Annotated in this window: 246 protein-coding genes, 3 tRNA genes, 3 rRNA genes and 3 pseudogenes (2 of these 255 running past the window's edge); 127 read left to right on the top strand and 128 right to left on the bottom strand. The window is 65.2% G+C overall.

Annotated features, from left to right (window positions below):
- Both H8F27_RS05940 and H8F27_RS05935 read left to right on the top strand, forming a co-directional pair.
- A protein-coding gene (locus H8F27_RS05940; protein WP_231596544.1) for a general secretion pathway protein D crosses the window boundary here: on the top strand, window positions 1–427 show its 3' end. Its footprint begins 1901 nt before the window's first position; the window shows 427 of its 2328 coding nt (coding positions 1902–2328); its start codon lies beyond the left edge, outside the window; its stop codon occupies window positions 425–427.
- Between the two features lie 29 nt (window positions 428–456).
- Window positions 457–951: a hypothetical protein gene (locus H8F27_RS05935; RefSeq protein WP_197152121.1), complete on the top strand. Its 495-nt coding sequence runs from the start codon at window positions 457–459 to the stop codon at window positions 949–951.
- Window positions 952–1019: 68 nt separating this feature from the next.
- Here H8F27_RS05935 and H8F27_RS05930 read toward each other — a convergent pair whose 3' ends face one another.
- Window positions 1020–1856, bottom strand: coding sequence for a pentapeptide repeat-containing protein (locus H8F27_RS05930; RefSeq protein ID WP_197152119.1), 837 nt, complete (start codon window positions 1854–1856; stop codon window positions 1020–1022).
- A 122-nt stretch (window positions 1857–1978) separates the two neighbouring features.
- Between H8F27_RS05930 and H8F27_RS05925 the strand changes: the two genes are divergently transcribed.
- Window positions 1979–3076 carry a histidinol-phosphate transaminase gene (locus tag H8F27_RS05925; RefSeq protein ID WP_370594497.1) on the top strand — a complete coding sequence of 366 codons (1098 nt, stop codon included), beginning with the start codon at window positions 1979–1981 and terminating at the stop codon, window positions 3074–3076.
- On the opposite strand, the gene H8F27_RS05920 is transcribed toward H8F27_RS05925, so the two are convergent.
- The gene (locus H8F27_RS05920; protein ID WP_197152110.1) at window positions 3055–4149 is read right to left on the bottom strand and encodes a glycosyltransferase; all 1095 of its coding nucleotides are present in this window, start codon (window positions 4147–4149) and stop codon (window positions 3055–3057) included. The genes H8F27_RS05925 and H8F27_RS05920 overlap by 22 nt on opposite strands.
- Before the next feature lie 53 nt (window positions 4150–4202).
- Between H8F27_RS05920 and H8F27_RS05915 the strand changes: the two genes are divergently transcribed.
- On the top strand, window positions 4203–4955 hold the full coding sequence (locus H8F27_RS05915; protein ID WP_197152108.1) for a hypothetical protein: 753 nt from the start codon (window positions 4203–4205) through the stop codon (window positions 4953–4955).
- Here H8F27_RS05915 and H8F27_RS05910 read toward each other — a convergent pair.
- Window positions 4952–5218, bottom strand: coding sequence for an EF-hand domain-containing protein (locus tag H8F27_RS05910; protein ID WP_197152106.1), 267 nt, complete (start codon window positions 5216–5218; stop codon window positions 4952–4954). The genes H8F27_RS05915 and H8F27_RS05910 overlap by 4 nt on opposite strands.
- 100 nt (window positions 5219–5318) lie before the next feature.
- Between H8F27_RS05910 and H8F27_RS05905 the strand changes: the two genes are divergently transcribed.
- The 5 genes from H8F27_RS05905 to H8F27_RS05885 all read left to right on the top strand — a co-directional run bounded on the left by H8F27_RS05905 (window position 5319) and on the right by H8F27_RS05885 (window position 8821).
- Window positions 5319–6056, top strand: a complete 738-nt coding sequence (locus H8F27_RS05905) for a response regulator (RefSeq protein WP_197152104.1) — start codon at window positions 5319–5321, stop codon at window positions 6054–6056.
- Window positions 6034–7362 (top strand): ATP-binding protein, encoded by a 1329-nt coding sequence (locus H8F27_RS05900; RefSeq protein ID WP_197152102.1) that lies wholly within the window; start codon window positions 6034–6036, stop codon window positions 7360–7362. The genes H8F27_RS05905 and H8F27_RS05900 overlap by 23 nt, the downstream gene beginning before the upstream one ends.
- Window positions 7363–7663: 301 nt before the next feature.
- Window positions 7664–7882 (top strand): hypothetical protein, encoded by a 219-nt coding sequence (locus tag H8F27_RS05895; RefSeq protein WP_197152100.1) that lies wholly within the window; start codon window positions 7664–7666, stop codon window positions 7880–7882.
- Window positions 7883–7955: 73 nt separating this feature from the next.
- A complete protein-coding gene (locus H8F27_RS05890; RefSeq protein ID WP_197152099.1) occupies window positions 7956–8321 on the top strand; it encodes a glycine zipper 2TM domain-containing protein in 366 nt (121 codons plus the stop codon).
- Between the two features lie 47 nt (window positions 8322–8368).
- Window positions 8369–8821 (top strand): hypothetical protein, encoded by a 453-nt coding sequence (locus H8F27_RS05885; protein ID WP_197152089.1) that lies wholly within the window; start codon window positions 8369–8371, stop codon window positions 8819–8821.
- Between the two features lie 52 nt (window positions 8822–8873).
- On the opposite strand, the gene pgk is transcribed toward H8F27_RS05885, so the two are convergent.
- Window positions 8874–10079, bottom strand: a complete 1206-nt coding sequence (gene pgk, locus H8F27_RS05880) for a phosphoglycerate kinase (protein ID WP_197152087.1) — start codon at window positions 10077–10079, stop codon at window positions 8874–8876.
- A gap of 194 nt (window positions 10080–10273) precedes the next feature.
- Here pgk and H8F27_RS05875 point away from each other — a divergent pair, with 194 nt between their 5' ends.
- A complete protein-coding gene (locus H8F27_RS05875) occupies window positions 10274–10648 on the top strand; it encodes a universal stress protein (RefSeq protein ID WP_197152085.1) in 375 nt (124 codons plus the stop codon).
- The gene (ylqF, locus tag H8F27_RS05870; RefSeq protein ID WP_197152084.1) at window positions 10649–11536 is read left to right on the top strand and encodes a ribosome biogenesis GTPase YlqF; all 888 of its coding nucleotides are present in this window, start codon (window positions 10649–10651) and stop codon (window positions 11534–11536) included.
- A 12-nt stretch (window positions 11537–11548) separates the two neighbouring features.
- On the opposite strand, the gene H8F27_RS05865 is transcribed toward ylqF, so the two are convergent.
- Window positions 11549–11989, bottom strand: a complete 441-nt coding sequence (locus H8F27_RS05865) for a hypothetical protein (RefSeq protein ID WP_197152081.1) — start codon at window positions 11987–11989, stop codon at window positions 11549–11551.
- 123 nt (window positions 11990–12112) lie between these two features.
- Between H8F27_RS05865 and H8F27_RS05860 the strand changes: the two genes are divergently transcribed.
- On the top strand, window positions 12113–13063 hold the full coding sequence (locus tag H8F27_RS05860; protein WP_197152079.1) for an RluA family pseudouridine synthase: 951 nt from the start codon (window positions 12113–12115) through the stop codon (window positions 13061–13063).
- 74 nt (window positions 13064–13137) lie between these two features.
- On the top strand, window positions 13138–14121 hold the full coding sequence (locus H8F27_RS17965; protein WP_197152077.1) for a glycosyltransferase: 984 nt from the start codon (window positions 13138–13140) through the stop codon (window positions 14119–14121).
- Window positions 14122–14205: 84 nt separating this feature from the next.
- Here H8F27_RS17965 and H8F27_RS05850 read toward each other — a convergent pair whose 3' ends face one another.
- Window positions 14206–15804: an ABC transporter ATP-binding protein gene (locus H8F27_RS05850; protein WP_197152075.1), complete on the bottom strand. Its 1599-nt coding sequence runs from the start codon at window positions 15802–15804 to the stop codon at window positions 14206–14208.
- A gap of 52 nt (window positions 15805–15856) precedes the next feature.
- On the opposite strand from H8F27_RS05850, the gene H8F27_RS05845 reads away from it, so the two are divergent.
- Window positions 15857–18142 carry a bifunctional (p)ppGpp synthetase/guanosine-3',5'-bis(diphosphate) 3'-pyrophosphohydrolase gene (locus tag H8F27_RS05845; protein ID WP_197152074.1) on the top strand — a complete coding sequence of 762 codons (2286 nt, stop codon included), beginning with the start codon at window positions 15857–15859 and terminating at the stop codon, window positions 18140–18142.
- 30 nt (window positions 18143–18172) lie between these two features.
- Here the strand turns inward: H8F27_RS05845 and H8F27_RS05840 are convergent, their stop codons facing one another.
- Both H8F27_RS05840 and H8F27_RS05835 read right to left on the bottom strand, forming a co-directional pair.
- Window positions 18173–18322 carry a hypothetical protein gene (locus H8F27_RS05840; protein ID WP_197152072.1) on the bottom strand — a complete coding sequence of 50 codons (150 nt, stop codon included), beginning with the start codon at window positions 18320–18322 and terminating at the stop codon, window positions 18173–18175.
- Window positions 18323–18407: 85 nt separating this feature from the next.
- Window positions 18408–18974 (bottom strand): hypothetical protein, encoded by a 567-nt coding sequence (locus H8F27_RS05835; RefSeq protein WP_197152070.1) that lies wholly within the window; start codon window positions 18972–18974, stop codon window positions 18408–18410.
- Between the two features lie 96 nt (window positions 18975–19070).
- Between H8F27_RS05835 and H8F27_RS05830 the strand changes: the two genes are divergently transcribed.
- Genes H8F27_RS05830 through H8F27_RS05820 form a run of 3 tightly spaced genes read left to right on the top strand, consistent with a single transcriptional unit; the run spans window position 19071 to window position 21486 of the window.
- Window positions 19071–19259, top strand: a complete 189-nt coding sequence (locus tag H8F27_RS05830; protein ID WP_197152069.1) for a hypothetical protein — start codon at window positions 19071–19073, stop codon at window positions 19257–19259.
- 37 nt (window positions 19260–19296) lie between these two features.
- Window positions 19297–20670 carry a tRNA uridine-5-carboxymethylaminomethyl(34) synthesis GTPase MnmE gene (gene mnmE / locus H8F27_RS05825; RefSeq protein WP_197152067.1) on the top strand — a complete coding sequence of 458 codons (1374 nt, stop codon included), beginning with the start codon at window positions 19297–19299 and terminating at the stop codon, window positions 20668–20670.
- Window positions 20671–20703: 33 nt separating this feature from the next.
- Entirely contained in the window at window positions 20704–21486 is a 783-nt protein-coding gene (locus tag H8F27_RS05820; RefSeq protein WP_197152060.1) for a hypothetical protein, read from the top strand.
- Here H8F27_RS05820 and H8F27_RS05815 read toward each other — a convergent pair.
- Together H8F27_RS05815 and H8F27_RS05810 are read right to left on the bottom strand one after the other, a co-directional pair.
- The gene (locus H8F27_RS05815; protein ID WP_197152058.1) at window positions 21477–23048 is read right to left on the bottom strand and encodes an NCS2 family permease; all 1572 of its coding nucleotides are present in this window, start codon (window positions 23046–23048) and stop codon (window positions 21477–21479) included. The two genes, H8F27_RS05820 and H8F27_RS05815, sit on opposite strands and share 10 nt — an antisense overlap.
- Complete coding sequence (locus H8F27_RS05810) at window positions 23017–23811, bottom strand: hypothetical protein (RefSeq protein ID WP_197152057.1); 795 nt, start codon at window positions 23809–23811, stop codon at window positions 23017–23019. Before H8F27_RS05810 ends, H8F27_RS05815 begins: the two co-directional genes overlap by 32 nt.
- Window positions 23812–23872: 61 nt before the next feature.
- On the opposite strand from H8F27_RS05810, the gene nadC reads away from it, so the two are divergent.
- From nadC to argS, 6 genes are all read left to right on the top strand, one after another.
- Window positions 23873–24739, top strand: a complete 867-nt coding sequence (gene nadC / locus H8F27_RS05805) for a carboxylating nicotinate-nucleotide diphosphorylase (RefSeq protein ID WP_197152055.1) — start codon at window positions 23873–23875, stop codon at window positions 24737–24739.
- A gap of 77 nt (window positions 24740–24816) precedes the next feature.
- A complete protein-coding gene (gene grrP / locus H8F27_RS05800; RefSeq protein WP_231596543.1) occupies window positions 24817–25827 on the top strand; it encodes an extracellular substrate binding-like orphan protein GrrP in 1011 nt (336 codons plus the stop codon).
- A 21-nt stretch (window positions 25828–25848) separates the two neighbouring features.
- Window positions 25849–26208 carry a GrrA/OscA1 family cyclophane-containing rSAM-modified RiPP gene (gene grrA / locus H8F27_RS05795; RefSeq protein ID WP_197152051.1) on the top strand — a complete coding sequence of 120 codons (360 nt, stop codon included), beginning with the start codon at window positions 25849–25851 and terminating at the stop codon, window positions 26206–26208.
- Window positions 26205–27002 (top strand): radical SAM protein, encoded by a 798-nt coding sequence (locus H8F27_RS05790; protein WP_231596542.1) that lies wholly within the window; start codon window positions 26205–26207, stop codon window positions 27000–27002. Before grrA ends, H8F27_RS05790 begins: the two co-directional genes overlap by 4 nt.
- Window positions 26984–27370 (top strand): hypothetical protein, encoded by a 387-nt coding sequence (locus H8F27_RS17465; RefSeq protein ID WP_231596541.1) that lies wholly within the window; start codon window positions 26984–26986, stop codon window positions 27368–27370. Before H8F27_RS05790 ends, H8F27_RS17465 begins: the two co-directional genes overlap by 19 nt.
- A 53-nt stretch (window positions 27371–27423) precedes the next feature.
- Window positions 27424–29244 (top strand): arginine--tRNA ligase, encoded by a 1821-nt coding sequence (argS, locus tag H8F27_RS05785; RefSeq protein ID WP_197152049.1) that lies wholly within the window; start codon window positions 27424–27426, stop codon window positions 29242–29244.
- 12 nt (window positions 29245–29256) lie between these two features.
- Here the strand turns inward: argS and H8F27_RS05780 are convergent, their stop codons facing one another.
- Both H8F27_RS05780 and H8F27_RS05775 read right to left on the bottom strand, forming a co-directional pair.
- Window positions 29257–30057 (bottom strand): glycosyltransferase family 2 protein, encoded by an 801-nt coding sequence (locus tag H8F27_RS05780; RefSeq protein ID WP_197152047.1) that lies wholly within the window; start codon window positions 30055–30057, stop codon window positions 29257–29259.
- Entirely contained in the window at window positions 30051–30875 is an 825-nt protein-coding gene (locus H8F27_RS05775) for a glycosyltransferase family 32 protein (protein ID WP_197152045.1), read from the bottom strand. The genes H8F27_RS05780 and H8F27_RS05775 overlap by 7 nt, the downstream gene beginning before the upstream one ends.
- A 1117-nt stretch (window positions 30876–31992) precedes the next feature.
- Here H8F27_RS05775 and H8F27_RS05770 point away from each other — a divergent pair.
- Window positions 31993–33531, top strand: a complete 1539-nt coding sequence (locus H8F27_RS05770) for an IS5 family transposase (protein WP_197152033.1) — start codon at window positions 31993–31995, stop codon at window positions 33529–33531.
- Window positions 33532–34528: 997 nt separating this feature from the next.
- Here H8F27_RS05770 and H8F27_RS05765 read toward each other — a convergent pair.
- Window positions 34529–35962, bottom strand: coding sequence for an FAD-dependent oxidoreductase (locus H8F27_RS05765; protein WP_197152031.1), 1434 nt, complete (start codon window positions 35960–35962; stop codon window positions 34529–34531).
- Window positions 35963–36041: 79 nt separating this feature from the next.
- Here H8F27_RS05765 and H8F27_RS05760 point away from each other — a divergent pair, with 79 nt between their 5' ends.
- From H8F27_RS05760 to H8F27_RS05740, 5 genes are read left to right on the top strand one after another with little or no spacing between them, the layout of a single operon-like run.
- Window positions 36042–37148, top strand: a complete 1107-nt coding sequence (locus tag H8F27_RS05760) for an ABC transporter ATP-binding protein (RefSeq protein ID WP_197152025.1) — start codon at window positions 36042–36044, stop codon at window positions 37146–37148.
- Between the two features lie 25 nt (window positions 37149–37173).
- On the top strand, window positions 37174–38346 hold the full coding sequence (locus tag H8F27_RS05755) for a spermidine/putrescine ABC transporter substrate-binding protein (protein WP_197152022.1): 1173 nt from the start codon (window positions 37174–37176) through the stop codon (window positions 38344–38346).
- Window positions 38347–38383: 37 nt separating this feature from the next.
- Window positions 38384–39232 carry an ABC transporter permease gene (locus tag H8F27_RS05750; RefSeq protein WP_197152021.1) on the top strand — a complete coding sequence of 283 codons (849 nt, stop codon included), beginning with the start codon at window positions 38384–38386 and terminating at the stop codon, window positions 39230–39232.
- On the top strand, window positions 39229–40053 hold the full coding sequence (locus tag H8F27_RS05745; RefSeq protein WP_197152019.1) for an ABC transporter permease: 825 nt from the start codon (window positions 39229–39231) through the stop codon (window positions 40051–40053). The genes H8F27_RS05750 and H8F27_RS05745 overlap by 4 nt, the downstream gene beginning before the upstream one ends.
- Window positions 40031–41113, top strand: a complete 1083-nt coding sequence (locus tag H8F27_RS05740) for a histidinol-phosphate transaminase (RefSeq protein ID WP_197152017.1) — start codon at window positions 40031–40033, stop codon at window positions 41111–41113. The genes H8F27_RS05745 and H8F27_RS05740 overlap by 23 nt, the downstream gene beginning before the upstream one ends.
- On the opposite strand, the gene H8F27_RS05735 is transcribed toward H8F27_RS05740, so the two are convergent.
- The 7 genes from H8F27_RS05735 to H8F27_RS05705 form a co-directional block, all read right to left on the bottom strand.
- A complete protein-coding gene (locus H8F27_RS05735) occupies window positions 41110–41844 on the bottom strand; it encodes an MBL fold metallo-hydrolase (protein ID WP_197152015.1) in 735 nt (244 codons plus the stop codon). The genes H8F27_RS05740 and H8F27_RS05735 overlap by 4 nt on opposite strands.
- A gap of 24 nt (window positions 41845–41868) precedes the next feature.
- Window positions 41869–42486: an aminodeoxychorismate/anthranilate synthase component II gene (locus H8F27_RS05730; RefSeq protein ID WP_197152013.1), complete on the bottom strand. Its 618-nt coding sequence runs from the start codon at window positions 42484–42486 to the stop codon at window positions 41869–41871.
- A gap of 26 nt (window positions 42487–42512) precedes the next feature.
- A complete protein-coding gene (locus H8F27_RS05725; RefSeq protein WP_231596645.1) occupies window positions 42513–42926 on the bottom strand; it encodes a diacylglycerol kinase family protein in 414 nt (137 codons plus the stop codon).
- A 32-nt stretch (window positions 42927–42958) separates the two neighbouring features.
- A complete protein-coding gene (gene ybeY, locus H8F27_RS05720) occupies window positions 42959–43474 on the bottom strand; it encodes an rRNA maturation RNase YbeY (protein WP_370594496.1) in 516 nt (171 codons plus the stop codon).
- 6 nt (window positions 43475–43480) lie between these two features.
- Entirely contained in the window at window positions 43481–43639 is a 159-nt protein-coding gene (locus tag H8F27_RS05715) for a DUF3285 domain-containing protein (RefSeq protein WP_197152010.1), read from the bottom strand.
- Window positions 43632–44760, bottom strand: a protein-coding gene (gene prfB, locus H8F27_RS05710) for a peptide chain release factor 2 (protein ID WP_197153394.1) whose coding sequence is annotated in 2 segments (ribosomal slippage) — window positions 43632–44681 and window positions 44683–44760 — 1128 coding nt in all. Because the reading frame shifts where the segments join, the coding sequence is not laid out codon by codon here. Before prfB ends, H8F27_RS05715 begins: the two co-directional genes overlap by 8 nt.
- A gap of 169 nt (window positions 44761–44929) precedes the next feature.
- Entirely contained in the window at window positions 44930–45109 is a 180-nt protein-coding gene (locus tag H8F27_RS05705) for a type II toxin-antitoxin system Phd/YefM family antitoxin (protein WP_197152008.1), read from the bottom strand.
- A gap of 70 nt (window positions 45110–45179) precedes the next feature.
- Here H8F27_RS05705 and grxC point away from each other — a divergent pair, with 70 nt between their 5' ends.
- The gene (gene grxC, locus H8F27_RS05700; protein ID WP_197152006.1) at window positions 45180–45440 is read left to right on the top strand and encodes a glutaredoxin 3; all 261 of its coding nucleotides are present in this window, start codon (window positions 45180–45182) and stop codon (window positions 45438–45440) included.
- 3 nt (window positions 45441–45443) lie between these two features.
- On the top strand, window positions 45444–46391 hold the full coding sequence (gshB, locus tag H8F27_RS05695) for a glutathione synthase (protein WP_197151999.1): 948 nt from the start codon (window positions 45444–45446) through the stop codon (window positions 46389–46391).
- Here gshB and H8F27_RS05690 read toward each other — a convergent pair.
- The gene (locus H8F27_RS05690) at window positions 46364–47881 is read right to left on the bottom strand and encodes an isochorismate synthase MenF (protein WP_197151997.1); all 1518 of its coding nucleotides are present in this window, start codon (window positions 47879–47881) and stop codon (window positions 46364–46366) included. The genes gshB and H8F27_RS05690 overlap by 28 nt on opposite strands.
- Here H8F27_RS05690 and menA point away from each other — a divergent pair.
- Genes menA through H8F27_RS05665 form a run of 5 tightly spaced genes read left to right on the top strand, consistent with a single transcriptional unit; the run spans window position 47880 to window position 51517 of the window.
- Window positions 47880–48842, top strand: coding sequence for a 2-carboxy-1,4-naphthoquinone phytyltransferase (gene menA, locus H8F27_RS05685; RefSeq protein WP_197151995.1), 963 nt, complete (start codon window positions 47880–47882; stop codon window positions 48840–48842). The two genes, H8F27_RS05690 and menA, sit on opposite strands and share 2 nt — an antisense overlap.
- Window positions 48843–48845: 3 nt before the next feature.
- Window positions 48846–49820, top strand: coding sequence for an o-succinylbenzoate synthase (locus H8F27_RS05680; RefSeq protein ID WP_197151993.1), 975 nt, complete (start codon window positions 48846–48848; stop codon window positions 49818–49820).
- Entirely contained in the window at window positions 49817–51028 is a 1212-nt protein-coding gene (locus H8F27_RS05675) for an AMP-binding protein (protein WP_197151991.1), read from the top strand. Before H8F27_RS05680 ends, H8F27_RS05675 begins: the two co-directional genes overlap by 4 nt.
- Window positions 51029–51047: 19 nt before the next feature.
- Window positions 51048–51326, top strand: coding sequence for a TM2 domain-containing protein (locus tag H8F27_RS05670; protein ID WP_197151990.1), 279 nt, complete (start codon window positions 51048–51050; stop codon window positions 51324–51326).
- The gene (locus H8F27_RS05665; RefSeq protein WP_197151989.1) at window positions 51326–51517 is read left to right on the top strand and encodes a hypothetical protein; all 192 of its coding nucleotides are present in this window, start codon (window positions 51326–51328) and stop codon (window positions 51515–51517) included. The genes H8F27_RS05670 and H8F27_RS05665 overlap by 1 nt, the downstream gene beginning before the upstream one ends.
- On the opposite strand, the gene H8F27_RS05660 is transcribed toward H8F27_RS05665, so the two are convergent.
- Window positions 51495–52019: a thioesterase family protein gene (locus H8F27_RS05660; protein WP_197153393.1), complete on the bottom strand. Its 525-nt coding sequence runs from the start codon at window positions 52017–52019 to the stop codon at window positions 51495–51497. The genes H8F27_RS05665 and H8F27_RS05660 overlap by 23 nt on opposite strands.
- A 199-nt stretch (window positions 52020–52218) precedes the next feature.
- Between H8F27_RS05660 and H8F27_RS17960 the strand changes: the two genes are divergently transcribed.
- Both H8F27_RS17960 and H8F27_RS17955 read left to right on the top strand, forming a co-directional pair.
- Window positions 52219–53040, top strand: coding sequence for a cyclopropane-fatty-acyl-phospholipid synthase family protein (locus H8F27_RS17960; RefSeq protein ID WP_255517741.1), 822 nt, complete (start codon window positions 52219–52221; stop codon window positions 53038–53040).
- Window positions 52931–53359: a class I SAM-dependent methyltransferase gene (locus H8F27_RS17955; RefSeq protein WP_255517740.1), complete on the top strand. Its 429-nt coding sequence runs from the start codon at window positions 52931–52933 to the stop codon at window positions 53357–53359. The genes H8F27_RS17960 and H8F27_RS17955 overlap by 110 nt, the downstream gene beginning before the upstream one ends.
- 58 nt (window positions 53360–53417) lie before the next feature.
- Here the strand turns inward: H8F27_RS17955 and H8F27_RS05650 are convergent, their stop codons facing one another.
- Both H8F27_RS05650 and H8F27_RS05645 read right to left on the bottom strand, forming a co-directional pair.
- The gene (locus tag H8F27_RS05650; RefSeq protein ID WP_370594471.1) at window positions 53418–53759 is read right to left on the bottom strand and encodes a DUF2752 domain-containing protein; all 342 of its coding nucleotides are present in this window, start codon (window positions 53757–53759) and stop codon (window positions 53418–53420) included.
- A 55-nt stretch (window positions 53760–53814) separates the two neighbouring features.
- Window positions 53815–54999 (bottom strand): NAD(P)H-quinone oxidoreductase subunit H, encoded by a 1185-nt coding sequence (locus tag H8F27_RS05645; RefSeq protein WP_197151988.1) that lies wholly within the window; start codon window positions 54997–54999, stop codon window positions 53815–53817.
- Window positions 55000–55099: 100 nt separating this feature from the next.
- Here H8F27_RS05645 and H8F27_RS05640 point away from each other — a divergent pair, with 100 nt between their 5' ends.
- On the top strand, window positions 55100–55705 hold the full coding sequence (locus H8F27_RS05640) for a hypothetical protein (protein WP_197151987.1): 606 nt from the start codon (window positions 55100–55102) through the stop codon (window positions 55703–55705).
- Window positions 55698–56582 carry a 16S rRNA (cytosine(1402)-N(4))-methyltransferase RsmH gene (gene rsmH, locus H8F27_RS05635; protein WP_197151986.1) on the top strand — a complete coding sequence of 295 codons (885 nt, stop codon included), beginning with the start codon at window positions 55698–55700 and terminating at the stop codon, window positions 56580–56582. The genes H8F27_RS05640 and rsmH overlap by 8 nt, the downstream gene beginning before the upstream one ends.
- Here rsmH and H8F27_RS05630 read toward each other — a convergent pair.
- On the bottom strand, window positions 56575–57342 hold the full coding sequence (locus tag H8F27_RS05630) for a hypothetical protein (protein ID WP_197151985.1): 768 nt from the start codon (window positions 57340–57342) through the stop codon (window positions 56575–56577). The genes rsmH and H8F27_RS05630 overlap by 8 nt on opposite strands.
- A gap of 85 nt (window positions 57343–57427) precedes the next feature.
- Between H8F27_RS05630 and H8F27_RS05625 the strand changes: the two genes are divergently transcribed.
- On the top strand, window positions 57428–57937 hold the full coding sequence (locus H8F27_RS05625; protein WP_197151984.1) for a DUF456 family protein: 510 nt from the start codon (window positions 57428–57430) through the stop codon (window positions 57935–57937).
- Window positions 57938–57971: 34 nt separating this feature from the next.
- On the opposite strand, the gene H8F27_RS05620 is transcribed toward H8F27_RS05625, so the two are convergent.
- The 3 genes from H8F27_RS05620 to H8F27_RS05610 all read right to left on the bottom strand — a co-directional run bounded on the left by H8F27_RS05620 (window position 57972) and on the right by H8F27_RS05610 (window position 59923).
- The gene (locus H8F27_RS05620) at window positions 57972–58370 is read right to left on the bottom strand and encodes a type II toxin-antitoxin system VapC family toxin (protein ID WP_197151982.1); all 399 of its coding nucleotides are present in this window, start codon (window positions 58368–58370) and stop codon (window positions 57972–57974) included.
- Between the two features lie 8 nt (window positions 58371–58378).
- Window positions 58379–58615, bottom strand: coding sequence for a type II toxin-antitoxin system VapB family antitoxin (gene vapB, locus H8F27_RS05615; protein ID WP_197151981.1), 237 nt, complete (start codon window positions 58613–58615; stop codon window positions 58379–58381).
- Between the two features lie 171 nt (window positions 58616–58786).
- Window positions 58787–59923: a cysteine desulfurase family protein gene (locus H8F27_RS05610; RefSeq protein WP_197151979.1), complete on the bottom strand. Its 1137-nt coding sequence runs from the start codon at window positions 59921–59923 to the stop codon at window positions 58787–58789.
- 23 nt (window positions 59924–59946) lie between these two features.
- Here H8F27_RS05610 and H8F27_RS05605 point away from each other — a divergent pair, with 23 nt between their 5' ends.
- The 5 genes from H8F27_RS05605 (at window position 59947) to H8F27_RS05585 (ending at window position 64537) form a co-directional block, all read left to right on the top strand.
- Window positions 59947–60444, top strand: coding sequence for a hypothetical protein (locus H8F27_RS05605; protein WP_231596540.1), 498 nt, complete (start codon window positions 59947–59949; stop codon window positions 60442–60444).
- Window positions 60445–60464: 20 nt separating this feature from the next.
- The gene (locus tag H8F27_RS05600) at window positions 60465–61214 is read left to right on the top strand and encodes a response regulator transcription factor (RefSeq protein ID WP_197151975.1); all 750 of its coding nucleotides are present in this window, start codon (window positions 60465–60467) and stop codon (window positions 61212–61214) included.
- 6 nt (window positions 61215–61220) lie between these two features.
- Window positions 61221–62192 (top strand): RluA family pseudouridine synthase, encoded by a 972-nt coding sequence (locus H8F27_RS05595; protein ID WP_197151973.1) that lies wholly within the window; start codon window positions 61221–61223, stop codon window positions 62190–62192.
- Complete coding sequence (locus tag H8F27_RS05590) at window positions 62185–62817, top strand: alpha-ketoglutarate-dependent dioxygenase AlkB (RefSeq protein ID WP_197151965.1); 633 nt, start codon at window positions 62185–62187, stop codon at window positions 62815–62817. Before H8F27_RS05595 ends, H8F27_RS05590 begins: the two co-directional genes overlap by 8 nt.
- A gap of 166 nt (window positions 62818–62983) precedes the next feature.
- Window positions 62984–64537 (top strand): DUF6398 domain-containing protein, encoded by a 1554-nt coding sequence (locus tag H8F27_RS05585; protein WP_197151963.1) that lies wholly within the window; start codon window positions 62984–62986, stop codon window positions 64535–64537.
- Here the strand turns inward: H8F27_RS05585 and H8F27_RS05580 are convergent.
- From H8F27_RS05580 to bchM, 10 genes and pseudogenes are all read right to left on the bottom strand, one after another.
- Window positions 64501–64929: pseudogene (locus H8F27_RS05580) on the bottom strand (methyltransferase domain-containing protein); the annotation flags it as partial. The gene H8F27_RS05585 and the pseudogene H8F27_RS05580 overlap by 37 nt on opposite strands.
- Window positions 64930–65054: 125 nt before the next feature.
- Window positions 65055–65234 (bottom strand): type II toxin-antitoxin system HicA family toxin, encoded by a 180-nt coding sequence (locus tag H8F27_RS05575; RefSeq protein ID WP_231596643.1) that lies wholly within the window; start codon window positions 65232–65234, stop codon window positions 65055–65057.
- Window positions 65235–65252: 18 nt separating this feature from the next.
- Window positions 65253–65675, bottom strand: a complete 423-nt coding sequence (locus tag H8F27_RS17460) for a hypothetical protein (RefSeq protein WP_231596539.1) — start codon at window positions 65673–65675, stop codon at window positions 65253–65255.
- Window positions 65669–66700: a dihydroxyacetone kinase subunit DhaK gene (dhaK, locus tag H8F27_RS05565; RefSeq protein WP_197151959.1), complete on the bottom strand. Its 1032-nt coding sequence runs from the start codon at window positions 66698–66700 to the stop codon at window positions 65669–65671. The genes H8F27_RS17460 and dhaK overlap by 7 nt, the downstream gene beginning before the upstream one ends.
- A gap of 61 nt (window positions 66701–66761) precedes the next feature.
- Complete coding sequence (locus H8F27_RS05560; RefSeq protein WP_197151957.1) at window positions 66762–68372, bottom strand: phosphoenolpyruvate--protein phosphotransferase; 1611 nt, start codon at window positions 68370–68372, stop codon at window positions 66762–66764.
- Window positions 68362–68664: an HPr family phosphocarrier protein gene (locus H8F27_RS05555; protein WP_197151955.1), complete on the bottom strand. Its 303-nt coding sequence runs from the start codon at window positions 68662–68664 to the stop codon at window positions 68362–68364. Before H8F27_RS05555 ends, H8F27_RS05560 begins: the two co-directional genes overlap by 11 nt.
- On the bottom strand, window positions 68661–68813 hold the full coding sequence (locus H8F27_RS05550; protein WP_197151953.1) for a hypothetical protein: 153 nt from the start codon (window positions 68811–68813) through the stop codon (window positions 68661–68663). The genes H8F27_RS05555 and H8F27_RS05550 overlap by 4 nt, the downstream gene beginning before the upstream one ends.
- A 12-nt stretch (window positions 68814–68825) precedes the next feature.
- Window positions 68826–69023, bottom strand: a complete 198-nt coding sequence (locus tag H8F27_RS05545; protein WP_197151950.1) for a PTS-dependent dihydroxyacetone kinase phosphotransferase subunit DhaM — start codon at window positions 69021–69023, stop codon at window positions 68826–68828.
- A 51-nt stretch (window positions 69024–69074) separates the two neighbouring features.
- Window positions 69075–69671, bottom strand: coding sequence for a dihydroxyacetone kinase subunit DhaL (dhaL, locus tag H8F27_RS05540; RefSeq protein WP_197151948.1), 597 nt, complete (start codon window positions 69669–69671; stop codon window positions 69075–69077).
- A 19-nt stretch (window positions 69672–69690) separates the two neighbouring features.
- Window positions 69691–70407 (bottom strand): magnesium protoporphyrin IX methyltransferase, encoded by a 717-nt coding sequence (gene bchM / locus H8F27_RS05535; protein ID WP_197151946.1) that lies wholly within the window; start codon window positions 70405–70407, stop codon window positions 69691–69693.
- Between the two features lie 93 nt (window positions 70408–70500).
- On the opposite strand from bchM, the gene H8F27_RS05530 reads away from it, so the two are divergent.
- The gene (locus tag H8F27_RS05530; protein ID WP_197151944.1) at window positions 70501–70770 is read left to right on the top strand and encodes a type II toxin-antitoxin system VapB family antitoxin; all 270 of its coding nucleotides are present in this window, start codon (window positions 70501–70503) and stop codon (window positions 70768–70770) included.
- Complete coding sequence (locus tag H8F27_RS05525; protein ID WP_197151943.1) at window positions 70770–71174, top strand: type II toxin-antitoxin system VapC family toxin; 405 nt, start codon at window positions 70770–70772, stop codon at window positions 71172–71174. Before H8F27_RS05530 ends, H8F27_RS05525 begins: the two co-directional genes overlap by 1 nt.
- Here H8F27_RS05525 and H8F27_RS05520 read toward each other — a convergent pair.
- Entirely contained in the window at window positions 71128–72348 is a 1221-nt protein-coding gene (locus H8F27_RS05520; protein ID WP_370594470.1) for an N-acetylglucosamine-6-phosphate deacetylase, read from the bottom strand. The genes H8F27_RS05525 and H8F27_RS05520 overlap by 47 nt on opposite strands.
- A 68-nt stretch (window positions 72349–72416) precedes the next feature.
- Between H8F27_RS05520 and purE the strand changes: the two genes are divergently transcribed.
- On the top strand, window positions 72417–72923 hold the full coding sequence (purE, locus tag H8F27_RS05515) for a 5-(carboxyamino)imidazole ribonucleotide mutase (RefSeq protein ID WP_370594495.1): 507 nt from the start codon (window positions 72417–72419) through the stop codon (window positions 72921–72923).
- The gene (locus H8F27_RS05510; protein ID WP_197151942.1) at window positions 72923–74002 is read left to right on the top strand and encodes an AI-2E family transporter; all 1080 of its coding nucleotides are present in this window, start codon (window positions 72923–72925) and stop codon (window positions 74000–74002) included. Before purE ends, H8F27_RS05510 begins: the two co-directional genes overlap by 1 nt.
- On the opposite strand, the gene cysC is transcribed toward H8F27_RS05510, so the two are convergent.
- Window positions 73986–74642 carry an adenylyl-sulfate kinase gene (cysC, locus tag H8F27_RS05505; protein ID WP_197151940.1) on the bottom strand — a complete coding sequence of 219 codons (657 nt, stop codon included), beginning with the start codon at window positions 74640–74642 and terminating at the stop codon, window positions 73986–73988. The two genes, H8F27_RS05510 and cysC, sit on opposite strands and share 17 nt — an antisense overlap.
- A 79-nt stretch (window positions 74643–74721) precedes the next feature.
- Here cysC and H8F27_RS05500 point away from each other — a divergent pair, with 79 nt between their 5' ends.
- Complete coding sequence (locus tag H8F27_RS05500; protein WP_197151938.1) at window positions 74722–75135, top strand: nucleotidyltransferase substrate binding protein; 414 nt, start codon at window positions 74722–74724, stop codon at window positions 75133–75135.
- A complete protein-coding gene (locus H8F27_RS05495) occupies window positions 75132–75455 on the top strand; it encodes a nucleotidyltransferase domain-containing protein (protein ID WP_197151936.1) in 324 nt (107 codons plus the stop codon). Before H8F27_RS05500 ends, H8F27_RS05495 begins: the two co-directional genes overlap by 4 nt.
- Here the strand turns inward: H8F27_RS05495 and H8F27_RS05490 are convergent.
- The 3 genes from H8F27_RS05490 to H8F27_RS05480 form a co-directional block, all read right to left on the bottom strand.
- Window positions 75427–75885, bottom strand: a complete 459-nt coding sequence (locus H8F27_RS05490) for a TA system VapC family ribonuclease toxin (protein WP_197151934.1) — start codon at window positions 75883–75885, stop codon at window positions 75427–75429. The genes H8F27_RS05495 and H8F27_RS05490 overlap by 29 nt on opposite strands.
- Window positions 75882–76166, bottom strand: a complete 285-nt coding sequence (locus H8F27_RS05485; protein WP_197151927.1) for a CopG family transcriptional regulator — start codon at window positions 76164–76166, stop codon at window positions 75882–75884. The genes H8F27_RS05490 and H8F27_RS05485 overlap by 4 nt, the downstream gene beginning before the upstream one ends.
- 85 nt (window positions 76167–76251) lie before the next feature.
- Window positions 76252–76578 carry a translation initiation factor gene (locus H8F27_RS05480; protein ID WP_197151921.1) on the bottom strand — a complete coding sequence of 109 codons (327 nt, stop codon included), beginning with the start codon at window positions 76576–76578 and terminating at the stop codon, window positions 76252–76254.
- Between the two features lie 113 nt (window positions 76579–76691).
- Here H8F27_RS05480 and H8F27_RS05475 point away from each other — a divergent pair, with 113 nt between their 5' ends.
- Together H8F27_RS05475 and H8F27_RS05470 are read left to right on the top strand one after the other, a co-directional pair.
- The gene (locus tag H8F27_RS05475) at window positions 76692–76928 is read left to right on the top strand and encodes an AbrB/MazE/SpoVT family DNA-binding domain-containing protein (RefSeq protein ID WP_197151919.1); all 237 of its coding nucleotides are present in this window, start codon (window positions 76692–76694) and stop codon (window positions 76926–76928) included.
- The gene (locus H8F27_RS05470; protein WP_197151917.1) at window positions 76928–77326 is read left to right on the top strand and encodes a type II toxin-antitoxin system VapC family toxin; all 399 of its coding nucleotides are present in this window, start codon (window positions 76928–76930) and stop codon (window positions 77324–77326) included. Before H8F27_RS05475 ends, H8F27_RS05470 begins: the two co-directional genes overlap by 1 nt.
- 124 nt (window positions 77327–77450) lie before the next feature.
- On the opposite strand, the gene H8F27_RS05465 is transcribed toward H8F27_RS05470, so the two are convergent.
- Window positions 77451–77822 (bottom strand): diacylglycerol kinase, encoded by a 372-nt coding sequence (locus H8F27_RS05465; RefSeq protein ID WP_197151916.1) that lies wholly within the window; start codon window positions 77820–77822, stop codon window positions 77451–77453.
- Between the two features lie 108 nt (window positions 77823–77930).
- Between H8F27_RS05465 and trpB the strand changes: the two genes are divergently transcribed.
- Both trpB and H8F27_RS05455 read left to right on the top strand, forming a co-directional pair.
- Window positions 77931–79202 (top strand): tryptophan synthase subunit beta, encoded by a 1272-nt coding sequence (gene trpB, locus H8F27_RS05460; RefSeq protein WP_370594469.1) that lies wholly within the window; start codon window positions 77931–77933, stop codon window positions 79200–79202.
- Window positions 79203–79257: 55 nt separating this feature from the next.
- A complete protein-coding gene (locus tag H8F27_RS05455) occupies window positions 79258–80610 on the top strand; it encodes a glutamine synthetase (protein WP_231596538.1) in 1353 nt (450 codons plus the stop codon).
- A gap of 97 nt (window positions 80611–80707) precedes the next feature.
- Here the strand turns inward: H8F27_RS05455 and H8F27_RS18200 are convergent.
- Window positions 80708–81154, bottom strand: a pseudogene (locus H8F27_RS18200) (DUF2252 family protein); the annotation flags it as partial.
- Window positions 81155–81462: 308 nt separating this feature from the next.
- Here H8F27_RS18200 and H8F27_RS05445 point away from each other — a divergent pair.
- Window positions 81463–81615: a type II toxin-antitoxin system HicB family antitoxin gene (locus H8F27_RS05445; protein WP_231596537.1), complete on the top strand. Its 153-nt coding sequence runs from the start codon at window positions 81463–81465 to the stop codon at window positions 81613–81615.
- Window positions 81616–81674: 59 nt separating this feature from the next.
- Here H8F27_RS05445 and H8F27_RS05440 read toward each other — a convergent pair whose 3' ends face one another.
- The 3 genes from H8F27_RS05440 to H8F27_RS17455 all read right to left on the bottom strand — a co-directional run bounded on the left by H8F27_RS05440 (window position 81675) and on the right by H8F27_RS17455 (window position 82570).
- On the bottom strand, window positions 81675–81935 hold the full coding sequence (locus H8F27_RS05440) for a DUF433 domain-containing protein (protein ID WP_255517738.1): 261 nt from the start codon (window positions 81933–81935) through the stop codon (window positions 81675–81677).
- Window positions 81936–82164: 229 nt separating this feature from the next.
- Window positions 82165–82419 (bottom strand): type II toxin-antitoxin system BrnA family antitoxin, encoded by a 255-nt coding sequence (gene brnA / locus H8F27_RS05435; RefSeq protein ID WP_197151913.1) that lies wholly within the window; start codon window positions 82417–82419, stop codon window positions 82165–82167.
- Complete coding sequence (locus H8F27_RS17455) at window positions 82406–82570, bottom strand: BrnT family toxin (protein WP_231596642.1); 165 nt, start codon at window positions 82568–82570, stop codon at window positions 82406–82408. Before H8F27_RS17455 ends, brnA begins: the two co-directional genes overlap by 14 nt.
- Here H8F27_RS17455 and H8F27_RS17450 point away from each other — a divergent pair.
- Complete coding sequence (locus tag H8F27_RS17450; RefSeq protein WP_231596708.1) at window positions 82511–82648, top strand: hypothetical protein; 138 nt, start codon at window positions 82511–82513, stop codon at window positions 82646–82648. The two genes, H8F27_RS17455 and H8F27_RS17450, sit on opposite strands and share 60 nt — an antisense overlap.
- A gap of 115 nt (window positions 82649–82763) precedes the next feature.
- Here H8F27_RS17450 and H8F27_RS05425 read toward each other — a convergent pair whose 3' ends face one another.
- Together H8F27_RS05425 and H8F27_RS05420 are read right to left on the bottom strand one after the other, a co-directional pair.
- Entirely contained in the window at window positions 82764–83672 is a 909-nt protein-coding gene (locus tag H8F27_RS05425; protein ID WP_197153385.1) for a heat-inducible transcriptional repressor HrcA, read from the bottom strand.
- A gap of 129 nt (window positions 83673–83801) precedes the next feature.
- Window positions 83802–84155 (bottom strand): rhodanese-like domain-containing protein, encoded by a 354-nt coding sequence (locus tag H8F27_RS05420; protein ID WP_197151911.1) that lies wholly within the window; start codon window positions 84153–84155, stop codon window positions 83802–83804.
- Window positions 84156–84209: 54 nt separating this feature from the next.
- Here H8F27_RS05420 and H8F27_RS05415 point away from each other — a divergent pair, with 54 nt between their 5' ends.
- From H8F27_RS05415 to H8F27_RS05375, 9 genes are all read left to right on the top strand, one after another.
- Window positions 84210–85853, top strand: a complete 1644-nt coding sequence (locus H8F27_RS05415; RefSeq protein ID WP_197151909.1) for a DUF3352 domain-containing protein — start codon at window positions 84210–84212, stop codon at window positions 85851–85853.
- An 8-nt stretch (window positions 85854–85861) separates the two neighbouring features.
- On the top strand, window positions 85862–86335 hold the full coding sequence (locus tag H8F27_RS05410; RefSeq protein WP_231596535.1) for a histidine phosphatase family protein: 474 nt from the start codon (window positions 85862–85864) through the stop codon (window positions 86333–86335).
- A gap of 63 nt (window positions 86336–86398) precedes the next feature.
- A complete protein-coding gene (locus H8F27_RS05405; protein ID WP_197153384.1) occupies window positions 86399–87553 on the top strand; it encodes a citrate synthase in 1155 nt (384 codons plus the stop codon).
- A 25-nt stretch (window positions 87554–87578) separates the two neighbouring features.
- The gene (gene nuoH / locus H8F27_RS05400) at window positions 87579–88709 is read left to right on the top strand and encodes an NADH-quinone oxidoreductase subunit NuoH (protein WP_197151906.1); all 1131 of its coding nucleotides are present in this window, start codon (window positions 87579–87581) and stop codon (window positions 88707–88709) included.
- An 88-nt stretch (window positions 88710–88797) separates the two neighbouring features.
- Complete coding sequence (ndhI, locus tag H8F27_RS05395) at window positions 88798–89406, top strand: NAD(P)H-quinone oxidoreductase subunit I (RefSeq protein WP_197151904.1); 609 nt, start codon at window positions 88798–88800, stop codon at window positions 89404–89406.
- Window positions 89403–90005: an NADH-quinone oxidoreductase subunit J gene (locus H8F27_RS05390; RefSeq protein WP_197151903.1), complete on the top strand. Its 603-nt coding sequence runs from the start codon at window positions 89403–89405 to the stop codon at window positions 90003–90005. The genes ndhI and H8F27_RS05390 overlap by 4 nt, the downstream gene beginning before the upstream one ends.
- Before the next feature lie 63 nt (window positions 90006–90068).
- Complete coding sequence (gene nuoK / locus H8F27_RS05385; RefSeq protein WP_197151902.1) at window positions 90069–90410, top strand: NADH-quinone oxidoreductase subunit NuoK; 342 nt, start codon at window positions 90069–90071, stop codon at window positions 90408–90410.
- 13 nt (window positions 90411–90423) lie between these two features.
- Complete coding sequence (locus H8F27_RS05380) at window positions 90424–91383, top strand: NAD(+) kinase (RefSeq protein ID WP_197151900.1); 960 nt, start codon at window positions 90424–90426, stop codon at window positions 91381–91383.
- 24 nt (window positions 91384–91407) lie between these two features.
- Window positions 91408–91962: a CYTH domain-containing protein gene (locus H8F27_RS05375; RefSeq protein ID WP_197151898.1), complete on the top strand. Its 555-nt coding sequence runs from the start codon at window positions 91408–91410 to the stop codon at window positions 91960–91962.
- On the opposite strand, the gene H8F27_RS05370 is transcribed toward H8F27_RS05375, so the two are convergent.
- The gene (locus H8F27_RS05370) at window positions 91877–92209 is read right to left on the bottom strand and encodes a helix-turn-helix transcriptional regulator (RefSeq protein WP_197151897.1); all 333 of its coding nucleotides are present in this window, start codon (window positions 92207–92209) and stop codon (window positions 91877–91879) included. The two genes, H8F27_RS05375 and H8F27_RS05370, sit on opposite strands and share 86 nt — an antisense overlap.
- 76 nt (window positions 92210–92285) lie before the next feature.
- Here H8F27_RS05370 and H8F27_RS05365 point away from each other — a divergent pair, with 76 nt between their 5' ends.
- Window positions 92286–93170 carry a methylenetetrahydrofolate reductase gene (locus tag H8F27_RS05365; RefSeq protein ID WP_197151895.1) on the top strand — a complete coding sequence of 295 codons (885 nt, stop codon included), beginning with the start codon at window positions 92286–92288 and terminating at the stop codon, window positions 93168–93170.
- Here H8F27_RS05365 and H8F27_RS05360 read toward each other — a convergent pair.
- The 6 genes from H8F27_RS05360 to H8F27_RS05335 all read right to left on the bottom strand — a co-directional run bounded on the left by H8F27_RS05360 (window position 93162) and on the right by H8F27_RS05335 (window position 100257).
- On the bottom strand, window positions 93162–94343 hold the full coding sequence (locus tag H8F27_RS05360) for an NDP-sugar synthase (RefSeq protein WP_197151893.1): 1182 nt from the start codon (window positions 94341–94343) through the stop codon (window positions 93162–93164). The two genes, H8F27_RS05365 and H8F27_RS05360, sit on opposite strands and share 9 nt — an antisense overlap.
- A 46-nt stretch (window positions 94344–94389) precedes the next feature.
- Window positions 94390–95259, bottom strand: coding sequence for a segregation/condensation protein A (locus tag H8F27_RS05355; protein WP_197151891.1), 870 nt, complete (start codon window positions 95257–95259; stop codon window positions 94390–94392).
- A gap of 38 nt (window positions 95260–95297) precedes the next feature.
- Window positions 95298–95687, bottom strand: coding sequence for a lipopolysaccharide assembly protein LapA domain-containing protein (locus tag H8F27_RS05350; protein ID WP_197151884.1), 390 nt, complete (start codon window positions 95685–95687; stop codon window positions 95298–95300).
- Between the two features lie 70 nt (window positions 95688–95757).
- The gene (locus H8F27_RS05345) at window positions 95758–97338 is read right to left on the bottom strand and encodes an NAD(P)H-quinone oxidoreductase subunit 4 (protein ID WP_197151882.1); all 1581 of its coding nucleotides are present in this window, start codon (window positions 97336–97338) and stop codon (window positions 95758–95760) included.
- Between the two features lie 140 nt (window positions 97339–97478).
- Window positions 97479–99482, bottom strand: coding sequence for an NAD(P)H-quinone oxidoreductase subunit 5 (locus H8F27_RS05340; RefSeq protein WP_197151880.1), 2004 nt, complete (start codon window positions 99480–99482; stop codon window positions 97479–97481).
- Window positions 99483–99555: 73 nt separating this feature from the next.
- Entirely contained in the window at window positions 99556–100257 is a 702-nt protein-coding gene (locus tag H8F27_RS05335) for an NnrU family protein (RefSeq protein WP_197153383.1), read from the bottom strand.
- Window positions 100258–100397: 140 nt separating this feature from the next.
- Between H8F27_RS05335 and H8F27_RS05330 the strand changes: the two genes are divergently transcribed.
- On the top strand, window positions 100398–101363 hold the full coding sequence (locus H8F27_RS05330) for a LysR family transcriptional regulator (RefSeq protein WP_197151878.1): 966 nt from the start codon (window positions 100398–100400) through the stop codon (window positions 101361–101363).
- A 10-nt stretch (window positions 101364–101373) separates the two neighbouring features.
- On the opposite strand, the gene H8F27_RS05325 is transcribed toward H8F27_RS05330, so the two are convergent.
- Together H8F27_RS05325 and H8F27_RS05320 are read right to left on the bottom strand one after the other, a co-directional pair.
- Complete coding sequence (locus H8F27_RS05325) at window positions 101374–102009, bottom strand: DUF3172 domain-containing protein (protein ID WP_197151877.1); 636 nt, start codon at window positions 102007–102009, stop codon at window positions 101374–101376.
- Window positions 102006–102398: an NAD(P)H-quinone oxidoreductase subunit M gene (locus tag H8F27_RS05320; RefSeq protein WP_197151875.1), complete on the bottom strand. Its 393-nt coding sequence runs from the start codon at window positions 102396–102398 to the stop codon at window positions 102006–102008. Before H8F27_RS05320 ends, H8F27_RS05325 begins: the two co-directional genes overlap by 4 nt.
- A 102-nt stretch (window positions 102399–102500) precedes the next feature.
- On the opposite strand from H8F27_RS05320, the gene pds reads away from it, so the two are divergent.
- Window positions 102501–103874 carry a 15-cis-phytoene desaturase gene (gene pds, locus H8F27_RS05315; RefSeq protein ID WP_197151873.1) on the top strand — a complete coding sequence of 458 codons (1374 nt, stop codon included), beginning with the start codon at window positions 102501–102503 and terminating at the stop codon, window positions 103872–103874.
- Between the two features lie 2 nt (window positions 103875–103876).
- The gene (locus H8F27_RS05310; protein WP_197151872.1) at window positions 103877–104788 is read left to right on the top strand and encodes a phytoene synthase; all 912 of its coding nucleotides are present in this window, start codon (window positions 103877–103879) and stop codon (window positions 104786–104788) included.
- Between the two features lie 20 nt (window positions 104789–104808).
- Here H8F27_RS05310 and H8F27_RS05305 read toward each other — a convergent pair whose 3' ends face one another.
- From H8F27_RS05305 to H8F27_RS05295, 3 genes are all read right to left on the bottom strand, one after another.
- Window positions 104809–105663, bottom strand: a complete 855-nt coding sequence (locus H8F27_RS05305; protein WP_197151870.1) for an alpha/beta fold hydrolase — start codon at window positions 105661–105663, stop codon at window positions 104809–104811.
- A 73-nt stretch (window positions 105664–105736) separates the two neighbouring features.
- On the bottom strand, window positions 105737–106162 hold the full coding sequence (locus tag H8F27_RS05300; RefSeq protein WP_197151868.1) for an RNA-binding protein: 426 nt from the start codon (window positions 106160–106162) through the stop codon (window positions 105737–105739).
- 67 nt (window positions 106163–106229) lie between these two features.
- The gene (locus H8F27_RS05295) at window positions 106230–107513 is read right to left on the bottom strand and encodes a CCA tRNA nucleotidyltransferase (RefSeq protein ID WP_231596534.1); all 1284 of its coding nucleotides are present in this window, start codon (window positions 107511–107513) and stop codon (window positions 106230–106232) included.
- Here H8F27_RS05295 and H8F27_RS05290 point away from each other — a divergent pair.
- The 3 genes from H8F27_RS05290 to H8F27_RS05280 all read left to right on the top strand — a co-directional run bounded on the left by H8F27_RS05290 (window position 107506) and on the right by H8F27_RS05280 (window position 109090).
- Window positions 107506–107757, top strand: coding sequence for a Ycf34 family protein (locus tag H8F27_RS05290; RefSeq protein WP_197151866.1), 252 nt, complete (start codon window positions 107506–107508; stop codon window positions 107755–107757). The two genes, H8F27_RS05295 and H8F27_RS05290, sit on opposite strands and share 8 nt — an antisense overlap.
- 32 nt (window positions 107758–107789) lie before the next feature.
- A complete protein-coding gene (tsaB, locus tag H8F27_RS05285; RefSeq protein ID WP_197151865.1) occupies window positions 107790–108398 on the top strand; it encodes a tRNA (adenosine(37)-N6)-threonylcarbamoyltransferase complex dimerization subunit type 1 TsaB in 609 nt (202 codons plus the stop codon).
- 176 nt (window positions 108399–108574) lie between these two features.
- A complete protein-coding gene (locus tag H8F27_RS05280) occupies window positions 108575–109090 on the top strand; it encodes a YdcF family protein (RefSeq protein WP_231596639.1) in 516 nt (171 codons plus the stop codon).
- On the opposite strand, the gene H8F27_RS05275 is transcribed toward H8F27_RS05280, so the two are convergent.
- The 5 genes from H8F27_RS05275 to rpaB all read right to left on the bottom strand — a co-directional run bounded on the left by H8F27_RS05275 (window position 109032) and on the right by rpaB (window position 113895).
- The gene (locus H8F27_RS05275) at window positions 109032–109784 is read right to left on the bottom strand and encodes a 1-acyl-sn-glycerol-3-phosphate acyltransferase (protein WP_197151857.1); all 753 of its coding nucleotides are present in this window, start codon (window positions 109782–109784) and stop codon (window positions 109032–109034) included. The genes H8F27_RS05280 and H8F27_RS05275 overlap by 59 nt on opposite strands.
- Window positions 109781–110713: an ACP S-malonyltransferase gene (gene fabD, locus H8F27_RS05270; RefSeq protein ID WP_197151855.1), complete on the bottom strand. Its 933-nt coding sequence runs from the start codon at window positions 110711–110713 to the stop codon at window positions 109781–109783. Before fabD ends, H8F27_RS05275 begins: the two co-directional genes overlap by 4 nt.
- 36 nt (window positions 110714–110749) lie before the next feature.
- Window positions 110750–111754: a beta-ketoacyl-ACP synthase III gene (locus H8F27_RS05265; protein ID WP_197153381.1), complete on the bottom strand. Its 1005-nt coding sequence runs from the start codon at window positions 111752–111754 to the stop codon at window positions 110750–110752.
- Between the two features lie 79 nt (window positions 111755–111833).
- Entirely contained in the window at window positions 111834–113144 is a 1311-nt protein-coding gene (gene plsX, locus H8F27_RS05260; RefSeq protein ID WP_197153380.1) for a phosphate acyltransferase PlsX, read from the bottom strand.
- Window positions 113125–113895 (bottom strand): response regulator transcription factor RpaB, encoded by a 771-nt coding sequence (gene rpaB, locus H8F27_RS05255; RefSeq protein ID WP_197151853.1) that lies wholly within the window; start codon window positions 113893–113895, stop codon window positions 113125–113127. Before rpaB ends, plsX begins: the two co-directional genes overlap by 20 nt.
- A 120-nt stretch (window positions 113896–114015) precedes the next feature.
- On the opposite strand from rpaB, the gene radA reads away from it, so the two are divergent.
- The 5 genes from radA (at window position 114016) to H8F27_RS05230 (ending at window position 119195) form a co-directional block, all read left to right on the top strand.
- The gene (gene radA / locus H8F27_RS05250; RefSeq protein WP_197151851.1) at window positions 114016–115464 is read left to right on the top strand and encodes a DNA repair protein RadA; all 1449 of its coding nucleotides are present in this window, start codon (window positions 114016–114018) and stop codon (window positions 115462–115464) included.
- Between the two features lie 37 nt (window positions 115465–115501).
- Window positions 115502–115762, top strand: a complete 261-nt coding sequence (locus tag H8F27_RS05245; protein WP_197151849.1) for a hypothetical protein — start codon at window positions 115502–115504, stop codon at window positions 115760–115762.
- Window positions 115763–115770: 8 nt separating this feature from the next.
- Window positions 115771–116199, top strand: coding sequence for a TA system VapC family ribonuclease toxin (locus tag H8F27_RS05240; RefSeq protein ID WP_197151847.1), 429 nt, complete (start codon window positions 115771–115773; stop codon window positions 116197–116199).
- A 422-nt stretch (window positions 116200–116621) separates the two neighbouring features.
- The gene (locus H8F27_RS05235; RefSeq protein ID WP_197148269.1) at window positions 116622–118190 is read left to right on the top strand and encodes an IS5 family transposase; all 1569 of its coding nucleotides are present in this window, start codon (window positions 116622–116624) and stop codon (window positions 118188–118190) included.
- Window positions 118191–118535: 345 nt separating this feature from the next.
- Window positions 118536–119195: a phosphatase PAP2 family protein gene (locus H8F27_RS05230; RefSeq protein ID WP_197151838.1), complete on the top strand. Its 660-nt coding sequence runs from the start codon at window positions 118536–118538 to the stop codon at window positions 119193–119195.
- On the opposite strand, the gene H8F27_RS18195 is transcribed toward H8F27_RS05230, so the two are convergent.
- The gene (locus H8F27_RS18195) at window positions 119127–119471 is read right to left on the bottom strand and encodes a phosphatase PAP2 family protein (RefSeq protein ID WP_370594494.1); all 345 of its coding nucleotides are present in this window, start codon (window positions 119469–119471) and stop codon (window positions 119127–119129) included. The two genes, H8F27_RS05230 and H8F27_RS18195, sit on opposite strands and share 69 nt — an antisense overlap.
- Before the next feature lie 273 nt (window positions 119472–119744).
- Here H8F27_RS18195 and H8F27_RS05220 point away from each other — a divergent pair, with 273 nt between their 5' ends.
- Entirely contained in the window at window positions 119745–121313 is a 1569-nt protein-coding gene (locus H8F27_RS05220) for an IS5 family transposase (RefSeq protein ID WP_197148269.1), read from the top strand.
- Between the two features lie 231 nt (window positions 121314–121544).
- Here H8F27_RS05220 and H8F27_RS05215 read toward each other — a convergent pair whose 3' ends face one another.
- On the bottom strand, window positions 121545–122066 hold the full coding sequence (locus H8F27_RS05215; protein ID WP_197153379.1) for a photosystem I assembly protein Ycf3: 522 nt from the start codon (window positions 122064–122066) through the stop codon (window positions 121545–121547).
- Window positions 122067–122141: 75 nt separating this feature from the next.
- On the opposite strand from H8F27_RS05215, the gene H8F27_RS05210 reads away from it, so the two are divergent.
- The 3 genes from H8F27_RS05210 to H8F27_RS05200 are packed head-to-tail and all read left to right on the top strand — an operon-like array spanning window position 122142 to window position 126100.
- The gene (locus H8F27_RS05210; protein WP_370594468.1) at window positions 122142–124457 is read left to right on the top strand and encodes a heavy metal translocating P-type ATPase; all 2316 of its coding nucleotides are present in this window, start codon (window positions 122142–122144) and stop codon (window positions 124455–124457) included.
- 6 nt (window positions 124458–124463) lie between these two features.
- Entirely contained in the window at window positions 124464–125111 is a 648-nt protein-coding gene (tmk, locus tag H8F27_RS05205) for a dTMP kinase (protein ID WP_231596533.1), read from the top strand.
- Entirely contained in the window at window positions 125108–126100 is a 993-nt protein-coding gene (locus tag H8F27_RS05200) for a DNA polymerase III subunit delta' (RefSeq protein WP_197151825.1), read from the top strand. The genes tmk and H8F27_RS05200 overlap by 4 nt, the downstream gene beginning before the upstream one ends.
- Here H8F27_RS05200 and H8F27_RS05195 read toward each other — a convergent pair.
- The 4 genes from H8F27_RS05195 to H8F27_RS05180 form a co-directional block, all read right to left on the bottom strand.
- Entirely contained in the window at window positions 126025–126780 is a 756-nt protein-coding gene (locus tag H8F27_RS05195; RefSeq protein ID WP_197151823.1) for a response regulator transcription factor, read from the bottom strand. The genes H8F27_RS05200 and H8F27_RS05195 overlap by 76 nt on opposite strands.
- 288 nt (window positions 126781–127068) lie before the next feature.
- Window positions 127069–127140: transfer RNA gene (locus tag H8F27_RS05190), tRNA-Asn, on the bottom strand.
- A gap of 31 nt (window positions 127141–127171) precedes the next feature.
- A complete protein-coding gene (locus H8F27_RS05185) occupies window positions 127172–127855 on the bottom strand; it encodes an ABC transporter ATP-binding protein (RefSeq protein ID WP_197151821.1) in 684 nt (227 codons plus the stop codon).
- A gap of 26 nt (window positions 127856–127881) precedes the next feature.
- Entirely contained in the window at window positions 127882–128145 is a 264-nt protein-coding gene (locus H8F27_RS05180) for a hypothetical protein (RefSeq protein WP_197151819.1), read from the bottom strand.
- Window positions 128146–128297: 152 nt separating this feature from the next.
- Between H8F27_RS05180 and psbD the strand changes: the two genes are divergently transcribed.
- From psbD to H8F27_RS18190, 5 genes are all read left to right on the top strand, one after another.
- Window positions 128298–129353, top strand: coding sequence for a photosystem II D2 protein (photosystem q(a) protein) (psbD, locus tag H8F27_RS05175; protein WP_197151129.1), 1056 nt, complete (start codon window positions 128298–128300; stop codon window positions 129351–129353).
- Between the two features lie 437 nt (window positions 129354–129790).
- Window positions 129791–131230 (top strand): iron uptake porin, encoded by a 1440-nt coding sequence (locus tag H8F27_RS05170; RefSeq protein WP_197151817.1) that lies wholly within the window; start codon window positions 129791–129793, stop codon window positions 131228–131230.
- Between the two features lie 228 nt (window positions 131231–131458).
- The gene (locus tag H8F27_RS05165; RefSeq protein WP_231596532.1) at window positions 131459–132109 is read left to right on the top strand and encodes a DnaJ domain-containing protein; all 651 of its coding nucleotides are present in this window, start codon (window positions 131459–131461) and stop codon (window positions 132107–132109) included.
- An 82-nt stretch (window positions 132110–132191) separates the two neighbouring features.
- Entirely contained in the window at window positions 132192–132500 is a 309-nt protein-coding gene (locus H8F27_RS05160) for a nucleotidyltransferase family protein (protein ID WP_197151815.1), read from the top strand.
- The gene (locus H8F27_RS18190) at window positions 132490–132846 is read left to right on the top strand and encodes a DUF86 domain-containing protein (RefSeq protein WP_197151814.1); all 357 of its coding nucleotides are present in this window, start codon (window positions 132490–132492) and stop codon (window positions 132844–132846) included. Before H8F27_RS05160 ends, H8F27_RS18190 begins: the two co-directional genes overlap by 11 nt.
- Here H8F27_RS18190 and ndhO read toward each other — a convergent pair.
- A complete protein-coding gene (gene ndhO / locus H8F27_RS05150) occupies window positions 132843–133094 on the bottom strand; it encodes an NAD(P)H-quinone oxidoreductase subunit O (RefSeq protein ID WP_370594493.1) in 252 nt (83 codons plus the stop codon). The genes H8F27_RS18190 and ndhO overlap by 4 nt on opposite strands.
- 36 nt (window positions 133095–133130) lie before the next feature.
- Between ndhO and H8F27_RS05145 the strand changes: the two genes are divergently transcribed.
- Entirely contained in the window at window positions 133131–134066 is a 936-nt protein-coding gene (locus H8F27_RS05145; protein WP_197151811.1) for a TIGR01777 family oxidoreductase, read from the top strand.
- Here the strand turns inward: H8F27_RS05145 and H8F27_RS05140 are convergent.
- Genes H8F27_RS05140 through H8F27_RS05125 form a run of 5 tightly spaced genes read right to left on the bottom strand, consistent with a single transcriptional unit; the run spans window position 134023 to window position 136419 of the window.
- Window positions 134023–134280, bottom strand: a complete 258-nt coding sequence (locus tag H8F27_RS05140) for a hypothetical protein (RefSeq protein ID WP_197151809.1) — start codon at window positions 134278–134280, stop codon at window positions 134023–134025. The genes H8F27_RS05145 and H8F27_RS05140 overlap by 44 nt on opposite strands.
- Window positions 134277–135473, bottom strand: coding sequence for a lipid-A-disaccharide synthase-related protein (locus H8F27_RS05135; RefSeq protein ID WP_197151808.1), 1197 nt, complete (start codon window positions 135471–135473; stop codon window positions 134277–134279). The genes H8F27_RS05140 and H8F27_RS05135 overlap by 4 nt, the downstream gene beginning before the upstream one ends.
- The gene (locus H8F27_RS05130; RefSeq protein WP_197151806.1) at window positions 135470–135892 is read right to left on the bottom strand and encodes a hypothetical protein; all 423 of its coding nucleotides are present in this window, start codon (window positions 135890–135892) and stop codon (window positions 135470–135472) included. Before H8F27_RS05130 ends, H8F27_RS05135 begins: the two co-directional genes overlap by 4 nt.
- Window positions 135893–135919: 27 nt before the next feature.
- Complete coding sequence (locus tag H8F27_RS17950; protein WP_255517737.1) at window positions 135920–136045, bottom strand: hypothetical protein; 126 nt, start codon at window positions 136043–136045, stop codon at window positions 135920–135922.
- Complete coding sequence (locus tag H8F27_RS05125) at window positions 136042–136419, bottom strand: iron-sulfur cluster assembly accessory protein (RefSeq protein ID WP_197151804.1); 378 nt, start codon at window positions 136417–136419, stop codon at window positions 136042–136044. The genes H8F27_RS17950 and H8F27_RS05125 overlap by 4 nt, the downstream gene beginning before the upstream one ends.
- A gap of 99 nt (window positions 136420–136518) precedes the next feature.
- Here H8F27_RS05125 and zds point away from each other — a divergent pair, with 99 nt between their 5' ends.
- Together zds and H8F27_RS05115 are read left to right on the top strand one after the other, a co-directional pair.
- Window positions 136519–137979: a 9,9'-di-cis-zeta-carotene desaturase gene (gene zds / locus H8F27_RS05120; RefSeq protein WP_197151802.1), complete on the top strand. Its 1461-nt coding sequence runs from the start codon at window positions 136519–136521 to the stop codon at window positions 137977–137979.
- Between the two features lie 8 nt (window positions 137980–137987).
- The gene (locus tag H8F27_RS05115) at window positions 137988–138431 is read left to right on the top strand and encodes an SRPBCC family protein (RefSeq protein WP_197151800.1); all 444 of its coding nucleotides are present in this window, start codon (window positions 137988–137990) and stop codon (window positions 138429–138431) included.
- On the opposite strand, the gene H8F27_RS05110 is transcribed toward H8F27_RS05115, so the two are convergent.
- The 7 genes from H8F27_RS05110 to H8F27_RS05080 are packed head-to-tail and all read right to left on the bottom strand — an operon-like array spanning window position 138428 to window position 143752.
- A complete protein-coding gene (locus H8F27_RS05110; RefSeq protein ID WP_197151798.1) occupies window positions 138428–139222 on the bottom strand; it encodes a uroporphyrinogen-III synthase in 795 nt (264 codons plus the stop codon). The genes H8F27_RS05115 and H8F27_RS05110 overlap by 4 nt on opposite strands.
- Window positions 139222–140418 carry a glycosyltransferase gene (locus H8F27_RS05105; protein ID WP_197151797.1) on the bottom strand — a complete coding sequence of 399 codons (1197 nt, stop codon included), beginning with the start codon at window positions 140416–140418 and terminating at the stop codon, window positions 139222–139224. The genes H8F27_RS05110 and H8F27_RS05105 overlap by 1 nt, the downstream gene beginning before the upstream one ends.
- A gap of 9 nt (window positions 140419–140427) precedes the next feature.
- Complete coding sequence (locus H8F27_RS05100) at window positions 140428–141129, bottom strand: hypothetical protein (RefSeq protein WP_197151795.1); 702 nt, start codon at window positions 141127–141129, stop codon at window positions 140428–140430.
- Window positions 141077–141499: a Rieske 2Fe-2S domain-containing protein gene (locus tag H8F27_RS05095; RefSeq protein ID WP_197151793.1), complete on the bottom strand. Its 423-nt coding sequence runs from the start codon at window positions 141497–141499 to the stop codon at window positions 141077–141079. The genes H8F27_RS05100 and H8F27_RS05095 overlap by 53 nt, the downstream gene beginning before the upstream one ends.
- A gap of 3 nt (window positions 141500–141502) precedes the next feature.
- Window positions 141503–143161, bottom strand: coding sequence for a glycoside hydrolase family 3 N-terminal domain-containing protein (locus tag H8F27_RS05090; protein ID WP_231596531.1), 1659 nt, complete (start codon window positions 143159–143161; stop codon window positions 141503–141505).
- The gene (gene rbfA / locus H8F27_RS05085; protein ID WP_197151792.1) at window positions 143151–143543 is read right to left on the bottom strand and encodes a 30S ribosome-binding factor RbfA; all 393 of its coding nucleotides are present in this window, start codon (window positions 143541–143543) and stop codon (window positions 143151–143153) included. Before rbfA ends, H8F27_RS05090 begins: the two co-directional genes overlap by 11 nt.
- A gap of 2 nt (window positions 143544–143545) precedes the next feature.
- The gene (locus tag H8F27_RS05080; RefSeq protein WP_197151790.1) at window positions 143546–143752 is read right to left on the bottom strand and encodes a DUF751 family protein; all 207 of its coding nucleotides are present in this window, start codon (window positions 143750–143752) and stop codon (window positions 143546–143548) included.
- A gap of 66 nt (window positions 143753–143818) precedes the next feature.
- Here H8F27_RS05080 and H8F27_RS05075 point away from each other — a divergent pair, with 66 nt between their 5' ends.
- Complete coding sequence (locus H8F27_RS05075) at window positions 143819–144538, top strand: glutathione S-transferase family protein (protein WP_197151788.1); 720 nt, start codon at window positions 143819–143821, stop codon at window positions 144536–144538.
- Here H8F27_RS05075 and H8F27_RS05070 read toward each other — a convergent pair.
- Window positions 144495–145196 carry a DUF6816 family protein gene (locus H8F27_RS05070; protein ID WP_197151786.1) on the bottom strand — a complete coding sequence of 234 codons (702 nt, stop codon included), beginning with the start codon at window positions 145194–145196 and terminating at the stop codon, window positions 144495–144497. The genes H8F27_RS05075 and H8F27_RS05070 overlap by 44 nt on opposite strands.
- On the opposite strand from H8F27_RS05070, the gene H8F27_RS05065 reads away from it, so the two are divergent.
- On the top strand, window positions 145195–145464 hold the full coding sequence (locus H8F27_RS05065) for a chlororespiratory reduction protein 7 (protein WP_197151785.1): 270 nt from the start codon (window positions 145195–145197) through the stop codon (window positions 145462–145464). The two genes, H8F27_RS05070 and H8F27_RS05065, sit on opposite strands and share 2 nt — an antisense overlap.
- Here H8F27_RS05065 and H8F27_RS05060 read toward each other — a convergent pair.
- Window positions 145453–146088 carry a shikimate kinase gene (locus H8F27_RS05060; RefSeq protein ID WP_197151779.1) on the bottom strand — a complete coding sequence of 212 codons (636 nt, stop codon included), beginning with the start codon at window positions 146086–146088 and terminating at the stop codon, window positions 145453–145455. The genes H8F27_RS05065 and H8F27_RS05060 overlap by 12 nt on opposite strands.
- A 59-nt stretch (window positions 146089–146147) precedes the next feature.
- Between H8F27_RS05060 and H8F27_RS05055 the strand changes: the two genes are divergently transcribed.
- Both H8F27_RS05055 and H8F27_RS05050 read left to right on the top strand, forming a co-directional pair.
- The gene (locus H8F27_RS05055; protein WP_197151777.1) at window positions 146148–147107 is read left to right on the top strand and encodes a 6-carboxytetrahydropterin synthase; all 960 of its coding nucleotides are present in this window, start codon (window positions 146148–146150) and stop codon (window positions 147105–147107) included.
- A gap of 5 nt (window positions 147108–147112) precedes the next feature.
- Window positions 147113–147802 (top strand): RibD family protein, encoded by a 690-nt coding sequence (locus H8F27_RS05050; RefSeq protein WP_197151776.1) that lies wholly within the window; start codon window positions 147113–147115, stop codon window positions 147800–147802.
- Here H8F27_RS05050 and H8F27_RS05045 read toward each other — a convergent pair.
- The gene (locus H8F27_RS05045) at window positions 147748–148179 is read right to left on the bottom strand and encodes a hypothetical protein (RefSeq protein ID WP_231596530.1); all 432 of its coding nucleotides are present in this window, start codon (window positions 148177–148179) and stop codon (window positions 147748–147750) included. The two genes, H8F27_RS05050 and H8F27_RS05045, sit on opposite strands and share 55 nt — an antisense overlap.
- A 62-nt stretch (window positions 148180–148241) precedes the next feature.
- On the opposite strand from H8F27_RS05045, the gene H8F27_RS05040 reads away from it, so the two are divergent.
- Both H8F27_RS05040 and H8F27_RS05035 read left to right on the top strand, forming a co-directional pair.
- Window positions 148242–149432, top strand: coding sequence for a GNAT family N-acetyltransferase (locus H8F27_RS05040; RefSeq protein WP_197151774.1), 1191 nt, complete (start codon window positions 148242–148244; stop codon window positions 149430–149432).
- Complete coding sequence (locus H8F27_RS05035) at window positions 149425–149811, top strand: DUF4346 domain-containing protein (RefSeq protein ID WP_197151772.1); 387 nt, start codon at window positions 149425–149427, stop codon at window positions 149809–149811. Before H8F27_RS05040 ends, H8F27_RS05035 begins: the two co-directional genes overlap by 8 nt.
- A 2-nt stretch (window positions 149812–149813) precedes the next feature.
- Here H8F27_RS05035 and H8F27_RS05030 read toward each other — a convergent pair whose 3' ends face one another.
- Window positions 149814–151421, bottom strand: coding sequence for a B12-binding domain-containing radical SAM protein (locus tag H8F27_RS05030; protein ID WP_197151770.1), 1608 nt, complete (start codon window positions 151419–151421; stop codon window positions 149814–149816).
- Between the two features lie 166 nt (window positions 151422–151587).
- On the opposite strand from H8F27_RS05030, the gene H8F27_RS05025 reads away from it, so the two are divergent.
- Window positions 151588–151680 (top strand): cytochrome b6-f complex subunit 6, encoded by a 93-nt coding sequence (locus H8F27_RS05025; RefSeq protein ID WP_197151768.1) that lies wholly within the window; start codon window positions 151588–151590, stop codon window positions 151678–151680.
- Here H8F27_RS05025 and rimO read toward each other — a convergent pair.
- A complete protein-coding gene (gene rimO, locus H8F27_RS05020; RefSeq protein ID WP_197151766.1) occupies window positions 151667–153019 on the bottom strand; it encodes a 30S ribosomal protein S12 methylthiotransferase RimO in 1353 nt (450 codons plus the stop codon). The two genes, H8F27_RS05025 and rimO, sit on opposite strands and share 14 nt — an antisense overlap.
- 98 nt (window positions 153020–153117) lie before the next feature.
- Between rimO and H8F27_RS05015 the strand changes: the two genes are divergently transcribed.
- Entirely contained in the window at window positions 153118–154044 is a 927-nt protein-coding gene (locus H8F27_RS05015; RefSeq protein WP_231596529.1) for a vitamin K epoxide reductase family protein, read from the top strand.
- A 2-nt stretch (window positions 154045–154046) separates the two neighbouring features.
- On the opposite strand, the gene nadB is transcribed toward H8F27_RS05015, so the two are convergent.
- From nadB to H8F27_RS05000, 3 genes are all read right to left on the bottom strand, one after another.
- A complete protein-coding gene (gene nadB / locus H8F27_RS05010) occupies window positions 154047–155702 on the bottom strand; it encodes an L-aspartate oxidase (RefSeq protein ID WP_197151757.1) in 1656 nt (551 codons plus the stop codon).
- Between the two features lie 86 nt (window positions 155703–155788).
- Window positions 155789–156166 (bottom strand): photosystem II complex extrinsic protein PsbU, encoded by a 378-nt coding sequence (gene psbU, locus H8F27_RS05005; RefSeq protein ID WP_197151755.1) that lies wholly within the window; start codon window positions 156164–156166, stop codon window positions 155789–155791.
- 130 nt (window positions 156167–156296) lie between these two features.
- Window positions 156297–157007, bottom strand: a complete 711-nt coding sequence (locus H8F27_RS05000; protein ID WP_231596528.1) for a DUF3120 domain-containing protein — start codon at window positions 157005–157007, stop codon at window positions 156297–156299.
- Between the two features lie 127 nt (window positions 157008–157134).
- Here H8F27_RS05000 and H8F27_RS04995 point away from each other — a divergent pair, with 127 nt between their 5' ends.
- From H8F27_RS04995 to H8F27_RS04940, 12 genes are all read left to right on the top strand, one after another.
- Entirely contained in the window at window positions 157135–158016 is an 882-nt protein-coding gene (locus H8F27_RS04995; protein ID WP_197151752.1) for an undecaprenyl-diphosphate phosphatase, read from the top strand.
- A 15-nt stretch (window positions 158017–158031) separates the two neighbouring features.
- Entirely contained in the window at window positions 158032–159426 is a 1395-nt protein-coding gene (locus tag H8F27_RS04990) for a TIGR03279 family radical SAM protein (protein ID WP_197151751.1), read from the top strand.
- Between the two features lie 78 nt (window positions 159427–159504).
- Window positions 159505–161115, top strand: a complete 1611-nt coding sequence (locus tag H8F27_RS04985; RefSeq protein ID WP_197151750.1) for a TolC family protein — start codon at window positions 159505–159507, stop codon at window positions 161113–161115.
- A 4-nt stretch (window positions 161116–161119) separates the two neighbouring features.
- Complete coding sequence (locus H8F27_RS04980) at window positions 161120–162538, top strand: BCD family MFS transporter (RefSeq protein WP_231596527.1); 1419 nt, start codon at window positions 161120–161122, stop codon at window positions 162536–162538.
- Entirely contained in the window at window positions 162535–163344 is an 810-nt protein-coding gene (locus H8F27_RS04975; protein ID WP_197151744.1) for an inositol monophosphatase family protein, read from the top strand. The genes H8F27_RS04980 and H8F27_RS04975 overlap by 4 nt, the downstream gene beginning before the upstream one ends.
- A gap of 566 nt (window positions 163345–163910) precedes the next feature.
- Window positions 163911–165396: ribosomal RNA gene (locus tag H8F27_RS04970) — 16S ribosomal RNA — on the top strand.
- Window positions 165397–165583: 187 nt separating this feature from the next.
- Window positions 165584–165657: transfer RNA gene (locus tag H8F27_RS04965), tRNA-Ile, on the top strand.
- Window positions 165658–165692: 35 nt separating this feature from the next.
- Window positions 165693–165765, top strand: a tRNA-Ala gene (locus tag H8F27_RS04960).
- 545 nt (window positions 165766–166310) lie between these two features.
- Window positions 166311–169197: ribosomal RNA gene (locus tag H8F27_RS04955) — 23S ribosomal RNA — on the top strand.
- A 153-nt stretch (window positions 169198–169350) separates the two neighbouring features.
- A 5S ribosomal RNA gene (rrf, locus tag H8F27_RS04950) occupies window positions 169351–169467 on the top strand.
- The 16S, 23S and 5S rRNA genes sit together here with 2 tRNA genes alongside, the layout of an rRNA operon.
- A 66-nt stretch (window positions 169468–169533) precedes the next feature.
- Window positions 169534–170457 carry a YihY/virulence factor BrkB family protein gene (locus tag H8F27_RS04945; RefSeq protein WP_370594467.1) on the top strand — a complete coding sequence of 308 codons (924 nt, stop codon included), beginning with the start codon at window positions 169534–169536 and terminating at the stop codon, window positions 170455–170457.
- A gap of 22 nt (window positions 170458–170479) precedes the next feature.
- Window positions 170480–170815, top strand: a complete 336-nt coding sequence (locus H8F27_RS04940) for a hypothetical protein (RefSeq protein ID WP_197151742.1) — start codon at window positions 170480–170482, stop codon at window positions 170813–170815.
- On the opposite strand, the gene H8F27_RS04935 is transcribed toward H8F27_RS04940, so the two are convergent.
- From H8F27_RS04935 to H8F27_RS04905, 7 genes are read right to left on the bottom strand one after another with little or no spacing between them, the layout of a single operon-like run.
- Window positions 170812–171201, bottom strand: coding sequence for a DUF2834 domain-containing protein (locus tag H8F27_RS04935; RefSeq protein ID WP_231596526.1), 390 nt, complete (start codon window positions 171199–171201; stop codon window positions 170812–170814). The genes H8F27_RS04940 and H8F27_RS04935 overlap by 4 nt on opposite strands.
- Window positions 171198–171452 (bottom strand): exodeoxyribonuclease VII small subunit, encoded by a 255-nt coding sequence (locus tag H8F27_RS04930; protein WP_197151740.1) that lies wholly within the window; start codon window positions 171450–171452, stop codon window positions 171198–171200. The genes H8F27_RS04935 and H8F27_RS04930 overlap by 4 nt, the downstream gene beginning before the upstream one ends.
- Before the next feature lie 3 nt (window positions 171453–171455).
- Complete coding sequence (gene xseA / locus H8F27_RS04925; protein ID WP_197151738.1) at window positions 171456–172631, bottom strand: exodeoxyribonuclease VII large subunit; 1176 nt, start codon at window positions 172629–172631, stop codon at window positions 171456–171458.
- Window positions 172628–172813, bottom strand: coding sequence for a hypothetical protein (locus H8F27_RS04920; RefSeq protein WP_197151731.1), 186 nt, complete (start codon window positions 172811–172813; stop codon window positions 172628–172630). The genes xseA and H8F27_RS04920 overlap by 4 nt, the downstream gene beginning before the upstream one ends.
- Before the next feature lie 52 nt (window positions 172814–172865).
- Window positions 172866–175403, bottom strand: coding sequence for an ATP-dependent helicase HrpB (gene hrpB, locus H8F27_RS04915; RefSeq protein ID WP_370594492.1), 2538 nt, complete (start codon window positions 175401–175403; stop codon window positions 172866–172868).
- Between the two features lie 29 nt (window positions 175404–175432).
- Window positions 175433–175816, bottom strand: coding sequence for a hypothetical protein (locus H8F27_RS04910; RefSeq protein ID WP_197151729.1), 384 nt, complete (start codon window positions 175814–175816; stop codon window positions 175433–175435).
- A 43-nt stretch (window positions 175817–175859) separates the two neighbouring features.
- Entirely contained in the window at window positions 175860–176162 is a 303-nt protein-coding gene (locus H8F27_RS04905) for a DUF2973 domain-containing protein (protein WP_197151727.1), read from the bottom strand.
- Between the two features lie 277 nt (window positions 176163–176439).
- On the opposite strand from H8F27_RS04905, the gene H8F27_RS04900 reads away from it, so the two are divergent.
- Window positions 176440–177582 (top strand): trypsin-like peptidase domain-containing protein, encoded by a 1143-nt coding sequence (locus H8F27_RS04900; protein ID WP_197151726.1) that lies wholly within the window; start codon window positions 176440–176442, stop codon window positions 177580–177582.
- 29 nt (window positions 177583–177611) lie between these two features.
- Here H8F27_RS04900 and H8F27_RS04895 read toward each other — a convergent pair whose 3' ends face one another.
- The 5 genes from H8F27_RS04895 to H8F27_RS04875 form a co-directional block, all read right to left on the bottom strand.
- Complete coding sequence (locus H8F27_RS04895; protein ID WP_197151724.1) at window positions 177612–177839, bottom strand: hypothetical protein; 228 nt, start codon at window positions 177837–177839, stop codon at window positions 177612–177614.
- 135 nt (window positions 177840–177974) lie between these two features.
- Window positions 177975–178208, bottom strand: coding sequence for a hypothetical protein (locus H8F27_RS04890; RefSeq protein WP_197153681.1), 234 nt, complete (start codon window positions 178206–178208; stop codon window positions 177975–177977).
- Window positions 178209–178329: 121 nt separating this feature from the next.
- A complete protein-coding gene (locus H8F27_RS04885; RefSeq protein ID WP_231596524.1) occupies window positions 178330–180081 on the bottom strand; it encodes an ABC-F family ATP-binding cassette domain-containing protein in 1752 nt (583 codons plus the stop codon).
- Window positions 180082–180230: 149 nt separating this feature from the next.
- Window positions 180231–180524, bottom strand: coding sequence for a hypothetical protein (locus H8F27_RS04880; RefSeq protein ID WP_231596523.1), 294 nt, complete (start codon window positions 180522–180524; stop codon window positions 180231–180233).
- A 62-nt stretch (window positions 180525–180586) separates the two neighbouring features.
- The gene (locus tag H8F27_RS04875; RefSeq protein ID WP_197151722.1) at window positions 180587–180871 is read right to left on the bottom strand and encodes a hypothetical protein; all 285 of its coding nucleotides are present in this window, start codon (window positions 180869–180871) and stop codon (window positions 180587–180589) included.
- 165 nt (window positions 180872–181036) lie between these two features.
- Here H8F27_RS04875 and H8F27_RS04870 point away from each other — a divergent pair, with 165 nt between their 5' ends.
- Window positions 181037–181348, top strand: a complete 312-nt coding sequence (locus H8F27_RS04870) for a hypothetical protein (protein WP_197151720.1) — start codon at window positions 181037–181039, stop codon at window positions 181346–181348.
- Here the strand turns inward: H8F27_RS04870 and H8F27_RS04865 are convergent.
- The 5 genes from H8F27_RS04865 to H8F27_RS04845 all read right to left on the bottom strand — a co-directional run bounded on the left by H8F27_RS04865 (window position 181331) and on the right by H8F27_RS04845 (window position 186717).
- A complete protein-coding gene (locus H8F27_RS04865) occupies window positions 181331–182473 on the bottom strand; it encodes an anhydro-N-acetylmuramic acid kinase (RefSeq protein WP_197151713.1) in 1143 nt (380 codons plus the stop codon). The two genes, H8F27_RS04870 and H8F27_RS04865, sit on opposite strands and share 18 nt — an antisense overlap.
- A 10-nt stretch (window positions 182474–182483) precedes the next feature.
- Entirely contained in the window at window positions 182484–183119 is a 636-nt protein-coding gene (locus H8F27_RS04860; protein ID WP_197151712.1) for a peroxiredoxin, read from the bottom strand.
- A gap of 64 nt (window positions 183120–183183) precedes the next feature.
- Complete coding sequence (hflX, locus tag H8F27_RS04855) at window positions 183184–184821, bottom strand: GTPase HflX (protein WP_197151710.1); 1638 nt, start codon at window positions 184819–184821, stop codon at window positions 183184–183186.
- A 28-nt stretch (window positions 184822–184849) separates the two neighbouring features.
- The gene (locus tag H8F27_RS04850; RefSeq protein ID WP_197151704.1) at window positions 184850–185503 is read right to left on the bottom strand and encodes an HAD-IA family hydrolase; all 654 of its coding nucleotides are present in this window, start codon (window positions 185501–185503) and stop codon (window positions 184850–184852) included.
- Entirely contained in the window at window positions 185500–186717 is a 1218-nt protein-coding gene (locus H8F27_RS04845) for an NAD(P)/FAD-dependent oxidoreductase (protein WP_231596521.1), read from the bottom strand. The genes H8F27_RS04850 and H8F27_RS04845 overlap by 4 nt, the downstream gene beginning before the upstream one ends.
- Before the next feature lie 47 nt (window positions 186718–186764).
- Here H8F27_RS04845 and H8F27_RS04840 point away from each other — a divergent pair, with 47 nt between their 5' ends.
- The gene (locus H8F27_RS04840) at window positions 186765–187532 is read left to right on the top strand and encodes a phosphoadenylyl-sulfate reductase (protein WP_197151702.1); all 768 of its coding nucleotides are present in this window, start codon (window positions 186765–186767) and stop codon (window positions 187530–187532) included.
- A complete protein-coding gene (locus tag H8F27_RS04835) occupies window positions 187490–188236 on the top strand; it encodes a type III pantothenate kinase (RefSeq protein ID WP_197151700.1) in 747 nt (248 codons plus the stop codon). The genes H8F27_RS04840 and H8F27_RS04835 overlap by 43 nt, the downstream gene beginning before the upstream one ends.
- On the opposite strand, the gene bcp is transcribed toward H8F27_RS04835, so the two are convergent.
- Window positions 188214–188681 (bottom strand): thioredoxin-dependent thiol peroxidase, encoded by a 468-nt coding sequence (bcp, locus tag H8F27_RS04830; protein WP_197151698.1) that lies wholly within the window; start codon window positions 188679–188681, stop codon window positions 188214–188216. The genes H8F27_RS04835 and bcp overlap by 23 nt on opposite strands.
- A 22-nt stretch (window positions 188682–188703) precedes the next feature.
- Between bcp and H8F27_RS04825 the strand changes: the two genes are divergently transcribed.
- Window positions 188704–189375, top strand: coding sequence for a 4'-phosphopantetheinyl transferase superfamily protein (locus tag H8F27_RS04825; RefSeq protein ID WP_197151696.1), 672 nt, complete (start codon window positions 188704–188706; stop codon window positions 189373–189375).
- A gap of 109 nt (window positions 189376–189484) precedes the next feature.
- Complete coding sequence (locus H8F27_RS04820; protein WP_197151689.1) at window positions 189485–190192, top strand: alpha/beta hydrolase; 708 nt, start codon at window positions 189485–189487, stop codon at window positions 190190–190192.
- Window positions 190193–190219: 27 nt separating this feature from the next.
- Here H8F27_RS04820 and H8F27_RS04815 read toward each other — a convergent pair whose 3' ends face one another.
- Window positions 190220–192499, bottom strand: coding sequence for an AAA family ATPase (locus H8F27_RS04815; RefSeq protein WP_197151687.1), 2280 nt, complete (start codon window positions 192497–192499; stop codon window positions 190220–190222).
- A gap of 69 nt (window positions 192500–192568) precedes the next feature.
- Between H8F27_RS04815 and H8F27_RS04810 the strand changes: the two genes are divergently transcribed.
- The 4 genes from H8F27_RS04810 (at window position 192569) to H8F27_RS04795 (ending at window position 198646) form a co-directional block, all read left to right on the top strand.
- Entirely contained in the window at window positions 192569–193696 is a 1128-nt protein-coding gene (locus H8F27_RS04810) for an efflux RND transporter periplasmic adaptor subunit (protein ID WP_197151685.1), read from the top strand.
- 133 nt (window positions 193697–193829) lie between these two features.
- Window positions 193830–194885, top strand: a complete 1056-nt coding sequence (locus tag H8F27_RS04805) for an efflux RND transporter periplasmic adaptor subunit (protein ID WP_197151683.1) — start codon at window positions 193830–193832, stop codon at window positions 194883–194885.
- Window positions 194886–194894: 9 nt separating this feature from the next.
- Complete coding sequence (locus H8F27_RS04800; RefSeq protein WP_197151682.1) at window positions 194895–198197, top strand: efflux RND transporter permease subunit; 3303 nt, start codon at window positions 194895–194897, stop codon at window positions 198195–198197.
- Between the two features lie 44 nt (window positions 198198–198241).
- Window positions 198242–198646: a hypothetical protein gene (locus H8F27_RS04795; protein WP_197151680.1), complete on the top strand. Its 405-nt coding sequence runs from the start codon at window positions 198242–198244 to the stop codon at window positions 198644–198646.
- Here the strand turns inward: H8F27_RS04795 and H8F27_RS04790 are convergent.
- The 9 genes and pseudogenes from H8F27_RS04790 to H8F27_RS04755 all read right to left on the bottom strand — a co-directional run bounded on the left by H8F27_RS04790 (window position 198595) and on the right by H8F27_RS04755 (window position 202595).
- Complete coding sequence (locus H8F27_RS04790) at window positions 198595–199218, bottom strand: potassium channel family protein (RefSeq protein ID WP_197151679.1); 624 nt, start codon at window positions 199216–199218, stop codon at window positions 198595–198597. The two genes, H8F27_RS04795 and H8F27_RS04790, sit on opposite strands and share 52 nt — an antisense overlap.
- The gene (locus H8F27_RS04785) at window positions 199215–199436 is read right to left on the bottom strand and encodes a hypothetical protein (protein ID WP_197151678.1); all 222 of its coding nucleotides are present in this window, start codon (window positions 199434–199436) and stop codon (window positions 199215–199217) included. The genes H8F27_RS04790 and H8F27_RS04785 overlap by 4 nt, the downstream gene beginning before the upstream one ends.
- Window positions 199437–199612: 176 nt before the next feature.
- Window positions 199613–200536 carry an AEC family transporter gene (locus tag H8F27_RS04780; RefSeq protein WP_197151677.1) on the bottom strand — a complete coding sequence of 308 codons (924 nt, stop codon included), beginning with the start codon at window positions 200534–200536 and terminating at the stop codon, window positions 199613–199615.
- A gap of 174 nt (window positions 200537–200710) precedes the next feature.
- A complete protein-coding gene (locus H8F27_RS17445; RefSeq protein WP_231596520.1) occupies window positions 200711–200911 on the bottom strand; it encodes a hypothetical protein in 201 nt (66 codons plus the stop codon).
- 101 nt (window positions 200912–201012) lie between these two features.
- Window positions 201013–201072: pseudogene (locus tag H8F27_RS18185) on the bottom strand (type II toxin-antitoxin system VapC family toxin); the annotation flags it as partial.
- A 32-nt stretch (window positions 201073–201104) separates the two neighbouring features.
- Complete coding sequence (locus H8F27_RS04770) at window positions 201105–201371, bottom strand: plasmid stabilization protein (RefSeq protein ID WP_197151676.1); 267 nt, start codon at window positions 201369–201371, stop codon at window positions 201105–201107.
- 47 nt (window positions 201372–201418) lie between these two features.
- Entirely contained in the window at window positions 201419–201844 is a 426-nt protein-coding gene (locus H8F27_RS04765; protein ID WP_197151675.1) for a hypothetical protein, read from the bottom strand.
- 59 nt (window positions 201845–201903) lie between these two features.
- Window positions 201904–202344: a TA system VapC family ribonuclease toxin gene (locus H8F27_RS04760; protein ID WP_197151674.1), complete on the bottom strand. Its 441-nt coding sequence runs from the start codon at window positions 202342–202344 to the stop codon at window positions 201904–201906.
- The gene (locus tag H8F27_RS04755; protein WP_197151667.1) at window positions 202344–202595 is read right to left on the bottom strand and encodes a hypothetical protein; all 252 of its coding nucleotides are present in this window, start codon (window positions 202593–202595) and stop codon (window positions 202344–202346) included. The genes H8F27_RS04760 and H8F27_RS04755 overlap by 1 nt, the downstream gene beginning before the upstream one ends.
- A 118-nt stretch (window positions 202596–202713) precedes the next feature.
- Here H8F27_RS04755 and H8F27_RS04750 point away from each other — a divergent pair, with 118 nt between their 5' ends.
- Entirely contained in the window at window positions 202714–204045 is a 1332-nt protein-coding gene (locus tag H8F27_RS04750) for a cation:proton antiporter (protein ID WP_197151665.1), read from the top strand.
- Here the strand turns inward: H8F27_RS04750 and H8F27_RS04745 are convergent.
- On the bottom strand, window positions 204020–204715 hold the full coding sequence (locus tag H8F27_RS04745; RefSeq protein WP_197151657.1) for a Coq4 family protein: 696 nt from the start codon (window positions 204713–204715) through the stop codon (window positions 204020–204022). The genes H8F27_RS04750 and H8F27_RS04745 overlap by 26 nt on opposite strands.
- A 118-nt stretch (window positions 204716–204833) precedes the next feature.
- Here H8F27_RS04745 and H8F27_RS17945 point away from each other — a divergent pair, with 118 nt between their 5' ends.
- On the top strand, window positions 204834–204959 hold the full coding sequence (locus tag H8F27_RS17945; protein ID WP_255517736.1) for a hypothetical protein: 126 nt from the start codon (window positions 204834–204836) through the stop codon (window positions 204957–204959).
- A 369-nt stretch (window positions 204960–205328) separates the two neighbouring features.
- Here H8F27_RS17945 and H8F27_RS04740 read toward each other — a convergent pair whose 3' ends face one another.
- From H8F27_RS04740 to H8F27_RS04730, 3 genes are all read right to left on the bottom strand, one after another.
- On the bottom strand, window positions 205329–205565 hold the full coding sequence (locus tag H8F27_RS04740; RefSeq protein ID WP_197151655.1) for a hypothetical protein: 237 nt from the start codon (window positions 205563–205565) through the stop codon (window positions 205329–205331).
- A 100-nt stretch (window positions 205566–205665) separates the two neighbouring features.
- Window positions 205666–205836, bottom strand: coding sequence for a hypothetical protein (locus H8F27_RS04735; protein ID WP_197151653.1), 171 nt, complete (start codon window positions 205834–205836; stop codon window positions 205666–205668).
- A 96-nt stretch (window positions 205837–205932) separates the two neighbouring features.
- Window positions 205933–206973, bottom strand: a complete 1041-nt coding sequence (locus H8F27_RS04730) for a DUF4912 domain-containing protein (RefSeq protein WP_197151652.1) — start codon at window positions 206971–206973, stop codon at window positions 205933–205935.
- Window positions 206974–207307: 334 nt separating this feature from the next.
- Here H8F27_RS04730 and H8F27_RS04725 point away from each other — a divergent pair, with 334 nt between their 5' ends.
- Window positions 207308–207538: a DUF3136 domain-containing protein gene (locus H8F27_RS04725; protein WP_197151650.1), complete on the top strand. Its 231-nt coding sequence runs from the start codon at window positions 207308–207310 to the stop codon at window positions 207536–207538.
- Window positions 207539–207649: 111 nt separating this feature from the next.
- On the opposite strand, the gene H8F27_RS04720 is transcribed toward H8F27_RS04725, so the two are convergent.
- Both H8F27_RS04720 and H8F27_RS04715 read right to left on the bottom strand, forming a co-directional pair.
- Entirely contained in the window at window positions 207650–208585 is a 936-nt protein-coding gene (locus H8F27_RS04720) for a carbon-nitrogen hydrolase family protein (protein ID WP_231596519.1), read from the bottom strand.
- Window positions 208586–208856: 271 nt separating this feature from the next.
- Window positions 208857–209846, bottom strand: coding sequence for a hypothetical protein (locus H8F27_RS04715; protein WP_197151646.1), 990 nt, complete (start codon window positions 209844–209846; stop codon window positions 208857–208859).
- Between the two features lie 229 nt (window positions 209847–210075).
- Between H8F27_RS04715 and H8F27_RS04710 the strand changes: the two genes are divergently transcribed.
- From H8F27_RS04710 to H8F27_RS04700, 3 genes are all read left to right on the top strand, one after another.
- A complete protein-coding gene (locus H8F27_RS04710) occupies window positions 210076–210792 on the top strand; it encodes a hypothetical protein (protein ID WP_197151644.1) in 717 nt (238 codons plus the stop codon).
- A 150-nt stretch (window positions 210793–210942) separates the two neighbouring features.
- Window positions 210943–211998 carry an efflux RND transporter periplasmic adaptor subunit gene (locus H8F27_RS04705; protein WP_197151643.1) on the top strand — a complete coding sequence of 352 codons (1056 nt, stop codon included), beginning with the start codon at window positions 210943–210945 and terminating at the stop codon, window positions 211996–211998.
- Window positions 211995–214059, top strand: partial view of an efflux RND transporter permease subunit gene (locus tag H8F27_RS04700; RefSeq protein WP_197151641.1) — the 5' portion only. The gene runs 1226 nt beyond the window's last position; 2065 of the gene's 3291 nt are visible here — the first part of the coding sequence; it begins with the start codon at window positions 211995–211997; its stop codon lies off the right edge, out of view. Before H8F27_RS04705 ends, H8F27_RS04700 begins: the two co-directional genes overlap by 4 nt.

Here is a 214059-nt window from a genome sequence, read left to right as displayed (position 1 = left end):
TGTTTTGGGCGCTAGAGTGGAAAAAATAGACGACAATGGTTTTGTGACATTTGTGCTTTCGCCCAGCGTCTCGGCGGTGACAGCAAGGGAGCGAGCTCCAGCGGGATGCGGTTCTGATCTCAATATCCTTAGCATGCGCAGCTTAGACACAGGTGCCCTGCGGGTGCGCGACGGTCAGACTCTAATCATGACCGGTGTGATTTCCGATTTTGATCGCGCCGAGGTGAGGAAATGGCCCATCTTGGGAGATATTCCATTTATTGGCTCGCTGTTCCGTTCCAGCGGCAATGTTCGTCAAAAACGTGAATTGGTGATCATGGTGACTCCCAAGATCATCAATGATGAAATGGGTGGTGCCTATGGATACGGGTTCAGACCTGATACGGAAGAGGCCAGGCGCATGATCTATGGCTCCCCTGGCAAATGAAGGGGCGTTTGCTAGCTGTGGGGGCACTTTTGGTTGCCCTTTTTGGCTGCAGCAATACACCCAATGGTGACTCCGCAGCCAACCTGGCCGATGGCGATCCTTCAGCCCTGCAGCGGCGGCCCCAACCGCAGGGGCCCACCGCCCAGGCCTCCCTTTCTTCTTCAGGTCTGACCCAGGCCCCTACGGCCCAACAGGTGATCGAGAGCTTCCCTGAGGGCCGGCTGGATCCCTTCGGCCCCATTCCCGCTCCCCTTGCTGCAGCGCAGGCCCAGGCTCCAACACCAGCCAAGATCCGTGAAATGCTCGGTAACTTCGCGGTGCTTGGTTTCATCAAGGCCTCCGGCCAGCAGGCCGTGTTTGTTCAACACGAAAGTAAGTCGGGCGAGGTGTATCTCGATCAGGTGGGGGGCCAGTCGACTGAATTTTTGCCCAAGGGCTGGAGGTTGGTCGCCATTGAGGCCAGCAAGGGTCGTATTGGATTGACCAGAGCGGATCTCAAAGACCCCGTATATATCAAAATTTAGTATTTTTAGGGGTCGCTGCTAGCGGCGCTCGCAAACAGCTGGCTGGCGCTGGCTGTTTTGGTACCTGCTCAGAAGGGCAAGGGGATCAGGGCCTTGGCCGCCAGCGGCGCCAATACCTGGAAGAGGCCCGCCGCCCCTTGGAGCAGGGTGCCGCCCATGCCGTTGCCCCCCGCCGGTTTCTTTGCTCTTTTATTCAGTTGTTCCGCTTCCCTGCGCAGCTCAAGGGCTGTTTCTGGTGCGCCCTGCCGCTCATAGAGGCTTGCTGCATAGATGAAATCCTGCACCCCTTCCTCGCGTTTTGCCTGCTCGACCCGCGTGATGCCGCGGGCCAGCCAGGTGATCGCCGCATCGGGTTGTTTGAGGAGGGCCTGATTGAAATATTTTTCCGCTTCAGGCAAACGCCCCTCGAGGGCCGCTTCCACGCCCGCATTGTGCAGCGCCGCATAACTGCTGAGCTCGGCGCCCATACCAATGGCCCCTTTCCAGTGGCTAGTGGCCAGGGCATTGGTGTCGAGCTGGGCGCCACTGAGATCCGCCTCGCGCAGATCCGTGCCCTCCAGCTTGGTGCCGCGCAAATTGGCCCCCCGCAGGGAAGCTCCGAGCAAGGAACTGAAGCTCAGGTCGGCGCCGCTGAGATCGGCGCCATCGAGCTGGGCCCGGCCCAGATTGGCTCGCTGCAGCTGGGCCCGCTGCAGCTGGGCGTCGCGCAGATCGGCGTGCACCAGGTCTGCATCCTGGAGCCTGCAGCCCTGGCAGGCCTTGTGAGCGAGCAGCTGCATCAGCTGCTCGTTGTTCACCGCCCCGGCCGGCCCCAGCCCCAGGGCCAGCTCCAGGACCAGACCCATGGCCAGACCCAGGAACGGGGCGGCTGCCGCGCCCGGTGGCCTGGGGATCGGGATTGCCATCGGGAGCCTGGGGGAGCTGGAACGCCGAGGTCTTGATAGCGCAGCCCCGCCTCGCCAGAAACCTCTCCGCTGCGGAGCCGCCTGTGGTTGTCGGGCACCCCGATTAACTTGCAGCCATGCCGATGCCACCGCCTGAGCGCCACGGCGGCAACCTGGCCACCACTGCTGAGCGTCTTGGTTGCCGTCCCTCCCAGCTGCTGGATGCCAGTGCCTCCGTAGTGCCCTTCGGGCCGCCCTGGGCTCTGCGCTGGCAGTTGCTGCGGGCTGCTTTCGGGGCCCAGGCCCGGGTTTACCCCGATCGTGATTACGCCGCCCTGAGGGCTGCCCTGGCCGGTTTCCACGGCCTCAGCCCCGATGCGGTGCTGCCGGGCAACGGTGCAGCCGAGCTGTTCACCTGGGCGGCCCGGGATGCGTCGGCGGCTGGCGTGAGCGTGCTGCCCCAGCCGGGCTTCGCCGACTACCCGCGGGCCCTGGCCTGCTGGGCAGGGGCCTGGCAGGCCATGCCCCTGCCGCTCCAGCTAGCGGTGCAGCCAGCAGCGCAGCCCCAGCAGTTCCCGGCCCCACCAGCGGGCGAGGTGCTGTGGATCACCAATCCCCACAACCCCACCGGCCAGCTGTGGAGCAGGGCCTCCCTGGAGCCCCTGCTGGAGCGGTTTGCCCTGGTGATCGTCGACGAGGCTTTTCTGCCCCTGGTGCCAGCCGGAGAAGACCAGAGCCTGATACCCCTGGTGGCGGCCCAGCCAAACCTGGTGGTGATCCGCAGCCTCACCAAGCTCTACGGCATTGCCGGCTTGCGGCTGGGCTACGCGGTCGCCCAGCCCCAGCGGCTGCGGCGCTGGGGCTGTTGGCGCGATCCCTGGCCGGTGAATGGTCTGGCCGCCGCCGTGGGCGAAGGCCTGCTTGGCGATCCCGCCGCCTGCCGCCGCTGGGGCCGCAGGGTGCAGCGCTGGACGGACCGCGAGGGGGCCTGGCTCCAGCAGCAGTTGGCCCAGTTGCCGGGCATCAGCCCCCTGCCTTCGGCCGCCAACTTCCTTTTGATCCGCGGCGAAACCTCCCTATTGCCGCTGCGGGAACGGCTGGAGCGTCGCCACCACATCCTGCTGCGCGATTGCCGCTCCTTTGACGGCCTGGGGCCGAACTGGCTGCGGATCGGCTACCAGAGCCACCAGCAAAACCACCGCATCATCGGCGCCCTGCGTCAGGAGCTGGCTGAGCGTTGAGCCTGCAGGCTCAGCAGCAGAGCCGCCACCTGCCGATCGGCATCGCGCACCGCCAGCTGGGCCATGGCGGCTCCCATGGCCACCAGTGGATCGCAGGCTGCAGCCGCCCCCCGCAGTCGCGGCCCCAGCAGGCGCCAGAGGCTGCGCTCAAGAGCCGGTTCGCTTGGCGGGTGCTGCCACACGATCACGGCGGCCCCCAGTTGGGCCGCAGCGGCGGCATTGGCATCCTGGTGGCGATCGGCGGCGGCGGGATAGGGCACCAGGATTGCCGGGGTGCCGGCCACCGCCAGTTCGCTCAGGGCGCCGGCGCCACTGCGGCTGATCACCAGGTCGGCGTGTTGCAGCAGGCCGGGGATCTCGTCGCTGAAGGGCCGCTCCACCACGCCGGCCGGCAGCGGCTGGCCGGCCTCGGGGTCGTTGCTGCCGGTGAGGTGCACTACCCGCACCCCGGCCGCCGCGAGCCTGGCCAGCAGGGGCCGCAGCATGCGGTTGAGGCCGAGGGCCCCCTGGCTGCCGCCCATCACCAGCAGCAGGGGGCCCGGCCCCAGGGGAGCCCAGGCAGCCAGGGGGGCGGGCTCCAGGAAGGCCTGGCGCACGGGGGTGCCCGTGACGACCGGCCGGCAGCGGGGCAGGCGGGCGGCGGCCTGGGGCAGGCCGACGGCCACCCGGCTGCAGAGCCAGCCCAGCAGGCGGGTCACCTTGCCGGGCACGGCATTGCTCTCGTGCAGCACCACCGGCACGCCGCTCCAGCGGGCCGCCAAAATTGCCGGCGCGGCGATGTAGCCGCCACTGGTGAACACCGCCTCGATGCCCTCCCGGCGGATCATGTGCAGCACGGAACCGCTGGCCCGCAGCAGTTGCACCAGGTTCCAGAGTTTGCTCAGGCCCCGGCCCTGGAGCCCGCCGGCCCGCACGGTCTGGAGTGGATAGCGGCTGGGCACCAGTTGGCGTTCCATCCGGTCGGGCACGCCCAGCCATTGGATGCTCCAGTCCGCCGGCATCGCATCGGCCACCGCCAGGGCTGGGAACAGGTGGCCGCCGGTGCCGCTGGCAGCGATCAGGAGCCTGGGCATGGATGCGAGGGGTCGCGGGCGCGCCTAACTTAAAAGCGGTTTCCGCCGCCCAGATGCCAAGCCCCCAGCAGTTGAGTCGCTTGCCGTTCGGCCTGCTGTTCGGCCTGCTGCTCGCCAACCCGGCGGCTGCGGCTGCAGCGATGCCCAGTGGGGCCCAGCTGCAGCTGTTGGAGAAGGCCCTCAACGGCGGCGCAGAGCTGGCGGCCGTGCTGGAGAACGGCACGGGCCTGGATGTCACCCTGGTCGAGTTGCGGCGCCGGGCCCTGCTGCGCCAATTTCCCGATGCCCGCTGGCAGGTAGGCCCAGGCGCGCCCCTGCGTGACGGCAGCGCCACGGTCCAACTGCAGGTGACTGGCAGTCGGCAGGAAGGCCCCACTCGCTTCCGGCTGGAGGCCCAGCAACAGCTGGTGCTCAGCAGCAGCGGCAGTCGCATCAATGGCCAAACGGTGATTCGTGAGCAAGCCTTGCTGCGCAGTGGCGAGGTCGATCTGCCGGTCAGCCTGTTGATCCCCGATGCCGTGCTCACTGGCCAGCGCTACGACCTAGATGTGCTGATTGATGAACCCCTCGATGGAGCCATCGTTGCCGGTGGCCTGGTGGCTCTGACCGGTCAGCAGGTAAGTGCGCTCGAGAGCCCCGACCTGCAGCTCGGTGCCCTCGGCGGCGGCGGCCTGTTTAAGACCGTGCAAGCTCCTTTCACCCCCGGTTCCCAAACCTGGGCCGTGCTGCTGGTGCACCCCAAGGGCCTGGTCAGTGCCACCAAGCGGGTGCGGGTGGTGACTGACAAGGCCCAGTTGAATCCCTAACGCAGGTCGCCCGGCACCAGGTAGCCCTTGCCGCCGCGATCCAGCCGCTCGAAGTGCCGCTGCAGGTAGGCATTGGCGCGCACTTCGTCCCGTTCCAGCCGGCCATCGCCGTTGCGATCGAGCTGCCGGAACAGCTGCCCGAGCCGTTGCTGGTACACCTCCAACTCATCGGCCGCCTGTGCTGCTAAGAGTGCGCCGCCGACTGAGGCCAGCAGCAGTCCGCCCGCCAGGCTGCAGGCAATGCGGCGAATGGCAGGAACCATGGTTGCGGTGGGCATGATGTCAGGCTATGCAGCCCGCTGACCGCCCTTGTTGCCAGATCTCGGGCAAGCTGTGACCAGATCTTTCCGGCACGGCACGGAGATGGCCGCAGGACAGAGCAAGCAGCAGAGCATCTGGGTAGTCGATGACGACCCCGACCTGCGGAGCATGGTGGGCACTTACTTGATTGATCAGGGCTATGACGTGCGCTGCCTGGCTGATGGCGCCCAGTTGATGGCGCGGCTGGGGGGTCAGCGCCCAGATTTGGTGGTGCTCGATCTCATGCTCCCCGGCGACGATGGCCTCACCTTGCTGCGGCGTCTGCGCGACGGCGGTGATGACCTACCGGTGGTGATGCTCACCGCCAAGGGCGATGCGATCGACCGGATCATTGGTCTTGAGCAGGGCGCCGACGACTACCTGGCCAAGCCGTTCTTGCCGCGGGAGCTCACCGCCCGTATCGAGGCGGTGTTGCGGCGCCGTGTGGCGCTGCCGGCCGGCACGCCCCTGGCGGAAGGGCAGTCGGTGACGATTGGTGAGCAGGTGCTGGATCTTGCGGCCCGCACTCTGGAGCAGGCCGGACGCATAACCTTGCTCACCTCTGCCGAATTCGCCCTGCTGGCGGTTTTTGTGCAGCATCCACACCGGCCCCTCTCGCGCGAACGGCTGGTGGAGTTGGCCAGGGGGCCCGATTCGGTCACCGATAGCCGCAGCATGGATGTGCAGGTGTCGCGGCTGCGCAAGTTGGTGGAACCCGATCCCGCCCGGCCCCGCTACCTGCAGACGGTATGGGGCTACGGCTATGTGTTTGTGCCCGATGGCCAGCCTCGCAGTCGATAGCACTGCCTTGCGCTATTGCCTGGTGGGGCTTGGGGTTGCCCTGCTGAGTACGGTCCAGTTGCAGGCGCTTTTGGCCGAGCGTTTGCAGCGGGCCCGCATTGCCCAGTTGGGGCCTGAGGTGCTGTTTCAGGTGCGCCTAGCGGAGCTGGCCCTCGATCGCTTGCCGCCGGCGGCCTTGGCCCGGCTTAGTGGCCTGTCATTGCGAGTCGGGGCCCTTCCGCCCACCTCCGCCAACCCTGCCATGGTCGCGGGGGGAAGGCTGTTGCGCCAGGAGCTCTGCCGTGAGCTGCGGCCATGTCCCACCGTGCTGCCGGCGGCGCTGCCGCAGAGGGGTGTGTGGGTGCAACTGCTGGCGCCGCTGGAGCCGGTGTGGCTGCTGGCGCCGATTCCGCCCGACCGCCGCTGGCCGCCCGATCCCTGGCTGCTGCTGGCGAGCCTGGGGCTGGGGGGCAGCGTGGCGCTGCTGCTGTTTTTCTGGCTGGAGGTGCAACGCCCGCTGCAACAACTGCAGCGGGCCCTGGGCGGGGTGGGCACCGCCGCCCGGCCACTGGCCCTGCCGGAGGAGCGTGGCACCACCAGCGTGCGCCAGCTCACCGGCCGGTTTAATGCCATGGTGCGGCGCCTGGAGCGCGCCGAGCAGGAGCGTTCGGTGATGCTCGGCGGCATCGCCCACGACCTCAAAAGCCCGATTACACGTCTGCGCTTTCGGCTCAGCCTGGCCGGCTTGCCGGGAGTGGATCTGCTGCAGGCTGAGGCCGACTTGGCGGCTCTGGAGCGGATCACCCAACAGTTTTTGCTGTTCGCTGGCGGTAACGACAACGAGGAGGCCGTGGCGGTGCCGCTGGATCAGCTGCTGGCGGAGGTGGCGGCGGGCCTGGATGCCGACACCCTGGCGCTGGAGCTACAGCCCTTGCTGCGCGTGGTGCAGCCGGTGGCGCTTTCCCGGGCCGTGGCCAATTTGATCGACAACGCCCGCAGTTACGGCGCACCACCGCTGCGGTTGGTGTTGCAGGCCGGGCCGCCTGAGGGGGAGGGCTTTCGCATCGTGCTTTGGGATGGGGGCTCCGGCATCGCCGCCCCGCAGTGGGATCAGGCCTTGATGCCATTCCAGCGGCTCGATGCCGCCCGAGGTGGCAGCGGCCACTGCGGCCTGGGGCTGGCGATTGCCGCTCGGGTGGCCGCCGCCCACGGCGGTGGGCTGGAGCGGCTGGAGAGCGATGGCTCTGGCAATGGCCCTAACCATGCCCTTGGATTTTACTTTGGAATTGCCCTTTGGGGGCGCTCCAAAAGCCAGTTGGAGAGCTGAATCTGCCGGTAATGCCCCGCGCCTGTCCGATTTGGTCACATGTTGGTGGCAACTCGGTTGCACTTCGCCCGTTGGTTTGCCGCAAAGTTCCGGGGTGACAGCTCAAGGCTGCAACGTTTCACCCACCTTTTCCCATGAAGTCCTTTCCCCTTCCCCGCCTGGCCATGGTGCTGGGCCTGTTGGGTAGCGGCGCCGTCAGTGCCGGCTCCGCCCTGGCCGATCCCCAGTTCTCAGGTCGAGCCGTCCCCCCTGGGGCCCCAATTCGGGCCTCCAGCGCGGCTTGGTTCAGGCTCAGCGGGCTTTGGCGGATCAGTCCTATCGCCAGACCCAGTGGCGCCTCGACCAACTGGATCGCTGCCTCAGTAGCGCCCGTCAGCGCTGGGACAACGACCAGTGCCTGCGCCGTGATGAGCAGGCTCGGGAGCGTCAGTGGCGGCGTGATCAGCAGGAATGGCAGCTTCTGATGGGCCGCCAGGGCTCAACCGCCCAGCTGCCCTGGCGGCCCGGCCTGAGCCTCTAACCGTCTTTTTTGGTTCTCTTGCCCCGACCTCCATCTCCCATTCCCCGCAACACCATCTACATCGAGATCAACCATGCGCCTCTCTGCCCTTCCTCTCGTTTTGGCCGGCCTGCTCGGCAGTGCAGCCCTTGCTCCTGAGGTCGCCCAGGCCTACCCCTATGGCGATCAGCGCTACGTCTACGACAACTACGGGTCGCCCCCCGGCCGAACCTACGCCCCTCTGCCCGTGAGTCCCTATGGATATCCCATCGCCTCTGAACCTGAGCCCTATAGCCCTGCTCCCGTGCGTCGCTGCAATCGGGGCACCGTGCTGACCGGGGCTGCCATTGGTGGCGGACTGGGAGCGATGTTGGCAAGCAACTCACGCAACCGCCTCTGGAGCCTGCCAATTGGGGCCGCGATGGGCGGCATCTTGGGTGGTGTGATCTCCGGGTGCTGAAACCGACCTCAGCCGGCCCCCTACTTCATCCCATCCCACCTACAGCCATGAACCTGTTGAACACCTTGTTGCCCAGAGCCAGGCAGCATCCTGCCCCCCTGCTGCTGGCTGGCACCCTGTTGATTCTGGGGATTAGTCAGGCTGGTAATGCGGCCTTCGCCGCAGGCAGTGGTTACGGAAGGCACCCCAACCCCGAGCGTCGCGAAGCTATGCAACGCCAGCAGGCCGAGGCGATCGCCAAATTGAGCAGCCAGCAGCGCCAGGCTTATTTCGCCGCCCGCCTCCAGCTGGAGCAGCGGGTATCCGTCGAACGCCTGGATCAACTAAGCCAGGCCGAGCGCTGCATGGTGCCGGCCCGTGACGTCGATGCCTTGCAAAGCTGCCAGCGCAACCTGCAGGACCAAGCCATAGAGCAGCGTCGCCGCTGGATGACTGAACGGGCCGAGCTCCAGCGCCGCTTTGGTTTGCCGGGCTGGGGCAAGGACCAGCGCCGACAATAAAAGGGGGCCTGAGCCCCCTGTCGCGGTCAGCCTGGATCAGGTCTCATCCAAATCAGGCTTCATCCAGTGCTGCCACGCCGGGGAGCACCTTGCCTTCGAGCAGCTCGAGGCTGGCGCCACCGCCGGTGGAGATGTGGCTCATCTTTTCGGCCACGCCCACCTTCTCCACGGCGGCCACCGAGTCGCCGCCACCGATGATCGTGATGGTGCCCGTGGCGCTCAGCTCCGCCAGGGTGTGGGCGATGCCGTTGGTGCCGGCGGCAAACTTGTCGAACTCGAACACGCCCATCGGCCCGTTCCAGATCACGGTCTTGCAGTCGGCCAGGGCCTCCTGGAACACCTTCAGGGAGTCGGGGCCGATGTCGAGGCCCATCCAGCCGTCGGGGATCGCCTCCACTTTGGCGATCTGGCTATTGGCATCGGGGGCGAAGTTGTCGGCCAGCACCACATCGGTGGGCAGCAGGAACTGCACGCCCTTGGCGGCCGCCTTGGCCTCGAGTTCTTTGGCCAGCTCAAGCTTGTCCTCTTCCACCAGGCTCTTGCCCACCGAGAGGCCGCGGGCCTTGTAAAAGGTAAAGATCATGCCGCCGCCGATCAGGATCTTGTCGCACTTGTCGATCAGGGCTTCGAGCACGCCGATCTTGCTGCTTACCTTGGAGCCACCCACGATTGCCGCCAGGGGGCGCTTGGGCGCATCGATGGCACCCTGCAGGTAGGCCAGCTCCTTCTCCATCAGGTGGCCGGCCACGTTAGGGCTGAGGAACTTGGTGACCCCTTCGGTGGAGGCGTGGGCCCGGTGGGCGGCGCCGAAGGCGTCGTTCACGTAAACCTCAGCAAGGGAGGCCAATTTTTGCGCAAATTCGGCCTCGTTCTTCTCTTCCTCGGCGAAGAAGCGCACGTTCTCGAGCAACACCACACCGCCTTCCTCCAGGGCGGCCACCTTGGCCTCGGCGTCGGGGCCGATGCAGCTTTCAGTCTTTGTTACGGGCACGCCCAGCAGGTCGCTGAGGCGGGCTGCCACCTGGGTGAGGCGCATGCCCTCGTTCACCTGTCCCTTAGGCCGGCCGAAGTGGGCTGCCAGGATCACCTTGGCGCCGTTGTCGCGCAGGTGGCCGATGGTGGGCAGGGCCGCCCGGATGCGGGTGTCGTCGGTGATCGCGCCGGCGTCGTTTAGCGGTACGTTGAAGTCAACCCGCACCAGCACGCGCTTGCCGCGGAGATCATCGGCCGAAAGGCTGGCCAGGGATCGCTTCGCCATGGAGCTCCAGGTGATAGGGAATTGCGGGGGAGGTTAGCCCCCGCCCCGCCCCTGGCTTTTCTCTTGCCCTCCCCCTTGCGCTCCAACTTGCCTCCTTCGGCTTTCCCCCAACCGGCCGCCCTGGCCGGATTCCGGAGCGCCCTCCAGACTGAAATATCCCAGCCCTTAACGGCCCTGTCTGCGTACCCCGCGCCATGTTTGAAACCGTTCTTTTTCCCATCGACCAGAGCCGTCAGGCCTTGGAAACGGCGGCGGTGGCCCTGAAACTGGCCCAGCAGCACGCCAGCTCCCTGGTGCTGCTCTCGGTGGTGGAGCCCGGCCAGGACGACCCGGCCGCAACCGCCGAGCTGCTGCAGCAGGCCCGGGCCCGGTTTGAGCAGGCTGGGGTGAGCTGCCGGGTGATCGAGCGTGAGGGCATGCCAGCTTTTGTGATCGGTGATGTGGCCGATGAGATCAATGCCGATGTGATCGTGATGGGCACCCGCGGCATCGCGATCGAGAGCGACCAACAGAGCACCGCGGCGAGGGTGATCCAGCTGGCTCCCTGTCCGGTGCTGGTGGTGCCCTAGGTGACGCAACTCAGCGTCAATGCCCCGGCGATCCAGTGGTATCCGGGCCACATCGCCAAGGCGGAGAGGGCCCTCAACGCAAATCTCGCCAAGGTGGATCTGGTGATCGAGGTGCGCGACGCCCGCATTCCGCTGGCCACCTCCCACCCCCGGCTGCAGCGCTGGATCGGCAACAAGCAGCACCTGCTGGTGATCAATCGGGTTGACATGATTCCGGCGCCGGTACGCCAGGCCTGGACCGCCTGGTTCAAGGCCCAGGAGCAGACCTGCTGGTGGTGTGACGCCAAGGTGGGCACCGGCGTCAAGCAGCTGCAGCAGGCGGCGATCCGGGCCGGGGAGGCCCTCAATGCCCGTCGGGCCGGCAGGGGCATGAAGCCGCGGCCGGTGCGGGCCCTGATGCTGGGTTTCCCCAACGTGGGCAAGTCGGCCCTGATCAACCGGTTGGTGCGCCAGAAGGTGGTGGATAGCGCCCGCCGGGCAGGCGTGACCCGCAGCCTGCGCTGGGTGCGGCTGGGCCAGGACCTCGACCTGCTCGATGCCCCCGGCGTGCTGCCGCCCCGCCTCGACGACCAGCAGGCCGCCCTGCGCCTGGCCCTCTGCGATGACATTGGCCAGGCGGCCTATGACAACGAGGCCGCTGCCCTGGCCTTTCTGCAGCTGCTCACCCTGCTGGAGGCGTCACCGGCTGCCGGGGTGCCGCCCGCCCTGGTGGAGAAGCGCTACGGCGTTTGCCTCGATGTGTTACCTGGGGGCGGTCCGGATGTGGAGAGTTGGCTGGTGGCTGCGGCGGCGCGTCATACCAGTGGCGATAGCCTGCGCATGGCGATCAAGCTCCTTGATGACTTCCGCTGCGCCCGGCTTGGGGCTATCGCCCTCGAACTGCCATGAGCGGGCCCAAGCTCAGCCTACGAGCTCGCCGATCAGGCTAATGTGATAGCCGAGGCGATTTAGGATTTCTCCGCTGCTTAATACGCCGAGTTCGGCATTTAGCTGAATCGCGTTAATAGCTGCATCCTGCATTACCAGGTCAAAGGAGTTGACTGCCCAGCCAACATTGCTGAAGCCCGCTATGGCATTAATGCCAAGGAAGGGTGCTGATTCCACCATCCGGAAGCTCTGACCATCCCCTAGCATGCTTGTTGGCAGGGCAATATTGAGAGATAGGTTTTGAATGAACCATCCGGGTGCTGCGTTCTCGTTCGTCCAGCCTGGTGATTTTAGGTCCACGCTGATAATCCCTGAGAGCAGAACCATTTGCCTGCCATCGCTCAGTTCATAGTGAATGGCATGCGTTGAGCTGAATTTGTCAGCCTGTTTTGGGTCGAGTTGGTTGATCTGCATCTGAAATATCATTCTTGCTGCATACTTTAGGGCACATGCCAAGCCAAGGCTCTCGCTGAGGCGCCGCTGCATGGATCTTCTGTGGATCAAGCCAGTACGGTCGCTGGCAGGGAGGAAAGGCCGATGGTCGACGTGAGCTTCGGCGAAGGCGAAGGTGAGCTACTCACGCTCACCTACCCCAAGCCCCTGCCGATGCGTCTGGATCGCTGGCTGGTGGCCCAGCGGCCGGAGCAGAGTCGCGCCCGGATTCAGAAGTTCATCGAGGCCGGCTATGTGCGGGTCAATGGTGTCACCGGCCGGGCCAAGACCCCCCTGCGCCAGGGCGACAGCGTGGCGCTGTGGATGCCGCCGCCGGAGCCCCTGCCCTATCTGGTGCCCCAGGCCATGCCCCTCGATGTCCTCTACGAAGACGCCCACCTGATCGTGCTCAATAAGCCCGCCGGGCTCACCGTGCATCCGGCGCCCGGCAATAGGGATGGCACCCTGGTGAATGGCCTGCTGCACCACTGCCCCGACCTGCCCGGCATCGGCGGGGAGCTGCGGCCCGGCATCGTGCACCGGCTCGACAAGGACACGACTGGCTGCATCGTGGTGGCCAAGAGCCAGGAGGCGTTGGTGAAGCTGCAGGTGCAGATCCAGAAGCGAATCGCCTCGCGTCAGTATCTGGCGGTGGTGCACGGGGTGCCTACGGCTGATTCCGGCACGGTCGTGGCCCCCATCGGCCGCCACCCAGCCGACCGCAAGAAATACGCTGTGGTTCACGACGACTCGGGCCGCCACGCCTGCACCCACTGGCGCCTGGTGGAGAGGCTGGGCGACTACTCCCTCCTGCGTTTCAAACTCGATACAGGGCGCACCCACCAGATCCGGGTGCACTGCGCCCACCTGGGCCATCCGATCGTGGGTGACCCGGTGTACTCCCGCTGCCGCAAGCTGCCGCTGGATATGCCCGGCCAGGCCCTACACGCCGTGCAGCTGGGGCTCAACCACCCGATCCATGGCGAGCGGATTGTGTGCGAAGCGCCGATGCCGGAGTTGTTTGAACGTTTGCTGGAGGTGTTACGCCGGCGCTGATCAGACGATTGTCAGACTCGAAGCGGCCAATGCAAATCAACACGATTTTTGTTTGTCACTAAAGTAACTTTAATATGCACATTTTAATTGTTCACATTGGCCCGCCTTTGCCTGTCTCAGCCTATGGCGGTACTGAGCGAGTGGTATGGGATCTGGGTAAAGCCTTGGTTGTGCTTGGGCACCAAGTATCCTTCCTCGCCACGAGTGGATCAAGGTGTGATTTTGCGAAGGTAATTGCGTTTAATTCTGCGCTTTCGTTATGTGAGCAAATCCCTTCCTCAGTTGATATCGTTCATTTTTCCGAAAACCCCCAGCAGGAGGTCGGACGAGCTTTTGTTATTACTCAGCACAATAATCTCAGCAGTCTACGGGATGTCCTCCCGAACACAATTTTCCTCTCAAGAGATCATGCGAATAGGCACGGTTCGGGGCATTATGTTTACAATGGTCTTGATTGGTCGCGTTACAGAGGTTGTGATACGTCAGCGGAGAGGCAGTATTTTCATTTTTTGGCAGATGCCTCAAAGAGGAGAAAAAATGTCAGTGGAGCGATCAGATTGGCTCGTAAATCTGGCATGCAACTGAGTGTTATAGGGGGTTCAAGGCTTTATTTTCGGAGGGGGTTTCGATTCACTCTGTCTAGAAAAATTAGCTTCCATGGGATGGTAAATGACTTGGAAAAGTCTAGGATCCTTCAGCATTCAATGGGCCTGCTATTTCCTGTTTTATGGCATGAGCCATTTGGGCTTGCCGTGATTGAAAGTTTATATTTTGGATGCCCAGTATTTGGGACGGCGTATGGTTCTTTGCCGGAGTTGATTGGTCCTCAATATGGATATCTTGCTAACTCAGCGACGCAGCTTTTGAGGGCAATCCAACGCGTGGGTGAATGGTCGCCATACGCATGCCATTCATACGCTCGTGATAATTTTTCGTCTCATATTATGGCGCTAGGCTATCTTGATTACTATCAGAGGGTTTTGAATGGTGAGACTTTAAAAGCTGATTTGCCGGTGAAAGAAGTGTTAAATAGAAAAATGCTGCCTTGGAGTAATTAATCGTCTGCGTGAATTCTGGGTCATTGATTTGGTGCTATCGAACAGCTTGTTTACCGTAAATAGTTTTGCGATCTGGATTGCTTTTCAGGCGCTAGGCAGCCGCGGGCAGGCCTCCACAAGCTTGCGGGTGATGGCCGCCTGGGGATGGCTCAGCAACCGGGCGCCCGGGCCCTCCTCCACGATTACGCCGCCGTCGAGCACGATCACCCGGTGGCAGAAGCCACTGGCCACCGACAGGTCGTGGGTGACAAACAGCAGGCCCAGGCCCAGCCGCTGCTGCAGATCACGCAGCAGGGCAAGCACGTCGGCCTGCACTTCGGCGTCGAGCATGCTGACGCTCTCGTCGCAGAGCAGCACCTTTGGCTCCAGCACCAGGGCCCGGGCGATGGCCACCCGCTGCTGCTGGCCGCCTGAGAGCTGCCTGGGCAGGCGGTTTTCGAACTCTTCAGCTGGGGTCAGCCCCACGGCAGCAAGGAGTTCCCGGGCCCGGTGGCGGGCCTGGTTGCGGCTGGCCAGGCCGTGGATCAGCAGGGGATCGGCGATGGCTTCGCCCACCACCATCTGGGGGTTGAGGCAGGCCAGGGGATCTTGAAAAACCATCTGCAGGCCCCGTCGCGCCCGGCGTAGGGCCTGGCCGCGCAGGGCCAGCAGGTTGTGGCCTTCGAGTCGCACCGTGCCGCCCCGCACCGGTGCCAACCCCATCAGGGCTCGGCAGAGGGTGCTCTTGCCGCAGCCTGATGCCCCCACCAGGCCAATGGTTTCGCCCCGCTGCAGCCTCAGGCTCACCCCGTCCACCGCTTTGAGCCAGCGGCGTTGCCAGGGCAGGGAGGGCAACGGGTGCCAGCTGCGCAACTCCTCCAGCTCCAGCAGGGCCGGCGCCGGTGCGAGAATCGTTCTCTGGACTCCCTCCCGCTGCCGCGCCTTGGCCACCAGCCGCTGGGCCAGGGGGGAGGCCGGGGCGGTGAGCAGTTGTTGGGCGGGGGCCTGCTCGATCAGGCGGCCCTGGTCCAGCACGGCGATCTGGTCGCACCAGCGGCCTGCCAGGGCCATGTCATGGCTGATCAGCAGTAGGGCGCTGCCCGCTTCGCTGCAAAGGGCGCTGAGCTCCCCCATCACCTGGCCGGCGATGGCCACATCCAGGCTGGTGGTGGGCTCGTCGGCGATCACCAGGGGCGGATTGAGGGCCATGGCCAGGGCAATTGCCAGCCGCTGACGCATGCCGCCGCTGAACTCATGGGGGTAGCTGCCGTAGCGCTGGGGGTTGATCCCGACCCTGGTCAGCAGCTCCTCGGCCCGTTCGCGCACCTGGCGCCGCCGCCAGCGGGGCCGGTGGGCGGCCAGGGTGTCCCCAAGGTGGTCGCCAATGGTCAGCAGGGGGTTGAGCCGGGTCATGGGGTCCTGGAAAACCAGGCCTACCGCCTTGCCGCGTAGTTGGCGCAGGGCCGGCCGCTGCAGCCGGCCGGGCTCCTGCCCCGCCAGTAGCAGCCCGCCGCTGCACTGGCTGCCTGGGGGCAGGAGCTGCAGCACCGCCCGGGCCACGGTGCTCTTGCCGCAGCCGGAGGGCCCGACCAGGGCCAGCCTCTGGCCTGGGCTCAGGCTCAGGGTCAGCCCATCAAGGGTGGGCTGGTCGCAGCCCGGGTAGCGCACCACCAGGTGGTCAATCGCAAGCACGGGGCTGGTCATTGTCTCCAGCTAGGCAGTATCTGCATACGATGGAAGAAATCCACAGGGTGGAATGCTCAAGGCGGTTGCCGATCTTGATCAGGACCGATCGATCCGCCCCCCAGCTGACTATGGCGTGCCCCTGCCCGAGTGGCTGCAGCGCTGCCTGGAGCACGTGCCGCCTGGCCAGGACAACAGCTGCCCTACGGACCCCGAGCTGCTGCTCGCCTGCGCCTTCGATTACGCCTACCGCCATCACCAGGGCCAGCTGCGGGCCACGGGCGAGCCCTACATCATCCATCCGATCGCCGTTGCCGATCTGCTGCGGGAGACCGGCGCCAGTGCAGGGGTAATCGCCGCCGGCTTCCTGCACGACGTGGTCGAGGACACCGGCGTCACCCCCGATGAGATCGAGGCGCACTTTGGCGCCGAGGTGCGGGCCCTGGTGGAGGGGGTCACCAAGTTGGGCGGGATCCATTTCACCAACTACACCGAGGCCCAGGCAGAAAATTTGCGTCGCATGTTTCTGGCCATGGCCAGCGACATCCGCGTGGTGCTGGTGAAGTTGGCAGACCGGCTCCACAACATGCGCACGCTCTCTGCCCTCAAGCCCGAGAAGCAGCAGCGCATCGCCCGCGAAACCCGGGAGATCTATGCCCCCCTCGCCAACCGGCTGGGGATTGGCAGGCTCAAGTGGGAGCTGGAGGATCTGGCCTTCAAAATCCTCGAGCCCGAGGCCTACCGTGACATTCAGAAGCAGGTGGCGACCAAGCGCAGTGACAGGGAAGAGCGCCTGGGGGTGACCGTGCAGTTGCTGCGGGATCGCCTCGCCGCCGCGGGGCTGCACAACTGTGAGGTGAGTGGCCGGCCCAAGCACCTCTATGGCATCTGGAGCAAAATGCAGCGCCAGCAGAAGGCGTTCCACGAAATCATCGACGTGGCCGCCCTCAGGATCCTCTGCCCCAACCTGGAGTGCTGCTACCGGGCCCTGGCAGTGGTCCACGACACGTTTCGGCCGATTCCCGGTCGCTTCAAGGACTACATCGGCCTACCCAAGCCCAATGGCTACCAGTCGCTGCATACGGCGGTGATCGGTCGCCATCGGCCGATTGAGGTGCAGATCCGCACCACCGAGATGCACCGGGTGGCCGAGTACGGCATCGCCGCCCATTGGAAATACAAGGAGGGCGGTTCACCGGCGGCCTCCGGGGCCGATGCGGAGCGCTTCAACTGGCTGCGCCAGCTGGTGGACTGGCAGAAGGATGACGGTGGCAAGGACAGCGGCGATTTTTTGCGCTCCATCAAGGAGGACCTCTTCGACGAGGAGGTGTTCGTGTTCACCCCCAATGGCGATGTGGTGGGGCTGCGCAAGGGATCCACCGCCGTTGATTTCGCGTACCGGATCCATTCCGAGATCGGCAACCACTGCCAGGGAGTGCGCATCAACGATCGCCTCTGCCCCCTGGCCACCCCGCTACAGAACGGCGATTTCGTGCAGGTGATCACCGCCAAGACGGCGCACCCGAGCCTCGACTGGCTCAATTTCGTAGCCACCCCCACGGCCCGCACCCGCATCCGCCATTGGTACAAAACGAGCCATCGCGACCAGAACATCCTGCGCGGCACCGAGATGTTGGAGCGCGAACTGGGTCGCGACGGCTTCGATGCCCTGCTCAGCGGCGAGGCGATCGCCCGGGTGGCGCGCCGTTGCAACCTTGCCGGCACCGACGACCTGCTGGCATCCCTCGGCTTTGGTGGGGTCACGCTGCACCAGTTGCTAAATCGCCTGCGGGAGGAACTGCGCCTGGCCAGCGCCGCCGCTGTGCCGGTGCCCAGCAATGAGCAGGTCGCCGCCGAGCTTTCAGCTCACGCTGCCCATCCCGATCTCCAGCCTTCTTCGCCAGCGGGCACCAGTGCAATCCTGGGCCTCGAAGGACTCGACTATCGGCTGGGGGGGTGCTGCACCCCCCTGCCCGGGGAGCCGATCTTGGGGGCGGTGGCCCTGGGCAACCACGGCATCACCATCCATCGCCAGGACTGCTCCAACCTGGGCCAGGTGCCGGCTGAACGGCGCCTGCCGGTGCGCTGGAACCCTGCGGTGCAAGCCAGCCCGCGGCGTTATCCGGTGCAGTTGCGCATTGAGGTGCTCGATCGAGTTGGCGTGCTCAAGGACATCCTCACCCGCCTCTCCGACCACCGCATCAACGTCAGTGATGCCCGGGTGCGCACCACTCCCGGTAAGCCGGCTCGCATTGACCTACGGGTGGAGCTCGACAGTGCCGGCCAGCTGGCCAGCACCATCGGCCAGATCCGCTCCATGGCCGACGTGCTTGACATCGCCCGCACCGGGATCGGCTAGGCCCGGGCGGATTAAGGGCAAATTGAAGCTTTAAGGCAAGGTGAAGCCGCCAGTGTTGAGGTGCTTCAGGTCGAGCATCACCACCGTCAGCCAGCCCAGCAGGGCCAGGCCCCCCAGGGAACCCAGCACCAGCAGCAGGCCGGAGAGTGCCGAGCCAGAGGATCCCTTGCCGTCTGCCACAGGTAGTTGTTGAAGGTCTTTGATCTTCGCACCAGCTCAGGGTCGCGAGATGCGATGGAGCCGCTGCCCGCGGGCTCCATCGAACTCATGCAGCTTTCTGGTTGGAGGCGGAACGGCGGGAGTTGGCCTGACGTGTTGCCTTTGGGCGCCGCAGCGGCAGGATCAGCAAATCGGTGAGGCCGTTGAGGCCATTCGCCAGCAGTTCCCAGGTGGATTCAAGCTGGGGCAGCAGTTTCCAGCCGATCCGCACAGCTCCGCTCGCTAGTGAGAGCACGGCTGTCACTGCCACCACGGCCAGGGCTGCGAAGCCGAGCATCTGGACTACCCCGAGTAGCAGGCGCACCAGGCCTTTGGCCATGATGTGAACGCCGCTGATCAGGTTGTAGATCGCCTGGCTGGCAACCAGCAGGCTATCGAGCTTTACAAAGTGGGCGAGGCCAAACAGGATTGCCAAAGCGGCTGCCCCGGCAACGCTCAACAGCAATCCTTTGCGGAGCTCCTGGGAGTCGGTTTTGGACCAGTTTGGAGATCGCTGGACCCGTCCAGACTGCTTGTTGGCAGAGCTGAACTCGAGGATCTTGTCCATGGGGTGATGGTGCGATTCGCAGCGGTTGGCCGCCATGGCCATGGGACGGTTGACCAGCTGGCCCATGGCTTGCTGGTCAGCGGCTTCTGATTGGCGTTGCCGTAGTTACAGCCCGTTTGGGCCCAGTTACCTACAACCACCCCACCTGCGGGATAGCCAGCCATGACCTCCGAGCAAGCGGCCCAGCTGATCGACGAAACCCTCGACCTGGTGCATCAGCGCCTCCAGGATCTCCAGGCCCAATCACTCCCCCGGGAGCAGCACGCCCTGGCAGAGGAGTTTCGCGAGTGGCGCCACCCGGAAGGGGGCCACATCGACCTGATGGTGTTTCCCGGCCTGGCTAACCCCTGACCAGCCCTGGGGACGGCGGCGGGGTGGAATGGGGGGCATGGAAGTTTCAGGCACCATCGCAGCGGTAGCTACGGCGGTGGCGCCTGGGCAGGGCAGTGTGGCAATCGTACGAATCTCCGGCCCCGAGGCCGAGGCGATCGGGCGGCGGTTGTTTGTGGTGCCTGGCCAGCAACCGTGGGAGAGCCACCGGGTGCTCTACGGCCACGTGGTGGATCCGGCTAGCGGCGAGCGGGTGGATGAGGCCCTGCTGTTGTTGATGCGGGCCCCCCGCAGCTTCACCCGGGAAGACGTGGTGGAACTGCACTGCCATGGCGGCCTGGTGGCGGTGCAGCATGTGCTGGAGCTGGTGCTGGCGGCAGGGGCGCGGCGGGCGTTGCCGGGGGAATTCAGCCAGCAGGCGTTTTTAAACGGCCGGCTCGACCTCACCCGCGCCGAAGCGATCAGCGAGATGATCACGGCTCGCAGCCGCCGGGCGGCCCAGCTGGCGATGGCTGGCCTCGATGGCGGCCTGCATCAGCGCATCGGCGCCCTGCGCGAGCGGTTGCTGGATCAGCTGGCGGAGCTGGAGGCCCGGGTGGACTTCGAGGAGGATCTGCCGCCCCTCGATGGCGATGCGGTGGCGGCCGAGCTGGCGGCGGTGCGCGGCGAGCTGGAGCAGCTGGTGGCCGAGGCGCGCCAGGGGGAGTTGCTGCGCGAGGGCCTGCGGGTGGCGATCGTGGGCCGGCCGAACGTGGGCAAATCCAGCCTGCTCAACCTGCTCAGCCAGCGGCAGAAGGCGATCGTGACCGACCTGCCAGGCACCACCCGCGACCTGCTGGAAAGTGAGCTGGTGCTCGAAGGCGTGCCGCTCACCCTGCTCGACACCGCCGGCATCCGGCCCACCACAGACCGGGTCGAGGCCCTGGGCATTGAGCGGGCCCGCCAGGCCCTGGCCGCGGCCGATGTGGTGCTGCTGCTGTTTGATCTGGCCGCCGGCTGGACGCCGGAAGATCAGGCCCTGCGGGAGCTGGTGCCCGAGGCGGCCGTGCTGCTGGTGGCGGGCAACAAGGCCGATGCCGCTGGCCTGCCGGTGGGGCTGGTGCCGGCCGGGGCAGGGTTGCCGGCCGCTTTGCACTTCAGCGCCCTCACCGGCGCCGGGCGCAAAGAGCTGGTGGCCGAGCTGCTGCGCCGCTGCGGCGCCGGCCCGCTCGAGGGCCTGCAGGTGGCCCTCAATGCCCGCCAGCGCGACCTGGCGGCGGCGGCCGCCGCCAGCCTGGCGGCGGCCCTGGAGGCGGCGGTCCAGCAGCTCCCCTGGGATTTCTGGACGATCGACCTGCGGGCCGCGGTGCGCGCCCTCGGCGAGATCACAGGCGAGGAGGTGGGCGAGGCGGTGCTGGATCGGGTCTTCTCCCGGTTTTGCATCGGCAAGTAGCCGCAGACTGACCCGAGTCAACACTGCTGCTCGATGGTCAATTTCCGCCTGCTGCTTGCTGCCTGGGCCTTGCTGGTGGTGGCTCCGGTTGGGGCTCCTGTCGTGGCGGCCGCGCCCCCGGCTCCCGCTGGCCTCGCCCAGTGCCCGGCACCGGCGGCCGGCTCCTTCGTGGTACTGGGCAGCGGCCAGCACCGGGGTGAACCCACCGCGCTGCTGATGCAGGAGCGCTGGTTCCCGGATGGCCGCATCGAGGGGGTGCGCTACTCGAGGGAAGGGCGCCGTTTCAGCGAAGACCGCTACACCGGCAGGGTCAGGCCCGATGCCGCCTGCTGGGCCCTGGTGGAGCGCCAGGGACCCACCGGAACGATGGCTGAGCAGGTGGCCCTGGATCGCCTGGGGCGGCCGCGGGTCTCGCTGGTGCTGGCACCCACTGAGGTTTTGTCGCTGCGCTACGTCTCCCAGGAGCCTGGCTCCTGCAGCCCTGCCCTGCTCGATGGCCTGGTGACCAGCCAGCAGCAGGGCCAGAGCTGGGCTGATGGCCGCTGGCAGGCCAATGCGGTGGTGCAGCGCGAGTGGTGGCAGGCTGGCGAGGTGCGGGGCCTGGCGGTGATGAACTACGCCGGCAACCCGGATCGGGTCACCTACAGCGGCCGCCTCCAGCTGGGCAGCGACTGCCTCGGCCGCATGACCCAGCGGGATTCCAAAGGCATCTACTACAACTATCGGGTGGTGGTGCTGGCCAAGGGCGCTGGTTACATCTATCTGCAGACTGACCCCGACGACCTCACCCTTGGCCTGCTGCAGCATCAGCGCTGAGGTCGGAGGCCCCAGCGCGCCGCCAGGAACACCAGGGCCATCACCCCGTAGCCGAGGGCCCAGCTCCGGCCCACACCCCAGCCCAGCTGCAGCACGGTGTCGGAGCTGGTGAACTGCCAGGCGTGGATCACGCCAAACCAGGCCAGCACCGCCGCGATGGCTGCGCAGGCCGCCGCCGCCAGCAAGCGGGCCTCGATCACATACACGAGCATCCCGGCCATCAGCATCGCCGTGATGATCTGGCCCTGTTCCAGGGCGAAGGCCCCGGCGGCCCACACATCGGCCTGGGCCAGGGGCGCCAGCAGCTGGGGGCCAAAGGGGTTGGCGGTGGTGCCGCTGCCGCCGGCCCGCAGCCCCGCCTTGAGCATCAGGGCTCCCCAGCCGGCCAGCCCCGGCAGCAGCCCCAGGGCCACTGCCGGCGCATGGCGGGGTGGCGTGGCCTGGAAGGCCTGGGCGGCGATCACCAGGCCGATGTAAAGCACGATCGCCATGCCGGCTTCGATCGGCACCAGTTGACCGATCACGCCGAACAGCCCCAGGAGGCAGCCGGCGGCCATCACCACGCCGTTGAGCCAGGAGTAGCCAATGCGTGCCCCCATCGCCTTCCAGCCCGGATGGCCGATGTAGATGGTTGTGGGGAAGCAGGAACCGAGGGTGGCTGCGGCCAGGGTGCCGATGCCATTGATCAGCATCGAGCTGCGCACCGGATAGCGATCCCCCGCCGCCTCGGCGCTCTCGAGGTTCTGCAGGGAGCCGATCACGTTGAACAGCCCCATCGGCACGATTACCCCCAGCCAGGGCACAAGCTGGCCCCGGGCCTGCCAGAGATCTGCCAGCTGGAGATGGGGCAGATGCAGGCCGACCAGGGCACTGCTGCGCTGCCAGCTCACCGGATCCAGGTCGATCAGGCCATTGGCCCAGGCCAGGGCGATGCCCAACAGCACCGCCACCAGGCCGGCGGGCACGGGCCAGCGCACCGGGGCGTAGTAACCAACCAGGATCACGGCCAGCACCGCCAGCCCCACCACCGGCTGGGCATAGGTGCGCAGCAGGAAGCCCAGTGCGATGTAGCCCAGGGCAATGCCAGCCAGGGTGGAGAGCAGGGCTGCGCGAGGCAGCCAGCGCTGCAGGGCGTTGCCGATGAAGGCGCCGCAACACTCGATCAGCCCCGACCCCAGGCAGGCGATCAGCCCGGCTCGCCACGAGAGGGTTACCGCTGCGGCTGGATCCAGGCCCTGGCTCACGGCCGTCAGCTTCACCGGCAGCATCACCAGGAACACGTAGGCGAACAGGCTCACCGTGTTGATGCCGTAGGGCAGGGCGGTGCGGTCGTCGCGCCCTTCCTGCAAATCGAGTTGAAAGGCCTGGCGGGCGTAGGCCAGGTTGCCCACCACCAGGCTGATGCCCGTGGCCGGCAGGATCGTGCCGAATATCAGGCTGTCGGGGTAGCCGAGCACGCCCCGGCACAGGGCCACGATCAGCAGGATCTGGATCAGGTTGTCGAGCCCGAGTCCCAGAAAACCATCGAGGTCACCGCTCGTCCACCAGCGGGGTTGGGTCATGCCGGTTTTCCGGATCAGCGGATGTCCTCAGGTTGGCACTGGAGGTTGGCAATGGGCCCAGCTGGCATTCCAGTTCGAGGGCATCGGTGAGCCCTTCATGGCCTTGGTCGTAGCTGGTGGTGGCGAAACGGCCGTGCCAGCTGGTGGGCAGCTCCGCCAGCAACGCCTCGGCGTAGGGGTGGCGGCGTGCCTGGAGTTCCATGGTGTGGGCCGGATAGAGATGCACCGCCCGGCGGCTCACCCGCAGCAGCTCATGCAGCGCGCTGCGGTGCCAGTCCAGATCCAGCCCGGGTTCCTCCATCAGCCCCCCGGCCGAGCAGGGGGCGTAGCTGAACAGCAGGTGGCCGCTGAGCACCAGATCGAAGCTCTGATCGGCAAAGGGCAGATTTGGCAGGCTTGCGGCGAGGTAGCGCTCGCAATGGGCGCGCCGGTCCGCCAGGAAGGCTGCCAGGGCTTCGAGGTGTTCCTGGCGGCAGGCGTCCAGGTTGAAATCGGGCCGGATGGCGGAGCTGGTGGCCAGCGTGGCCATGGCGCTCTCCAGATCGGCCCGGGTCCGCTGCTCCAGCTCGGCCTCGCTGAGGGCGTAGAGCGGATCCACGGCCGTCACATCGAGCCCCTCGGTCCGCAGTAGGGCCGAGAGCGATCCCGGCCCGCCCGGGCAATCCAGTATGCGGGCGCCGCGCCACTGGGCCGGATCGAAGTTGAACATTGCCAGGGCCTGGCTGCCAAGCCGGCCATAGAACACCACCTGGGTAAATTGCATGGATGCTGCGCTGACCCAGCTGCACTGGCCCGCATGATGGGCAAGCCGGTCACCTGTCGCCATGAACCTGCCGTTCACGCCTGCGCTTCAGGGCCAGCTGCGGGCCTGGCTGAACGAAGACATCGGCCGCGGCGACCTCACAGCTGCTGCGTTGGCCGGCTGCAGCGGCCGGGCCCACTGGCTCGCCAAGGCCGATGGGGTGTTCTGTGGCGGCGTGCTGGTGGAGCCTTTGTTCCGGATGCTCGATTCCGCCGTGCGGGTGCGGCCGTTGGTGGTGGATGGGGAGACCGTGGGGATTGGCCAGCGGCTGCTGGAGTTGGAGGGCCCGGCCGCAGCCCTGGTGGCCGCTGAGCGCACCGCCCTCAACCTGGCCATGCGCCTCTCCGGTGTCGCGAGCGCCACCGCCGCCCTAGTGCGGCAGCTTGAGGGCACGGGGGTGGGGCTGGCGGATACGCGCAAAACCACCCCTGGCCTGCGGGTGTTGGAGAAATATGCGGTGCGCTGTGGGGGGGGAGTGAATCACCGCTTTGGGCTCGACGATGCGGCGATGCTCAAGGAAAACCACCTGGCTTGGTCAGGTGGGGTGGCAGGTGGTTTGGAGGCGGCGATTGCGGCGGTGCGGGCCAATGGGCCCTGGCCGGCCCGGGTGATCGTGGAGGCGGAAACGGGGGCTGAGGCGGCAGCAGCGGTGCGGGCGGGTGCCGATGGGGTGCTGCTCGATGAATTCACGCCCGGGCAGCTGGTGGAGCTGGTGCCCCGGCTGCGGGCCCTGGCCCAGGGGCGCGGGCTGGTGCTGGAGGCCTCCGGTGTGCAACCCGCCCAGATCCAGGCCTATGCAACCAGCGGGATCGACCTGATTTCCACCAGTGCCCCGATAACCCGCAGCCCCTGGCTGGATCTGAGCATGCGCTTTGACAGGGACAGCTGAAGTTTGAGGTTTGGGGCCGGCCCATGGGAATCGGCACCTACCCTTTCCATACTAGATCCAGTTTGGAACGAGGCTGGGTGGCGAAACAAACCATCGGCGCAGGCGCCCCACCCCCTGCTCCTGGCCGGCTGGCGCGGGGTTGCCGGCGTCAGCTGGGCCTGGCCCTGGCGGCCCTGGGGCTGCTGGCTGCCAGCCCGGCCGTTGCCCTTGCCGAGGGGGCCGTGCAGCGGGCCGCCCGAACCGGGGAATTGGTACTGACCGGTTTTGCCGATGTACCCCCCCTGGTGTTTGCCGATGGCAAGGGAAAATCCGTCGGCTATGGGCTGTTGGTGGCCGATCGGATCGCGGCAGAACTCTCCACAGCGGTGGGCCGGCCAGTGAAGGTGCGGTTTGCGCCCGTGGCTGATCCGGCCAGTTTGGTCACCAGCCTTACTGCCGGCAAGGCAGCCCTGGCCTGCGGGCTGCCGTTCAGCTGGGAGCTGGACACCCATGTGGACTTTTCCTTGCCCATCGGGCTCTCCGGGCTGCGGTTACTGGCACCGGTTGGTCGGTTTGACGGCACCCCGGCAGCCCTGGCGAGTCGCAGGATCGGCGTGGTGCGCCAATCCCTTGGCGAAACAGACCTGCGGGGCATGCAGCCAAGGGCGATCCCCGTGCCCTTCAACAACCTCCAGGAGGCGGTGGCGGCCCTGAAGGCAGGCACGGTGGAGGGCGTCATCGGCGACACCTTTGTGCTTGCCGGCCTGGTGCGTCCACAGGCCCTGACGGGCCTGACCCTCACCCCCGACTTCCCCTTTGAGGCCTACGCCGTCAGCTGTGTGATGGCCCAGAACGACTCCGCCTTCAGGGATCTGGTCAACCTCACCATTGCCCGGTTGTTGCAGGGTTATCTCGATGGTCAGCCCGATACGGTTGCCGCGGTGAATCGCTGGCTGGGCCCAGGCAGCGCCGTCGGGCTCCCGGAGAATGTGGTCCGTGCCAGCTTCGAAGCGGTGTTGCTGGGTGTGGAGTCGATCCGTCCCATCCCTGCCGGCCAACCAACAAGTTCTTCTGCCGTTTTGGGTTCTCCTCTGACCGCCCAGCGCTGATCCCCTACCCCTTTAGCACCCATGGCGATTCCTAACCGCTCCTATCTGTTTGGCCTGCTGCTGCTGGCCTCCCTGCCGGTCGATGGGGCCGCGGCCCTGGCGATTGCCCATGTCCAGGACCCTGTGCCGGTCGGTCCCGAGTCGCTCAGCATTGAGCAAAGGCTCAGCCGCATCGCCGCGGCGGTGCAGGAGCGGGGTGGGGTGGACGAGGCCCCAGGGGGTGAGCTCTCCTATGTGTTCGTCAATGGCGGTGGGCTGGGCTGGGGCAATGGTGGTTTCAGCAACGGCGGCTTCAACAATGGGGGCTTCTACAACGGCGGCTTTGGCAACGGGGGCTTCCGCAATGGCGGCTTCCTTAACGGTGGCCGTTACTGGCGTTGATTCCAACCCAGACCTACGGGCCGGTGCGGCTGCTGGTGGTGCAGCCCACCCCCTTCTGCAACCTCGATTGCGACTACTGCTATCTGCCCGATCGGGGCGATCGCAGCCGCTTGCCGCTGGCGGTGCTGGAGGCAGCTGTGGAGCGGGTGCTGGAGAGCCCCTATTTCGGCGGGGAGTTCACCCTGCTCTGGCATGCGGGCGAACCGCTGATGGCGCCGATTGCGTTCTACGACGAGGCCACCCAGCGGATCGGCCGACTCCTGGAGGGGCGCGGTTTGCCGGCCAGCACGGTTGTGCAGTCGCTGCAGACCAATGCCACCACGATTGACGGGGCCTGGTGCGATTGCTTTGAGCGCAATGGCATCCACGTGGGCGTGAGCATGGATGGCCCAGCCTTCCTGCACGACGCCCACCGGGTCACCCGCGCCGGCCTGCCCACCCACGCCGCCGTGATGCGCGGCATCGACTGGCTGGCCAGGCGGCGGATTCCCTTTCAGGTGATTTGCGTGCTCACGGCCGATGCCCTCGACCATGCCGACACCATCGTCGATTTCTTCTTGCAGAACGGCATCGGGAATGTGGGCTTCAACATGGAGGAAACTGAGGGGCCAACACCCATTCCAGCCTCGATGGGGGCCCGCTGGGGCGGGAGCTGCTGGAGCAGCGCTACCGGGCCTTCATGGCCCGCATCTGGCAGCGCAGCCGCCAGCAGCCCGGCCGTCTCCGCATTCGGGAATTCGACGGCATCGCCACCATTGCCTGCGGCAAGGCCCGCATGGTTCAAACCGATATGAACACCCCGTTTGTGATCGTCAACGTCGATGCCAAGGGCAATGCCTCCACCTTTGATCCGGAGTTGCTCTCGGTGGCCACCGCCGAATACGGCGACTTCTCGTTTGGCAATGTGCTGGAAGACAGCCTTGAGGCCCTTGCCGCCAGCGATAAGTTTCGCCGGGTTGCGGCCGAGATCCGCGCCGGGGTGGAGCTTTGCCGCAGCAGCTGCGGCCACTTCGGCCTGTGTGGTGGGGGCACCGGTAGCAACAAGTACTGGGAGCATGGCCGCTTCGATTGCAGCCAAACCCAGCACTGCCGCTACCGCATCCAGCTGGTGGCCGATGTGGTGCTCGAGGGCCTGGAGCAGGAGTTGGGCCTGCTGGCCTGATCCGGTGGCCTGCGGGGGATGATCAATGGGCACCCTGCCTCTGTTTGGCTGCCATGCTCCGCATCGCCCAGACCCTGAACGGCCAACTGCGCGCGGCGATGGAGCGGGCCTTCCCCGAGGCGGCGGGGCAGGCCAGTGCGGCGGGACACCCTCTTGACCCCCAGCTGGCGCCTGCCTCTAAGCCGGAATTCGGCGATTTCCAGGCCAATGGGGCCCTGCCCCTGGCCAAGCCACTGGGCCAGCCACCCCGGGCCATCGCCCAGGCGATCGTGGCGCAATTGGCCAGCGAGCCGGCCTTTGCCCAGCTGTTCCTGGAGCCGGTGATCGCTGGCCCCGGCTTCATCAACCTCACCCTGCGGCCCGAGCGCCTGGCGGCGGAGGTGGGGGCCCGGCTGGCCGATCCGCGCCTGGGGGTGCCGGTTGGAGCCGGCCAGGGGGTTAATGCCGGCCCGGTGATCGTGGATTTCTCCAGCCCCAACATCGCCAAGGAGATGCATGTGGGGCACCTGCGCTCCACGATCATTGGCGACTGCCTGGCCCGGGTGCTGGAGTTCCGCGGCCACCCGGTGCTGCGCCTCAACCATGTGGGCGATTGGGGCACCCAGTTTGGAATGCTCATTACCCACCTCAAGCAGGTGGCGCCCGAGGCCCTGGAGCACCCAGATGCGGTGGACCTGGGCGATCTGGTGGCCTTCTACCGCCAGGCCAAGGCCCGCTTCGACGCTGACGAGGCTTTTCAGGCCACTGCGCGCGAAGAGGTGGTGAAGCTGCAGGGGGGCGACCCGGTGTCGCTCAAGGCCTGGGGATTGCTCTGTGAGCAGAGCCGACGCGAATTCCAGCAGATCTATGACCGCCTCGATATTCGTCTTGTCGAGCGCGGTGAGTCTTTCTACAACCCCTATCTGCAGAAGGCGGTTGACGACCTCAGCGCTGCCACTTTGCTGGTCACCGACGACGGTGCCCGCTGCGTATTCCTCGAGGGCATGAGCGGTAAGGACGGCAAGCCCCTGCCGCTGATCGTGCAGAAGCGTGATGGCGGCTTCAACTACGCCAGCACCGATCTGGCGGCGATCCGCTATCGCTTCTCCCAGGCAGGCGATGGCGCCAGCCGCGTGATCTACGTAACTGACGCGGGCCAGGCCAGCCACTTCGCCGGGGTGTTCCAGGTGGCCCGCCGCGCCGGCTGGATTCCCCAGGGCGCCAGCGTGGAGCATGTGCCCTTTGGCCTGGTGCAGGGAGACGATGGCAAGAAGCTCAAGACCCGCTCCGGTGACACGGTGCGCCTCAAGGACCTGCTCGATGGGGCGGTACAGCGGGCCGAGGCCGACCTGCGCCTGCGCCTGGCCGAGGAAGGGCGCACAGAGGATGGGACCTTCATCCAGCACGTGGCCCACACCGTGGGCCTGGCGGCGGTGAAGTACGCCGACCTCTCCACCAACCGGATCACCAACTACCAGTTCAGTTTTGATCGCATGCTGGCCCTGACGGGCAACACGGCCCCCTACCTGCTGTATGCGGTGGTGCGGATAGCCGGCATCGCCCGCAAGGGCGGCGATCTGGAGGCCGGCGGCTCTGGTGCCTCGGCTGCCGCCGCCCCTCTCATCTTCACGGAACCTCAGGAGTGGGCCCTGGTGCGGGAGCTGCTCAAGCTGGATGCGGTGATCGCCGAGGTGGAGGAGGAGTTGCTGCCCAATCGGCTCTGCAGCTATCTGTTTGAACTCAGCCAGGTTTTCAACCGCTTCTACGACCAGGTGCCGGTGCTCAAGGCCGAAGAGCCGGCCCGCAGCTCACGGCTGGCCCTTTGCCGCCTCACCACAGGCACCCTCAAGCTGGGGTTGGGTCTGTTGGGCATCCCCACCTTGGAGCGGATGTGACTTGAAATTGCATCAGCGCCTGACTGGGGTGGATGCTTCCGGGCCTGAGTCGTAGTGAGCCGCGCAGTACTTGAAGAACACCTCTAGGGCGACCAGTAGGCTGTACAGGAATCCTTCTGCACCACTAAGGAATGAGAGCTTGATAAAATAAAGATTTAGAAAGCGTGGCACGGCATGAATGAGTCCGGCAGCTACGCCGGAGCGAGATCTTGAGTTGCGCAGTTTGATTGCGGCAAGCTGGGAATATTGCGCAAGTTTTAGCAGACTCTGGTGAATAGACCTGCGCGAGTGATGGATCAGTCGTGTGCGAAAAAGCAGTGTTCGCGCCGCTGCACGCAGGATGGCTCCCTCATGAACTTGTCCTTCAAAGCCAACTAAATCACTCACCTTAAATAGGCGGGGAATCCCCTTCGTTTGGTGAATGCCTTTAAGGCGTTTGCCAAAGACAAAATCTTCCCAGCGGACAAGGCCTCGATTTATTGCTCCTTGGCCCACTGCGGCGCGGATTTCTTCAGCTAATTTTGGCGGGATAATTTCGTCACAGTCTAGAAAAAAGATGTAATCGCATTTGCAATAACTTAGGGCGCGATTGCGTTGAATCGCGAATCCCTGCCAGTCCAAGTGGTGGTAAACCTCAACCCCTAGGGACTTGGCGATACTGGTGGTTGAGTCGGTACTGCCGGCATCGATGACGAGAAGCTGGTCTGCAAATTTAGCCGAATCTAGGCAATTGGCAATTGTACTGGCTTCATTGAAGGCAAGGATCGCAATGCATAATTTGTGTAGGGTCGGCATTTTGATGGTGCTTAACAAGTTTCAGGGCTAATGGCTCGATGACTCTTTTGTTCGAGTGTCCAGTGGCCTTCGGGCTTGTCGATGTATTGAAAGAATTTATTTGAGAAGTTTCCCTGCAGGCAGGTATGCCGGGAGAAGCGCCAGCTATGTTCGTGCTCTGAGAGCACTGCTTGGAATACGGTTGGACCGGTTATTTCGTATATATTGTCGCTTTGAGGGTTTTTGATACGACGAAGAACTTCTTCGATTAGGATCTTGATAATTGGATGTTCCGGCCCGCTTGCAATGAAGTAATTTGTTGCGGCGCCGTCTTTGTATCGCAAGAACAGCGCGCTTGATCCGGCTGGTATAATTCTGTTTAAGGGCCAGACTAGGTGGGCGTCGATATCCATGTAAACGCCACCATATTTATAGAGCACTAGCAATCGCCAGAGATCTGCCTGGGCAGCTCCAATGGTCAGCCTGTTGTAAAGGCGCGAGGTCTCTCCGGGGAAGTGGTGTACCACGAAGTCTTTGCGCATCTCCGTGGTGTGAAACTTGTAGTCATAGCCTAGGCTCAATAGTCGATTGCACAGCCAGCTGGCCTTGATTGGCAGGGTAACTTTATTTGTGTAGTTGGTTTGCCAAACTATTTTTGGAATTGCCTTGGCGCGGGGCTTGGTCTTGCTGCTGGCCGAGCGGATTGGTTTATTGACGGAGCTTCTTAGCAGGAATCGTTGATTTGGGAATAGCCAGTAGTGGAGGTAAAATATGGGCCGCAATCCATTGGCCAAAAACTTGATTGCTCGCCCGCCAAGGTAGGCCGCGATGGCATCACGCTTTGACTGGCCAGGCATGATATTCAGCAAGCAGAGATCCTCCTTTGCGAAAATTTTAGAAGTGATTCTTTTGGATGAAGCATGGGGACTCCTTTATGGTAAATCCCTTGGCCAGTAGTATATTTAAGCGTCTTATAAAGGCTTATGAGGAGCTTAGCCGTAGGGTTTATCAAGATTTATTCCATCATAGTACTATAAGGGGATGGGAGGGGTCGTTTTTGCGATTGTCGACTGGGTCATTGATCTGGTCGAGTAAGTATTCGTGCCTGTTCAGCCCTTCCCTACTAGGCTCGAAAATCTCTTTGTTTTTGAGTGTATTCGCGATTGGTAAGGCTTTGGGGCTCGCATGCTTCACTTATTTGCAATGAGGCCAGCGCGCTCAGGGCTGCCGTTGTATAACCTTTTGCGTTTTATACCGCTATTGAGGGCGCCTAATAGTGCAACTCGGTAGATTCTGCATCGCAATACTTCCCTGTGCATCTTGCTCCCCGGAGTGATTGATTCTGAATGGGCATTTATTCCCAGCTAAGCGGGTGGTGATTGGCTCTGGCTAGGCATGTATCGTATAAGGCAGGAAATGGCAGGTTGAGGCATAAATGTTATTTGCCGTGCCTCCCCTGATATGGATATAAAATACATGCCATTCTCTCCGATTGCTAGTGGCATCCATGGGCGCCTGTTGCTGCCGGCGGTCGGTAGTGGTTGCCTTGCTCCCCAATATCCTTGCCAAGTATTTAGATTAATTCCGATTTGGCAATTGATGCTTGCTTGGGGAATCCTCTGGTATAGTGATATTTTTGCAAACAAAATGGCTCAATTGCGGGCGGCCGTAGTTATTTATTTATCTGTACATGACTTGTAATTGTATCCTATAAGAGGTAAATATTAATGATGTCGGGTTGCCTTAAGAGGCTGAGAATTGGCGTTGTCTTTTTTGGCATACCAAGATCAGGCAGTATTTCAATGCCAACAATTCAGAAAATGATTATAGATCCAGCGAGGGCTATTGGGGATGTATTTAGGGCTTGCTGAGGAACCAATATCCATTGCGCTGCAGTTGATTCCAGGGATGGTCTCACGTTAAAATGAGCCAAATGTAGCCATTCCTGGCTTAGAACAATCTGCTGACACGCCAATGTACGTTTTTCAGCACGCAGGTCAGCTATCGATCGAGGAGTTTTACATGCCCTTCGGCGGCAAACTAGATCCTAATAATCGCTGGCTTCTGCTTCGTAACCTGATTCCATGGATGCCGCTGGAAAGCCAGTATGCACCCCAATTCAGTGCCAAGACAGGAGCACCGGCCAAGCGGTTACAGATAGCGTTCGGTGCGCTGTACATCCAGCAACGCTTGGGAGTGACAGACCGCGAAACAGTTCAGCTGATCACGGAATCACCGTATCTACAATTTTTCATTGGCTTGAGTGCATACCAGGCAATGCCCCCGTTTGATCCATCGATGATGGTGCATTTTCGTAAGCGCATTGGCCCTGATCTGATCAAGATCTGCAATGACATGACCAAGGCCAATGGCATTGCGATGATTAAAGAGATGCTGGTTTCGGCGGAGCAGGAGGCTAGCGAACAAGAAGAGGAGCAACAGCTTGCTGCCATCGACGAAGCGCTAGGGGTGAAGCCTGCAACGTTGGATCCTGAAAGTAACTGGGGTACTCTGATTCTTGATGCAACCTGCGTGCCTGATGACATTCCCTACCCAGTAGATCTGAGGTTGCTCAACGAAGCGAGAGAGGCCACTGAGAAGATCATCGACGCACTGTTCAAGCAGTTGCAGGGAAAGATCAATCGTAAACCCCGCTGCAACCGGGATAAAGCTCGGAATCGGTTTCTGGCGATCATCAAGAAGAAAAAGCCCAAATGCGCCGAGATCCGTGAGGTCAAGCGCTTTAAGCTCAACGAGATTCGGAGAAACCTCAGAGCAATTGATCAGATGATCCACTGCGGTGTCATGCTTTTGGAGCTTGGAACCCAGCTCTACCGCAAGCTGCTGATCACCAGTGAACTGTACCGGAAGCAGCAGGAGATGTATGACGCTGATAGCCGGCGCATCGACGATCGGATTGTCAATTTGTCAAAACCACACGTGCGGCCGATCGTGAGGGGCAAGGCGGGAAGGCGAACAGAGTTCGGTGCGAAGATCTTAATATCAGATGATAATGGCTTTGTCGATGTGGATCGAATCAGCTGGGACAACTACAATGAAGCCAACGACCTGATCGCACGTACCAAGCAATACAACGAAGAGCGAGGGTACTATCCAGCACGAATCTGTGCCGATTCAATCTATATGACATTAGGCAACAAGAAGTTCTGCGCAGAAAATAATATCAGACTCAGTGGCCGTCCACGCAAGAAGCAGGTAGAGGCCGAGGTGCAGACAGCAGAGCAACAAGAGCTTTTTAAATCAGACTTGAGAAAGCGTTCCGTGATCGAGGGAAGAATCGGAACGAGCAAACGGAAATATGGACTGGATCGGATCATGACCAAGCTGATTGAAACATCAAGAACGGTGATCACTATGGCATTCTTTGTGATGAATGCCGAGAAGGTTCTCAGGCTACTGCGCCTCTTATTCTCTATTCTTGTCTCTGTGTACATCCTGATGCTCTATTTGCTCGGCTCCTGGCGCCGTCCAGCGCTTCTGTGGGCTGCTTAGTCAGCTTCTAGGAGTAAAATTGAGGTCACCAGCGCTTGGCGCTGCAGGCTGAGATCGCGGCCATTTGCGCGCCCGAAAATCCCGAAAACGAAATTCAGCAAGCCCTATTTATTAGATATCATTTTTATGATCAGGGTAGGGTATATAGCCCTACTTCTGGCGAGGACGGATTTCTGTCTAGCAGTGATTATGAACCATTTCATTCATATATTGGAGTCATGGAGGATCCTGCGGCCTTTCAGGATTCCTTTAATGTTGGGGGGGGTCTTGTCAATGGGTGACGCTTGGGGGGATCAAAATATCAGCACGCTAAACCTTTTAAAGCAGCTGCATTCACTTGCAAATGTCACAAGGCAAGTTTTGGAGCTCTTGCCAGATATCGTTATATTTGTGCGGCCAGACTTGGTGTATCATTCGACATTGCTGGGGCCCATCTCAAAGTCCGTCTTTCTGGGTGATAAGTCTGTCGCATGGCTGCCAAGTTGGCAGTGGTCATTAGGTGGATTTAATGATCGCTTTAGTATCTGTAGTGGCAGGGCAATAGCTGCTTATGGGCTCAGGGCGAGCTTTGTAGAGCACTATCTTCGGGAAACTGGAAGACCGCTGCACTCAGAGCTATTCCTCAAATATGCATTGGATAGGTCTCTATGTATGGTTCGTACGTTTAATCATACGGCTTCTAAGGTCCGAATCCAGGGCAGGATTGTTGACGAGAAGTTTACTCCTGTAAGTGGCTCTCGTTTGCTCAAGTATTGGATGAGAGAAAGTTGTAAGTCGATAGTCGCAAGACTCTGAAGGCGTCGCGGTGGCTAAGGTTGCAATGTTTATTTCATTCAATCCCGGCTGGTCCATATGGCTCTGCCTTTTTACATCAATGGTTAAATATAGTTGATTTTGTTTTGGCGGGTTTGTTTAGTTATTTGCCTGGGCGGAGCTCTTCATTCGTGTATCCCTGATCAAATTGAGCGGCGCAACACGCCTGCGCAACACCCGGGCATCAGCTGCTCTCGAAATCCCGGTTGTTGGCCCAGGTTTGGCTTGTACGTTTGCCTTGGCCAGCCAGCTCCTTCACCTGCTCACTGGCGGCGAGCCCCGCCTCGATTGCCCCCTCGAAATAGCCAGGCCAGCGGCTGGCAGCTTCGGTGCCGGCCCACACCACCCGGCCGTGGGGTTGTTGCCACACCGGTCCGTAGCGGCTCCAGGCGCCGGGGCTCATGAAGCTGGTGAAGGCGCCGCCGCTCCAGCTCTCCCCATTCCAGTTATGCAGCACCAGCTCGCTGGGTTCGGCAGCCTCCGGGCCCCAAAGCAGGGCCAGATCCTGCAGCACGACCCGCCGCCGTTCTGCTTCCGGTAGGCGCTGCCAGGCTACGGCCCGGTCGCCGGCGATGAAGCAGCTCAGCTGCCCCGGGCCGTCTGGGGGTGAGCTGTCGACGCTGAGCTCCAGGGCGGGCAGGTTGCCGATACCCAGGCCATTGAGGCCCCGCTCGCGCCAGAAGGGCCGCGGATAGAGGGCCAGCACCTTCACCATCGAGCCCATCGGTGAGCGCTGCAGTAGCCCCTGCCATTCCGGCGGGAGCGCTGGGCTGAAGCGGATTCCCAATCGCAGCGGGGGCGGGATCGCAACCACCGCCGCGGCCGCCGTGATCTGACCCCCCTCGCCAAAGGTCACCCGCACGCCCCCACCGTTTTGCTCGATCGCCCCTACCGGCGCCCCCAGCTGGATCAGCGGCCCCAGCTCGGCCGCTAGCCTCTCGGCCACCTGGGCCGCCCCCCCATGGACCAGCCAGGCCTCCGGCGTTTCCTGCTGGGGGGCAACGGCCTGGCTCCAGGCCAGGTGCAGAATTGAACTCTCGTGGGGTTCAAAACCTCCCGATCCCCCCATTCGCGCCAGCCAGGCCAGCGGGTAGCGGGCCAGTTGGCCGGCCCCCTGGCGCTCTAGCCAGCCAGCGATGCTGAGCTGGTCGAGCTCGGCGGCAGCGGGGCCGCCCCAGGGCTGCCCTGGGGGCACCTGGGCCACCAGCTGCTGAAAGCGCCGTTGCAGGGCCTGGGCCTCAGCCACCTCGCCAGCCGGCAGGCCCAGTTGTTCCGGCCGGAAGAACAGCAGGCTGGAGTCAAAGTCGTGTTCAACACCAGCCCGATGGGCCGTGCCGTTCCAGTGGAAAATCCCTTCGCCTGCGTAGTAGGTGGGGTAGCGCTGCAGGCCAAACTCCCCCAGCAGCTCCAGCAGGCGCTGGTGCGTGGCGCCCACCCACTGGCCGCCCAGATCCAGCGGCAGGCCCATGGCGCTGGGGCGGCCCCACATCCTCCCGCCGCAGCGTTGCCGTGCTTCCAGCAACCGCACCTGCAGGCCCAGTCGATGCAGGTCGCGGGCGCAGACCAGCCCGGAGAGGCCGGCGCCCGCCACCACCACATCGACCGTGCCAGTTCCCATTGAATAGGTGCCCAGAAGCCCAGATGAACAGTGCCACTGGCAAGGGATTGCTAAACAGGTGCGCCGGTGCGCGCCATTTTTGCCCTTGAACCCTGGCACGCTCCAGCCCGATCGCCAAGCTCCGCTCCAGCGGCCGGGGGATAGGGCCGTCATTGAGCTCGAGAAGGTCAGTCGTCGTTTTGGCGGCCAGTTCAGCGGCCAATTGGGCGGCCAATTCGCCGGCCAGTTCGCAGTGGAGCAGCTCTGCCTCTCGATCGCCCCGGGGGAATTCTTTTCCCTGCTGGGCCCCTCCGGCAGCGGTAAGTCCACCACCCTGCGCCTGATCGCCGGCTTTGAGCACCCCGATGGGGGGCGGATCCGCCTGCAGGGAATGGATCTCACCGGGGCCCCGCCGCACCGCCGGCCCGTGAACATGGTGTTTCAGAACTATGCCCTCTTCCCCCACCTCGATGTGTGGGACAACGTGGCCTTTGGCCCCCGCTCCCAGCGGCTGGCGGCGCCGCAGATCCGTCGCCGTGTGGGGGAGATCCTCGAAGTGGTGCGGCTTTCGGAGCTGGCACGCCGGCGTCCCCACGAGCTTTCCGGTGGCCAGCAACAGCGGGTGGCGCTGGCGCGGGCGCTCGTGAACGCCCCTGCGGCCCTGCTACTCGATGAACCGCTCGCCGCCCTAGACCCCGACCTGCGCCGCGTGATGCGCTCGGAGCTGCAGCGCATCCAGCGGGAGCTGGGCATCACCTTCCTGCTCGTCACCCACGACCGGGAAGAGGCCCTCAGCCTCAGCGACCGGCTGGCGGTGCTGCACCAGGGAAGGCTGGAGCAGGTGGGCACGCCGCGCCAGCTCTATGACTGCCCCTGCAGCGCCGTGGTGGCCACCTTCCTGGGGGCCGCCAACCTGCTGCCGGATGGTTCGGCTGGGGGCCTGCGGCTGCTGCGGCCCGAGCGGCTGCGGCTGAGTGAAACGCCACCCCAGCATGGGGAGTACGGGCTGCGGGCCCAGGTGCGGGAGCTGGCCTTCCAAGGGGCCACGGTGGAGGTGCGCCTGGTCGGCAGAGATGGTTTGGCTGGCAGAGATGATCTGGCCCTGATCGCCATCGAGACCAGCGTCAACCTGCCAGAGAATTTGCGCGTTGGAAGCGAGCTCTGGTGCCGATGGCACCACTCTGATACCCATCCGCTGGATAGCTGAGCGCCCTGATCCTTGCCATGACCTGATGCCTGATTCGTCAGCTTCCTATCCCAGCCGCAGCGGCCGTCGGCTCTTTCTGCAGCGTCTGGCCGCCACTGCCGCCGGTGCGGTGCTGGCACCCACCCTGCTGCAGGCCTGCAAGGGGAGTGGGAATGGCAGTGGGAGTGGCGGTGGGAGTGGGGAGTTGGTGATCTCCACCTTCCCCCTGTATATCGATCCCGATGCCCCGGGGACCCCGGGCAGCGTGAGCCGCTTCCGCCGGGACACCGGTATCCAGTTGCGCTATCTGGAAGACCTCAACGACACCCGCCAGTTCTTTGCCCGGATCCGCCCCCAGCTGGCGGCAGGTCGGCCCCTGGTTCAGGATCTGATGGTGCTGCCCTCCTGGATGGCGCAGCGGTTGATCGGCCTGGGCTGGCTGGAGCCCCTGCCCCTGGCCGAGGTGCCCAATGCCCGCAACCTGATCCCCTACCTACGCAATCCCCCCTGGGATCCGCAACAGCACTACAGCCTGCCCTGGCAGTCGGGTATCGCCGGCATTGCCTACAACATCAAGGCCACCGGCCGGGAGCTGCGCGGCATCGACGATCTGTTCGCTCCAGCTCTCAAGGGGCGGGTCTCGGCCCTGCTGGAGATGCGCGACACAATGGGTCTGCTGATGCTGGCCGACGGCCAGGACATCAGCAAGCCCACCTGGATGGCGGCCCAGCCCAGCTTCAACCGGCTGGAGCAGGCCCGCAAGGACGGCCAGCTCCGCCGCTTCACCGGCAACGACTACCAAAACGATCTGTTGACCGGCAACCTGGCGGCCTGCATCGGCTGGTCGGGGGATGTGGCCCAGCTGGTGCTGGAGCAACCCGACCTGCGCTTTTTGGTACCTGAAAGCGGCGGCGTGCTCTGGTCTGACCTGATGCTGATGCCGAAGGGTGCCCAGCACCGCCGTGAGGCTGCCGCCTGGATGAACTGGGTGTACGAGCCCGTCGAGGCGGCCCGCATCGCCGCCGCCGTGCAGTACATCTCGCCGGTGGAGGGGGTGCGCCAGCAGCTGGCCAAGGATCCCGCCACCGCACCCCTGGCCACCAACGCCCTGATGTTCCCTGATGCGGCGATGCAGCAGCGGCTCCATTCTTTTGGTCCGCTCAGCGAGAGCGAGGAGGCCCGCTGGGAGGAGCGCTTTGCCAGCATCACCGAGGGCTGACATCCCAGCCAAGAGCAGGCGCTATTGGCCCTGGCTGATGCTGGCTCCCGGCTTGCTTTGGCTCACCGGGCTCTACCTGCTGCCCCTGCTGGGCCTGGTGCCGTTGTCCCTGTCGGAGCCGCTCAGCCGCTTCGGGCTCGAGACGGTGTTTCGTGGCCGCCTGACCACCTATCTGGAGGTGCTGCAGGCCTACGGCCCGATCCTCTGGCGCTCGTTTGGCTACGCCGCCACCGCCACCGCCATCGGCCTGCTGCTGGCCTATCCGCTCGCCTTCGCCATCCGCTTCCGCGGCGGCCGCTGGCAGCCCCTGCTGATCGGCCTGGTGGTGTTGCCTTCGCTCACCTCCTACCTGGTGCGGGCGATCGCCTGGACCAGCCTGCTGGGCGACAATGGGACCGTGCTGGCGCTGCTGCAGAGCCTGGATCTCACCGCGGCGTTGAACGGCCTGGGGCTGCTGCGGGACGGTCGGCTGTTGAACACCCCCACCGCGGTGATCCTGGGGCTGCTTACCAACCAGCTCCCGTTTCTGGTGTTGCCGCTGGTGCTGGCGATGGAGCGGATCCAGCCCTGCCTGCTGGAGGCCGCGGCCGATCTCCACGCCGGAGCCTGGCGGCGCTTCACCCAGGTGGTGTGGCCCCTTTCCCGGCCTGGCCTGGCCGCCGGCATCCTGCTGGGCCTGATCCCCGCCGCCGGCGATGTGGTCAACCCCCTGTTCCTCGGTGGCCCGAATGAGCGGATGGTCGCCAACACGATCGACAACCTGCTTTTGGTGCAGCTGCAGGCGCCGCGGGCGGCGGCGCTCACCCTGGTGTTGATGGCCCTGGTAACCCTGGCGGTGCTCTTTCAGCTGCGGGGCCGTGGTCTCGACGGGCTGCCGCTGCCATGAACCGCATCGGCAACGTGCTGCTGGCCGCCTCCAGTGCCCTGACCTTCGCCCTGCTCTACGCGCCGGTGGCCGTCACGGTGCTGTTCAGCTTCAACGCCCCGCGCGGCCGCTTCAACCTGCTGTGGCAGGGCTTCACCCTGGCCAACTGGCGCCACCCCCTGGGCGATCCGGCCCTCACCGAGGCCTTCCTCACCAGTTTGGCCCTGGCCCTGGCGGCTGCCCTGCTGGCGGTGCTGCTCGGGGGGCTGATGGCCCTCTCCCTTGCCCGGGCGCGGCTGCGCGGCAGGCGGGTGATCGGGCTGCTGGTGGCCCTGCCGCTCACCAATCCGGAGATCGTGCTGGCCACGGCCCTGCTGAATCTGTTTGTGGGGATCGATCTGCCCCGGGGCCCGCTCACCCTGCTGCTCTCCCACAGCCTGTTCTGCCTCAGCTACGCGGCCCTCACCCTCAAGGCCCGCCTGGCGGGCTTCGATCCGAGCCTGGAGCAGGCGGCCCAGGATCTCGGCGCGCCGCCGCTTGAGGCCTTTGGCCGCGTCACCCTGCCCCTGCTGGCGCCGGGGCTGCTGGCGGCCGGGTTGCTCTCCTTTTCCCTGTCCTTCGACGACTTCGTGATCAGCAGCTTCATGGCCGGTGAGACGGTCACCCTGCCCCTCTATCTGGCCGGTGCTTTCCAGCGGGAGATCTCCCCCCAGGTCCAGGTGCTGACCACCCTGGTGCTGCTGGCCAGCGCGGCGTTGCTGCTGCTGGCCACGCTCAGCGGTATGCCTACGCTGCGCAAAGCTGTCGACCTGCCGCGCCGTGACCCATTCGGCAGACCTTGACGCCCCCCCCGCCCGCCCGGAGGTGGAAAGCCTCAAGGCCTATAGCGCGCCGCTGGAGGGGAGGCGGGGCTTGCTGCGACTCGATTTCAATGAGAACACCGTGGGCCCCAGCCCCCACGTGGTGGAGGCGATCCAGGCGATACCGGCGGATCAGTACGCCATCTATCCCGAATACGACGGCCTGCGGGAGGCGGTGCTGGCGAACCTGGCCCTGCCCTTGGCGCCCAGCCAGATCGGCCTGTTCAACGGGGTGGATGCGGCGATCCACGCCATCTTCCACGCCTTCGGGGCCCGGGGCGACACCCTGCTCACCACCAGCCCCACCTTCGGCTACTACAGCCCCTGCGCCCAGATGCAGGGCATGGCGATCGAGGCGATTCCCTACCGGCTGCCGGATTTCGCCTTCCCACTCGAGGAGATCCGCGCCGCCCTGGGGCAGGGGCCTCGCCTGCTGCTGATCTGCAACCCCAACAACCCCACGGGCACCCGGCTGGCGCCCGAGCCGATCCTGGAGCTGGCGGCGGCGGCCCCGGCCACCCTGGTGGTGGTGGATGAGCTCTATGAGGCCTTCACCGGCGACAGCGTGCTGCCGGTGGCCGACTTTGCGGCCACCCCCAACCTGGTGGTGCTGCGCTCCCTGGCCAAAACTGCCGGTCTGGCGGGTTTGCGCATCGGCTTTGCCATCGGTGCGGCAGCGGTGATCGACCGCATCAGCCGGGTCGTCGGCCCCTATGACATCAACAGTTTTGCGGTGACAGCTGCCCTGGCGGCTTTGGCAGACCAGCCCTATGTGGATGGCTATGTGGCCGAAGTGCGCCGGGCCCGCGACTGGCTGGTGAAGCAGCTGCGGGGGGCCGGCGTGCGGCACCACGCCGACGGCGGCAACTACCTGCTGATCTGGCCCGAGCTGCCCCCTGAGCAGGTGGAGCAGCGGCTGCGGCGGGAGGGCATCCTGGTGCGCTCGATGGCGGACAAGCCGCTAATTGGAGGTTCGCTGCGGGTGAGTATTGGAACCCTCGAGCAGATGGGGAAGTTCTGGGCTGCCTATGCCGCGATCTAGCGCATCACTTCGATCACCATGCCTTCGCCCAGCTTGGCGGGCAGGCTGAGGGTGCGGCCCGGACGCTTCACCGGGGTGCCGGCCATGGCATCGAGGAAGCGCTGCAGGGAGCCCTGGTCGCAGTCTTTAGGGGTGGTTTTGCCACTGACGTATTGCACCGGGATCACCCGGCGGGGCTTCAGCTCACGCACCACCTCGGCCGCCTCGGCCCCGGTGTAGACCTTGGCGCCGCCCCCCACGCCGATGATCAATACGTCGGGCCTGCCCAGCATCACCTTGTCGGAGGGGCTGAGCCGGGCCGCCGTGCCGCCCAGGTGGGCAAAGTCAAGGCCCCCCTGGCGCCAGCGCCATAGGGTGGCCTGGCCAAAGCGCCTGCCCCCGACACGGTCGTGGGGGCCGGCGATGCCCTCGATCTTCAGGCCTCCCACCTTGTAGGAGCCAGGATCCACCAGCATCTTGCCCTTGGCCACATTTGCGCCCTCATCCAGCAGGCGGCTGCTGGCCAGCACCACGGTGGCACTCACCCTGGGTTCGGCCAGCCCAGCCGCACAGGCCACGGCCTTGAAGGGGTTGACCAGCACGCTCGCACCGCCACCACTGATCAGCAGGGCGCTGTGGCCGTAGCTGGTGATGGTCACCCCCGTGCCAGCCAGCAAGGGAGTGCCCAATAGGGCAGTGCCCAGGCCCAGGGAGCTCAGGCTGAGGGCGCCGATGGTGGGCAGCAGACGCATGGCGGAGCGGCAGTCGCCGTGACGCTAACCCAGCTGATCTGGGCGAGCTGGCTGGCTGGCCTGGCGCAGGAAGTTGGCCAGCAGCTGGTGGCCCTGCTGGGTGAGCACGCTTTCGGGGTGAAACTGCACCCCCTGGAGTTGCGGAAAAGCTCGGTGGCGCAGGCCCATGATCGTGCCGTCATCCAGCCAGGCGGTGATCTCCAGGCAGTCGGGCAGGCTTTCGCGTTCGGCAATCAGGCTGTGATAGCGGGTTGCGGTGAGGGGGTTGGCCAGGCCCTCAAACACCCCCTGGCCGCTGTGGTGAACTGGCGAGGTTTTGCCGTGCATCAGCTCCCTGGCTCGCACCACCCTGCCGCCGTACACCTGGGCGATCGACTGGTGCCCCAGGCACACCCCCAGGGTCGGCACCGTGGGGCTCAGCTGCCTCAGCACTTCCAGGCAAACTCCCGATTGATTTGGGTCGCCGGGGCCCGGTGAAATCAAGATGGCGGCGGGGGCCAGCTCGCGGATCTGCTCCAGGCTGAGGGCGTCGTTGCGCTCTACCAGCAGATCGGCGGCGATGGGATGGTCTGGTGCCAGTTCGCCCAGATATTGCACCAGGTTGAAGGTGAAGCTGTCGTAGTTGTCCAGAACGAGGAGCATCAGGGAGGTTCCTTAGGGAAGTTCCTTCAGAACCCCAGCCGGGCCACCAGGGGCGGCACCAGCAGCAACATGGCGATCATCAATGACGAGATGGAGGCCACCAGCACGGCCGCGGCTGCGCAGTCCTTGGCGATCCGGGCCAGGGGGTGAAACCTGCGGCCGATGGCCAGATCCACAACCGCTTCGGTGGCCGTATTGAGTAGCTCCAGCACCAGCACCGCCGCCACAGTGAGCACCAGCACAGCCAGCTGGGAAGTGGGTAGCTGCAGCCACAGCCCCAGACCAAACACCCCAGCTCCGGTGATCACGTGGATGCGGAAGTTGCGTTGGCTGGTAAATCCATAGGCCAGGCCCTGGGCCGCATAGCGAAAGCTGGCCGGCAGGTCTCCAGCTACTTTCCAGGCGCTGGCGCGAAGGCGCCGGTCACGACGCTCGGCCATGGAGTCTTGGCGCGGTAGGGGGAGCAGGTTGGTCATGGTTCCGGCCGCACCTTAACGAGCTCCTCCTGGCGCGCCAGCATGGCCGCCAATTTGGCCTCATCGGGGTGGTCCCAGCCCAGGAGGTGTAGCAGGCCATGGCTGGCCAGAAACAGCAACTCCTCTTCCAGGTTGTGGCCGTGCTGGGCGGCCTGGCGGGCGGCGGTTTCAACCGAGATCACGATGTCGCCCAGCTCCAGGGGGCCAGGTATGGCCAGGGGAGGCAGGTCGTCGAGGTCCGCTTCCTGGGCGGCAAAGGCCAGCACATCGGTGGGCCCTTGCTGCTGGCACCAATCGTTGTTCAGGGCTGCGATCTCCCCATCGCCCACCAGGCTCAGGCCCAGGCTGTAGGCGGGGGCGCAGAGCTCGGGCGGCAGTTCGGCGGCCAGCTGGACCAGCCAGCTCTCAATGTGTCCGGCCCAGCCTTCGGCGTGGCTGGCCCAGGTCGCGGTATCAGCCAGCAGCCCCATCTCCAGATCCGGATCGGCGAAGTAGGCCAGGTCCAGATCCAGCACAGCTCAGCCCCCCGGCAGCTGGGGGCGGCCCAACCAGGCGATCAGCACCAGAAACCCGGAGAGTCCCAGGGCCGTGAGGCCGAAGTGGAACAAGCTCTGGCGGCCCTTGCGCACCATGTTGCGCATGGCGAGCTTGATGAAACTGGGATTTTCGTCAGCCATCGCCGCCCGCTCCGACTTCGACACCCGCGTGCAGCAGGCTCTGGATGAAGGGGTCCAGGTCGCCGTCCATCACGCCCTGCACGTCGGTGGTTTCCTGCTGGGTGCGCAGATCCTTCACCATCTGGTATGGATGAAACACGTAATTGCGGATCTGGTTGCCCCAGGCAGCTTCCACGATATCGCCGCGGATGTCTGCAATCTCGGAAGCCCGCTGTTCCTGGGCGATCACCAGCAGCTTGGCCATCAGCAGGGCCATGGCCTTTTCTTTGTTTTGAAGTTGGGAGCGCTCCTGGGTGCAGCGCACGGCCAGGCCTGTTGGGATGTGCAGGATGCGCACGGCCGTCTCCACCTTGTTGACGTTCTGGCCGCCGGCGCCGCCGGAGCGGCTGGTGGTGATTTCCAGGTCTTTGTCGGGGATGTTGAGCTTCACCTCCTCCTCGATCTTGGGCATCACCTCCACACCGGCAAAGCTCGTCTGGCGCTTGTCGTTTGCATTAAAAGGGCTGATCCGCACCAGCCGGTGGGTGCCCTTTTCGTTGCGCAGGTAGCCGTAGGCGTAGCGGCCCTCGATCTCGATAGTGCAGCTCTTGATGCCCGCCTCTTCCCCTTCGCTGAGCTCGTCCACACTGACCTTCATGCCGTGGTCTTCGGCCCAGCGGGTGTACATGCGCATCAGCATCAGGGCCCAGTCCTGGGCGTCGGTGCCGCCGGCGCCGGCGTTGATGCTGATCACGGCGCCCTCCTTGTCGTAGGGGCCAGAGAGCAGGCGCTCCAGCTCCCAGCGGTCCAGATCGGCCCGTAGCTTCTGCAGGGCCTGGTTCGATTCGGCCAGCAGCTCCCCATCGGGCTCGAGGCCGTAGAGCTCGAGGGTGGCTTCACCATCGACCACCGTCGCCCGCCAAGCGGCCAGCTGCTCGAGCTGGGCCCTCACTTCATCGAGCTGGCGCATCTTGGCCTGGGCTGCTTTTTGGTCGTCCCAGAAGTCGCTCTGGGAGGCCAGCTGCTCCAGGTCTTGTTGCCGGGCTTTCAGGGCCGGTACGTCAAAGACAGTCCTGGGCATGGCCCAGGCGGTCGGTGAGCTCGGAGAGGTCGCGCTTGAAGTCGGTGAGGTCGAGCGGCACTGCGGCGGGGGTGCTGGCGGCGGTCACGGCGATGGCCTTCTGATGATCTGACCGTATCAGTGGCTCCCGTCCAATCGCTCCAGGGAGCCTGGCCAGTTGAGAATGGCTTGGTGGCCGAGTTGGGCGTCATCTCGGTCCAGCCAAAGCAGGACGTGGCTATCCAGCAGAATCACTGCAGGACATCCCAGGGTTCGTCCAGGGGCGCCACGACGTCGCCGTCGAGGCGGGTGGCGAGGTGCAGCCCAAAAGGACTGGCGCGGCGAGTACCGCGGCACGGATGAAGCTCCGCAACGGGCTGGCCGTTCTTGGTAATGACCAGGGCTTCGCCGCTGCGGGAGACATCGTCCATCAGGCCATGGTCGCAGAGGAGCTTCGCCTGCGACCACTTCTAGGATCAGTTCATCTGTGCAAGGGCCCTGATGGCCGCCACCGTTGAGATTTACACCTGGCGGTTCTGCCCCTTCTGCATTCGTGCCAAGGCCCTGCTCGACCGCAAGGGCGTCGCCTATAGCGAATATGTGATCGACGGTGATGAGGCTGCCCGCTCGGCCATGGCCGCCAAGAGCGGTGGGCGGCGCAGCGTGCCCCAGACCTTCATCAACGGCCAGCACGTGGGTGGCTGCGACGATCTGCATGCCCTCGAGCGCTCCGGCCAGCTCGACGCCCTGCTGGCGAGCTGAGCGGTGGCCTCCCAGCTGTTCGTGATCGATCCGATTGCCCGGCTCAACCCGGCCAATGATTCCAGCGTGGCCCTGATCCAGGCGGCCCAGCGGGCCGGTGAGCAGGTGTGGGTCTGCACCATGGCCGATTTTGCCGCTGCCGATGGGCCCGGGGGCCATGGCGCCTGGGCGTTGGCCCAGCCACTTGTGCCCCAGCCCGATGGTGCAGCCAGTTGGTATGGCTTGGGCGATTCCCAGCGGCTGCCGCTTACGGCCTTCCCCCATGTGTGGATGCGTAAGGACCCACCGGTGGATGAGGCCTACCTCTATGCGACCCACCTGCTGGATTTGGCGGAGCGCCAGGGGGTGCGGGTGCTGAATCGCCCCGCGGCCCTGAGGGCCTGGAACGAAAAGCTCAGTTCCCTGCGCTGGAGCCACCTGATGGCGCCGACCCTGGTGGCCAGCCGGGTGGACGCCCTGGCGGCCTTCACGGCCGAGCATCGGGAGGTGGTGCTTAAGCCCCTGGGGGGGCGGGCCGGCCAGGGGGTGGTGTTTGCCGCCGCGGCCACGCCGGGTCTGCGGGCCCTGCTGGAGCTGGTGACAGGCCAGGAGAGTCTGCCGGTGATGGTGCAGGCCTTCCTGCCCGGGGTGAGCGCTGGCGACAAGCGCATCCTGCTGGTGGATGGGGAGCCGCTCGGGGCGGTGAATCGCAAGCCCACCGGTGGTGAGTTCCGCAGCAATCTGGCCCTGGGCGGGGCCCCTGAGGCCACTGAGCTCAGTGCCGCCGAGCGGGCCATCTGCGCCGAGCTGGCGCCCGCGCTCCAGGCAGAAGGCCTGTTTTTCGTGGGCATCGATGTGATCGACGGCCGGCTCAGCGAGATCAACGTCACCAGCCCCACCGGCGTGCGCGAGGTGGAGCGGTTGGGAGGGATCCCGCTGGCGGATCAGACGATCGAGCGGCTGCTGGCCTGAGCGGGCAGATCCAGCTGTTGCTGGAGAACGCCGAGCTTGAGGGCCACTTCCGCCAGCTCCCGCTCCACCGTCGAGCCGCGCACCAGCCCCGCGCCGGCGGTGAGCTCAAGGCGATCCCCCCGCAACGTGCCGCTGCGGATTGCCACCCGCAGGTCGGCGTCACCGGCGCTGTCGATCCAGCCGATCGGGGCGGCGTAGTGGCCCCGTTCAAAGGGTTCGAGGCTGCGTAGCCAGGCCATCGCCTCGCGCCTGGGCAGGCCGGCCACGGCGGGGGTGGGATGGAGGGCTGCGGCAATGGTGAGGGGCTGGTGCCGGGCCAGGGCTGCCGTGATCGGTGTGTGCAGGTGAACCAGTTGGCCATGGCGCGCCAGGCGGGGGTGGCGGGGCCGGCGGGGGGTGAGGCCAGCTCGGGCCAGTACGGCAGTGATGGTGTCCACCACCAGCTCGTGTTCGTGGCGGTCCTTGCTGGAGTGCAGCAGGGCCGCCGCCTGATCCCCCGCCGGGGCGGTGCCGGCCAGGGCATCACTGCGCAGCTGGCCCTGGCACACGGTGAGCAACCGCTCCGGGGAGGCGCCGATCAGGGCCGAGCCGGGCCCCTGTTGCCACAGGAAGCGGCAGCTGCCGCCCTGGTGCCGTCGCAGGGGGGCGAGCAGGGCCAGGGGGTCGGGGGCGGTGTCGAGCTGGAGCTCCTGGCGCACCGCCAGCACCACCTTTTTCAATTCGCCCGCCTCAACTTTGCTCAGGGCCTCGGCCACGGCGAAGCGATAGCTGCCTTGCCAGGGGGCGCTCCAGCGCAGGCCGATCCCGCCCAGCTCGCTCCAGCCTGGTTCCTCCGCCTGCTCCACCAGTTGCTCCAGCCGGCGGGCCTGTTCCCAGAGTTCCTCTGCCAGCTGCCGTGGCGTCACCCCGCCGCCAATCGGCCGTTGCAGCCGCAGCCAGCAGTGCTGCCCCTGGCGGCTGAGTTGCCAGAGCGGCAGCACCGCCTGCACCCCGGGCACCGACCCCGGTTCGCTCCGCAGGGGCGCATCGAAGAAGGCGAAGGCCAGCAGCACCCTGGGCCGGGCCAGGGGTGGGCCGGTGTTGGTTGTGGCCAGACGGCTGAGGCTGGCGCTGGCGAAGCGCTGGGCCAGCTCGAAGCGGCGCGGGCCACTCAGCTCCAGGCTGTTGGTGCGGCCGGCGGCGGCAATGCAGAGCCCCGGAGCTCCATCCCAGAGGAAACGGAAGCCATCGCCGCCGCTGGGCTCCAGGTGAGGCAGCAGCAATAGGGGGTCGCCGCCGGCCAGCGGCAGGGCCAGGCTGAGAACGCCGTCCTCCTCCAGCTGACGGGCCTGCCCATTGGCGGCGGTCAGCAGATCCGTGAACGAATTCCCAGACGAACCGCCTGGGGAATCGGTGAAGGGATGGGAGGCCTGCACCAGAAGGGGCCGGGGCGCGACAGAGAGCTGCTCAAATGTATGGGCCCTGCAGCGGCTGCCGCCTGCGGCCCCCATGACTGAGCCCAAGGTCGTCGCAAGCCGTTACGCCAGCCCGCCGGATCGGCGGCAGCTGTGGCAGGCCGCTATCAAGTGGCCGATGTATGCGGTGGCGGTGATGCCGGTGCTGCTGGCTGCGGGCTGGCGCTTCGGCCGGGCGGAGCCGGTGCGTCTCGACCAGTTACTGCTGTTTCTGCTGGCGGCGATGCTGCTGCTGGCCTGGGAAAACCTGGCCAACGATGTTTTCGACGCCGACACCGGCGTGGACACCCACGGCAAACCCCATTCGCTGGTCAATCTCACCGGCCGCCGTGACCGGGTGGCCTGGTTGGCCAATGGTTGCCTGCTGGGGGGATTGGCCCTGATGGCCCTGGTGGCCTGGCGCAGTAGCCCGGCGGTGCTGGGCCTGGTGCTGGCCTGCTGCGGCCTGGGTTACATCTACCAGGGCCCGCCGTTTCGGCTGGGTTATCGGGGCCTGGGGGAACCCCTCTGCTGGCTGGCCTTTGGCCCCCTGGCCACCGCCGCCGCCCTGGTGGCTTTGGCGCCCCCAAGCGCCGGGGCGGTGCTGCCCTGGCGAGAGGCGCTGGAACTGGGCAGCGGTCCGGCTCTGGCCACCACCTTGGTGCTGTTCTGCTCCCACTTTCACCAGGTGGGTGAGGACGGCGCCAACGGCAAGCGATCGCCGGTGGTGCGCCTGGGAACGGCGACGGCGGCGCGGCTGGTGCCCTGGTTTGTGGCCGCCAGCCTGGCTCTGCAGTGGGCGCCTGTGCTGGTTGGGCCCGCGGCCCTGCGCTGGCCGCCCACGGCCCTGCTCGGGGTGATCGGTTTGCCGCCGGCCCGGCGGCTGATCGACTTGTTGAGCCAGCACCACCACGATGGCAGTCGCATCGGCGGCAGTAAGTTTCTGGCCCTGCGTTTTCAGGCGCTCAGTGGGCTCGGCCTGGCCCTGGGGCTGGCCCTGGGCCGCTGGTGGGGCTGAGCGATGGCGGCAGGGGTTGGCTGGTTGGGGCTGACGTGGCGGCCTTTTGGGCTCAGCTTGCCCCAGGCCCTCAGCACCGCCAGGGGCCGCATCGCCGGGAAGCGCGGCTGGCTGTTGCGGCTGCACAGCCCCGAGGGGCTGGTGGGCTGGGGAGAGGCCGCCCCGCTGGATGGGCAGCTGGAGCCCCTGGCGGCGGCGATTGAAGGCCTGGGGCCCCAATGCTCCCGGCCCCAGCTGGAGGGGGCCCTGGCGGCCAGCACCTTGCCGCCCAGCCTCGGCTTCGCCCTGGGAGCGGCTCTGGCCGAGCTCGATGGCCTGCCCCAGGAGCGCTGGCTGCCGCCCCCCCCCTCGGCCCGGTTGCTGCCGGCCGGTCCGGCGGCCCTGGAGCGGCTGGCGCTGCCCCGGGGCGAGCTGCCGGTGTTCAAGTGGAAGGTGGCGGTGCACCCCGATGGGCTGGAACGCTCCGTGCTGGAGCAGCTGCTCCAACTCCTGCCCGCAGACGGGCGCCTGCGCCTGGATGCCAATGGGGGCTGGCAGCCGGCCACGGCCTGGGCCTGGGCCGAGCGGCTCGCCGGCGAGCCCCGGCTGGAATGGCTGGAGCAGCCCCTGGGCCCTGCCGACCTGGCGGGCCTGGAGGCCCTGGCCACCCGAGTGCCGGTGGCCCTGGATGAATCCCTGCAGCAGCAGCCCTGGTTACGGCAGAGCTGGTCGGGCTGGCAGGTGCGGCGGCCCAGCCAGGAGGGGGATCCGCGGCCGCTGTTGGCGACGCTGGAGCAGGGCGCCCCGCTGCTGATGCTCAGCACCGCCTTTGAAACCGGCATCGGCCGGCGCTGGCTGCACCATCTGGCGGCCCTGCAGGCCCAGGGGCCCACCCCGGCCGCACCGGGCCTGGCTAGTGGCTGGCGGCCCCAGGGGGACCTGGCAGCCCCGGATCCGGCCAGGGTGTGGCAGGCAGCTGGGGGAGGAGGAGTTCGATGAGGCCCCAGCAGCTGCTGCAAGCCTGGGACTGCGGCCTGGTCGTGCCCTTGGCCGCCGCCGCCCAGCAGGTTGAGTTGGCGGCGGCCTTCGGCCCGGCTGGTCCGGCGGGGGTGCTCGAGCAGCTGCAGGGGTGGGGGCCGGGCGTGCTGGTGGGCAGCGGCGGCAGCAGCGGCCGGCGCCGGTGGTGCCTGCAGCCCCTCTCGCACCTGCAGGCCTCGGCGGCGGCCACCGGCACCTGGCTGGCAGCCCAGGGCATCGAGCCGGCGGCCTGCCTGCATCTCAACCCCCTGCCGCTGCACCACGTCAGTGGGCTGCTGCCGCTGGTGCGCTCCAGGCAGTGGGGCTGCTGTTTGCAGCAGGTGGAGCCAGCCCTGCTGCGGCAGCCGGAGGTGATGGCGGCGGCGCTGCCCCTGCCCAGCGATCGCCCCGTGCTGCTCTCCCTGGTGCCTACCCAGCTGCAACGGCTGATGGCGACACCGTCGGGGTTGGCCTGGTTGCGGCAGATGGCGGTGATCTGGCTGGGCGGCGCACCCCTGCCCGCCAGCCTGGCCGGGCGAGCCCGCAGCGCGGGGTTGCGGCTGGCCCCCTGCTACGGCGCCACCGAAACCGCTGCCATGGTGTGTGCCCTGGCGCCGGATCTCTTCCTCTCTGGTGCCAGCGGCTGCGGCCAGCCCCTGGTCGATGTGGAGCTGCAGATCGAAGCTGCCAGCGGCGCCATCGCCGTGCGGGCCAGCCGGCTCAGCCCTGGCTGGCTGGAGTCCGGCCAGCTGCAGCCCCTGCCGCGCAACGGGGCGGGCTGGTGGTGCAGCGGCGATGGCGGCGAGCTGGGGCCCGATGGTCTGCTGGTGCGGGGCCGCCTCGATGGGGCCATCCACAGCGGCGCTGAAACCGTCTTCCCCGAGGAGCTGGAGGAACGCCTGCTGGCGGCCGCGGCGCTGGCCGGCCTGCCCCTGCAGGCACTGCTGCTGTTGCCGGTGAACGATCCGGAGTGGGGCCAGCGGCTAGTCGCCCTGGTGCGGCCCCACTCCGGGGCTGATCCGGAGGCGCTGCTGGCGAATCTGGCGGCCTGCAGCCAGGCCTGGCCCCCCGCGGAGCGGCCCCAGCGCTGGGTGGTCTGCGGGCCGCTGGCCCCCACGGCTGATGGCAAATGGCAGCGCCATTGTTGGCAGCAGTGGCTGGCCTCGCTAAAAGCTGGGCCAATGGGCTGACACCACCGGGTTGGGGAAAATGGCCAAACTCAGCGATTCCGAACTCAGCAACCGCAAACTGGCGGCCGGGCTAACGGGCATTTTCCTGGGGGCCTTTGGCGTGCACAAATTTGTGCTGGGTTACACCAGGCCTGGGGTGATCATGCTGGTGGGGTCATTGGTCGGCGGAGTGGTGACCTGCGGCGTTGCCAGCTTTGCGCTGGGGGTGATCGGCCTGATCGAAGGCATCATTTATCTCACCAAAACGCCGGAGGAATTCCAGGCGATGTACATCGATGCTCAGAGGGAGTGGTTCTGATGCCGCCCATTGCCGCCGCTGCCCTGCGCCGCGGGCCCCTGCTTGGCCTGGGCCTGGCAGCGGCGCTGAGTTTTGCCAGCCTGGCGGCCATTCCCCCTGACGGCTTCCATCCCCTGGCCCAGCTGGCCTGCCTGCTGCCCCTCCAACTGGCCGCCCTATTTGTGGTGTTCAGCAGGTCTCAGAACGGCTGAGGAGCGCGCCGCTGGCTGCAGAGGCCTCCAGCCAGCGGACTATCGGGTCGGGCAGGGGGCAACGGACCCTGCTGGCGCTGTTGATCGCCAGGTGGCGACTGAGGCCGCGGGCCACGGGTTGGTCATCGCTGGGATTGCCGCGGTGGAAGGTGTAAGTCAGCTCAAAGCAGCCCGGATCGATCCGTCGGGGCTCCAGTTTGATCGCCAGAGGATCGCCGCAGGCCAGGGGCGCCAGGAAGTCGGCTTGGCAATGGACGATCGGCAGGGCGACGGCAGGGCTATGGCCCGGCCGCGGGAACACCTCCGCCGCCGCAATGCCGAAGCGCTCCAGGCTCTCCTCGTAGGCCTCATGGCACCAGCCCAGCAGCTGGTGGAAGTGCATCACGCCGGCGGCGTCGGTGTCACCGAAGCGCACGCTGCGGCAGAGCAGCAACCAGCTGCCGGGGTCAACCCACTCTGGTGCGGAGCCATCCGCCTCTGTGCCAAAGGCCCCAGCGGTCATGAGTTTGCTTGATTCGATAGCCAACTCTGCCCTGTTCAGATCGCCGCTGCGGCAGGGCGGAGCAGAGCTGCTGTAAATCGCAGGCCAGGCTTGCTTGACCCCTTTCAAATAGCTGTAAAGAAAGTAACCAGCTGCCCACTGGCCATCGAAATTTGGCTGAGGCTGGATGTAGCGAGGAATGATCAACCCGAGGTTTTCTATGACTACTGCAAGCTTCGATCAGTCCGCTGACCTTTCCAGTTTCGATCCCAAGGTGTTGCGTCAGCCTTCCGCCGGATCACTTGGTTATCGCTGCAGCCGCCTCCTGGCAGCGGGCTTCAACAGCACCCAGATGGCGATGGCCGAAGCCTATATAAACGGCCTCGAAATCCCAGGTGCTCTTTTTCGAGGTATGATCCAAGCCTCGATGCCAATTCTGTTCCGCCACTTCCCCGCCTTGCTGGCGCCTTACGAATGGGTGCTTAACGAGTCGGATCGGATCGCCGAATCAGCCAAGGAATTGATGGAGATTCAGTATGACCGGCCGCAGCAGATGCTGAATCAGATGCTGGGTGACTGGGAACCAATCTATCCCAAATACAGCACCGGGTTCTGGGAAAATGGCGCCGAGGATCTGGCAGCATCCCAGCGACACATGATTGACCAGATGATTGATCGGTTGGGCATCGAGGATGGTGATCACCTTCTCGACTTTGGCTGCGGCTGGGGCTGTGTGCCCAATTACATTCTTTCTAAATTTCCCAATTTGCGCTGTACCGGCGTAAACCTCAGCCGAGGCCAATGCGCCTATATGCGAGCGAAGATGAACGATCCGCGCAGCCAGTTGAGCTCGGGGCGATTCACCCTCGTGGAGGGCGACATCAATGAGGTGGTGTTCCCGGAAAAAATTCAGCAAAATCATCTCCGTTGGGGTGTTTTGCCATGTGGGCAATCTCACAAAGGCCTTCGCCAGGCTGGCTTCCCTGCTGCAGCCCCAGGGGAAGGTTTTGATTCACATCATCACCGTGCGGATTCCGAATAATATGTCTTCAGGGTTTACCGATAAGTACATTTTCCCCGGCGGTCGATATTGGAATCACGATGCCATACCAAGCCACAGTGTCGACCTCAAAACCCTTCAGCGTTGGTATATGAATGGATCCAACTACCACCGAACGCTCACCGCCTGGCTCGATCGATTCGATGCTTCTCAAGACCTTATAAATCACTTAGACTACGGCATGGAGTATGCAAAATTTAGGCGCATCTGGCGATTTTACCTGTTGTTGCTTGGCACAATATTTGCCACCTGCGATGGTGAATTCAACGGTAATGGCCAGTACTTAATGACCCATGCCTGAGCGCTGAAGGCAATCTTTTCCCTCATCTGGTCCCTCCTTTGTTTCCTCTTTGCTGCCCTCACCCCGAGGGGAAGGCTCCGAGCCCTAGGCGCAACATCCAGTAGCCCAGCAGCCCCGCCGCCGCCCAGGCCAGGGGCCAGTTGGGCAGAGCGAGGGGCCGCAGCTGCCGCTTTCGAATCGCCGCGATGCTCCACCAGATCAGCCCCGCTGCCACCAGAGGCCCGAAGGCGTGCTGCTCCAGCGAACTCGCCAGATCCCCCCGCAACGCCAGCTCGGTGGCCCGGGTGAGAAAGCAGGTGGGGCAGGGGATGGCCGTGAGCGCCCGCAGTGGGCAGCTCCAGCCCGGCAGGTGGGAGTAGCCGCCCTTGAGCCAGAGATAGCCGGTCAACCCGGCGGGCAACAGGAAGCCTGCCTGTTGAATCCGGCGCAGAAACGGGGTCAGCGGTTGATGCTAATCAACGATCTACCGAGCCCATGATCACGTCGATCGAGCCCAGGATCGCCATTATGTCGGCCACTTTGGCCCCCTTGAGAATGTGGGGCAGGATCTGCAGGTTGTTGAAGTCGGCGGCGCGGATCTTGAAGCGCCAGGGGGTGACGTCGTCGTTGCCCTGGATATACACACCGATTTCGCCCTTGCCCGATTCCAGCCGGGTGTAGAGCTCCCCGCTTGGAATCTTGAAGGTGGGGGCCACTTTTTTGGCCACGTATTGAAAATCGAAGGCCGAGGATGGCCCCCCCTTGCCTTCTGCCATCTTGCGGGCCTCGAGGTTTTCGGTGGGCCCCCCAGGGATCATCTCGCAGGCCTGGCGCAGGATCTTCAGGGATTCGCGCATTTCTTTGACGCGAACGCGATAGCGGGCAAAGCAATCTCCCTCCTGTTCTGTCACCACCGACCAGTCGAAGTCGTCGTAGCACTCGTAGTGATCCACCTTGCGCAGGTCCCAGGGCACGCCCGAGGCACGCAACATCGGACCTGACAGGCTCCAATTGATCGCCATCTCGCGGCTGATTACTCCTAGGCCCTCGATTCGCCGCCGGAAGATCGGGTTATTGGTGATCAGCTTCTCGTATTCGTCGATCTTGGGACCAAACCAGTCGCAGAAGTCGAGGCACTTCTCCAGCCAGCCGTAGGGCAGGTCTGCGGCTACACCACCAATGCGGAAGTAGTTGTTGTTAATCAGCCGCTGGCCGGTGGCCGCTTCCCAGAGGTCGTAAATCATTTCCCGCTCACGGAAAATGTAGAAAAAAGGCGTTTGTGCGCCCACGTCTGCCAGGAAGGGGCCAAGCCAGAGCAGGTGGTTGGCGATGCGGTTGAGCTCCAGCATCAGCACCCGGATGTAGCTGGCGCGCTTGGGCACGGGCACATCGGCCAGCCGCTCGGGGGCGTTCACCACAATCGCCTCGTAAAACATGCCGGCCGCGTAGTCCATGCGGCTCACGTAGGGCACGAACATTACGTTCGTGCGGTTTTCGGCGATCTTCTCCATGCCGCGGTGCAGGTAGCCGATCACCGGCTCGCAATCCACCACGTCTTCACCGTCGAGAGTCACCACCAGCCGCAGCACCCCGTGCATTGAGGGGTGGTGGGGGCCGAAGTTGACCACCATCGGCTCCGTGCGCGTTTCCAGCTGCGTCATGGGGCCGTGGCTTGTAGGGCGTTCTAACCACTTTAGGAAACCTTGTGGCCGCGTAGTCACTCTCCCTAAGGTTGGCCGTGATTCCCGCGGCAGTTCCCCCATGGCCCGGCGACAACGCTCTTTGCTGCACCGCCTCCTGGCCCGGCCTGCAGGGGCTCTGTCGACCTGGTTGCTGGCCCCAAGCCAGCGTCGTGCCGCCCAGGTGCGCCAGCGGTTGGTCAGCAGCCTGGTAACGGCGCTGCCCCCGGCCGTTCAGGCCACTGACCAGGGCTTGGTGATCGTGCAGGGTGCCCTGGCCCTGAGCCTGGCCGATGGCCGCTTTGGCCAGCAGGAATGGGAGCTCTACCGGGAATGCCTGGCCCGGCTCAAGCTCTCCGATAGCCAGCTGCGCAGCATCAACATGCGGGACAGCCCCGACCTGGGCCGCATCGGCGCGGGCCTGGCCGCCCTTGGTGATGGCGCCCACCGTCTGGCGGTGGGTCGTTGCTACTGCCTGTTTGCGGCGGCCGATGGTGAGGGGGGCACGGCCGAGTTGGGCCTGCTGAAGACCCTGCTGGAGGCCCTCGGCCATCCCGAGCTCGAACAGGAACTTCCGGGCCTCTGCCGCCAGTTCCGCCAGAGTGAATCCTGGCTGGCTAGGCAGCGAGCAGCCTGGGGAGAGCGGCTGGCCCGTTGGCTGCTGCCCACCGCGGCAGCCCATGGCTGACCCCGAAGGCGCAGCCTTTGCCCACCTGCCGGTGCTGGCCCAGCCGCTGCTCGAGACCTTTGCCGAGCTCGAAGGACTGCTGATCGATTGCACCCTCGGCGGCGGCGGCCACAGCGCCCTGCTGCTCCAGGCCAATCCCGGCTTGCACCTGGTGGGGCTGGACCAGGATCCGAGCGCCCGTGCCGCCGCCGCCGAGCGCCTCGCCCCGTTTGCTGATCGCGTCACGATCGTGGCCACCAACTTTGCCGACTACATCCCGGCCGAGCCGGCAGTGGCGGTGCTGGCAGACCTGGGGGTGAGCAGCCCCCAGGTCGACGTGGCGGTGCGGGGCTTCAGCTTCCGGCTGGCCGGCCCGCTGGACATGCGCATGAACCCCGCGGCCGGCGAGACCGCCGGGGAGTTGATCGACCGGCTCGACGAGACGGAGCTGGCCGATCTGATCTATGCCTACGGCGAGGAGCGCCTGTCGCGCCGCATCGCCCGCAAGATTAAGGAGCACCTGGCCGAGCAGGGGAGCTTCAGCGGCACCGCCGCCCTGGCCTATGTGATCGCAGGCTGCTACCCACCCAAGGCGCGCCGGGGCCGCATCCATCCCGCCACCCGCACTTTCCAGGCCCTGCGTATCGCCGTGAACGATGAGCTGGGTGCCCTCGATCGGCTGCTGACGGCGGCGCCGGATTGGCTGGTACCCGGCGGCCTGTTCGGGGTGATCAGCTTCCACTCCCTGGAGGATCGGCGCGTGAAGACCGCTTTCCTCAGCGATGGGCGGCTGGAGCGGGTGACGCGCAAGGCGATTCAGGCCACGCCGGAAGAGGCGGAGGAGAATCCGCGCAGCCGCAGCGCCCGGTTGCGGGTAGCGCGGCGGCGGCTCAGTTGAGCAGGCCGGTGCGGTCTTCGCTGCCGAACAGCTGGCGGTAGGCGGCGGTGGAGATGCACAGCACCACCGGAACAACCACCAGCAGCCCGCCGTAGCTGAACAGGGCCGCAATGGAGTGGATCACCCCTTCGACAATGCCGAGCCAGAGCACCATCCACCAGCTGGGGTTCACCCCCTTCATGCCGGCGCCGATCGTGGCGGTGGCCTTAGGGGTGCCAAACAGCGACACCTGGATCAGGAATTTCTGGGTGACGAGCAGCCAGATGAAGAAAATGGCCACCACGACCATCGGGATCACGGTGAGGGCCTCGTTGAGCTTGCCCAAACCGGCACCGATCAGGGCGGCGATGGCTCCGGCGACGGCCACCAGGATTGCCAGCAGGATGGCTGAACCGAGCAGGCGGGCGCTGGCGGGGCGGTCCCAACGGGTGAAGTCGGCGAAGCAGGGCTTGCGCCCCTCCAAGCTCAGCCAGGCGCCGCGGGTCAGGCCGACGACGGTCCACAGGGCGACGATCACGTAGCCGATCACGCCAACGATCAGGGCCATCCAGGCGCCGACGGGGTGCACGACCATCAGCTCGTTGACTGCGGCCAGGCGGGCTCCACCCACGGCGCTGAGGGCTGCAAACGGCAGCAGGATCACTGCAGAGAGGGCTTCAAACAACAAAAAGACCCAGGGAGCGCGGCAGAAGGCAGCCCAGCCCTCCTCGACAGCCTGCAGCACATTGAGGCGGCTGTCGCCGGCAGAGGTAAGCGCCATGATCAAAAGCAGTTGTGCCGGACGGTAGCGATCGAGACAGGCTTTCGCACCCGGCCCGCAATGGTTTGATGGCGGGGCAGGGTTGATGCTGGACCCATCGCTGGTCTGGTGGGTTGCCCTGGGGATCCAGCTGCTGGCGATCCCCGGCGCCCTGCTGCCCGTGTTGCCTGGTTTGGCCTTGCTGCCCCTGGGGGCCCTGCTCTGGCTGTGGGCGGTGGGCTGGCATGCCGCCTGGCCGCCCCTGCTGCTGGCCGGGCTGCTGTTGCTGCTCGGCTGGGCAGCCGAGGCCCTGGGGCTGCTGCTTGGACCCGCCCGGCTGCAGGCCAGTCGCTGGGCCCCGATCGGGGCGGGGTTGGGGCTGTTGGCTGGGCTGCTGGGTCTGTTGCCGGCCCTGCCGGTGGGTGGGCCAGTGCTGGGTGTGTTGCTGGGCCCCTTCTTGGGGGGCAGCCTGGCCCAGTGGCTGGCGGCCCGCGGTGCCCCGGGGCGGGCGCTTCAGGTGGGCCTGGCGGTGGTGGCGGGGATGCTGGTGAGCCGCCTGGCCCAGGCCCTGCTCGCCCTGGTGGGGGTGCTGGGCTTCATCTGGCTGACGAGCTGAGCCCCAGCTCACCGCGGGGCTGAGGCGAAGGGTCTCAGATCCAGTTTTCCACCAGCAGCCCCGGCACCCGGTTGAACTCACGCAGATTGTTGCTCACCAGGGTGAGCCCTTCGCTGCGGGCGTGGGCCGCAATGTGAAGATCGTTAACGCCGATGGGTTGGCCTTTGCGTTCCAGATCGGTGCGGATCTGGCCATAGTGCTGGGCCGCTTTTGGCCCATAGGCGAGCACTTCGAGACGGCTGTAGAAGTTCTCCACAACCGCCAGATTACGGCTGGGATCGCTGCTCTTTTCGCAGCCATGCAGCAGTTCCGCCAGGGTGATCGTGGAGATTCCCATATGGCTGGCGTGGCGATTGAAGCTGCTCAGAAGCTCCTGGGGCCTTCGCTTGATCACGTAAATGCAGATGTTGGTGTCGAGCAGATAGCGGAGCATCGGCTGATTCAGAGCGATTCCCGCTCGCTTTGACCCTGGGATGGGCGCTCAGCCAGAAAGTCGTCGGAGGCGGTGGGGCCGTCGCGGAAAAAGCTGTCCCAGCTGCTGCCCACCGGGGCGATGATCCGTTCCTGGCCGCAGGCGCGCACTTCAACGGCCGTCACGGAATCCGGCAGGCGCAGCGGGGCCGGGATGCGCACGGCCTGGCTGCGGTTGCTGAGGAAGAGCTTGGTGACCGCCACCATGGCTGCTGTGCAGTGGGATATCCATAAAGGCTATCCCATGGATCTGGCGGTTGGCTGGTTCTGGCGTCTGAGGCCTCAGCTGAGCAGGGCCACCTCAAGGGCTGTGGACGTGGCTCCGCTGCCGTCGACGTGACGGGATGTGCGCTCCTGCCGCTCTGCGATGGCGGACCTTCAGCGGCGCAGCGCGATGATCGCCTCCGTCACCGCCGCGAGGGCCAGATCGATCTCGGCCTCCGTGCTGCCCCGCCCCAGCCCGAAGCGGATCGAGGCGGCCGCCTCCTGGCGGGAGCGGCCCACGGCGGCCAGCACGTGGGAGGGGCTGCCAGCGCTGCAGGCGGAGCCGCTGCTCACCGCCAGCTGGCGGCGCAGTAATTGGTGCAGCTGCTGGCCGTCGACGCCCTCGACGGTGACGTTGAGGTTGTGGGCCAGCCTGGGGGCCAGGCAGCCGTTGAGCCCCACCCCCCCCAGCTGCTGCAGTCCGGACCAGAGCTGGTCGCGCAGGGCCCCAAGCCGAGCGGCCCGGTCGGCCCGGTCGGCTTCGGCCAGCACCAACGCCTCCCCCAGCCCCACGATCAGCGGCACCGCCAAGGTGCCGGCCCGGCGCCCATCCTGCTGGCCGCCACCGTGCAGTTGCGGTGCCAGCCGCAACCCCGGCCGCACCAGCAGAGCTCCCACGCCTTTGGGGCCATAAACCTTGTGGCCGCTCAGGCTGAGCAGATCGATGCCCAGCTCCGCCATGGCCAGGGGGATGTGGCCGGCGGCCTGGGCGCCGTCCACGTGCAGCAGCACCCCGCGCTGGCGGCAGAGCTCAGCAATGGCGGCCAGGGGTTGGACCACGCCGATCTCGTTGTTGGCTGCCATCACGCTGAGCAGCAGCACGTCGTCTCCGAGGGCAGCCTCCACCTGGGCGAGATCCACCAGGCCGTCTGGCGATACCGGCAGCAGCTGCAGCGGGAAGCCGTGGCGCCCCAGGTAGGCCAGGGGATCGAGCACGGCCCGGTGTTCGCTCACCAGGCTCAGCAGGCGCCGGCGCGGGTTGGCATGCTCTAGAGCCGCCTCGCAAACGCCCTTGAGGGCCAGGTTGTTGGCCTCGGTGGCGCCGCTGGTGAAGATCACCGCCTGCGGTAGGGCGCCCAGGGATTGGGCCAGCTGGCCGCGGGCCTTCTCCACGGCGGCGGCGGCCTCCAGGGCCGGGCGGTAGAGGCGGCTGTCGGGGTTGGCCCAGTGCTCGCTCCACCAGGGCGCCATTGCGGCCACCACCGCCGGATCGCAGGGCGTGGTGGCGTGGTGGTCGAGGTAGGCCAGCATGGAGCTGCGTGCAGGAGTCCATGTTGCCAATCAGAACCCTCGCCCTGGTGGCCCTGGCCGCCCTGCTGGCGCCGCCAGTGTGGGCCGAGGGTGGCGGGGTGCGGCCCGAGGACGCGCGGCCGCCGGGGCTGATCCTGCTGGAGGAGCGTCCGGGGCTGGGCGGCAAGCAGGCCTTCGGTATCTATGGCGCGGTGGCCGATCCAGCCAATCCAGGCCTGTGGCGGATCAAGTTCTGGGATGAGCAACCCAATAATGTCCAGGTCCGCAGCGAAACAATTCGCTGTACCCCTGAGGCGCCGCTGCGGGTGACCAGCAATGGCTTCACCTTCTTTGTGCGGACCCTCAACCCCGGCGGCGCGATCACCTCGGCCAACCGCATTGACCAGCTGGTGTGGTGGGCCACTTGTTTCCCCGAGCAGGCCGGCAAGGACCCGGCTGGCCTGGCGGCCCTGGCCCGACAGCTGGGCTATAGCGGCACGCTTCGGGAATCCGAGCAGGCCCTGCCTGGCCCACCCCGCTGAACCCCTGCAGACTGGCCCCCATGAACCCAGAATCCACTTCCCCCCCCGACCAGGACGCTGCCCAGCAAATCCCCCAGGCAACTCCGGTGCGCCTGCTGCTGGTGGACGACGAACCGGGCCTGCGCACGGCCGTCAAGGCCTATCTGGAGGATGAGGGCTTTGCGGTGAGCACCGCCTGCGACGGGGAGGAGGGCTGGGCCATGGCCCAGGAGATGCTGCCCGATGTGCTCCTCAGCGACGTGATGATGCCCCGCCTCGATGGCTACGGGCTGCTCAAGAAGCTGCGGGCCGATGAGCGCCTGGGCGGCACGCCGGTGATCTTTCTCACCGCCAAGGGCATGACGGCCGATCGCGTCACCGGCTTCCAGGCCGGCTGCGACGACTACATCCCCAAGCCCTTCGACCCCGACGAGTTGGTGGCCCGGGTCAATAACGTCGTTAACCGCCAACAGCGCCTGCTGGCGGAGGCTGCCCGCTTCGCCGACGCCGACATCGGCCAGCTCTCCAAGCAGATCACTGAAATCCGCTCCCTGCTTGCAACCGGTGGCACCAAAAAGCCGCTCAGTGCGCCGGAGCATGTGTTCACGCCGCGGGAGGCCTCGGTGCTGCAGCTGGTGGCCGAGGGGTTGATGAACAAGGAGATCGCCCGGCGGCTGGAAACCTCGATCCGCAACGTGGAGAAGTATGTGAGCCGGCTGTTCATCAAGACCGGCACCGCCAGCCGCACCGAGCTGGTGCGCTATGCCCTCGAGCACGCGCTGGTGGTGTAACCCCTCTTGGCGAGCGAGAGGCTGAACCGCGGCCATGCCTACCGCGATCGGGTGGGTCCAGCTGATGCTGGCGCGCTGACCAGCGCCCTCTACGCCGCCCGCTATCCCCATTCCAGTGCAGCGGTGTGGCTACAGCGGCTTGCCGCCGGTGAGGTCTGCAGGAACGGCCAGCAGCTCCGGGCCGATGGGCCCCTCGCAGCCGGGGATGATCTGATCTGGCATCGGCCCCCCTGGCACGAAGCCGCCGTGCCGGAGTTGCCAGGCCCCCTGTTCGATGACGGGGACCTGCTGGTATTTGACAAACCCAGCGGCCTGCCCGTGTTGCCGGCTGGGGGCTTCCTGGAGCACACCCTGCTGGCCCAACTGCGCTTGCGCTGGCCGGCGGCCCGGCCCGTGCATCGCCTGGGCCGCTTCACTTCGGGATTGCTGGTCTGCGCCCGCTCCCGCGCCGGCCGCGCCTGGCTGAGCGCCCTGCTGCGCGAGAGCTCCAGCCCTTTGGCCGCCCGCTCGGGCCCCTGCCGCAAGACCTACCGGGCCCTGCTCCAGCCGCCGGTGCCCGCTTCCCCTCTGTGGGCCCTCAAGCCTGGCGACTGCCTGGAGCTGGCCACCCCGATCGGCCAATCTCCCCATCGCCGGCTGGGCAGCATCTGGGCCGCGGCCCCCACGGGGGATCCCACCGCGCTGGCTGCCCTCAGCGCCCTGCGGCTGCTGGAGCGGGGCGAGGGCTCCTGGTTGGTGGAGGTTGCCATCGCCACAGGCCGGCCCCACCAGATCCGTATCCACACCGCCGCCGCCAGCGCCCCGCTGCTGGGCGATCCGCTTTATCTGGCCGGTGGGGCAGTCAGTGATAAGGCCCTGCCCGGGGATGGGGGCTACCACCTGCATGCTCACCAGCTGCGGCTGCCCTGCCCCGCTGGCGGCCTGCTCGAGCTGGAGGCACCGTTGCCCGAGGCCCTGCGGGGGGCAGCCGATGGCTGAATTGGAGGCCCCGGGCTTGCGGCTGCGCCACTGGCCGGCCTGGCTGGGGCCCAGCGCCGCAGCCGAGCTGCTGGCGCGCCTGCAGGCCGAGGTGCCCTGGAAGCAGGAGGCGATCACGCTCTATGGCCGCCGCCATCCGTTGCCGCGGCTCACCTGCTGGATGGCCGATGCCGGCTGCGGCTACCGCTATAGCGGGCTGAGCAATGTGATCGAGCCCTGGTCGCCGGCCACTGCTGGGTTGCGCCTGGCGCTCGAGCAGCTCACCGGCTGGCGCTTCAACTCCCTGCTGCTCAATCGCTATCGCGACGGCCGCGATGCCATGGGCTGGCACGCCGACGACGAGCCCGAACTCGATCCCGCTGCGCCGATCGCCTCCCTCAGCCTCGGCGCAGCCCGTGATTTCCGCCTGCGGCCAAGGCCTCGCCCCCGCCGGCCTCCTGGAGCGCCGCCGCCGGCGGGCTACAGCCCCAGCTGCGCCCCGTTCAACCTGCCTTTGGATAACGGCGATCTGCTGCTGATGGAGCCCCCCACCCAGCTGTGGTGGCAACACGCCCTCCCCCGGCGGCTGCGGCTGCAGCAGGAGCGCCTCAACCTCACCTTCCGGGTGGTGCGGGCTGACCGTTGATCGCCGGCCTGGCGCAGACCATCCCTGAAAAGCACCGCTGAAAATCATTGCCGGGTGCCAGACAATGGGGCCTGATCGCCTGCTGTCCATGGCCCGAGCTCGCCATCGTCCCAGTGGGTTTGCTCAGCCTTCCGGAGCCGATGTCTGGGAGATCGGTTTGACGGCCATGCCCGCCACTGTGCCGGGGGATGACGGTCAGCCGGTGCGCCCCCTAGTCGCCATGGTGCTGGAGAGCAGTGGTCGCGTGCGCGGCTCCGCCATCGGCCATCCGGATCGGCCCCTTGAAGCACTGGAGCCGGCGATCGAAATGGCTATCGAGGAGCCCCAGGCGCCCTGTCTGCCGGGCCGGCCCCGCAGGGTGGTGGTTGGCAGCTCCCGGTTGCTGAAGCTGGTGCCGCCCCTGTTGCCAGGGGTGATGGTCACCCGGGGGGATACGCCCCATCTCGATTACGTCACCAGCAGCCTGCGGAACCACATCGCTGCTGATGGCGATCAGCTTGGTCAGCAAGGCCTGTCCACCTACCTCAGCGCCGATGTCACCCCCGAGGCGGTGGCCAGCTTCTTCAAGGCCGCGTCGGCCCTCTATGAACGGCGGCCCTGGCAGCAGGTGCCCAGCGATGGCCACATGTTCACGCTCAGTTGCCCGGCCCTGCGCATCAAAGGCTGGGCCGGCTGCGTGATCGGTCAGAACGGCGAAAACTACGGCGTGATCCTGTTCCAATCGGTAGCGGATTACGACCGCTATGTGGAGCTGGCGGAACGCGTCGAGGCTGAGGGCTTGGAGGTGATGGATGGGGCCCCGCCCCATCGGGCCATCAACTTCGAGTCGAAGCGGGATATGCCCCCGGCTCTCCTAGAAGAGATCCGGCGCTACCGCTGGCCCGTGGCCAAGGGAGACGCCTACCCCACCGTGATGCTGGTTGAGCCCGATCTGGGGCTGGCGCCGCCCACCCGGGCCGATCTGGCCCAGCTGGAGGCGGTGGCAGGAGCCCTCACGCTCTGGCTGGATTCGGAGCCGGATCTGGCCCGCTGCTGGGCTGGGCCCAGTGTGGGCCGCCGCCGCTTCCGGGTGCCGGTTGGCGCCATGGAGGTACCGGTGACGATAGGGGCGACGACGGAAACCATCCAGTCACCAGAACCACAGCTGGCGGCTGACCTTGCCCGTTTCGCCGAGCCAGCGCCCCGGTCGCTGAAGGTGCCGGCTGCGTTGCAGGCCAAGGTCACCAACTTGCTGACGTCGATCGATGGCTTCTGTGCCAGCCATCTCAACGATGAATACCGCCTGCTGATCCACACGGCGGTGGCGGCCCTGGCCCGCAAGCGGCCCTCTCCGCTCCTGGGCGGTCGGGAACCGTCCTGGTGTGCTGGCGTCGTGCACGCCATCGGCAGCGCCAACTTCCTGTTCGACAAGAGCCAGACACCCCACTGCAAGCCAACGCAGATCTACGAGCACTTCGGCGTCTCCGCCGGCACCGGCCAGGCCCACTCAAAGAAAGTGCGCGATCTTCTGCGCATCGCCTTCTTCTCTCCCGACTGGACCCTGCCCAGCCAGCTGGACGACTCCCCCATGGCCTGGATGGTGGAGGTGGATGGCTTCATCCGCGACGTGCGCAGTTTGCCCCTGGAGATCCAGCTGGAGGCCTGCGCCAGGGGGTTGATCCCCTATGTGCCTGCCCTGCGCGATCAGGCCCGCTCAAACGCCAGCAGCCTTGAGAAGTAAAAGGGGCCAGGGAACAGCTGGCCGATGCCCTTGAGCAGCGCCAGCAGGGGGGTGTAAGGGGCGAAGCTCAAGATCAGGTGCTTATCAGCCATGCCAGCCAGATGGCGCACCATCTCCTCGGCGGGGCCTGGGGGTAGTGGATGAACACATCCAGGCAGATCACTGTGTCGTAGCGGCCCTCCAGGCTCTCCAGGTCGGAGGCGCTCAACTGCAGCTGCTCGCGGCTGATGCCGGCCTCACCGGCGCGGCGTCGGGCTTCAGCCACCATCGCTTCCGAAAGATCGCAGAAGTTGCGCTCGCCCAGGTTTACCTGCTCCTGCAGCCAGGCCAGCACGTTGTCCACCGTCGTCCGACGCGCTGTAGATGCGGTTCCAGCGCTCGAAAGGCGTCGAGCGCGGCAATGGGCCTCGGAATGGGCTGGATCCTAGGGAGCACCGGTGGCGGCAGAAGTTGCGCCCCCCGTCCAACATCCCTTTGAGCAACGGCGATCTGCTGTTGATGGAACCCCCTGAGCCGCTTAGGCATCCAGCGCTTGGATCAGCGCGTCCAGATTGGTGCCAACTTGATTGGCCACGTCCTTGAGGATCTGCCGGAGTGTGCCCACACGCCAAGGTTTATGGGCGGGGATGGTGAGGTGTTGCTGCCCGTTCGGCAGCAGGCGAGTGAGTCGCATGTGCCTGCCACTTTTCTGCACCATCGAGATCACGGGGGATCTTCACAGGGCCAGCAGTTCCTGGCGCACGTGATGAAGGCGTATCAACGGGGGCGCATCACCCTCCTCAAAGTGGCATTGCACGGCATCACGGATCTCTTGATGCAGCTGCTCCAAATCCTCTGCCTCGGTATGAATCGAACTGCCAACGGCATTGGCTCTGAATGACCCGTCCTCGGCTTCTTCCACTACAAAAAGAATATCGTTCATCTCCCCTTTGCCCGGTGCCCTCCGCCAAGTAAGAGTCTGGCATCGGATCAGGGGGCTGGTTGGCCTGCGGCCAAGGCCCAGCCCCGCCAGTCTCCTCTCCAGTGCCCCCTCTCCGGCACCCCCGGCGAGCCCTTCAACCTGGAGCTGGCCCATGGCGACCTGCTGGTGATGGAGCCCCCCACCCAACTGTGGTGCGCTGAACAGCCAGCTCAGCATCCCCAGCGGAGGGCTGCGGTGTGCACCGGGGCATCCCAGAGGCGTAGGGCCTGCCCATCGAGCAGGGAGACCGTGATCGAGGCACCGGCCATTTCCAGGGAGTTCACGTAGGAGCCCACCAGGGAGCGCTGCACTCGGAAACCTCTTTGCTCGAGCCTGTGCCGGGCTGCGTTGTAGAGCAGGTGCAACTCCATCAGCGGCGTGCCGCCAAAGCCGTTGATGAACAGCAGGATGTCGCCCGGCTCCAGGCCGGCGGCGGCCAGATCGTCGCAGATGGCATGCAGGAGTTCGTCAGTGATGGCATCGGCACTGGTGAAGGCCTGCCGCCGGCGGCCTGGCTCGCCGTGGATGCCCACGCCCATTTCGATTTCCGCCTCGCCCAGGTTGAAGGTGGGTGTGCCTGCGGCTGGCACGGTGCAGCTGCTCAGGGCCACGCCCATCGTGCGGGTGAGGCTGTTGGTGCGGTCTCCCAGGGCTTTGAGATCGGCCAGCCCCATCCCCTGTTCCGCTGCAGCCCCCAGCAGCTTCTCGACGACCAGGGTGCCGGCTACGCCCCGCCTGCCGCTCGACCACGTCGACTCCTCCACGGCCACATCGTCGTTGGTGAGCACGGTCAGAATCTCCAGCTCGGAGCCCGCAGCGGCCATCTCACTGGTCATTTCACTGGCCATCTCAGCGGCCATCTCGAAATTCATCACGTCGCCTGCGTAGTTCTTGACGATGAACAGCACGCCGGCACCCCCATCCACTGCCGCTATGGCCGCCAGCATTTGGTCTGGCGTGGGGGAGGTGAAGACCTGCCCTGGACAGGCGGCGTCGAGCATCCCCAGACCCACGAAGCCGGCATGGAGCGGTTCATGGCCTGCCCCGCCGCCGGAGATCAGCGCCACCTTGCCCGTCACCGGCTGCCGCCGACACACGTAACGCCCGTCGGATCCCAGCTTCAGGATGTCGCTATGGGCGCCGGCCAACCCGGCAAGGCTCTCGGCCAGCAGCGTTTCCGGGCTGTTGAGGAACTTCTGCAAAGCGCCAACCTCGCTGAGCGGTCTCGTCGTTCAGTCTGTGGCTTCAGTTCAGTGTGTGGGCTCAGCTCCTGCCACAGCTCAGTTGGGCCAGGTGGCGTTTGGTGGCACCCAGCCAGGCTGGCGCCACCGATAGCCGGCGCAAGCCTGCGTTCAGCAGGGCGGCCAGGTGGTTGGGATCGCCCGCCATGTCGCCACAGAGGCTCACCGGAATTCCCAGGCTGGCGCCGGCTTTCACCACCTGCTCGATCAAGGCGGTCACAGCGGGATGGGCGCAGTCGTGCAGGGAGCTCACGCTGGTGTTGTCGCGGGCTGCAGCCATCACGTACTGGGTGAGGTCGTTGCTGCCGATCGAGAAGAAGGCGGCGCGGCTGAACAACGCCGGCTTGATCGCCACAGCCGGCACTTCCACCATCACCCCCAGCGGTGGCCGGCGGGCAGGCAGCCCCTCGGACCGCAGGTCAGCAACGGCTTTATCCAGCAGGGCGCTGGCCGCGTCCAATTCGGCCGGCAGGGTCACCATTGGCAACAGGATGCGCAGGTCTCCTTCGCAGGCCGCCCGGGCCAGGGCCCTCAGTTGCACCTCAAACAGGGCGGGATGGGCGAGGGAGAAGCGCAGGCCCCGGCAGCCGAGGAACGGGTTCGCCTCCTCGGGAAGGGACAGTCCTGGAATGGGTTTGTCGCCGCCGGCATCGAGGGTGCGGATCGTCACCGACCGGCCATCGGCCCACTCCAGGATCCGCCGGTAGGCCTGGAACTGCTGGTCTTGCCTGGGCAGCCCCTGGCTGAACAGAAATTCGCTGCGCACCAGCCCGATGCCGTCGCAGCAGCCCGGATTCAGGCCAGCCAGGTCTTCCACGCCGTTGATGTTGAGCTGCAGGTTGATGGCTACGCCATCGCCCGTCCGGGCAGGCCCCATCACGTAGGGATCCCCCGCTGACAAGCTCGCCGGATCCTTTGGGGCATGGGCCATGCGCGCTTGTTCTACAGGATCCGGGCTGAGCACAACGCGGCCGCTATCGCCATCCACCAGGGCCAGTTGATGGCCGGCGGCATCGAGAGGACCCAGCCCAACCACCATGGGAATCCCCCGCGAGCGGGCCAGCAGGGCCAGATGGCTGGCTGCACTGCCCCGGCGCAGGGCAATGGCTGAGCCGGGATGCCAGGTCCAGCTCAGAAACTGAGAGGGGCTGAGGTCATCGGCCAGGAGCACGGTCGCGCCAGGCTGCTGATTCAGCGGGCCGGCCGGGGTGCCGTTCAGTTCTGCCAGTACCCGGTCGCGCAGATCGCATAGATCACTGGCCCTGGCGGCAAATAGGGCATCGCCTGAGCCTTCGAAGTCGGCAATCAGGGGGGCGGTGGCCAACGTCCAGGCGCTGCCGGCCGGGCTGCCGGTCGCAATGGCCTGCCAGGCGGGTTCGGCCAGGTTGGGGTCCTCCAGCATCGCCACCTGAAAGGCCAGGATCTCCCCTGCTTCGGAATCCGCTTGTGCCACCAGGGTGTTGAGCCCCCCGATCGCCGCCCTGATGGCCTGCTCAAGGCGGGAGCGCTCGGCAGCCGGATCTGCCTTGGTTTCTTGTGCTGGGGTGCCTGGAGAGAGTGTTGGCAGGAGCTCCTCCAGGGGGGCCAGGGCCAGCCCTGGGGCGGCCGCCTGCCCCTTCCGCTCAGTGGCCACTGGCATTGCTTGGTGACTCTCCCTCGCTTGGCCCATCCCCCAGCAGGCTCACCAGGGCGGTGAGAGCCGCTTCCGCGTCCGTTCCCGTCGCCCGCAGATGCACCAGGCTCCCGGGCAGCAGACGGCCGGCCATCAGCTTCACGATGCTGCCCGCATCAATCCAGGGACCGGCGGCATCCAGGCTGATCTCCACCGCACAGCAAAAGCTGCGCACGAGCTGGGTGACCCGCACTGCCGGGCGGGCATGGAGACCGTTGTCTGCGCTCAGACGCACCGTGCGGGTGAGGGTCATGGTTGCCAGGCTTCCGCGCTGTCGCGTACCTGCTCGAGGCTCGAGCCGCAGGAGGCTTCGGTGGCCGCCACCAAGGCCCCCTCCACGATCGCCGCCCGACAGACCACCACCCGAGCTTGGCGCTCTGGAGGCAGCAGCTCGATGGGCATGGCGCTGTTGAGTTACGCCCCGCCCAGGTCGGCCAGGATCGCCACCCCCCGTTCCGACCAGGCCGTCTCGATTGCGGTGAGAATCGCTGACACGTCGGTGCCCAACCCGCCGCTGGGGTTACCCCCACACCAGGCCAGGGGCACCGAGGTGCCCACCATCTGTTCCACGATCGCGGCGGTGCCCCGGGCCACGTCGGCGGAATGGGACACCACCACAATGCCTACGGGACTGAGTTGATCCTCAAGGGGGGGCAGCTGGGTTCATGGCTGCTGGGCCGCTACCGCGGCGGCGGCCGCGATCAGCAGCGCACTGGAACGGGCTCCGGGATCCATGTGACCGATTGAGCGCACCCCTAGAAAGGCAGCCCTGCCGCGCTGGGCCTGCATCGGGATCGTGGCCTCTGCCGCATTGAGGGCCGCAGCCACAGGGTCCTTCCCCTGCTGGAAGGCCTCCAGGGGGGGGGCCAGCGCATCGATCATCGTTTTCTGGCCCCGCTCGGATTTGCCGCGGAGTTTCAAGGCGGTGAGGGCCGCGGCCAAGGCGGTGCAGACCTGCTGGCGATTTGCTCCGGCCGGCAGTTCCTTGCCCAGTTGGAGGAAGAGGGTTCCGTAGAGCGGGCCGGAAGCACCGCCCACCGTCATCACCAGGGTCATCCCCACGGCCTTGAGGGCCTCGGGTAAAGGTTGGCCCGCCAGGGATGGCAGTTGGTTGAGCACGGCCTCGAAGCCGCGTCGCATGTTCAGGCCATGGTCGCCATCCCCGATCGCCCGATCCAGCGCAGTGAGCTCATCGGCGTGGCTGATCACCGCCTCGGCAAGGGCCGCGATCAGCTTCTCGACATCGGTATCGACTGGCATGGTCACCCCCAGTTTTTCCTCAGCGCTTCTCAAAGGAGAGCAGCCTGGAGAAGTAGAAGGGAGCCTGGTTGAGGCTGCGGCGCCTGAGCACGAAGCCGGCGGCCTCGGCGGCGGCCACAATGCCGTCCTCCCGCAGGGTGTAGGCCCGAGTGGTCTTGCTGGGGCCGGGGAACAGCTGGCCGATCCCCTTGAGCAGGGCCAGCAGCGGCGTGTAGGGCGCAAAGCTCACGATCAGGTGCCGCTCGGCCATCGAGGCCAGGTGGCGCACCATCGCCTCGGCCGGGGCCTGGGGGTAGTGGATGAACACATCCAGGCAGATCACCGTGTCGTAGCGACCCTCCAGGCTCTCCAGATCGGAGGCCAGGAAGCTGATCTGGCCGGGCTTGACGCCCAGCTCACCAGCGCGGCGCTGGGCCTCTTGCACCATCGCAGCGGAGAGGTCGGAGGCGGCGATCGAGCCAGCGCCTAGCTGGGCCAAAGGCAGCGTCAGGCTGCCGACGCCGCAGCCGGCATCACAGAAGCTGCGCTGCTCCAGATTGTCTTGCTCCTGCAGCCAGGCCAGCACGTTGTCAACGGTCTTCTGGTGGCCGATGCGGATGTTGCGCTGAACCTTGTTGACGTCGTCTGAGCTGCTGTAGATGCGGTTCCAGCGATCGAAGCCGGTGGTTTCGAAGTAGCCCTTCACCTCGGCTTTTTCGGCTGCTGTTTCGGCTGCTGTCTTGGCGGCGGTAAGCATCGAGCGCGGCACAGGGCCTCGGGATGGGCCGGATCCTAGGGAGCAGCTCCGGCGAGCGCCCATGATCGCGCGACGTGTCTACACGGCCTGGCCATGGCGCTGAACATTCGCAATCCAGAGGCAAACAGGCTTGCAGCGGAGGTGGCTGCTCTCGCTGGAGAAAGCAATACCGTCGTCGTGATCCTGGCCCGCGAGGAACGTCTGCAGCGGCTACGCCGCCAGCAGACGGCCCGTCCTGATGCCCAGGAGCTCCTCGCCAGTCGTCTTGATCAGATCGCCCTGAGCTGTGCTGCCAGGCCGAGGCGCGACCAGCGCACGGCAGAGCAGATTCTCGGCTACGACGCCGGTGGCCTGCCCTCCTGATGGTGATTGACACCTCTGCCGTGCTGGCAATCCTCCAGGACGAGCCCGAGGGCAGTGCTTTCAACACCGTGATTGCCGCCGCCGAGAGTTGCATGCTCTCGGCGGCGTCCCTCATAGAGCTATCCATCGTGCTGGAAGCTCGCTTAGGCCCTGACGGCCAGCGCGATCTGGATCTGTTCCTCAGCACGGCTCAGATCAACATGGTGGCTGTTGATCGCGATCAGGCCGAGCTCCCCCGCAGGGCCTTCGGCCGCTACGGCAAAGGCCGGCATCGTGCTGGCTTGAATTTCGGCGATTGCTTCTCCTACGCCCTGGCCAAGGGGGTTGGCGTTCCTTTGCTGTTTAAGGGCAACGATTTCAGTCATACCGATCTGGAGTCGGCCTGGAACCCCGCTGCCAGCTGAGCGCGTCGCCTGACGCGCTCCAGCGCAGGGTCTCCACCAGGGGGGTACCTACAAGCATTTGGGGCAGGTTGCGGTCTTCCCCCAGCACCCGCCGGGGCGTGATTGTGGCTGCGGCGATCGCCTGCTCGGGTCGCACGCCCCAGCTGGCCAGGCGCCGCACCCCCTCCAGCAGCGGCAGGGTGACGCCGGCCAGGGTGCCGTCCTGCAACCGGCAGCTGCCGTCGGCCACGATCAGCAGGCGCTCATCCCAGCGGTGCTGGCCTTCGCCGAGGCCGTAGGGGGCCAGGGCATCGCTCACCAGCACCAGCTGCTCTGGAGCCAGCCGCTGCAGCAGCACCGCCATGGTGGGCTCCACGTGCACCCCATCTGCGATCAGGCCGATCGCGATGTCGCCGCGCAGGGCCGCGGCCGCCACCGGCCCTGGCGCGCGCCGGTGCATGTCAGGCATGGCGTTAAAGGCGTGGGTGAGCATGCTCACGCCGGCAGCGAAGGCGGCGTGGCTCTGGGCTTCCGTGGCCGCGCTATGGCCCAGGCTCACCACGATGCCCCGCTGCCGCAGGGCGGCGATCACCTCTGCGGATCCGTCGAGCTCCGGGGCGAGGGTCACCAGATCGATGTCGTCTTCGAAGCCTTCGATCCGCTCGGCCAGGGCCGCAAGGCTCGGTGCGGCCAGGTGCTGGGCAGGATGGGCGCCGCGCCGCGTTGGCTCTTGGAAGGGGCCCTCCAGGTGGGCGCCCAGCAGCTGGCAGCGGCCGGGCTGGTGCCCTGCCCGCGCTTGCTCCAGCACCGCCAGGGCCTGGCGCAGCGGCGCCACGCCGCAGGTCACCAGGGTGGGGCAGATCGCTTCGACGCCGTCGCGCCAGAGCAACTCCAGCAGCGTCTCCAGTTGCGGAAGATCGGCCGGAGTGAGTTCAGGAAAGGCCAGGCCCAGGCCGCCGTTGATCTGCAGATCCACCCCGGCCGGGCTGAGCCAGTCGCCGCCCCAGTCGTCGCCAGCGGCGCTGCTGCCGGCCGCCAGGGGCTCGACCACGCCGATCAGGTCGTCGTCGTCGAGGCCGATGCGCCAGCGCTGCTGCGCGCCGTGGCTGCAGCGTTTGGCCTGGGGCAGGCGCACATTGCTGAGCCAGCGCATGGGCAGGAGTGGCGCCGGAGCAGCCAGAAGGGACAATGCCATTCTCTGCCTGCGGCGGCGTGGTTGCGCTCTCCTCATTTGACACCCCGCGGACTGCAGACGCCTCGCGGGTGGCCGTCGTGATGGGCAGCGACTCCGACCTGCCCACTATGCAGCCGGCGGTGCAGGTGCTGGAGCAGTTTGGGGTGGAGTTGGCGGTGCGGGTGCTTTCGGCCCATCGCACTCCCCTGGAGATGGTGGAATTTGCCCAGATGGCCCGCGAGCTGGGCTTCAAGGTGATCATCGCCGGCGCCGGTGGGGCGGCCCACCTGCCCGGGATGCTGGCCTCCCTCACGACCCTGCCGGTGATCGGCGTGCCTGTGCAAACCCGAGCCCTCTCCGGTGTGGATTCGCTCCACTCGATCGTGCAGATGCCAGCCGGCATCCCGGTGGCCACCGTGGCGATCGGCAACGGGCTCAACGCTGGCCTGCTGGCGGCCCAGATCCTCGCCACCGCCGATCCGCGCCTGGCCCAGGCCATCTCGGATTACCGCGACGGGCTCCATGGCCAGGTGCGTGCCAAGGATGCCCGCCTGCAGCAGCTCGGCAGCCGGGCCTATCTGGAGCAGATGGGCTGATGCTTGAGCGGCTCGTTCTGCCCCCCTGGCTCAAGGCCGGCCTCGCCCTGCCCCTGCTGGTGCTCAACCTTTGGGTGCTGCGCCAGTTGCTGCTTCCCCTGTCTCCCTTCCCGGCCCTTTTTGTGGCGGCGGCATTGATCGCCTTTCTGTTCGATCTGCCCAGCCGCTGGTTGATGGGCCGCGGCCTGCCGCGGCTGCTGGCCTATGGCCTGGTGGTGGGGGCCAGCCTGGGCCTGATGGCCCTGGCGGCGGTTTGGCTGGTGCCGCGGCTGATTGAGCAGCTGGGCGAGCTGATCACGGCCCTGCCCACCTGGTTGGCCCAGGGGGAAACCCTGCTGCAGCAGCTTCAGGCCTGGGCGGCCTCGCGGGGTCTGCCCAGCGATTTCGGCGACCTCAGCAGCGAACTGCTCACCCGCACCAGCCTGCTGGCCCGCCAGTTGAGCCAGCAGCTGCTGGGCCTGCTGGGCGCCACCTTGGGGCTCACGGTCAACACCGTGATCGTGCTGGTGCTGGCGGTGTTTCTGCTGCTGGGCGGTGAGGGCATCAGTGCCGGCCTGGCCCAATGGCTGCCGCCGCGGGTGCGCCAGTTGGTGATGACTACCTTGAATCGCACATTCCGCGGCTACTTCGCCGGCCAGGTGCTGCTGGCCCTGATCCTCAGCGCGGCCCAGATCCTGGTATTCACCCTGCTGGGCATTCCCTACGGCGCGCTCTTTGCGGTGGCGATCGGCTTCACCACCCTGATCCCCTATGCCAGCGCCGTCACGATCGTGGCGGTGAGCCTGTTGCTGGCCCTTGACGATCCCCGCACTGCCCTCGAGGTGCTGGCGGCCGCCATCGCTGTCGGACAGGTGGTGGACCAGGTGATCCAGCCTCGTCTGATGGGCCGGATCGTGGGCCTCGAGCCCGCCTGGCTGCTGATCAGCCTGCCGGTGGGGGCCAGGCTGGGCAGCCTGCTGGGTTTGGGGGATCTGCTGGGCCTGCTGCTGGCGGTGCCGGTGGCCAGTTGCGCCAAAACCTTTCTGGATGCCTGGGGTGAGCAGTTGCGGGCGGGGGAAGCGCTCAGGCCGCCGGGCTGATTAACCCCTGGGCTTCCAGGTAGCCGACTACCTGGGTCACCGAATCCCCCAGGCTCTGGGAACCGGTGTCCAGCCGCAGCTCCGGAGCCTCGGGGGCCTCGTAGGGGCTGGAGATACCCGTGAACTCCTTTATCTCGCCGGCCCGCGCCTTGGCGTAAAGCCCCTTTGTGTCGCGCTGCTCGCACACCTCCAGGTTGGCTGCGCAGTGGATTTCGATGAAGTCACCGGCGTCCACCAGGGCTCGGGCCCTGTCGCGATCAGCCTTGAAGGGCGACACGAAGGCCGTGAGCACCACCACCCCCGCATCCAGAAAAAGCTTGCTCACCTCGCCGATGCGGCGGATGTTTTCCTCGCGGGCGGCGTCGGAGAAGCCCAGGTCTTTGCAGAGGCCGTGGCGGATGTTGTCGCCGTCGAGCACGTAACAGGCCAGGCCGCGCGCAAACAGGGCCGAGTTCACCGCGTTGGCCAGGGTGCTCTTGCCCGAGCCGCTCAGGCCCGTGAACCAGAGGATGGCGCTGCGATGGCCCCGTTGCTCGGCCCGGGCGGCCCGATCCACCGAGGTGTGGTGCCAGGCGATGTTGGTCGAGGCTCCCTGGGTTGTGACTTCGCCGTAGGTCGGGTTGGTGGGAGCGGTAGTCATCGGCGAGGTACACAGGCGCGTTCAGGCGGCCATTGTGGCTGCCGGCGGCAGAATGGCTTGAGGTTGCGGGCGGAAGGGAGTGGCAGATGCCGATGTGCGCTGGCAGCAGCGGTTTGCCAATTTCCAGGCGGCCCTGGATCAGTTGGAGGGTTTCTTCGAGCCGCCTGCTCTCAACGAACGGGAGCAGCAGGGTTTGATCAAAGCCTTTGAGTATTGCTTTGAGCTGGGCTGGAGCACCCTGCGCGATCTGCTCCTGGCTGAGGGCAATGCCGATCTGCTCGGCTCGCGCGACACCTTGCGCCTGGCGTTCAGCCGCGGCCTGATCGATGATGGAGAGGCCTGGATGAGGATGATCCAGGATCGCAATCTCACCAGCCACACCTACAACCGGGTCACGGCTGAGCAGATCGCCGCCCAGGTGGCGGGCTGTTATCTAGGTTGTTTTCAGCGCTTGCGTGCCCGCCTGCTGCAGCGGCTGGCGGATCCGACATGAGTTCCTCTCTGAGCCCTGAGGCGACTGTGATTCCCGGCCTCTCGCTGGCCGCCTCCGAGGCGTTGCTGCGCACCCTCCACAGCAGCCCCCGGGTTGAGGAGGTGTGGCTGTATGGGTCGCGGGCTATGGGGCGCCACCGCCCTGGATCCGACGTGGACCTCACCCTGGTGGGTCACCAGCTCAGCCATCCCGATCGCCTCGACCTGATGGAGGCCATCGATGCGCTGATGTTGCCCTGGAGCGTCGACCTCTCGCTCCTGGCCGAGCTGCCCGCCGACCTGCGAGCCCATGTCAGCCGGGTGGGGCGCCGATTGCTCTGACGTCGTTGAGTGGATTGATCCAGTGCAGGCCAGGAAAGCGACTGAGATCGCTGTCGTTTGAGTGCACGGTGGCCTGGTTTTCGATGGCCAGGGCGGCGATGTGGGCATCGGTCATCAGGGCCGCAGTGAGCACGCCGGCTTCGCCAAAGCTCGTCAGGATGCCGAGGTGGCGCGGGCCTGGCTGGAGGAGCAGCACCGCCGGCTGATCCAGCCAGGAGCGCACATGGTCCAGGGCTGTTCCAACGCCCATGGGCCGCGGCAGCACAGCCCGGCTGGTCATGATCCGCAGAAAGCCCAGGGCCACAACCCAGGGGATCGCCACGGGCTGGCGTCCGCGCATGCCCTGCTCCCACCACGTCTTGGCCTGCTGATGGTGGGGGGCGTCGGAGTTGTATGCATACACCAGCAGATTGACATCGGGAATGATCACGATGAAGGCTGCCCCTGGGTCTTTTGGACAACCGAGAACTGCTCGACCTCGAGTTGATCCAACAATTGGTTGAGCCGCAAAGGGTCAATGCCCGGCAGCAACCCGCAGGACTGGGGCTGCACCACAAACGGCCGGTCGTCGGCTGCAGGGGGATGTTCCCCTGCCGACAGCCCTTGGCGGATCACCGCATTCACTACTTCTTTGAAGCTTCGCCCTGAAAGGCGAGCTGTGCGATTGAGTTCGGCGGCGAGATCGTCGTCCAGGGTCAGCGTGGTGCGCACAAATTACCTTTCAGCCAGAGACATCATGATGCCTTGCCCAAGGCGCGTCAAGATGGGTGGACAGCAAGGGCTTGGGTCTGCGTGCTCAGCCCCCCGCCTGCTTGGGCCGGTAGCCGGCCTGCTCCAGGGCTGAGATAGCTGGAGCCACCTGGTCTCCCTGCAGCTCGATCACCCCGTCTTTGACGGTGCCGCCTGTTCCGGCAAGGGCCTTGAGCTGTTTGAGCAGCGTTTTCAGCTCGGCTTCCGGCGCCTCAAGGCCCGTGATCGCCGTCACCAGTTTTCCGCTCTTGCCTGCCTTGGTGCGCTGCACCCGCACCCTCTGCTGGGCCTTGGGGGTAGTAGCGCCTGTGGTGGGCCTGGCCGTGCTTGCGGCGTTGCTGCTGAATTCCTGCCAGCCGCCCTTCTTGGCCATGCCGAAACCTGCGCCTATCTACGCTCCGGAGTCTGACCGGGCCGCCTTCCCCCGGATCGCGCTGGCACCGGTAAGATTCTTACCGGTGTTCTGGAACGGCCTCCGCTGCCACCATGCGCATCACCAGTAAGGGCCAGGTCACGATCCCCCAGGCAATTCGTGAGCAGTGCGGGCTGTTGCCCCACACCGAGGTGCGCTTCGAGCTCGAGGAGGGGCGACTGACTCTGGTGAAACAGGACCCACCCGGTGGCCGGGGTGAGGAGGGATTGCGCCTCCTGCGGCAGGCCCGCCTGCGCACCCGCCTCAGCACCGATGAGCTCCTGGCCCTTTGCCGGGGTGAGGAGCAGTAATGCTGTTTGTGGATTCGAACGTGATCCTCGACGTGATCACGGCGGATCCCCACTGGGCCGCCTGGAGTGCCACCCAGCTCGCCCAGGCCCTCGATGCCGGGCCGGTGCTGATCAACGCCATCGTTTACGCCGAGATCGCTTTTGCCAGCGACGCCATCGAGGCGGTAGATGCGCTTCTGCCGCAGCACCTCTATGCCTATCGGTCGATTCCCCGCGAGGCCTCCTTCCTCGCCGCCATGGCCCACGCGGACTACCGCCAGCGCGGAGGCCAGCGCTCAATGATCCTTCCCGATTTCCTGATCGGTGCCCATGCCCTGCTGGAGTCCACAGGACTGCTCACCAGAGATGAGCGTCGCTATCGCCAGGCATTTCCTGGTTTGAGATTAATCCTGCCCTGAGGGCCGACTCTTTAGGTGACCACCACCGATAGAACGAGCTGGTATGCCCCTGCAAAAGCTGGATTGCTCCGCTGTTCAGTAGACGGCTGCGTGCTGACGGCATACCTCCTTCTGGGGATGGCGCTCAGCTTTCCCTAGTCAGCAGCAGGCGCCAGCCCTCGATCAGCATCACGATCACCCAGGCCCCCATGCACACGCTCACGGCGGCGGCGATGTCCTTGGTGGCCCCGATCTGGGGAGCGCGTTCCGGCTGCACGTAGTCGCACAGCTCCTCGATGGCCGTGTTGAGCAGTTCGGCTGCCAGCACCAGCGCTGTGGTCACCAGCACCAGACCGAAATCCAGCCAGGCCCGCTGGGCAAAGGCGATCGCCAGGAGCCCCGCTGCAAGCACCACCTTGTAAGCCACGGCCTTGTCGCGCATGGCCAGACGCAGGCCGTGGCAGATCACGCGCATTTTGCGCAGCGGTTCGTAGGGCCTGGGGGTGGTGGTTGGCATAAATCCATCATCCACCCGCCAGCTTGGGAAGGCCCGTGATCTCTCCTACCTCTTTGCGCCCTTGGCCATGGCCCCTTCTTACGCTGCAGTGATCTTGCTCCGCCGCCGGTGACCAGCACCGTTTCCCCCTTGCACGCCGCTGGCAGCCCTGATCCGGCCTCCCTGGCCCTGGATGCACGCCCCAACAGCCTGGGCCGCTATGGCCAATTCGGCGGCCAGTATGTGCCTGAAACCCTGATCCCCGCCCTGGCGGAACTGGAGCAGGCGGCGGCTGAAGCCTGGGCCGATCCTGCCTTCACCGACCGGCTCAACCACCTGCTGCGCACCTATGTGGGGCGGCCGAATCCCCTATATGAGGCCGAGCGGCTCAGCGAGCACTACCGCCGGCCCGAGGGCGGCCCGCGCATCTGGCTGAAGCGCGAAGACCTCAACCACACCGGCGCCCACAAGATCAACAACGCCCTGGGGCAGGCGCTGCTGGCCCTGCGCATGGGCAAAAAGCGGATCATTGCCGAAACCGGTGCCGGTCAGCACGGCGTGGCCACCGCCACCGTGTGCGCCCGCTTCGGTCTGGAGTGCGTCGTCTACATGGGCGCCGAGGACATGCGCCGTCAGGCCCTCAACGTATTCCGCATGCGGCTGCTGGGGGCGACGGTGCAGCCGGTCACCGCCGGCACCGCCACCCTCAAAGACGCCACCAGCGAGGCCATCCGCGACTGGGTGACCAACGTGGAGAGCACCCACTACATCCTTGGTTCGGTGGCGGGTCCCCATCCCTACCCGATGTTGGTGCGCGATTTCCACGCCGTGATCGGCGAGGAAACAAAGCGCCAGTGCCAGGAGGCCTTCGGCCGTCTGCCCGACGTGCTGGTGGCCTGTGTGGGCGGCGGCTCCAACGCTATGGGCCTGTTCCATCCCTTCGTGCAGGACACGGCCGTGCGCCTGATCGGCGTGGAGGCCGCCGGCGATGGCGTGGCCACCGGCCGCCATGCCGCCACGATCACCGAGGGCCGGGTTGGCGTGCTGCACGGCGCCATGAGCCTGCTGCTTCAGGACGACGAGGGGCAGGTGCAGGAGGCCCACTCGATCAGCGCCGGCCTCGATTACCCCGGGGTGGGCCCCGAACACAGCTACCTGAAAACCATCGGCCGGGCTGAATACGGCGCCGTCACCGACACCGAGGCCCTGGATGCCCTGCAACTTCTGTGTCGCCTCGAGGGCATCATCCCGGCCCTGGAAACGGCCCATGCCTTCGCCTGGCTGGAGAAACTCTGCCCCAGCCTGGCCCCCGGCACCGAGGTGGTTCTCAACCTCTCGGGTCGCGGCGACAAGGATGTGAACACCGTGGCCGAGAAGCTGGGCGACCAGATGGGGGGGTGAGCCCCGGCCGGGGCAATCATGGCCGCAGTGCAGCGGCCTGCCCGTGCCTAATCCCTTGTCCCCGCCGGTTGCCGCCCTCGCCGATCAAGGTATCCGCTGGGTGGCGATCACCTGGGTGAACCATGCCGGGGCGCCGCTGGTGAAGGTGGTGCCCCTGGCGGCTTTTGATACGGCGGCTGCCGTGGGGGTGGGCTTTTCGCCGGTCTCGGATGCCTTCCGCGCCGATGGCGCCATCGATCCGTCCCATCGCCTGGCCAAGCCGGACGGCGATCTGCGTCTGCGGGCCGCTGCCGCTGCCCTGGCGCTGCTTGAGCCCGGCAGCGGCTGGGCCTGGGCGCCGGGGGAACGCTTCGAGCGCTCCGGCGAGCCCTACGTGGGCGATCAGCGCTCCTGCTGCCGTCTGCAGCAGGAGCAGCTTTACCAGGCCGGCGTGGTCCTGCGGGCCGGCTTCGAACTGGAGTGGCTGGTGGCCAGCCATCGGCCCGATGCCGACCCCCAACCGGCCATTGCCGGCGGCCCCTACGGCGCCGATCGGCTGGTGGAGGGGCTGGATTACGCCACGGCCCTGCTCGATGCCCTTGAGGCCGCCGGCATCCCCTGGCTGCAGTTCCACCCTGAATACGGCGCCGGCCAGTTTGAGCTGTCGCTCGCTCCAGGCACGCCCCTGGAGGCTGCCGACCGGTTGGTGCACGCCCGGCTGGTGATTCAGCGGGTGACGCGCCGCTTCGGTTGGCACTCCGGCTGGCGCTGCAGTTTCAGTCCCAAGCCCAGCCTGGAGCGGGTGGGCAATGGGGGCCATCTGCACCTGAGCTTGCAGCGCTATGACCTGCCGCTGCTCCAGGGGGGCGCCGGCCCCGGCGGCCTTACCGACGCGGGTGGCGCAGTGCTGGCGGCCCTGCTGGAGGAGCTGCCGGCCCTGCTGGCCCTGGCCTGTCCCCTGGAGATCTCCTACCGGCGCCTGGCACCGGGGTCCTGGTCGGCGCCTTTCCAGGTGTGGGGCATCGAGAACCGGGAGGCGGCCCTGCGCCTGATCCCCACGGCCGCCGATGGGGCCGCCGCCCACCTGGAACTCAAGGTGGTGGATCTGGCGGCCAATCCCTACCTGCTGCTGGCGGCCGTGCAGGGGGTGGTGCTGGCGGGGCTGGAGCAGGCCAGGCCCCTGCCGCCGCCGGTAAGCGGCGATCCTGCCCGTCTGCTGGCCGGTGCGGCGGTGCGGCTGCCCGCCAGCCTGGCCCAGGCCTCAGCCGCCTTTGCCGCCAGCGCCCTGTTGCGCCAGGCCCTTGGGGAGGAGCTGCACGGCTCCCTGCTCGACAGCCAGGCCGCCGAGGTCCGCCGCTGCACAGGCCAAAGCGAAGCTGAGCTGGCCGCGGCGGACGCCTGGTGGCCGCTGGTGGGGGGTCTCCCCTGATCTGTTGGGGTTCCGCTTGCCTTCTACTGATTGTGCTGAGACCCCTTGCTACTGGAGGCGCCTGGCGTTGTCTTGCCGCGAATGGGGCTAAGTCGAAGGCGTGGTCTCCGCCAATCCAGGCAGCGATTGGGGCGGCCTTGCTGGAACGGGCATGGGCCTTGGCCAACACCCAGGCGCACAAGCGGCCGTAGTCGGTGATGCCCTTGTGGCCGAGTGCTTCCAATTTCACGGATCCTTTCCAGTCACGAAAATGGCGCCAGATCAGATCATCTCCATTCGGACTGGTGGCCCAGCCCAGAAACGGATCGCTGTGGGTCTGCATTAACCGCTGCCCCTGATGCGGCCAGGTCCCCGGACTGTCTGGGGGTTGCAGCACCGATGGCAAGGCCTGCTTCCACTGCAGGGTCAGCACATCCTCCTCGTGGGGCCCGAGCCACAGCCCGATCGAGCAGCGGGTGCCTACCGACGCCACACCAACCGCTTTCAGCGCCCAATCGCTCCACTGGAAATAGCCCAGTAACTGCTGAATGTGGGAGGGAATCAAAGCGCTGGAGGATCGGCGGCTGATGGTTGAACAGCAAGCGGCCTTCAGAATTGCGATGGCACAGGCGTTCTGCGGCGTGCAATGTGTCGCGTTCGCGGGCCGCAGCCGTGACGTCGCGCAGTTGCCCGCGGAAGCTGCGTGATCCTGAATCCTTAAGAACCTTCTTCAAGTTGATGCGAGCTCCCCACATCTGCATCAGTGGCAGACCCGCCAGCCATTCGATCCCGGAATCTGGCTAAGTTCAAGCCATCACGAGGAACGGGCAGTGTCGTTCGAGATGCGTTTGCCAGCCAGCCGAGGGCTGGTCGGTGAGTTGCCTAGATCTGCCCGGTTGCCACTCCCAGGGTGACACCCGGGACGAAGCCCTGGCCAACATCCGCGAGGCCATCGGTCTTTGGCTTGAGGTGGACGCAGAAGAAGCCGGCCTCCAGCAGGTGGAAACGCTGGAGCTGGCGATCTGAATGCCTCCCTTGCCCGGCATCAGCCAAAAGTAAGCGGTTCGTGTGGTCCAGAAGTTGGGCTACCGCATCGTGCGGGAGTCAGGCCACCTGAACCTGAGCAATGGGGAACGCCGGCTGACTCCCCAGTAATTCCGAGACCTGCTCTGAACGGAGGAGGCATGGGCCACCAACCGGGCTGACTCGGGCGTGACCCCAGCAAAGAGCTCCAGAAACTCAGCCAGGGAGATCCCGTCTTCAAGGTTTTCGAAGAGCGCTGCCACCGGAACCCTGATGCCGCGAAACACCCAGGTACCAGTGACGCTTTGGGGGGCTCGCTCCACCGCGTTGCAGCCAGCCCAGCAGAATTCTGCTCGCGTGCGTATGGCCCCATCGTGGCCCTTAGGGTAAACAGTCAGTTGGTTTGGGGCTCCCTCTGCTCGGGCGTTCACGCCGCCGCCTGGTGTTGCTCTGCCGAGCTCACCGGTAGGAGAGACACCAGAAATGTCTCAATCCAGCTGTGGCGGCGGCGCTGGAAGACCCGATTCATTCCGTATCTGGTGATGGTGCCCTTTAGGTGAGGGCGGCTGTGCTGGGACTCGGTTCTAAGCGGTGCTCCAGTCGCTCAGCGAGCCAGATCTTGATGATCGACTGCCGTGTCACGCCAAGACGGGTGGCCTCACGATCGAGCTGCTCGACCATCCAAAGGGGGAAATCCACATTGACGCGCTTCTGTTGCAGGCGGGGTCGCGTTGCGGCGTCGAGATCGAGTGCGCCGATCACGGAGTCACCAGCATCGAAGCGACGATCGAATTCAGAACTGTTCATAGAGCTGTACCTCTTCTGGACGTGAGCGACGGACAGAAATGAGACGGATGGCCTGGCTGCGATGGGTGATCACGGCTGACAGGTGCTTGCCATGGATCTGAGCAATGACGAGAAACCGCGGCTCATCCGTTGTGCGGGCTGGGATTTCCAGCAGGCCTGGATCGCTCCACAGAGCCTGGGCATCCATGAAATCGATGCCCGTGCTTCGCCTGATTGGCCTTGCTTTTGACCGGGTCGAACTCAAAATTCATAGAGTTCAAAATCTATACCTTTTTTGGAGCAAAAGACGTGGGTTGCTTCGGTTGCTTGACGGGTTGGCAGCTTGTGGTCAGTCCACGGAGCTTTCACCTCAACAGCCGCTCCAGCACCTGGGCCACCGAGCTCACGGCGGCCAGGGCGGTGGCGTAGGCCATGCGCATGGGTCCCACCAGGGCCACCTGGCCGATGCCGCCATCGCCGCTGCGGTAATCGGCCTGCACCACGGCGCACTGGTGCAGGGCCCGGTGGGGATGTTCCGCGCCGATCCAGATGCCTGGCTGGGGCAGGAGTTGGTGGGGGGCGTCCTCCACCAACTCCACCAGGGGGCGCAGGCTCAGGGTCTGGCTGAATTCCGGCTGGGCCAGCAGGCCGGCCAGGCCCATGGTCAGGGCTCCCTCCCCCTCCAGCTGGCGGGATTGGCCATGGCTGGCCAGAGCCTGGCGCAGGGCAGCACCACTGCTGTTCAACTGGGAGGGCAGGGTTGCCCAGTCAATCGGCCCTTCCTGCAGCTGGGTACTCACCCACCGCTCAAGGGGGGCCAGTTCGGCCTCGGCCTGGGCGGGCAGCCGCAGGTTGAGGCTGGTTGCGGTTGCGCCCCCCTCCACCAGAAACACCAGCAGGCGTTCGCCGCTGGCCACCAGCCGCAGGGCCTGAAGCTGGGATTGCTTGCGCTGGGGTCTGGTGATCAGGCTGAGCAGCCCGGTGAGATCGGCAAGGCGCCGGCTCAGGTGTAGCAGCAGGTCGTCGAGGGCTGCCCACTGCAGGCTGAGCCCGGTGAGCTCCCGCTCCAGTTGCAGGGCAGCGGCTCCCGGGGCGGGCAGCAGCTGATTCACGTAGGTGCGGTAGCCCTGCTGGCTGGGGATCCTGCCCGCCGAGGGGTGGGGCTGGGTGAGCAGCCCCCGCTGCTCCAGAGCCCCCATGGCTGAGCGCACCGTCGCCGGGCTCGCCCCCAGGCCGAAGCGGCGCACCAGGGTCTGGCTGCCCACCGGCTCCATCGTGTCCACGTAGTGACGCACGGCAAGTTGGAGTACCTCCTGCTGCCTAAGAGGCAAGGGGCGGGGGGACGGAGACTGCAAGCGGCCGCTGCAGGGAGTGGGCTGATCGTAGGCAGATGGGGGCTGGATTCAGTAGCGAGGCACGCTGGAATCCACCTCCAGGCTCCAGGAATCGATGCCCCCCTGGAGGTTCCACACCGCCCCATAGCCCTGGGCCTGGATCAGCCAGCAGCCCAGCTGCCAGCTGCGCACCCCCGCATGGCACAGCACGACGATCGGGCGGTCCCGGCTGAGCAGCTCGCCCAGGCGGTCGACCCACTCAGCTGAGCGGCTCAGCGGCAGGTGCAGCACGGGATGGGCCAGCCTGGCCAGCTCCAGCTCGGCTTCCTCGCGCACATCCACCAACTGGATCGCCTCGCCCTGCTCCAGCCGCAGCTGCAGCTCGCGGGCCCGCATGGTTTTGGGCGTCTCAGAACTTTCCATGGCGGGCAGAAGGCGGGGCTTGGGGTCAAGATGGGCCCATCCTGCGTGGGACGCATGAAGGCCCGCCCGTTTCTGGCGGTCGTGCTGGCGGCGGTGCTGCTGTTGCTGAGCCTGGCGGCAGCTGGTTGGTGGCTGGTGCTGCAGCACTCTCCGCTGCAGTTGCAATACCAGCCCTTGGTATCGCCTCGGGCGGCCCGCTTTGTGCCCCGCCAGGCACCCCTCAGTCTCTACCTGCTCACCGATGGGCAACGGCCCGAGGGCTATGCCCGGGCCGTTGCCCCGGGCCGGCAGCGCCGCCAGGCGGCCGATGCCGTAGCCGGGTTGCGGGATGGCGCCTTCGCTGCGGCGGGGCTGGACTATCCCGCCGAGCTGGCCTCCTGGCTCGGCCCTGAACTGGGCTTGGCCCTGCTGGCCAACGAGCCAGGGGGAGCCGCCGACGGCTGGCTCCTTTCCCTGCGCAGCCGCGATGCCGATGGGGCCCACCGTTTCCTGCAGCGCTTCTGGCAGACCCGCAGCCTGGCCGGCACCGACCTGCAGATCAGCAGCTACCGAGGCATGGGGCTGATCAGTGGCCGTGGCGCCCTGGTGGGCACTAAGCCGGTGCCGATCGCCACTGCCCTGGTTAACGACGATCTGGTGCTGATTGCCTCCGGTCGCGGCGTGCTCGAGCAGGCCCTCGACGTCTCCCAGATCGATGAGCTCAATCAGGCGGCCAGTCCCTCCTTCCAGCAGGCCCTTGGGCGCCTGGGCAAGGGGGCTGTGCTGCTCACGGCCCAATCTGAAGTTATGGGTTCCTGGCTGGGTATGCCTGCCCAGCTCACCGGAGCCGGCGCGGTGCAGGAGCTCGTGGCCAGCCTGAGACCTGACGGCCGTTCCCTGGCGCTGGAAGCTTTGCTGCGCCTGGCACCCGGCGCCACTGGCCTGCCCCCAGCCCCGCCCCCGCCCGCCGCTGCCGGGGACGCCGGCCTGGCCCTGCTGGCGGCCCTGCAGGGCCAGGCCGACAGCCTGGCCCTGGTGCAGCAACCCTCCCGTTGGCCTGAGCTCTGGCAACCCCTGCTGGCGGCCGTGCTCCGGGTGGGTGAGGGTGGCGCTGAGGGTTTGTTGCCGGCCCTGGTGGCGGCGGCTGATCCTGGCCCCTTGCTATGGAGCGCCGGCAGCCAGGGCTGGTTGCTGGGCACTGCGGTGGATCAGCCCGATCCCGCCAGCCTTGAACAGGGCCTCGCTGCCCTGGGCCTGACCGCAGCCCCCCTGCCCGTGGAGGGAGACGCCAATGTCATGGTCTGGACCCGGCTGGAGGCGCCCCCGGCTGGGCGCCGGATCGGCCGGGAGGAGGGCGCCGTGCTCCAGGCCAGCCTGGCGGGGGCCAGGGCCAGCCAGGGCCAACTGGCCTGGTGGGGCCAGAATCTGGCGGTGTTGCAGGAGCAGCGAGAATCCCGTCAGACCCCCCGGCTGCGCCTGGCCCAGCTCGCCGCCCTCGACCAGCCCCAGGCTTCCCTGCAGTGGGCGATGGCAGCCGGGCCGGCCCAGGGCCTGTTGCAGCGTTGGAGCACCTGGCAACTGCTTTCGGGCCTTGCTGGTAGACCGCTGGCGCCGGCGGTGCAGGGGCTCAGCCTCAGCCTGGAGCCTGGCGTCGGTGATAGCAACAGCAACAGCGATATCAACAGCGTGCATCTCAGCGCCAGGGTGGGTTTTGGTTGACGAATCCCTTGGCTGATCGCGAACTGTTGCTCTGGCGCCATGGCATTGCTGAGGAGCGCCATCCGGATCGCCCCGATGCAGGGCGGGCCCTCACCGCCGAGGGAAGCCGCCGCACGGCCGCAGTGGCCCAGGAGCTGCAGCGGCTGCAGCTCTGCTGCGACCCCCTGCTGAGCAGCCCCCTGCGGCGGGCGGTGCAGACCGCCGAGCTCGGTGTGGCGGCCGGCCTGGCCAGTGGTTTTGCCATCGAGGCCAGCCTGGCTCCAGGGGGAGACCCGCGGCCGCTGCTCCAGGCCGGCAACTGGCAGCGGCTAGGCCTGGTGGGCCACGAGCCCGACCTCGGCGAGCTTGCCTCGACTCTGCTGGGCTTGCCGGTCGGTGCGATCACGCTGCGCAAGGCCGGCATCGTCCTGATTCGCCTCGGCCCCGCCGGTGCCAGCCTGGAGGCCCTGATTGGTCCTCGGTTGCTGCGGCTACGGCATTAAGGGCGGCTTTAGCCGTAGGTTCGCCCCAACCACAGCGGCGGCTCAAACGTGACAGCGGCGGGCATGACAGCAGCGGGAGCCGAGACCCAGACCCCCTTTCGTCCCGGGTTGGAGGGGGTGCCTGCCACCCAGTCGTCGATCTGCGATATCGACGGTCAGCGGGGCGTGCTCACCTATCGGGGCTATCGGGTAGACGAGCTTGCGGCGCGCAGCACCTTCCTGGAAACCGCCTACCTGTTGATCTGGGCCCAGCTGCCCAACGCCCAGCAGCTGCAGGAGTTTGAGCACCAGGTGCAGATGCACCGGCGGGTGAGCTTCCGCATCCGCGACATGATGAAGTGCTTCCCCTCGGGTGGGCATCCGATGGACGCCCTGCAGAGCAGTGCGGCGTCCCTGGGGCTGTTTTATTCCAGGCGTGCCCTCGACAACCCCGAATACATCGTCTCTGCGGTGGTGCGGTTGATCGCCAAGATCCCCACGATGGTGGCGGCCTTCCAGTTGATTCGCAAAGGCCAGGATCCGATCCAGCCTCGCGACGACCTGGCCTACGCGGCCAACTTCCTGTACATGCTCACCGAGCGGGAGCCCGATCCCCTGGCGGCCCGCATTTTCGATGCCTGCCTGATCCTGCACGCCGAGCACAGCCTCAACGCCAGCACCTTCAGCGCCCGCGTCACCGCCAGCACCCTCACCGACCCCTACGCGGTGGTGGCCTCCGCCGTGGGCACCTTGGCGGGCCCGCTCCACGGCGGAGCCAATGAGGACGTCCTCACCATGCTGGCCGAAATCGGCAGCGAAGATCGGGTGGACTCCTGGCTGGATCAAGCCATTGCTGAGAAGCAGAAGATCATGGGCTTCGGGCACCGGGAATACAAGGTGAAGGATCCCCGCGCCGGCATTCTCCAGAAGCTGGCTGAGGAGCTGTTCGACCGCTTCGGTCACGACCCGATGTACGACCTGGCCCGCTGCCTGGAGGCGGCCGCTGTTAAGCGGCTTGGCCCCAAGGGCATCTATCCGAACGTGGATTTCTACTCAGGTCTGGTGTATCGAAAACTCGGCATCCCCCCAGACCTCTTCACCCCGATCTTCGCCATCGCCCGCACGGCTGGCTGGCTGGCCCATTGGAAGGAGCAGTTGGGGGCCAATCGCATCTACCGTCCCTCCCAGATCTATACCGGCGAGGCCGGGCGTGACTGGCAGCCGATTGGGGCCCGCTAAGTTGCATGCCAGCTGAGCTGACGCCATGGTGACCAACACGGCTCCAGGCCTGGATCTCGAATCCAGCTTCGAGCAGGCCCTCCAGGGATTTGGGCTGAGTCCGGGAGCTGCCCACCTGCTCTGGCTGCCCCTGCCGATGGTGCTGGTGCTGGTGGCGGCGGTGGTGGGAGTGCTCGTCAATGTGTGGCTGGAGCGCAAGATCTCGGCGGCAGTGCAGCAGCGCATCGGCCCCGAATATGCCGGCGCCCTCGGCGTGCTCCAGCCGATCGCCGATGGCCTGAAGCTGGTCTTCAAGGAAGACATCATCCCGGCCAAGGCCGACGGCCTGCTGTTCACCCTCGGGCCGGTGCTGGTTCTGATCCCGGTGATCCTCAGCTGGCTGGTGGTGCCCTTTGGTCAGCACCTGCTGATCAGCAATGTGGGCATCGGCATCTTCCTGTGGATTTCGCTCAGCAGCATCCAGCCCATCGGACTGCTGATGAGTGGCTATGCCTCCAACAACAAATATTCGCTGCTGGGGGGGCTGCGGGCTGCGGCCCAGTCGATCAGCTACGAGATCCCCCTGGCCCTGGCGGTGCTGGCGGTGGTGATGATGAGCAACTCGCTCAGCACGGTTGACATCGTCAATCAGCAGACCGGCTCAGGCATCCTCAGCTGGAACATCTGGCGCCAGCCCGTGGGCTTTGTGATCTTCTGGATCTGCGCCCTGGCCGAATGTGAGCGCCTCCCCTTCGACCTCCCCGAAGCTGAGGAGGAGTTGGTGGCTGGCTACCAGACCGAGTATTCCGGCATGAAGTTTGCCCTCTTCTATCTGGGCAGCTACATCAATCTGGTGCTCTCGGCCCTGCTGGTGTCGGTGCTCTACCTGGGGGGCTGGGGCTTTCCGATCCCGGTGGAGTGGTTGGCTGGCTGGCTGGGCCAGCCGATTGATGCGCCCCTGGTGCAGCTCATCACTGGATCGGTGGGCATCGTGATGACCGTGCTCAAGGCCTATCTGCTGGTTTTTCTGGCGATCCTGCTGCGCTGGACCACCCCGCGGGTGCGGATCGACCAACTGCTCGATTTGGGCTGGAAATTCCTGCTGCCGATCGCCCTGGTCAACCTGCTGATCACCGCTGCCCTCAAGCTGGCCTTCCCTGGGGCCTTCGGTGGCTGATACCCCTGAGCAATCAACCCAGACCTGCCCCAGACCGGCCATCATGGGCTGATCGATTCCGACCGCTTCCCCCTCCAGAGCCAGTTCCATGTTCGGGTTCCTCAAGAAAGTCGGCGACTACACCCGCGATGCGGTGGGCGCAGCCAATTACATGACCCAGGGTCTGGCGGTGACCTTCGATCACCTGCGCCGGCGGCCGATCACGGTTCAATATCCCTACGAGAAGCTGATTCCATCGGAGCGCTACCGGGGCCGGATCCACTACGAATTCGACAAGTGCATCGCCTGCGAGGTGTGTGTGCGGGTCTGTCCAATCAACCTGCCGGTGGTCGATTGGGTGATGAACAAGGCCACCAAGAAAAAGGAGCTGCGCAACTACTCGATCGACTTCGGGGCTTGCATCTTCTGCGGCAACTGCGTGGAGTACTGCCCCACCAACTGCCTCTCGATGACCGAGGAATACGAGCTGGCTGCCTTTGATCGCCACAGCCTCAACTACGACAACATCGCCCTCGGGCGGCTGCCCACAAGCGTTACCAGCGATCCGGCCGTTGTTCCCCTCCGGGAGCTGGCCTACCTGCCCAAGGGTGTGATGGATCCCCATGGAGTGCCCGATACGGACCCCCGGGTTGGCAAACTGCCCTCCCAGGTGCTGGATAGCCTGCCCAAGGCTGCCCCCGAGGAGACCGCCCCATGACAATCGCCTCCACCACCCAGCTGATCTGCTTCGTAGTCCTCTCAGTCACCCTGGTGCTGGGCGCCCTCGGGGTGGTGCTGCTGCCCAACATCGTCTACTCGGCCTTTCTGCTGGGCGGGGTTTTTCTCTCGGTGGCCGGGCTCTACCTGATGCTCAATGCCAGCTTTGTGGCGGCGGCCCAGGTGCTGGTCTATGTGGGCGCCGTGAACGTGCTGATTCTGTTCGCGATCATGCTCGTCAACAAGAAGGAAAACCTTGCCGCCATCCCCGGCTTGGGCCTGCGCCGCCTGCTCTCGGGGGCCGTCTGCGGCGGCTTGTTTCTGCTGCTGATCCGGGTGGCCTTCACCACCCCCTGGCCCCTGCCCGGGCCAGCTGCCGTGGGCGAGGAGGCGACAATCCGCATCGGCGAGCATCTCTTCAGCGACTACCTGCTGCCCTTTGAGCTGGCCTCAGTACTGCTGTTGATGTCCATGATCGGGGCGATCGTGCTGGCCCGCCGAGACGTGCTCAGCACCGATGTGATCACCGGTGAGCGGGTGGATCAGGGGCTGATTGAAAAGGAGCGCACACCGCTGTTGCTCGAAAAGACGCCCCGCTAGCCAGCCCAGCCACGCCAATCCCTGCCTCACTCACCCCAGCAGCCTCCCACCCCAGCCCCCCTCATGGAGACCACCAGCGTTGCCAGTGCCACCAGCACCATCCCCCTGCAGGCCTACTTGGTGCTGGCTGCGGTGCTGTTCTGCACCGGGGTCTGGGGTTTGATCAACAGCCGCAATGCGGTGCGGGTGCTGATGAGCATTGAGCTGATGCTCAATGCGGTCAACATCAACCTGATGGCTTTCTCCGACTACCTCGACGGCCAGCTGATCCGCGGCCAGGTTTTCACCATCTTTGTGATCACCGTGGCGGCAGCTGAGGCGGCTGTGGGCCTGGCGATCCTGCTATCCCTCTATCGCAACCGCGATACGGTCGACATGGAGCGCTTCAATTTGCTGCGCTGGTAACTGGGTCCTGGCGATGCGGCTTGAGCGGGTCTGGCTGATTTCCAGGTTGGGCAGCCAGGCTGCCCAACGCCAGGCCAAGCGCTGCGCGGAAGATCTCGCCGCCCAGGGGGTGCATGTGGTGGCTGCTTCCAGCGGCCTGGCCCGCAACCCATTCCCAGGCTTGCTGGCCACCGAGGCCCATCTGCCCGATCTGGCCCTGGTACTTGGCGGGGATGGCACCGTGCTGGGTGCTGCCCGCCATCTGGCTCCTCTCGATGTGCCCATTCTCAGTTTCAACGTGGGCGGCCACCTGGGTTTTCTGACCCATGACCGGAGCCTGCTGCGCCTCACTGCCCCTGGGCCGAAGGCCGAATTGGGTCAGGAGAGCCTCTGGGACCGCCTCCGCAACGACTGTTTTGCCCTGGAGCGTCGAATGATGCTGCAGGCCCACATCAATCGGGGTGATGGCGTGGCCCGCAGTGATGGCTTAGAGCAGGCCGATGGCGCCCATCTGGCCCTCAATGATTTTTATTTTCGCCCCTGTCTCGATGAGGTCTCACCCACCTGCGTGCTCGAGCTGGAGATCGATGGTGAGGTGGTGGACCAGTACCGCGGCGATGGCCTGATTATTGCCACCCCCACTGGCTCGACGGGCTACGCGATGGCAGCTGGCGGGCCGATTCTCCATCCCGGCATAGAGGCGATTGTGGTCAATCCGATCTGCCCGATGAGCCTTTCGAGCCGGGCTGTGGTGGTGCCCCCCCGGGCCCAGCTTTCGGTGTGGCCCCTGGGGGAAACCAGCCGCAGGGTCAAGTTATGGAAGGACGGCGCCCATGCCACGGTGCTTGAGCCGGGGGACCGGGCGGTGGTGGAGCGCAGTCCCCATCCAGCCCTGCAGGTGCTGCTGGAGCAGAGTCCCTCCTATTACCGCACCCTCACCCACAAGCTGCACTGGGCCGGTAGCCTCACCGCCCCCGAGCCCTCCCATAACTGATCCCTCGTTGAGCTGATCGGCGCCATGGCCCTGGAAATCGAACGACGCTTTCTGGTGAGCGGCCAGCAGTGGCGCCGCCACGTCTGCTGGCAGGCCTGGCTGGAGCAGGGCTATCTGCTGGCCAGTTCCGATGGACTCACCGTGCGGGTGCGGCAGGCCAGGGGTGTTCCTGATGTGGCAGGGGCCTGGCTCACCCTCAAGGCGCCCCCGGCCGGCGGCCCGATGGGCCCCGAGGGCCTGGTGCGGCAGGAATTCGAATACTCCATTCCCGAGGATGATGCCACGGCCCTGCTGGCCCTGGCAGGCCAGAAGCTCAGTAAGCGCCGCCATGGCCTGGACCTGCCCGGTGGCGACTGGGTGGTCGATGTGTTTGAGGCCGAGAATTCGCCGCTGGTGGTGGCGGAGGTGGAGCTCGATGCGGCGGCCCTACAGCAGGACCTGGCCCTAGAAATCCCAGCCTGGTGTGTGGCCGAGCTCACCGGCCGCCATCAGTTCAGCAATGCGTCCCTGGCCCGTTGGCCGCTGGCCCGCTGGCCTGAGGACGAACGCCTGGAGCTGCTTCGATTGAGCAGCAGTTGAAGCCGTCACGGCAGATCTTGCCGTGATCCATGGCCCAATTGAGCAGGGCTACCCGGTTCTTGGCGCCGGTTTTGGTGAAGATGTTGCTCACGTGGTTGTCCACGGTGCGTTTGCTGATCGTCAGCGTGCCTGCTATTTCCTGGTTGGTGAGCCCCTGGGCCACCAGCTCAATGATCTCGATCTCCCGTTCCGAGATCTCTGGGCGCACCGGGCCGAGGGGGCCTGCAGTGGAGCGATCGGAATCCATTCGCCCAGGCCGCAGGCTGCCGCCCAGTGTAGGCAGGGCGAAGACCAATAATGGGTGTTGCGACGAAAGGACCGGTTTGCAGCTCCAAAAGGCCCTGGCCAGCGGTGCGTCAGCTCTGACTGCGGAAGTGATGCCCCCCAGGGGGGGTGACCCGGCCCGAGTGCTGGCCGCCGCCGAATCCCTGCGCGGCTGGGTACACGCCGTCAATGTGACCGATGGCAGTCGGGCCGTGATGCGGATGAGCAGCCTGGCTGTCTGCCGCCTGCTGCTGGATGCCGGCATCGAGCCGGTGCTGCAGCTGGCCTGTCGGGATCGCAATCGCATTGCCTTGCAGGCCGACCTGCTCGGCGCCCAGGCCCTCGGGATCCGCAATCTGCTCTGTCTCACCGGCGACCCGGTGCGGGCTGGTGACCAACCGGACGCCCGGCCGGTGAATGAGCTCGAGGCCGTGCGCCTACTGCAGCTGGTGCGGCAGTTCAACGCCGGCCAGGATCCGGTGCAGGGCCAGCTGCCTGACGGGCCCACAGACCTGTTCGCAGGCGCCGCGGCGGATCCCCAGTCTTCCAGCTGGAGTGGCCTGAAGAGCCGGCTGGTGCGCAAGAAGGAGGCCGGGGCCCGTTTTGTGCAAACCCAGATGGTGATGGATGGCGAAGCCCTCAAACGATTTGTCGGTGAGATCGCCGCCCCCCTGCAGCTGCCGGTGCTGGCGGGGGTGTTTCTGCTCAAGTCGGCCCGCAATGCGGCTTTTATCAACCGGGTGGTGCCCGGAGCTCAGATTCCCCAGGTCGTCATTGATCGGCTGGCGGCCGCAGCAGACCCGGCGGCCGAAGGGGTGGCAATCGCCGCCGATCAGGTGGCTGCCTACCTGCAGATCGCCCAGGGGGTGCACCTAATGGCGATCAAAGCGGAGGAGCGCATCCCCGAGATCCTGCGCCAGGCAGGCCTTACGGCCTCACTTTGAGGAGCTCTTGGCCAGGTCGGTGCCCAGTAGCTCGGCCATGGCTTTCTGCTGGGGTGAGGGTGAAATCACATCCTGACGGCGCACGTCCGTGATCAGCCAGTCGAGGGCTGCCTCCTGCAGGTCGAAGTGGTCGCCGTTGCGGTCGACGCAGTAGCGGCCAAACACAAGTTTTTCCACCAGCCTCACTCCAGGGCCGATGCGGGAGTAATCAAAAATGATCGAGTTGTCGATCGTGGCTCCTGCACAGATGTGGCAGTTGGGCCCAATCATCGCCGGGCCAATGATCGTGGTGCCGTTGTCGATGCGGCTCATGCCGCCCACATAGATGGGCCCGGTCACATTGATCTTGTCCCAATCTGCCGCCACATTGAGCCCGGCAAATACCCCCGGCCTTACCTCCTTGCCAGGGATCTGCACCTGGCGCACCTGCCCCTGCAGCACGCTGCGAATCGCCTGCCAGTAGTCGGGCACCTTGCCGATATCCACCCATTCAAATTCCATCGGCAGGGCATAGAAGGCCGCTCCGGCCGCCACCAGCTTGGGGAACAGGTCTGAGGCGATGTCGAAGGGCTGGCCACTGGGCACGAAGTCGAGCACCTCAGGCTCAAAGATGTAGATGCCGGTGTTGATCATGTTGCTGGCGGCCTCATCCACCGCCGGCTTCTCCTGGAAGGAGCGCACCCGGCCGTCAGCGTCGGTGACCACTACGCCGTAGCTGCTCACCTGATCCTTGGGCACCCTTTTGGTGATCAGGCTCGCCATGGCACCCTTCTCCCGGTGGCGCCGCACGGCCTCGGTCAGGTCGAGATCGATCAGGGCATCACCGCAGAGCACCACGAAGGTCTCGTCGAAGAAGCTCTGGAAATTCTGAATCTTTTTGAGGCCGCCGGCCGAACCGAGGGCGTCGCCGATCAGTTGGCCATCTTGAATGCGGCCTTCAAAGCTGTAGGCAATCTCGACGCCAAAACGCTGACCATCCCGGAAGTAGTTCTCGATCTCCTCGGCCAGGTGGGAGACATTCACCATGACTTCAGTAAAGCCATGCTCCTTTAGCAGCTCCAGCAGAAACTCCATGACGGGCTTCTGCAGGATCGGGATCATCGGCTTGGGGATTGTGTGCGTGATGGGACGCACCCGAGTACCTTTGCCAGCCGCCAGGATCATCGCCTTCATCGGCGTTTACCTTGTCTTCTTTAACGTCCCATTTTATTGGCAAAGCTCAAGCTGCCAATAGGGGAACCGCCGCCTTGTCGGCCGGCACGAGGGGGAGCTGGCGGGTTTCGCCGCTATGAAGCAGGCGACGCAGCTGCAGGGGGCCGAACAGGCCGCCCTCCTGCTCCAGTTCCACCTTGCCCTGGTGGCAGAGGAACAGCAGCGCCCAGAACACCCCGACCCGGTCGCAATCCAACTCGGCGCCGGCTCCACGGCAGTTCACCTCGTCGGCCCATGCCTGCACCAGCTCGTTGAATCCTGCCCAGTCATGGGCGGGGTCCCAGCTCAGCAGAAACCGGCTCAGGGCGGCGGTGGTCTCCGGCAGTTTTTCGCGGTGGGCCAGGGCGGCCACCTGCTGGATGGCGGCTCGCTCGCTGTAGCGCTTGGGGCGGTGGCGCTGACGGCTGCGGCCATCGTCCTGTTCGAGCCGTTCGGCGATGTCCTCCAGCTGACGGATCAACTCCCCAAGGGTCACCGGGCGCTGTAGGGGTGGCGGGGCCACGGGCCGGCGCCAGAGGTGCCGTTCCGGCCGCTTGGGCAGTTCGATGCCTGGGTTGATTAGCCAGCCCTGGCCATCGGCGTCGAAGTCAAAGCCGAGTTCCTGTTCCTCAAGGGGTTCGCAGGCGAAGGTGGCCGCTTCGAGCACTTCGGCCTTGAGACTCACCAGCGCCGAGGCCGCCAGGAAGGCTTCGCTGGTTTCGGCGAGATCTTTTTCATAGCTGCCGCCCACCAGGCGGGGCACGGCAATGCGCTGGTGCAACTGGTCGAGGAAGCCGTCTACCACGGCAATCACATCCACATCCCAGGGATCCAGCTCACCCCGCTCGGCTGCGTCTTGGAGCAGACGGATGGCCAGCCTGGCGCCCCCTTCAACCAAAGGTGAATACCTGCTCCTGATTTGGTTCCATCGACAAGCTACCGGTGTTGCTCGCTGGACACCAGCGTTGATTCTGAGTTGGCAGCGGCCGAGCTCTGGCCCGCGGCGGGCAGCAGGCCCAGCTGGGCATCCACCGTGGCCCGATATCGCTGGAGGTCGTTCTCCAGTTCCGCAATCCGCACCTGCTGGGCGGCGGCTTCGCCCTGGCTCCGCACCGCCTCAACCTTGCGAACAACGCCTGTCCACACAGCGAAAACCCAAGCTGCTGTGGCTCCGATGCCACCGACCAGCAGCAACAGGGCCGCCAGGGGCAGGGTGCCGCTCAACCCGGGCAGAAAGTGCACGGTGGTCGGGGCCGTGTTCTCCAGCGTGAACATCACCATGGCCAGGCCGAAACTGAAGATCAGCAGAAAGTTCAGCTGTTTCATGGTGGGTTGGGCGGGCTGGGGTCGGGGACGACGTGCTGGTGAGCCTAATTGTGTAGTCCCACCAGGTTGTTCAGACGGGCAGGACGGGAGCGGTGAGCAGGGGCTGGCGGATCAGGCTGCCGGGCTGCGGTTGGATCACCCGGGCCAGGGCCGTGGTCTCCCGCTGCACCAGGGCCTCGATGGAGGAGCGGTAGGTGTCGGTCATGATCCGTGGGTAGAGGCCGATGCCCACAATCGGCACCAGCAGGCAGCTCACAACGTAGATCTCCCGCGGCTCCGCATCCACCAGGTGGGTGTGGGAGGCCAGCTCGACGTTTTCCTTGCCGAAGAAGATCTCCCGCAGCATCGAAAGCAGGTAGATGGGGGTCAGGATCACGCCCACCGCCGCCAGAGCCGCCATCACGATGCGGAAGCTGAGTGAATAGGCCTCGCTGGTCACGAAGCCCGTGAACACCATCAGCTCGGACACGAAGCCGCTCATGCCCGGTAGCGCCAGGGAAGCCAGGCAGCAGATGGTCCAGAGCGCAAACATTTTCCGCATGGACTGGCCCACGCCGCCCATCTCATCGAGCTGGAGGGTGTGGGTGCGGTCATAGGTGGCGCCCACCAGGAAGAACAGGCTGGCGCCGATCAGGCCGTGGCTGATCATCTGCAACATGGCGCCACTGGTGCCGAGGGCACTGAAACTGCCAATGCCGATCAGCACAAAGCCCATGTGGCTGATCGAGCTGTAGGCGATCTTGCGCTTGAGATTGCGCTGGGCAAAGGAGGTGAGCGCCGCATAGATGATGTTGACGACCCCCAGCACCACCAGCAGAGGTGCAAATTGGGCATGGCCTTCGGGTAGCAGCTGCACGTTGAAGCGCAGCAGGGCGTAGCCGCCCATCTTGAGCAGGATGCCGGCCAGCAGCATGTGCACCGGAGCCGTGGCCTCGCCGTGGGCATCTGGTAGCCAGGTGTGCAGGGGAACGATCGGCAGCTTCACCCCAAAGGCGATAAGTAGGCCTGCATAGGCGAAGAGCTGGAACTTCGTGGAGAAGTCCTTGGCCATCAGGTCCGCGTACTCAAAGGTGGGGGCGCCACCGCCGTAGAAGGCCATGGCCAGGCCCACTACCAAAATGAACAGGGAGCTGCCTGCCGTGTAGAGGATGAACTTGGTGGCGGCGTACTGGCGCTTTTTGCCGCCCCAGATCGCCAGCAGTAGATACACCGGCAGCAACTCCAGCTCCCAGGCCAGAAAGAAGAGCAGCATGTCCTGCACGGCGAATACCGCGATCTGGCCGCCATCCATGGCCAGCAGCAGGAAATAGAAGAGCTTGGGCTTGAAGGTCACCGGCCAGGCCGCCAGGGCCGCCAGGGAGGTGATGAAGCTGGTTAGCAGGATCAGGGGCATCGAGAGGCCGTCGGCCCCCACGGACCAGGCCAGTCCCAGCTTGGGCAGCCAGGAAACCCGTTCAACCAGCTGCAGGCCCTCAACAGCCGGGTCATAGCCATTGAGGTAGCCCCCTACCGTCAGCAGGAAGGTGGTGAGGGTCACACCCAGGGCATACCAGCGCACCCGCTTGCCGTCGCCGGCATCGGGAATGAAAGGAATCACCAGTGCGGCGGCGATCGGGAAAAGGATCGCCGCACTCAACCAAGGGAATGGCACGAAACAAGCCTCACCATTAGGCGGAGTGTAGAAATTGAGTCGGGCCCTGCACTGCGCTGATGGGGGATGTCACACAGAGTTGTGCCTGCTGCCCCGCTGGTGCTGGGTTGGTGCGTAGGTCTGCGTGATGGCCGAACCGATCAGCCAAGCGAGCCGAACAGCACCACCAGGGCGATGACTCCGCCAAACACGATCAGGGCATAGAACTGGGCCCGACCCGTTTCGAAGTACTTGAGACCCTCGCCGCTGCCGAGGGTCACCAGGCCCGTGAGGTTCACCACCCCATCGACCACCTTGGAATCCACCTCGAGCACCGATTTGGCCAGCTTGCGGCTGCCCTGCACAAATAACTTGTCGTTGATGGCATCGAGATACCACTTGTTTGCCAGGAAGGCATTGAGCGCCGGGAAGCGGGCCGCCACGGCGGTGGCCAGATCGAGCTTGTGGAGGGCGTAGGCCAGCACCGCCACGCTGATGCCGGTCACCGAGATGGCCACCGAGGCCCCGGCCAGGGGGAGAAACTCGCTCCAGCTGAAGTGCTCCGCCACCTCGGCGGCTTCCTGGGGGTCGAGCAGGTTGCCGAAGCGGCTGTTCCAGGGGGTACCCAGCAGGCCCACCAGCACCGAAGGCACCGCCAGTACGGCGAGCGGCATAGCCATCTGCCAGCCGGACTCATGGGGATGGCTGGCGTGGCCGTGGCCGTCCCCATCGCCTGGGGGCTTGCCAGCGGCAGCCAGCAGCTGGACCTGCAGGACTTTGTCGCCACCGCGGAACTCCCCTTCAAAGGTAAGGAAGTAGAGCCGGAACATGTAGAAGGCAGTCATGCCGGCGGTGATGAAACCGGCCACCCAGAGCAGGGGGAAGGAACCAAACGCCACTCCCAGGATTTCGTCCTTGCTCCAGAAGCCAGCCAGGGGGGGAATGCCAGCGATTGCCACGCAGCCGATTAGGAAGGTGGTGCTGGTGATTGGCATGTATTTGCGCAGGCCGCCCATCAGTCGCATGTCCTGGGCCAGCACGGGTTCGTGGCCCACCACCTCCTCCATGGCGTGGATCACCGAACCCGAGCCCAGGAAGAGCATGGCCTTGAAGAAGGCGTGGGTCACCAGATGGAACATGCCGGCCACCGGAGCCCCGCAGCCCATGGCCAGCATCATGTAACCGAGCTGGGAAACGGTGCTGTAGGCCAGACCTTTTTTGAGGTCCATCTGGGTAAGGGCAATCGAGGCTCCAAGCACCAGGGTGATTGTTCCCACCACGGCGATCGTGGCCTGCACCGCCGGGAAAGGCTCATACACCGGCTGCAGGCGGGCCACCAGAAACACACCGGCCGCCACCATGGTGGCGGCATGGATCAGGGCCGAGATTGGCGTCGGGCCCTCCATGGCATCGGGCAGCCAGACGTGCAAGGGGAACTGGGCCGATTTGGCCATGGGACCCATGAACACCAGCAGGCAGAGCAGGATTGCTGCCGCATTGGGGAGACTGCCCCCAGCCACGGCTGCCTGCAGTCGGCTGCCGATTTCCTCGAAGCCGAAGCTGCCTGTAGCCCAGAACAGCCCCAGGATGCCCAGCAGCAGGCCAAAGTCGCCTACCCGGTTGACTATAAAGGCTTTCTGGGCCGCGTTGGCGGCGCCATCGCGGTCATACCAGAAGCCCACAAGCAGGTAGGAGCACATGCCCACCAGCTCCCAGAACACATAAATTTCCAGCAGGTTGGGGCTGATCACCAGGCCCAACATCGAGCTGCTGAACAGGGCCAGGTAGGTGAAGAAGCGCACATAGCCCTTGTCGTGGGCCATGTAGCCATCGGAGTAAACCATCACCAGCACCGCGATGGTGGTCACCAGGGCGAGCATCACGGCGCCGAGGGCATCCACGCGGAAGCCCATCTGCAGGTTGAAATTGCCGGCGCTGGCCCAGTTGAACAGCACCTCGGTGGGGCCTGCCCCGGCCAGTTGCTGGGCGAGTACGGCGTAACTGAGCACCGCCGCTGCCCCGACGCAGCTGATCAGCAGCCAGGCCACGGGTTTGCGCAGACGGTTGACGGTGCGGTTGAAACTGATTAGTCCCAGCCCGGTGATGCAGGCCCCGGCCAGGGGCAGCACCGGAATCAACCAGGCGAGTTCGGCGGCTGACGGCATGCGACCCAGGCTGGCTGCGGCAAGTGTAGGCAGACTGCGTCAGGGATCTTCGCCAACTGTGCGGGCCCGCCCATCAGGAGAGCCAGTGGCCCAGGCTGGAGCGGCTGAAGGCGGTGGCCCCGACGCCGATGTAGCGGTGCGCCCACCAGAACAGAGCCACGGCAATGACAATGCCCAGCTGGGCCGGCCGCAGGAACTCGCCGAGCACAAGCTGCTGGCGGCCATCCAGCACTGCTTTGAAGGGGATCACCGAGGTGCTGGCCTTGAGCTCTTCAAAGGCGGCTCCGAAGCGGTTGGCCAGGCGCCGGTCGCCGTTCCAAACCGCAAAGAGGTGGTGGGCGATCAGGCCAAAGCAGGCGACCAGCATGAAACTGCTGCCGATCCAGAGCAGGTGGGTGGCGCACCAGAGGATCTGGCCCACGGCCTGGGGGTGGCGGCTGATGCGGATGATCCCGGTGGCGTAGAGGCGCACCTGGGGCTTGAGCACCGCTGGGATCTCCAGCAGGTTGTATGTAGCCGGATACAGAAACAGGAAGCTGATGGCTGTGCCGGTCCACACCAGCGGCACGATCCAGGGCGCCTCCTGCAGGTTCCAGAGCCGGATGCCGTCGTAGCGGTGGGCCAGGAAGTAGCCGATCACCAGCACCGCTGAGGGGATGCTCACGGCGGCGAACAGCAGCCGCCAGGCCCGCTCGCCGATCCGCTCCACGCCCCATGCCCGCAGGGAGGCCCCGCCGCTGTGCACCACCGCAAAGGCGAGCAGCAGGGCCAGCATCACCCAGCTGCTGTGCTGTAAAGAGCTGGGGGGCACGGGCCGGATGGGGAGTTGTGAAGCTCCAGATTCTCGCCGCCAGAGTTCCCTCTTAGAGTTTTTTTCTCGCCAGCCGGCAGGCCCAGGTCCACCCAGGCAACCCGATGGCAGATCTTCCCTTCACCCTTGACCAGCTCCGCATCCTGCGGGCCATCGCCTCGGAGGGCAGTTTCAAGAAGGCTGCCGACAGCCTCTATGTCACCCAGCCGGCGGTGAGCCTGCAGATCCAGAACCTCGAGAAGCAGCTCAGCGTCAGCCTGTTTGACCGGGGCGGCCGTAAGGCCCAGCTCACCGAGGCCGGCCACCTGCTGCTCAGCTACTGCGACCGGATCCTCAGCCAGTGTCAGGAGGCCTGCCGCGCCCTGGAAGACCTCCACAACCTGCGTGGCGGCTCCCTGATCGTCGGCGCCAGCCAGACCACCGGCACCTACCTGATGCCGCGCATGATCGGCCTGTTTCGCCAGAAATACCCTGAGGTGGCGGTGCAGCTGCAGGTGCATAGCACCCGCCGCACCGGCTGGAGCGTGGCTAACGGCCAGGTGGATCTGGCGATCATTGGCGGCGAATTGCCCAGTGAGCTCTGTGAGCTGCTGCAGGTGGTGCCCTATGCCAGCGATGAGCTGGCCCTGGTGCTGCCGGTGAAGCACCCCCTGGCCCGCCTGCCGGAACTCACCAAGGACGACCTCTACCGGCTTGGCTTTGTCTGCCTCGATGCCCAGTCCACCACCCGCAAGATGGTGGACCAGCTGCTAGCCCGCTCCGGCCTGGATGTGGCCCGTCTCAAGATCGAGATGGAGCTCAACTCGTTTGAGGCGATCAAGAACGCCGTGCAGAGCGGCCTGGGTGCCGCCTTCCTGCCGGTGGTGTCGATCGAGCGGGAGCTCTCGGCGGCCAGTCTGCACCGCCCCCAGGTGGCCGACCTGCTGGTGCGTCGTCAGCTCAAGCTGATCAGCCACCCGGCCCGCTACTGCTCCCGGGCCGCCGACGCCTTCCGCAAGGAGGTGCTGCCGGTTTTCGCCAGCCCCGACAGCCCCCTGCGTCGGCCCCTCCAGCAGGAAAGCCCTGCCTGAGGCCTGTTGCTCAGAACTGGTCGGATTCCGGGGTGATGCCCACGGTGCTGTCGGCCACGCCCTTGGTGAGGAACTTGTTCTCGCTGATGTCTGTCTGGTAGACGCAGCGCACGATCGGTTTGTCCTTCACCGAGCCGATGTAGGCGAAGGTGTTCATCCGCTGCTTGCACTGGCGCATCTGCTCGGAGGTGACAGCTCCTTCTTTCTGCAGCACGCTCCAGTTCTCCCTGCGGATCACGCAGCCGGGCTTGAGCGCCGGCTGGGTCACAAAACTCGAGCTGGGGTTCATGGTCGTGTAGAGCTCAATGTCCATCACGAAGGCGCTGGCGCCCCACTGGCGGCAGAACTCCGGATCGGGCACGGCCATGTCGAGCTGCTGGGAGCTGGCGATGTTGCCCTGGTCACCCTGGGTGGTGCTGGAGAGGCCTGTGCCGATGCCGATGCCCACCACCAGCACCCCGGCCAGGATGGCCATGGTGGCCACGTTGAACTTGAAGGGTGCGTTGCCGCCAACGGGCCCTCCCCCCCCAGGGGCGGGGCCTGGGTCGGGCCTGCCCCGCCCCCTGTCGCTCCCCCCCCTTTCATAGGGATCGTCGGCGTAGGGGTCTCTGCGGTAGCGATCGGCGTTGTAGCGGGAGCGGCTCACAGGTTTTCGCTGCTGCGGGGCAGGCCCATGGAGTAATTGAGCACCCTGGCGTCGGGGTTGTAACGCAGCTCTCCGGCCTGGAGGAGTTGCCGGATTAGCCCTTCGAGCTCGGAGCCGATGTGGCGCAGGTTGTATTCGCTGAGTTCGGCCCCGGCATGGGCCGAAACCAACTCGCGGAACTGGTCTTGAACCTTGGCCAGCACGGGCCCGTCCCAGAGGAATTCGTTGTCCGGATCCAGATCCATGGTGAGTTGGCTGGGATCGGCCACCAGGTTGCCCTTGTCCACGTGGGCGGTGAACAGCCGCACGTGGCGGGTGGTGGATTTCAGTAGGGTCGCGCTGCCCAGCTGTTCTGGGTTGCCAAGCTCAGTGGTGTGGGGGTCGGCCATGGGAAAGCGATTACGGGCACCCGATCACGTAACTCTAGAAAGCTTCCCGGCCGCAGCGGCCCAGGGCCCCCTTTAGGGTTGCCCCTGGATTCAAGAGCAGATATGCGCGTCGTCATCGCCGGAGCAGGGCTCGCCGGGCTGTCGTGCGCCAAATACCTCTGTGACGCCGGCCACACCCCAGTGGTGGTCGAGGCTCGCGACGTGCTCGGCGGCAAGGTGGCGGCCTGGCAGGACGCAGACGGCGACTGGTATGAAACCGGTCTGCATATCTTTTTTGGCGCGTACCGCAACATGCGCCAGCTCCTCAAGGAGCTGGACATCGAAGACCGGCTGCAGTGGAAGAGCCACTCGATGATCTTCAACCAAAAGGAAACCCCAGGCACCTACAGCCGCTTCGAGTTTCCCGACATCCCGGCCCCCTTCAACGGCTTGGCGGCGATCCTGGGCAACAACGACCTGCTCACCTGGCCCGAGAAGATCGCCTTTGGCATCGGCCTGGTGCCGGCTATCCTGAGGGGTCAGCAGTATGTCGAGGAGTGCGACAGGTACTCCTGGACGGAATGGCTGCGCATCCACAACATCCCAGAACGGGTGAACGATGAGGTGTTCATCGCCATGGCCAAGGCGCTGAATTTCATCGATCCCGATGAGATCTCCAGCACCGTGGTGCTCACCGCCCTCAACCGCTTCCTGCAGGAGAGCGATGGCTCGAAGATGGCCTTCCTTGATGGCAACCCACCCCAGCGGCTCTGCCAGCCGATCGTTGACTACATCGAGGCCCGCGGTGGTGAGGTGCATCTCAATGCCCCCCTGCGCCAGATCGAGCTCCATGCCGATGGCACGGTGAAGGCCTTCCAGATCGGGGGCATCAAGGGCCAGGAGCCCCGCACCCTCACGGCCGATGCCTACGTGAGTGCCATGCCGGTTGACCCCTTCAAACTGTTGGTGCCTGAGCCCTGGAAGGAAATTCCCTACTTCAAGAAGCTCGATGGCCTCAATGGCGTGCCGGTGATCAACATCCACCTCTGGTTTGATCGCAAGCTCACCGAGATCGACCACCTGCTGTTCAGCCGCAGCCCTCTGTTAAGTGTGTATGCGGACATGAGCAACACCTGCCGGGAATACGAAGACCCCGATCGCTCCATGCTGGAGCTGGTCTTTGCCCCCGCAAAAGACTGGATCGGCCGGCCGGATGAGGAGATCGTGGCCGCCACCCTGGAGGAGCTCAAGCGCCTGTTCCCGCTGCACTTCAGCGGCGATGACCAGGCCCAGCTGCGCAAGTCGATCGTGGTGAAAACGCCCCTCTCGGTGTACAAAACAGTGCCGGGCTGCCAGCAGCTGCGGCCCGACCAGGCCTCGCCGATCGCCAACTTCTTTCTGGCGGGCTGTTACACCATGCAGCGCTATCTGGCTTCGATGGAGGGGGCAGTGCTCAGCGGTAAGCAGTGCGCCCAGGCCATCTCAGCAACGGCCTGACCATGGTGGTTTCCGCCCTGCCCAACCTCGACCAGGCCTACGAGGCATGCAGGCGAGAAACGGCTGAATGGGCCAAAACCTTCTACCTGGGCACCCTGCTGATGCCAGCAGCCAAGCGGCGGGCGATCTGGGCCATCTACGTGTGGTGTCGCCGCACCGACGAGCTGATGGACAGCGCCGAGGCCCAAGCCCGGCCTGTGGCGGAGTTGGCCGGGCGGCTGGACCGCTGGGAGGAGCGCACCCGCAAGCTCTTCGCCGGCGAAGTGCACGACGGCCTCGACCTGGTGATGCGCGACACGATCGAGCGCTATCCCCAGCCCATGCAGGCCTATCTCGACATGATCGAAGGCCAGCGGATGGACCTGAACCAGCACCGCTATGAAAATTTTGAGCAGCTCGAGCTCTACTGCTATCGGGTGGCGGGCACCGTGGGATTGATGACCCAGGAGGTAATGGGCCTTGACCCTGCCTACACCACTGCCCCCTGGAGCGATCGACCCGACACTTCCCGCTCGGCGGTGGCCCTGGGCATTGCCAACCAGCTCACCAACATCCTGCGGGATGTGGGAGAGGATCGCGGTCGCGGTCGCATCTACCTGCCCCAGGAGGATCTGGCGCGCTTTGGCTATAGCGAAGAGCAGTTGCTGGCCGGCGTTGTCAACGACAACTGGCGGGCATTGATGCGCTTCCAGCTGGAGCGGGCCCGCATGTGGTTCGCCCGTTCGGAGGCGGGGGTGCGCTGGTTGGCCCCAGATGCCCGCTGGCCGGTTTGGGCCTCATTGCGCCTCTATCGGGGCATTCTCGATGTGATCGAATCCCACGGCTATGACGTGTTCAACAAGCGGGCCTACGTGCCTCGGGCCGGCAAGTTGATCGATCTGCCCTTCTCTTACCTGGTGGCTCAGGTGCGCTGAGGCGCCAGAGAGGTCCAGTCCTACAGGATCCACTCCAGCAGGATCCCATTGACCAGCTCGGGTGCTTCATCGTGGGGGCAGTGGCCCAGCCCAGGCAGAATCCTCAACTCCTGGATGCAGCCAAAGCTGGCGGCCCAGCGGCGGGCTTCGGCGGGATCTTCCCAGGGATCGGCTTCGCCCCACAGCAGCCGCACCGGCAGGGGAGGGCTTGCCCCATCTAGCTCTGCCAGCAGCTGGGGGGCGAGATAGTCGTTGAACAGGTTTACGAAGCCCCGGAAGCTTTCCGTGGCTCCGGGGTCGGTGCTCGGGCGATGCAGCAGGGCCACCAGCTCGTCGTCGACGTGGGCGCCGCTGGGGTAGGCCCGGGCCAGCACGCGGCGGATGAAGGCCGGCCGGGCCAGCAGCCGAAACAGGGGGGTAACCAACCAACGCTGGCGCACCAGTTGTTTCACCAGGGGGCGGCTGGCCCGCTCCCAGCCCGGCAGCTGGGCGGCCCGCTTGTCGTCGAGGGTTCGCTGGGCGCAGTCAATCAGGATCACCTGGGCCGGGGTGATGCCGGCGGCCAGCAGCTGCCGGGCGGCGGTGAGGGCCACCATGGCGCCGATCGAGTTGCCGACAAGATGGACCTGGGTCGGCCCTTGCTCCTTAGGCCCCAGCAGCCTCTCGCGCACCAGGTCGGCCACCAGCTGGCCCCAGAGGTCGAAGCAGTAGTGAACCGCACCGGCCTGTTTGGGCTCACCAGATAGCCGGGATACGGGTTTGTCACTGGCGCCGAAACCGAGCAGATCTACCGCCACCACCCGGGCCCGATCAGCCAGGGCAGGCAGGTTGTGGCGCCAGTGACCCACCGAGGCCCCAAAGCCATGGATCAACACAATCCTGGTGGGGCAAGCGGGATCTCCCGCTTCGACCAGATGGATGCGGTGGCCCTGCCAGGTCCAGGCGAGTTCAGACAGCGGCCTTTTGGTTGGCGAGGAGATCCTTGAGCTTGGCCAGCTCCCCGGCCCAGCGGGGATCGGGGGCTTCGCTGTCGATGTTGTCGGCGTGCACCACCTTGTTCACGGCCTTGCGGGCCGGGGTGGGGGCACTGCCGCTGCGGCGCTCGGCGGGGGCGGCGCTGCGGCCTTCCTTGCGCTCGGAGATCTCGATGCGCAGAGTGTTACCGCCGAAGTCCTTGCCGTTGAGCTGTTCGATTACCGAGTCAGCCAGTTTCTGATCATCGGTGTTTACAAAGCCGAAGCCGCGGCAGGCCCCGGTTTCACGGTCGTTGACGGCCTTGAAGCGCACTCCCTCTCCCACGGCGGTAAACAGAGCCTCCAGCTCCTTGGCATCAAAGGTTTGCGGCAGGTTGCCGACGTAGAGGCGAATGCTCATGGGAAAGGGGTTGGAAAATTTTCAGCAGGCGAGGAGAAGCCTCTCGTTGCGCCTTGACAAGACGAAGTTAATCACGCCGCCGGCCTTGGCGTTGCCTCCACCAGCTCTCCGCCGCAGCCAGGGCCGCGCCCTCCCCTTCCGGCCCCGGGGGCAGGCGGCCGAAGGACCGCTCCAGGCTGAGGTGCTCGAGCAGCTGGCCCAGCTCCGGGCCGGCGGGGATGGCCAGCTGCTGTTGCAGGCTGCGGCCATCGAGGGGGGAGCGGGGATGGAACAGGGGGTCGGCGGGGTTGCGCCAGCGCTCCAGCAGCTGGGGGGTCGGTTCGGCCAGTAGCAGTATCAGGGCAGGGAAATCGGCCTCCAGCTGCCGCTGCAGGGCCAGGCAGCTCGACTCTGGCAGGTTTGCCCAGCAGCCCACCTGGGCCACCTGCTGCTGCCAGTGGCGCAGGGCCCGGCAGCGCTGTTGCAGGCGGTTGCTGCTGCGCAGGCCGGCCAGGGCTTCTGGGGGCAACAGGGCGCAGATCCTGGCCAGGGGCAGGGCCCACTCGATTTCGCCCTCGAGCAGGCCCCGCTGCCGGGCCCGCTCGAGGCTCAGCCCGGCCAGGTTGGCGCTGGCATCGGCGCCCCAGCCCTGCAGCAGGTTCCAGGCGAGCGCCTGGGCCAGGCCCCGTTCGCCCTGCTGGGCGGCCGCCAGTTTTGCCAGTTCCGCCAGCACCCGCTCGCCGGCGACGGTCGTGAGCTGGGCCCCATGGGATTGGATCCAGGCTGCGCTGCTGGTTTCAAGTGCAAAACCCAGGCTGGAGGCGAGCCGGATGCCCCGCAGCAGCCGCAGGGGGTCGGCGAGCAGGTTGGCCTCGCTCAGGGCCACCAGTTGGCGTTGCTGCAGATGGCCCAGGCCGCCGCTGGGATCCACCAGGGCGCTCGCAGCGCCCCCGCCGGCCGGCAGCGGCAGGGCGATGGCATTGACGCTGTAGTCGCGGCGCAGCAGGTCGGCCTCCAGGCTGGGGCCCCCGCGGCGGGCCAGGTCGAGATTCCAGCCCCCCAGCACCAGCCGGGCGATGTTGTGGTCGACGTCCAAGATCACCACAGTGCCGCCATGGTCCCTGGCGAGCTGGCGGGTCAGGGTGATGGCATCGCCGTCGACAACAAAGTCGAGGTCGGGTTGGGGCTCGAGGCAGCCCAGCAGGCCATCCCGCACCGCACCGCCCACCAGCGCCGTGCCGGCGGGCAGGGCCTGCAGGGGCAGGGGCCAGGGCTCGGCCAGCAGCCGTTGCCACAGCGCCTGGGCCACCTCGCCGGCGGGGCGGCCAGCGGTCACAATGGGTGCCTGGCTGGGCCTGGGCAGCATGTGCATCTGTGTGGATTGCCACTGGGTCGACCGCTGTCAGGCCTACCACGCGGTGGAGCGCCAGCATGGGGTTGCCCACCTCTGCTCCAGTCCCGACTTCCTGCCGCAGCAGCCCCGCATTCACGTACAGGTGCAGGATCTTGCTGGTGGGGGCGTGGGAGTGGAATGGGATGTCCGGGCCTGCCGCAGTTTTCAGCGCGACGGTGGCCGCTGGCTGCGCCTCTGCCCAGGCGCGGCCCTGCCGCCATGAGGGCCCCATGAAAGCGCCATGAGGGGGGGCTGATGGGCGCCGTGCTTGCCCTGCACAGCTCCAGCGATGTGCTGGGGGTTGGCGTGGCCTGGCCCGGGATGGCAGGGCCAGCCGAGCTGGGCGCCTTTCCGCTCGGCCGCGGCCTCGCCAACCAGTTGCTGGCCTGTATCGAGCAGCAGCTGCCGGCGGATCAGTGGCCCCAGTTGGACCGTCTGGCGGTGGCGATCGGGCCGGGGGGATTCACCAGCACCAGGCTCACGGTGGTGCTGGCCCGCACCCTCGCCCAGCAGCTCGATGTGCCCCTTGATGGGGTGGGCAGTTTTCTGCTGGTGGCCAGGCGGCTGGCGATCCAGCAGCCCACCTGGCTGGTGCAGGAGCTGGCCCGTCGCGGGGTGGTGGCGGGGTTGTATGGCCCGGCTCCCAGGGGCGACAGGGCGGCGGTGGTCGAGTTGGCGGCGCCCCGGCTGTTTGCCCCGGACACCCCCTTGCCCCCCGGCCCCCAGCTCGCTGCCGTCACCCAGCTGCCCGCCGACGTTGGCCAGCTGCTGGAGCTCAGTCTGCAGGCCCATGCCCAGGGCCTGGCAGCCCCCTGGCAGTCGGTGTTGCCGCTCTATCCCACCTCGCCGGTGGCCGGGATCTGATGGGGCGGGCATCCGGCCGCCATCCCAGAGATTCAGGGCGTCCAGGCCAATCCAGGCGCCCCAGGCGCCCAGGCCGATCCAGGCGCCCGAGGCGACGGCCTGGCCGGCGAGCTGGTGGCTTCCGTTGCGTTCTGGCTCTGGGGCTGGCCGTGGGCCTGCTCTGGCTGTCGCGCGGCATGTGGTGGCCCGCCCCGCCCCCAGCCCAGCTGATCCTGGTGCTGGGGGGCGATCCGGCCCGGGAGCAGCGGGCGGCGACCCTGGCGGCCCGTGACGGCCTGCCGGTGCTGGTGAGCGGCGGCAGCAATCCCGAATACGCCCACTGGCTGTTTGAACTGCGCCAGGGCTTGCCGCCCAGCCAGGTGCAGCTCGACTACCGCGCCAGTGACACCCTCTCCAACTTCACCTCCCTGGTGGACGACCTGAGGCGGGCCCGCATCCGCCACGTCCTGCTCGTTACCAGCAGCGACCACATGGAAAGGGCCCTGCTCGTGGGCCGGATCGTTGCCGGCAGCCGGGGCATTCAGCTCACGCCCGTGCCCGTTGACTGCGCCGATAGCTGTCAGCCGGAGGGCCGCCGCAAGGTTTGGGGGGATGGGGTCCGGGCGGCTCTGTGGGTGCTGAGTGGTCGCGACCTCAAGGGCTGGGCGGCAGCCCATCTGCCTGGCTGGCTGGGGGGAGGGATCGGTCGTTGATCAGGCCCTGGTCCAGCAGGGCATTGATCTGGGCCTGGCAGGCGGCGGTGACGGCGTCCAGGTCTGGGCGGCGCCGGGACGCCGGCGGGGGGATCGGCGTGCCGATGCGGATGTGGATCGGCACCAGCCGGGCGCTGGCCTGCCCCCGGCCCAGGGCCCGGTGGCTGTTGATGATCGCCACCGGCAGCAGGGGCGCTCCGGCCCTGGCCGCCAGCAGGGCAGCTCCGGCCTGGGGTGCGTTGACCCGGCCATCGGCCTGGCGGCTGCCGTCGATGAATACACCGGTGGCCCAGCCCTGCAGCAGGCGGTCGGTGGCGGTGCGGATTGCCTCACGGTCGCTGGCGCCGCGGGCCACCGGGTAGGCCCCGCAGGCCCGGATGATCGGGCCCAGGATCGGCACCCGAAACAGCTCGGCCTTGGCCATGAAGGCGACGGGCCGGCCCAGGGCATGGCCCAGTAGGGGCGGGTCGAGGTGGGAGCCGTGGTTGGCCACTACCACCAGCGCCCCTTCCAGCGGCACCTTGGCGTTGCCACTGGTGCGGCCGCGGAAGAGCAGCCTGAACACCGGAAAAACCAGCAGGTAGCTGATCAGCCGGTAGGTGAGGCTGGGCCTGGGCGTGCGAATCAGGGCCGGGGGCTCGGCGGGTTTGCGGCGGCGCAGGGCCCGTTTGACGGCGGCGACGGGCCGGTTCATGGGGTGCTGGCCAGCCCCAGATCGGCAGCCCCCAGATCGAAACCACCCAGATCGGCAGCACTGTTGATCTGGGCGGAAACGATGGCTGGGCAGCTGCGTTTAATCAGGCCGCTGAGCACGGCACCGGGCCCGATCTCCACGGCGGTGGTGACCCCGAGGGCGCCGAGCTGGTCCATGGTTTCGCGCCAGCGCACCCCCGTGGTCATCTGCCGGATCAGGCGGGCCTTGAGGGCCGCCCCGCTGGTCTCCGGAGTGGGATCGGTGTTGCTGAGCACGGGGATGGCCGCATCGGCAAAGGGCACAGCCCCCAGCTCCCGGCCAAAGGCCTCAGCCGCGTCGGCCATGAGGGGGGAATGGAAGGCGCCGCTGACGGCCAGGGGAACGGCCCGCTTGCAGCTGAGTTGGCCGCTGACGGCCGCCACCGCATCGGGGTGACCGGAGAGCACCACCTGGGCGCTGCTGTTGTCGTTGGCGATCACCACCCCTTCGGTGGCGGCCACCAGGGCCTCCAGTTCGCCGCGGTCGAAGCCGATCACCGCCGTCATGGCGCCGCCGCCCGCCTGGGCCATCAGGGTGCTGCGTCGCTGCATCAGGGCCAGGCCAGTGGCGAAGTCGAACACCCCGGCCACGTGCAGGGCCACCAGCTCGCCCAGGCTGTGGCCAGCTACAACCTGGGCGGTGCGCCCCTGGGCCTGGAGCGCCTCGGCCAGCAGGCTTTCGATCACAAACAGGGCCGGCTGGGTGTTGCGGGTGTCGTTGAGGTCGCTGAGCTCGCCTGTGGCGCTGCCGGCGCAGATGGCCAGTAGATCGCGACCCAGCAGCTCTGAGGCCTGTTCAAACCGTTGCCGGGCCCGGGGCAGCTCCAGCAGGCCTGCGGCCATGCCGACCTTCTGGGAGCCCTGGCCAGGAAATACCCAGGCAATGCCCATGGCGCGCCCCTTTGCAAGTTGGCCAGGAGATTAGGGCTAGGGCTGGGCTGCGCCGCGGGGGCCGCTCCAGCGCAGCAGGGCCGCGCCCCAGCTCAGGCCGGCGCCGAAGCCGCTGCTGGCCAGCAGATGGCCCGGTTGCACCCGCCCGTCCTTGACGGCCTCATCGAGCATCAGCGGAATGGTGGCGGCCGAGGTGTTGCCGTAATGGGCCAGGTTGCTGAGCACCTGGGCATGGGGCACCGCGAAGCGGTCGGCCACCGCGTCGAGAATCCGCTGGTTGGCCTGATGCAGCAGCAGCCAGTCGAGCTGCCCGGGGGCGGTGCCGGTGGCTTCCAGCAGCTCGGCCAGGATCGCCGGTACCTCGCGCACCGCGAACTTGTAGACCTCCTGGCCATTCATCTGGATTGGTGCAAAGCCCCCCTGCTGGGCCGTGAGCCCCCCGAGTAGGGGGGCATGGCGATCCAGCTGGGCCAGGGTGAGGCAGGCGTTGCGGCTGCCATCGGAGCGCATGCGAAAGCCCAGCAGGCCGTTGTCGCTGGCCCCGCAGGCCTCCACCGCCACGGCGGCGGCACCATCGCCAAACAACACGCAGGTGCTGCGGTCGTCCCAGTCAACCCAGCGGCTGAGCTGGTCGGCGCCAATCACCAGGGCGCGCCCCATCGCCCCACTGCCCAGGTATTGGCCGGCGGTGATCAGGGCAAACAGAAAGCCGCTGCAGGCGGCGGTGAGATCAAAGGCGACGGCCCGGCTGGCCCCCAGGGCCCCCTGCACCCGCGGGGCCGTGCCGAACAGGTCGTCCGGGCTGGAGGTGGCCAGCAGGATCAGGTCGAGATCGTCCGCCGTCCAGCCGGCATGGTCGAGGGCGAGCTGGGCAGCCCGGCTGGCCAGGCAGGTGAGGGGTTCGTCGGGTCCGGCCACCCGGCGAGCGCCGATGCCCGTGCGGCTGCGGATCCACTCGTCGCTGGTCTCAACCCGCTCCCCCAGTTGCTGGTTGGAGATGCTGGCCGCCGGCACGGCACTGCCGCAACCCACAAGGGCCATGCCGAATGGACCGATGCCGACCCTCACTGGTGGGGGGACTGCGCCTTGCGACACCGGATTCAGCCTGGGATCGGCTCAGTCAATCACAGGCGACCGCTGCCCCATTCCCGCCCAGGGCATGGAGGTTGGCCATCACCCCGCCGCTGGCGGCGGAATGGGCCAGGCGCAGGGCGCTGAGCACCGAGAGGGCCCTGCTGCTGCCATGGCCGATCACGCACACCCCATCCACCCCCAGGAGCAGGGCGCCGCCGTGCTCGGCGTGGTCGAGGCGCTTTTTGATGCGGCGCAGGTTGTTGATCAGGAAGGCCGAGCCCACCTTGCCGCGCCGGCCCCGGGGCAGCTCCTCCTTGATCACATCCAGCAGCACGCTGCCAACGCTCTCAAGGAACTTGAGCAGCACATTGCCGGTGAAGCCATCGCACACCACCACGTCGAAGTTGCCGGAGAGGATGTCTCGGCCCTCGCAGTTGCCGGCAAAGACAAAGCGCTGCTCCCCGGCCAGCAGCGGGTAGGTGCGCAGGCAGAGCTCGTTGCCCTTGCACTCCTCCTCGCCGATATTCACCAGGCCGATACGGGGCTTGGCCACCTGCAGCACATCGCGGCTGTAGATGTGGCCCAGCAGGGCCCACTGGTGCAGGTAAGCGGGCTTGCAGTCCATGTTGGCGCCCACATCCAGCACCAGCACCTGCTGTTCGGTGTCCTTGGTGGGGAAGAGGGCGCCGATGGCGGGGCGATCGATGCTCGGCAGGCGCCCCAGCCGGAAGATCGCAGAGGCCATGACTGCGCCGGAGTTGCCGGCGGAGTACACCGCCATGGCCTCGCCCTGTTTGACCAGGTCCATGGCCCTGTTGATGCTGGCATCGCGCTTCTTGCGAACCATCGTGGCCTCCTCGTGCATGCCGATCGAGGGGCCGCTCGGCACCAGCTCGATCAACCCCCTGGCCACGGCCCCGTCGAGCTGGTCCTGCAGGTCCATGGCGGCTACCGCGGCCTGGAGCGGGGCGCTCTCGGCCACAAAGCGCACCCGCAGGGGCAGCAGCTCCACGGCGCGCAGGCAGCCCTCGAGGATGGGGCCGGGGGCATGGTCCCCGCCCATGCCATCAACTGCGACCCAGAGGCGGTCGGAGTCGTTGATCGGCGTGTTCTCATCCGGTCCGCCCAGGCCGCGTTGCAGGCGCCGCAGGGGATCAAAGACCAGCGGCTGCAGCACGGTGTTGGCCATGCTGCCGGCCACGCTGGTGGCGGTGCCGGCGGTGTTGGCGGCGGAGCTGGCCGCTGAGGTGGCCGTATCAACCAGGCTGGTGACCGCCGCGTTGCGGCGATACCAGATCACCAGTCGGCGGATCGCCCGGCTGGGCTTGGCGCGCTTGTCAGGACCCTTCGGAGACAACGGCGTCAACAATGCGTTGGAACAGATAGCCGGTGCCCCGAGCCGTGAGGATCAGCTCGGGGTTGGCCGGATCGTCCTCCAGTTTGGAGCGCAGCCGGGAAATATGGACATCCACCACCCGGGTGTCCACATGGCGCTCCGGCGTGTAACCCCACACGTCCTTGAGAATCTCGCCGCGGCTGAAGGGTTCGCCGCTGCGGCTGACCAGCAGCTCCAGCAGGCTGAATTCCATGCCGGTGAGGCGGATGCGCTCGTCACTGCGGTAAACCTGGCGCTTGTTGGTGTCGATGCGCAGGTCGCCGACGCTGATCACGCCGGAATTGGGGATGCCGGCCACGGCCTCCTTCTCCACCCGCCGCAGCACGCAGCGGATGCGGGCCTCCAGCTCCTTGGGGCTGAAGGGCTTGACCACGTAGTCGTCGGCGCCGAGCTCCAAACCGGTGATGCGATCGGCCACATCGCCCAGGGCGGTGAGCATCACGATCGGCACATCCGATTCCTTGCGCAGCTCCTGACAGACGCCGTAGCCATCGAGCTTGGGCATCATCACGTCGAGCACCACCAGGTCGGGCTGGCAGGTTTTGAACAGCTCCAGCGCCTCGACGCCATCGCTGGCGGTGACCACCTGGTAGCCAATCATGGAAAGCCGGGTTTCCAGAATGCGGCGGATGCTGGCCTCGTCATCAACGACCAGGATGGTCTCTTTGCCGTGCTGGGTTCCGAGCGGGGGGGTGGGGGCGGAAGCCGTCATCAATGCAGCCGGGCTGGTACATCAGATAGCCCCTACTGAAAAGGTATGAGGGGCGAACTTTTCATTCGCCGCCACCTTTCTTCATAGAGACCCGTTCCGCCAGTCCCCTCCTCCCTGCCCGTGGCCAAGCCCAGCTCCGTTTTTGTCTGCACCAGCTGCGGGGCCCAGACGCGCCAGTTTTTTGGCAAGTGCGCCGCCTGCGGCAGCTGGAACACCCTGGTGGAGCAGAAGGCCGGCCCGGCTGCCGACAGCCGCAGGCGGCGACCGGTGGCGGCTGCCGCTGGCGTCAAGGCGTTGGAAGGCGGCTCGGCAGGGCAGCCGAGGCGTTCCGAGCCGATCCAGGCGGTGGGGGAGCGGGCCCTGCAGCGGCTCAGCAGCGGCTACGGCGAGCTCGATCGGGTGCTGGGCGGGGGCTTGGTGCCGGGCTCCCTGGTGCTGGTGGGCGGCGACCCGGGCATCGGCAAGAGCACCCTGCTGCTGCAGAGCGCCTGTTCGATGGCCAGCCGCGCCTCGGTGCTCTACGTGAGTGCCGAAGAATCGGCCCAGCAGGTGAAGCTGCGCTGGCGCCGGCTGGCCCCGACCACCCAGGCCGATGTCCCCCCCAGCGCCAATTTCCAGCTCCTGGCCGAAACCGACCTGGAGCTGGTGCTGCAGGAGCTCGAGAGTCTGCGGCCGGCGGTGGCGATCATCGACAGCATCCAGGCCCTCCATGACGCCGAATTGGCCAGTGCCCCCGGCTCGGTGGCCCAGGTGCGCGAATGTGCCGCCGCCCTGGCCCGCATCGCCAAGCGCCAGGAAACGGCCCTGCTGCTGGTGGGCCACGTCACCAAGGAGGGTGCCCTGGCGGGCCCGAAGGTGCTCGAGCACCTGGTGGATGCGGTGCTCACCTTCGAGGGCGACCGCTTCGCCAGCCACCGGTTGCTGCGGGCGGTGAAGAACCGCTTCGGTGCCACCCACGAGCTGGGGGTGTTCGAAATGCGTGATCTGGGCCTGGCCGAGGTCACCAACCCCAGCGAGCTGTTTCTGGGCGGCGACGAACCCAGTGCAGGCACCGCCACGATCGTGGCCTGTGAGGGCACCAGGCCCCTGGTGGTGGAGCTCCAGGCCCTGGTGAGCACCACCAGCTATGCAAGCCCGCGCCGCAGTGCCACCGGTATCGCCGTGGGCCGCCTGCACCAGATTTTGGCGGTGCTCGAAAAACACCTGGGCCTGCCCCTGTCGCGCTTCGACTGCTACCTGGCGGTGGCCGGCGGCCTGGAGGTGGAGGAGCCCGCAGCGGATCTGGGCGTGGCCACGGCGGTGGTGGCCAGCTACCGCGACCTCACCCTGCCGCCCGGCACGGTGCTGGTGGGGGAGCTGGGCCTGGGCGGCCAGCTGCGGCCTGTGGGCCAGCTGGAGCTGCGGCTGCAGGAGGCGGCGCGGCTCGGCTTCACCCGGGCGGTGCTGCCGAAGGGCAGCGGCCTGGCCAAGACGGCCGCCAGCCTGGGGTTGCAGCTGCTGGAGGCGGGCACGGTGGCCGAAGCCCTGGTGGCGGCCCTGGGGGTCAATCCGGCCGACGATCGGGCCTGATCATCAAGATGCAAGGTGCGCGCATTAAGATGCATCCATGCGCACCACGCTCACCATCAGCGACGCTCTTTACGTGCAGGCCAAGCTGCAGGCTGCCCGGGAGGGCGCTTCGGTGGGCGCGGTGTTCGAGGCGGCGCTGCAGGCCTATCTCGATCGAGCGCGTCAGCTGGCGCGGAGCGAGCTTCCTCCCCTGCCGGTGCATGGGGGGGGTGTGCTGCGCCCAGGTGTTGATCTTGATGACATGTCGGCACTCCGCGCGTTGCTTGATGAGGGCCTGCCGCTGGAGCAGCTGCGCTGAGCGTGATGGTGTGCGTTGACGTCAATGTGCTGGTGCAGGCCTGCCTGCAGATCTCGCCACGCCATCACGAGGCGCGTGCCTGGCTCTTGGCGAATCGTGCCGTTCCGGAGGGTCTGGGCCTGTTCTCTGTGGTGGTGAGCGGCTTCCTGAGGGTGGCCACCGACCGGCGCGTGTTCAGCGAACCCCTGGATGCGGCCGTCGCCATTGCCTTTATCGACAGCCTCACCGCTTCTCCGGCGGTGTCGATCCTGGATCCAGGCCCCCGCCATTGGGACCTGTTCCGTCAGATGGTGCTTGACCATCGGCCCAGCTCTCAGGACATGACCGATGTGTACCTGGCAGCAGCAGCCCTGGAGATAGGCGCCACCTGGGTGTCCTTTGATCGGGGCTTTGCCCGCTTCAAAGGGTTGCGCTGGCTGAATCCTGCTGATCTCTGAGGCCTGAGGCGACTCAGAAATACACGCCAACGCGGCCGCGACTGCTGGTCTTGAGCCAGTTCTAGGCCTCGATGTAGTTATTGGGCCCATTTGCCTGTGGCCATTTCTGGTTGCCACGAGCCAAGTGTAGTTTTCAATTTAGCTACGAAGACCCAGATCGCCAAACTTAATGGGGTAGCTGGCCATGTGCTTCAGAATCAAGAAGCTATTACTATTTCCCCTTGCGGGGATTTAACCCAGTTCTCGAAGATGGCGCTTGGGCGAGTAAAGGCTAGGCGGGCAGGGCGGGTCAGGGGGGAACTAATTAGGGACTCCTGAAAAAGCCAAATCGACTGCAGCGCAGCTTGTTTCAGCGATCTAAATTTGATAAACTGGGCTCGTTCAGGGCAATTGACGATTGCTACAACTGCTGAGCACTGCAGATGTACCAGAAACGCCATAACGGGCAGCTCTCAATCGAGGATTTCCATCTGCCTTTTGGCGGCACGTTGGACACGGACAATCGCTGGGTAATCTTCTCCTCCCTGATGCCATGGGAAGAGTTGGAGGAATCATATGCACCTCAGTTCAATCCCACCACTGGCGCCCCAGCAAAGCCTGTACGGCTGGCATTTGGTGCGCTGTTCATCAAGCAGCGGCTTGGTCTGACCGACGAGGAGACCGTTGAGCAGATCCGAGAAAACGCTTACATGCAGTATTTCCTTGGCTATGCCGGCTATTCCAGCAAGGCACCATTCGACCCATCAATGATGGTTCATTTCCGCAAGCGTTTCTCCGAAGAGGAACTCACCCGGATCAATGAACTCATTGCCGAGCGGGGCAAGGCCATGCTGATGGAGGTTGTGGCGTCACAACAAGATGACGACGACACTAACGATCCAAGTGCCTATGCTGACAACCAGCTCTCACTTGACGACTTTGTGAAGCCGGCCGATTGGCCAGAAGGCAAGAATTGGGGAACACTCAGCATTGACGCCTCGTGCACACCAGCCGACATTACCTATCCAACTGATTTGAAGTTGCTCAACGAAGCGAGGGAGTCGACCGAACGGATCATCGACGATCTCTGCGAACAGAATTCAGACCTACGGAAACACAGTCCCCGATATGACCGTGGCAAGGCGCGTGCCAATTTCCTCAGGGTTGCTAAGCAGAAAAAGCCGCGTCGCCGCAAAATCAAAGCCACGATACGACGCCAGCTGGACTATCTGCAGCGGAATCTTGATGCTATTGATGCCCTGATCCACTCCGGGGCAATGCTTTCGGGCTTGAAGACCCATTGGTGGCAGAAGCTCCTCGTGATCAGCGAGCTGCACCGCCAGCAAAGCATCCTGCTGTACTCGAAAACGCGCAGCATGCCCGATCGTATCGTGAACTTGGTTCAGCGACACGTTCGGCCCATGGTTCGTGGTAAAACGAGAGCTGCTGTTGAGTTTGGCGCCAAAATTAGTGTTTCTGTGCGAAATGGCTTTGCCTTCCTGCACAGGATCAGCTGGGATCCATACAACGAATCCGAAGACTTAATTCCACAGGCCATGAAATACAAGCAAGAGCATGGCTGCTACCCCGAGCGAATCTGCGCTGATCGAATCTACATCAATACCAAGAACCGAAACTTCTGCACTCGGAACGATATACGGCTCTCTGGTAAGCGATTGGGGAGGCCGCCGAAGAATCCAGAGATCAGTGCTGCTCACAAGCAGCAGCTAAGCGCTGACCAGCGGAGGCGAAATGAAGTGGAGGGATGCTTTGGATCAGGGAAGAGGAAGTATTCACTGGACTTGATTATGGCTCGGCTGAGCAAAGGTGCAGAGAACTCCATCTCCATGGCCTTTGTGGTGATGTGCGCAGAGAAGATCCGGAGGCTCCTCCGCCTCTTTTTTATCACTATTTTTGCCTGGTTATGTACCTGGAAATGGCCAGGTAGTCTCTGGATGGGGCTCAGGAACATTTGGCAGCTTGAAACAAACCAATCACTGGCCACTGGATAACCGTGCGTTTGGGCTGCCTACGCCCTGCTATTTGGCTGCGATCGGATCCAGGTTGCGGTTCTTTTTTCAGGAGTCCCTAATTATTCTAGGGATAGCATAATTGACCTGACCATTGTTGAAACAAGCATCAGTATTCCGGCCTTGCGGTCTGCGCCGGATCTAAAGTTCTGAATATATGGCCTTTGTCCTCCGATCGCGTTCGTTGGAGCGGCTGGGCTGAGCAGCGACTGACGCTAACTGGCATCAGATTATTTTATTTGCGCCTAAATTGTGACATTATATTCAATATCCCCATGGTCAGAGTCGGCTTTATAGGCTACGTTTAGATAGGATCGCCTGGTCACCATGAGAAAAATCTTCGGCAAGAAGCGAGCATTGCTAGGCATCGTAACTTTCCTAATAGCTGCTGGCATGCTGAGCCTGATGGCGGATATCCAGGTTGCTCGACTCATGGATCTGAATCCTATTCCTAAGGAAATAGGACGGATTCTGAGTTTTTCCGAAATCGGTGGTCATGGCACTGGCGCAGCCATGGTTTTGATTGGGGTTATAGCCTGTAGCCAATTTAGATGGCGCCGTTCCGAGGAGCGTATGCGTGCCCTGCGCCTAATTGCAGGCACCTATCTGGGCGGGTTGATTGTAGTTTTGCTCAAGCTAATCGTTGCCCGGGTTAGGCCCGGAAAGGCAATCCTTGAAAACGCCAATAGTTTTTTTGATACATTTGGGCGCCAACTCCTAGACGTTGGAATTCATGGACGCTCTGCAGTGATGAGTTTCCCTTCCGGACATGCTGCTGTTGCCGCAGGTTTGGCAGCATCTCTTTGGTGGTATTTGCCAGCTGGGCGCCCTGCATTTTTGATTCTAGCTATTTTGGCATCACTTCAGCGGGTGGCCACCAATAATCACTATTTAAGTGATATCTGCATCGGTGCGGCCCTAGGGCTGGTCGGGGCTTGGTTGTGCATGCCCAAACCGCAGGCTCGGGATTTTGAGCCAATGGGCTAGCAAAAGGCCGGTGACTGAGCCCACCAAGGCCCCCAAGTACATGTCGGTGGGGTAATGAGCTCCGCTTGCCACCCGGGTGAGCGCGCAGCCCACTGCCATCACCAGGGCCGGCCAGCGCAAACGGGGAAACAGAATCATCAGGGCCATGCTCCCGCCAAAGGCCACGGCCGCATGGGAGCTGGGCAGGCCAAGGCCACTGCTTGACCAGGGCCGATCGGTGAATGGGCGGAAAACATAGGCTTCCAGCTGGGAGGGCCTTTCGCGGCGCAGGGTCATTTTGAGCAGCTCGGCCCAGGCGCCACTAAGGACTGGGCTGAGCAAGAGAAAGGCGCTTTGTTTGGTGCGATTGGCTTGCTCTTTTCCCGTGTAACTAATAGCTAGGGCTATCGAAAAAAGGAGCCAGGGCCATAGGCTTCCCCAGATTCGAAATAGATAGGGACTCCTGAAAAGCCAAATCGACTGCAGCGCAGCTTGTTTCAGCGATCTAAATTTGATAAACTGGGCTCGTTCAGGGCAATTGACGATTGCTACAACTGCTGAGCACTGCAGATGTACCAGAAACGCCATAACGGGCAGCTCTCAATCGAGGATTTCCATCTGCCTTTTGGCGGCACGTTGGACACGGACAATCGCTGGGTAATCTTCTCCTCCCTGATGCCATGGGAAGAGTTGGAGGAATCATATGCACCTCAGTTCAATCCCACCACTGGCGCCCCAGCAAAGCCTGTACGGCTGGCATTTGGTGCGCTGTTCATCAAGCAGCGGCTTGGTCTGACCGACGAGGAGACCGTTGAGCAGATCCGAGAAAACGCTTACATGCAGTATTTCCTTGGCTATGCCGGCTATTCCAGCAAGGCACCATTCGACCCATCAATGATGGTTCATTTCCGCAAGCGTTTCTCCGAAGAGGAACTCACCCGGATCAATGAACTCATTGCCGAGCGGGGCAAGGCCATGCTGATGGAGGTTGTGGCGTCACAACAAGATGACGACGACACTAACGATCCAAGTGCCTATGCTGACAACCAGCTCTCACTTGACGACTTTGTGAAGCCGGCCGATTGGCCAGAAGGCAAGAATTGGGGAACACTCAGCATTGACGCCTCGTGCACACCAGCCGACATTACCTATCCAACTGATTTGAAGTTGCTCAACGAAGCGAGGGAGTCGACCGAACGGATCATCGACGATCTCTGCGAACAGAATTCAGACCTACGGAAACACAGTCCCCGATATGACCGTGGCAAGGCGCGTGCCAATTTCCTCAGGGTTGCTAAGCAGAAAAAGCCGCGTCGCCGCAAAATCAAAGCCACGATACGACGCCAGCTGGACTATCTGCAGCGGAATCTTGATGCTATTGATGCCCTGATCCACTCCGGGGCAATGCTTTCGGGCTTGAAGACCCATTGGTGGCAGAAGCTCCTCGTGATCAGCGAGCTGCACCGCCAGCAAAGCATCCTGCTGTACTCGAAAACGCGCAGCATGCCCGATCGTATCGTGAACTTGGTTCAGCGACACGTTCGGCCCATGGTTCGTGGTAAAACGAGAGCTGCTGTTGAGTTTGGCGCCAAAATTAGTGTTTCTGTGCGAAATGGCTTTGCCTTCCTGCACAGGATCAGCTGGGATCCATACAACGAATCCGAAGACTTAATTCCACAGGCCATGAAATACAAGCAAGAGCATGGCTGCTACCCCGAGCGAATCTGCGCTGATCGAATCTACATCAATACCAAGAACCGAAACTTCTGCACTCGGAACGATATACGGCTCTCTGGTAAGCGATTGGGGAGGCCGCCGAAGAATCCAGAGATCAGTGCTGCTCACAAGCAGCAGCTAAGCGCTGACCAGCGGAGGCGAAATGAAGTGGAGGGATGCTTTGGATCAGGGAAGAGGAAGTATTCACTGGACTTGATTATGGCTCGGCTGAGCAAAGGTGCAGAGAACTCCATCTCCATGGCCTTTGTGGTGATGTGCGCAGAGAAGATCCGGAGGCTCCTCCGCCTCTTTTTTATCACTATTTTTGCCTGGTTATGTACCTGGAAATGGCCAGGTAGTCTCTGGATGGGGCTCAGGAACATTTGGCAGCTTGAAACAAACCAATCACTGGCCACTGGATAACCGTGCGTTTGGGCTGCCTACGCCCTGCTATTTGGCTGCGATCGGATCCAGGTTGCGGTTCTTTTTTCAGGAGTCCCTAGATAGTAGAGGTCGCCCTTCAGCAAGCTGCCCAGGCTGCCAAGTATCTTGCCGAGGCTGAAATCAACCAGTGTCAGACATGCGAATACAAGCCATGCCAGACCGGCAAGTAAAATGAATCCCCTCGCCGATGGTTGCAGTCGCATCGGCTGTTTAGAAATACACGTCCACGCTGCCGCGGCCGCTGGTTTTGAGCCAGTTCTGGGCCTCGATGTAGTTGTTGGGGGCCAGGCGAATGGCCTTGGCCCAGAAGTCGGCGGCCTGGTCGAAGCAGCGGTCGGCCTCATCGGCGTCACCCTTTTCTTCGGCGATCGAGCCCAGGTGGTGGTGGATAACGGCCATGTTATTGAGGGCCTGGGGCATCTTGCTGTTGAGATCGAGGGCCTGGCCGTAGAAATCAAGCGCCTTGGCATGGTCGCCGTTGCTGGCGAAAACCAGGGCCATGTTGTAAAGAATGAAGGCCCGGTCATTGGGGTCGTCTTCGAGGGTGAGGGCTTCCTCGTAGTTCTCCAGAGCTTCTGCGTATTCGCCATCGGCCTGGGCGCTCATGCCATCGCGGTAGTAGGCGAAGGCCTCCTTGGCCCGCCGGTTGGTGGGCAGCACCTTGAGGATCAGGTCGGCCATCACCGTGAAGCTCTTGTCGATGAAGTTGTCGTTGCGTTGGCTGCGGGGCACGGGGGCGGGGATGGGCTCGTTGGTGCCCATCCTGGCCGATCTCCCTAGCCTGGGCTGATCTGATCGGCGCTGGCCTTGTCTTCGCTTCAGGAGCCCCTCCTGCTGGAGCCCCTCCTTTTCGAAATCGAAGGCATGAAGTGCGGCGGCTGCGTGCGGGCCGTCGAACAGCGCCTGCTGGGCCAGCCCGGCGTGCGCCAGGCCAGCGTCAACCTGCTCACCCGCACCGCCTGGGTTGATGTGGTTTCCGCGGAGGCCAGCCAGGCAGCCCTGCTCCATTCCCTGGCGGGCCTTGGCTTCCAGGCCAGGCTGCGCCCCAGCGATGCTGAGCTGCCCAGCCGGCGGCAGCGCCTGCAATCCCAAAACTGGTGGCAGCACTGGCGCCAGCTGGTGGTGGCCCTGGGCCTGCTGCTGGTGTCGGTGCTGGGCCACCTTTCGCTGGCGGGTCTCGGGGCCCTCTGGATCCATGCCCTGGTGGCCACGCTCACCCTGGCGGGGCCGGGCCGGCCGATCCTGGTGCGGGGAGTACGGGCCGCCCTCGCCGGCCTGCCCAGCATGGACACCCTGGTGGGTCTGGGGGTGATCAGCGCCTACCTGGCCAGCCTGGTGGCCTTCCTCTGGCCCCAAACCGGCTGGCCCTGTTTTTTCAACGAGCCGGTGATGCTGCTGGGCTTCGTGCTGCTGGGCCGTTTCCTCGAGGAGCGGGCCCGCTTCCGCACGGGTCGGGCCCTCGAAGAGCTGGCCGAGCTCCAGCCCGACACCGCCCTGCTGCTGCTGGGCGAGGGGCCACCCCGGCCGGTGCGGGTCGGTGGCCTGCGCCCAGGTGATCGGGTGCAGCTGTTGCCGGGGGATCGGGTGCCGGTGGATGGGGTGGTGCGCCAGGGCTCTGGGGCGGTGGATGTGTCCGGCCTGACCGGCGAGCCCCTGCCCGTGGCGGCCATTGCCGGCACCGAGCTCTCAGCCGGCAGCCTCAATCTGGATGCCCCCTTAGTGCTGGAGGTGTTGCGCCGCGGCGCCGACAGCGCCATCGCCCGCATCATCCACCTGGTGGAGCGGGCCCAGGCCCGCAAGGCCCCGATCCAGGGGTTGGCCGACCGCCTCGCCGGCCGCTTCACCCTGGTGGTGCTGGCCCTGGCGCTGGCCACATTGCTCTTCTGGTGGCTGCTGGGCACCCAGCTTTGGCCCCAGGTGCTGCAGCAGCCAGCTCCCCTGGCTGGCGCCCACGGCGCCCACGCTGGCCACCCCCTGCTGGCGGTGGCGGCCGAAACCCCCTTTGCCCTGGCCCTGCAGCTCTCGATTGCGGTGCTGGTGGTGGCCTGCCCCTGCGCCCTGGGGCTGGCCACTCCAACGGCGATCACGGTGGCGATGGGCCGGGCCGCCCGCGGCGGGCTGCTGTTTCGGGGCGGGGATGGGATGGAAACCGCCGCTGGCCTGCGGGCCATGTTGTTTGACAAGACCGGCACCCTCACCCGGGGCCGGCCGCTGGTGACAGCGGTTGAGCCCCTCCAGGCCGCCAGCTCAGACCTGCTGGTGCAGCTGGCCGCCAGTCTGGAGGCCGGCAGCCGCCACCCGCTTGGCTTTGCCCTGCTGCAGGAGGCCCAGCGCCGGGGCCTGGAGCTGCTGCCGGTGGCTGAGGCCCACAGCTGGGCCGGTCAGGGGGTCAGTGGCCGCATCGAGGGCCAGAGCCTGCGGGTGGGGCGGCTGGCCTGGCTGGAGGCCTGCCCGAGCCCGGAGCTGCTGGCCCGCCAGGCCCTGCTGGAGTGCCAGGGCGCCAGCGTGCTGGCCGTGGCCGGGGAGCAGGGCGTGCTGGGGCTGGTGGCGGCGGCTGACCAGCCGCGCCCCGATGCCGCCGGCGTGCTCACGGCCTTGAGGGGCATGGGCCTGCAGCTGGGTCTGCTCAGCGGCGACCGGCGCGAACCGGTGCAGCAGCTGGGGGCCAGCCTGGGCCTGGCGGAGGCGGAGCTGGGCTGGGAGCTGCGGCCCGAGCAGAAGCTGGAGAGGATCCTGCAGCACCCCGCCCATGGCGCCCTGGCGATGGTGGGGGATGGCATCAACGATGCCCCGGCCCTGGCCGCGGCGGATCTGGGTATCGCAGTGGGCACCGGCACCCAGATCGCCCAGGACAGCGCCGGCCTGGTGGTGATGGGCGATCGCCTTGAGGGCATTGTGGCGGCCCTGCGGCTGGCGCGTCGCACCATGGCCAAGGTGCGGCAGAACCTCGCCTGGGCCTTTGGTTACAACCTGATCGTGCTGCCCCTGGCGGCCGGCGTGTTGCTGCCGGGCTACGGGGTGTTGCTGACCCCTCCCCTGGCGGCGTTGCTGATGGCGCTGAGTTCGATCACGGTGGTGGTCAATGCCCTGCTGCTGCAGGATGGCTTGAAGGATCTCCGCTGAGTGCAGGTGGCTGAGCCGGCAGGCCCCTCCCGGGGCCGTTTTGTGGTGCTGGAGGGGATCGATGGCTGCGGCAAGACCACCCAGCTCGAGGCCCTGGGCCGCTGGCTGCCGGGGAGTGGGTTGCTGGCCCCAGGAGCGGAGCTGATCATCACCCGGGAGCCCGGGGGCACGGCCCTGGGCACGGCCCTGCGCCAGTTGCTGCTCCATCCCCCCGGGGCGGCGGCGCCGGAGCCGATGGCGGAGCTGCTGCTCTATGCCGCCGACCGGGCCCAGCACGTGGAGCAGTGCATTCGCCCAGCCCTGGCGGCGGGCCACTGGGTGCTGAGCGACCGCTTCAGCGGCTCCACCGCCGCCTACCAGGGCTACGGCCGGGGCCTGGATCTGGCCGCCATCGCCCAGCTTGAGCAGCTGGCCACCGCCGGTCTGGCCCCGGATCTCACCCTCTGGCTGGAGTTGCCCCTGGCCGAATCCCTGCGCCGGCGCGCCAGCCGCGGTGCCGATCGGATCGAGGCCAGTGGCGAGGCCTTTCTGCAGCGGGTGGTGGCCGGTTTTGCGGCCCTGGCGGGGGAGCGCGGCTGGCGGCGGCTCGATGCCAGCCAGTCGCCCGAGCAGGTGGCCGCAACCTGCCGCACCTTGCTGGCCAACCTGCCGTGACAGGCCTGTTTGACCACCTGGTGGGGCAGGGGCGGGCGGTGGCCCTGCTGACGGCCAGCCTGGACCAGGGCCGCCTGGCCCCGGCCTATCTGTTTGCGGGGCCAGATGGGGTGGGGCGCCGACTGGCGGCCCTGCGGTTTCTGGAGGGGGTGCTGGCCGGGCCGGCGGGGGATGGGGCCGTGCGGCGGCGCCTGCAGGAGGGCAACCACCCCGATCTGCTCTGGGTTGAGCCCACCTACCAGGAAAAGGGCCAGCTGGTGCCGGCCTCAAAGGCCGAGGAACTGGGCCTGGCTAGGCGGGGGGCGCCCCAGCTGCGGCTCGAGCAGATCCGGGAGGTGTCCCGCTTTCTGTCCCGGCGGCCGGTGCAGGCCCGGGGCTGCCTGGTGGTGCTCGAGGGGGTCGAGGCGATGGCGGAGGGGGCGGCCAATGCCCTGCTCAAAACCCTCGAGGAGCCCGCCGATGGGCTGCTGATCCTGATTGCGGCGGCCCCCGACCGGCTGCTGACGACGATCCGCTCCCGCTGCCAGAGCGTGCCCTTCACGCCCCTGACCCCTGAACAGCTGGCCCTGGTGCTGGAGCGCTGCGGCGAGCCGCCGCCCAGCCAGGACCCGCCGGAATTGCTCGAGCTGGCAGCCGGATCGCCGGGGGCCCTGCTGCACTGCCGCCAGGTCTGGGCGGCCCTGCCGGCGGGCCTGGCGGAGCGGCTGCTGGCCCTGGCGGCGTCGGCCGATCCCCTCGAAGCCCTGGGCCTGGCCAGGGATCTGGCCGAGGCCCTCGACGCCGAGCAGCAGCTCTGGCTATTGGGCTGGTGGCAGCTGGCCCTCTGGCGCCGCCAGGCCCTCTGGTGCCGCCAGCCCCCGGTCGCGCACTTGCAGCGGCTGGAGCGCCTGCGCAGCCAGCTTGGGGCCTACGTTCAGCCCCGGCTGGCCTGGGAGGTGGCGCTGCTGGAGCTGGCCAGCTGGGCATCGCTGGGGAGCTCGAGGCAGTAGCCCGCCCCGTAGACGGTTTTGATGAAGCGGGGTTTGCGAGGATCGGGCTCGAGCTTGGTGCGCAGGTGTCTGACGTGCACCCGGATCGTCTCGATGTCGTCGTCCGGCTCGTAGCCCCACACCTCCTTGAGAATCATCGAGGGGGCCACGGTCTGGCCGTGGCGCTGCAGCAGGCAGTGCAGCAGCTCAAATTCCAGGTGGGTGAGCCGCACCGGGGCGTCAAACCAGATCGCCTCAAACCGTTCCGGCACCAGGGTGAGGCAGCCGTAGCTGAGGATCTCGCTGTGCTGGCTGGAGGGGGGGGCGTGCTCGCTGCGCCGCAGCAGGGCCTTGACCCGCACCATCAGCTCCTCCAGGTCGAAGGGCTTGGCCAGGTAGTCGTCGGCGCCGGAGTTGAAGCCGCTCACCTTGTCTTTGACACTGCCCAGGGCGGTGAGCATCAGAATCGGGATATTGGCGGTGCGCTCATCGCGGCGCAGGCGCTGGCAGAGGGTGAGCCCATCCACCCTGGGCAGCATCAGATCCAGCAGGATCAGGTCTGGGCCGTATTGGAGGGCAAGGGCCTGGCCCTTGATGCCGTCATCGGCGCGCTGCACGTCGAAGCCGCCATGCTCCAGGTGGCCGGCCACCAGCTCGCGCATGTCACTGTCATCTTCGATCAGCAGGATGCAGGGCTTCATGGAGTCGGGCGATGGATCAGCGGTAGATCAATTGCTACCGCTGGCAGCAATTTCAACGCATTTTCTGCTTTTTTGCCCTTCGCTAGCCCGCTCGCCTCGAGGCAGGTGGCCTGCATAGACGGCTGGGGCCCAGCTGGGGTGAGCCCTCTGGGGCCCGGAGCGACCCAGCTGGCCAGGGATCTTCAGGTTTTCTTCGCAGTTATTTGTTGCACCGGGCCCAGGATTCCCCGACAAAAGACTCCGAGCCACAAAAAAACCGCAACCCAAGGGCTGCGGCTGATCTGAAAACTCCCCGGGCGGGATTCGAACCTGCGACCAATCGATTAACAGTCGATCGCTCTACCGCTGAGCTACCGAGGAACGCTGAGCTGCCGAAACCGGCCCGATGAACCTACTGGGTTGGGCCGCCGCCCCGCAAGGGGTCGAGCTGGCCCGCCAGGCGGGGCCCCGGTTGCCAGCTGCCCACGGCCCCTTTCTCCATCAGGGCGGCCCCGTCACAGCGCTGTAGTTCCTCCAGCCGGTGGGTGATCCACAGGGCCGCAAGCGGCGCTTTCGGCCGGTGGCTGAGGCTCCACACCAGCTCCAGCACGGCCTGCTGGCTGGCTGGATCGAGCAGGGCCGTGGGCTCATCGAGCAGCACCAGGCTGGCGCCGCTGGCCAGGGCACCGGCAATGGCCAGCCGTTGTTTCTGGCCGCCGCTGAGGGTGTGGATCGGTCTCGGCCCAAAGCCCTCCAGGCCAACCTGGGCCAGGGCCAGAGCGACCCGTTCGCGGCGCTCCTCGCCGCTGAGGTTGGCGGGTAGATCCAGCTGAAGGTCGCTGGCGCAGCTGGGCAGCAGCAGCTGGTGATCGGGGTTCTGGAACACCAGCGCCACCTTGCCGGCGGCCTGGATGCGGCCACTGCGGGGCTCCAGCAGGCCGGCGATCAGCCGCAGCAGGGTGCTCTTGCCGCTGCCGTTACTGCCCACCAGCATCCACAGGCCCGGCGCCGGGATCTGCAGGTTGCAATGGCCCAGGGCAGGGCGGCCATTGGGCCAGGTGTAGCTCAGCCGCTCGACGGTCAGGGGAGGGGTCATGGAGCTGGGGGAGGCGCCGATGCCCTTCAGTTGTCGAAGCTGAAGCCGGGGCGCTTGCCACCACTTGCCACCGCCGATTTTTCGTAGACGGCCACGGCCACCACTTCACTGCTCAGCAGGCTGATGCGCTTGTTTTCCTCCTTTTCGCAGCTGAGCTCCAGAACCCTGGGGCCAGCCCCCTCGAGGGCCTGGCGCACCTCGCCATAGAGGGCCTGGGCGTCGGCCAGCTCCCTGCGCTGCACGGCAACGGGCATGGGGCTGAGCTTGAGGGAGAGCTCGACGACGTACATGGCGGGGAATTGGGGAGCCCCCACTGTGGCGAATCCCGCCCCGCTTGGCGCCAGACCCTGAGTAGAAGTGCTCAGCCTGGGTACGGTTCCGCGCACTTGGCGGCCTGGACCCGTAGGATTCGGGATGTAACGCTTCATGAAGCACGCCTCTCATGACTATCGCTCTAGGGCGCGCGCCACAGCGGGGATGGTTCGACGTCCTCGATGACTGGCTCAAGCGCGACCGCTTTGTCTTTGTCGGTTGGTCAGGTCTGCTCCTGTTTCCCACCGCCTATCTCGCCCTTGGCGGCTGGCTCACCGGCACCACCTTTGTTACATCGTGGTACACCCACGGCATTGCCAGCTCTTACCTGGAGGGCTGCAATTTCCTTACCGCCGCCGTCAGCACCCCTGCTGATGCCATGGGCCACAGCCTGCTGTTGCTCTGGGGCCCAGAAGCCCAGGGTGACTTCGTGCGTTGGTGCCAACTGGGTGGCCTTTGGCCCTTCGTGGCTCTGCACGGTGCCTTCTCCCTGATCGGCTTCATGCTGCGTCAGTTTGAGATTGCCCGGCTAGTGGGCATCCGCCCCTACAACGCCATCGCATTCTCCGGTCCGATCGCGGTGTTCGTCAGTGTCTTCCTGATGTACCCCCTCGGCCAGAGCAGCTGGTTCTTTGCTCCCAGCTTCGGGGTGGCGGCGATTTTCCGCTTCCTGCTCTTCCTGCAGGGCTTCCACAACTGGACGCTGAACCCCTTCCACATGATGGGAGTGGCCGGCATCCTCGGCGGTGCCCTGCTGTGCGCCATCCATGGCGCCACGGTGGAGAACACCCTGTTTGAGGACAGCGATCAGTCGAACACCTTCAAGGCGTTCGAGCCCACCCAGGAAGAGGAGACCTACTCAATGGTCACCGCCAACCGCTTCTGGAGCCAGATCTTCGGGATCGCCTTCTCCAACAAGCGCTGGCTGCACTTCTTCATGCTGTTTGTGCCGGTGATGGGTCTTTGGACCAGCAGCATCGGCATCATCGGCCTGGCCCTCAACCTGCGCGCCTACGACTTCGTGTCCCAGGAGATCCGCGCAGCAGAGGACCCTGAATTTGAAACCTTCTACACCAAGAACATCTTGCTGAATGAAGGCCTGCGTGCCTGGATGGCACCGGCTGACCAGCCGCATGAAAACTTCGTCTTCCCTGAAGAGGTTTTGCCCCGCGGCAACGCTCTCTGAGCAAGGCCTGTCAGCTTTAGCTGTTTCCCTAAGCGTCCCCTCCCGGGGGCGCTTTTTTTCTGGTTAGATTTGCCAAGTTCTGTCAGCAGTGATGTGGCATTTCGCAGAGGCCAACGGCCCCGGCGGATGCCGAATGCATCGCCGGCTGGCCCCAATCCCCCCAGGAGGAGGTGCCCGTGAGTTCCAGTTACTTAAACCAGGGTCTGCTGATCGCGGAGAATGCCCTCTAGTTGGTTTCGCGGCTGATTGCGGCCCGGCGAGAGCCCCCGGCGAGCCCTGTGCCCGCCGGGGGCATCGTTTTTGGAGCCAGCCATCGCGGGCCAGGTGACCTGATCCAGGTGTCATTGTGTGCACTGGCACATCTGCTGGTGCAGTAGGCGTGATATCTGGTCAGTATGGGTGCGGCGCATTGCGCCAATCTCGTGTGAGGAACACCCATGAAACTCTTCCAGCAACTGCTGGTTGCTCCTGCAGCTCTTGGTCTGCTGGCCCCCGTGGCCGCTACCGCAGCTGAGCTCAATCTGGACGGCGTCAACAAGTACGCCTCCGAGGAGCAAGTCACCAGCATCTCCCAGTTTTCCGACGTCAAGCCCACCGACTGGGCTTACCAGGCTCTGTCCAACCTGATCGAGCGCTACGGCTGCGTGGCTGGCTATCCCAATGGCACCTACAAGGGTGGCAAGGCGATGACCCGTTTTGAAGCCGCTGCCCTCCTTAACGCTTGCCTCGACCGCGTCACCGAAGTGACCGACGAGCTCAAGAAGCTGATGACCGAGTTCGAGAAGGAACTCGCCATCCTTAAGGGCCGTGTGGATGGCCTCGAGGCCAAAGTGGGCGAACTGGAAGCTAACCAGTTCTCCACCACCACCAAGCTGAAAGGTATTGCCACCATGGTGTTGGGCGGCGGCTCCAACACAGGTTTTGGTGACGACGTCACCATGAACTACGACGTTCGCCTGAACTTCGATACCAGCTTCACCGGTAAAGACCTGCTGCGCACCACTCTGCGTTCAGGCAACTTCGCTGACTCGGCTTTCTCCAACGGCAATACGGCCTTGGAAGTCGCCTTCCAAGAAGATGCTGGCGTTGGCGGTGGTGTTGACGTGGTTGGCATCAACCGCCTCTTCTATCAGTTCCCCGTGGGTGACGGCGTGACTGCCACCTTTGGTGCCAAGGTCCGTCAGGACGACATGCTGGCCATGTGGCCCAGCGTTTATCCCTCAGACACCATCCTCGACCTGTTCACCTATGCAGGTGCCCGTGGTACTTACAGCCTGAATCTGGGCGCTGGTGTTGGCCTTTGGTATCAGAAAGAGGGTTTCAGCGTCAGTGCTAACTTCGTTTCCAACGAAGCTTCTTCTGAAGATTCCACCATCGGTGTTGGCGAGGCCTACACCTTCACCACCCAGGTTGGCTACGCCGGCAAGAATTTCGGTGCCGCCCTTGCTTATACCTACTCGGATTTTGCTGAGCTTGGTGGTGTGTATGCTAACAACATGGGCCTGAGTGGTTATTGGCAGCCTTCGGATGCCAGCTGGGTGCCTTCAATCAGTGCAGGTTTTGGCTACGGCAAATCTAATTTAGCCGTCCTCGACGACAGCTGGAGCTGGATGGTTGGCATTCAGTGGGCTGATGCCTTCATCAAGGGCAACGCTCTTGGTATGGCAATCGGTAGCGCTGGCCAAGTCGGCCTGGGTGCAGGTCTTGGTACCGGTGGTATCTGGTTCGATGGTGCTGAAAGCACCATCGCTTACGAACTGTTCTACAAGTTCCAAGTCACCGATAACATCAGTGTTACCCCTGCTTTCTTCTACATCGAGAACAGCGGAGCTTCTGACACCGTTGGCGGCCTGCTGAAGACCACCTTCAAGTTCTGATCCTCAGAACCCAACTGGGCCGGATTCCTCACACACCTCCGGTCCTTTGTCCTCCACTTCTCAATACACACCTCAATCAACCCCAGCCTTGGCTGGGGTTTTTTGTTGGGCAGCAACAAGCGATATTGGCAGGCAGTGGGGCTTGAGTTCCTAAAGTCATCAACAAATTCCTTTGCTTGCGGAGGCCTCGCCCTGGCTGCTGCTGAACCCACTGCAGATCCTTATCGCGTGCTGGGTGTTTCGCCCACGGCCAGCGGCGTTGAGATCAAGGCCGCTTACCGGGCCCTGGTGAAGCAGCATCATCCGGATGCTGGCGGCGATGACCGCACAATCCTGGCCCTAAATGCAGCCTGGGAGGTATTACGCGATGCCGATCGCCGCCGCCGCTACGACCTCAGCGCGCCCACCTCTTTAGATCCAGCTGGCGCCAGCTTTTCGGTGAGGCGGGCCCGTGCTCAGTCGACACGCAGCGCTGCCACTGATGCCGTGTTGCAACAGTGGTTGCAGCAGGTGTATGCGCCGATTGATCGGCTTCTGGCTCAAGTGATCAACCCTTTTCCAGCCCAGCTCAAGGCCCTTTCCGCCGACCCCTACGACGACACCTTGATGGGGGCCTTCTGCACCTTCCTGGAGCAGGCCACCGCCCGCATGGCCAAGGTGGAGCTGCTCTACCGCTCCCACGCCTGCCCCCGCCCTGTGCAGGCCTTTGGCCTGGATCTCTATCACTGCCTCAGCCTGGTTCAAGACGGGCTGGCTGAGCTCGAGCGCTACACCATGGGCTACGTGGATTCCTACCTGCACGATGCTCGTGAGCTATTGCGCCAGGCCAAGGCTCGCCGCTGCCAGTTGCTGGTCGATTCGCGTGTGCTGCGGCGTTGAGAGCTGGTCTCAAGTTGGGGGGCGAATGCCTTTCCGCAGGGGGAACAGGGTGCAGAATTGCATGAGCGCTGCCTCTCTCCCTATGCTCCCGTTGATTGAGCGAAATCAACCCGCCATCGCTGAGCTTTGCAAGCAGCATGGGGTTGATCGCCTGTATGTGTTTGGTTCAGTGCTCAGGCCAGATTATCGACCTGGCTTAAGCGATTTGGATTTTCTGGTTGATTTTCAGCCCATGTCGCCTGTTCGCAAAGCCCATGCTTTCTTTGGCATGCGTGATGCACTCCACCACCTTTTATGTGCCGATGTGGATTTGGTGATGTCGGGTGCTGTTCGCAATCCCATCATCGCTCGCGAGATCGCAGCCACAAGGCAGCAAATCTATGGCGCGTGATCCAGCGGCTTACTTCGTCGATGCCTCGGAGGCGTGCCGAGCGATTGAAGAGGTTCTCAGCGACGTAGATCTTGAGACCTATCGATCTAAGCGCTCAATTCGGTCATCTGTTGAACGTGAATTTATCCTCATTGGGGAGGCTCTGCGACGGCTTGAGTCGGTCAGCCCAAAGCTTTTTTCGAGAATCGCAGGCGCTAGGTTGGCTATCGACTTCCGAAATTTATTGGCACATGACTATAGCGCTGTTGACGACGATGTTGTGCTCGGCGTAGCGCACTCAGATCTATCGATACTCAAGTGTGATATTGAAGCATTGTTGTTGGTTGGCGAAGGCTCGACCCCCTAGCTGGAATACGCTTCCAGCTGATCCAGCCTGAGCCACACATCGGGCACCGGTCGGCGCCAGCGCAGCTGGGCGTAGGCGCCCTTGATGGCCAGGATTTCGCCCGGGCCTTCCAGTAAGTAGCCGGGTAGGGGGGCCTCGCTGGCTGCGGCCTCCAGGCTGCCCGCATAGGCCGCCCCGTTGACGCGCACCAGGTTGCCCTTCTTTAGCGGGGTCTGATCGGCCACAGCAGGGGATCTAGCTGGGGCCAGGTTAAGGCCTAGCCTTGGCCCATCTGGGCTGAATCGATGCGTCTGCTGTTGCTTGGCTGCTCAGGCTTTGTCGGCCGTGAGTTGGTGCCCCTGCTGCTGGAGCTGGGCCATGAGCTCACCCTTGTGAGCCGCCAGCTCCAGCCCTTTCCCGTCCTGGTGGGTGAGCGGCTCAACTGCATCCAGGGCGATCCGGCCGACCCCGCCAGCTGGGCCGGCACCGGCCTCGAGCTGGCCGTCGCCCAGGCCGATGGGGTGGTAAATCTCGCCGGCGAGCCGATTGCCGAGCGCCGCTGGACCCCGGCCCACCGCGAGCTGTTGCTCCGCAGCCGGGTGCGCAGCACCGAGCTTTTGGTGGCGGCGATGGCGCGCCAGCAGCGCCCCCCGGCGGTGCTCGTCAACGGCTCAGCGGTGGGCTATTACGGCGCCAGCCTCCAGGCCCAGTTCAGCGAATCCAGCCCCGCCGGCAGCGACTTTCTGGCCGAGATCTGCCAGCAGTGGGAAGCCGCCGCCGACCAGGTGCCCACCGGCTGCCGCCTGGTGAAGCTGCGCATCGGCATCGTGCTCGCCGCAGATGGCGGCGCCCTCGGCAAGATGCTGCCCGTTTTTCGCATGGGTTTCGGTGGCCCCGTTGGCACGGGGCGCCAGTGGATGAGCTGGATTCACCGCCATGACCTCTGCCGCCTGATCGCCACCGCCCTCGAGGATGGCTCCTACAGCGGCGTCTACAACGCCGTCAGCCCCCAGCCCACCACCATGGGCGCCTTTGCCGCTGCCCTGGGCCAGGTCATGGGCCGGCCCAGCCTGCTGCCGGTGCCCGCGCCGGTGCTGCAGCTGCTGCTCGGCGATGGGGCCCAGGTGGTGCTCGAGGGCCAGCAGGTGCTGCCCGAGCGCCTGCTGGCCCAGGGATTCAGTTTCTCCCACCCCGATCTCAACGCTGCCCTCGCCGCTGCCACCAGCCCAGCACTCCGCTGAGCAGGGCAGCGCCCATCAGCAGCCCGATCGCGGGAGTGAACAGCGGCTCCCACAGCTTTTGGAACAGGGTCAGAGGCCCCTCCACGTGCTGGCTGTGCAACACCACGGCCGTGGCAAACCACAACGCGCCGGCGATCACCACAAACACATCCACCACCAGCAGGGTGTCCATGGCGCCCTTGAGCTGCTGCAACCGGGTGGGGGGGGGGGTCATCGCGCCGAAGCCGCAAGCAGGTTCATGATCGCTCCGGCCATGGCCTGGCTGCCCCCAGGCCTGCCGATGCGCTCCTGGCCAATTGTCGCCAGCTGCTGGCGCAGGGCCGGCCCCCGGATCGGATCCAGCTGCTGTTCCAGCAGTTGGTACGCCAGTTCGGCGGCGCTGGCGGGATCTGGGGCGCAGAACACCCCAGCACCGAGCAGGCGGCGCTGGGCCTCGGCGAATCCCGGCGTGAATTGGGGTCCCTGGCCAGGTAGCTGCAGCACCGGTATGGCCAGCCCCACCGCCTGCTCCGCCGCGGTGCCGGCGCTGCAGAGCACCAGTTGGGCGCGGGGCAGCAGTTGCCCAAACCCGCCCCAGCTCAGCTCCAGCTCCAGGGGCCCCCGCACCAGCCGGTCCTCTCCCTCCAGCTTCCAGCCCAGGGGTGCTGCCAGCTGGGCGATGCAGGCCCGCTCCAGGCCAGGCACCAGGGCGGCCCGCAGCCGCAGGCGCCGACCCCCCGGCCATTCCACTGGCAATTTCCCAGGCAGCTGGGCCAGCAGCTCCAGCATCAGAGCCAGATTGCGGGCCGCTTCCGGCAGGCGGCTGCCTGGCACCAGGAGCAGCTCCGGATCCCCTGCCCCCGCTGGTGGGGTTTCGTGGCTGCTCACCGCATCGAGAAAGGGGTTGCCAAGGAAGCTGGCGGACCGCCCCAGTTGCCCGCTGAGGTCGGCGGCGCTGAGCTCATCGCGGCTCCAGATTGCCCTGATGCCTGGCCGGCCCAGCAGCCAGCCGCAGGGCCAGGGCAGCCTCAGCCGGCCCTCGTAGTGGCTGGAGTAGGCCACCAGATACACGGCAGTGGGCAGGCCTGAAAACCAGCCCCCCAGCACGGCCAGCAGATCGCCGACGGCCAGCACCAGCCCGTAGTGGCGCCGCCGCCGCCTCAACAGCAGCAGGCGGCTCAGTACGTAAAGCATCTGGCCCTCGAGCAGTTCGGCGATGCGCCCCGCCAGGCTGGTGTAGCCCAGGCCGCCGGTGCTGCAGTTGCGGGTGCGGCCCAGCACGGGAATGCCCAGTTGGCGGTAGCTGGCGCCATGGCCCACCAGTGGCAGGGCCTCCACGGCAATGCCCATCTGGATCAGTTGGGAAGCCACCAGGGCGCCACTGAGGTCTTCCCCATGGCCGTTGCTGAGCAGCAGAACCGGTTTCAAGCCGCGAGCCAGGCCTTCACCTTTTCCATCGCCTTCCAGCCCGGTTGGCGCACCAGGCCATCGGCGATCGAGGCGTTGAGCTCCGCCGCCATCTCCGGGGCCATCGCCAACACCCGTTGCACGATCTCAATGTGTTCGCGCACTCCCTTGGCGCCGGTTTCCAGCATGGCCAGGCTCAGGTTGATGCGCGCCTGGGGGTCCTGGGGGTTGAGGCGCACCGCGGTCTTGGCGGAGCGCAGGGCGCTCTGGTGCTGGCCATCCAGCAGCTGCAGCCAGGCCAGGCAGGTCCATCCCGCCGCCTGGTTGGGGGATTGCTCCGTGATGGCAACGAAGCTGCCGATCAAGTCGGCCGGCGCCGCCCCCTGCTGGTAGCGCTCCATGGCCTGCTCGAACAGGGAGGATGCTTCTGGGGAGGTCATGGGGAGGCGGCAGGCCTGGTCGTGACCTCAGATTGCCATCTGGTCGGACAACTGGCCGACCAAGCCATCGCTCGATTCGTTTGCGGAGCCTTTGGCCCGTGAGCCGAACAGCACCAGCAGATCTAGATCGCTCGGCAGGGCGCTCTGGTTCACACCGCAAACGAGCTGCCGCAGCCGCAGGTCTGGCTGGCGTTGGGGTTGGTGAAGTTGAAGCCGCCGCCGATCAGGGCCGAGGAAAAGTCCAGCTGCATCCCATAGATGTAGAGCAGGCTCTTGGGATCGCACACCACCTGGAAGCTTGGGGCACCGCTAGGTTCGTAGGTGTAGCGCTCGTCATCCCCCTGGATCGCACAGGCATCGACGAAATCCATCGTGTAGCTCATACCGCTGCAGCCCCCGGAGCGCACCCCCACCCGCAGCACCTTGCCGGCGCCCTGCTGGCCCATCAGCGCCGCCAGCTGCTTCATGGCCGGCTCGGTGATCTGGATCCCCTTGCCGTCCTTGGCGGTGAAGGTTGCGGTGCTCATCGGGCTCAATACCTGCTGGACCCACTGTATGTAGCCCGCCCAGCCGCTGCCTGGTGGGTTGTCTCCATAGAGTCGTCCCAACTTTGAGGGTGCAACGGGGTGCGGGTCGCCATTGTGGGAGCTGGATTGGCCGGGTTGGCGGCGGCGGTTGACCTGGTGGACGCTGGCCACCAGGTGGATCTCTATGAGGCCCGGCCCTTCCTGGGCGGCAAGGTGGGCAGCTGGGTGGATGGGGAAGGCAACCACATCGAGATGGGGTTGCATGTGTTCTTTTTCAATTACACCAACCTCTTTGCCCTGCTGCGCAAGGTGGGCGGGATCGACAACCTGCTGCCCAAGGACCACACCCACCTGTTTGTGAACAGCGGCGGTGACCTGCGCGAGCTCGACTTCCGCTTTGCCCTCGGCGCCCCCTTCAACGGCCTCAAGGCCTTCTTCACCACCCCCCAGCTGGGCTGGATCGACAAGCTGCGCAATGCCCTGGCCCTTGGCACCAGCCCGATCGTGCGCGGCCTGGTGGATTACGAGGGGGCCATGAAGGTGATCCGCGACCTCGATCGGATCAGCTTTCAGCAGTGGTTCCTCGGCCATGGCGGCAGCCAGCAGAGCATCAAGCGGATGTGGAATCCGATCGCCTATGCCCTCGGCTTCATCGACTGCGAGGCCATTTCGGCCCGCTGCATGCTCACCATCTTCATGATGTTTGCCTCCAAAACCGAGGCCTCCAAGCTCAACCTGCTCAAGGGTTCGCCCCACCGCTGGCTCACCGGCCCGATCTTCGACTACATCGAGCAGCGCGGCGGCCGCCTGCACCTGCGCCACCGGGTCAGCCAGGTGCACTTCGAAGATTCAGCGGCCGGCGCCACCAAGGTCACCGGCCTCAGCCTCGGCAGCCCCGAGGGCGAGATCAGCGTGGAGGCCGATGCCTATCTCGCCGCCTGTGACGTGCCCGGCATCCAGCGCCTAATCCCGCCGGCCTGGCGCCGCTGGCCCCTGTTTGACAACCTCTACAAGTTGGAGGCGGTGCCGGTGGCCACGGTGCAGTTGCGCTACGACGGCTGGGTGACCGAACTCGGGGATGGGGCCGCGCAGGAGGCGGCCCGCCGTGATCTGGCCCATCCCAGTGGCCTCAACAATCTGCTCTACACCGCCGACGCCGATTTCAGCTGCTTCGCCGACCTGGCCCTGGCCAGCCCCGTTGACTACCGCAGGGAGGGGCTGGGTTCCCTGCTCCAGTGCGTGCTCACCCCCGGCGATCGCTGGATCCCCAGCAAAACCGAGCAAATCGTGGCCCACACCGATGCCCAGGTGCGAGCCCTGTTCCCCTCCGCCGCCAACTTGAAGCTGGTGTGGAGCAATGTGGTGAAGCTGGCCCAGTCCCTCTACCGAGAGGCGCCTGGCATGGAGTCCTACCGGCCCGACCAGAGCACACCGGTTAGCAATTTCTTTATGGCCGGAAGTTACACCAAGCAGGACTACATCGATTCGATGGAAGGCGCCACCATGAGTGGGCGTCTGGCCGCCACGGCGATCCTGGCCACCACCACCACGATCGCGTAGGACATTTCATGGGCAGATGGCTTGAGCACAGCGTCACCACCGAGATCCACGCCCCAGTGGAGCAGGTGTGGGAGGTGTGGAGCGACCTGGAATCCATGCCCCAGTGGATGCGCTGGATTGAATCGGTGGTCACCGAACCCAACGATCCAGACCTCACCGACTGGACCCTGGCCGCCCAGGGTTTTCGCTTCCACTGGAAGGCCCGCATCAGTCACCGGGTCGAGGCCCAGCAGCTGCATTGGGAGTCGGTCGGAGGCCTGCCCACCAAAGGGGCGGTGCGCTTTTACCCCCAGGATGACGGCTTTACGGCGGTGAAGCTGAGCGTCAGCTACGAGCTGCCCGGCATCTTGGCGCCCCTTATGGAGCCCAGCATCCTGGGGGGAATCGTCACCAAGGAACTCCAGGCCAACCTCGACCGTTTCCGGGATCTGGTTCAAACCCGGTATCCCTAGGGCCCCGCTCCGAGGCAGCGGCCGCAGGCCTCCACCAGCCCCGCCAGGTCGTGAGGATCGGCTTCCCCATCCACCCGGCCCAGCAGGGCCCGGCAGCGTTCACTGGTTTGGGGCCCGATCGACACCACGGCCACCCCCTCCAGTTGGGTGACCCAGCTCGGTCCAAAGGCCGCTTCGAGCATCGTGCAGGTGTGGCTGACGGTTTTGCAGCTGCTGAAGGTGATTCCATCCAGGCGCCCCTGCTCCAGGGCTGCCACCGCGGCGCTGGGCAGGCCAGCTGGGCAGCGGGTTTCGTAGGCCGCCACCTCCACCACCCGGGCGCCGGCCTCGGCGAAGGCCTCCGCCAGCAGGGTGCGGCCGCCGCTCTGCACCCGGGGCAGCAGCAGCCGCAGGCCCCAGCCAGGGGCGGGGAAGTGCTCCAGCAGGCTGTCGGCCACGAAGCTGGGCGGGATGAAGTCGGCAGGGGCGCCGAGGGCCTCGAGCTGCCGGGCGGTTTTGCGGCCAACCGCGGCAATCCTGAGGCCGCTGGGGCGGTGGGCCAGGCTGCGCCCGAGGCGGCGCAGTCGCTGCTCCACGGCTTCCACGCCGTTGCCACTGGAGAAAACCAGCCAGTGGAAGTCTTCGAGTTCGGCCAGGGCATCGTCGAGCGGCCCCCATTCATCGGGCGGTGTCACCACCAGGGCCGGCAGGTCGACCACTGAGGCCCCGGCCGCCTCAAACAGGCGCCGGGCCTCCCCCAGCTGGGTTTCGGCCCGGGTCACGGCGATAGTGCGGCCGCCCAGATCTGCCATTACGCCCCATCCAGCTTGACCATCGTGCCGGCCTGCCGCCGTAAAGCCTCAGCTTCATCAGGGCGGTTTTGCTGCCGGAGCAGCTCGATGGCGCGGCGGAAGCCCGAGCGCGCACCGGCCAGGTCACCGCCCAGCAGCAGGGCCACCGCCAGATTCTGGTGGGCGCTGGCATGGTTTGGGTCCCGTTGCAGGGCTGTGCGGTAGGCCCCAATTGCCGCCCCAATCCGCCCCCGGCGGCGTTCCACCAGCCCCAGCTGCAGCCAGCCCAGCGCTAGTTCCGGAGCGGCCGCGGTGGCCTGCTGGCAAAGGGCGCAGGCCTCCTCCAGGGCGCCGGCTTCCTGAAGCAGCCCGGCCAGATTCAGCCGGGCCGCCAGGGTGAGCCGTGGCGGCAGCGGCAGGGCCAGGGCCTGGCGGTAGAGCTGCTCGGCGCGGGCCGGGTCGCTGCCGGCCACCGCGATGGCCAGGTGCAGCAGCAGCTCGTAGCGCACCGGCTGACTTGAACTTGGGCACTGGGCCAGCCCCTGCTCCAGCAGGGCGATGCCGCGCTCGCGCTTGCCCTCGCTCACCTCCAGACTGCCGAGCTTGGCGCAGGCGTAGGGATCGCCTGGATGGGCGGCCAGATCGGCCTCCATCGCCTGACGCAGCCGCCTGGCCTTGTCGCCGCTGGCCAGCAGCTCGCTCCGGTAGCCATCGTGGCCCAGGGCCGGCACGTCGCAATCGGCCAGTCGCCAGTGGGGCTCCTGCTCCAGCAGGGCCAGCACGCTGTCATCCACCATCGAGTGGTAAGGCCGGCTCCAGTGGATGGCCGGATGGCGCCGGAACAGGCGGCTCACGTTGGAGTAGGGAGATTGGGCCGCCCCCCGCTCCTGGCGCAGCAGGTTGATCAGCAGCAGATCGCTCTGGCCCATCAGCTGCCTCAGTGGCCCCCGGGCTTCGCTCAGCAGCCACTCATCGGCGTCGAGCACCAGCACCCAGTCGCCCCGCACGTGTTGTAGGGCGGCATTGCGGGCTGGGGCGAAATCCCCCGGCCAGGGCAGCTGGTGCACCACTGCACCCCATCCTGCGGCGATGGCGATGGTGGCATCACTGGAGCCGGTGTCCAGCACCACCATCTCGTCTACGAAGCCGGCCACCGAGGCCAGGCAGCGCTCCAGCCGCTCCGCTTCGTTGCGCACGATCATCGAGAGGCTGAGCATGGGCGAAGATCAGCTCATCCATTCCAGACTGGCCGGCGTGAGGGGATTTGCAAAGGGAATCCCCTCACTTTGGCAGCGCTCCATTTCGCGTTTGATCCGTAAATACCACTTGGCTTGGGTGTCCGCACCCTCAACCAATGTCAATACAGGATTGTGGGCAATCCCCTCTTGTTGTTGTTCGACAATGACGCGATCTTGATCCAGAAATGTATCTCCGAGTGCCTTTAGGATCGGCTTGAGTGGCAACAGCCAGGGTGGGCTCCAGTAAAGGCATTGATGCACCCTGGTTGTCTGCTGGTCGATTGGGGCAAGCACCGTCAGGGAACAGGCGGCATGGCGCGTGCCTTGGATGATTTCTAGCCGAAGAGAGGGCAGCTCAAAGCGTATTTCCGTTTCAACTGGTTCGCCGAGCAGCTTGTAGGGTTTACCCGAATTGGTGATGACGTGTTTTTTGAGGGTGAAGCCGCGCTGGCTGGGTTCAAAGTCTCTTTGCTCGATTTTAAAGTCTTGGGGATTTGTTTTTTTCCACCAGCTGCTGGTGTGCACAAAAGGCACGTGCACGGGGTCGATGAGGCCAATTGTGGATTGATCGATGTCAGCCTTGAAAACCTTTTCGATGTATACGTCCGGATCCCTATCAAAGCTGGCCGGCAGCGATTCAAGACATGTGTAAGCCCTCTCTTTGCCGCAGGGGATATAAACCCATGTCATTCCCCCCCCCCCCCCCCCCCCCACGCTCGACACAAGCCAGGGACTGGGATTTTATTTTGGCCTCAATGCCCAGTTTCTTCTGGGCTTCGGTGAGGCAGGGAATGGAGATGCAGTCCCCATTGATTGCATTGATCTTCCAGCCATGGTATTTGCATTGGATTTCATTTTTATCAATGGATCCATAGCTCAAGGGAAAGCCCCGATGGGGGCAGCTATCAACCAGGGCGCAGGGCTTGCCCTGTCTGGTTAGCACAATTGGTATGCCGGCAACTTTCGACTTGAGAAGCACATTTTTTTTGATCGCCTTTGAGCGAGCAACTGGATACCAGGCGCCTTTTAAGTAGTTTGAATTGCCGGAAGATGGAACCATTTATTAGGTTGTAAATATATTTTGCTCGCCATCCTCTCCCATGCCGAGCCTTGCCAGGGCTTCGGCCTGGGCCAGGGGCATCTGGCCGGGGCTGTAGACCCCGGCTGTGCCCGGCGGCAGCAGGGGCTGCAACTGGTCCCAGAGGTAGGGGCTGCCGTAGACCACCAGCCCCGCCAGGCGGCCAGAGGCGGCCAGTTGGCTCAGGGCTGCGGGCCAGGGCTCGGCGCTGTTGGCGCTGCCGCGAAAGGGATTGCCCCGCACGAACAGCTGCAGCAACACCGGCCCAGGCCCCAGCCGCTCCAGGGCCAGCGGCGCCTCGGCCAGGCCGCTCCAGGGGCTGGGGCTGCGGCCCTCCACCAGTACGGTGCGCCAGCCCTGGGCCTCCGGTTTGGCCACTGCCGGGGCTGTGGCTGGCAGGAAGGGGGCGGCTAGGGCCGAATCCAGCCGGATCAGGTTCACCCCAGGTTGGGGCGGCCTTGTGCCTCCGGGGCTGGCCTCCAGGGTGGCCCTCACCAGCTCCAGGGCCAGGGCCTGGTCGGGCTCGGCGGCGGCTTCGGGGTCGGGGTCGGGCCGGCTCGCACTTGGCGCCCCAGCCGCTCCTGGTACCCCAGCCCCGAGCCCCGCCAGGGCCCGCCGTCGCCGCTCGGCACTGGCCTCCAGTTGCTCCCGGTCCAGGCGCCCGGCCTGCAGCGCTGCCGCTATGGCCCCTATGGCGGCGCCGGCGTCGGCGGGCATCAGCACCAGGTCGGCGCCGGCCTCCAGGGCGAGCACCGCAGCCTCGCCGGCGCCGTAGCGGCCGGTGATGGCGTCCATAACCAGGGCATCGGTAACGATCAGGCCTTCGAAGCCCAACTCCCGGCGCAGCAGGCCCGTGAGCACAGGCTTGGACAGGGTGGCTGGCCGCTCGCCATCGAGGGCGGGCAGCATCAGGTGGGCTGTCATAACCGAGGCCACCCCGGCGGCGATCGCCTGTTGAAAGGGGGGCAGTTCGATCGCCGCCAGCCGCTCCCGGCTGTGTGCTAGCAGGGGCAGGGTGAGGTGGGAATCGCTGCTGGTGTCCCCGTGGCCGGGGAAGTGCTTGGCGCAGCTCAACACCCCTTCTGCCTGCACGCCCTGCAGGAAGGCCGTCGCCAGGGCGCCGGCCGTGGCCGGATCCTCTCCCCAGGCCCGCACGTTGATCACCGGGTTGGCGGGGTTGTTGTTGACGTCACACACCGGCCCCAGCACCCAGTTGAGCCCCAGGGCCCGGGCCTCCCGGCCGGTGCAGCGGCCGTAGCGCTCGGCGAGGGCCAGGGCCCGCTCGGGCTCCCGCCTATGCAGCCGGCCCAGGGCCAGGGGCGGCACCAGCCAGGTGGCTCCGTCAAAGCGTTGGCCCACCCCCTCCTCCACGTCGGCGCAGAGCAGCAGGGGTTGGCCGGCCCAGCGGCCGAGCTGGGCGCAGCGCAGAGCCAGCTCGGCCGCACTGCCGCCCAGCAGGATCACGCCGCCCACACCGGCTTCGAGCAAGCTGCGCAGTTCGGCATTGGCCAACTCCCAGCGGGGATAGCCGCGCTGGTGATCCGCCAGTTTGCCGCTGGTGCGCACCACCAGCAGCTGGTGGATCAGCCGCAGCAGGGCCCCATCGGGCCTGGCGCCGGTGTCTGGCCCGGCCTCAGAACTCACTGGCTTCGGCTGGTTCGCCCTTGGTTTGCCGCTCCCCCTCGAGCCGGTTGAGCAAGCCCAGCACCGAGGTGCCCTTCTCGATGCCCCGATCCAGCACGAACACCACCTCGGGCGTGCGCCGCATCTTCAGCCTCCGGCCCAGCTCCCCTTTGACATAGGCGCGGGCCGAGCCCAGGCCCGCCATGGCCTGGGCCCGATCTTCCTCGCTGCCGTAAATGCTGACAAAAATCTTGCAGTGCTGCAGATCGCCCGCCACCTCCACGCTGGTGACACTCACCATTCCCTGGTTAACCCGGACGTCCTTGATCCCACCAATCATCAGTTCGCTGACTTCCCGGCGGATCAGGGAAGCCACCCGCTCCACCCTTCGGCTCTGTGCCATGGCTATGCCAGTGGTATGGGATTCACCATCGCATGCAGGATCAGGGCGAGGCTGAGCAGGCCGCTGATGCTGGCCCCAATCAGGGCCACGGCAGTGACTGGATTGCGGCCCCTGGCGGCCAGGGGCTCGAAGACCGAATTGGCCAAACCCAGGCCAAAGGCCACCAGGTAGCGCGGGTAGCGCGTCACATTGAGGAAAAAGTCCTTCATCGGGCGGGCTTGGTCGGTCGTTGCTGCGTGCTGGCTACTCTGCCGCCCAGAGGCTGGATTTGACCGATGGAGCTCTACCAGTTCAGGCATTCCGCCTTCTGCGAGAAGGTGCGGCTGGTCTTGGCGGTCAAAGGGCTCGACTACACCGTTGTGGAGGTGAGCCCTGGCCTGGGCCAGTTGGAGCTGTTCCGTCTCTCCGGCCAACGCCAGGTGCCCGTGCTGGTGGATGGCTCTGAGGTGATCGCCGATTCCACCGCCATTGCCCTCTATCTCGAGCGGCACCAGCCCGAGCCCCAACTGCTGCCCGAGGCCCCGGCAGAGCGGGCCAGGGTGCTGCTGGTTGAAGACTGGGCCGATACGGCCCTGGCGGCGGGCTGCCGGCTGGCCCTGGTGCAGGCCGCGGCCACAGACGCCCAGCTCCGCTCTGCCCTGCTGCCCGATTCCACCCCGGGCCCCTTGCGCCAACTGGTGACCAGCCTGCCCGGCGGGGTGCTGGCCGGCGTGGGCGAGGCGCTGGTCAGCGTGATTGGCGTAGCCGAGCGCCAGCAACTGCAGACCAACCTCGAGCAGCTCGCCGTGCTGGTGGGCGACCAGCCCTATCTGGTGGGCGACCGCCTCTCCCTGGCCGATCTGGCCGTGGTGGCCCAGTTGGGGTTGCTCAAATTTCCCACCAGCAGCGGCGTCCCCTTGGCGGGTTTGGGGGTGGGTGGAATCTTCGACCATCCCCTGCTGGAGCCCCTGTTCAGCTGGCGGGATCGGATTGCGGCGGAGGCCGGCAGGGGCTGACTCGAGCCTCGGGTTTGGTTTGGGCATCAGGGTTGAAGGGGGTCAGCTCGAGGCTGAAGTGGTTGCTGCTGCTGGCCTCTGCGGCCAACCCCAGGGCGGGCGAGGGGTAGCTGGCCTGCCACTGCTCGGCGCCCACGCTGCCGTCGCTGTGGCGGCTGTAGTGGCTGAGGGTTTCCACCCTGCTCACCCGCGGATCGCCCGGCCCATGCAGCACCTGCAGGGCAAGTTCATCGGCCCAGAAGTGATCCCCATCCGGCGTTTCGCTGCGCCGCCCCACCACCGTGGATTCGAGCCGCTGGTTGCCGCGCAGCAAGGCGATTTGGCGGTTGGGGTTGGTGGGGTCGTCCGCCACCTCCAGCAGGGCTTCCCCCAGCAGCGCCCGCCCGATCGCCGCCGCGTTGCCGGCCCGATCGCCCACCACGGCACCGTTGGCGTCAGCGGCAAATTGCACCACCACATCGAAGTTGTCGCTGTGTAGCTGCCAGCGGCCCTCCATCCAGGCTGGGTAGGTGAGATCCCGTTGGCCCCTCAGGTTTGAGGGGCGGGCCAGGGGCGCCGGCAGGCGCCACTCGGGCCAGCCGCTGGCCCGATCGGCCAGCGCGGTCGAACTCACCGCCAGCAGCAGCGCCAGGATGGGTGCCAATAGGGCTGCTGCCATGTCCGATCCCCTCCTGCGGGAGCTTGATCATTACGTGGTGCTCGAACCCGCCGGGGCTGAGCAAATTCTCACTGCAGCCGAAACCCTGGCCTGGCTTGAGGGGAAGCTCGAGCAGCTCGAGCCCATGCCGGCCGACTTGGCGGTCCTGGCCACCTCCAGCGAACGGGCCGAGCGGCTGCTGGCAACGGCCTGCGAACTCGAGCTTGCCCCTGGTCGGGCGATCCAGTGGTTCGCCGTGCGGATCGAGCCCCCGGGCTCAGTTGAGTGAGACGGTGCTGTTGCCAGCGGCGTTGCGCAGGCTGATCGGGGCCTGGGGCGCGGCAGCCGGTTGCTTGAGGATGGCCGGCAGCCCCGCCAGCACCTGGCCGGCCACCTGGCCGGGATCGGCCCCATCCTGCTGGATCCGCAGGTCGGCCTGCCCGTAGAGGGGCTGGCGCTGGCCCAGCAGCTCTCCGAGGCGGGCGGTGGGGTCTACGGCCTCCAGCAGGGGCCTCGGTGTGGGATCGCGGCGCAGCCGCTCCAGTAGCAGGGATGGGGGCGCATCCAGCCATACCACCACCCCCTGGCGCATGTGACCCCAGTTCTCCGGCCGGGTCACGACCCCTCCGCCGGTGGCCACCACCAGCGAATGCCAGCCGGCGATCTGGCCCAGCACCGCCGTTTCCAGGTCGCGAAACCCGGCTTCCCCGTCGCTGGCAAAAATTTCCGGGATGGTGCGGCCGGCCACCTGTTCGATCGCGTTATCGGCATCGAGGAAGCGGTAGCCCAGGGATTGGGCCAGGGGGCGGCCCACCGCACTCTTGCCGGCTCCCATCATCCCGACCAGATAGAGGTTGAGGCCCTGAAGCCTTTGGGCCAGGGCCTGATGGGTGGGATGGGGGGGGGAGGTCATGCCAGCAGCGCCAAGGCCCAGGGCCCGTTTCTAGGATGAAGGGCCACCAACCCCGGGCGATGACGGCCACTTCAACCGCCCCAGTCACCGGGCCAGCGGTAGGTCCCAGCCATGGCCGGGGTCGCCCTTGCGTGATCACTCGCCGGGCCAGCTTCAGTGCCAGCCATCTCTATTGGCTGCCCGAGCTCACTGCCGAGCAGAACCAAGCCCGCTTTGGGCCCTGCAGCCTGGCCCCTGGCCACGGTCACAATTACACCCTGATCGTGGCGATGGGTGGGGCCCTCGACGGCGACGGCATGGTGCTCAACCTCTCTGAGGTGAAGCACGCCATTCGGGCGGAGGTCACAGACCAGCTCGACTTCCGCTTCCTCAATGAAGCCTGGCCGGAGTTTGATCTGGGCCGTACGGAGGGGCGGCTGCCCACCACCGAGGCCCTCTGCCAGGCCATCTGGACCCGCCTGGCCCCCCAGCTGCCCCTGGTGGGGCTGCGCCTGCACGAAACCGACACGCTCTGGGTCGACCTGCTCGCCCCCGGCTCCGACCCGACCCCCATGGAAGCCTTCCTCTCAATCCGCACCCACTTCGCCGCCGCCCATCGCCTGGCCCGGCCCGAGCTCTCCCAGGGCGAAAACGAGGCGATCTACGGCAAGTGCGCCCGGCCCCATGGCCATGGCCACAACTACCTGCTCGATGTCACCGTCCGCGGCCCGATCGATGCCCGCACTGGCATGGTCTGTGATCTGGCGGCCCTGCAGCGGCTTGTCGACGAGCTGGTGGTGGAGCCCTTCGACCACACCTTCCTCAACAAGGACGTGGAGCACTTCGCCAGCACCGTGCCCACCGCCGAGAACATCGCCCTGCACATAGCCGATCTGCTTACCGCTCCGATCGCCGCCAGCGGTGCCCGGCTGCACAAGGTGCGCCTGCAGGAAAGCCCCAACAACGCCGCCGAGGTGTTCGCCGAAACCCCCCAGCTCGAGATGGTGCCCGCGGCCCTGGAAGCCCTGGTGGCCGGCTGAGGCCCATGCTGCGGCCAGTGCTGCGGCTGGTGCTGGCGGTGAGCCTGGATGGCCGGTTGGCGCCCCCCGATGGGGGCGCTGCCCAGCTGGGTGGCCCCGGTGATCGCCGGGTGCTCGAGGAGGCCCTGGCCTGGGCCGATGGCTGCCTGATCGGCGCCGAAACCCTGCGCCGCCACGGCAGCACCTGCCTGATCCACGCCCAGGATCTGCGGGCCCAGCGCTCTGCCGCCGGCCGCTCTGACCAGCCGGTGGCGGTGGTGGTGAGCCGCACTGCCTCCATTCCGCTCGAGCTGCCGTTCTGGCGCCAGCCCCTCGAGCGCTGGTTGCTGGCTCCGCCCCAGGCGCCCCCTTTCCCGGATTCCCAGGCCCCGGCTTTCCAGGCACGGCTGGATTGGGATGGCTGGGCCTCCGCCATCGATGCCCTGGCGGAGCGGGGTTTGCTGCGGCTGGTGGTGCTGGGGGGCGCGGCCCTGGCCGGCAGCCTGCTGGCGGGGGATTGGATTGACGAGCTGCAGCTCAGCCTTTGTCCCCGGCTGCTGGGCGGGCCCCACCTCTGGCTGCCCCTGCAGGCGGCGATCGGGAGTGGCGACTGGCACCTCCAGGAGCTCCGCCGGCTGGAGGGCGATGAGTTGCTGCTGAGCTACCGGCGGGGTTTGGCGAATCCCTGCACCAGCTCCTTGAGTGGGATGGGTTGAAGGCTGTTGGCCGGCAGCCCCAGCATTCGGGCCAGGCAGCGTTTCACGACCACCTCGCTGTCGGCGCCGAAATCACCGCGAACCATCTCGCCCAGCACCGCCAGGCTGCGGGGGCTCGCAGCGGTTTCCTCCACCAGGCACTTGCTGGTGGGGCGGGCCAGTTGGGCGCAGGGCTCTTCCAGCTGGGCGGCCAGGTTGCCATTGCCCGCCGCCGCTGTTTCCACACAGACGCTTTTGATCCGCTGTTCGAGCTGGGGGCGCAGCAGCTGCAACACCGGCAATAACAGGTTTGCCTGCAGCACGTTTGCCAGCAAGGCAGGTGCCAGCAAGGCAGGGGCAAGGAGGTTGGCCAGCAGGGCCGGCACGGGTTTGGGCACCGAGGTGGTGCAGCTTTGGCTAGTTTTGCCCCCAAGCCTCCCTATCGGCCATTTTGCCTGCCATGGCTGAGTTGCAGGCAAAATGGCACCAGAGCCTCGCCGCGATCCCCGAGCTCAGCTGGGATGCCCTGCTGGCCACTGCCCATCCCCAGGATCTGCCCTTCTACCGTTGGCGCTGGCTGCAGCAGCTTGAGGCCAGCGCCAGCATCGTGCCCCGCCAAGGGTGGCAGGGGTGCCACCTGGGCCTGTGGCGGGCTGGGCAGTTGGTGGCGGTGGCCCCCTTGTATCTCAAGGGTCACAGCTACGGCGAATTCGTGTTTGACCAGAGCTTCGCCCAGCTCGCCGGCCAGCTGGGCCTTAGCTATTACCCGAAGTTGGTGGGGATGAGTCCGGTGAGCCCGGTGCAGGGCTATCGCTTCTTGATCGACCGCGCCGAGGACTCCGCTGCGATCACCGCCCTGATGATGGAACTGATCGATGACTTCTGTCGCCAGAACGCCATTCTCAGCTGCAACTTTCTCTACGTCGACCCTGCCTGGCAGCCGTTGGCCGAAGCTGCCGGCTGCGCCGCCTGGGTCAACCAGCAGAGCCTGTGGAGCAACCCCGGATTCCCCGATTTTGGCGCCTATCTGGCCAGCTTCAACGCCAACCAGCGCCGCAACATCAAGCGGGAACGGCTGGCGGTGGCGGCCGCCGGTTTGGAGGTCACCGCCCTGGCGGGGGAGGCCATCCCGCCGCAGCTGGTGCGACGCATGCACCACTTCTACGCCCAGCACTGCAGCCGCTGGGGCGCTTGGGGCAGCAAGTACCTCAGCGAGGCCTTCTTTGAGGCCCTGGCCGTGGATCCGGCCCTGCGCCGCCACCTGGTGCTCTTCAGCGCCCACCGGCAGGATCCCGGCGACCCTGTGGCGATGTCCCTGTGTGTTCGCAGTGATGACCAGCTCTGGGGCCGCTACTGGGGCAGCGACGCAGAGATCGACTGCCTCCATTTCGAGGTGTGTTACTACGCGCCCATTGCCTGGGCGATTGCCAACGGCATCCGCCACTTCGATCCCGGGGCAGGCGGCAGCCACAAGCGGCGCCGGGGCTTCGTGGCCCAACCCCGGGTCAGCTTGCATCGCTGGAGCGATCCCCGCTTTGCGGCGATCCTGCGCCAGTGGCTGCCAGGGGCCAATGCCGAGATGGCCGAGGCGATGGCTGCCATGAATGCGGAGCTGCCCTTCACCGCTGCCTACGATCCTCCCCATGTCTGACCAGCTCCCCACCCGTCAGCAGCTCGATGACCAGCTATCCCAGCGGTTCATCGCCCTTGATCCGGCGGGCTATTTCCTGATTCGCATCGACCGCCAGGCCCAGGAGCTGGTGGCCGAGCACTACGGCAACGGGATCGACGGGCGCGGCTTGGCCACCGATCCGGAAACCGGCGAAGTGCTCAGCTGCCGTGGCGGCGGCCCACCGCGGCAGCCCTTGGCGGTGTTCCGGGGCCTTACGGCCAAGCAGGTTGGCATTGCCCTCACCGAGGGACCATCCCCCCATCCCCTCAGTTGTCTCGACCATGCCCTCTACCTGGGCCGGGAGTTGCAAAGGGCCCAGGCCTGTCTGGAGCAGGGCCTGGAGTACGTGCAGGATTGACTTCAGACCGGTTGGAGCTCCCGGCTGGGCTCGGCAGGGGCCTTGGGGGGATCGGGGGGCAGCACGGCCAGCTGCTCTTCGATTTCCCGCCGCACGATGGCGCGGTATTCGAGGAAGTGCTCGTTGTGGGCCAAGATTGAGATGAAGCCGATCAGGCGCTTGGGGTTTTGGCGGTACATGCCGTAGAGCGCTTTCCAGAACCGAACCCGGGTATTGCGCTTGAGGCCCTGGCGCCAGAGCACGATGGCCAGGGCCCGCAGGTCGATCCAGCTGGGGGGTTTGGACGGGCGGCTGCCGGGCACTACCAGCTCCTTGTATTTTTGGGGCGGGAGCTTGAGGAAGTAAGAGTAAACGCGATCAATAAATGCATTGGGTTCGTAGAGCGCCCCAAAGGCATCAACATACTCATTTGCGATGTCGCGAATCGGCCGGGTTGGTGTGAAATTGAGCAGGTTTGTCTGGTTCACCCCTTTGGCTGAGGCTTTGCCTTCAATCAGGCGGCCTTCCCTTTCCAGGCGATGCCAAAGCGCCGTATTCGGCAGCGCTTGCAACATGCCCATCATGGCGTGGGGGATGCCTGTACGAGTTACGAATTCGACAATTCTTCTCCCGGCACCTTCTGTTTCGCCGTCAAAGCCGATGATGAATCCAGCCATCACCCGTAGGCCATAGGAGGTGATCTTATTGACCGAATCCTCCAGTGAGCCGCGGGTGTTCTGCAGTTTGCCAGCCGTTTCAAGGCTCGATTCGTCCGGGGTTTCGATGCCGAGGAAGACGCTCTCAAAGCGGCACTCCACCATCATCTGCATCAGGGCATCGTCGGCTGCTAGATCAACCGAAGCTTCGGTGGCGAAGCTGAAGGGGAAGCCGTGGTCAATCTGCCACTGCTTTAACAGGGGGAGCAGTAATTTGACGTTGCGCTTGTTGCCGATGAAGTTGTCGTCTACAAGGAATACAGACCGGCGCCATCCCAGGTCGTAGAGACATTGGAGTTCGGCAACTAACTGATCAGGATTTTTGGTGCGGGGCTTGCGGCCGTAGAGCACGATGATGTCGCAAAATTCGCACTGGAATGGGCAGCCCCTGGAGAACTGCACTGACATTTCCGAGTAGGCGCCCAGCTCCAGCAGGTCAAAGCGTGGAATTGGTGTTCCGGTCACATCGGGCTTGACGCCGTCGGAGCTGAAACGGCCGCTGCGTTCACCCCGTTCCAGGGCCTCGATGAACATCGGCAGGGTGATTTCACCCTCATCGAGGATCTTGAAATCCGCCAGGTCGAGTTCCGGCGCGTCGGGTGTGGAGCTGGCAAAGGGACCGCCCACGGCCACGGGGATGCACCGCTTCTTGGCTGTGGCGATCTGCACGGCCATGTCGGCCTTCTGCACGATCATTCCTGAAATCACCACCAGCTGGGCCCAGTCCCATTCGGCTTCAGTTACCTCGCGCACGTTGCGATCCACCAACTTCATCTCCCACTGCTGGGGAAGCAGGGCGGCCACAGTCACCAGACCCAGGGGCGGCAGCAGGACCTTGCGGTCGATCAGCTCGAGGATTTTTTCGTAGCTCCAGAAGGTTTTCGGGAACTCGGGGTAGACGAAGAGGGTGCGCATGCAGGCAGCAGAGCTGGTGATGAATCTGGGCTGAGCAGGGGCGCTTGGGCTGCGCTGGTAGCTGGGGAAACCGATTGAATTGGCGCAAGCCTAGGCGCTTTGGCAGACGGTCTAGGCCGCCGGGCATTCTGCTGTAATGGCGTCAGCATTATTTATTTGCCAAGCCATGACTGCTGCGATCTACCTGGGTCTGATGGGCGGCGGCATCGCCGTGGCTATTGCCGCCTCGATCGTGTTGCGCGGCATCAAGTTGATCTGAGCTCGGCAGCTGCTCCCACCACCACCCCCAGTAGGTCGTAGGTGTCCGCGCCTGTGATGCGCACCTTCACCAGGGTGCCCGGGGCGGCACAGAGTCCCCCCTCCCCCGGACTCACCCGCACCTCGCCGTCCACCTCCGGGGCGAAGCGAGCGCAGCGGCCGAGCATCTCGCCGCTGCTGGGGTTCTCCTGCTCGATCAGCACATCCACGACCTTCCCCACCCAGGCGGCGTTGAGCGCTGCGGCGATCGGTTGTTGCAGGGCCATCAGGCGGTCCTTCCGCTCGAGTGCGATCCCGTGGGGCACCTGATCCGGTAGTTCTGCCGCAGGGGTGCCCTCTTCAGCAGAGAAGGTGAACACCCCCACATGGTCGAAGCGCTGCTCGGCCACAAAATCCAGCAGGTGCTGGAAGTGCTCCTCGGTTTCGCCGGGAAAGCCCACGATGAAGGTGGTGCGCAGCACCGCGTCGCTCAGCTGCTCGCGGATGCGGCCCAGCACCCCTGCGGTCACGTCGGCCTGCCAGGGGCGGTTCATGGCCCGCAGCACCTCCGGGTGGCTGTGTTGCAGGGGCAGATCCAGGTAGGGCAGCACGTTCTGCACCTCCCGGTAGGCCGCCAGCACCTCGCTCGTCAGCCCGGTGGGATAGGCATAGTGCACCCGCACCCAGGGGATCTCCACCTCCCCCAAGGCCCGCAGCAGCTCCGCCAGCTGGGGCTTGCCGGCCAGATCGAGACCGTAATTAGTGCTGATCTGGCTGATCAGCACCAGCTCCTGCACCCCCTGGGCCGCCAGTTGCTGCGCCTCAGCCACAATGCTCTCGATCGGCCGGGAGCGCTGGTTGCCACGCAGGTGGGGAATGATGCAGAAGGCGCAGCGGTAGTCGCAGCCCTCGGCCACCTTCAGGTATGCCACCGCCTCGCTGGTGGTGCGGTAGCGGGGCAGGTGCTCATCGCCCACGAAGGTGGGGGTGGCGCTCACCTGGTTGACCCGCTCGCCGGCTTCGACCCGCTCCAGCACGCTGACGATGTGCTGGTAGTCGCCGGTGCCCACGATCGCTTTGGCTTCGGGAAGACTTTCGAGCAGCTCCTCCTGGAAGTGCTGGGCCAGGCAGCCGGCGATGATCAGCTCCTTGCCCTGCTCCGCCAGTTCCACCAGGGTGCGCACCGACTCCTCGCGGGCCTCCTGGATGAAGCTGCAGGTATTGACCACCACCACGCTGGCGTCGGCCTCATCGGCGCTCACGCCGTAGCCCGCCTCGGCCAGCAGGCCGAGCATGTGCTCAGTGTCTACCCGGTTCTTCTCGCAGCCCAGGTGGGCGAAGGCCACGGTTTTTTTGCTCATCGATCCGTTCTTCGCGCCACGGGCATCACGCCCTTCACCCTATGGGGGCGCGGGCATTGGGAGGGGGCTGCGAGAATGGCATCAATGCAGCCGTTGCCGTGACCTCCACCCGCCTCAGCCAGCGCCTCAACAGCAACCGGCGCCGCAGCGATCCAGGCAGGCGCTGGGCGCGGGTGGCCATGGCGGTGCTGGCCACCATCGGCGCCATCGATACCGGCGCCATCACCTTGAAGCGCTGGGGCCTGGTGGGGCCCCTGAGCTGCCCGGGCGGTGCTGAAGGCTGCGACAAGGTTCTCAACAGCCCCTGGGGCAGCGTGCTGGGCCAGCCCCTTTCCCTGTTTGGCTGGCTGGCCTACGGGGCCGTGCTGACCATGGCGCTCCTGCCGCTGGTGCTGCGTGACGATTCCAGAGCTGCCCTGGCCCAGCGCAGCTGGCGGGGGCTGCTGCTGCTCAGCACGGCCATGGCGGTATTCAGCCTGTTGCTGATGGGGCTGATGGTGGTGAAGATCCAGGCCTTCTGCTTCTTCTGCGTGCTCTCGGCCACGCTGAGCCTGGGCCTGTTCGTGCTCTGTCTGGTGGGTGGCGACTGGGAAGACCGCGGCCAGGTTGTCTTCCAGGTGGTGATCGTGGGCCTGCTGGTGGGCCTGCTGGGCCTCGGCTGGGCGGCTTCGCTGGATCGACCGGCAGCGGTTCGTCGCGCCGGTGTGCCACCGGCGGTGGAGACGGTCAGCAGTGGTCAGGCACTTGCCCTGGCTGAGCACCTCAGCCGGATTGGCGCCGTGATGTACACGGCCTACTGGTGCCCCCACTGCCACGAGCAGAAGGAGTTGTTCGGTCAGGCCGCCACCGCCAAGCTCAAGCTGATCGAATGCGCCGCCGATGGCCAGAACAGCGAGAAGGCCCTCTGTGACACCAAGAAGATAGAAGGATTCCCCACCTGGGAGATCAATGGCAAGCTCGACTCAGGCGTTAAGTCCCTGGCCGACCTGGCCCGGCTCTCGGGTTTCAACGGTCCGGTTCCCTGAATTCAGAGCACTGGGGCGGTGTTGGGCGGGCAGCCCAGCTGCTGGTCGGTGTGCCGCTGCCAAAAGGGCTGGGGGGCTGGGGCATCTGTGCGGTGGTGGCCCCCCCGGCTTTCCGACCGAAACAGGGCCGCCTCGATCAGCAGCCCCGCCAGCACCAGGCGCTGGTGCAGCTCCTGCAGGCCGTTGAGGGCAGGCACGTCGGCCGGTTGAACCAGCCCAACCTGGCCACTCCGCAGCGATTGGAGCCCGCGCCAGGCTGGGCTGGCTTCCAGTTGTTGGCGCTGCTGAAGCACCTGCCGGAGGGCTTGCGCCAGGGGATGGGCACTGCGCTCCACCCCGGTCACCTGCCAGCAGAGGTCACGCAGGGCGGTGATTTGCCGCTCGAGGGTTTCCACCCTGGGAAGGGCCAGCTCGATTGGGGTGGGCTGCCCTTCCTGGCTGGGCTCCTGGGCCAGGGGGGCTGGCGGCAGCTGGATCCCGCGCAGCTGGCGGGCAAACACCAGACACTCCATCAGGGAGTTGCTGGCCAGGCGGTTGGCACCATGCACGCCCGTGCAGGCCACTTCCCCCACGGCGTAGAGGCCTGGCAGGCTTGTGGCCGCATCCAGGCTGGTCCACACCCCGCCCATCCAGTAGTGGGCGGCGGGGGCCACGGGAATTGGGGCGCTGGTCGGTTCCAGCCCCAGTTCGCGGCAGCGGCCCAGGATGGTGGGAAATTGCTGCTCCAGGCGGGCAGCGCCGACGGGCCGCAGATCCAACCAGAGATGGTCCACATCCAGGTCTCGCATCCGTCTGGCCAGGGCCCGGCTGACGGCGTCCCTGGGGGCCAGGTCCCCCCCCGCCAGGGCGGCCACGGGGCTGGCGCCACTGCTCTCCACCAGGCGGGCCCCTTCACCGCGGACGGCCTCTGAAATCAGGAAATGGGGGGCTCCCGGCAACATCAACGCGGTGGGATGGAACTGGACGAATTCCAGATCGCGCACCCTCGCTCCGGCTTGCCAGGCCATCACCACCCCATCGCCGCTGGCCAGATTGGGATTGGTGGTGTGGGCAAAGAGGTGGCCGCCGCCGCCGGTGGCCAACACCACGGCCCGGGCCCTGAGCCAGTGGATGCGGTTCTGTTCGAGCACTTGCAAGCCCACACAGCGGCCTTCTTCCATCCAGAGCTGCAGGGCCACAACCCCCTTGCGCTGCTCGAGCTGGGGCCGCTGCTGCACCTCCCTTTCCAGGGCCTCTACCAGGGCGCCACCGGTGCGGTCCTGGGCGTGGAGAACCCGCCGGTGGCTGTGGGCCGCCTCCAGAGTGGTGCTCAGGCTGTCGCCATCCCGATCAAAGGCCATGTTCAGCTGGAGCAGGCGCTCCACGCAGGCCGGGGCCTCATGTACGAGCAGTTCGACGGCCTCCCGATCGCAGAGCCCCCCCCCGGCCTTGAGGGTGTCGTTCACATGGCTGGCAAAGCTGTCATCCGGCCGGGTAACCGCCGCGATGCCCCCCTGGGCCCAGCGACTGGCGGAGCGGGGTTTGCAGCGGGGATCGCTTTGGGGATCGCTGTCCTTGCTGAGCAGGAGCACCCGCAGGGGGCGAGGCAGCTCCAGGCAGGCCATCAGGCCCGCAGCTCCGCTGCCCACCACCACCACATCCCAAAACTGCTCTGGCATGGCGGCAGAAGACATCCGGCAAGGACCGGCACTAAAAAAGCCGCCGGAAGGCCCCGACGGCTTTCAAGCGGAAGTGAGCTTAGGGCTCAGCGGTACTGACCGTCATTGATGCGGTCGTCGCCTTCGTTGAGGGCAATGGAGGCCTCAGTGACTGTGAAGTTGTCCTTGTATTTGTTGAACAGTTCCTTCTGGCGCTCGGTGAGGTCGAGGTTCAGCACGTCGTCGACGCTTTGGTACGGGCCGCCCAGCACGATCTTGCCGGCCAGGGTGGGATACATACCGGGGTAGTCCTGGAAGCGGCGCACCGAACAGTTGTTGAGATCCACCTTGCCGGCGCGCTCGGCAATTTTGTCGTCAGCGAGATTGCGCCGCTCGGCGGCATAGGCCGCTGGCGGCAGCAGCAGTGTGATCAGGAGGCCGGCGAGCACCACACCTCCCATCAGCCAGGCAACCAGCCGTTTCATTACGACACTCCGTTGAACTACGGGACGAGAGGCGGCCAGGGCCACCGGTACCCCAACGTTACAGAGAAGGGACCGGATCGCTGCAACTGGAGGCCCAGCCTTTTGCAGATCTTCAGATCGGATTCCCCGACTAGATCAGCCCAGTCAGGACAGGGGCCCCCAGGGCAGCCAGCAGAAACAGGCCATCTACGGCCAGGGTGGTGGCCAGGGCAGCGCTGCAGATTCGGCCGGCCTCGCCCCGGCGCCAAAGCCAGCGGCAGGCCTGGATCAGGGCCGCTGCAAAGCCGATCACCAGGGCCAGGGGCAGGGGGGAAATTACCTGCCGGGCGAGGCTCAGAAGCAGCAGGGAGGCTTCCGGCGGGCTGGCACTGAGCACCTGGGGCCAGCTGGCCATCACTCCTGTGGCCGCCATGGCGGCATCGGTGGCGGCGGTGCCCAGCAGGGAGCCCAGGTAGAAGGCACAGGCCAGTTTCCAGCGACCCCGGAGGCCTGTGAGGGCCAGGGGCAGGGCAAAGGCCTCGATCGGCAGGTGCCAGAGGGGGTGAAGCCGGCACCAGCCCCAAAACAGACATCCGCCCAGCCAGCTGCCACAGAAGCCCACCAGCAGTTGCCCCGCCCGGGCCAGTCGGGGGTCCCTGTGCCGGCTGAGCAGCAGGGCCAGGGCCAGCAGGGGCACGGTGAATACCGTGGCGCTGAAGGGAGCCAGCCTTACCCAGGGGGCTTGGAGAAAAACCGGCAGGGTCACCAGCAGCCCACTCGCCAGGGTCAAGCTGGACAGGGCCAGGCTGGAGAGGCCCAGGCGGGAGTTGCTCCAGGGAGCAGCCGCTGGCGCTGAGTCCAAGCTGGTAGCTGGCAAGAGTGCGCTGGCGGGGGCGCCGACCACTAAGGGATGTAAAGAAAGTTCTCTGAGCTTAAAGGGCCGGAGGGAGGCTCCGGCCATAGGGTCCCCCCAGCCTTTCTGGTTTGTGATGGTTCCCTTTGCAGAAGTGCCGCTGCTGCCCGCCGCGGAGATTGGCTTTTGGGAAGCCTGCTTTCGCTCGCTGGTGCTGGGGGTGGTGCAGGGGCTTACCGAGTTTCTGCCGATCAGCAGCACGGCCCATCTCAAGGTGGTGCCGGTGCTTCTGGGTTGGGGTGATCCGGGCGTAGCGGTGACGGCCGTGATCCAGCTGGGCAGCATTGTGGCCGTGCTGGCCTACTTCCGCTCCGACCTGGCCGCGGTGTTGCGCGGCGTCAGCCGGGCCTGCCGCCATGGCCAGTGGAACGATCCCTCCGCCCGCCTGGGGGTTGCCATCGCTTTGGGCACCGTGCCGATTGTGTTGGCGGGCCTGGCTCTCAAACTTTGGCTGCCGGGCTACGACAACTCACCGCTGCGCAGCATGGGGTCCATCGCCATGGTTTCGATTGGCATGGCCCTGCTGCTGGCCTGGGCCGAGCTGGTGGGCCGGCGCCAGCGGCAGCTCGACGACGTGCTGCCTCGAGATGGGATCTGGGTGGGCCTGGCCCAGGCCCTGGCCCTGGTGCCCGGGGTCTCCCGCTCCGGCAGCACCCTCACGGCCGCCCTGTTTGATGGCTGGCAGCGCCCGGCGGCTGCCCGCTTCTCCTTTCTGCTGGGCATCCCGGCCATCACGCTGGCGGGCCTGGTGTCCCTGAAGGAGGCTTTCGCTGCTCCCGCCGGTGGCGGCCCCCTGCCCCTGCTGGTGGGGATCGTTTCTGCCGCGGTGGTGTCTTGGCTGGCGATTGCCTGGCTGCTGCGCTTTCTGCAGCAGAACAGCACCTGGGTGTTTGTGGTTTATCGGCTGCTGTTTGGCATCGGCATCCTGATCTGGCTGGGCGCCAGAGTGGGCGCCTAATCAAGGCCTTTCGCCGTGTGGAATGAGCCCTCAGCGGGCATCGCCCTAGCTGCCCTGGAGGGCGAAACCCCCAGGCTGCCCTCCCCCGCCGTGGTGGCCACTGTGGAGCCTGGCTCCATCGCCGAGGAGCTCGGCTTCCAGCCCGGCGATCGCCTGCTCAGCATCAATGGCCGGCGTCCCCGCGATCTGATTGATCTGCAGATGCTGGTGGGAGAAGAGGAACTCACCCTGGAGGTCGAAGACCCCAACGGCACCCTGCACCGGGTGGAGTTGGAGAAGGATCTCGATGACGGGCTGGGCCTGGGTTTCACCGAGGCCCTCTTCGATGGCCTCAAGCAGTGCAATAACCACTGCCCTTTCTGCTTCATCGACCAGCAGCCGCCTGGGCGGCGCAGCAGCCTCTATCTCAAGGATGACGACTACCGGCTGAGTTTTCTATACGGCTCCTACCTGACCCTCACCAACCTGGGCGCCGCAGATTGGCAGAGGATTGAGGAGCAGCGGCTCTCCCCCCTGTTTGTATCTGTCCATGCCACCGATCCCGAGCTGCGCAGCCGCTTGCTGGTGAACCCCCGGGCAGGCCAACTACTGGAGCAGCTGGCCTGGTTTGACCAGCGGGATCTGCAAATCCATGCCCAGGTAGTGGTGTGCCCTGGCCTCAATGACGGCCAGGCCCTGGAAACCACCTTGGCCGATCTGGCGGCCTTTGGCGGCGGTGAATGGCCGGCGGTGCTCTCGGCCGCGGTGGTGCCGGTGGGTCTCACCCGCTTTCGCCCTGCTGGGGATGCCCTGGTGCCCGTTGATCGGCGCTCAGCCCTCCAGGTGATCGCCCTGGTGGAAGCGCTGCAGCTGCAGTTCCAGCAACGCCTGGGCAGCCGTTTCGCCTGGCTCTCCGACGAGTGGTATCTGATGGCGGGGCTGCCCTTGCCTCCCCGCAGCGAATATGAGGATCTGCCCCAGCAGGAGAATGGCGTCGGCAGCATCCGCGCCTTCCTAGAAGCGCTGGACCTGGCCACCCGCAAGCTGCCCCGGGCCCTGGCCAGGCCCCGTCGCCTCAGCTGGGTGGTGGGGAGGCTGGTGGCTGAGGCGCTGGAGCCGGTGGTGACCCGGCTGAATGGGGTGGCGGGGCTGGAGCTGATCCTGCACGGCTTGCCGAGCCCCTACTGGGGACAGGACCAGGTGGTCACCGGCCTGCTGACGGGTTCGGATCTGCTGGGCGGCCTGGCCGCTTGCGACCTGGGTGAGGCCCTGCTGCTGCCGGCTGTGATGCTGCGCCAGGGGGAGCCGGTTTTTCTCGATGACCTCCCCCTAGCCGAGCTCGAGCGGCAGCTGCCCGTGCCGGTGATTTTGCTTCGGGGTGCGGAGGATTTGGTGGCCGCTTGTCTGGGCGGTCAACTTCAATCTCCTTAAGATCTGTCTATTCCAAGAACCTTTGGTGTGCCCAAGCCCATCTCGCGACTAGGCCTCCTGGCTCTCCTAGGGGCTTCGATGGTGCTGCAAGTAGCCGGAGCCCAGGAGCAGCCCGCCAGCCCAGTCCTGCCCCTGGCCCCAGACACCGTGGGCGCCGACCCCAACAAAAAACTGCGCGGCTATCGCCCCCGGGTCAATCCCGCCCTGGTGCCCCCGGCCGCCACCGAGCTCGCCCCTGGCCTGGAAAATCTGGCCGCCCCGGCCTCCCTGGCCCTGCCGGTCAAGCCCGGGCAGGTGGTGATCCAGCAACTGCGGCCCTTGGGCCTGCAGGAGGTGGAAAACCTCGCCGAAGTCAATAATCCCAACCTCAAGGCGATCGCCAGCCAGGTGGATCAGGCCCAGAGCAATCTGCGGGCCCAGATAGCCCTCTGGTATCCCAGCCTCAATCTCGATGCGGGCTCCCTGCCCACCTTCACCACGGGCGTGGCCCGATCCAATGCTGCCAATGGCGCGACATCCACTTCAGCTACGGACCGGTGGGCTTTCGGGGCGACCTTGACGACCCAGTGGGCCCTGATCAACCCCCAGCGCACCCCCACCATTGCCGCCGCTCGTGATCAATTTGAAAAGGCCAAGTTTCAATACGTGATCGCCCTGCGGGATCTGCGTCTCCAGGTGGCCTCGGCCTACTTCGATCTGCAGCAGGCTGACGACCAGGTGCGCATCGGCCAGGAATCGGTGCGGGCTTCGATCGTCAGCCTGCGGGATTCCAAGGCCCGTTTCCAGGCCGGTGTCGCCACCAAACTCGAGGTGCTCGAGGCGGAAACCCAGCTATCGCGCGACCAGCAGCTGCTCACCAACGCCCTGGCAGCCCAGGCCATCGCCCGGCGCAGCCTGGCGGCCCTGCTGGATCTGCCCCAGAACGTCACCCCCACGGCCAAGGATCCGTCCCGGGTGATCGGCATCTGGCAGCCATCACTCCAGGAGAGCGTCGTGGCGGCCTACACCTTCCGCGAGGAGCTGGATCAGGCCCTGCTCGACATCTCGATCGCCAACAGCCAGGCCAATGCTGCCCTGGGCAGGGTCCAGCCCTTCCTAAACATCTTCGCCGCTTTCACCGGCAACGCTTTTGATGGGAACGAGTCGGTGATCGTGGCCCAGCCGGGAGCAAGTGGCACCAATTACGACACGGCCATTGGCCTCAACCTCAGCTGGCGGCTTTTCGATGGTGGTGCGGCTGCAGCCCAGTCACGCCAGAACAAGCAGCTGGCCCAGGAAAATACGTTCCGCTTTGCCCAGCGGCGCGATGGCATCCGTCTGGAGGTTGAGGAGAGCTTCTACGAGCTGGAGAAAAACAACCGCAACATCGTCACCACCTCCCGGGAAGTGATTTCGGCAAGGGAGGCGTTGCGCCTGGCCCGGTTGCGTTTCCAGGCCGGTGTCACCACCCAGAGGGAGGTCGTCGACAACCAGCGAGACCTCACCCAGGCGGAAGTGCGCTATTCAGCTGCTATCACCGACTACAACAAGCGCCTGGCGGAGCTGCGCCGCCGCACCGGCCTCGATCAGGTTGCGTCCTGCGCCCCCGTTGCGCTGCCGGCGATGAAGCCTGCAGGGGCCTCAGATGTGCCCGTGGAGCCAGCACCCCTGGTCCCCGCCTGTCAGGCCGCTGCCCAGGGAGCCCTGTGACCCTGTGAGCCGAGCCCTTGCCGTTCAGCCCACCCCCCTCGGCCTGGTCAACACCCTGCGGCTGGGGCTCTTCCAGGGTTGCTTGGGTTGCCTGGCTGTAATTTTTGCCGGCTTGCTCAACCGGGTGATGCTCAGTGAGTTGAACTTTCCTGGTCTGCTTGTGGGCGGGGCCCTGGCATTTGAGCAGTTCGTGGCTCCATCGCGGGTGCTGTTTGGCCAGATCTCAGACGCCCACCCCTGGGCCGGCCGCCACCGTATCCCTTACATCTGGCTCGGCACGGCCCTGTTCTGTGCCCTGGCGGTGCTGTCCATCCCCCTGATCTTCCATGTCGGCAGGCTGTTGGAGGCCGGTTCCCAGCCTGAGCTGGCCTTGGCAATTTCGGGGCTGTGCGGCCTGTTTTCCCTCTATGGCCTGGCGATCTCCCTGGCCAGCACCCCATACCTGGCGCTGGTGATCGATCGCACCAGCGAAGCCGAGCGGCCCCGGGCGGTGGGCTTGATCTGGTGCATGCTCACGGTGGGGATCGTGATCGGGGCAATCTCGATCAACCTCAGCCTGCGCGGGCTCGATGGAGTCACCGATCCGGCCCAGTTGGAGCCAGTCTTGCTGGCCTTCATGGTGCGGGTCGCCCTGGTGGTGCTCGCCCTCACGGTCGTGGCCACCGTGGGGGCCGAGCCCGGTGCCCAGCAGCAAGCCCCCGGATCGGCCGGACAAAGGCGGGACGATGCCCTCACCCTGGCCCAGGCCTGGAGCCTGATCACCTCAAGCCGCCAGGTGCTGGTGTTTTTTGGATTTCTGGTGATGTTCACCCTGGCCCTCTTCCTGCAGGATCCGATCCTGGAGAGCTACGGGGCCGACGTTTTTGGCATGCCGATTGCGGCAACCGCCTCCCTGAATGCGGTTTGGGGCATAGGCACCCTGGCCGGACTGCTGCTCGCCGGGCTCTGGATCGTCCCCAGGCTTGGCAAGTTGGCCACGGCCCGTCTTGGTTGCCAGCTGATTCTCACCAGTCTGGTGCTGCTCGCCTTGGCGGGCCTGGTGGCCAAGGTGCCGGTGCTCCAGGTGGTGATGCTGCTCTTCGGCCTGGCGGCTGGCATCGGCACAAACAGTGCCCTGGTTTTGATGCTTGATCTCACCCTGCCGGAAGCGGCCGGCACTTTTGTGGGGGTGTGGGGCCTTGCCCAGGCCCTCTCCCGTGCCCTGGGCAAGATTTTAGGCGGGGGGCTGTTTGATATGGCCCGGGCGTTGCAGTCCATCCTGCATCTGCCGGAATCCACCTATCTCCCCTATGCGCTGGTGTTCAGCCTGGAGGCGCTGGTTGCGTTGGCGGCCCTCGAGCTCCTCGGCCGTGTCAACCTGCGCCAGTTCAGGGAAGATACGGGTAGAAGCCTCACCAAGGTGCTTGCCCTGGAGCTCGGATGAGTACTGTCCCGCCTGTCCTTTCTCCACCAGTGCTGATGCCAGGGCTGGCCGAGCTGATCGATCGGGTGGCGGAACGTCAGCGGGCTGATTTTGGCCATGTGGCCTCCGATCTCAAAGCTGATGGCAGCCTGATTACCGCCTGTGACCGCTGGAGTGACGCCACCCTGGTGGAGGGGCTGGCGGGCCTGTTCCCCGGTGAGGGAGTGCTCAGTGAAGAGGGGGCCAAAACCGTGCCCCGATCGCAGGCCTACTGGGTGGTGGATCCCCTTGATGGCACCACCAATTTTGCCTCCGGCATCCCTTACTGGGCCATATCTATGGCGCGCTTTGAAGCCGGCCGCCCCGTACTGGCGGTGCTGGATGTGCCGCCGCTGCGGCAGCGCATCGTGGCGATCCGCGGCCAGGGAGCCTGGCGCAATGGGCGGCCCCTGTCCCCCCCATCGCGTCAGATCCAATCCGCCGAGTGCGCCTCCCTCTGCAGTCGCTCGATAGGGGTGCTGCAGAAGCTCCCAAACCAGAGGTTCCCTGGAAAAATCCGCCTACTGGGGGTGGCCAGCCTCAATCTGGTGAGTGTGGCCATGGGCCAGACGGTCTCTGCCCTGGAAGCCACACCCAAGATCTGGGACCTTGCCGCGGCCTGGCTGGTGCTCAGCGAGCTCGACTGCCCGATGCGCTGGCTGGGGCGATCGCCAGAGGCCATCGCCGCCGGCTCAGACCTCTCGGCGGCTGACTTCCCTGTGCTGGTGGCCGACAGGCCGGAAACGTTGAGCCGCTTCATGCCCTGGGCCGAGGCCTTGATCAGCTAATCGTTGTTTCGACCCCACCCAGGTGTTATGGTTATGGACTGCGCGTAAGGGAGAGATGCCCAAGCGAGCAGGCCGACGGCAGGGGAAGCGAGAGCGACCGGTGTTGTAGGTTTTCTAAGTTGCCGAGAGGCAACGTTCCGCCGAGAGCTTCCCGAGAGGGGGGAGGAAGCGGAAGCACCTGGACAACTAAAAAGTTTAGGAACTGACGCTTTCACTGCGTCATTGACCTGGGTTCTTGCGCCACCTGAGAGGGAGACTGCAGGAGTTTGGGTAAGTGGCGAAATAGCAGTGAAGGTGTGAGGTCCCGTCAAAAAGAAACAAAGCGTGACGCGCCTATGGGTTGGCTTTTGTTGCCTTCTCACGAGGGAACAGGAGCTGGTGTGCCGATAGGAGAGGCGAGCGCGACCGGATCTGAGATTCGGGAAAGTCAAGAGGAAAGAAATTTCTGAATGCACTCTTTGCAACCTTCTGTCAGAGGAAGGGGCTCCAACTGCGACACCTACGCCAGTGGGTTGAAGCGGGTGAGAAGCAAATCAGGTTGAGGCGCAAGCCAAGAGGACTTGACTACAACGGAGAGTTTGATCCTGGCTCAGGATGAACGCTGGCGGCGTGCTTAACACATGCAAGTCGAACGAACCTTCGGGTTAGTGGCGGACGGGTGAGTAACGCGTGAGAATCTGCCCTCAGGAGGGGGATAACGGCTGGAAACGGCCGCTAATACCCCATATGCCGAGAGGTGAAATGAATTTCGCCTGAGGATGAGCTCGCGTCTGATTAGCTAGTTGGTGTGGTAAAGGCTCACCAAGGCATCGATCAGTAGCTGGTCTGAGAGGATGATCAGCCACACTGGGACTGAGACACGGCCCAGACTCCTGCGGGAGGCAGCAGTGGGGAATTTTCCGCAATGGGCGCAAGCCTGACGGAGCAACGCCGCGTGAGGGATGAAGGCCTCTGGGCTGTAAACCTCTTTTATCAAGGAAGAAGATCTGACGGTACTTGATGAATAAGCCACGGCTAATTCCGTGCCAGCAGCCGCGGTAATACGGGAGTGGCAAGCGTTATCCGGAATTATTGGGCGTAAAGCGTCCGCAGGCGGTCTTGAAAGTCTGTTGTTAAAGCGTGGAGCTCAACTCCATTTCAGCAATGGAAACTAGAAGACTAGAGTGTGGTAGGGGCAGAGGGAATTCCCGGTGTAGCGGTGAAATGCGTAGATATCGGGAAGAACACCAGTGGCGAAGGCGCTCTGCTGGGCCATAACTGACGCTCATGGACGAAAGCCAGGGGAGCGAAAGGGATTAGATACCCCTGTAGTCCTGGCCGTAAACGATGAACACTAGGTGTCGGGGGAATCGACCCCCTCGGTGTCGTAGCCAACGCGTTAAGTGTTCCGCCTGGGGAGTACGCACGCAAGTGTGAAACTCAAAGGAATTGACGGGGGCCCGCACAAGCGGTGGAGTATGTGGTTTAATTCGATGCAACGCGAAGAACCTTACCAGGGTTTGACATCCTGCGAATCCCTTGGAAACTTGGGAGTGCCTTCGGGAGCGCAGTGACAGGTGGTGCATGGCTGTCGTCAGCTCGTGTCGTGAGATGTTGGGTTAAGTCCCGCAACGAGCGCAACCCACGTCTTTAGTTGCCAGCATTAAGTTGGGCACTCTAGAGAGACTGCCGGTGATAAACCGGAGGAAGGTGTGGATGACGTCAAGTCATCATGCCCCTTACATCCTGGGCTACACACGTACTACAATGCTACGGACAAAGGGCAGCAAACTCGCGAGAGCTAGCAAATCCCATAAACCGTGGCTCAGTTCAGATCGTAGGCTGCAACTCGCCTACGTGAAGGAGGAATCGCTAGTAATCGCAGGTCAGCATACTGCGGTGAATACGTTCCCGGGCCTTGTACACACCGCCCGTCACACCATGGAAGTTGGCCACGCCCGAAGTCGTTACTCCAACCCGCAAGGGAGGAGGATGCCGAAGGTGGGGCTGATGACTGGGGTGAAGTCGTAACAAGGTAGCCGTACCGGAAGGTGCGGCTGGATCACCTCCTAACAGGGATACAATAACTAATCGTGATGTCTGAGTAGTTTATTCTCAGGCCATGATTCTGTCATCTCTAAGGTCGATCGGTACCTCAATTTGAGAACTAGTGAAGGATTGGGCAACCAACCTGGAGACCAGTTTATCAATTTCAGTTCCTAAACTTTGTCTAGGTCACCCCAAAGCGGGCTACACTCCTGGGCCATTAGCTCAGGTGGTTAGAGCGCACCCCTGATAAGGGTGAGGTCCCTGGTTCAAGTCCAGGATGGCCCATTCACCGCCTGCTTAGCAGGCAGGACTTGATGGCTGGGGGTTTAGCTCAGTTGGTAGAGCGCCTGCTTTGCAAGCAGGATGTCAGCGGTTCGAGTCCGCTAACCTCCATCCAATGTTTGCTCAGCCTTCAAGCCAAACCAGTTATGCCATTGCATAGAAACTAAGTGTGCCGCAGTGCACTACATCAGGGAACTACAGCATGGCAGCTCAGCAGGGGAGTGCAGCCGTGTAGGTGATCTGGAAAATTTGCTGTTGATTTCAGCTTCTTTCCATCGATAGGATGGAAGGACGCTGGATTCATAATTGCCCCATAAATGGGGCCGTGTGTATTTCAGCAGAACCTTGACAACTGTATAGGAAAGTCTGGAAATAAAGCATCTCATGGATGCTTGATTTTTAGCCCGATCGCTGGTTCAGCAATGGACAGGCGGTGGGAGAGAAATCAAGAAAATTCTATTGAGTTTTAAGAGCCGAGAGCTTTCAGTTTTCTTACCTGTCCGCCGAGGACAAGTGAGTTTGATCCTGGCATTCAAACCGCATTAGTCTCCATAAGCAATTATGGAGCCTGGTGGAGGTGAATCCAGCGAGAATCGGCCTCAACAGCCGCGCGTAGTTCGAGAAATCGAAGCTGCCAAGAACTGGAAGTATAAATTGGTCAAGCTACAAAGGGCTCACGGTGGATACCTTGGCACACAGAGGCGATGAAGGACGTAGTTACCTGCGATAAGTCTCGGGGAGCTGGAAACACGCTTTGATCCGGGAATTTCCGAATGGGGCAACCCCTAGAACGGCCGCCTGAATCCATAGGGCGGCGCGAGCCAACCCAGCGAACTGAAACATCTTAGTAGCTGGAGGAAAGGAAAGTAAAAACGACTCCCTAAGTAGCGGCGAGCGAACGGGGAAGAGCCTAAACCGATGGATTCGTCCATCGGGGTTGTGGGACAGTAACGTGGACCAACGGAGTTAGAAGAAGCGTTTGAATGGCGCGCCATAGAGGGTGAAAGCCCCGTATTTGAAAACAAAGTTGGCCTAGCTGTATCCCGAGTAGCACGGAGCACGTGAAATTCCGTGTGAATCTGCGAGGACCACCTCGTAAGGCTAAGTACTCCTGTGTGACCGATAGCGCAACAGTACCGCGAGGGAAAGGTGAAAAGAACCCCGGGAGGGGAGTGAAATAGAACATGAAACCGTGAGCTTACAAGCAATGGGAGTCCGACTAATCGGATGACCGTGTGCCTGTTGAAGAATGAGCCGGCGACTTATAGGCACTGGCAGGTTAAACCGGAAATGGTGGAGCCATAGCGAAAGCGAGTCTGAATAGGGCGATCGTCAGTGTTTATAGACCCGAACCCGGGTGATCTAACCATGGCCAGGATGAAGCTTGGGTGATACCAAGTGGAGGTCCGAACCGACTGATGTTGAAAAATCAGCGGATGAGCTGTGGTTAGGGGTGAAATGCCAATCGAACCCGGAGCTAGCTGGTTCTCCCCGAAATACGTTGAGGCGTAGCGTCTAGTGCTCCAGCAGGGGGGTAAAGCCACCGTTTCGGTACGGGCTGCGAGAGCGGTACCAAATCGATACGAACTCTGAATACCCTGTGTGTAACTAGGCAGTCAGACTGTGGGGGATAAGCTCCATGGTCGAAAGGGAAACAGCCCAGACCGCCAGCTAAGGTCCCCAAATCAATGCTGAGTGATAAAGGAGGTGGGATTGCCCAGACAACCAGGAGGTTTGCCTAGAAGCAGCCATCCTCAAAGGAGTGCGTAATAGCTCACTGGTCGAGCGATCCTGCGCCGAAAATGAATGGGGCTAAGCATTGTACCGAAGCTGCGGATTTATTTGCTTTTTGAGCAGATGAGTGGTAGGGGAGCGTTCCATGTGGGGTGAAGCGTTAGCGTAAGCGGGCGTGGACTGCATGGAAGTGAGAATGTCGGCTTGAGTAGCGAAAACATGGGTGAGAATCCCATGCCCCGAAACCCTAAGGGTTCCTCCGGCAGGCTCGTCCGCGGAGGGTTAGTCAGGACCTAAGGCGAGGCCGAAAGGCGTAGTCGATGGATAACAGGTCAACATTCCTGTACCTGTGATGTTTTGGGAAGGGGGACGGAGAAGGCTAGCCAAGCCAGATGTTGGTTACTGGTCCAAGCGTTCGAGGTGTTGAGAACCGGTGAAAACGGTTTGAGCCAAGGCGTGAGTGCGAGCTGCTACGGCAGCGAAGTTGGTGATGTCATGCTTCCAAGAAAAGCCCTATACCCGTTAAGGCATCATGGCCTGTACCCGAAACCGACACAGGTGGGGTGGTAGAGAATACCGAGGGGCGCGAGGTAACTCTCTCTAAGGAACTCGGCAAAATGGCCCCGTAACTTCGGGAGAAGGGGTGCCACCGCAAGGTGGTCGCAGTGAAGAGGCCCAGGCGACTGTTTACCAAAAACACAGGTCTCCGCTAAGTCGCAAGACGATGTATGGGGGCTGACGCCTGCCCAGTGCCGGAAGGTTAAGGAAGCTGGTCAGCGCAAGCGAAGCTGGCGACTGAAGCCCCGGTGAACGGCGGCCGTAACTATAACGGTCCTAAGGTAGCGAAATTCCTTGTCGGGTAAGTTCCGACCCGCACGAAAGGCGTAACGATCTGGGCGCTGTCTCGGAGAGAGGCTCGGCGAAATAGAATTGTCTGTGAAGATGCGGACTACGTGCACCCGGACAGAAAGACCCTATGAAGCTTTACTGTAGCTTGGTATTGTGCCCGGGCTCGCAATGCGCAGGATAGGTGGGAGGCTTTGATCATCGGCTTGCGGGTCGATGTGAGCCAACGGTGAGATACCACTCTTTGCGAGCTAGGGTTCTAACGGCCACCCGTCATCCGGGGGCCGGACAGTACCTGGTGGGCAGTTTGACTGGGGCGGTCGCCTCCTAAAAGGTAACGGAGGCGCGCAAAGGTTTGCTCAGGCTGGTTGGAAATCAGCCGACGAGTGTAAAAGCAGAAGCAAGCTTGACTGTGAGACCAACAAGTCGAACAGGGAGGAAACTCGGCTTTAGTGATCCGACGGTTCTGAGTGGAAGGGCCGTCGCTCAACGGATAAAAGTTACTCTAGGGATAACAGGCTGATCTCCCCCAAGAGTTCACATCGACGGGGAGGTTTGGCACCTCGATGTCGGCTCATCGCAACCTGGGGCTGAAGTCGGTCCCAAGGGTTGGGCTGTTCGCCCATTAAAGCGGTACGCGAGCTGGGTTCAGAACGTCGTGAGACAGTTCGGTCCATATCCGGTGCACGCGTAGGAATATTGAGAGGATTTCTCCCTAGTACGAGAGGACCGGGAGGAACGCACCTCTGGTGTACCAGTTATCGTGCCAACGGTAAACGCTGGGTAGCCATGTGCGGAGTGGATAACCGCTGAAAGCATCTAAGTGGGAAGCCCACCTCAAGATGAGTATTCCCATGGCGTAAGCCAGTAAGGTCACGGGAAGAACACCCGTTGATAGGCTCTATGTGGAAGCGCAGTAATGCGTGAAGCAGAGGAGTACTAATAGACCGAGGGCTTGACCATTACTCAAGCTCTTAGGTGTCAGCGATGACACAGCTTTTTTCCAGACGGTCAGCCCCTATCTTCCTGAGGTACGTCGCATGGCGTTGCCGCTTGGGGTGACTGGTTGACTTTTCCTATGCAGTTCTCAGGGTTCAACCTGGGAGTGAAGATTATCCTGGTGTCCATGGCGCAGTGGAACCACTCCGATCCATCTCGAACTCGGTTGTGAAACGCTGCAGCGGCAACGATATTTGGGGGGCAGCCCCCTGAGAAAATAGCTCGATGCCAGGTAAAACTTTTATTCCAATAAAAAGCCACCCCGAGGGGTGGCTTTTTTGTTGTTTGGCTGGTTGCTTGATGTACCTGCGGCGGCGAATGACCCTGGCAAGCTCGCGTCGATGTTGGAAGCCGTTCTGGCTGGCATACCGCCTCTGGCTGAGATTTGACTGCGTTGATTTAAGCGCTGCTTTTGCCTATCACAGCCTGCAATCGTCGTTCCCCGTCCTGTTGATAGCCCTCTCCCTGGCGGCGAAGTTGCTGGGGAGAGATGAGGGTTTGTATGAGCGGTTGATCTCCCTAGTGGCTGATTTTCTGCCCGCTACGGCTTTTCCCCTGTTCGCTTCAACCCTTGCCGCATTTCTGAGGCAGGGTTTTGGCGCGGGCCTTTTTGGCGCGGTTGTGTTGGTGATGACGGCCAGCAATGCATACCTCACCCTGCAGCGCGGTGCTGATCGTTTGTGGTGGGATCGCCCTTTTGGGCTGGAGGGATTGTCCTGGCAGGAGCTGGTGATCCGCTACTTGCAGCTGCGAATCAAGGCCTTTGGTCTGGTTCTCCTGTTTGCATTGCTGATCGCTGTGGATCAACTTTTCACCAACATGCGCTTGTTTGGCTCAGCTGGTCTGCGGGATGGCTTGCTGAGCATCTGGCCCTGGGCTGGTCTGATTCAGCAGCCCGTTTCCTGGGGGGTGGATCTGGCAATTTCCCTGCTGCTCAGCGTCGGCGCTTCCCTGTTATTGCTCTGGGTGTTGCCGTCACGCCGAATTAATTGGCGCCCCTTGGTGCCGGGGGCCCTGTTGATTGGCACTTCACTCACCTTCTTCAACCTTGTGCTCGGCAGGGTGCTGGTGACCCTTGGCGTCCGTTTCCAGGCCTATGGACTTGTCGGTGCCGTGTTGGTGCTGAGTCTTTGGGTTTGGTTGGTTGGGGTAATCATCTACTACGGCCAGTGCCTTTCCGTTGTTCTGCACCGGCGCTCCCGCGTCAGGATGGGACTTCCCTGAGGCCCCAGGCCAGCTAGCTGAGATGCAGCGATCAAACACCTGGATCTGGCTCCTGCTGTTGGCCCTACTTTTGCTTGCCCCAGGCCCGGCAGGGCGCTTTCTACTCGATCTTCTCGGTGGCCTCACCCTGCTTTTTCTGCTTTTGCCCCTGTTGCTGGGCGCGGCTGGTTTCGTGGCCTGGCAGGTGCTGCAAAGGAGGCTGCGGCCATGCCCGGCCTGCGGTTTCACCAGCACTGCCCCCGACCTATGCCCGGCATGTGGCTCCCCCCTCGATGGCGGTTCCAACCCAACCTCAAGCCAGGACCAGCTCGATGCCAGCAATATCACCATTGACGTTGAGGTCGTTGAGGAGGATTAGGCCAATGGGTTGGCTTCTGCTGCCAGCTCGGCCAGCCTGCGCTCCCTTAGGTACAGAAATAGGGGTGCCCCGCAGGCAAAAGCGACTGTCACTGAGCAGAGCAGAACCCAAGCCAGGCCGCGCATCTCCAGTCTGCGACTCTCCTGCACTATCCAGATCACCACAGCTGTGGCACCGATAGCCAGATCACGAGAGAGGGAACCGGCGGCTGGATTGGCATTTGCCAGTTGCACAAACAGGCCCAGATCGAAGCTGGATCCGTATTCGCGAATGAATTCGATGTTGGCAAGCCAGGGCAGCACCGCCCCGGCGATCGCGAGGGTCAGGTAGATCCACTTGAGCAGGGGGTTGCCAGTCGCTGGCTTGCTGGGTTGGGTGCTGCTCACGGGGAATCGCTGAGGGGAACGGGCGTTTCACTGCCTTCATTCCACACCATCACCTCCTCTTCCACCCTGGTCAGAAGAACCTCGCAGCGATCCAGATAGCTCCGGGCCCTTCGATAGAGGCCGGCCATCTCCTCCACGTCGAGGTCATTGGCCTGCAGGGCCGCCAGGGTGAGTTGCAGGGCAGTGTGGGCTTCGTTGTAAGAAAGATCGCTTTCGCCAGAGCTGTTTTTGGTGCTTTTGGCCTTGGGCATGGCTCAGGACTCGACCGGTTCGGCGGGCCCGTAAATCTCGCGCACTTCCGTGCCCACTTGGCCATCGCCCAACTGGAGCGCAAGCAGGTCACCTTGCTTTAGGTGCTGGATTGAGCGCACCAGCTGCCCATCGGCGTTGTGCACCAGGCTGAATCCCCTTGCCAGCTGATGCTGGGGTGAGAGGGCTTTTAGCAATTGCTGCGCATGCAGCAGGCCGGCCCGTCTGGCCGCCAGCAGGCTGCGCGGATGCAGGATTTCCAGTCGTTCACGCTGGTGGCCGAGACGCTGGCGTTCCCCTTGGAGCCGCGCCCTTCCCAGCTGTCCCAGATGGACGGCCTGTTGCCGCAGCCCTTGGCGGACCGTTACCTGGTCGGGCAGCAGGGCCACCACGGCGGCCGTAGGTGTAGCCGCCCGCAGGTCGGCCACCAGGTCGGCGATGGTGGTGTCATCTTCATGGCCAATGCCGCTCACCACGGGCACCGGGCAGTTGGCCAGGCAGAGGGCCAGCTCCTGGTGGTCAAAGACCGCCAGATCCTCCCGGCTGCCCCCGCCGCGGGCAAGCACCACGGCTTCGATGCCCATCGCTTCGGCCTGATTGCCGACCCGTATCAAGGCCTCTTCGATTTGCCTTTGGACGGGCCCCTGCACTGGAATCGGAACCACCAGCAGCCGGGTGGCGGGCCAGCGCTCGGCGGCCGTGCGCAGCATGTCGGCCAATGCCGAGCTGGGGCAGCTCGTCAGCAGGGCGATGCGTTGCGGGAAGGGGGGCAGGGGCCTTTTGCGGGCCGGATCCAGGAGCCCTTCGCGGGCCAGCTGGTCGCGCACCTGCTCAAATTGGCGCAGCACGCTGCTGAGGCTGGGCCGAATCTCCAGGGCTTGGACGCAGAGGCTGGCCCGACTGCTCCAAAAATTCAGCTTGCCCACCACCACCACGCCGTCCCCATCGGCCGGTACGAAACTGAGCCTGGCCAGCTGGGAGGCCCACACCACCGCCGTGATCGAGGCCTGACCATCGACCAAGGTCATCCAGAGATGGCCCTTCTTGAGCTGGGGTCTGCTGACGGTGGCATCCAGCAGAAAGCGGGGCGCAAAGCCTCGCTCCAGCAGGCTGGCCACGGCCCCATTTAGCTCCGCAACGCTGTAGCGCGGGATGGTGGGGCTGTCGCCCGATCCTGTCATTGCTGGAGTTGGCGGTAGCAATGCCACCAGTAGGCGCTGATCAGGCCCGCCCCAAGGGCAACCGCCTGGCCGATCGGTTGGTCGATTCGGATCAGGCCCGCAGCACAGATCACCAGGGCAGTGCTGAGCAGCCTCGACCCATCGCGGCGGTTCTTCACGTAGAAGCGAGCCAAGCGGTGCATTCGAGAAGCTGCCAGTTTGGACCAGCCCTGGGCCGGGAGCCCATGGGGGCGACTACGGCAATCGGCTCGCCTGGGACTTGGTCAGGGCAGTGGCCTGGGCCTGGCTCGGATCTTCTGGCCAAGGGTGTTTGGGATAGCGCCCCCGCAGTTGCCTGCGCACCTCCTGGTAGCCGCCCTGCCAGAAGCCCGCCAGGTCCTGGGTGACGGCCGCGGGCCTCCCCGCCGGGGTAAGGAGCTGCACGGTCACGGCCAGCTTGCCCCCGAGCACCGTGGGGTTGGCGCTGGCCCCGAAGAGCTCCTGCAATTTCACGGCCAGCACCGGCAGGCCGCTGCTGTAGTCCAGCTCCACCCTGCGACCGGAGGGCACGGTCAGGCCCGCCGGCAAGAGCCGCTCCAGCTGGGGGCGCAGGCTCCAGGGGCAGTCGCCCCAGAGCGCCTCCTCCAGGGGGATTGTCTGCAGATCGTCGCGGCTGCGCAGGCCCGGGAGCCGGGGCCCGAGCCAGGTCTCCAGTTCGGAGAGCAGCCAGGCCTGGCTGCGATTGGGCCAGGGATCGCCGAGGTGTTGGTGGGCCATGCTGAGGCGGTGTTGAAGTTGGCGGCTGGAGCGATCCCAGGGCAGCGCCTCCAATCCCAGCTGCCGCAGCCCATCCAGCAGCGCCCTGCCGATGGCCTCGGGATCGGCACCGTTCCAGGGCTGGCGTTCCAACACCAGCGATCCAAGGCAGAGGCAGCGTTCGCTGCGCACCCGCTGGGCTTCCCCATCCCAGCGACTGTCCAACTGGGTACGCCCTAGCCCGCCAGGCTGCCGGGCCAACTCCCGCAGCTGCTCCGGATCCAGGGCCAGCGCCAGCTGAATCCGGGCTTCCTGACCCTGGCCGTCTAGCTGGGCAATGGCCAGGGCGGGGCTGGCCACCAGGGGGTCGCCGGGATGGAGAACGGCACCGCGTCCGCCGCTCAACAGAAACCGACCAGGCCTGCCGGGTCTGGCCAGGGCCAGCCGCTCGGGGTAGGCGGCGGCCACCAGTAGGGCAGCTGAGTCGGCGATGCTGCCAAGCCGCCCTGGCTCTGCGGCCGCTGCGTGGGGGGGATGGGGTGCGAGCTGGCGCACCTGGCGCCGCAGCTGGGCCTGAATCTGCCGCAGCTGCCGCCGGCGGCCATCGGCCGGGCTGTCCGCCGCCAGCCAGTCAAGGCGGCGCACTAGGTCGCAGCCCGCCTCCTGGCGCGGCAGGGGATCCCGCTCGCTGAGCAGCACCGCCAGGGCGCAGGCCAGTTCGAGCTGGCCGCGTTGTTCACCGAGCAGCAATAACTGGGCCAGGCGCGGATGCAGCCCTAGCTGGGCCAGCCTCTGGCCGTGGTCGCTCAGGCGGCCTTGCCCATCGATGGCGCCGAGCTGGCTGAGTTGCTGGCGGGCTTCCTGCAGGGGCTGCGCTGGGGGCGGATCCAGCCAGGCCAGGCTGGTGCCCAGGGGGTCGCCCCAGCGGGCCAGCTGCAGGGCCAGGGGCATGGGATCGAGCTCCATCAGTTCCGGCGGGTCGAAGGCCGGCCGCCGCCGCTGTTCGGCCGGTGACCACAGCCGCAGGCAACGGCCCGGCCCCAGCCGTCCCGCCCGCCCCGCCCGCTGCTCGGCGCTGGCCAGGCTGGCCGGCACGGTCACCAGGCCGTCCATGCCGCTGCCGGGGTTGAAGCGGTTGCGACGGCTGAGGCCGCTGTCGAGCACCAGGGTGACTCCGGCCAGGGTGAGGGAGCTCTCGGCGATGGAGGTGGCCAGAACCACCTTGCCGGCGGCTTGCTGGGCCGGGCCGATGGCGCAGCCCTGGGCCGCCAGGGGCAGGTTGCCGTGCAGGGGCACGCAGTCGATCGCCTGCCCCCAGCTGGTGGCAGCAATGGCCCGGCTGCAGGCCTGGATCTCCCGCAGGCCCGGCAGGAACACCAGCACGGTTTCGCCCTGGCCCCGCTGCTCGAGCCAGTGCTGCTCCAGGGCGCGCACCACCTGCTGCTCCAGCCGCTCATCGGCCCTGGGCGTTTGGTGGCTGATCGTCACCGGGTGGCAGCGGCCCTCGCTGCTGAGCACGGCGGCCCCAGGGAGTTGCTGGGCCAGGGGGGCCAGGTTGAGGGTGGCCGACATCACCACCAGCCTCAGATCAGGCCTGAGCAGTTCGCGGGCCTGGCGCACCAGGGCCAGGGCCAGGTCGGTGTCGGCCCCCCGCTCATGGAATTCATCGAAGATCAGGCAGTCCACCCCAGCGAGGCCGGGATCCGCCTGGAGGCGCCTGAGGAACAGCCCGTCGGTGAGCACCTCCAGCCGGGTTGCAGCCGAGGTGCATGACTCCAGCCGAACGCTGTAACCAACCCGCTCGCCCACCGATTCGCCGAGCTCGGCGGCCAGCCGTTGGGCTGCAGCTTTGGCCGCCAGCCGGCGGGGCTCCAGCATCCAGATCCTGCCGATGGGGCTGTGGCAGACGCTGCCGGCTGGGGGCTCCAGCAGGGCAAGGGGTACTCGGGTTGTTTTGCCCGCCCCCGGTGGGGCCTGCAGCAGCACCGTGGCCTCGGGTTTACAGGCCTCGAGCAGCGGCCCTAGGAGCCCGTCAATCGGCAGGGGAGTGGGTGTCGTGGTTGGGATCAGCGCACGTGACGGACGCCATCGACAGGGTGGTAGGCCTCGCCGGTGAGCTCCTCGTAGACGATGGCGGGTAGACCCGTTTCAAACATGGTCTGCAGGGCCTCCTTGAGATAGGGGTTCCAGCCGCCGGTGCTGACCTTGCCGTGGCGCACGGTCCAGTCCCACGTCCCCTGCAGGTCACGGGGGATGCGGCCTTCGCGGTCGCGGCGGGCCACCAGGTCTTGGGATTCCACCAAGCCCACCAGGATCGGATCCTTGCCGTAGGCGGGGGTAATGCTCAGCTCCAGCCGGATCGGATCCTCCTTGATCAGCTTGAGGCGGAACCGCGGCGGTAACTTCAGGTTCGCCAGCACAGCTGCCACGATTTTGGTCCGTTGATCCACCTTCTGTCTCCGCTGAAAAGCGCTTGCTCAACGGTGAGCCTATTCAGTTGGGGTCACCCGGGTAAGCGGGCTGCTCGTTGTCACCGCTGAAGCGCACGGTGAGCAGGTCTTCGTCGGTTAGCTGGCCATCGGCATCGAGGAGCTCGGGATGGATGGTCAAGCGTCCGGTGCGATCGGTAGGGGACTCGGCTGCAGACGGGTTGGGGAGGGTGCCGGCCGCATCAGGATCGCCCGGTCTGGGGATTGCCCGGAAACCTTGCCCCATCACTTTGAAGGCCTGCCACAGCAGGGCCACCAAGCAGGCCAAATAGATGAGGGGGAGGAGCTGGGAGACCAGGGCATTCATGGCCGGGGGGCAGGCCGAAGATCAGGGCAAAAGGGGCCTTGAATCCATCATTGCCTGGATTGGCGTGAGATGGGCCCTCCAACGGGGGCGGGGTTACCGGAGTTGGCAAGCATCCAAGCCCAAAGGGTTGTACATGCCGCACCGAATGCAAGGAAGGCAAGCAGAAGCCGGCTGGTGTCCATGCCTTGAAGGAATTCTTCACCTAACTTAAGGGTTGGGGCGCTGTAGGCGTGGCCGCTTGCCTGCCTACGGTTCTGAGAGATTGGTGGCGATAGTGATGGCGGCTGGATTGCGCACTTGGCCCGGGCTCCCCTCCGAAGTGTTGGCGGTGGGCCTGGTAATTTCCGCAGCGGTGTCGCCCTGGGGATGGGTGGCTGCCCGGGCCCAGGGGGCAGCTTCAGCGGACCTGGCCCGCCAGTCGTTTGTGGCGGCAGCGGTGCGCCGGGCGGGGCCTGCGGTGGTCACAATTGACACCGAGCGCACCGTGCTGGTGCCCGGGGGCGGCATGGGCGGGTTACCGCGGGGGTTACTGAATGATCCCCTGTTCCGCCAGTTCTTCGGCATGCCCCAGCAGCAGCAGCCTTCCCAGCGCACCGAAAGGGGCCAGGGCAGCGGCTTTATTTTTCAGGTTGATGGCCTGATCCTCACCAATGCCCACGTGGTGGAGAAGAGCAGCCGGGTGACCGTGGGCCTGCAGGACGGCCGTCGGGTGGAGGGCTCGGTGGTGGGGTTGGATCGCCTCACCGACCTGGCGGTGGTTAAGTTGGCCGGCTCAGGGCCCTGGCCCGTCGCGCCCCTGGGCAATTCCGACGGGCTGCAGGTTGGCGAGTGGGCGATAGCAGTGGGCAATCCCTACGGACTCGATAACACGGTGACGATGGGCATCATCAGCAACCTCAACCGCAATGCCAGCAAGCTCGGCATTACCGACAAACGGCTCGATCTGATTCAGACCGATGCGGCCATCAATCCGGGTAACTCCGGGGGGCCCTTACTCAATGCGGAGGGGGAGGTGATCGGCATCAACACCCTGGTGCGCACCGGCCCTGGCGCTGGGCTGGGCTTTGCCATTCCGATTAATCGGGCCCGCGAAATTGCCCGCCAGCTGATTGCCACCGGCCGGGTTGCCCACCCGGTGATTGGGATCGGCCTTGAGGCTGTCAAGCCTGGCGATGGCACCGGCCTGAGCCAGGGGGTGCGGGTGATGTCGGTCCAGGCCGGCAGCCCGGCCTTCCGGGCTGGTTTGCAACAGGGAGATGTGATCCTGGCGGCAGCTGGCAAGGCCACTGCCAGCCCGATTGAGTTGGTGGCCGCTGTCGAGAAGGCTGGCGTTGGGGGCAGCTTGACCCTCAGCGTCAGTAGGGCTGGCCGGCAGTTTGAAATAACGGTGGTACCAGCCCAATTGGGTGGATCCTCCTGATACGGGCCTCCTGATTCAGGCCTGCTTACTCAAGCCTCATGGGCCAAGTGCTGGGCCAAGCCGGGAGCGATCTGGGCTGGTGTGCCGAGTTGTTGGCGCATCACCCATTGGGTGGCAGCTTTCTGGCTTTGCCAGGCCTGCAGGAGTTGCTTTGCAATCCCCTGGAGGGTTTGCAGATCAGCGGTGGCCTCGATGGCCCGGCTCATGCGCTCCAGCTCAAATTGCTGACCGAGGCTGAGGGCGAGGGGTTCAGACATGGCACGCACCGCGAATAGCTGTTGGACTTGCCAAGGCTACAAAGTGTTTCAGTTGCGGTCGTAGCGATTGCGACAGGGCAATGGGCTCTGTGCGCAATCGCTGTTATGAAGCCTGCCCCTGGATCCCTTAGGGGCTCAGGCGGCCTCGCGCAGAAGTTCGACGCAGCGGGTCACGCAGGCGCCGTCATCTAGGGAGCAGCTTGTGATGCACTCGAAGTAAACGTCCATCGAATCGATGGCTTGGTCCGGCTCAGCGTGAAAGTCATGGAGGCCCGCGCCGAAGCCGGAGTTGAGCCCGGAGTTAAATCCCGAATTGAATCCCGTATTGGCGGAGCCGAACTGGCCAGCGCCCATGTGGTTGAGTTCCATGATCTCCTGCAGTGGCAATGTCCTGTCAGCCTATGCACACCAAACCAGGGGCACCAGGGAAATGAGTCTTCCTGCCTAGGCAACGGTGAAGTTGTATGTCTTCCCCTTGGGGTGCTATGGCTCAGCCTGCTTTCCCCTGGGGTTTGCGAGAGGTCCGTTTGGCCGCCTTGCGCTTGGTCTCGGCGGCCTGGCGGGCCAGCTCGGCCTCCTCGTTTTTCCTGCTGAGGTAGTAGGCGTAGTCGCCCCGGTAGAGCACCAGCTGGCCATCGCGAATCTCCACGATCCGGTTGGCCACCCGTGAGATGAAATAGCGGTCGTGGCTGACCAGCAGGGCAGCACCCTCGTATTCGATCAGGGCGTCTTCCAGCATTTGCTTGGCTGGGATGTCGAGGTGGTTGGTGGGCTCATCGAGCACCAGCAGGTTGCAGGGAGTGAGCAGCATCAGGGCCAGGGCCAGCCGCGCCTTTTCGCCACCCGAGAGCTGGCCGGCTTCCTTGAACACGCTCTCGTTGCTGAAGCAGAAGCTGCCCAGCAGCGAGCGCACCTGGGTTTGGGTCCAATCGGGCACAACCTCGAAAATCGTATTGATGACCGTCTTGGAGAGCTCCAGGGCCTCTGCCTGATTTTGCTCGAAGTATCCGGCCAGGATGTTGTGCTCACCGAGCTGGGCCAGGCCTCCCTCGGGGCGTTCACTGCCCATGATCAGGCGCAGCAGGGTCGACTTCCCTGCCCCGTTGGGGCCCACGAAGGCGATGCGATCGCCCCGCTCGATCTCCAGGTTGGCGTCGAGAAAGAGGATCTGGTCGCCGTAGCTGTGGCTGAGGTCGCGGATCTCTGCCACCAGGCGCCCTGAGCGGGGGGCTGGGGGGAAGCGGAAGCGCGGACCACTGACACTTTCGATCGGGGCCTGCACCCGCTCAACCTTGTCGAGCAGTTTCTCGCGGCTCTTGGCCTGGGTAGAGCGGGTGGCGCTGGCTCGGAACCTGTCGATATAGGCCTGTTGGGCGCCCAACTCCTTCTGTTGCCGCTCGAAGGCTGCTTGGCTGGCTTCGCGCTCGAGCGCCTTTTGTTCGAGATGCTGGCTGTAGTTGGCCAGATAGGTGCGCGACACCCCCCTTTCGGTTTCAACGATCTGGTTGCACACCCGATCCAGGAAGGTGCGGTCATGGCTGATCACAACCAGGGCTGCCGTCTGCTCCACCAGATAGCCCTCGAGCCACTGGATTGTCTCCATGTCGAGGTGGTTGGTTGGCTCGTCGAGCAGCAGCAGATCGGGCTCCTGCAGAAGGATCTTGCCCAGGGCAATGCGCATCTGCCAGCCGCCGGAAAAATCCCCCACCAGTTGCTCGGCCCCCTCCGGGGTGAAGCCGATCGTGGGGAGCAGCTTGTCGATCCGGGCATCGAGCTCGTAGCCATGCAGGGCTTCGAAACGGCTGTGCAGCCGACCAAGCTCGTGGATCAGCCCATCGAGGTGATCTGGATCGGTTGCGGCCTGCTCGCTGGCCATGGCCTGCTCCACCTGGTGCTTGCGGAGCAGCACCTCAGCGGCTTCGCCGAATGCCTGGAAGAGCTCTTCCCGCACGCTGCGCTGGGGGTCAACGTCAAATTCCTGCTGCAGATAGGCGATGCGGGGCTCCCCCTGCTTCACCACCAGGCCGCTGCTGGCCTCCTCGAGCCCGGCGATGATCTTCATCTGGGTGGATTTGCCGGCTCCGTTGACGCCCACCAGGCCGATTCGGTCGCCAACCTTCACTTCCCAGGTGACATCGCGCAGGACCTCGCCGGTGGGGTAGATCTTGCCGATTCGTTCGAGGCGGAGCACGGGATGGGGGGTTGGGGTGGAGGTGCCGATTCGGGCCTGGTGCAGACTCATCTGCCCATCACCTTGCGCCGGCCATGATCAAGCGCCTTGAGCAGGTGACGGCCCTGGTGGTTGCAGCTGGGCTGGCGCTGGTGAGCTATTGGCTGTTCTTCAGCTGGGCGGGAGGCGAGCGGGGCCGCAGCCCGGAAAAAATTCGCAGCTCACAGCCCGCCGCGGGCCTTCACCAGCCACTGCTTGCTGTCAATGTCGTCCAGGGTCGCGATGTAACTGCGCACCTCCTGGACCGTCACCGGCAGGTCGAAAGCCTGGCCCAGCTCCACGATTCGCTCAAGGGAGCCGGTGGGATCCTGGAGCGCCTGCCTGAACAGTGACTGGGTCAGGGCTTGATCCGAACTGATCCGGGCGTAGAGCTCCTCTGCGTTGCTTGCATCGATATTCGCTGTGTCACTTGCTTGGTCACTTGCTTGGTCAGTTGCAGTGTTGCTTTCTTTCATTGCAGAGCGGCCATTGCATACAGCTTGGATGAACCAAGCCTAAACGCAGTGAAGCTTCAGGTTCACGCTGCCTGACGGGCCTCGTCGCTCTCCGGGGTGCCGCAGGCCGAGGCGTCTTCCATGGTGCGGGCATCAAGGCAGAGCACTTTTCGCAGCTCGGCGTAGTTGGCCGCCAGGGCATCGCGCCCTTCCTGCTGGGCCCCGTATTCAGCCCGTTGGAGCACGTGGTGGAGGTGGGTCAGCAGGTAGGTGCTGATCACTGCTGAAACGAGCACATCGCTGGGCTCGGCAGTGAGACGTTTGCGGCTTCGGCTTGGTTTGGTGCTGGCTGTTGGGGATTGGGGCACGGGGCGCACCTGCGGGGGGGGGGGGGGCTGGAGATGGAATCGATGCCTTCAGCATAGTCATGGATAGTATCCCTTAGCAGCTCTGTATGCTTTGTCATACCCGGGGAGATCCTGCAGGCTCTGCCCCGAGCCTGTTTTTTGCCCATCGTTGCTCCAGCTCCTTCAGTGGCTACGCGCCAAACCTCCTCCAGCGGTAGGGCCAAGTCGCCCCGCATCCAGGTGGTGCTGCCGGAAGAGCTCTGTCAGCGCCTTGCCGATCTGGCCGATGCCGAATCGCGCACGGTCAGCAATATGGCGAAGGTGCTGATCCAGCAGGGCGTTGAGCGTCTGGAGCGGGCCCGGCCCCGCACCCCCGGCAGCAGCCAGGCTGCTCTGGAGGCGGACCTATTTCGAAAGGATCTGGAGGAGCGCCAGCGCCAGAAGCCCCAGCGCCTGCGCGGCGCCCCCCGCCGGCTGCGCCTACATCGGCCAGGCTGAGGCCTGGGGTCTGGCGCACAGGCCCAGCACGGCGGCTTTGCGGGCACCGGTTACAGAAGGCGCGTTGCCGCGATGGCCGCGCACATGCCACCAGGCGAGCATTGCAAAGACAAGGGCTTCGCGCTCGGCCTCTGCAATGCCCAGCTCCGCCAGCGGCCGCACGATCAGGCCGCGGCAGCGCTCGACCAATTGGCCCATCAGCAGCCCGTTACGGCATCCTCCTCCGGCCACGAGCATCTCAATCGGCTGGGGGCCGTGGCCCAGCTCCTGGCCCACTACCGCCGCACTGAAACCGGTCAGGGTGGCCAGGGCATCCGCTGGCGGCCTGTCTTCGAGTTGGGCCAGTCGCCGCTCCAGGTCGTCCTGGCCAAAGAGTTCTCGGCCGGTGGATTTCGGTGGCTGGGCCTGGAAGTAGGGCTCCCGAAGCCAGAGCTGGATCAGGGTTTCATCGCTCCGTCCCTGCCGGGCCCAGGCCCCATCGGCGTCGTAGGCCAGCTGGCCACCGCTGAAGTGACGGGTGGCCAGATCCAGCAGGGTGTTGGCGGGGCCACAGTCCCAGCCCCGCACGCTCTGGTGGCGCTCGGGTCCCGTGGCGGGGGGGATCAAGGTGAGATTGGAGATGCCGCCAAGATTCAGCACTGCCCGCCAGCCGCCGCAGCGGCCCAGCAGGGCCTGGTCTGCGGGCGGCACCAGGGGGGCGCCCTGGCCGCCTAAGGCCAGGTCGGCGCTGCGAAAATCAAACACCACCGGCCTGCCGAGCAGCTCGGCCAGCAGCGGGCCCTGCAGCAGTTGCCAGCTGGCCCCTCGCCTGCCCTGCTGGGGCGGGCGATGCCAGATGGTCTGGCCATGGCAGCCAACCAGGCTGGCCCTGCCGCCGGGATCACAGGCCCGGGCTGCCCGGGCCTGTTCTTCTGTGACCGCTTCGGCCAGCTCCACCAGCTCCGCTGAGCTAAGGGGCTGGCCCTGCCCCAGGGCGATCAGCCGCCGTTGCAGGTCGGTGGGGTAGGGGCTGAAGTGGTGGGCCTCAATTCTCCAGCGCGGCCGCCGGGGCGGGCCGGCAAAGCTGGCCAGCACCCCATCCACGCCATCGGCGCTGGTGCCACTCATCAACCCCAGCACCCGCATCAGAGGCGGCTCACTTGTTGGGCTGGGGGGTCATGCGCAGGTAGGGCTTGATCTCGGTGACGCCCTTGGGGAACTTGGCCCGGGCGTCTTCGGTGGAGATCGAGGGCACCACCACGCAGTCCTCGCCGTCGGTCCAGTTCACCGGGGTGGCCACAGAGTGGTGGTCGGTGAGCTGGAGGGAGTCGATCACCCGCAGGATTTCGTGGAAATTCCGGCCGGTGCTGGCGGGATAGGTGATCTGCAGGCGCAGCTTCTTGTTGGGATCGATGATGAACACCGAGCGCACCGTCAGGTTGTTGAGGGAATTGGGGTGGATCATCCCGTAGAGATCGGCCACCTTTTTGTCGGCATCAGCCAGGATCGGGTAGTCGACGCTGGTGTTCTGGGTCTCGTTGATGTCGCAGATCCAGCCGTTGTGGCTCTCGGCCGAATCCACGCTCAGGGCGATGGTTTTGACATTGCGCTTGTCCCATTCGGGGCGCAGCCGGGACACCTCACCCAGCTCGGTGGTGCACACCGGGGTGTAGTCGGCGGGGTGGGAGAACAGCACCACCCAGCTGTCACCGGCGAAGTCGTAGAGGTTGATCGGACCCAGTTGGGAGTCTTGGGTGAAGTCGGGAACGGTATCGCCGAGTTGGAGGGTCATGGCTGCAGGGGAGATGGAATCCAATTGAAGATCGTGCCACAAGCCAGTGCTCGGATGCGGTGGTTCAGGTCTCACACCCCTGGGCCGGCCAGCTGCGCAGTTCCTGCTTGAGACGTTGAAGACCCAGCGAGGCCGTTGCAGAAACGAACAGGGCCGAGCTTTCCAGGTCACGGGCCCGCTCGATTTCGGCGGCCGGGCAGCGGTCGATCTGATTGGCGATCAGGCGCCGCGGGGCCGTGGCGCCAAGGGAGTCGAGGATGGTGTTCACCATGTGCCACTGCTCCGGCCAGGCTGGATCAGAGAGGTCGACCACAACCATCAGGCCATCAGCCTCCAGGGTTTCCTCCAAAGTGGAGCGGAACGCCTCCAGCAGGGGTGGGGGCAGGGCCCGGATGAAGCCCACCGTGTCGGTGAGCAGCAGGGGTTCCGGCAACTCAAGCCGCCTGGTGGTGGGGTCCAGGGTGGCGAATAACTTGTTTTCAGCCAGCACCGGCTCGCGTCCACTGGCTCGGGTTAGGGCATTGAGCAGGGAGCTCTTGCCAGCATTGGTGTAGCCCACTAGGGCCAGCCGCCGCATGCCCTGGCGGCTGCGGCGCAAGCGGGCCCGGTGTTCACCCAGGTGGCTCACCTCCCGCTGGAGCCGCTCAAGGCGGCGGGCAATGGCACGGCGGTCCTTCTCCAGCTGGGTTTCCCCCGGCCCCCGGGTGCCGATGCCACCCCCCTGGCGGGACAGGCTGAGGCCCCGGCCGCTGAGCCGGGCTAAGCGGTAGCGCAACTGGGCCAGTTCCACCTGCAGCCGGCCGGCTGCACTGGCTGCCCGCTGGGCAAAGATGTCGAGAATTAGCTCGCTGCGGTCACTCACCGGTAGATCCAGCAGGCGTTCCAGGTTGCGGGCCTGCACTGGCGTGAGTTCCCGGTCTGTCACCACCAGGGTGGCCCCCAGTCGCCTTGCCTCCAGGGCCGCTTCACCCACCTTCCCCTCGCCCCAGAGGGTTTGGGGCGCCACCTGGCTGCGGCGCTGTTCCACCACCCCCACCGGCACCGCTCCGGCGCTGCACACCAGCCCCTCCAGCTCGGCGATCAGCCGCTGGGCGGCGCCCCGGTCTCCCGGGCTGAGGGCCAGCAGCAAAACCCTCTCCTGCCCTGCCTGGGCTGGGGCGATGGCGGTCGCCAGCGGCTGGCGCTCGACCGCGAAGCCCAGGGGATCGCGGCCGCAGAGCTCGGGGAGATCCGCTGCGGCCAGCACCACCCAGGGTTCGGCCTGCTCGGGCTGGGCCACCAGCAACTGGCCTGGCCACTGGCCTCCCGCTCCCGTCCGGTCGCCAAAGCGCAACCACAGCAGGGGAGCCAGATCCAGCCCCACGATTCCCTCCTGGCGGCCTGGTTCGAGCTGCTTGGAGCGGCCGCAGCAGGTGAGCAGCCTCAGGTCAGAGCCCTGGCGGCGGTCGGATCCTGGGAGGCGCTCCAGCAGCCGGCCCGATTGCTCCAGGGGCCCCACCCACAGCAGCCTGCCCAGGCCCCGCCCGTCCACCACCAAGGTGAGGGGCAGCTCCAGCTCAAGGCTCTCGCTGGCCAGCCGCTGCAGGCAAAGCAGTTCGGCGACCTGGTCTTCGGGGTGGCGCCGTTGGCAGAGCCGCTCAAGTCGCCGTTTCTGGGCGGGCCGCAATCCGGCCGTGCGTCCCGCCAGAACCCCTTGCTTCACCAAAGGCTCTTTGCGGGGGTACGGCCGATCATGGGCGCTGCACCTTCACCCAGCGGATTCCGGCGGCCTGGGCACCGGCCCCATCCTCCGGGCTGTCACCCACATGCCAAACCTGCCCGGCCGTGAGATCCAGCCGGGTCAGGGCCAGCTGATAGGGCAGGGGATCGGGTTTGGCGGCTCCGGCTGCTGACGACACCACCACCGCCTCCAGCCAGCTGGCCAGCCCCAGAGCCTCGAGCAGGCCGGGCAGGCGGCTATCAAAGTTGCTGACGACGGCGAGTCGCAGGCCGCGACGGTGCCAGGCCTCCAGGTGCCCAGGCACGTCGGCGTAAACCTGCCAGAGATCGGCCTGGGCAAAGCGTTGGAAGAGCTCCCGGCCCAGGTTCGGCGGCGGGGCAGCCCCCGCTGCAAGGGCTCCGGCGGCGCTGAGTACCTCGCCCACCCTTGCTGTCCACCAGCCGATCTCGGCCTCCTCCAGGGCCCGCTCGCCGAGTCCGGGAAAGGCCAGGGGCGGGGCTTGCCGATAGATGCGGGGGAAGGCGCGATCGATGGCTGCAGCCTCAACTGTCAGGCCGTGGCGGCTGGCCAGCGCGGCATAGGTGCTCCCCACGCTGGTGCGCAGGCCAATCAGGGTCCCCATGGCATCGAGCAACAGGCCCCTGGGACTCCTCCCCGGGTTCATCGCGGCCAGTCCGCCAGCCAGCCGGCCGCCACTTTGAGCTGGTGGGCCTTGCCGGGCAGCCGGGCCAGGTAGGCCAGCCTGCGGATTTGGTAGGCGGCCGCTCCCGCCAGGGTGAATCCCCCCCCCGTGAGGCTGGCCTCGCCCACGCCAAGGCTCATCATTTCGCCGAGGTCGTTGAACTCGAAGGGCTCCAGCCCTTCCCCTGCCAGCGAATGCACCAGGTTGCCGGCCAGGCATTCGGCCTGTTGGAAGGCCACTTGAGCATTGGCAGGCAGGGCAGCTTCCCTGCCGCTGTCTTCCATCTCCACATGGGCGATATCGCCTAGGGCGAAGATGTGGGGGTGGTTGCGCAGCTGCAGGCTGCTCTGGCACAGCAGGCGGCCCTGGCGGTCAACGGGGGCAGCAGGGTGGATCTCCGGGGCGCAAAAGCTGAGGCCGGCGGTCCAGATCACCGCCTCCACGTTGAGGTGCTCCTGCCCGCCAGGCCCCTTCAGTTCAAGCCCGTCTGCTTGCACCGCCTCCACCTGGGTGTGGCTGCGCAGGCGTACGTCACGGCGCTGCAAGGCGCGATCCGCCTGTTCCCGGTTGAAGGCCTTGGCCAGCGGCAGCAGGCCAGGGCCCTGCTCGATCAGCTCCACAATGGCGCTGCCCTCGAGCTGGTCGGCCAGTTTGCAGGCCAGCTCCACGCCGCTGGCCCCAGCTCCCACCACGGCCAGCCGCTGCAGGGGCCGAGCCCGTTCCCGTAGCTTGCGGATCAGGCCCTGCAAGCGCTCCACATCGGCCAGGGTTCGGAAGCCGAAGCAGTGCTCCACCACTCCAGGAATCCCGAAACTGTTGGCCTGGGCTCCGGTGGCCAGCACTAGCCGGCTGAAGGCCAGTTGCCGGCCTGCGCCGGTATGGATCAGGCCGTTGTCAGAGTCAATGCGCACGACCCGGTCCTGCAGCCAGGCAACCCCTTTGCCCGCCAGCAGGGTGTCGTAGCGGGGGGCGATTTCCCAGCTGCGCAGTTCGCCGCTGAGCAATTCATAGAGCAGGGGGAGAAATAGGAAGCGATCGTTGGGATCGATCAGCAGAATCGGTGGATGCTGGCGCTGGCCGGCGAGCGCCAGGGCTGTGTAGAGCCCGCCGAAACCGCCTCCCACAATCACCACCGGGGCCGTTACCGGCGTCGCCGCAGACTCCACCATTGCTTTGTGGTCCGTTGCCGACAGCATCGACCAAACCCTAACCAGCAGCTCATGCCAAGGGCGATGATGGCCTAATGCAGACGGCTCCATCTCCCGCCCTTCCTCCCGATTGCACCGGTCGAGCGATTGATCTGGAGGCGGTTCGGCTGCGACTGGCCCAGCTCTCGGCTCCGGAGCGGCTGCACTGGGGCCTGGAGACCTTTGGCGAGGGGTTTGCTGTCACCACCAGTTTTGGGATTCAGTCTGCGGTGCTGCTGCAGATGGTGGCAGACCTGGCTGAGCAGACCGGCCGCTCCCTGCCGGTGATCTGGGTGGATACGGGCTACTTGCCGCCTGAAACCTATCTATACGCAGATCAGCTGGTCCACCGGCTCAAGCTCAACTTGGTGGTGGCCCAGTCGCTGATCAGTTCTGCCCGGATGGAGGCCCTCCATGGCCGGCTCTGGGAAACCGGCCAGGCCAGTGATCTGCAGCTCTACCACCGCATTCGCAAAGTTGACCCCCTAGACCGCAGCCTCACCGATCTGGGGGTCACCTGCTGGGCCAGCGGGGTGCGCGGCAGCCAGACGGACCATCGCCGCACCATGGAGACCCTGGATTCGGTGCGGCAGCGCTGGTCGCTGCGCCCCCTGCTCGCCTGGAGCAAGCGGGAGGTTTACTACTTCATGGAGGAGCACCAGCTGCCCCAGCACCCGCTGTTTGAGCAGGGCTACTCGAGCGTGGGGGACTGGCATTCCAGTGGCCCAGATGCCGGCGAGGTCAGTGGCCGGGCCACTCGATTCGGCGGTCTCCAGCAGGAATGCGGCATCCACCTGCCCGGGTTGATGGGCGAGGGCATCTGAGCGGGGCCCGTTGGCTGTTGATCGGCAACAGTCGATGGCACTGGGCCATGGCCGGCTCTGGCGGCCTCCACTGCTGGAGCGGGCCTGCCGGGGAGGGGGGGCTCGAGGGGCTGGTGGGCTGGGCGGCGGTCGGTCCGGTGCCGCCGGGGGTGGCTCTGGATCCCAGGCGGCGGCTCCATTTGTCCGATGTGCCCCTGAGCGATGTGCCCCCATGGTTGGGTCTCGATCGGGCCCTGGCAGGCTGGCAGGCCCATCGTCTCAGCGGCCAAGCCGGGTTGGTGGCAGATGCGGGCACGGCGCTCAGTCTCACCCGGATTACGGCCGAAGGGTGTTTCGCCGGAGGGCGGCTGCTGGCGGGTGCCGGCCTGCAGTTGCATGCCCTGGCAGGGGCCACGGTTGCTCTGCCCCGGCTCCAGTTGCCTCCTCAGTTGCCCCCCCAGTTGCCAGCCGATAGCTGGCCCCGCAGCACCGAGGCCGCCATGGCCACCGGGGTGCTGCGGGGTCTGGCCGCAGCCATTGCCCAGGCTGCCATTGAGGCAGAGGGGCAGGGGCCGGGCACGATTCTCTGGATCACAGGCGGCGATGGCGAGCTGCTGGCCCCCCTGGTGGAGGAGCTGCTGGCGGCCAGTCCCATCGCGGTGCGGCGAGCCCCCCAGCTCGTGCTCGAGGCCCTCTCTGCGCTCAGGCCAGGCCCAGCTCGCTGAGAATGTCGTCGGCCATGGTTTCGGCTTTCACCTTGGTGAAGATCTTCTCCAGTCGGCCTTCCCCATCCACCACAAAGGTGTGGCGCATCATGCCCATGTACTCCTTGCCCATGAATTTCTTCAGTCCGTAGCTTCCGTAGGCCGCCGCCACCGGACAGGGCTCGGCGTCGCTGAGCAGGGTGAAAGGGAGGCTGTATTTGGCTATGAACTTGGCGTGGCTGCCAGCAGCGTCTTTGCTGATGCCCAGCACCGTGATGGCATGGTTTTCAAAGGCACTCCACTGGTCGCGGAAGTTGCAGGCCTCCTTGGTGCAGCCGGGGGTGTCATCCTTCGGATAGAAATAGATCACAACCCGCTTACCTTTCAACTGGGAGAGGCTTACCGGATTGCCGTCCTGGTCGGGCAGGGTGAACTCGGGGGCAGGATCGCCGATCTGCAGGGCCATCAAACGCTGGAATGACACATCCTTGAGCCTAGGAACTGGCTGGGACCCGCCGTCGGCGGGCAGAAACGCAAGGCCCCTGCTCTGGTTGGTGCCCCTGGTGGGAGCCGGGCTGGCCAGCCTCTCCGCCGAGGAGTTGGGCTGGGGCGAGGGGCTGCCCGCTCTCCAGCGCCTTCGTTATTGGCACAGTCGCGCTGCCCTGCGGCAGGTGTTGGCCCCTGTCCTGGGCTGCGTGCCCGCAGCCGTGCCGCTCTGTAGCCCGCCTGGCCAGCCGCCGCGCCTGCTGGAGGGGCTGGGCTGGATCAGCCTCAGCCACAGTGGCCAGGGGCTGCTGATCGGCTATTCGGGTGAGCCGATCGGCGTGGATCTCGAGCTGGTGGGCCGTCCCCTCGATGCCGCCGCTTTGATGCGCAGGTTTTATCCGATTGGGGAACAGGGGCAACTCGAGGGGCTGACGGGAGAGGCTCTGCGCATGGCGGTGCTCACCAGCTGGGTGCTCAAAGAGGCGGCGATCAAGTGGCGCCAGAGCAGCTTGGCGGTGGAGCTCCACAACTGGAGTTGCGACCATTCCTGCAGCCAGCTACAGCATATTGGCGAAGGATTGCAGCCGGATTGCTGCACTGCGACGGCGGCAGAATGGCGCTGGGCGGCCGTGGGCAACGGCTGTTACTACCCCCGGATGGATATGCGGTTTTGACGCTAGATCGGTCAAAAAACGCCAAACGGGCCGGAAATCTAAGGGAAATCTTTTAATTTCGTATCGTTGTGCTCCAGCTACTTGCTTTTCCGGGGAAATGAGCCAGTTGATGGCTAGCTTTTTAGTGAACCGATTCGATACTCCCGTGATCAAGGGCTTGCTGGCCGGCCTGTTTTGGGGTACGGCCCTCTCGGCGGTGGCCCTGCCAGCGTCCGCCGCAGTCGACAACAATCTCCCCGTTCGTTGGAACACCGGCGGCGCCGTGTGGTCCACCAACCAGGATGCCTTCAATACATTCCTGCAGTCTGGTGAAGTCACCGATCGGGGCCTGGAAGGGGGCCTGAACCGCTCCGGTTGGACCGCCGCCGAAGTGCGTGAAGGCATGAACAAGGCCTACAACGTCGACTTCGTTGGCGTCTCCCGCTTCCTCTACTCGGATGCCGGCGTCAAGTTCCTCAAGAACCAGACCTCCAGCTACTTCCCCTACTGGAGCATGAACACCTATGCGGTGCAGGCCCTGCGTTCGGCCATCGTGGCCGATGCCCGCGATGGGCAGATTTCCGCAGCTGGGATCATGAACGCCCTGCCGACGGACATGCGCCTGGCTGACTTCTGCAACACCTACACCGGTGCCCAGAACGTCTGTGCCGAGGGGCGTTGTCAGGGCGACGCCCAGTGCACCTCCCTGCTCTCCTGGTATGTGTTCCTGCCAGCCTGCCTCCAGGCCAACCAGATGGCCGATCCAGTGGCTGAGGTGCGCATCACTCCGGCTCCGGCCCAGCAGTACCAGCCCGATGCCATTCGCGGCCTCTGGTGAGCCAATCGCCTTTTCCTAGCTGCCCTTCTAACTGCCCCGGCCTGGCCGGGGCTTTTTTGATGCCAGTTTGGCTTTGGTGCCCGCTTTCCGCCGGGCGATCAGCAGGGTGTGCTCCAGCTTCTGGGGCAGGAATTGGCCAAGGCAGGCGCTGAATCCTTCCCGCAAAACTTGCAGCGCCTCGGCGCCCAGGGGGCTGCCGCGCAGGGCGGCTATCTGGTCTAGGTAGGCGCTGCCAGGGGCGAGCCAGCGCTCGAGCAGGGCGGCGGAGAGCTCCAGCTGGAGGGTTTCCTGCCAGCGCTGCCCATGCCCATCCCAGCCCCGGTCGTTCAGGGCGCGCTGGGCCGCTTGCCCACTGCCCTCAAGAAGCTCCAGCTGCTGCAGTTCCAGTACGACGAGTTCATCCAGCAGGGTTCCCAAGGGGCCCTGGGGGGAGCCCAGCAGGGCCAGCAGCCCTGCGGCGGGCCCCAGCTGGGGGCTGCTGAACAACAGCCGCCATTGGCCTGAGGGGGCCAGCCTGGCCCCAACCACCCCAATCCAGTGCTCCACCTGGGCGGCACTGAGGCCTTGCCAGGCTTGGCGAGCCACCACCCAGTCGAAACGATCGCCGCTTTGGGCTTCCAGTTGGGTCCCAAGCGCCTCCGGACAGGCCTGGGGCACCACCAGCAGCTGGGGCTTGCTAAGGCTGTCGAGAATCTGTAGCTGGGCCGCCAACCGCTCCCGGTCGCAATCTTGAGCCACGGTGATCACCACGCCGCCCTCAGGGGTGGCGGCCAGGGGGTCGAGGGCCCAGAGCAAGGAGCGGGCCTCAAGCACCAGCACCCTGTCGGTGCGCTGCCAGCTCACCCCTTCCCAGAATCGACTCCTCAGGCTGTCGAGCCTCTCCCCTTCAGCGGCGGCCTGGCGCTGCAGCCAGCGCTCCAACTGGGGATCATCGGGGCCGCTGCTCAGCACGTCGCCCTGGTCGGCGGCCAGTTCGGCCGCGGCGGCCAGTTGGGCGGCCCGCCGCTGTTGCAACCGCTCCCGCCTCTGGCCTTCCCAGCCCAGGTTGCCGGGTTGCCAGAACACCTCCCCCTGCAGCGCGTTGGGCAAGTAGTTCTGGGCGACCCAGTGCTCGGCGTAGGCATGGGGATAGCGATAACCCACCCCATCGCCAAAGGCCTGGCCATCGCGGTGGGCATCGCGCAGGTGGGATGGCACCTGTTGGCGGCTGGTTTCGCGCACGCTTTTGAGGGCATCAAAGAAGCCCAGCACGCTGTTGCTCTTCTCGGCCCCCGCCAGGTAGAGCGCCGCCTGGGCCAGGGGGTAGAGGCCCTCCGGCAGGCCCACCCTCTCAAACGCCGCCGCACAGGCTTCCACCACCACCACCGCCTGGGGATCGGCCAGGCCGATGTCTTCGCCGGCGGCGATCAGCATGCGGCGGAAGATAAAGCGGGGGTTTTCGCCGGCCTCCACCATGCGGGCCAGCCAGAAGAGGGCCGCATCCGGATCGGAGCCCCGCAGCGACTTGATGAAGGCACTGATCGTGTCGAAGTGGGCATCCCCCTGCTTGTCGTAGAGCACCGCCCGCTGCTGGATTGACTCCTCGGCGATGGTCAGGTCGATGACGATCCGGCCATCGGCCTGGGCCGGGGTTGTCTCCACCGCCAGCTCCAGGGCATTGAGCAGGCTGCGGGCATCGCCGCCGGCCACATCCACCAGGTGGTCGGCCGCCTCAGGGGTGACGACGATGGTGCGGTCGCCGTAGCCCACCTCCGGATCGCGCAGGGCCCGCCCCAGTAGCTGGTGCAGGTGGGGGGCTTCGAGGGGTTGCAGGCGAAATAGCCGGGAGCGGCTGACCAGGGCCTTGTTGACCTCGAAGTAGGGGTTTTCGGTGGTGGCGCCAATCAAGGTGAGCGTGCCGTTTTCCACCCAGGGCAGCAGGGCATCCTGCTGGGCGCTGTTGAAGCGGTGCACCTCATCGATGAACAGAGTGGTGCGCAGGCCGTGGCGGGCCAGGCGCTCCTTGGCCCCATCCACCTCAATTCGCAGATCCTTGACGCCGGCGAGCACGGCATTGAGGCTGCTGAAGTGGGCCCGGGTGCTGCCGGCGATGATCCGGGCCAGGGTGGTTTTGCCCACCCCCGGCGGGCCGTGCAGGATCAGGTTGCCGACCCGGTCGGCAGCGATTGCCCGGCGTAGCAGCCGGCCCGGCCCCAGGATTGCCTCCTGGCCCACAAAGTCGTCGAGGGTCCGCGGCCGCAAGCGATCGGCCAGGGGCGCCACCCTGGCCAGGGTGATCTCGCGTTGATGGCTGAACAGGTCGCTCAAAGGCGCTCCAGGGATGGGGGGCACTCCCGTCGGCAGCCATCATCGGCCCGCTGGCGATACGCTCCGCCGATGGGATCTATCTGCGCCATCGTCCGTTCTCTGCCCCTGGGGGCTGGCTTGGTGGCCGCCCTGTTGGTGGGGGGGTGCCGGCCCGAGGATGGGGCGGCAAAGCGGCTGCCCCAGGTCCAGAGTGAGCGGATTGGGACCGCTACCTTTCAGGCCAGTTTCGACACGCTGAGCACCCTTGAGGCTGCGGCCGAAGTCAACCTGGCGGCCCAGGCCGGCGGGCGGATCCAGCGGCTGCTGGTGCGTCAGGGTGACACTGTGCGGCCGGGCCAGTTGCTGCTGGTGCTCGACCAGGCCCAGCTGCGGGCGGAGGTGGCCAGCCTGCGCGCCCAGATGCAGACAAACCAGCTCAATTACCAGCGCTACCGGGAGCTGGCTCGCCAGGGGGCCGCCAGCGCGCTGCAAAGGGATGAGTTCCGCCAGGCTTACATCGCCGCCCGCGAAGCCCTGGTGGCCCGCGAAGCCGACCTGGCCTTCAAGGATCTCAGGGCTCCAATCGCCGGCACCGTGGCCGATCTGCGGGTCAAGCAGGGAGATGTGATTCAGCCAGCAGCGGTGCTTACCCGTCTAATCAGCAACGACCGCCTGCTGGCCCGCATTGATGTCCCCGCCGCCTATGCCAACCGGGTGAGGTTGGGGCAGCGGGTGCTGTTGCTCGATCCCGCCCGCTCCGAGCCGCTGGCCCAGGGGCAGGTGAGCTCAGTGGATCCAGGCGTGAGCGCCCCAACCCAGACCCTGCTCGTCAAGGCCGCCTTTGCCAATCCCCAGGGCCGCCTGCGCAACGGCCAGCGCAGTCGCACCCGCCTGGTGCTGGACCAGCGTGAGCAGCTGGCGGTGCCCTTTGCGGCGGTGACCCAGCTAGCGGGCCAGTCGTTTGTCTATGTGGTGGGCAGCCTGGCCCAGCTGGAACGGCAGCCGGGTAAGGCCCCCTTGGCCGAGTTGCGCAAACAGCCGCCCGGTTCCCTTTTCGCCCTGCAGACTCCGGTGCAACTGGGCGAGCTGCAGGGCACTCTCTACCCGGTACGGCGGGGTTTGCAGCCGGGTGATCGGGTGATCACGGCGGGCCTGCTCAACCTGCGCCACGGTGCACCGGTGCGGCTGGCGGCCAGCCCCGGCTCAAAAGGTTCCTGAATAGGGCACATTCCTGCTGGTCCGCTAATTTGCGGATTAATGCTCTTGCGTTGTGTTTCGCGCAGTCCCAGCGCTCTCGTTTGTGACCCTGCTACTTGTTGCCTGTGGCAGCAAGTAGCAGGCCAGGCAGCCCTTGGCAGTCCAGACCGAAACCATCGGTGAGGCCAGTTTTAGCCCCTCGATCCAGGTAATCAGTCAGCTCAGTTCCACCACCGACGTGGCCCTCAAGCCAGAGGTGGATGGACGGGTGGTCAAGATTCTGGTCACCCAGGGGCAGCGGGTCAAAGCAGGTCAGCCGATTCTGGTGCTCGACAACGTGCAGCAGTCGGCAGCCCTCGATGCCAGCAAGGCAGAAGCGCGCAAAGACATTGTCAATGCGGAGCGCTACATCTTTCTGAATGAGCAAGGTGCCGTGTCCACCAAGGACCGTGATTACTACGTCACCCAGGCGATTCAGAGACGCGACCAGGCGCGTGCCACGGCCGCTGATCTCGGCTACAAGTACGTCACGGCTCCGATCAGTGGTGAGATCGGTGACTTAGATACCGTCAAGATCGGCGATTACGTCAGAAAGGGGCAGGCGATCACCGGCATCGTTGATAACAGCGATCTCTGGACCTTGATGGATGTGCCGGCCACCCAGGCCTCCCGGGTGCAGATGGGCCAGTCTGTGGAGCTCAAGTCCCAGGGGAATCCGCCGGTGATCAGCACCGGCAAGGTGGTATTCATCTCGCCTTACTTCGGCATCAGCGGCAACCAGTCCTCACCGAACACGGTGCTGGTTAAGGCCTCTTTCCCCAACCTCACTGGCAAGCTCAAAACTGGCCAGTACGTGCGCAACCGGATCATCACTGGCAGCACCCGCCAGCTCTCGGTGCCGGTGCAGGCCGTGATGATGCAGGCCCAGCAGCCCTTCGTCTACCGCGTCTTCCGCCTCAACCAGGTGCTCGCCAAGATTCGGGCCTCCACCCAGATCCCCGAAGCCCAGAAGCAGAAGCTGGAGGCTCTGCCGCCGGAAACGCCGATCGTGGTGCAGATGCCGGTGAAACTCGGCACCCTGGAGGGCAACCGCTACCCACTGCTCTCGGGCCTGGCGGCCGGCGACCAGGTGGTGGTGAGCAACACGGCCCTGTTGCGCACCGGGATGCCAGTGAAGCTTGCGGGTGCCGGCCAGCCGGGTGTGAACTGAGGTCCACCCATGTCGCTATCAGACAAGTTCATCAAGCGGCCGGTTCTGACCACCGTTTGCAGCATTCTGATCGTGCTGATGGGCATCATCGCGATCCCAAGCCTGTCGATTGAGAACCTCCCCAACATCGCGCCACCCCTGATTCAGGTGACGGCCAACTACGGCGGGGCTAATTCCATAGTTACTGAACAGGCCGTCACCAATCCGATCGAGCAGCAGATCAACGGCGTGCCGGGTGCGGCTTATATCTCCTCCACCAGCTCGAACACCGGTCAGAGCATCATTCAGGTTTATTTCAACGAAGACACTGATATCAACATCGACCAGGTGAACGTGCAGAACCGCGTTTCCCTGGCAATGCCCCAGTTGCCTCAGCAGGTGTCGGCCACGGGGGTGTCGGTGATGCAGAGCACCCCCTCGATCCTGCTGGCCTATCAGGTCACCTCGAGCCAGGGGCAGTTTGATGCGCCTTATATCAATGGCCTCATTTATGAGCAGCTCTATTACCAGCTGGAACGGGTTCCCGGTGTCGCCCAGGTGAGCATGCTGGGGGGCAGCAATCCAGCTTTCTGGCTGTTCGTTGATCCCAACAAACTCACGGCCAACCAGCTGACGGCTGATCAGATCGTTAATGCGGTCAAGAGCCAGAACAGCGTCGCGATTGGCGGTCTCATTGGTGGCCCGCCCGCCGGAGGAAGCCAGCTGTTCGCCTACCCGATTTTGGTCGCCGACAACGGCAACCTGATTTCGGTGGAGCAGCTCAACGATCTGATCGTGGGCAAGTCACCCCAGGGCAACCTGCTGCGGCTCCGGGATGTGGGCCAGGCCACCTATGGCTTCAACACCTTTGCCCAGCAGGCCGTCAGCGTTGAGGGCTACCCGGCTATCACCGTGGCGGTGTTCCAGACCCCCGAGAGCAACGCGCTGGATGTGTCGGAAGCGGTGGTGGCGGTGATGGACCAGTTCTCCCAGACCGTGCCTGCGGGTATCACCGTCAAGCAGATCTACAACATCGGCCAGTTCATTGAGTCGGCCGTGAGTGGCGTGACCGATGCCCTGGGCCTGGCGATTGTGCTCGTGCTGGTGATCCTGTTTCTGTTCCTGCAGAACTGGCGCGCCACGGTGGTTCCCAGCCTGGCGATTCCGATTTCGCTGATCGGCACCTTCGCCTTCATCAAGGCTTTTGGGTTCTCGATCAACCAGCTCACCCTGCTCGGGTTGGTGCTCGCCACCGGCCTGGTGGTGGATGACGCCATCGTGGTGATCGAGGCCGTCTCCAAGAACCTCGAGAGCGGCATGAGCCCCCGCAAGGCTGCGATGGAGTGCATGGGCACCCTGATCGGTGCGTTGATCGCCACCTCGTTGGTGTTGATGGCTGTGTTTGTGCCGGTGGCCTTCTATCCCGGCGGCATCGGCATCATCTACAAGCAATTCGCTCTCACGATCGCCTTTTCGATCGCCATCTCCACCTTCAACGCCCTCACCTTCTCGCCGATGATGTCGGCTCTGATCCTGAAGGCGGAGCAGCCTCCGAAGCCGAAGGGATGGGGTTGGACGATCGGTGGTGTGGTGGTGGGTTTGGCCTTCGGTCGCTTCAGCGCCGCATCCTTTGGTGTCGGCGCCTACGTGTTCGGCGTGGTGCTGTTCGGTATCGCCGGCAGCCGGCTGGCCTTGATTTTTGATCGCTTCAACCAGTTTTTTGCCTGGCTCCAGGCCAGTTATGCCCGGCTTTTGCAGGTTCTGATCCGCAAGCGCAAATTTGTGCTGGCTGGTCTGGCCGGGGGCATTGTGCTGACCGTGCTTGCCTTTTCAGCCCTGCCTTCGGCGTTTATTCCGGAGGAAGACCAGGGCTACGGAGTGGGGATCTTCCAGCTGCAGAATGGCGCCTCCCTCAGTCTCACCCAGCAGACCGGTCTGGAGATCGCCAAGGTGCTCAAGGAGGAGCCAGACATCACGGCTGCTTCGGTGGTGAGCGGCTACGGCTTCAACGGATCCAGCCCTGACCAGGGTGTGTTCTTCTTTGGCCTGAAGCCCCTGGAGGAGCGCAGCGGAGCCGATCAGAAAGCCCCAGCCATCGTTGCTCGGCTCAACGCCAAGCTCTCCAAGATCAGCAGTGGCCTGGTGGTTGCAGCCCAGCCCCCGGCGATTCCAGGCTTCTCGGCCCAGGGTGGCTTCTACTTCCAGTTCAACGACCTCAGCAACGGTGCCTACAGCTTCAACCAGCTTGATGCTCTGGCCCAGCAGCTGGTGGCCGCGGGTACCGCTTCCGATCAGTTTTCCAGTCTCTACACCCAGTGCATTCCCAGCGCGCCGGCCTTTGGTCTGACGTTCGATCGCTCGATCATGGGTACCCTCAATGTCGACTTCCAGCAGGCCATGCAGACGATCGCCGTGCTCGCTGGCGGCAACTATTCCGGACTCACCTATGAGAACGGCCAGGTGCGCAACATTTATGTTCAGTCCGAAGCGTCGGGACGCAGCACCCTGGAGGATGTGCTCAGTTACTACGTGCGCAACCGCGACAACAAGCTGGTGCAGGTGAGCGAGTTTGCCTCGTCTGAACTCACCAGCGCCCCGCCGGTGATCAGTCACTACAACCTTTACCGAACTATTTTGATTCAAGGTGCTGAGGCAATTGGCAAGAGCTCGGGCCAGGCCCTGACTGCCATTCAGCAGATCTTCCAGAAACTGGAATTCAACAACATTGGCTATGCCTTGACGGGCCTGGCTTCGTTGCAGCTCTCAGCCGGTAATGCCAGCATTTTGGTGTTCGGCCTGGGCATCCTGATCGTCTATCTGGTGCTGTCGGCCCAGTACGAGAGCTACGTCACCCCGGTGATCATTCTGATGACGGTGCCGTTGGCCATGCTCGGCGCCCTGGTGTTTTTGGCATTGCGCTCTATTGACCTCAACATCTATGCCCAGGTGGGTCTGGTGACCCTGATCGGCCTGGCGGCCAAGAACGGCATCCTGATTGTGGAGGTGGCAGAACAGCATCTGGAGGAGGGCATGGGCGTTGTCGAGGCAGCCATGGCCGCCGCCGAATCCCGCATGCGGCCGATCCTGATGACCGCAATCGCCTCGCTAGCTGGCTTCCTGCCCTTGGTGGTGGCCACCACCGCCGGTGCCAACAGCCAGCAGTCGCTGGGCACGGTGATCTTCGGCGGTCTGCTGGTGGCCACGGTGCTGTCGCTGGGAGTGGTGCCTCCCTTCTATGTGCTGATCAAGCAGCTGGAGGCGCGTTGGTTCGGCGAGGGCGGTAGCGGTGATTCCAGAACGGTTTCTGCTCCCACCATCTCCGGACACGATTGATGGCTGCTGAGTCTCTCCAGCCAAAGCCCAGGGGGTTTGGGCTGATGACAAGGATTGTCTATGTCCATCAGGCCATTTGTTTAACCTTCTTTGTGGCAGGGTTGCGGCTGTATTCAGTCCGTGGCATTGAGGGCCTTGTGCTCCACCGCCTGCTAGGCATAGTGATTTCGCTTGCCGTATTGCTCGCCATGTTTGGTGTTACAAGCGGGAAGTCGCTGAAGGCTCTTTCCTGGCTATGGGTGGTTTTGTGGATTGGGGTTTTCAAGATCTTGATGGTTCAACTCTGGCTGCTTAGCCAAGGCGAAATTGACGTGGCTTCCTACGTCCGCGCGATGTTGCTCAATGAGCTGGTCGCAATTCCTCTTGCTGTGTACTGGTCTAGGCCTGTTCATTGTCGTTATCTCTCTTCCATCGGTCGCGCGACTGGTCCCAGCGGGGCAAATGGATGATGGCTTGAGATTGGGGGGGGGCAATCTGGCTTTGCCCCTTCAGTTTGTACGCTAAAGATCATCATCCTCTGGACGAGGAATATCAGTTGGGCGGCGCTCCACCCGGCCATCAAGACCCCGTTCAAGGCTTCTCCCACGCTTAATAATTGCCAGCGTTTGGCCAGGGTGACGTCTCCATAGCCAACTGTTGTGAATGTAATGCCCGAGAAATACAAACTTTCTTCTAGGCTTTGAATCGCGCCGACGTGGCGGTAGACCCAGGCCCATAGAAGGATCTCTAGGAATAATGTGCCTGCTGTAATGAGTGCTCCAATGGCAATCAGCAAGTGGCAGCGAATGCTGCTTGTTGAGCGCCAATTGCTGAGACGTTTTGAGTGCACAAAGTCGGACTGTATGGACGTCACCAATGTATGGATGATCGTTGTGGCCATGAACATTCCCAGCACGATGCCAGGGAGGCTGCCGATCTCAGGGCAGCGCGAGAGCTGGGGTGTCGTTGGATAGCTGCTTAAGAGGATCCCGGCCGCTGCTCCTCCGGCCAGTAGCAGCCATCTCGCTTGTTTCCAGCTCATTTGACAGGCCAATCCTCGAAGTCATGTGTCATGAAGGCATCATCCAATAGGTAGGGACAGCCACGCACGGTGTTGGCGCGGATGTGGCCGTTATGCCCGCTCCAGCGCCAGGGCTCTATGGCCCGGGCTGTCTGCAGATCGGGTCGGTCGGCCAGGCACATGGGGATGAACTCGGTTGCGTAGCTGAAGGCCGGATCGCGGATTGATTGGTTGAGCACGAGACTGCCTTCCTCGCCTGAAATCGAGCGGTGGTAGTTGTGCCCACTGGAATTTTTAGCGCCCCTATGGCCCGTTCTAGATCGATCACGTGATCGGGCGCTGAGATGGCGGGTTCGTGGTGCACCACCACATCGGTATCGTTGCTGTGCGGCGGCGCCTCCGCCTGCAGGCCGGATCAACCGAATAGCCAGCCATTGAGCAGCGGGATCGTCACGAACGACGCGGCGGTGTTGATCAGGATGCAGACCGCCAGACGCTCCACATCCAGACCGACCCGATCGGCGATCACGAAGGTGAGCAGCTGGGTGGGCATGGCCCCCTCCAGCACCACGGCCTGTAGGTATGGCTGCTGCAGGCCGATCCAGCTGGCTGCGGCAAGCACCACCAGCGGTGACACCAGTAACTTGATGGCACTGGCCAGCAGCAGCGGCAATGGTTGGTGGATGCGTCGGTAGCGCAGCCCCATGCCGAGCGACAGCATCATCAACCCGGTGACGGTGTTACCGAGAATCCGCGTGGCTTCCATCAGAAAGCCCGGCACCGGCACGCCACTGGCGGTCCAGGACAGGGCCAGAACGATGGCCCAGAGCGCCGGCATCGTGGCCACGGCCCGGAAGGCCTGCCGCAGCACCCCGCTGCGCGGCTTGCCGCTGAAGCTCTCGCCCAGTGCCACTCCCACGCTGAGATTGAGGGGTGTGGTGGTCACCTCGCTGAGGATGGCCACCTTCGCGACCTGCAGGGAGAGCGAAGGGAATAGCCCCTGCAGCACCGCCAGCCCCAGGTAGGTGACATTGCCGAAGGCGCTGGCGAGAATCAGGGCTCCCTTTTCTTCGGAACGCAGCCCCAGGGGGTGAAAGAGCAGCACCGCTAGAGCCAGGCAGCACGCCACGCTGATCCCCCTTACCAGCGGGATCTGAACCATTTCGACTCCGGTCGGCACGCTGCAGATCACCCGAAACACCAGGGCCGGCAGAAACACGTTCAGCACCAGCATGCCGATGGTTCTGAGTGCGGCCTCCACATCGAGATCGGGGAACAGGTAACGCAGCAGGCTGCCGACCAGCGCAATCAGTCCGAGGGCCAGCAGAACCTCAGTCATGCGGGGCGCTCATGCAGGTTGCTGCTGAGGGCTGCTGATCAGATGCAGTCACCTCTTAGTCACACGACGCCAAGCAGAAATGACCTTAGGCGCAGCTTTCGGCAATTCGTCGGCGAGGCCTTCCCCCGGCGGATGGGCCATCGCTGCTACTGCTGGCTCAGCCCCAGGGATTGATCAATGCCAAGCCGATCTCGGCGAAGTCGTGGACGTCTCGTGAGCAAGAGGCGCCCCATTGGCCAGCGCCGTGGCCGCGATCACCGCATCGGCCGTCGCCATAGGCCGCGCCAGCCGTTCGCGTTGCCACAGCAGTTCGGCATACCAGTGGGCGGCTTCGCTGCTGAAGGACCAGATCCGGCCACTGAACAGCTCGGACACCAGCCCCTCCCAGCTCTGCCGGAGTTGCACCTGGCGCTGTCCAGCCGGTATCGGGCCAGGCCGTGCAGGATTTCGGCCTCGTTCATGGCTGTGATCGCCACCTCCTCGGGATCAAGGCCATCGGCCCAAGCCAGCACCCCTGGATCGGGCTTGGGCCGCATCAGCTCCGAGATCACATTGGTATCGGGCAGGATCACCGCGAGCCCTTCCGGCTGAACTCAGCTGGACAGGGCTGGGATGAACGGTCAGGCAGGTCCAGCTCCACGCCGCCGAGCTGGGCGAAGTGGGCCTGGATACAGCTGCCCAGCCCCGTGCCGTTTCCGGCCGGCTGTCTGGCTTCGATGGCGGAGCGGAGGATTCTGCGCGCTTCCTCCTCCATGGAGCGCCCCTGCCGGGCGGCCTGGATGCGGAGCTGAGCCTTGGTGTGTTCGTCGAGGTTGCGGATCGTGAGGGCGGCCATCGCTGGTGCCCGCTTGCGTTGAAAGCATTGCTATCAACGCTAAGCCCTCAGGGTGCCACCCGCACCTCCGAGCCAGAGAGCGCCGTGGGCTGGGTGCCCGGCGCCGCCATGATCGTGTACACGAAGCGGCTGCCGTCCGGGCTGACGAAGCTGGTGGCCTTCTGGCCGTCCGGGTAGGTGGCCGTGCCGATGCAGTCGGCGCTGACCCGGTAGGTGGCCTTCTCCACCCCACCGGAGCCATCGGAGCCCTGGTAGCTCAGCACAATGCCGCCCCGGCCGTCGTAGACCTCGCGGCCGCTCTCGGCATAGGGCTTGCCGTTGAGCACGCCACTTTCGTTGTAGAGGTAGGTGCCTTTGAGGGTGGCGTTGCTGCAGGTGAGCGGGTTTGCCGATGCGGCACTGCCGGCGGCCAGGGCCAGCAGGATCAGGGGGAGCCGGGCGATCCGGCCGGGATGGGGCAGTCGGGAGGTCATGGGATCAGGGCAGCATTCCAGGGATAGCCAGCCTGTGCGGTACGGGCAGCCCCATCGATTCAGCTGCACGGAATCAGGCAGAGATGGTGGGCCTCGGCGCTGGGCACCACTTCAAGAGTGATGCGCTGATCGAAGCTGGCGAAGCGGCCGCCCTGGCTGGCGGCCAGGGCCAGCAGGTAGGCATCGGTGATCTGGCGCGGGCCCAGCAGCCGCTCCCAGCGGATCAATCCCTCCTGCAGCAGGCTGATCGGCTCCGGCCAGAACATATGGCTGGAGTGGCTGCAGGCCTCCGCCAGGCGTGCGGCCACCAGGGCCGCCGGTTGCGCATTGGGGTAAGCCGGTTGGGCAATGATCCGCACCACGCCGTTTTCGGTGATCGGGCAGGTGGCCCAGCCTTGCTCGAGCTGCCCCTCCAGCCAGCGGGTGGCGGGCCGATGCAGCAGATGGCCCTGATCCAGCAGGGCGATCAGCACGTTGATGTCGAGCAGGGCCCGGCCCATCAGAGGCCGGCCTCATCCCGCAGCTGATCGATCTGCTCATTGGTCACCACCACCCCAGCCCGGGCCTGGAAGGGGCGAAATCCAGCCGCGCTGGGTGGTGCCTCGGCCGCAGCCTGGCCCGTGGAGGGTGCGCCGCTGAGCGCAGCTCGCAACAGGCGCGACACCACCTGGCCCGCCGTGGTGCCCTGGCGGCGTGCCAGCTCCCGGGCGGCGGCCAGCACATCGTCTTCGATGTCGAGCGTGGTGCGCATAGCAGACAGGTTACATCACTGCATCAGCGCATCACTGCGTCCTGGCGGCGAGTGGTTTGCTCGGCCCGGCCAGTCCTGCCCCGGAGCGAGGATTAGGCCGCTGCTGCCGCAGACCCAGGTGCTGAGCCCTTTGCTGATCGCCCTGCCCCTCCCCCACGCCCATCTGGAGGGCACGCTGCTGCCGCGCGGGTTTTTTCTGGGGCTGGGGCTGATCTACCTGGCGGCCCTGGCCGTGGATCGCCTGGCGGCGGCCTGGCGGTTGCCGGGGGCGGCCGCCGTGCTGCTGCTGGGCATGGCGATTCCCACCGCCTGGTTGACCCAGGCCCAGCCCCTCGGCCCGCTGCAGGTGGAAACCCTGCACCGGGTGAGCCTGGCGCTGCTGATTTTCTACGCCGGTCTCAAGACCGACCTGCGCCGCATCCGCGGTATGACCGCGGCTGGGCTGCGGCTGGGCTTTGGCGGCGTGTTGATCACCGTGGCGATCACGGCTCTGGCTTTGTTGTTACTGGCGCCTCTGCTGGCGGGTGGCTTGCCACCGGTCGCCGCTGTGCTGGCGGTGTGCTGTCTGGGGGCCACCGACAGCGGCTCCATCGAGGACCTGCTGGGGGCGCTGGGCCATTCCATCCGCGGCCGCCTGAGCCATCTGCTGCAGTTCGAGGTGGCGGTGAGCACGGTGGTCACCTTGCTGGTCTTCGGGTTGGTGGCCGGTCTGCTGCAGGCCCAGCCCCATGGCGACCATCAGGCCCTGCATGGGCTGTTGGCCAGTCGCCTGCCAGAGCACCTGGGAGCTTTGGGGTTGCATCTTCTGGCCGGCCTGCTGGCCGGGCTGGTCGTGGGCGCCGTGGCGCCGCGCCTGATCGATGCCCTGGTGCGCTCTCAGCCCATGCTGCTGCTGGTGTCGGTGGCGCTGGCCTTTGTGGCCTTCGGCTTCGGCCAGCTGCTGGGGGGTGGCGGGCTGCTGGCGGTGTTCGTGGCCGGGGTGTTGCTCTCCAATGGCCGCTACCGGATCGGTCGCTTTGAGCAGCAGGCCCTGGGCCGGGTGATGCATCCGCTGAACACCGCCGCTGAAATCACGGTGCTGCTTTTGCTCGGCCTGCTGGTGCAGCCCGCGGCGTTGCTCATGGTGTTGCCGTTGGGGCTGGCGTTGGCGATCGTGGTGCCGCTGGCGAGGTTCTTGGCGGTGTCGCTGCTGCTGCCGTCCGGCCGCTTCCCCTGGAGGGATCGCTTGGTCGTTGCCGGTTGCGGGCTGAGGGCGGCAGTGCCCTTGGCCTTAGCGGTGTCAATGACTGAGGAGCTGCCGCACCTGCGCGGCGTCGCCCCGGAGCTGGCGGAGCCGCTGGGGGCGCAGCTGTTGGCGTTGCTGTTCGTGGTGGTGCTGGCAGATCTGGTGCTGCAGCCGCTGTTGATGCGCCAGCTGCTGCCGTTCAAGCCCGAGACATCTCCCCCCTGAACGGGGAAAGTTTCACCAGCTCCGTGATGCCCAGCTGTTTCCGCCAGTCGGCCAGAGGCCGATCCCAGCCCTCCTCCCAGCGCTGGGCCAGCAGCGGTGCGCAGACGCGGCCCAGCTCCAGGCCGTAGGCCGCCGCCTGCCCCACGTTCACCTCACCGGCGGCCGGACCTTCCAGGCAACGGTGCAGCAGATCGGCCCCCAGCAGCATGGCGCTACCGGGCCAGCGCAGCTGCATCACGTTGACGGCGCTCATCGCCGCTTCCCCGGCCGCCGTGGGCGGGCAGCCGCACACCACATGCCAGAGGTCGTGGGTGCGGCGCACCCGTTGGTGCAGCCAGGTGTCGTCGCCATCGCTGCCGGCCTGCAGCACCGGATCGGGCAGCGGCTGGCTGCCGGCACCGGCGAACCAGCTGGCGTAGGCATGGCCGAGGCTCTCCGCAGGCAGCCCCAGCAGCTCCGTCTGGCTGGGCCAGCGCCCCCAGTAGCGCTCGCGGATCAGCGGTGCGATCGCCGGGTTGCGGCGCAGGGCGGCGCGGGCGGCCTCCGCCACCGGCGTGGCATAGCTGCGGGTGAGCAGATCGAAGCCATGGCCCAGGTCGTCGGGGTTCGCCGCCAGGGCCGAGAGATCGGTGGCGAGGTGCAGCAGCTGGCGGCGTATGGAGGATCGCATGGCAGGGGAGGCAGCGGAAGGTAATGCTCTCCGAGACGAGTGGCTGGGGCGCCGAAAAGGGGCGAAAGAGCATTTCAATCCAGGCGATGGCTGGTGGCCAAAGTGGGCTCGACTCCTATTGGCACTGACCACCTTGCCCCTTAGTCAGCCCGACCATCCCTATCCCCATTGGGAGTTCAGCGATCCCACCAGCGGAGACCTGCTGCGGGTTGTGCCCGAGCGCGGCGGCCTGATCGGCAGCTGATTCACCAGCCACAGCGGGGGCATTACCGCCGCCTCGGACTGCACGATCGAGACCTACGCCGAGCAGGCGCCCTACTGAGTCACTACCCAACCTGGGGCCCCCCAGGCGTGAAACGCCGCTGGCCTAAGCAGGTGGGTGCTATCGGCTTCCCATTGCCGCGTGCGCTGCAGTTGGTTGAACACTGAGCTCTCCTGGGCTCGCTGAGCGCCGCTCTCATCTCCCAAGCGGTCACGATCCTCCACCGGAGCTGCTGGGTGCGACGGGTTGCCGTGGGTCATGGCGGACTCCAGAGCGGAGTCAGCCACGATGACCCCAGATGGGGCTGGAGCGATCCCCCCGGATGGGGACGATTGCTCCAGCCCAACCTCCTCAGCCCCGCCAGGTGGGCAGGCCGCCGCTGACCAGGGTGCCGCGATGACGCCAGAGCGCCTCGGGGGTCACAACGATGCAGTGCTCAGCGGCCAGCTTGACCGCAGCCCCTGTGGAGGCGGTGGCGCCCAGAGCCTGGGCAAACGCGGCATCGCGCTTCAGCAACTCCTTGAGCTGGTGCAGGGCTGCAGCAGAAGAATTTTCGGCCTGGGAGGCCGGCAGATCAATTGTGGACATGGAAACCCCTTCTCGGAGTGATACGAGCCTAGGAACGGCGGCCTTGATCGGGCTCAGTTGTATTCACCTGGAATGTTCTGCATCTGCCGGAGGAAAGCCTTCAGCTAATCGAGGCACAGGGCTGGCGATCGAGGCTGGCGGTGCTCAGGCCCGTCACCTCTTGGTCGACCTGGGCAAGACGCTCCAGCACCAGGAGCAGATCCACAGAAGTGAGTTCGCCGTCAGCGCTCCATTTCAGGCAGGTGCGACCCAGGCAATCGTTGAAGTCCATTATGACGGACCTCCGTTTTTCATTGATCTCAGTCTCTTCCTTCTGGACCATCGGCGATGCCCCCAAACGGGGGCAATCACCGCCCTGGGTTGATGTTCAGAACCAGGCCAGCTGGGCCCCTTCCCGGCTGTTCACCCGCGCCTCGGGAGTACGGCGCTGGAACTCCATCCGGATCGCGCGTTCCTGTTCGCCATCGGCGGCGACGGCGCGGATCGGATAGAGCTGCTGCCCATCGCGGAAGGGCACCTGCACCCGGAAGGTGCCATCGGCCTCAAGGGGGATCTGCTCCTCGCAGATGAAAAGGCTGGCGCTCGGTTCGGTGGCGCCGTACACGATCAGCTCGGCATCGGCCACCAGCCAGAAGGAGCGCTGGCGTAGCAGGCCGCTGCCCGATTCGCTGCGGCCGCTGGCCCACACACCAGCGCCCGAGGCGTGGAGCAGATCGCCCTGATCCTGGAGGAAGTCGTGCTCATGCAGCACCTCCGAACCGATGCGGCGACTGCGGGCACTGCCGGCACTGGCCAGCTGATACAGCCTTTCGTGCTCCACCCCGCCACTGCCGCCCACGGGCTGGCTGGCCACTCCGATCGGCCCCTCCAGCGAGAACGGCACAAAGAGATCCGCCACCACGGCACTGGGACCCTCGGCCGGCACCCGCGCCACTGACGACACCGCCAGCGGCAGCCAGCCGCCGCCGCCGAGGCGGTAGCCGAGCTCGACGCGGTAGTCCCGATCGCTGAGCGGTACCGGCAGGTACCACTCTGTGGCCTGGGCCGGCACCACCAGCTCCTGCAGGGCGTGGGGGTGGCTGGCACCCAGGGGCAGGCCGGTGACATCGGCCACCCGCAGAGCCAGTTGTTGGGCTCCGGCGGCGGCGGCACGCTCGCGGTCGGTGGTGCTGATCGACCAGAACACGTAGGCCCACTGGGGGTCGCGGGGCAGGAAGGTCACCTGGCTCGGGGCCTTTGAGACAGACACCGCGCTGCTTGCCTCAGCGGGATCGGCCTGGGCAAGTGCCTCCACCAGTTCCTCCTTGGCGAGGCGGGTGTACCTCCGAACGCCGAGGCCGCGGGCCAGCTCACGCAGCTGGGCCACCGTCTTGGTGAAAAGGGAAGGATTGGAGGACGGAGAGGCCATGACGCCGTTGCTTTACATTCCTTAAGAATCGCAGGATTGCCTCTGTCAGGGCCCGCTCTGTCAGCAGATGGGGATCTCGCCGGGATCGCTCCAGCTCCCGTTAGGACTGGTCAATTCGTTACGGCAGCAGGCATTTTGGGGCCTCTGGTGCCGCGAGGGCTGGCCTCCCTGCCAGACGTCTTGACCAGGAAAGCATGACAATTAGTCAGTGGACGCAAACAAAGCAAGCAGCTGCACGCGGCCGCTGGCATCAGATCTGTGAAGGCTTGTAAGGGCGGCCTTCGATCCAGGCTCGCCCAGCTTTGGATGGGCAAGCACCCTTCCCGGAGATGGGATGGCTAGCGATGGTTTGAGCCTTGGGGAACTGGAAGCCCAGTACCCCCTCTATTGCAAGGCGATGCGCATCCTGGTGCGAGATGGCGTCACGATCAACAAGGCCCGCCGCACGGTCTGCTGGCAGAAGTTGGAGATCCTCAACCACTGCCTGCCCCGCCAGTACCGCGAGCCCGAGCAGCTCTATCTGCACCTCAAACGCGATCAGCTCACTGCCGCCGGCAGCCGCTGAAACTGATAGCCCAGGCCGCGGGGGGTGCACCCAGGCGGAACCAGCGGAACCTTGAACTCCCCGGACCGCAGTCCTGGCCAAATGCCCCACAGAGCAGGTCGGTTCCAGCGTTCAGAAGCGGCGCCCACGGGCCGTGAGCCGATAAAGATCGCGGCGGCGCTGCTGGCTGGTGGGGATTGCCCGGCGGGCCAGGGCCAGCTGTTCCAGATCCAGCTGGGCATGCAGCACCTGTTCCCCGCTGCCCGCCTCGGCAACCACCGTTCCCCAGGGATCCACCACCAGGGAATGGCCGTAGCTGGGATAGCCCTCGCCGTCCTCGGGCCTGGCGCTGGAGCAGGCCAGCACGAAGCACTGGGTGTCCACGGCGCGGGCGCGCATCAGCAGGTGCCAGTGGCGCGGGCCCGTGGTGGTGTTGAAGGCGGCGGGGCAGGCGATCACGGCGACGCCCAGCTGCTGCTGCATCAGCAGGGCCAGCTCCGGAAAGCGGATGTCGTAACAGATCAGCAGTCCGAGTCCCGGCGGTTCCGCCAGGCCGGTGGCCAGCGGGTCGCCGGCCCCGTCCAGCACCGTCAGCCGGTCGCCGCCCGTGAGGCTGTCGGATTCGCGGAAGCGGATGCCGCCGGGCACATCCACATCGAACAGATGCAGCTTGCGGTGCTTGGCCAGCAGGCGGCCGTCGGCACCGCGCTCGGGGATCGAGCCGGCGATCACGCTCACGCCATGGCGCCGCGCCAACTGCGCCACCATCGCCAGCGACGCGGACGGGCCCTCCAGCAGCAGGCTGCCGGGCTCCGGCACCGGCTCGGCGTAGTCCGCGAAGCGGGCAGCCGCATAGGGGGCATTCCAGATCTCCGGCAGCATCAGCAGCTTCGGGTTGGGGGTTCCGGCCGGAGGTTGCAGCGCCTGCTTCAGCCAGGCTTCGGCGGCGTGCCGGTTGGTGGCGGGGTCCGCCCCGGGCTGCAGCTGCACCAGGGCCACCGGCAGCAAGGTGCCGGGCGATGGTTGTCCCACGGCCATGCACGCCTCCGGTGCTTTTGCCTCCAGCATCGTCGCCCAGCCGTCGCCGTGAGGCCCAGGTTGACCGGCACGTCAAGGCCGAAACGCCCCCAGATCACTGCGGCGGGTTCGAGTGCTCTGGCGAGCAAGCTCAGATGCAGGGGTGACGTTGGGCGCAGCAGATGCGACACCACCTGACCAGCCGAGGCGCCCTGCTGCCGCGCCAGCATCCTTCGGGGGGATGTTGAAGGTGTCGCACACCCGATTCAGCCACTGCTCAATCTCGGCCTGGATTTCGCTGCGGCCATCGCCGTGTAACTGATCACTCCCGGGGGTGGTGCAGCGTCACCGGTTCGGGGTTATCGATGTCGTAGTCGAGCAGATCGGCCGGCAGGCCCACCTGCGACTCTCGCGGGTGCACGCTGAAATCCTCAATCCGCTTGAACAGCGGCAATAGCACCCGCGCCAGGGCGTTGGGGGCGCCATAGAAGAAGGAGTGGTGCCCGAGCAGGAATTCGGTGGTGCCCGCGCCCGCCGCCTGCTGCTGCCTGTGCAGAAAGGCGCGCAGCTGTTGCCGCTCATCAGGGCTGAGCTGCGGATGGGCGATCACGGCGAAGTCGCGGCCGGTCGCCACCAGGCCGGCGCGGCGCCAGTCGAGGCTGGAGAGGGCGGTGGTCAGGACCTGGCGTTCGGGCGCGAAGTCAACGCAGGTGAGTTGCTGCTCCTCGATCGCCATCACCTGCTCCACGTCGCGGCGCTGCAGCAGCTTCCATTTGTGGCGGGCGTCGTCGTGGACGACGATCGCTGCCAGCCGCACCCGCGCGTAGCTCTGCAGCAGGGCGCGGTTGGCGGCGCTGCGGGCCACGAAGGTGAACAGGAACTGGGAGCCGGTGCCGATGTAGTCGTCGAGGATTACTAGGGCCCGGCGTTGATTGGGCGCAGGCGGATTGGCCTGCAGGCCTTCGATGTTGTGAAAGCAGGTCACCGGCAGGCGATTGGCCTTGCGATAGAGATAGGAGATCAGATCGCCGCTCTTGCACACGAAGGCGCGCGTGAAGTCGATGTTGCTGCAGCGATCCACATCGAAGCCGTCCTCGGCCAGATCGACGCAAAGGCGTTCGTGCAGCAGCCGGCACTCGCGGATCAGCCGCGCCCAGCCGTGCATCTGCATGCACTCCAGCAGCCGCAGGGCGATCGGCTGATCGCCGGCGTCGAACTGCTCGATCCAGCGGTCGAGGGAGGGGCGGGTGATCTCGGCTTCGTTCCAGGCCTCGGCCAGGCCATCTAGACGGTGGGCGAGGGGGTTGCGCATCAGCTGTCTGCAACCCCTTTAGTCTGATGGCCCCAGTGGCTGAAGATATCTAGCTCGAGGGAAGAGCCAGAGGCCTGGGTCGCCATGGGTTACCGCAGCATCTAGACCACGCCAAGGGACGCAGCCAGCTTGGCGAGTCAAGCTGCTTGAGCTGATTGTTCGCTGCGACTAGGTTTGATCCCTCCATCTGCGCTTATTCAGTTTGGTTGATGCGAAGGGTCCCCAGGAGATGGCATACAAAGGTTCGCCGCGACCGTATTTGATCGCTCTGGTGGCGGCGGTGATTCTCAACCTGGGGCTGCGGCTGCGCATCCTCGAGCATGTGCTGCGTGCCCATCAGAGTGCTCCTTGGCTAATTGGTGTAATTCAGCGCGGTTTGTTGTTGGTGTTTGCGGCATTGCTGGTGGCATTCTGGTGGCTGCTGCTGGTGCGCGTGCTCCCAGAATTCCGCCGGGGACTGGCGCCGAGCCGATGGCAACTGGCATCCCTGGTGTGGCTTGCCTCCGGCATGGCCGCGACCAATCTGCTCTCCGAGAATATCGCTATCTACAGGCTGAATCTGTCCTCCTACACGTTGCTGATGGATGCCTTGATGCTCTATCTCGGCATCAGCCTGATCTTCCTGTTCTGGTATTGGTTTATCGATAAACCTCCCCGGCGCCAGGGCATTTTATGGGAGCAGTCGGGGCCAGCCGCGTTGACCACCCCCTACGGCATCGTGTTTCCAGAAGAAACACTGGAGCGCGATGTGTTGCTGACGGATCGTTGGCAGCCTGAGTTCATGGATTATGCCTACTTCACAATTCTATGCAGCAACTGCTTTGGCCCGCCGGAGGGCCACCTGCTAGTGGGTCGACAGATCAAGGTGCTGCACAGTTTGCACAGCCTCGCCATGATCACCGTATTCATTGTGATTCTGGCTAGGGCGATTAACACCCTAAATTGAGCTTCCCTATGGCGCCCGTTTGAGTAGGGCTCCTTCTACGAGCGGATACCTTTGCTTGACCCAGCTGATTGCCGTCCCTAGGTTGGGCTGGTTTTGAAACCCATCGTGCGCCATTCAGTGCAGCCCAGGCCTTCTGCTTCCCTGGGGCCGATGCTGGCGTTTCCGGCGCTTTTGGCCACCCTTGTCGGCTGCGTCAAGCCACCACCGCCGCCACCACAGTCCACCTTTTCTCTGACCAGTCCGGCTCCCCAGGCCTTCACCGATCAGGCCACCTACCAGAGCACCCTTGAATCGATAGCCAACGTGCCCCTGGCCGCTGAGATCGATGGCCGCATTGTGGCGATGTCGATGCGCGAGGGCCAGATGGTGCGGCCGGGGGAGCTGCTGTTCCGGCTCGATCAGATTCAGCAGCAGGCCAGTCTGGCTGCCGATGCGGCGGAGGCCCGTAAGGATCGTTTCAATGCCGAGCGCTACATCTTCCTCAATGAGCAGGGCGCCGTCTCAACCAAGCAACGCGATGCCTATGTCACCCAAGCCATCTCCAGTGATGAGAAAGTGAGGGCGAGCTCAGCCACGCTGGCCTACAAGGATGTGAAGGCACCTATCGCCGGCATGGTGGGTGACATTCAGCACAAGCTGGGGGCGGTGGTGCGCCAGGGCGAAACCATCACCAACATTGTCGACAATCGCAGCCTCTGGGTGAGGTTGGATGTGCCCGGCGAGCTGGCCTATCGCGTACGGCTCGGCATGCCGGTGGAGCTGCAGGCGCCCGACAAGCCGGCGCTGAAGGCGATCGGCAAGGTGACATTTATCGCCCCGTCGCTCGATCGGCGTACCCAGACGCTGCTGGTGAAGGCCACCTTCGAGAATTCCGATGGCGCCCTGCGCGATCAGCAGCGCGTGCAGGCCAGCCTGCGATTCGGCCGTGAGCAGAAGCTGGCGATTCCCCAGGCTGCGGTGCTGCTGCAGGCGGGGCAGACGTTTGTGTTCCGGGCGGTGCAGCCCGCTGAAGCCCAGCGCCTGATCGGCGCACCGATCACACCGGCCCCCTCGGCAGGTGCCCTGGTGGCGGTGCAGACGCCCGTGACCTTAGGCAGCTTGCAGGGCGGTCGCTTCGCCGTTATCAAAGGGCTTAGCTCAAGCGATGCAGTGGTTCTGGGCAATCTGGCCCAGCTGCGCAGCGGCATGGTGATCCCGCGGCGATGAGCCTTTCTGACACCTTCATCCGCCGGCCGGTGCTCAGCACCGTGTGCAGCATCCTGATCCTGATGGCCGGGGTGATCTCGCTGCCGCTGCTGCCGATCGAGAACCTGCCGAATATCGCGCCGCCCACTATCCAGGTGACGGCCAACCTGCCCGGGGCCGATGCGCTCACGGTGGAAAGTGCCGTAACCGGCCCGCTCGAGGAGCAGATAAATGGCGCTCCGGGGATGGATTACATCAGCTCCAACAGCACAAGCCAGGGCGTTAGCCAGATCAATGTGGTGTTCAAGGCCGGCACCGATGCCGATATAGATCAGGTGAATGTGCTGAACCGGGTGCAGACCGCCTCGGCCCAGCTGCCTGAGCAGGTGAACTCCCAGGGAGTGACGGTGCAGCAGACGGCCACCAGCTATCTGCTGGTGTACAACCTCACATCTACAGAAGGGCAGTTCAGCCGCGAATACCTCAACGGCCTCTATCAGCTCAACCTCGCCTATCCGCTCAGCCGGGCCGAGGGTGTGGGCCAGGTGACGGTGTTCGGCGCTAGTAACCCCGCCTATAAACTTTGGGTGGATCCGGCCAAGCTCAGCCGCTTCAACCTCACGATCCTGGATGTGGAGAACGCCCTGCGCTCCCAGAACCAGATCGTGGTGGGCGGCAGCATCGGCGGCCCGCCGGCATCTGCCAACAATCCCACCAACCTGCCGGTGCTGGTGCAGGGCAACCTGCGCACGGTGGAGGAGTTCGAAAACCTGGTGCTTAGCCGCGGCCCCTCTGGCATGGTCAGCGACAGCGGCCCCGATGGCAGCCTGATCCGGCTCCGTGATGTGGGCCGGGCGGAGTATGCCTTTCAGAACTTCAACCAGGCGGCGATCAACCTCATCACTGGCCACCCCTGCGTGGGCTTCGGGGTGATCCAGCTGCCAGGCAGCAACGCGATCACCACCGCCGAGGCGGTTGACCAGGTGCTAACGCAGTTCCGCAGCACCCTGCCGCCGGGCGTGAAGCTGGAGAAGGTGTTCGACCAGACCGATTTCATCAATGCTTCGATCTTTGGAGCGCTGGATGCGCTGCGCGATGCCGTGGTGCTGGTGTTACTGATCATCTTCCTGTTCCTGCAGGATTGGAAGGCCACGATGGTGCCGGCCCTGGCCCTGCCAATTGCGCTGCTGGGGGCGATGATCTTCGTCAAGGCGTTTGGCTTTTCGATCAACGAACTCACCCTGCTGGGGGTGATCCTGGCCACCGGCCTGGTGGTGGACGACGCCATCGTTGTGGTGGAGGCGGTAGAGGCCCGTATCGAGGCAGGCGATAAGCCCTTCGCTGCGGCCTCCAATGCGATGAAAGAGCTGACGGGCGCGATCCTCGCCACGGCCCTCGTTTTGCTGGCGGTGTTCATTCCCGTCACCTTTTTCCCCGGCGCCACCGGAGTGATTTACCGCCAGTTCGCCCTTACGATCGTGTTCTCGATCCTGGTGAGCACCTTTAACGCCATCAGCGGCAAGCCGTTGCAGTCGGCCCTGCTGCTGGGTGGCGGCAAGACCAACCCCACCGGCCGTGGCTGGACGTTGATTGGTGGGGCCTTCGGCGCTGCCTACGGCTATCTCTTCGGCGGCTGGTTGTGGCTGTTGTTGTTCGGCGCTCTGGGGGCGCTGGTGGGCACCTACCTCAAGCCGATCTTCTCTGGGTTTAACACCCAGTTCGATCGCATGGCAGCCGCCTATGGGCGGCTGCTGGAGCGGGCCATTCGAGGCCGACGGCTTCTAGTGAGCGCCGTGCTGGGCGGGGTGGTTCTCACCGGTGTGGCCTTTATTGCCATCCCCTCCGGCTTCGTGCCCACCGAAGATCAGGGCTACGGCCTGGGCATCATCCAGCTGCCTCCCCAGGCTTCGCTGGAGCAGACGATGAAGGTGGCCGATCAGGCCCGCCAGATCCTGGCGCAGGAGCCTGAAATCGTGAGCGGCGAGTTGATCGGCGGCGCCGGTTTCAACGGCGGTGCTCTCAATCAGGGCCTGTTCTTTTTCGGGTTAAAGCCGATCGAGGAGCGCAGCTCTGCTGATCAAT

Origin of the sequence: Synechococcus sp. CBW1108 (assembly GCF_015840335.1) — a bacterium.
Taxonomy (GTDB): Bacteria; Cyanobacteriota; Cyanobacteriia; order PCC-6307; family Cyanobiaceae; genus Cyanobium_A.
This window is presented reverse-complemented; position numbering and strand designations above follow the sequence as displayed.

Bases quoted from the DNA above. Each gene is read 5' to 3' on its own strand.
- H8F27_RS05930 (WP_197152119.1), bottom strand. From the start codon at position 1,856: ATGGCAATCCCGATCCCCAGGCCACCGGGCGCGGCAGCCGCCCCGTTC.
- H8F27_RS05925 (WP_370594497.1), top strand. From the start codon at position 1,979: ATGCCACCGCCTGAGCGCCACGGCGGCAACCTGGCCACCACTGCTGAG.
- H8F27_RS05920 (WP_197152110.1), bottom strand. From the start codon at position 4,149: ATGCCCAGGCTCCTGATCGCTGCCAGCGGCACCGGCGGCCACCTGTTC.
- H8F27_RS05915 (WP_197152108.1), top strand. From the start codon at position 4,203: ATGCCAAGCCCCCAGCAGTTGAGTCGCTTGCCGTTCGGCCTGCTGTTC.
- H8F27_RS05910 (WP_197152106.1), bottom strand. From the start codon at position 5,218: ATGGTTCCTGCCATTCGCCGCATTGCCTGCAGCCTGGCGGGCGGACTG.
- H8F27_RS05905 (WP_197152104.1), top strand. From the start codon at position 5,319: ATGGCCGCAGGACAGAGCAAGCAGCAGAGCATCTGGGTAGTCGATGAC.
- H8F27_RS05900 (WP_197152102.1), top strand. From the start codon at position 6,034: ATGGCCAGCCTCGCAGTCGATAGCACTGCCTTGCGCTATTGCCTGGTG.
- H8F27_RS05890 (WP_197152099.1), top strand. From the start codon at position 7,956: ATGCGCCTCTCTGCCCTTCCTCTCGTTTTGGCCGGCCTGCTCGGCAGT.
- H8F27_RS05885 (WP_197152089.1), top strand. From the start codon at position 8,369: ATGAACCTGTTGAACACCTTGTTGCCCAGAGCCAGGCAGCATCCTGCC.
- pgk (WP_197152087.1), bottom strand. From the start codon at position 10,079: ATGGCGAAGCGATCCCTGGCCAGCCTTTCGGCCGATGATCTCCGCGGC.
- H8F27_RS05875 (WP_197152085.1), top strand. From the start codon at position 10,274: ATGTTTGAAACCGTTCTTTTTCCCATCGACCAGAGCCGTCAGGCCTTG.
- H8F27_RS05865 (WP_197152081.1), bottom strand. From the start codon at position 11,989: ATGCAGATCAACCAACTCGACCCAAAACAGGCTGACAAATTCAGCTCA.
- H8F27_RS05860 (WP_197152079.1), top strand. From the start codon at position 12,113: ATGGTCGACGTGAGCTTCGGCGAAGGCGAAGGTGAGCTACTCACGCTC.
- H8F27_RS17965 (WP_197152077.1), top strand. From the start codon at position 13,138: ATGCACATTTTAATTGTTCACATTGGCCCGCCTTTGCCTGTCTCAGCC.
- H8F27_RS05850 (WP_197152075.1), bottom strand. From the start codon at position 15,804: ATGACCAGCCCCGTGCTTGCGATTGACCACCTGGTGGTGCGCTACCCG.
- H8F27_RS05845 (WP_197152074.1), top strand. From the start codon at position 15,857: ATGCTCAAGGCGGTTGCCGATCTTGATCAGGACCGATCGATCCGCCCC.
- H8F27_RS05835 (WP_197152070.1), bottom strand. From the start codon at position 18,974: ATGGGCCAGCTGGTCAACCGTCCCATGGCCATGGCGGCCAACCGCTGC.
- H8F27_RS05830 (WP_197152069.1), top strand. From the start codon at position 19,071: ATGACCTCCGAGCAAGCGGCCCAGCTGATCGACGAAACCCTCGACCTG.
- mnmE (WP_197152067.1), top strand. From the start codon at position 19,297: ATGGAAGTTTCAGGCACCATCGCAGCGGTAGCTACGGCGGTGGCGCCT.
- H8F27_RS05820 (WP_197152060.1), top strand. From the start codon at position 20,704: ATGGTCAATTTCCGCCTGCTGCTTGCTGCCTGGGCCTTGCTGGTGGTG.
- H8F27_RS05815 (WP_197152058.1), bottom strand. From the start codon at position 23,048: ATGACCCAACCCCGCTGGTGGACGAGCGGTGACCTCGATGGTTTTCTG.
- H8F27_RS05810 (WP_197152057.1), bottom strand. From the start codon at position 23,811: ATGCAATTTACCCAGGTGGTGTTCTATGGCCGGCTTGGCAGCCAGGCC.
- nadC (WP_197152055.1), top strand. From the start codon at position 23,873: ATGAACCTGCCGTTCACGCCTGCGCTTCAGGGCCAGCTGCGGGCCTGG.
- grrA (WP_197152051.1), top strand. From the start codon at position 25,849: ATGGCGATTCCTAACCGCTCCTATCTGTTTGGCCTGCTGCTGCTGGCC.
- H8F27_RS17465 (WP_231596541.1), top strand. From the start codon at position 26,984: ATGGTTCAAACCGATATGAACACCCCGTTTGTGATCGTCAACGTCGAT.
- argS (WP_197152049.1), top strand. From the start codon at position 27,424: ATGCTCCGCATCGCCCAGACCCTGAACGGCCAACTGCGCGCGGCGATG.
- H8F27_RS05775 (WP_197152045.1), bottom strand. From the start codon at position 30,875: ATGCCTGGCCAGTCAAAGCGTGATGCCATCGCGGCCTACCTTGGCGGG.
- H8F27_RS05770 (WP_197152033.1), top strand. From the start codon at position 31,993: ATGTACGTTTTTCAGCACGCAGGTCAGCTATCGATCGAGGAGTTTTAC.
- H8F27_RS05765 (WP_197152031.1), bottom strand. From the start codon at position 35,962: ATGGGAACTGGCACGGTCGATGTGGTGGTGGCGGGCGCCGGCCTCTCC.
- H8F27_RS05755 (WP_197152022.1), top strand. From the start codon at position 37,174: ATGCCTGATTCGTCAGCTTCCTATCCCAGCCGCAGCGGCCGTCGGCTC.
- H8F27_RS05750 (WP_197152021.1), top strand. From the start codon at position 38,384: ATGCTGGCTCCCGGCTTGCTTTGGCTCACCGGGCTCTACCTGCTGCCC.
- H8F27_RS05745 (WP_197152019.1), top strand. From the start codon at position 39,229: ATGAACCGCATCGGCAACGTGCTGCTGGCCGCCTCCAGTGCCCTGACC.
- H8F27_RS05735 (WP_197152015.1), bottom strand. From the start codon at position 41,844: ATGCGTCTGCTGCCCACCATCGGCGCCCTCAGCCTGAGCTCCCTGGGC.
- H8F27_RS05730 (WP_197152013.1), bottom strand. From the start codon at position 42,486: ATGCTCCTCGTTCTGGACAACTACGACAGCTTCACCTTCAACCTGGTG.
- H8F27_RS05725 (WP_231596645.1), bottom strand. From the start codon at position 42,926: ATGGCCGAGCGTCGTGACCGGCGCCTTCGCGCCAGCGCCTGGAAAGTA.
- H8F27_RS05715 (WP_197152010.1), bottom strand. From the start codon at position 43,639: ATGGCTGACGAAAATCCCAGTTTCATCAAGCTCGCCATGCGCAACATG.
- H8F27_RS05705 (WP_197152008.1), bottom strand. From the start codon at position 45,109: ATGGACGATGTCTCCCGCAGCGGCGAAGCCCTGGTCATTACCAAGAAC.
- grxC (WP_197152006.1), top strand. From the start codon at position 45,180: ATGGCCGCCACCGTTGAGATTTACACCTGGCGGTTCTGCCCCTTCTGC.
- menA (WP_197151995.1), top strand. From the start codon at position 47,880: ATGACTGAGCCCAAGGTCGTCGCAAGCCGTTACGCCAGCCCGCCGGAT.
- H8F27_RS05690 (WP_197151997.1), bottom strand. From the start codon at position 47,881: ATGGGGGCCGCAGGCGGCAGCCGCTGCAGGGCCCATACATTTGAGCAG.
- H8F27_RS05680 (WP_197151993.1), top strand. From the start codon at position 48,846: ATGGCGGCAGGGGTTGGCTGGTTGGGGCTGACGTGGCGGCCTTTTGGG.
- H8F27_RS05675 (WP_197151991.1), top strand. From the start codon at position 49,817: ATGAGGCCCCAGCAGCTGCTGCAAGCCTGGGACTGCGGCCTGGTCGTG.
- H8F27_RS05670 (WP_197151990.1), top strand. From the start codon at position 51,048: ATGGCCAAACTCAGCGATTCCGAACTCAGCAACCGCAAACTGGCGGCC.
- H8F27_RS05665 (WP_197151989.1), top strand. From the start codon at position 51,326: ATGCCGCCCATTGCCGCCGCTGCCCTGCGCCGCGGGCCCCTGCTTGGC.
- H8F27_RS05660 (WP_197153393.1), bottom strand. From the start codon at position 52,019: ATGACCGCTGGGGCCTTTGGCACAGAGGCGGATGGCTCCGCACCAGAG.
- H8F27_RS17960 (WP_255517741.1), top strand. From the start codon at position 52,219: ATGACTACTGCAAGCTTCGATCAGTCCGCTGACCTTTCCAGTTTCGAT.
- H8F27_RS05645 (WP_197151988.1), bottom strand. From the start codon at position 54,999: ATGACGCAGCTGGAAACGCGCACGGAGCCGATGGTGGTCAACTTCGGC.
- H8F27_RS05640 (WP_197151987.1), top strand. From the start codon at position 55,100: ATGGCCCGGCGACAACGCTCTTTGCTGCACCGCCTCCTGGCCCGGCCT.
- rsmH (WP_197151986.1), top strand. From the start codon at position 55,698: ATGGCTGACCCCGAAGGCGCAGCCTTTGCCCACCTGCCGGTGCTGGCC.
- H8F27_RS05630 (WP_197151985.1), bottom strand. From the start codon at position 57,342: ATGGCGCTTACCTCTGCCGGCGACAGCCGCCTCAATGTGCTGCAGGCT.
- H8F27_RS05625 (WP_197151984.1), top strand. From the start codon at position 57,428: ATGCTGGACCCATCGCTGGTCTGGTGGGTTGCCCTGGGGATCCAGCTG.
- H8F27_RS05620 (WP_197151982.1), bottom strand. From the start codon at position 58,370: ATGCTCCGCTATCTGCTCGACACCAACATCTGCATTTACGTGATCAAG.
- vapB (WP_197151981.1), bottom strand. From the start codon at position 58,615: ATGGTGGCGGTCACCAAGCTCTTCCTCAGCAACCGCAGCCAGGCCGTG.
- H8F27_RS05610 (WP_197151979.1), bottom strand. From the start codon at position 59,923: ATGCTGGCCTACCTCGACCACCACGCCACCACGCCCTGCGATCCGGCG.
- H8F27_RS05600 (WP_197151975.1), top strand. From the start codon at position 60,465: ATGAACCCAGAATCCACTTCCCCCCCCGACCAGGACGCTGCCCAGCAA.
- H8F27_RS05590 (WP_197151965.1), top strand. From the start codon at position 62,185: ATGGCTGAATTGGAGGCCCCGGGCTTGCGGCTGCGCCACTGGCCGGCC.
- H8F27_RS05585 (WP_197151963.1), top strand. From the start codon at position 62,984: ATGCCCGCCACTGTGCCGGGGGATGACGGTCAGCCGGTGCGCCCCCTA.
- H8F27_RS05575 (WP_231596643.1), bottom strand. From the start codon at position 65,234: ATGGTGCAGAAAAGTGGCAGGCACATGCGACTCACTCGCCTGCTGCCG.
- H8F27_RS17460 (WP_231596539.1), bottom strand. From the start codon at position 65,675: ATGCTGAGCTGGCTGTTCAGCGCACCACAGTTGGGTGGGGGGCTCCAT.
- H8F27_RS05555 (WP_197151955.1), bottom strand. From the start codon at position 68,664: ATGACCCTCACCCGCACGGTGCGTCTGAGCGCAGACAACGGTCTCCAT.
- H8F27_RS05550 (WP_197151953.1), bottom strand. From the start codon at position 68,813: ATGCCCATCGAGCTGCTGCCTCCAGAGCGCCAAGCTCGGGTGGTGGTC.
- dhaL (WP_197151948.1), bottom strand. From the start codon at position 69,671: ATGCCAGTCGATACCGATGTCGAGAAGCTGATCGCGGCCCTTGCCGAG.
- bchM (WP_197151946.1), bottom strand. From the start codon at position 70,407: ATGCTTACCGCCGCCAAGACAGCAGCCGAAACAGCAGCCGAAAAAGCC.
- H8F27_RS05530 (WP_197151944.1), top strand. From the start codon at position 70,501: ATGGCGCTGAACATTCGCAATCCAGAGGCAAACAGGCTTGCAGCGGAG.
- H8F27_RS05525 (WP_197151943.1), top strand. From the start codon at position 70,770: ATGGTGATTGACACCTCTGCCGTGCTGGCAATCCTCCAGGACGAGCCC.
- H8F27_RS05520 (WP_370594470.1), bottom strand. From the start codon at position 72,348: ATGGCATTGTCCCTTCTGGCTGCTCCGGCGCCACTCCTGCCCATGCGC.
- H8F27_RS05510 (WP_197151942.1), top strand. From the start codon at position 72,923: ATGCTTGAGCGGCTCGTTCTGCCCCCCTGGCTCAAGGCCGGCCTCGCC.
- cysC (WP_197151940.1), bottom strand. From the start codon at position 74,642: ATGACTACCGCTCCCACCAACCCGACCTACGGCGAAGTCACAACCCAG.
- H8F27_RS05495 (WP_197151936.1), top strand. From the start codon at position 75,132: ATGAGTTCCTCTCTGAGCCCTGAGGCGACTGTGATTCCCGGCCTCTCG.
- H8F27_RS05480 (WP_197151921.1), bottom strand. From the start codon at position 76,578: ATGGCCAAGAAGGGCGGCTGGCAGGAATTCAGCAGCAACGCCGCAAGC.
- H8F27_RS05475 (WP_197151919.1), top strand. From the start codon at position 76,692: ATGCGCATCACCAGTAAGGGCCAGGTCACGATCCCCCAGGCAATTCGT.
- H8F27_RS05470 (WP_197151917.1), top strand. From the start codon at position 76,928: ATGCTGTTTGTGGATTCGAACGTGATCCTCGACGTGATCACGGCGGAT.
- H8F27_RS05465 (WP_197151916.1), bottom strand. From the start codon at position 77,822: ATGCCAACCACCACCCCCAGGCCCTACGAACCGCTGCGCAAAATGCGC.
- brnA (WP_197151913.1), bottom strand. From the start codon at position 82,419: ATGAACAGTTCTGAATTCGATCGTCGCTTCGATGCTGGTGACTCCGTG.
- H8F27_RS17450 (WP_231596708.1), top strand. From the start codon at position 82,511: ATGGATCTGAGCAATGACGAGAAACCGCGGCTCATCCGTTGTGCGGGC.
- H8F27_RS05425 (WP_197153385.1), bottom strand. From the start codon at position 83,672: ATGGAGCCGGTGGGCAGCCAGACCCTGGTGCGCCGCTTCGGCCTGGGG.
- H8F27_RS05420 (WP_197151911.1), bottom strand. From the start codon at position 84,155: ATGGAAAGTTCTGAGACGCCCAAAACCATGCGGGCCCGCGAGCTGCAG.
- H8F27_RS05415 (WP_197151909.1), top strand. From the start codon at position 84,210: ATGAAGGCCCGCCCGTTTCTGGCGGTCGTGCTGGCGGCGGTGCTGCTG.
- H8F27_RS05405 (WP_197153384.1), top strand. From the start codon at position 86,399: ATGACAGCAGCGGGAGCCGAGACCCAGACCCCCTTTCGTCCCGGGTTG.
- nuoH (WP_197151906.1), top strand. From the start codon at position 87,579: ATGGTGACCAACACGGCTCCAGGCCTGGATCTCGAATCCAGCTTCGAG.
- ndhI (WP_197151904.1), top strand. From the start codon at position 88,798: ATGTTCGGGTTCCTCAAGAAAGTCGGCGACTACACCCGCGATGCGGTG.
- H8F27_RS05390 (WP_197151903.1), top strand. From the start codon at position 89,403: ATGACAATCGCCTCCACCACCCAGCTGATCTGCTTCGTAGTCCTCTCA.
- nuoK (WP_197151902.1), top strand. From the start codon at position 90,069: ATGGAGACCACCAGCGTTGCCAGTGCCACCAGCACCATCCCCCTGCAG.
- H8F27_RS05380 (WP_197151900.1), top strand. From the start codon at position 90,424: ATGCGGCTTGAGCGGGTCTGGCTGATTTCCAGGTTGGGCAGCCAGGCT.
- H8F27_RS05375 (WP_197151898.1), top strand. From the start codon at position 91,408: ATGGCCCTGGAAATCGAACGACGCTTTCTGGTGAGCGGCCAGCAGTGG.
- H8F27_RS05370 (WP_197151897.1), bottom strand. From the start codon at position 92,209: ATGGATTCCGATCGCTCCACTGCAGGCCCCCTCGGCCCGGTGCGCCCA.
- H8F27_RS05360 (WP_197151893.1), bottom strand. From the start codon at position 94,343: ATGAAGGCGATGATCCTGGCGGCTGGCAAAGGTACTCGGGTGCGTCCC.
- H8F27_RS05350 (WP_197151884.1), bottom strand. From the start codon at position 95,687: ATGAAACAGCTGAACTTTCTGCTGATCTTCAGTTTCGGCCTGGCCATG.
- H8F27_RS05340 (WP_197151880.1), bottom strand. From the start codon at position 99,482: ATGCCGTCAGCCGCCGAACTCGCCTGGTTGATTCCGGTGCTGCCCCTG.
- H8F27_RS05335 (WP_197153383.1), bottom strand. From the start codon at position 100,257: ATGCTGGCCCTGCTGCTCGCCTTTGCGGTGGTGCACAGCGGCGGGGCC.
- H8F27_RS05330 (WP_197151878.1), top strand. From the start codon at position 100,398: ATGGCAGATCTTCCCTTCACCCTTGACCAGCTCCGCATCCTGCGGGCC.
- H8F27_RS05320 (WP_197151875.1), bottom strand. From the start codon at position 102,398: ATGGCCGACCCCCACACCACTGAGCTTGGCAACCCAGAACAGCTGGGC.
- pds (WP_197151873.1), top strand. From the start codon at position 102,501: ATGCGCGTCGTCATCGCCGGAGCAGGGCTCGCCGGGCTGTCGTGCGCC.
- H8F27_RS05310 (WP_197151872.1), top strand. From the start codon at position 103,877: ATGGTGGTTTCCGCCCTGCCCAACCTCGACCAGGCCTACGAGGCATGC.
- H8F27_RS05300 (WP_197151868.1), bottom strand. From the start codon at position 106,162: ATGAGCATTCGCCTCTACGTCGGCAACCTGCCGCAAACCTTTGATGCC.
- H8F27_RS05290 (WP_197151866.1), top strand. From the start codon at position 107,506: ATGTGCATCTGTGTGGATTGCCACTGGGTCGACCGCTGTCAGGCCTAC.
- H8F27_RS05295 (WP_231596534.1), bottom strand. From the start codon at position 107,513: ATGCACATGCTGCCCAGGCCCAGCCAGGCACCCATTGTGACCGCTGGC.
- tsaB (WP_197151865.1), top strand. From the start codon at position 107,790: ATGGGCGCCGTGCTTGCCCTGCACAGCTCCAGCGATGTGCTGGGGGTT.
- H8F27_RS05280 (WP_231596639.1), top strand. From the start codon at position 108,575: ATGTGGTGGCCCGCCCCGCCCCCAGCCCAGCTGATCCTGGTGCTGGGG.
- H8F27_RS05275 (WP_197151857.1), bottom strand. From the start codon at position 109,784: ATGAACCGGCCCGTCGCCGCCGTCAAACGGGCCCTGCGCCGCCGCAAA.
- fabD (WP_197151855.1), bottom strand. From the start codon at position 110,713: ATGGGCATTGCCTGGGTATTTCCTGGCCAGGGCTCCCAGAAGGTCGGC.
- H8F27_RS05265 (WP_197153381.1), bottom strand. From the start codon at position 111,754: ATGGCCCTTGTGGGTTGCGGCAGTGCCGTGCCGGCGGCCAGCATCTCC.
- rpaB (WP_197151853.1), bottom strand. From the start codon at position 113,895: ATGACGGCTTCCGCCCCCACCCCCCCGCTCGGAACCCAGCACGGCAAA.
- H8F27_RS05245 (WP_197151849.1), top strand. From the start codon at position 115,502: ATGCGCACCACGCTCACCATCAGCGACGCTCTTTACGTGCAGGCCAAG.
- H8F27_RS05235 (WP_197148269.1), top strand. From the start codon at position 116,622: ATGTACCAGAAACGCCATAACGGGCAGCTCTCAATCGAGGATTTCCAT.
- H8F27_RS05230 (WP_197151838.1), top strand. From the start codon at position 118,536: ATGAGAAAAATCTTCGGCAAGAAGCGAGCATTGCTAGGCATCGTAACT.
- H8F27_RS18195 (WP_370594494.1), bottom strand. From the start codon at position 119,471: ATGACCCTGCGCCGCGAAAGGCCCTCCCAGCTGGAAGCCTATGTTTTC.
- H8F27_RS05220 (WP_197148269.1), top strand. From the start codon at position 119,745: ATGTACCAGAAACGCCATAACGGGCAGCTCTCAATCGAGGATTTCCAT.
- H8F27_RS05195 (WP_197151823.1), bottom strand. From the start codon at position 126,780: ATGAAGCCCTGCATCCTGCTGATCGAAGATGACAGTGACATGCGCGAG.
- H8F27_RS05185 (WP_197151821.1), bottom strand. From the start codon at position 127,855: ATGACCCCTCCCCTGACCGTCGAGCGGCTGAGCTACACCTGGCCCAAT.
- H8F27_RS05180 (WP_197151819.1), bottom strand. From the start codon at position 128,145: ATGTACGTCGTCGAGCTCTCCCTCAAGCTCAGCCCCATGCCCGTTGCC.
- psbD (WP_197151129.1), top strand. From the start codon at position 128,298: ATGACTATCGCTCTAGGGCGCGCGCCACAGCGGGGATGGTTCGACGTC.
- H8F27_RS05170 (WP_197151817.1), top strand. From the start codon at position 129,791: ATGAAACTCTTCCAGCAACTGCTGGTTGCTCCTGCAGCTCTTGGTCTG.
- H8F27_RS05160 (WP_197151815.1), top strand. From the start codon at position 132,192: ATGCTCCCGTTGATTGAGCGAAATCAACCCGCCATCGCTGAGCTTTGC.
- H8F27_RS18190 (WP_197151814.1), top strand. From the start codon at position 132,490: ATGGCGCGTGATCCAGCGGCTTACTTCGTCGATGCCTCGGAGGCGTGC.
- H8F27_RS05145 (WP_197151811.1), top strand. From the start codon at position 133,131: ATGCGTCTGCTGTTGCTTGGCTGCTCAGGCTTTGTCGGCCGTGAGTTG.
- H8F27_RS05140 (WP_197151809.1), bottom strand. From the start codon at position 134,280: ATGACCCCCCCCCCCACCCGGTTGCAGCAGCTCAAGGGCGCCATGGAC.
- H8F27_RS05130 (WP_197151806.1), bottom strand. From the start codon at position 135,892: ATGACCTCCCCAGAAGCATCCTCCCTGTTCGAGCAGGCCATGGAGCGC.
- H8F27_RS05125 (WP_197151804.1), bottom strand. From the start codon at position 136,419: ATGAGCACCGCAACCTTCACCGCCAAGGACGGCAAGGGGATCCAGATC.
- H8F27_RS05115 (WP_197151800.1), top strand. From the start codon at position 137,988: ATGGGCAGATGGCTTGAGCACAGCGTCACCACCGAGATCCACGCCCCA.
- H8F27_RS05110 (WP_197151798.1), bottom strand. From the start codon at position 139,222: ATGGCAGATCTGGGCGGCCGCACTATCGCCGTGACCCGGGCCGAAACC.
- H8F27_RS05105 (WP_197151797.1), bottom strand. From the start codon at position 140,418: ATGCTCAGCCTCTCGATGATCGTGCGCAACGAAGCGGAGCGGCTGGAG.
- H8F27_RS05100 (WP_197151795.1), bottom strand. From the start codon at position 141,129: ATGACATGGGTTTATATCCCCTGCGGCAAAGAGAGGGCTTACACATGT.
- H8F27_RS05095 (WP_197151793.1), bottom strand. From the start codon at position 141,499: ATGGTTCCATCTTCCGGCAATTCAAACTACTTAAAAGGCGCCTGGTAT.
- rbfA (WP_197151792.1), bottom strand. From the start codon at position 143,543: ATGGCACAGAGCCGAAGGGTGGAGCGGGTGGCTTCCCTGATCCGCCGG.
- H8F27_RS05080 (WP_197151790.1), bottom strand. From the start codon at position 143,752: ATGAAGGACTTTTTCCTCAATGTGACGCGCTACCCGCGCTACCTGGTG.
- H8F27_RS05075 (WP_197151788.1), top strand. From the start codon at position 143,819: ATGGAGCTCTACCAGTTCAGGCATTCCGCCTTCTGCGAGAAGGTGCGG.
- H8F27_RS05065 (WP_197151785.1), top strand. From the start codon at position 145,195: ATGTCCGATCCCCTCCTGCGGGAGCTTGATCATTACGTGGTGCTCGAA.
- H8F27_RS05070 (WP_197151786.1), bottom strand. From the start codon at position 145,196: ATGGCAGCAGCCCTATTGGCACCCATCCTGGCGCTGCTGCTGGCGGTG.
- H8F27_RS05060 (WP_197151779.1), bottom strand. From the start codon at position 146,088: ATGACCTCCCCCCCCCATCCCACCCATCAGGCCCTGGCCCAAAGGCTT.
- H8F27_RS05055 (WP_197151777.1), top strand. From the start codon at position 146,148: ATGACGGCCACTTCAACCGCCCCAGTCACCGGGCCAGCGGTAGGTCCC.
- H8F27_RS05050 (WP_197151776.1), top strand. From the start codon at position 147,113: ATGCTGCGGCCAGTGCTGCGGCTGGTGCTGGCGGTGAGCCTGGATGGC.
- H8F27_RS05040 (WP_197151774.1), top strand. From the start codon at position 148,242: ATGGCTGAGTTGCAGGCAAAATGGCACCAGAGCCTCGCCGCGATCCCC.
- H8F27_RS05035 (WP_197151772.1), top strand. From the start codon at position 149,425: ATGTCTGACCAGCTCCCCACCCGTCAGCAGCTCGATGACCAGCTATCC.
- H8F27_RS05030 (WP_197151770.1), bottom strand. From the start codon at position 151,421: ATGCGCACCCTCTTCGTCTACCCCGAGTTCCCGAAAACCTTCTGGAGC.
- H8F27_RS05025 (WP_197151768.1), top strand. From the start codon at position 151,588: ATGACTGCTGCGATCTACCTGGGTCTGATGGGCGGCGGCATCGCCGTG.
- rimO (WP_197151766.1), bottom strand. From the start codon at position 153,019: ATGAGCAAAAAAACCGTGGCCTTCGCCCACCTGGGCTGCGAGAAGAAC.
- nadB (WP_197151757.1), bottom strand. From the start codon at position 155,702: ATGCCAGAGCAGTTTTGGGATGTGGTGGTGGTGGGCAGCGGAGCTGCG.
- psbU (WP_197151755.1), bottom strand. From the start codon at position 156,166: ATGAAACGGCTGGTTGCCTGGCTGATGGGAGGTGTGGTGCTCGCCGGC.
- H8F27_RS04995 (WP_197151752.1), top strand. From the start codon at position 157,135: ATGGTTCCCTTTGCAGAAGTGCCGCTGCTGCCCGCCGCGGAGATTGGC.
- H8F27_RS04985 (WP_197151750.1), top strand. From the start codon at position 159,505: ATGGTGCTGCAAGTAGCCGGAGCCCAGGAGCAGCCCGCCAGCCCAGTC.
- H8F27_RS04975 (WP_197151744.1), top strand. From the start codon at position 162,535: ATGAGTACTGTCCCGCCTGTCCTTTCTCCACCAGTGCTGATGCCAGGG.
- H8F27_RS04945 (WP_370594467.1), top strand. From the start codon at position 169,534: ATGTACCTGCGGCGGCGAATGACCCTGGCAAGCTCGCGTCGATGTTGG.
- H8F27_RS04940 (WP_197151742.1), top strand. From the start codon at position 170,480: ATGCAGCGATCAAACACCTGGATCTGGCTCCTGCTGTTGGCCCTACTT.
- H8F27_RS04930 (WP_197151740.1), bottom strand. From the start codon at position 171,452: ATGCCCAAGGCCAAAAGCACCAAAAACAGCTCTGGCGAAAGCGATCTT.
- xseA (WP_197151738.1), bottom strand. From the start codon at position 172,631: ATGACAGGATCGGGCGACAGCCCCACCATCCCGCGCTACAGCGTTGCG.
- H8F27_RS04920 (WP_197151731.1), bottom strand. From the start codon at position 172,813: ATGCACCGCTTGGCTCGCTTCTACGTGAAGAACCGCCGCGATGGGTCG.
- H8F27_RS04905 (WP_197151727.1), bottom strand. From the start codon at position 176,162: ATGAATGCCCTGGTCTCCCAGCTCCTCCCCCTCATCTATTTGGCCTGC.
- H8F27_RS04900 (WP_197151726.1), top strand. From the start codon at position 176,440: ATGGCGGCTGGATTGCGCACTTGGCCCGGGCTCCCCTCCGAAGTGTTG.
- H8F27_RS04895 (WP_197151724.1), bottom strand. From the start codon at position 177,839: ATGTCTGAACCCCTCGCCCTCAGCCTCGGTCAGCAATTTGAGCTGGAG.
- H8F27_RS04890 (WP_197153681.1), bottom strand. From the start codon at position 178,208: ATGGAACTCAACCACATGGGCGCTGGCCAGTTCGGCTCCGCCAATACG.
- H8F27_RS04885 (WP_231596524.1), bottom strand. From the start codon at position 180,081: ATGAGTCTGCACCAGGCCCGAATCGGCACCTCCACCCCAACCCCCCAT.
- H8F27_RS04880 (WP_231596523.1), bottom strand. From the start codon at position 180,524: ATGAAAGAAAGCAACACTGCAACTGACCAAGCAAGTGACCAAGCAAGT.
- H8F27_RS04865 (WP_197151713.1), bottom strand. From the start codon at position 182,473: ATGCGGGTGCTGGGGTTGATGAGTGGCACCAGCGCCGATGGCGTGGAT.
- H8F27_RS04860 (WP_197151712.1), bottom strand. From the start codon at position 183,119: ATGACCCTCCAACTCGGCGATACCGTTCCCGACTTCACCCAAGACTCC.
- H8F27_RS04850 (WP_197151704.1), bottom strand. From the start codon at position 185,503: ATGAACCCGGGGAGGAGTCCCAGGGGCCTGTTGCTCGATGCCATGGGG.
- H8F27_RS04845 (WP_231596521.1), bottom strand. From the start codon at position 186,717: ATGCTGTCGGCAACGGACCACAAAGCAATGGTGGAGTCTGCGGCGACG.
- H8F27_RS04840 (WP_197151702.1), top strand. From the start codon at position 186,765: ATGCAGACGGCTCCATCTCCCGCCCTTCCTCCCGATTGCACCGGTCGA.
- H8F27_RS04835 (WP_197151700.1), top strand. From the start codon at position 187,490: ATGCGGCATCCACCTGCCCGGGTTGATGGGCGAGGGCATCTGAGCGGG.
- bcp (WP_197151698.1), bottom strand. From the start codon at position 188,681: ATGGCCCTGCAGATCGGCGATCCTGCCCCCGAGTTCACCCTGCCCGAC.
- H8F27_RS04820 (WP_197151689.1), top strand. From the start codon at position 189,485: ATGGCTAGCTTTTTAGTGAACCGATTCGATACTCCCGTGATCAAGGGC.
- H8F27_RS04810 (WP_197151685.1), top strand. From the start codon at position 192,569: ATGGGATCTATCTGCGCCATCGTCCGTTCTCTGCCCCTGGGGGCTGGC.
- H8F27_RS04800 (WP_197151682.1), top strand. From the start codon at position 194,895: ATGTCGCTATCAGACAAGTTCATCAAGCGGCCGGTTCTGACCACCGTT.
- H8F27_RS04795 (WP_197151680.1), top strand. From the start codon at position 198,242: ATGACAAGGATTGTCTATGTCCATCAGGCCATTTGTTTAACCTTCTTT.
- H8F27_RS04790 (WP_197151679.1), bottom strand. From the start codon at position 199,218: ATGAGCTGGAAACAAGCGAGATGGCTGCTACTGGCCGGAGGAGCAGCG.
- H8F27_RS04780 (WP_197151677.1), bottom strand. From the start codon at position 200,536: ATGACTGAGGTTCTGCTGGCCCTCGGACTGATTGCGCTGGTCGGCAGC.
- H8F27_RS04770 (WP_197151676.1), bottom strand. From the start codon at position 201,371: ATGGCCGCCCTCACGATCCGCAACCTCGACGAACACACCAAGGCTCAG.
- H8F27_RS04765 (WP_197151675.1), bottom strand. From the start codon at position 201,844: ATGACCTCCCGACTGCCCCATCCCGGCCGGATCGCCCGGCTCCCCCTG.
- H8F27_RS04760 (WP_197151674.1), bottom strand. From the start codon at position 202,344: ATGGGCCGGGCCCTGCTCGACATCAACGTGCTGATCGCCCTGCTGGAT.
- H8F27_RS04755 (WP_197151667.1), bottom strand. From the start codon at position 202,595: ATGCGCACCACGCTCGACATCGAAGACGATGTGCTGGCCGCCGCCCGG.
- H8F27_RS04745 (WP_197151657.1), bottom strand. From the start codon at position 204,715: ATGCGATCCTCCATACGCCGCCAGCTGCTGCACCTCGCCACCGATCTC.
- H8F27_RS04740 (WP_197151655.1), bottom strand. From the start codon at position 205,565: ATGTCCACAATTGATCTGCCGGCCTCCCAGGCCGAAAATTCTTCTGCT.
- H8F27_RS04735 (WP_197151653.1), bottom strand. From the start codon at position 205,836: ATGGACTTCAACGATTGCCTGGGTCGCACCTGCCTGAAATGGAGCGCT.
- H8F27_RS04730 (WP_197151652.1), bottom strand. From the start codon at position 206,973: ATGGCCTCTCCGTCCTCCAATCCTTCCCTTTTCACCAAGACGGTGGCC.
- H8F27_RS04725 (WP_197151650.1), top strand. From the start codon at position 207,308: ATGGCTAGCGATGGTTTGAGCCTTGGGGAACTGGAAGCCCAGTACCCC.
- H8F27_RS04720 (WP_231596519.1), bottom strand. From the start codon at position 208,585: ATGCTGGAGGCAAAAGCACCGGAGGCGTGCATGGCCGTGGGACAACCA.
- H8F27_RS04715 (WP_197151646.1), bottom strand. From the start codon at position 209,846: ATGCGCAACCCCCTCGCCCACCGTCTAGATGGCCTGGCCGAGGCCTGG.
- H8F27_RS04710 (WP_197151644.1), top strand. From the start codon at position 210,076: ATGGCATACAAAGGTTCGCCGCGACCGTATTTGATCGCTCTGGTGGCG.
- H8F27_RS04705 (WP_197151643.1), top strand. From the start codon at position 210,943: ATGCTGGCGTTTCCGGCGCTTTTGGCCACCCTTGTCGGCTGCGTCAAG.